This window comes from Acinetobacter sp. CAU_H_S139_7, from assembly GCF_058599305.1.
Map to the genome: position 1 here is coordinate 2,133,848 of NZ_CM178651.1, position 230,686 is coordinate 2,364,533.

General features: G+C 42.2%; 212 protein-coding genes, 6 tRNA genes, 1 other RNA gene, 7 pseudogenes and 1 other annotated feature (1 of these 227 only partly in view). Of the genes and pseudogenes, 109 read left to right on the top strand and 117 right to left on the bottom strand.

Going from position 1 to position 230,686, the window contains the following annotated elements; genetic code table 11:
• Positions 1-2,175, top strand: the 3' portion of a protein-coding gene (locus AC4MC0_RS10500; RefSeq protein WP_490737957.1) for a Lon protease family protein. The gene continues 459 nt to the left of window position 1, outside the view; the window shows 2,175 of its 2,634 coding nt (coding positions 460-2,634); its start codon lies beyond the left edge, outside the window; its stop codon occupies positions 2,173-2,175.
• 57 nt (positions 2,176-2,232) lie between these two features.
• Here the strand turns inward: AC4MC0_RS10500 and grxD are convergent, their stop codons facing one another.
• The gene (gene grxD, locus AC4MC0_RS10505; RefSeq protein WP_004693588.1) at positions 2,233-2,574 is read right to left on the bottom strand and encodes a Grx4 family monothiol glutaredoxin; all 342 of its coding nucleotides are present in this window, start codon (positions 2,572-2,574) and stop codon (positions 2,233-2,235) included.
• A 162-nt stretch (positions 2,575-2,736) separates the two neighbouring features.
• Here grxD and AC4MC0_RS10510 point away from each other — a divergent pair, with 162 nt between their 5' ends.
• Positions 2,737-3,948, top strand: coding sequence for an aspartate aminotransferase family protein (locus tag AC4MC0_RS10510; protein WP_490737958.1), 1,212 nt, complete (start codon positions 2,737-2,739; stop codon positions 3,946-3,948).
• A 79-nt stretch (positions 3,949-4,027) separates the two neighbouring features.
• Here the strand turns inward: AC4MC0_RS10510 and sohB are convergent, their stop codons facing one another.
• The 7 genes from sohB to AC4MC0_RS10545 all read right to left on the bottom strand — a co-directional run bounded on the left by sohB (position 4,028) and on the right by AC4MC0_RS10545 (position 14,109).
• Positions 4,028-4,990 (bottom strand): protease SohB, encoded by a 963-nt coding sequence (gene sohB, locus AC4MC0_RS10515; RefSeq protein WP_279043817.1) that lies wholly within the window; start codon positions 4,988-4,990, stop codon positions 4,028-4,030.
• Between the two features lie 290 nt (positions 4,991-5,280).
• A complete protein-coding gene (gene pstB, locus AC4MC0_RS10520) occupies positions 5,281-6,195 on the bottom strand; it encodes a phosphate ABC transporter ATP-binding protein PstB (RefSeq protein WP_279043818.1) in 915 nt (304 codons plus the stop codon).
• 13 nt (positions 6,196-6,208) lie between these two features.
• A complete protein-coding gene (pstA, locus tag AC4MC0_RS10525) occupies positions 6,209-7,597 on the bottom strand; it encodes a phosphate ABC transporter permease PstA (RefSeq protein WP_279043819.1) in 1,389 nt (462 codons plus the stop codon).
• Positions 7,597-8,976 carry a phosphate ABC transporter permease subunit PstC gene (gene pstC / locus AC4MC0_RS10530; RefSeq protein ID WP_125280435.1) on the bottom strand — a complete coding sequence of 460 codons (1,380 nt, stop codon included), beginning with the start codon at positions 8,974-8,976 and terminating at the stop codon, positions 7,597-7,599. The genes pstA and pstC overlap by 1 nt, the downstream gene beginning before the upstream one ends.
• Before the next feature lie 104 nt (positions 8,977-9,080).
• On the bottom strand, positions 9,081-10,106 hold the full coding sequence (locus tag AC4MC0_RS10535; RefSeq protein WP_004693599.1) for a substrate-binding domain-containing protein: 1,026 nt from the start codon (positions 10,104-10,106) through the stop codon (positions 9,081-9,083).
• Between the two features lie 1,094 nt (positions 10,107-11,200).
• Positions 11,201-12,733: a pyridoxal phosphate-dependent decarboxylase family protein gene (locus tag AC4MC0_RS10540; RefSeq protein WP_335998996.1), complete on the bottom strand. Its 1,533-nt coding sequence runs from the start codon at positions 12,731-12,733 to the stop codon at positions 11,201-11,203.
• A gap of 2 nt (positions 12,734-12,735) precedes the next feature.
• The gene (locus AC4MC0_RS10545) at positions 12,736-14,109 is read right to left on the bottom strand and encodes a diaminobutyrate--2-oxoglutarate transaminase (RefSeq protein ID WP_279043821.1); all 1,374 of its coding nucleotides are present in this window, start codon (positions 14,107-14,109) and stop codon (positions 12,736-12,738) included.
• Positions 14,110-14,581: 472 nt separating this feature from the next.
• Here AC4MC0_RS10545 and AC4MC0_RS10550 point away from each other — a divergent pair, with 472 nt between their 5' ends.
• The 3 genes from AC4MC0_RS10550 to AC4MC0_RS10560 all read left to right on the top strand — a co-directional run bounded on the left by AC4MC0_RS10550 (position 14,582) and on the right by AC4MC0_RS10560 (position 18,396).
• Positions 14,582-15,283: an SIMPL domain-containing protein gene (locus AC4MC0_RS10550; RefSeq protein WP_087528561.1), complete on the top strand. Its 702-nt coding sequence runs from the start codon at positions 14,582-14,584 to the stop codon at positions 15,281-15,283.
• A gap of 192 nt (positions 15,284-15,475) precedes the next feature.
• Positions 15,476-17,671 carry a TonB-dependent receptor family protein gene (locus AC4MC0_RS10555; RefSeq protein WP_491887029.1) on the top strand — a complete coding sequence of 732 codons (2,196 nt, stop codon included), beginning with the start codon at positions 15,476-15,478 and terminating at the stop codon, positions 17,669-17,671.
• A 128-nt stretch (positions 17,672-17,799) separates the two neighbouring features.
• Complete coding sequence (locus AC4MC0_RS10560; RefSeq protein WP_078388996.1) at positions 17,800-18,396, top strand: phosphatase PAP2 family protein; 597 nt, start codon at positions 17,800-17,802, stop codon at positions 18,394-18,396.
• A gap of 59 nt (positions 18,397-18,455) precedes the next feature.
• Here AC4MC0_RS10560 and proB read toward each other — a convergent pair whose 3' ends face one another.
• The 3 genes from proB to AC4MC0_RS10575 all read right to left on the bottom strand — a co-directional run bounded on the left by proB (position 18,456) and on the right by AC4MC0_RS10575 (position 21,614).
• On the bottom strand, positions 18,456-19,589 hold the full coding sequence (gene proB / locus AC4MC0_RS10565) for a glutamate 5-kinase (protein WP_062034593.1): 1,134 nt from the start codon (positions 19,587-19,589) through the stop codon (positions 18,456-18,458).
• A 26-nt stretch (positions 19,590-19,615) separates the two neighbouring features.
• The gene (gene cgtA, locus AC4MC0_RS10570; protein ID WP_004980365.1) at positions 19,616-20,830 is read right to left on the bottom strand and encodes an Obg family GTPase CgtA; all 1,215 of its coding nucleotides are present in this window, start codon (positions 20,828-20,830) and stop codon (positions 19,616-19,618) included.
• 403 nt (positions 20,831-21,233) lie between these two features.
• Positions 21,234-21,614 (bottom strand): winged helix-turn-helix transcriptional regulator, encoded by a 381-nt coding sequence (locus AC4MC0_RS10575; RefSeq protein WP_004980366.1) that lies wholly within the window; start codon positions 21,612-21,614, stop codon positions 21,234-21,236.
• A gap of 112 nt (positions 21,615-21,726) precedes the next feature.
• Between AC4MC0_RS10575 and AC4MC0_RS10580 the strand changes: the two genes are divergently transcribed.
• Entirely contained in the window at positions 21,727-22,578 is an 852-nt protein-coding gene (locus tag AC4MC0_RS10580; RefSeq protein WP_490737959.1) for an SDR family oxidoreductase, read from the top strand.
• A gap of 52 nt (positions 22,579-22,630) precedes the next feature.
• Here the strand turns inward: AC4MC0_RS10580 and AC4MC0_RS10585 are convergent, their stop codons facing one another.
• From AC4MC0_RS10585 to uvrB, 7 genes and pseudogenes are all read right to left on the bottom strand, one after another.
• Entirely contained in the window at positions 22,631-23,311 is a 681-nt protein-coding gene (locus AC4MC0_RS10585) for a hypothetical protein (RefSeq protein ID WP_279734172.1), read from the bottom strand.
• A gap of 8 nt (positions 23,312-23,319) precedes the next feature.
• A pseudogene (locus AC4MC0_RS10590) lies at positions 23,320-24,036 on the bottom strand (MFS transporter).
• A 163-nt stretch (positions 24,037-24,199) separates the two neighbouring features.
• Positions 24,200-25,063 (bottom strand): IS982 family transposase, encoded by an 864-nt coding sequence (locus AC4MC0_RS10595; protein ID WP_491887030.1) that lies wholly within the window; start codon positions 25,061-25,063, stop codon positions 24,200-24,202.
• Positions 25,064-25,309: 246 nt separating this feature from the next.
• Entirely contained in the window at positions 25,310-26,767 is a 1,458-nt protein-coding gene (locus tag AC4MC0_RS10600; RefSeq protein WP_005399676.1) for a glyceraldehyde-3-phosphate dehydrogenase, read from the bottom strand.
• Between the two features lie 322 nt (positions 26,768-27,089).
• The gene (gene rarD, locus AC4MC0_RS10605) at positions 27,090-28,025 is read right to left on the bottom strand and encodes an EamA family transporter RarD (RefSeq protein WP_336000252.1); all 936 of its coding nucleotides are present in this window, start codon (positions 28,023-28,025) and stop codon (positions 27,090-27,092) included.
• Positions 28,026-28,174: 149 nt separating this feature from the next.
• A complete protein-coding gene (locus AC4MC0_RS10610; protein WP_336000250.1) occupies positions 28,175-28,759 on the bottom strand; it encodes a lipocalin family protein in 585 nt (194 codons plus the stop codon).
• A gap of 103 nt (positions 28,760-28,862) precedes the next feature.
• On the bottom strand, positions 28,863-30,884 hold the full coding sequence (gene uvrB, locus AC4MC0_RS10615; protein WP_490737961.1) for an excinuclease ABC subunit UvrB: 2,022 nt from the start codon (positions 30,882-30,884) through the stop codon (positions 28,863-28,865).
• A gap of 175 nt (positions 30,885-31,059) precedes the next feature.
• Between uvrB and AC4MC0_RS10620 the strand changes: the two genes are divergently transcribed.
• Both AC4MC0_RS10620 and AC4MC0_RS10625 read left to right on the top strand, forming a co-directional pair.
• The gene (locus AC4MC0_RS10620; RefSeq protein ID WP_279043828.1) at positions 31,060-31,851 is read left to right on the top strand and encodes an A1S_2505 family phage non-structural protein; all 792 of its coding nucleotides are present in this window, start codon (positions 31,060-31,062) and stop codon (positions 31,849-31,851) included.
• A 304-nt stretch (positions 31,852-32,155) separates the two neighbouring features.
• Positions 32,156-33,622: pseudogene (locus AC4MC0_RS10625) on the top strand (sensor domain-containing diguanylate cyclase).
• Positions 33,623-33,664: 42 nt separating this feature from the next.
• Here AC4MC0_RS10625 and AC4MC0_RS10630 read toward each other — a convergent pair.
• Positions 33,665-33,844 carry a hypothetical protein gene (locus AC4MC0_RS10630; RefSeq protein WP_004693646.1) on the bottom strand — a complete coding sequence of 60 codons (180 nt, stop codon included), beginning with the start codon at positions 33,842-33,844 and terminating at the stop codon, positions 33,665-33,667.
• A 217-nt stretch (positions 33,845-34,061) separates the two neighbouring features.
• On the opposite strand from AC4MC0_RS10630, the gene AC4MC0_RS10635 reads away from it, so the two are divergent.
• Positions 34,062-35,288, top strand: a complete 1,227-nt coding sequence (locus tag AC4MC0_RS10635; protein WP_004693649.1) for a pyridoxal phosphate-dependent aminotransferase — start codon at positions 34,062-34,064, stop codon at positions 35,286-35,288.
• 102 nt (positions 35,289-35,390) lie between these two features.
• On the opposite strand, the gene AC4MC0_RS10640 is transcribed toward AC4MC0_RS10635, so the two are convergent.
• Positions 35,391-36,260, bottom strand: a complete 870-nt coding sequence (locus AC4MC0_RS10640; protein ID WP_279043829.1) for a DMT family transporter — start codon at positions 36,258-36,260, stop codon at positions 35,391-35,393.
• Between the two features lie 128 nt (positions 36,261-36,388).
• Positions 36,389-36,811 carry a GFA family protein gene (locus AC4MC0_RS10645; protein WP_125280445.1) on the bottom strand — a complete coding sequence of 141 codons (423 nt, stop codon included), beginning with the start codon at positions 36,809-36,811 and terminating at the stop codon, positions 36,389-36,391.
• Between the two features lie 341 nt (positions 36,812-37,152).
• On the opposite strand from AC4MC0_RS10645, the gene AC4MC0_RS10650 reads away from it, so the two are divergent.
• Positions 37,153-37,587: a PaaI family thioesterase gene (locus AC4MC0_RS10650; RefSeq protein WP_058869421.1), complete on the top strand. Its 435-nt coding sequence runs from the start codon at positions 37,153-37,155 to the stop codon at positions 37,585-37,587.
• A gap of 69 nt (positions 37,588-37,656) precedes the next feature.
• Here the strand turns inward: AC4MC0_RS10650 and AC4MC0_RS10655 are convergent, their stop codons facing one another.
• Positions 37,657-38,115, bottom strand: a complete 459-nt coding sequence (locus AC4MC0_RS10655) for a hypothetical protein (protein ID WP_490737962.1) — start codon at positions 38,113-38,115, stop codon at positions 37,657-37,659.
• 251 nt (positions 38,116-38,366) lie between these two features.
• Here AC4MC0_RS10655 and AC4MC0_RS10660 point away from each other — a divergent pair.
• Positions 38,367-38,442, top strand: a tRNA-Asn gene (locus AC4MC0_RS10660).
• An 828-nt stretch (positions 38,443-39,270) separates the two neighbouring features.
• On the opposite strand, the gene AC4MC0_RS10665 is transcribed toward AC4MC0_RS10660, so the two are convergent.
• From AC4MC0_RS10665 to AC4MC0_RS10715, 11 genes are all read right to left on the bottom strand, one after another.
• Entirely contained in the window at positions 39,271-39,924 is a 654-nt protein-coding gene (locus tag AC4MC0_RS10665) for a MiaE family protein (RefSeq protein WP_176537509.1), read from the bottom strand.
• 23 nt (positions 39,925-39,947) lie between these two features.
• A complete protein-coding gene (gene pdxJ / locus AC4MC0_RS10670) occupies positions 39,948-40,673 on the bottom strand; it encodes a pyridoxine 5'-phosphate synthase (RefSeq protein WP_491887031.1) in 726 nt (241 codons plus the stop codon).
• A gap of 13 nt (positions 40,674-40,686) precedes the next feature.
• Positions 40,687-41,397: a DNA repair protein RecO gene (recO, locus tag AC4MC0_RS10675; RefSeq protein ID WP_004980401.1), complete on the bottom strand. Its 711-nt coding sequence runs from the start codon at positions 41,395-41,397 to the stop codon at positions 40,687-40,689.
• A gap of 10 nt (positions 41,398-41,407) precedes the next feature.
• Positions 41,408-41,605: an NF038104 family lipoprotein gene (locus AC4MC0_RS10680; protein WP_004693662.1), complete on the bottom strand. Its 198-nt coding sequence runs from the start codon at positions 41,603-41,605 to the stop codon at positions 41,408-41,410.
• 35 nt (positions 41,606-41,640) lie between these two features.
• Entirely contained in the window at positions 41,641-42,669 is a 1,029-nt protein-coding gene (gene era / locus AC4MC0_RS10685; RefSeq protein ID WP_004693663.1) for a GTPase Era, read from the bottom strand.
• Positions 42,670-42,675: 6 nt separating this feature from the next.
• Positions 42,676-43,368 carry a ribonuclease III gene (gene rnc, locus AC4MC0_RS10690; protein ID WP_004980405.1) on the bottom strand — a complete coding sequence of 231 codons (693 nt, stop codon included), beginning with the start codon at positions 43,366-43,368 and terminating at the stop codon, positions 42,676-42,678.
• Positions 43,340-43,714 carry a DUF4845 domain-containing protein gene (locus tag AC4MC0_RS10695; protein WP_004693667.1) on the bottom strand — a complete coding sequence of 125 codons (375 nt, stop codon included), beginning with the start codon at positions 43,712-43,714 and terminating at the stop codon, positions 43,340-43,342. The genes rnc and AC4MC0_RS10695 overlap by 29 nt, the downstream gene beginning before the upstream one ends.
• A 21-nt stretch (positions 43,715-43,735) precedes the next feature.
• Entirely contained in the window at positions 43,736-44,563 is an 828-nt protein-coding gene (gene lepB / locus AC4MC0_RS10700) for a signal peptidase I (protein ID WP_010326441.1), read from the bottom strand.
• 20 nt (positions 44,564-44,583) lie between these two features.
• Entirely contained in the window at positions 44,584-46,401 is a 1,818-nt protein-coding gene (gene lepA / locus AC4MC0_RS10705) for a translation elongation factor 4 (RefSeq protein ID WP_491887032.1), read from the bottom strand.
• 145 nt (positions 46,402-46,546) lie between these two features.
• Complete coding sequence (locus AC4MC0_RS10710) at positions 46,547-47,023, bottom strand: acyl-CoA thioesterase (protein WP_491887033.1); 477 nt, start codon at positions 47,021-47,023, stop codon at positions 46,547-46,549.
• Positions 47,024-47,135: 112 nt separating this feature from the next.
• Positions 47,136-48,515, bottom strand: a complete 1,380-nt coding sequence (locus tag AC4MC0_RS10715; RefSeq protein WP_114837088.1) for a Do family serine endopeptidase — start codon at positions 48,513-48,515, stop codon at positions 47,136-47,138.
• A 229-nt stretch (positions 48,516-48,744) separates the two neighbouring features.
• Here AC4MC0_RS10715 and nadB point away from each other — a divergent pair, with 229 nt between their 5' ends.
• Positions 48,745-50,379, top strand: coding sequence for an L-aspartate oxidase (gene nadB, locus AC4MC0_RS10720; protein WP_279043677.1), 1,635 nt, complete (start codon positions 48,745-48,747; stop codon positions 50,377-50,379).
• A 45-nt stretch (positions 50,380-50,424) separates the two neighbouring features.
• On the opposite strand, the gene AC4MC0_RS10725 is transcribed toward nadB, so the two are convergent.
• The 4 genes from AC4MC0_RS10725 to pabC all read right to left on the bottom strand — a co-directional run bounded on the left by AC4MC0_RS10725 (position 50,425) and on the right by pabC (position 53,398).
• Positions 50,425-50,841 (bottom strand): PaaI family thioesterase, encoded by a 417-nt coding sequence (locus AC4MC0_RS10725; RefSeq protein ID WP_279043678.1) that lies wholly within the window; start codon positions 50,839-50,841, stop codon positions 50,425-50,427.
• An 87-nt stretch (positions 50,842-50,928) separates the two neighbouring features.
• Entirely contained in the window at positions 50,929-51,528 is a 600-nt protein-coding gene (tmk, locus tag AC4MC0_RS10730) for a dTMP kinase (RefSeq protein ID WP_279043679.1), read from the bottom strand.
• The gene (mltG, locus tag AC4MC0_RS10735; RefSeq protein ID WP_279043680.1) at positions 51,529-52,584 is read right to left on the bottom strand and encodes an endolytic transglycosylase MltG; all 1,056 of its coding nucleotides are present in this window, start codon (positions 52,582-52,584) and stop codon (positions 51,529-51,531) included.
• Positions 52,585-52,588: 4 nt separating this feature from the next.
• Entirely contained in the window at positions 52,589-53,398 is an 810-nt protein-coding gene (pabC, locus tag AC4MC0_RS10740) for an aminodeoxychorismate lyase (protein ID WP_279043681.1), read from the bottom strand.
• A gap of 164 nt (positions 53,399-53,562) precedes the next feature.
• Here pabC and AC4MC0_RS10745 point away from each other — a divergent pair, with 164 nt between their 5' ends.
• The 7 genes from AC4MC0_RS10745 (at position 53,563) to AC4MC0_RS10775 (ending at position 60,397) form a co-directional block, all read left to right on the top strand.
• On the top strand, positions 53,563-54,573 hold the full coding sequence (locus tag AC4MC0_RS10745) for a sulfate ABC transporter substrate-binding protein (RefSeq protein WP_004693812.1): 1,011 nt from the start codon (positions 53,563-53,565) through the stop codon (positions 54,571-54,573).
• 37 nt (positions 54,574-54,610) lie between these two features.
• Positions 54,611-55,216, top strand: coding sequence for an alpha/beta hydrolase (locus AC4MC0_RS10750; RefSeq protein WP_279043682.1), 606 nt, complete (start codon positions 54,611-54,613; stop codon positions 55,214-55,216).
• Positions 55,217-55,301: 85 nt separating this feature from the next.
• Positions 55,302-56,135, top strand: coding sequence for a sulfate ABC transporter permease subunit CysT (gene cysT, locus AC4MC0_RS10755; protein WP_062034663.1), 834 nt, complete (start codon positions 55,302-55,304; stop codon positions 56,133-56,135).
• A complete protein-coding gene (cysW, locus tag AC4MC0_RS10760; protein WP_004693818.1) occupies positions 56,132-57,013 on the top strand; it encodes a sulfate ABC transporter permease subunit CysW in 882 nt (293 codons plus the stop codon). Before cysT ends, cysW begins: the two co-directional genes overlap by 4 nt.
• 12 nt (positions 57,014-57,025) lie before the next feature.
• Complete coding sequence (locus tag AC4MC0_RS10765; RefSeq protein WP_279043683.1) at positions 57,026-58,087, top strand: sulfate/molybdate ABC transporter ATP-binding protein; 1,062 nt, start codon at positions 57,026-57,028, stop codon at positions 58,085-58,087.
• Between the two features lie 57 nt (positions 58,088-58,144).
• The gene (locus tag AC4MC0_RS10770) at positions 58,145-59,068 is read left to right on the top strand and encodes a CysB family HTH-type transcriptional regulator (protein ID WP_114837097.1); all 924 of its coding nucleotides are present in this window, start codon (positions 58,145-58,147) and stop codon (positions 59,066-59,068) included.
• Between the two features lie 120 nt (positions 59,069-59,188).
• On the top strand, positions 59,189-60,397 hold the full coding sequence (locus AC4MC0_RS10775) for an outer membrane protein transport protein (protein WP_078425992.1): 1,209 nt from the start codon (positions 59,189-59,191) through the stop codon (positions 60,395-60,397).
• Between the two features lie 59 nt (positions 60,398-60,456).
• On the opposite strand, the gene carO is transcribed toward AC4MC0_RS10775, so the two are convergent.
• On the bottom strand, positions 60,457-61,203 hold the full coding sequence (gene carO, locus AC4MC0_RS10780) for an ornithine uptake porin CarO (protein WP_078425991.1): 747 nt from the start codon (positions 61,201-61,203) through the stop codon (positions 60,457-60,459).
• Between the two features lie 304 nt (positions 61,204-61,507).
• Here carO and dapD point away from each other — a divergent pair, with 304 nt between their 5' ends.
• From dapD to AC4MC0_RS10810, 6 genes are all read left to right on the top strand, one after another.
• A complete protein-coding gene (dapD, locus tag AC4MC0_RS10785; RefSeq protein WP_004693827.1) occupies positions 61,508-62,329 on the top strand; it encodes a 2,3,4,5-tetrahydropyridine-2,6-dicarboxylate N-succinyltransferase in 822 nt (273 codons plus the stop codon).
• Between the two features lie 95 nt (positions 62,330-62,424).
• On the top strand, positions 62,425-63,135 hold the full coding sequence (queE, locus tag AC4MC0_RS10790) for a 7-carboxy-7-deazaguanine synthase QueE (protein WP_078425990.1): 711 nt from the start codon (positions 62,425-62,427) through the stop codon (positions 63,133-63,135).
• Between the two features lie 43 nt (positions 63,136-63,178).
• Entirely contained in the window at positions 63,179-63,847 is a 669-nt protein-coding gene (gene queC, locus AC4MC0_RS10795; protein WP_004693831.1) for a 7-cyano-7-deazaguanine synthase QueC, read from the top strand.
• Between the two features lie 16 nt (positions 63,848-63,863).
• The gene (locus AC4MC0_RS10800) at positions 63,864-64,271 is read left to right on the top strand and encodes a hypothetical protein (RefSeq protein ID WP_004693833.1); all 408 of its coding nucleotides are present in this window, start codon (positions 63,864-63,866) and stop codon (positions 64,269-64,271) included.
• 72 nt (positions 64,272-64,343) lie between these two features.
• The gene (locus AC4MC0_RS10805) at positions 64,344-65,036 is read left to right on the top strand and encodes a Dph6-related ATP pyrophosphatase (RefSeq protein WP_490737970.1); all 693 of its coding nucleotides are present in this window, start codon (positions 64,344-64,346) and stop codon (positions 65,034-65,036) included.
• Between the two features lie 9 nt (positions 65,037-65,045).
• Positions 65,046-65,504, top strand: a complete 459-nt coding sequence (locus AC4MC0_RS10810) for a peroxiredoxin (RefSeq protein ID WP_183176171.1) — start codon at positions 65,046-65,048, stop codon at positions 65,502-65,504.
• Positions 65,505-65,576: 72 nt separating this feature from the next.
• Here the strand turns inward: AC4MC0_RS10810 and AC4MC0_RS10815 are convergent, their stop codons facing one another.
• Positions 65,577-66,176, bottom strand: a complete 600-nt coding sequence (locus AC4MC0_RS10815) for a LysE/ArgO family amino acid transporter (protein WP_279043684.1) — start codon at positions 66,174-66,176, stop codon at positions 65,577-65,579.
• A gap of 118 nt (positions 66,177-66,294) precedes the next feature.
• Here AC4MC0_RS10815 and AC4MC0_RS10820 point away from each other — a divergent pair, with 118 nt between their 5' ends.
• On the top strand, positions 66,295-67,185 hold the full coding sequence (locus AC4MC0_RS10820; RefSeq protein WP_279043685.1) for a LysR family transcriptional regulator ArgP: 891 nt from the start codon (positions 66,295-66,297) through the stop codon (positions 67,183-67,185).
• 37 nt (positions 67,186-67,222) lie between these two features.
• Here AC4MC0_RS10820 and AC4MC0_RS10825 read toward each other — a convergent pair whose 3' ends face one another.
• Both AC4MC0_RS10825 and AC4MC0_RS10830 read right to left on the bottom strand, forming a co-directional pair.
• Complete coding sequence (locus AC4MC0_RS10825; RefSeq protein WP_183173814.1) at positions 67,223-67,819, bottom strand: YceI family protein; 597 nt, start codon at positions 67,817-67,819, stop codon at positions 67,223-67,225.
• Between the two features lie 43 nt (positions 67,820-67,862).
• Complete coding sequence (locus AC4MC0_RS10830; RefSeq protein ID WP_126036059.1) at positions 67,863-68,432, bottom strand: nicotinate-nicotinamide nucleotide adenylyltransferase; 570 nt, start codon at positions 68,430-68,432, stop codon at positions 67,863-67,865.
• A 104-nt stretch (positions 68,433-68,536) separates the two neighbouring features.
• Between AC4MC0_RS10830 and AC4MC0_RS10835 the strand changes: the two genes are divergently transcribed.
• Complete coding sequence (locus AC4MC0_RS10835) at positions 68,537-69,337, top strand: enoyl-CoA hydratase-related protein (protein ID WP_183173813.1); 801 nt, start codon at positions 68,537-68,539, stop codon at positions 69,335-69,337.
• A 104-nt stretch (positions 69,338-69,441) separates the two neighbouring features.
• A complete protein-coding gene (locus tag AC4MC0_RS10840) occupies positions 69,442-70,197 on the top strand; it encodes a nitroreductase family protein (protein WP_178927847.1) in 756 nt (251 codons plus the stop codon).
• Between the two features lie 226 nt (positions 70,198-70,423).
• Here AC4MC0_RS10840 and AC4MC0_RS10845 read toward each other — a convergent pair whose 3' ends face one another.
• Complete coding sequence (locus tag AC4MC0_RS10845; protein WP_490737971.1) at positions 70,424-70,744, bottom strand: NGG1p interacting factor NIF3; 321 nt, start codon at positions 70,742-70,744, stop codon at positions 70,424-70,426.
• Between the two features lie 162 nt (positions 70,745-70,906).
• On the opposite strand from AC4MC0_RS10845, the pseudogene AC4MC0_RS10850 reads away from it, so the two are divergent.
• Positions 70,907-71,997: pseudogene (locus tag AC4MC0_RS10850) on the top strand (IS3 family transposase).
• Positions 71,998-72,329: 332 nt separating this feature from the next.
• Positions 72,330-72,668 (top strand): hypothetical protein, encoded by a 339-nt coding sequence (locus tag AC4MC0_RS10855; RefSeq protein ID WP_490737972.1) that lies wholly within the window; start codon positions 72,330-72,332, stop codon positions 72,666-72,668.
• A 162-nt stretch (positions 72,669-72,830) separates the two neighbouring features.
• Here the strand turns inward: AC4MC0_RS10855 and AC4MC0_RS10860 are convergent, their stop codons facing one another.
• The gene (locus AC4MC0_RS10860; RefSeq protein ID WP_004693854.1) at positions 72,831-72,959 is read right to left on the bottom strand and encodes a KGW motif small protein; all 129 of its coding nucleotides are present in this window, start codon (positions 72,957-72,959) and stop codon (positions 72,831-72,833) included.
• A 222-nt stretch (positions 72,960-73,181) separates the two neighbouring features.
• Positions 73,182-77,018, bottom strand: a complete 3,837-nt coding sequence (purL, locus tag AC4MC0_RS10865; protein ID WP_491887034.1) for a phosphoribosylformylglycinamidine synthase — start codon at positions 77,016-77,018, stop codon at positions 73,182-73,184.
• A gap of 436 nt (positions 77,019-77,454) precedes the next feature.
• Here purL and AC4MC0_RS10870 point away from each other — a divergent pair, with 436 nt between their 5' ends.
• The 9 genes from AC4MC0_RS10870 (at position 77,455) to pal (ending at position 86,170) form a co-directional block, all read left to right on the top strand.
• Entirely contained in the window at positions 77,455-78,795 is a 1,341-nt protein-coding gene (locus AC4MC0_RS10870; RefSeq protein WP_078389699.1) for a deoxyguanosinetriphosphate triphosphohydrolase, read from the top strand.
• A 126-nt stretch (positions 78,796-78,921) separates the two neighbouring features.
• Positions 78,922-79,524 carry a Holliday junction branch migration protein RuvA gene (ruvA, locus tag AC4MC0_RS10875; protein WP_491887035.1) on the top strand — a complete coding sequence of 201 codons (603 nt, stop codon included), beginning with the start codon at positions 78,922-78,924 and terminating at the stop codon, positions 79,522-79,524.
• 196 nt (positions 79,525-79,720) lie between these two features.
• Positions 79,721-80,728, top strand: a complete 1,008-nt coding sequence (gene ruvB, locus AC4MC0_RS10880; protein WP_205666839.1) for a Holliday junction branch migration DNA helicase RuvB — start codon at positions 79,721-79,723, stop codon at positions 80,726-80,728.
• A gap of 316 nt (positions 80,729-81,044) precedes the next feature.
• Complete coding sequence (gene ybgC, locus AC4MC0_RS10885; RefSeq protein WP_004693869.1) at positions 81,045-81,452, top strand: tol-pal system-associated acyl-CoA thioesterase; 408 nt, start codon at positions 81,045-81,047, stop codon at positions 81,450-81,452.
• Positions 81,453-81,478: 26 nt separating this feature from the next.
• Complete coding sequence (tolQ, locus tag AC4MC0_RS10890) at positions 81,479-82,177, top strand: protein TolQ (RefSeq protein WP_004693871.1); 699 nt, start codon at positions 81,479-81,481, stop codon at positions 82,175-82,177.
• Complete coding sequence (tolR, locus tag AC4MC0_RS10895) at positions 82,177-82,629, top strand: protein TolR (RefSeq protein ID WP_159127757.1); 453 nt, start codon at positions 82,177-82,179, stop codon at positions 82,627-82,629. The genes tolQ and tolR overlap by 1 nt, the downstream gene beginning before the upstream one ends.
• 3 nt (positions 82,630-82,632) lie before the next feature.
• Positions 82,633-83,919: a cell envelope integrity protein TolA gene (gene tolA / locus AC4MC0_RS10900; protein ID WP_335999967.1), complete on the top strand. Its 1,287-nt coding sequence runs from the start codon at positions 82,633-82,635 to the stop codon at positions 83,917-83,919.
• Positions 83,920-84,265: 346 nt separating this feature from the next.
• Positions 84,266-85,549 carry a Tol-Pal system beta propeller repeat protein TolB gene (tolB, locus tag AC4MC0_RS10905; RefSeq protein WP_171253444.1) on the top strand — a complete coding sequence of 428 codons (1,284 nt, stop codon included), beginning with the start codon at positions 84,266-84,268 and terminating at the stop codon, positions 85,547-85,549.
• Between the two features lie 51 nt (positions 85,550-85,600).
• Entirely contained in the window at positions 85,601-86,170 is a 570-nt protein-coding gene (pal, locus tag AC4MC0_RS10910) for a peptidoglycan-associated lipoprotein Pal (RefSeq protein ID WP_125281484.1), read from the top strand.
• Between the two features lie 59 nt (positions 86,171-86,229).
• Here the strand turns inward: pal and AC4MC0_RS10915 are convergent, their stop codons facing one another.
• Entirely contained in the window at positions 86,230-86,430 is a 201-nt protein-coding gene (locus AC4MC0_RS10915; RefSeq protein WP_491887036.1) for an NF038105 family protein, read from the bottom strand.
• A 181-nt stretch (positions 86,431-86,611) separates the two neighbouring features.
• Here AC4MC0_RS10915 and AC4MC0_RS10920 point away from each other — a divergent pair, with 181 nt between their 5' ends.
• From AC4MC0_RS10920 to AC4MC0_RS10940, 5 genes are all read left to right on the top strand, one after another.
• Positions 86,612-87,586 carry a class 1 fructose-bisphosphatase gene (locus tag AC4MC0_RS10920; RefSeq protein WP_491887037.1) on the top strand — a complete coding sequence of 325 codons (975 nt, stop codon included), beginning with the start codon at positions 86,612-86,614 and terminating at the stop codon, positions 87,584-87,586.
• 52 nt (positions 87,587-87,638) lie between these two features.
• On the top strand, positions 87,639-88,415 hold the full coding sequence (locus AC4MC0_RS10925; protein ID WP_335999973.1) for a TrmH family RNA methyltransferase: 777 nt from the start codon (positions 87,639-87,641) through the stop codon (positions 88,413-88,415).
• Positions 88,416-88,576: 161 nt separating this feature from the next.
• Positions 88,577-89,191, top strand: a complete 615-nt coding sequence (locus AC4MC0_RS10930; protein WP_004693886.1) for an RNA polymerase sigma factor — start codon at positions 88,577-88,579, stop codon at positions 89,189-89,191.
• The gene (locus tag AC4MC0_RS10935; RefSeq protein WP_078389692.1) at positions 89,188-89,505 is read left to right on the top strand and encodes a hypothetical protein; all 318 of its coding nucleotides are present in this window, start codon (positions 89,188-89,190) and stop codon (positions 89,503-89,505) included. The genes AC4MC0_RS10930 and AC4MC0_RS10935 overlap by 4 nt, the downstream gene beginning before the upstream one ends.
• A complete protein-coding gene (locus AC4MC0_RS10940; protein WP_178928057.1) occupies positions 89,495-89,899 on the top strand; it encodes a DUF3106 domain-containing protein in 405 nt (134 codons plus the stop codon). Before AC4MC0_RS10935 ends, AC4MC0_RS10940 begins: the two co-directional genes overlap by 11 nt.
• A 75-nt stretch (positions 89,900-89,974) precedes the next feature.
• Here AC4MC0_RS10940 and AC4MC0_RS10945 read toward each other — a convergent pair whose 3' ends face one another.
• The 4 genes from AC4MC0_RS10945 to cxpE form a co-directional block, all read right to left on the bottom strand.
• Positions 89,975-92,347 (bottom strand): CSLREA domain-containing protein, encoded by a 2,373-nt coding sequence (locus tag AC4MC0_RS10945; protein ID WP_491887038.1) that lies wholly within the window; start codon positions 92,345-92,347, stop codon positions 89,975-89,977.
• A gap of 64 nt (positions 92,348-92,411) precedes the next feature.
• On the bottom strand, positions 92,412-94,217 hold the full coding sequence (rbtA, locus tag AC4MC0_RS10950; protein ID WP_491887039.1) for a rhombotarget A: 1,806 nt from the start codon (positions 94,215-94,217) through the stop codon (positions 92,412-92,414).
• A gap of 122 nt (positions 94,218-94,339) precedes the next feature.
• Positions 94,340-95,044 carry a DnaA regulatory inactivator Hda gene (gene hda, locus AC4MC0_RS10955; protein WP_004980630.1) on the bottom strand — a complete coding sequence of 235 codons (705 nt, stop codon included), beginning with the start codon at positions 95,042-95,044 and terminating at the stop codon, positions 94,340-94,342.
• A 15-nt stretch (positions 95,045-95,059) separates the two neighbouring features.
• Positions 95,060-96,280: a chloramphenicol efflux transporter CxpE gene (gene cxpE / locus AC4MC0_RS10960; protein WP_339400551.1), complete on the bottom strand. Its 1,221-nt coding sequence runs from the start codon at positions 96,278-96,280 to the stop codon at positions 95,060-95,062.
• 132 nt (positions 96,281-96,412) lie between these two features.
• Between cxpE and purM the strand changes: the two genes are divergently transcribed.
• Both purM and purN read left to right on the top strand, forming a co-directional pair.
• Entirely contained in the window at positions 96,413-97,483 is a 1,071-nt protein-coding gene (purM, locus tag AC4MC0_RS10965; protein ID WP_205666848.1) for a phosphoribosylformylglycinamidine cyclo-ligase, read from the top strand.
• 5 nt (positions 97,484-97,488) lie between these two features.
• Complete coding sequence (gene purN / locus AC4MC0_RS10970) at positions 97,489-98,118, top strand: phosphoribosylglycinamide formyltransferase (protein WP_491887040.1); 630 nt, start codon at positions 97,489-97,491, stop codon at positions 98,116-98,118.
• Between the two features lie 53 nt (positions 98,119-98,171).
• Here the strand turns inward: purN and AC4MC0_RS10975 are convergent, their stop codons facing one another.
• Both AC4MC0_RS10975 and sppA read right to left on the bottom strand, forming a co-directional pair.
• Positions 98,172-98,972, bottom strand: coding sequence for an alpha/beta fold hydrolase (locus AC4MC0_RS10975; RefSeq protein WP_078425970.1), 801 nt, complete (start codon positions 98,970-98,972; stop codon positions 98,172-98,174).
• Positions 98,969-99,988 (bottom strand): signal peptide peptidase SppA, encoded by a 1,020-nt coding sequence (gene sppA / locus AC4MC0_RS10980; protein ID WP_333640374.1) that lies wholly within the window; start codon positions 99,986-99,988, stop codon positions 98,969-98,971. Before sppA ends, AC4MC0_RS10975 begins: the two co-directional genes overlap by 4 nt.
• Positions 99,989-100,115: 127 nt before the next feature.
• Here sppA and AC4MC0_RS10985 point away from each other — a divergent pair, with 127 nt between their 5' ends.
• Positions 100,116-101,105, top strand: a complete 990-nt coding sequence (locus AC4MC0_RS10985; RefSeq protein WP_491887041.1) for a lysophospholipid acyltransferase family protein — start codon at positions 100,116-100,118, stop codon at positions 101,103-101,105.
• Here the strand turns inward: AC4MC0_RS10985 and AC4MC0_RS10990 are convergent.
• The 3 genes from AC4MC0_RS10990 to AC4MC0_RS11000 form a co-directional block, all read right to left on the bottom strand.
• Positions 101,005-103,476 carry a DNA internalization-related competence protein ComEC/Rec2 gene (locus AC4MC0_RS10990; RefSeq protein ID WP_491887042.1) on the bottom strand — a complete coding sequence of 824 codons (2,472 nt, stop codon included), beginning with the start codon at positions 103,474-103,476 and terminating at the stop codon, positions 101,005-101,007. The two genes, AC4MC0_RS10985 and AC4MC0_RS10990, sit on opposite strands and share 101 nt — an antisense overlap.
• Before the next feature lie 101 nt (positions 103,477-103,577).
• Positions 103,578-104,261 (bottom strand): lipoprotein-releasing ABC transporter ATP-binding protein LolD, encoded by a 684-nt coding sequence (gene lolD / locus AC4MC0_RS10995; protein ID WP_004693913.1) that lies wholly within the window; start codon positions 104,259-104,261, stop codon positions 103,578-103,580.
• Entirely contained in the window at positions 104,254-105,489 is a 1,236-nt protein-coding gene (locus AC4MC0_RS11000) for a lipoprotein-releasing ABC transporter permease subunit (protein WP_004980646.1), read from the bottom strand. The genes lolD and AC4MC0_RS11000 overlap by 8 nt, the downstream gene beginning before the upstream one ends.
• A 24-nt stretch (positions 105,490-105,513) precedes the next feature.
• Between AC4MC0_RS11000 and AC4MC0_RS11005 the strand changes: the two genes are divergently transcribed.
• On the top strand, positions 105,514-106,083 hold the full coding sequence (locus AC4MC0_RS11005) for a PilZ domain-containing protein (protein ID WP_004693916.1): 570 nt from the start codon (positions 105,514-105,516) through the stop codon (positions 106,081-106,083).
• Between the two features lie 15 nt (positions 106,084-106,098).
• Here AC4MC0_RS11005 and AC4MC0_RS11010 read toward each other — a convergent pair whose 3' ends face one another.
• Both AC4MC0_RS11010 and AC4MC0_RS11015 read right to left on the bottom strand, forming a co-directional pair.
• Positions 106,099-107,010: a DMT family transporter gene (locus AC4MC0_RS11010; RefSeq protein WP_335999996.1), complete on the bottom strand. Its 912-nt coding sequence runs from the start codon at positions 107,008-107,010 to the stop codon at positions 106,099-106,101.
• A gap of 13 nt (positions 107,011-107,023) precedes the next feature.
• Positions 107,024-107,494, bottom strand: a complete 471-nt coding sequence (locus AC4MC0_RS11015) for a YaiI/YqxD family protein (RefSeq protein WP_335999998.1) — start codon at positions 107,492-107,494, stop codon at positions 107,024-107,026.
• Between the two features lie 265 nt (positions 107,495-107,759).
• Between AC4MC0_RS11015 and AC4MC0_RS11020 the strand changes: the two genes are divergently transcribed.
• Both AC4MC0_RS11020 and AC4MC0_RS11025 read left to right on the top strand, forming a co-directional pair.
• On the top strand, positions 107,760-108,692 hold the full coding sequence (locus AC4MC0_RS11020) for a hypothetical protein (RefSeq protein ID WP_491887043.1): 933 nt from the start codon (positions 107,760-107,762) through the stop codon (positions 108,690-108,692).
• A 420-nt stretch (positions 108,693-109,112) separates the two neighbouring features.
• Positions 109,113-109,253, top strand: a complete 141-nt coding sequence (locus AC4MC0_RS11025; RefSeq protein ID WP_004693924.1) for a hypothetical protein — start codon at positions 109,113-109,115, stop codon at positions 109,251-109,253.
• Positions 109,254-109,564: 311 nt separating this feature from the next.
• On the opposite strand, the gene sthA is transcribed toward AC4MC0_RS11025, so the two are convergent.
• Positions 109,565-110,980: a Si-specific NAD(P)(+) transhydrogenase gene (gene sthA, locus AC4MC0_RS11030; RefSeq protein WP_004693926.1), complete on the bottom strand. Its 1,416-nt coding sequence runs from the start codon at positions 110,978-110,980 to the stop codon at positions 109,565-109,567.
• A 208-nt stretch (positions 110,981-111,188) separates the two neighbouring features.
• Here sthA and lipA point away from each other — a divergent pair, with 208 nt between their 5' ends.
• Positions 111,189-112,202, top strand: coding sequence for a lipoyl synthase (gene lipA, locus AC4MC0_RS11035; protein WP_004693928.1), 1,014 nt, complete (start codon positions 111,189-111,191; stop codon positions 112,200-112,202).
• A 71-nt stretch (positions 112,203-112,273) separates the two neighbouring features.
• Here the strand turns inward: lipA and AC4MC0_RS11040 are convergent.
• A protein-coding gene (locus tag AC4MC0_RS11040) for an IS3 family transposase (protein WP_491887044.1) occupies positions 112,274-113,511 on the bottom strand; the annotation gives its coding sequence in 2 pieces (ribosomal slippage) (positions 112,274-113,175 and positions 113,175-113,511; 1,239 coding nt in all).
• 312 nt (positions 113,512-113,823) lie between these two features.
• Between AC4MC0_RS11040 and AC4MC0_RS11045 the strand changes: the two genes are divergently transcribed.
• Positions 113,824-116,298: an acyl-CoA dehydrogenase gene (locus tag AC4MC0_RS11045; protein ID WP_491887045.1), complete on the top strand. Its 2,475-nt coding sequence runs from the start codon at positions 113,824-113,826 to the stop codon at positions 116,296-116,298.
• Between the two features lie 96 nt (positions 116,299-116,394).
• Here the strand turns inward: AC4MC0_RS11045 and AC4MC0_RS11050 are convergent, their stop codons facing one another.
• On the bottom strand, positions 116,395-116,655 hold the full coding sequence (locus AC4MC0_RS11050; protein WP_004693932.1) for a hypothetical protein: 261 nt from the start codon (positions 116,653-116,655) through the stop codon (positions 116,395-116,397).
• Positions 116,656-116,926: 271 nt separating this feature from the next.
• Here AC4MC0_RS11050 and AC4MC0_RS11055 point away from each other — a divergent pair, with 271 nt between their 5' ends.
• The 4 genes from AC4MC0_RS11055 (at position 116,927) to AC4MC0_RS11070 (ending at position 119,945) form a co-directional block, all read left to right on the top strand.
• Complete coding sequence (locus tag AC4MC0_RS11055) at positions 116,927-117,277, top strand: hypothetical protein (RefSeq protein WP_178928070.1); 351 nt, start codon at positions 116,927-116,929, stop codon at positions 117,275-117,277.
• 7 nt (positions 117,278-117,284) lie between these two features.
• Positions 117,285-119,012: a PepSY-associated TM helix domain-containing protein gene (locus tag AC4MC0_RS11060; protein ID WP_491887046.1), complete on the top strand. Its 1,728-nt coding sequence runs from the start codon at positions 117,285-117,287 to the stop codon at positions 119,010-119,012.
• Complete coding sequence (locus AC4MC0_RS11065) at positions 119,009-119,347, top strand: DUF3325 domain-containing protein (protein ID WP_178928072.1); 339 nt, start codon at positions 119,009-119,011, stop codon at positions 119,345-119,347. The genes AC4MC0_RS11060 and AC4MC0_RS11065 overlap by 4 nt, the downstream gene beginning before the upstream one ends.
• Positions 119,348-119,426: 79 nt before the next feature.
• Positions 119,427-119,945 (top strand): tetratricopeptide repeat protein, encoded by a 519-nt coding sequence (locus tag AC4MC0_RS11070; protein ID WP_490768809.1) that lies wholly within the window; start codon positions 119,427-119,429, stop codon positions 119,943-119,945.
• Positions 119,946-119,982: 37 nt separating this feature from the next.
• Here the strand turns inward: AC4MC0_RS11070 and AC4MC0_RS11075 are convergent, their stop codons facing one another.
• Together AC4MC0_RS11075 and AC4MC0_RS11080 are read right to left on the bottom strand one after the other, a co-directional pair.
• A complete protein-coding gene (locus AC4MC0_RS11075; protein ID WP_078426792.1) occupies positions 119,983-120,933 on the bottom strand; it encodes a DUF4424 family protein in 951 nt (316 codons plus the stop codon).
• Positions 120,934-120,953: 20 nt separating this feature from the next.
• Complete coding sequence (locus AC4MC0_RS11080) at positions 120,954-121,487, bottom strand: cysteine peptidase family C39 domain-containing protein (protein WP_491887047.1); 534 nt, start codon at positions 121,485-121,487, stop codon at positions 120,954-120,956.
• A 140-nt stretch (positions 121,488-121,627) separates the two neighbouring features.
• Here AC4MC0_RS11080 and AC4MC0_RS11085 point away from each other — a divergent pair, with 140 nt between their 5' ends.
• The 7 genes from AC4MC0_RS11085 to AC4MC0_RS11115 all read left to right on the top strand — a co-directional run bounded on the left by AC4MC0_RS11085 (position 121,628) and on the right by AC4MC0_RS11115 (position 132,620).
• On the top strand, positions 121,628-122,485 hold the full coding sequence (locus AC4MC0_RS11085) for a DUF4062 domain-containing protein (protein ID WP_490768811.1): 858 nt from the start codon (positions 121,628-121,630) through the stop codon (positions 122,483-122,485).
• A 190-nt stretch (positions 122,486-122,675) separates the two neighbouring features.
• Complete coding sequence (gene ahcY / locus AC4MC0_RS11090; protein WP_491887048.1) at positions 122,676-124,058, top strand: adenosylhomocysteinase; 1,383 nt, start codon at positions 122,676-122,678, stop codon at positions 124,056-124,058.
• 185 nt (positions 124,059-124,243) lie between these two features.
• On the top strand, positions 124,244-125,080 hold the full coding sequence (metF, locus tag AC4MC0_RS11095) for a methylenetetrahydrofolate reductase [NAD(P)H] (protein WP_087010755.1): 837 nt from the start codon (positions 124,244-124,246) through the stop codon (positions 125,078-125,080).
• 40 nt (positions 125,081-125,120) lie between these two features.
• Positions 125,121-125,837, top strand: a complete 717-nt coding sequence (locus AC4MC0_RS11100) for a 16S rRNA (uracil(1498)-N(3))-methyltransferase (RefSeq protein ID WP_317113599.1) — start codon at positions 125,121-125,123, stop codon at positions 125,835-125,837.
• 181 nt (positions 125,838-126,018) lie between these two features.
• Positions 126,019-128,895, top strand: coding sequence for a bifunctional diguanylate cyclase/phosphodiesterase (locus AC4MC0_RS11105; RefSeq protein WP_335998527.1), 2,877 nt, complete (start codon positions 126,019-126,021; stop codon positions 128,893-128,895).
• A gap of 138 nt (positions 128,896-129,033) precedes the next feature.
• On the top strand, positions 129,034-131,313 hold the full coding sequence (locus tag AC4MC0_RS11110; RefSeq protein ID WP_490768814.1) for an NADP-dependent malic enzyme: 2,280 nt from the start codon (positions 129,034-129,036) through the stop codon (positions 131,311-131,313).
• An 83-nt stretch (positions 131,314-131,396) separates the two neighbouring features.
• The gene (locus AC4MC0_RS11115) at positions 131,397-132,620 is read left to right on the top strand and encodes a multifunctional CCA addition/repair protein (RefSeq protein ID WP_491887049.1); all 1,224 of its coding nucleotides are present in this window, start codon (positions 131,397-131,399) and stop codon (positions 132,618-132,620) included.
• Positions 132,621-132,672: 52 nt separating this feature from the next.
• Here the strand turns inward: AC4MC0_RS11115 and epmA are convergent, their stop codons facing one another.
• From epmA to lldP, 10 genes are all read right to left on the bottom strand, one after another.
• Positions 132,673-133,656 (bottom strand): EF-P lysine aminoacylase EpmA, encoded by a 984-nt coding sequence (gene epmA, locus AC4MC0_RS11120; RefSeq protein ID WP_491887050.1) that lies wholly within the window; start codon positions 133,654-133,656, stop codon positions 132,673-132,675.
• Positions 133,653-134,720 carry a 4-phosphoerythronate dehydrogenase gene (locus AC4MC0_RS11125; RefSeq protein ID WP_491887051.1) on the bottom strand — a complete coding sequence of 356 codons (1,068 nt, stop codon included), beginning with the start codon at positions 134,718-134,720 and terminating at the stop codon, positions 133,653-133,655. The genes epmA and AC4MC0_RS11125 overlap by 4 nt, the downstream gene beginning before the upstream one ends.
• A gap of 160 nt (positions 134,721-134,880) precedes the next feature.
• Positions 134,881-135,813: an IS5-like element ISAba12 family transposase gene (locus AC4MC0_RS11130; RefSeq protein ID WP_074384144.1), complete on the bottom strand. Its 933-nt coding sequence runs from the start codon at positions 135,811-135,813 to the stop codon at positions 134,881-134,883.
• An 80-nt stretch (positions 135,814-135,893) separates the two neighbouring features.
• Positions 135,894-136,118: a helix-turn-helix domain-containing protein gene (locus AC4MC0_RS11135; protein WP_491887052.1), complete on the bottom strand. Its 225-nt coding sequence runs from the start codon at positions 136,116-136,118 to the stop codon at positions 135,894-135,896.
• A 424-nt stretch (positions 136,119-136,542) separates the two neighbouring features.
• A tRNA-Ser gene (locus AC4MC0_RS11140) sits at positions 136,543-136,633 on the bottom strand.
• 87 nt (positions 136,634-136,720) lie between these two features.
• The gene (locus AC4MC0_RS11145) at positions 136,721-138,757 is read right to left on the bottom strand and encodes an NADPH-dependent 2,4-dienoyl-CoA reductase (protein WP_279044199.1); all 2,037 of its coding nucleotides are present in this window, start codon (positions 138,755-138,757) and stop codon (positions 136,721-136,723) included.
• A gap of 188 nt (positions 138,758-138,945) precedes the next feature.
• Entirely contained in the window at positions 138,946-140,643 is a 1,698-nt protein-coding gene (gene dld, locus AC4MC0_RS11150; protein WP_491887053.1) for a D-lactate dehydrogenase, read from the bottom strand.
• A 265-nt stretch (positions 140,644-140,908) separates the two neighbouring features.
• A complete protein-coding gene (lldD, locus tag AC4MC0_RS11155) occupies positions 140,909-142,060 on the bottom strand; it encodes an FMN-dependent L-lactate dehydrogenase LldD (RefSeq protein WP_087010691.1) in 1,152 nt (383 codons plus the stop codon).
• 2 nt (positions 142,061-142,062) lie between these two features.
• Complete coding sequence (lldR, locus tag AC4MC0_RS11160; RefSeq protein ID WP_004694009.1) at positions 142,063-142,806, bottom strand: transcriptional regulator LldR; 744 nt, start codon at positions 142,804-142,806, stop codon at positions 142,063-142,065.
• A 32-nt stretch (positions 142,807-142,838) separates the two neighbouring features.
• Positions 142,839-144,506 carry an L-lactate permease gene (gene lldP / locus AC4MC0_RS11165; protein WP_178928077.1) on the bottom strand — a complete coding sequence of 556 codons (1,668 nt, stop codon included), beginning with the start codon at positions 144,504-144,506 and terminating at the stop codon, positions 142,839-142,841.
• 626 nt (positions 144,507-145,132) lie between these two features.
• Between lldP and argG the strand changes: the two genes are divergently transcribed.
• A complete protein-coding gene (gene argG, locus AC4MC0_RS11170; RefSeq protein WP_004694013.1) occupies positions 145,133-146,476 on the top strand; it encodes an argininosuccinate synthase in 1,344 nt (447 codons plus the stop codon).
• Positions 146,477-146,531: 55 nt separating this feature from the next.
• Here the strand turns inward: argG and AC4MC0_RS11175 are convergent, their stop codons facing one another.
• Positions 146,532-147,794 carry a GGDEF domain-containing protein gene (locus AC4MC0_RS11175; protein WP_005399762.1) on the bottom strand — a complete coding sequence of 421 codons (1,263 nt, stop codon included), beginning with the start codon at positions 147,792-147,794 and terminating at the stop codon, positions 146,532-146,534.
• Between the two features lie 151 nt (positions 147,795-147,945).
• Between AC4MC0_RS11175 and pyrC the strand changes: the two genes are divergently transcribed.
• From pyrC to AC4MC0_RS11195, 4 genes are all read left to right on the top strand, one after another.
• Complete coding sequence (gene pyrC / locus AC4MC0_RS11180; RefSeq protein WP_005399763.1) at positions 147,946-148,980, top strand: dihydroorotase; 1,035 nt, start codon at positions 147,946-147,948, stop codon at positions 148,978-148,980.
• Positions 148,965-149,624, top strand: a complete 660-nt coding sequence (gene rnt / locus AC4MC0_RS11185) for a ribonuclease T (RefSeq protein ID WP_005399764.1) — start codon at positions 148,965-148,967, stop codon at positions 149,622-149,624. The genes pyrC and rnt overlap by 16 nt, the downstream gene beginning before the upstream one ends.
• Positions 149,625-149,644: 20 nt before the next feature.
• A tRNA-Glu gene (locus AC4MC0_RS11190) sits at positions 149,645-149,720 on the top strand.
• A gap of 109 nt (positions 149,721-149,829) precedes the next feature.
• Positions 149,830-151,242, top strand: coding sequence for an amino acid permease (locus AC4MC0_RS11195; protein ID WP_039889727.1), 1,413 nt, complete (start codon positions 149,830-149,832; stop codon positions 151,240-151,242).
• 298 nt (positions 151,243-151,540) lie between these two features.
• Here AC4MC0_RS11195 and AC4MC0_RS11200 read toward each other — a convergent pair.
• A pseudogene (locus AC4MC0_RS11200) lies at positions 151,541-152,774 on the bottom strand (IS3 family transposase).
• Positions 152,383-152,499, bottom strand: a sequence feature (AL1L pseudoknot). Its footprint overlaps the pseudogene before it by 117 nt.
• 328 nt (positions 152,775-153,102) lie before the next feature.
• On the opposite strand from AC4MC0_RS11200, the gene AC4MC0_RS11205 reads away from it, so the two are divergent.
• The 4 genes from AC4MC0_RS11205 to AC4MC0_RS11220 all read left to right on the top strand — a co-directional run bounded on the left by AC4MC0_RS11205 (position 153,103) and on the right by AC4MC0_RS11220 (position 153,983).
• A complete protein-coding gene (locus AC4MC0_RS11205; RefSeq protein ID WP_491887054.1) occupies positions 153,103-153,552 on the top strand; it encodes an alpha/beta fold hydrolase in 450 nt (149 codons plus the stop codon).
• A 132-nt stretch (positions 153,553-153,684) separates the two neighbouring features.
• A tRNA-Glu gene (locus tag AC4MC0_RS11210) sits at positions 153,685-153,760 on the top strand.
• A 24-nt stretch (positions 153,761-153,784) separates the two neighbouring features.
• Positions 153,785-153,860, top strand: a tRNA-Glu gene (locus AC4MC0_RS11215).
• 47 nt (positions 153,861-153,907) lie between these two features.
• Positions 153,908-153,983: transfer RNA gene (locus AC4MC0_RS11220), tRNA-Glu, on the top strand.
• 77 nt (positions 153,984-154,060) lie between these two features.
• Here AC4MC0_RS11220 and AC4MC0_RS11225 read toward each other — a convergent pair.
• The gene (locus AC4MC0_RS11225; RefSeq protein WP_491887055.1) at positions 154,061-154,669 is read right to left on the bottom strand and encodes a YiiX family permuted papain-like enzyme; all 609 of its coding nucleotides are present in this window, start codon (positions 154,667-154,669) and stop codon (positions 154,061-154,063) included.
• Between the two features lie 62 nt (positions 154,670-154,731).
• Between AC4MC0_RS11225 and AC4MC0_RS11230 the strand changes: the two genes are divergently transcribed.
• Positions 154,732-155,397: a glutathione S-transferase N-terminal domain-containing protein gene (locus AC4MC0_RS11230; protein WP_491887056.1), complete on the top strand. Its 666-nt coding sequence runs from the start codon at positions 154,732-154,734 to the stop codon at positions 155,395-155,397.
• Between the two features lie 7 nt (positions 155,398-155,404).
• Here AC4MC0_RS11230 and AC4MC0_RS11235 read toward each other — a convergent pair whose 3' ends face one another.
• From AC4MC0_RS11235 to AC4MC0_RS11260, 6 genes are all read right to left on the bottom strand, one after another.
• A complete protein-coding gene (locus AC4MC0_RS11235; protein ID WP_491887057.1) occupies positions 155,405-156,649 on the bottom strand; it encodes an NADH:flavin oxidoreductase/NADH oxidase family protein in 1,245 nt (414 codons plus the stop codon).
• 118 nt (positions 156,650-156,767) lie between these two features.
• Positions 156,768-158,357, bottom strand: coding sequence for an ABC transporter ATP-binding protein (locus tag AC4MC0_RS11240; protein ID WP_491887058.1), 1,590 nt, complete (start codon positions 158,355-158,357; stop codon positions 156,768-156,770).
• Positions 158,332-159,345: an ABC transporter permease gene (locus AC4MC0_RS11245; RefSeq protein ID WP_058869311.1), complete on the bottom strand. Its 1,014-nt coding sequence runs from the start codon at positions 159,343-159,345 to the stop codon at positions 158,332-158,334. Before AC4MC0_RS11245 ends, AC4MC0_RS11240 begins: the two co-directional genes overlap by 26 nt.
• Complete coding sequence (locus AC4MC0_RS11250; RefSeq protein ID WP_178904983.1) at positions 159,345-160,406, bottom strand: microcin C ABC transporter permease YejB; 1,062 nt, start codon at positions 160,404-160,406, stop codon at positions 159,345-159,347. Before AC4MC0_RS11250 ends, AC4MC0_RS11245 begins: the two co-directional genes overlap by 1 nt.
• A gap of 21 nt (positions 160,407-160,427) precedes the next feature.
• Positions 160,428-162,269 (bottom strand): extracellular solute-binding protein, encoded by a 1,842-nt coding sequence (locus tag AC4MC0_RS11255; RefSeq protein ID WP_491887059.1) that lies wholly within the window; start codon positions 162,267-162,269, stop codon positions 160,428-160,430.
• 35 nt (positions 162,270-162,304) lie between these two features.
• Positions 162,305-165,574 carry a lytic transglycosylase gene (locus AC4MC0_RS11260; protein WP_491887060.1) on the bottom strand — a complete coding sequence of 1,090 codons (3,270 nt, stop codon included), beginning with the start codon at positions 165,572-165,574 and terminating at the stop codon, positions 162,305-162,307.
• 209 nt (positions 165,575-165,783) lie between these two features.
• On the opposite strand from AC4MC0_RS11260, the gene dnaQ reads away from it, so the two are divergent.
• The 3 genes from dnaQ (at position 165,784) to nudC (ending at position 169,751) form a co-directional block, all read left to right on the top strand.
• A complete protein-coding gene (gene dnaQ, locus AC4MC0_RS11265) occupies positions 165,784-167,205 on the top strand; it encodes a DNA polymerase III subunit epsilon (RefSeq protein WP_491887061.1) in 1,422 nt (473 codons plus the stop codon).
• A 126-nt stretch (positions 167,206-167,331) separates the two neighbouring features.
• On the top strand, positions 167,332-168,975 hold the full coding sequence (locus AC4MC0_RS11270; RefSeq protein ID WP_491887062.1) for a chemotaxis protein: 1,644 nt from the start codon (positions 167,332-167,334) through the stop codon (positions 168,973-168,975).
• On the top strand, positions 168,975-169,751 hold the full coding sequence (nudC, locus tag AC4MC0_RS11275) for an NAD(+) diphosphatase (protein WP_491887063.1): 777 nt from the start codon (positions 168,975-168,977) through the stop codon (positions 169,749-169,751). The genes AC4MC0_RS11270 and nudC overlap by 1 nt, the downstream gene beginning before the upstream one ends.
• 42 nt (positions 169,752-169,793) lie before the next feature.
• Here the strand turns inward: nudC and AC4MC0_RS11280 are convergent, their stop codons facing one another.
• Genes AC4MC0_RS11280 through AC4MC0_RS11290 form a run of 3 tightly spaced genes read right to left on the bottom strand, consistent with a single transcriptional unit; the run spans position 169,794 to position 171,819 of the window.
• A complete protein-coding gene (locus AC4MC0_RS11280) occupies positions 169,794-170,678 on the bottom strand; it encodes an alpha/beta hydrolase (protein WP_010326353.1) in 885 nt (294 codons plus the stop codon).
• Positions 170,668-171,351, bottom strand: a complete 684-nt coding sequence (locus tag AC4MC0_RS11285; RefSeq protein ID WP_005399779.1) for a BON domain-containing protein — start codon at positions 171,349-171,351, stop codon at positions 170,668-170,670. The genes AC4MC0_RS11280 and AC4MC0_RS11285 overlap by 11 nt, the downstream gene beginning before the upstream one ends.
• A 60-nt stretch (positions 171,352-171,411) precedes the next feature.
• Positions 171,412-171,819, bottom strand: a complete 408-nt coding sequence (locus tag AC4MC0_RS11290; protein ID WP_078388871.1) for a YraN family protein — start codon at positions 171,817-171,819, stop codon at positions 171,412-171,414.
• Positions 171,820-172,149: 330 nt separating this feature from the next.
• On the opposite strand from AC4MC0_RS11290, the gene rsmI reads away from it, so the two are divergent.
• Positions 172,150-172,995, top strand: coding sequence for a 16S rRNA (cytidine(1402)-2'-O)-methyltransferase (gene rsmI, locus AC4MC0_RS11295; protein ID WP_491887064.1), 846 nt, complete (start codon positions 172,150-172,152; stop codon positions 172,993-172,995).
• A 208-nt stretch (positions 172,996-173,203) separates the two neighbouring features.
• Here the strand turns inward: rsmI and AC4MC0_RS11300 are convergent, their stop codons facing one another.
• From AC4MC0_RS11300 to AC4MC0_RS11315, 4 genes are all read right to left on the bottom strand, one after another.
• Positions 173,204-174,133, bottom strand: coding sequence for a LysR family transcriptional regulator (locus AC4MC0_RS11300; protein WP_178896125.1), 930 nt, complete (start codon positions 174,131-174,133; stop codon positions 173,204-173,206).
• 95 nt (positions 174,134-174,228) lie between these two features.
• Positions 174,229-175,047 (bottom strand): peptidoglycan DD-metalloendopeptidase family protein, encoded by an 819-nt coding sequence (locus AC4MC0_RS11305; RefSeq protein ID WP_259233465.1) that lies wholly within the window; start codon positions 175,045-175,047, stop codon positions 174,229-174,231.
• 152 nt (positions 175,048-175,199) lie between these two features.
• Positions 175,200-175,970, bottom strand: a complete 771-nt coding sequence (gene surE / locus AC4MC0_RS11310; protein WP_491887065.1) for a 5'/3'-nucleotidase SurE — start codon at positions 175,968-175,970, stop codon at positions 175,200-175,202.
• Positions 175,971-176,442: 472 nt separating this feature from the next.
• Complete coding sequence (locus AC4MC0_RS11315) at positions 176,443-177,147, bottom strand: DUF1003 domain-containing protein (RefSeq protein WP_491887066.1); 705 nt, start codon at positions 177,145-177,147, stop codon at positions 176,443-176,445.
• A gap of 247 nt (positions 177,148-177,394) precedes the next feature.
• On the opposite strand from AC4MC0_RS11315, the gene AC4MC0_RS11320 reads away from it, so the two are divergent.
• The 17 genes from AC4MC0_RS11320 (at position 177,395) to AC4MC0_RS11400 (ending at position 192,965) form a co-directional block, all read left to right on the top strand.
• On the top strand, positions 177,395-178,549 hold the full coding sequence (locus tag AC4MC0_RS11320) for a catalase family protein (protein WP_491887067.1): 1,155 nt from the start codon (positions 177,395-177,397) through the stop codon (positions 178,547-178,549).
• Positions 178,550-178,557: 8 nt separating this feature from the next.
• On the top strand, positions 178,558-178,833 hold the full coding sequence (locus AC4MC0_RS11325) for a putative quinol monooxygenase (RefSeq protein WP_205666895.1): 276 nt from the start codon (positions 178,558-178,560) through the stop codon (positions 178,831-178,833).
• Between the two features lie 257 nt (positions 178,834-179,090).
• Positions 179,091-179,465, top strand: a complete 375-nt coding sequence (locus AC4MC0_RS11330; RefSeq protein ID WP_058869309.1) for an MCR_0457 family protein — start codon at positions 179,091-179,093, stop codon at positions 179,463-179,465.
• Positions 179,466-179,657: 192 nt separating this feature from the next.
• Positions 179,658-180,044 carry an MCR_0457 family protein gene (locus AC4MC0_RS11335; protein WP_039889732.1) on the top strand — a complete coding sequence of 129 codons (387 nt, stop codon included), beginning with the start codon at positions 179,658-179,660 and terminating at the stop codon, positions 180,042-180,044.
• Positions 180,045-180,161: 117 nt separating this feature from the next.
• A complete protein-coding gene (dacC, locus tag AC4MC0_RS11340; RefSeq protein ID WP_130235016.1) occupies positions 180,162-181,310 on the top strand; it encodes a D-alanyl-D-alanine carboxypeptidase PBP5/6 in 1,149 nt (382 codons plus the stop codon).
• 92 nt (positions 181,311-181,402) lie between these two features.
• Positions 181,403-181,939: a gamma carbonic anhydrase family protein gene (locus AC4MC0_RS11345; RefSeq protein ID WP_078425861.1), complete on the top strand. Its 537-nt coding sequence runs from the start codon at positions 181,403-181,405 to the stop codon at positions 181,937-181,939.
• A 228-nt stretch (positions 181,940-182,167) separates the two neighbouring features.
• Positions 182,168-182,806: a CDP-alcohol phosphatidyltransferase family protein gene (locus AC4MC0_RS11350; RefSeq protein WP_491887068.1), complete on the top strand. Its 639-nt coding sequence runs from the start codon at positions 182,168-182,170 to the stop codon at positions 182,804-182,806.
• Positions 182,807-182,830: 24 nt separating this feature from the next.
• The gene (locus AC4MC0_RS11355; protein ID WP_491887069.1) at positions 182,831-184,579 is read left to right on the top strand and encodes a bifunctional alpha/beta hydrolase/class I SAM-dependent methyltransferase; all 1,749 of its coding nucleotides are present in this window, start codon (positions 182,831-182,833) and stop codon (positions 184,577-184,579) included.
• 77 nt (positions 184,580-184,656) lie between these two features.
• Positions 184,657-186,015 (top strand): phosphatase PAP2/dual specificity phosphatase family protein, encoded by a 1,359-nt coding sequence (locus AC4MC0_RS11360; protein ID WP_491887070.1) that lies wholly within the window; start codon positions 184,657-184,659, stop codon positions 186,013-186,015.
• Positions 186,012-186,446 carry a hypothetical protein gene (locus AC4MC0_RS11365; RefSeq protein WP_491887071.1) on the top strand — a complete coding sequence of 145 codons (435 nt, stop codon included), beginning with the start codon at positions 186,012-186,014 and terminating at the stop codon, positions 186,444-186,446. Before AC4MC0_RS11360 ends, AC4MC0_RS11365 begins: the two co-directional genes overlap by 4 nt.
• Positions 186,447-186,502: 56 nt before the next feature.
• Positions 186,503-187,201 carry a lysophospholipid acyltransferase family protein gene (locus AC4MC0_RS11370; RefSeq protein WP_114393010.1) on the top strand — a complete coding sequence of 233 codons (699 nt, stop codon included), beginning with the start codon at positions 186,503-186,505 and terminating at the stop codon, positions 187,199-187,201.
• The gene (locus tag AC4MC0_RS11375; protein WP_125281168.1) at positions 187,198-188,142 is read left to right on the top strand and encodes a phosphatidate cytidylyltransferase; all 945 of its coding nucleotides are present in this window, start codon (positions 187,198-187,200) and stop codon (positions 188,140-188,142) included. The genes AC4MC0_RS11370 and AC4MC0_RS11375 overlap by 4 nt, the downstream gene beginning before the upstream one ends.
• Positions 188,143-188,397: 255 nt before the next feature.
• The gene (locus AC4MC0_RS11380) at positions 188,398-188,883 is read left to right on the top strand and encodes an NUDIX hydrolase (RefSeq protein WP_004694219.1); all 486 of its coding nucleotides are present in this window, start codon (positions 188,398-188,400) and stop codon (positions 188,881-188,883) included.
• 4 nt (positions 188,884-188,887) lie between these two features.
• Complete coding sequence (gene mnmA / locus AC4MC0_RS11385) at positions 188,888-190,021, top strand: tRNA 2-thiouridine(34) synthase MnmA (protein ID WP_005399800.1); 1,134 nt, start codon at positions 188,888-188,890, stop codon at positions 190,019-190,021.
• A 13-nt stretch (positions 190,022-190,034) separates the two neighbouring features.
• Positions 190,035-190,766: a high frequency lysogenization protein HflD gene (gene hflD / locus AC4MC0_RS11390; RefSeq protein ID WP_004980842.1), complete on the top strand. Its 732-nt coding sequence runs from the start codon at positions 190,035-190,037 to the stop codon at positions 190,764-190,766.
• Positions 190,767-190,823: 57 nt separating this feature from the next.
• Complete coding sequence (gene purB, locus AC4MC0_RS11395) at positions 190,824-192,212, top strand: adenylosuccinate lyase (RefSeq protein ID WP_005399801.1); 1,389 nt, start codon at positions 190,824-190,826, stop codon at positions 192,210-192,212.
• A 96-nt stretch (positions 192,213-192,308) separates the two neighbouring features.
• Positions 192,309-192,965, top strand: a complete 657-nt coding sequence (locus AC4MC0_RS11400; protein ID WP_125281167.1) for a DUF2238 domain-containing protein — start codon at positions 192,309-192,311, stop codon at positions 192,963-192,965.
• Between the two features lie 136 nt (positions 192,966-193,101).
• Here the strand turns inward: AC4MC0_RS11400 and AC4MC0_RS11405 are convergent, their stop codons facing one another.
• The 7 genes from AC4MC0_RS11405 to AC4MC0_RS11435 form a co-directional block, all read right to left on the bottom strand.
• Positions 193,102-193,353: a hypothetical protein gene (locus AC4MC0_RS11405; RefSeq protein ID WP_491887072.1), complete on the bottom strand. Its 252-nt coding sequence runs from the start codon at positions 193,351-193,353 to the stop codon at positions 193,102-193,104.
• Between the two features lie 175 nt (positions 193,354-193,528).
• Positions 193,529-194,773 carry an FAD-dependent monooxygenase gene (locus AC4MC0_RS11410; protein ID WP_491887073.1) on the bottom strand — a complete coding sequence of 415 codons (1,245 nt, stop codon included), beginning with the start codon at positions 194,771-194,773 and terminating at the stop codon, positions 193,529-193,531.
• Positions 194,770-195,978 carry a 2-octaprenyl-6-methoxyphenyl hydroxylase gene (gene ubiH / locus AC4MC0_RS11415; protein WP_491887074.1) on the bottom strand — a complete coding sequence of 403 codons (1,209 nt, stop codon included), beginning with the start codon at positions 195,976-195,978 and terminating at the stop codon, positions 194,770-194,772. The genes AC4MC0_RS11410 and ubiH overlap by 4 nt, the downstream gene beginning before the upstream one ends.
• Before the next feature lie 376 nt (positions 195,979-196,354).
• Positions 196,355-196,744: a tautomerase family protein gene (locus tag AC4MC0_RS11420; protein WP_126035910.1), complete on the bottom strand. Its 390-nt coding sequence runs from the start codon at positions 196,742-196,744 to the stop codon at positions 196,355-196,357.
• An 88-nt stretch (positions 196,745-196,832) separates the two neighbouring features.
• The gene (locus tag AC4MC0_RS11425) at positions 196,833-197,762 is read right to left on the bottom strand and encodes a phosphotransferase family protein (protein ID WP_491887075.1); all 930 of its coding nucleotides are present in this window, start codon (positions 197,760-197,762) and stop codon (positions 196,833-196,835) included.
• A 139-nt stretch (positions 197,763-197,901) separates the two neighbouring features.
• Complete coding sequence (gene pepP / locus AC4MC0_RS11430) at positions 197,902-199,224, bottom strand: Xaa-Pro aminopeptidase (RefSeq protein ID WP_491887076.1); 1,323 nt, start codon at positions 199,222-199,224, stop codon at positions 197,902-197,904.
• Between the two features lie 80 nt (positions 199,225-199,304).
• Positions 199,305-199,937, bottom strand: a complete 633-nt coding sequence (locus AC4MC0_RS11435) for a UPF0149 family protein (RefSeq protein WP_491887077.1) — start codon at positions 199,935-199,937, stop codon at positions 199,305-199,307.
• A gap of 64 nt (positions 199,938-200,001) precedes the next feature.
• Here AC4MC0_RS11435 and AC4MC0_RS11440 point away from each other — a divergent pair, with 64 nt between their 5' ends.
• The 4 genes from AC4MC0_RS11440 (at position 200,002) to AC4MC0_RS11455 (ending at position 202,632) form a co-directional block, all read left to right on the top strand.
• Positions 200,002-200,553 (top strand): hypothetical protein, encoded by a 552-nt coding sequence (locus tag AC4MC0_RS11440; RefSeq protein ID WP_004980866.1) that lies wholly within the window; start codon positions 200,002-200,004, stop codon positions 200,551-200,553.
• Positions 200,554-200,555: 2 nt separating this feature from the next.
• On the top strand, positions 200,556-200,840 hold the full coding sequence (locus AC4MC0_RS11445; protein WP_004694243.1) for a cell division protein ZapA: 285 nt from the start codon (positions 200,556-200,558) through the stop codon (positions 200,838-200,840).
• Between the two features lie 99 nt (positions 200,841-200,939).
• Positions 200,940-201,121: non-coding RNA, 6S RNA (gene ssrS, locus AC4MC0_RS11450), on the top strand.
• 140 nt (positions 201,122-201,261) lie between these two features.
• On the top strand, positions 201,262-202,632 hold the full coding sequence (locus AC4MC0_RS11455) for a site-specific integrase (protein WP_171490435.1): 1,371 nt from the start codon (positions 201,262-201,264) through the stop codon (positions 202,630-202,632).
• 175 nt (positions 202,633-202,807) lie between these two features.
• Here the strand turns inward: AC4MC0_RS11455 and AC4MC0_RS11460 are convergent.
• A pseudogene (locus AC4MC0_RS11460) lies at positions 202,808-203,775 on the bottom strand (IS3 family transposase); the annotation flags it as partial.
• A 46-nt stretch (positions 203,776-203,821) separates the two neighbouring features.
• Between AC4MC0_RS11460 and AC4MC0_RS11465 the strand changes: the two are divergent.
• The 4 genes from AC4MC0_RS11465 (at position 203,822) to AC4MC0_RS11480 (ending at position 206,881) form a co-directional block, all read left to right on the top strand.
• Positions 203,822-204,523, top strand: coding sequence for an IS1 family transposase (locus AC4MC0_RS11465; protein ID WP_005005861.1), 702 nt, complete (start codon positions 203,822-203,824; stop codon positions 204,521-204,523).
• 131 nt (positions 204,524-204,654) lie between these two features.
• Positions 204,655-205,053, top strand: a complete 399-nt coding sequence (locus AC4MC0_RS11470; RefSeq protein ID WP_005028447.1) for a RidA family protein — start codon at positions 204,655-204,657, stop codon at positions 205,051-205,053.
• A gap of 85 nt (positions 205,054-205,138) precedes the next feature.
• Positions 205,139-205,540 (top strand): RidA family protein, encoded by a 402-nt coding sequence (locus tag AC4MC0_RS11475; RefSeq protein ID WP_005028450.1) that lies wholly within the window; start codon positions 205,139-205,141, stop codon positions 205,538-205,540.
• Between the two features lie 369 nt (positions 205,541-205,909).
• The gene (locus AC4MC0_RS11480) at positions 205,910-206,881 is read left to right on the top strand and encodes a sensor domain-containing diguanylate cyclase (protein ID WP_005028453.1); all 972 of its coding nucleotides are present in this window, start codon (positions 205,910-205,912) and stop codon (positions 206,879-206,881) included.
• 187 nt (positions 206,882-207,068) lie between these two features.
• Here AC4MC0_RS11480 and AC4MC0_RS11485 read toward each other — a convergent pair whose 3' ends face one another.
• The 4 genes from AC4MC0_RS11485 to msrA (AC4MC0_RS11500) all read right to left on the bottom strand — a co-directional run bounded on the left by AC4MC0_RS11485 (position 207,069) and on the right by msrA (AC4MC0_RS11500) (position 209,184).
• Positions 207,069-207,731, bottom strand: a complete 663-nt coding sequence (locus tag AC4MC0_RS11485) for a peptide-methionine (S)-S-oxide reductase MsrA (protein WP_005028456.1) — start codon at positions 207,729-207,731, stop codon at positions 207,069-207,071.
• Between the two features lie 228 nt (positions 207,732-207,959).
• Positions 207,960-208,400 (bottom strand): peptide-methionine (R)-S-oxide reductase MsrB, encoded by a 441-nt coding sequence (gene msrB, locus AC4MC0_RS11490; protein ID WP_005006253.1) that lies wholly within the window; start codon positions 208,398-208,400, stop codon positions 207,960-207,962.
• Between the two features lie 31 nt (positions 208,401-208,431).
• Positions 208,432-208,668, bottom strand: coding sequence for a glutaredoxin (locus AC4MC0_RS11495; protein ID WP_005006251.1), 237 nt, complete (start codon positions 208,666-208,668; stop codon positions 208,432-208,434).
• Between the two features lie 27 nt (positions 208,669-208,695).
• Positions 208,696-209,184 (bottom strand): peptide-methionine (S)-S-oxide reductase MsrA, encoded by a 489-nt coding sequence (gene msrA, locus AC4MC0_RS11500; protein ID WP_005006250.1) that lies wholly within the window; start codon positions 209,182-209,184, stop codon positions 208,696-208,698.
• Between the two features lie 122 nt (positions 209,185-209,306).
• Here msrA (AC4MC0_RS11500) and AC4MC0_RS11505 point away from each other — a divergent pair, with 122 nt between their 5' ends.
• The gene (locus AC4MC0_RS11505; protein WP_005006248.1) at positions 209,307-210,242 is read left to right on the top strand and encodes an AraC family transcriptional regulator; all 936 of its coding nucleotides are present in this window, start codon (positions 209,307-209,309) and stop codon (positions 210,240-210,242) included.
• Positions 210,243-210,286: 44 nt separating this feature from the next.
• Here the strand turns inward: AC4MC0_RS11505 and AC4MC0_RS11510 are convergent, their stop codons facing one another.
• Positions 210,287-211,561, bottom strand: coding sequence for a hypothetical protein (locus tag AC4MC0_RS11510; protein ID WP_005006246.1), 1,275 nt, complete (start codon positions 211,559-211,561; stop codon positions 210,287-210,289).
• 554 nt (positions 211,562-212,115) lie between these two features.
• Here AC4MC0_RS11510 and AC4MC0_RS11515 point away from each other — a divergent pair.
• The 3 genes from AC4MC0_RS11515 (at position 212,116) to AC4MC0_RS11525 (ending at position 213,543) form a co-directional block, all read left to right on the top strand.
• Positions 212,116-212,277, top strand: a complete 162-nt coding sequence (locus AC4MC0_RS11515; RefSeq protein ID WP_223213851.1) for a peptide-methionine (S)-S-oxide reductase — start codon at positions 212,116-212,118, stop codon at positions 212,275-212,277.
• A 58-nt stretch (positions 212,278-212,335) separates the two neighbouring features.
• A complete protein-coding gene (locus tag AC4MC0_RS11520; protein ID WP_000088799.1) occupies positions 212,336-212,890 on the top strand; it encodes a carboxymuconolactone decarboxylase family protein in 555 nt (184 codons plus the stop codon).
• 110 nt (positions 212,891-213,000) lie between these two features.
• Positions 213,001-213,543, top strand: a complete 543-nt coding sequence (locus AC4MC0_RS11525; RefSeq protein WP_228711785.1) for a YkgB family protein — start codon at positions 213,001-213,003, stop codon at positions 213,541-213,543.
• An 860-nt stretch (positions 213,544-214,403) separates the two neighbouring features.
• On the opposite strand, the gene fadA is transcribed toward AC4MC0_RS11525, so the two are convergent.
• Both fadA and fadB read right to left on the bottom strand, forming a co-directional pair.
• Positions 214,404-215,576: an acetyl-CoA C-acyltransferase FadA gene (fadA, locus tag AC4MC0_RS11530; RefSeq protein WP_005006238.1), complete on the bottom strand. Its 1,173-nt coding sequence runs from the start codon at positions 215,574-215,576 to the stop codon at positions 214,404-214,406.
• Positions 215,577-215,588: 12 nt separating this feature from the next.
• A complete protein-coding gene (gene fadB, locus AC4MC0_RS11535) occupies positions 215,589-217,742 on the bottom strand; it encodes a fatty acid oxidation complex subunit alpha FadB (RefSeq protein ID WP_491887078.1) in 2,154 nt (717 codons plus the stop codon).
• Positions 217,743-218,221: 479 nt separating this feature from the next.
• Here fadB and AC4MC0_RS11540 point away from each other — a divergent pair, with 479 nt between their 5' ends.
• Positions 218,222-218,437 (top strand): aspartyl/asparaginyl beta-hydroxylase domain-containing protein, encoded by a 216-nt coding sequence (locus AC4MC0_RS11540; protein WP_005006236.1) that lies wholly within the window; start codon positions 218,222-218,224, stop codon positions 218,435-218,437.
• Here AC4MC0_RS11540 and AC4MC0_RS11545 read toward each other — a convergent pair.
• The 3 genes and pseudogenes from AC4MC0_RS11545 to AC4MC0_RS11555 form a co-directional block, all read right to left on the bottom strand.
• Positions 218,402-219,103, bottom strand: a complete 702-nt coding sequence (locus tag AC4MC0_RS11545) for an IS1 family transposase (RefSeq protein ID WP_005005861.1) — start codon at positions 219,101-219,103, stop codon at positions 218,402-218,404. The genes AC4MC0_RS11540 and AC4MC0_RS11545 overlap by 36 nt on opposite strands.
• Positions 219,103-219,381 (bottom strand): annotated as a pseudogene (locus tag AC4MC0_RS11550) (transposase); the annotation flags it as partial. The gene AC4MC0_RS11545 and the pseudogene AC4MC0_RS11550, both read right to left, overlap by 1 nt.
• 66 nt (positions 219,382-219,447) lie before the next feature.
• Positions 219,448-219,618, bottom strand: a pseudogene (locus AC4MC0_RS11555) (IS4-like element ISAba33 family transposase); the annotation flags it as partial.
• 97 nt (positions 219,619-219,715) lie between these two features.
• Here AC4MC0_RS11555 and sdhC point away from each other — a divergent pair.
• Positions 219,716-220,090, top strand: coding sequence for a succinate dehydrogenase, cytochrome b556 subunit (gene sdhC / locus AC4MC0_RS11560; RefSeq protein WP_005005993.1), 375 nt, complete (start codon positions 219,716-219,718; stop codon positions 220,088-220,090).
• A gap of 1,296 nt (positions 220,091-221,386) precedes the next feature.
• On the opposite strand, the gene AC4MC0_RS11565 is transcribed toward sdhC, so the two are convergent.
• The 4 genes from AC4MC0_RS11565 to AC4MC0_RS11580 all read right to left on the bottom strand — a co-directional run bounded on the left by AC4MC0_RS11565 (position 221,387) and on the right by AC4MC0_RS11580 (position 223,803).
• Positions 221,387-221,668, bottom strand: a complete 282-nt coding sequence (locus AC4MC0_RS11565) for a DUF427 domain-containing protein (RefSeq protein WP_003464986.1) — start codon at positions 221,666-221,668, stop codon at positions 221,387-221,389.
• 67 nt (positions 221,669-221,735) lie between these two features.
• Complete coding sequence (gene grxC, locus AC4MC0_RS11570; protein ID WP_005005995.1) at positions 221,736-222,008, bottom strand: glutaredoxin 3; 273 nt, start codon at positions 222,006-222,008, stop codon at positions 221,736-221,738.
• 453 nt (positions 222,009-222,461) lie between these two features.
• Positions 222,462-223,208: a ferredoxin reductase gene (locus AC4MC0_RS11575; protein WP_002118292.1), complete on the bottom strand. Its 747-nt coding sequence runs from the start codon at positions 223,206-223,208 to the stop codon at positions 222,462-222,464.
• On the bottom strand, positions 223,201-223,803 hold the full coding sequence (locus tag AC4MC0_RS11580; protein ID WP_003464980.1) for a sulfite oxidase-like oxidoreductase: 603 nt from the start codon (positions 223,801-223,803) through the stop codon (positions 223,201-223,203). The genes AC4MC0_RS11575 and AC4MC0_RS11580 overlap by 8 nt, the downstream gene beginning before the upstream one ends.
• A 467-nt stretch (positions 223,804-224,270) precedes the next feature.
• Between AC4MC0_RS11580 and AC4MC0_RS11585 the strand changes: the two genes are divergently transcribed.
• Positions 224,271-224,741 carry a TlpA family protein disulfide reductase gene (locus AC4MC0_RS11585; RefSeq protein WP_003464979.1) on the top strand — a complete coding sequence of 157 codons (471 nt, stop codon included), beginning with the start codon at positions 224,271-224,273 and terminating at the stop codon, positions 224,739-224,741.
• Positions 224,742-225,066: 325 nt separating this feature from the next.
• Here the strand turns inward: AC4MC0_RS11585 and AC4MC0_RS11590 are convergent, their stop codons facing one another.
• The 8 genes from AC4MC0_RS11590 to msrB (AC4MC0_RS11625) all read right to left on the bottom strand — a co-directional run bounded on the left by AC4MC0_RS11590 (position 225,067) and on the right by msrB (AC4MC0_RS11625) (position 230,176).
• Positions 225,067-225,360: a DUF1330 domain-containing protein gene (locus AC4MC0_RS11590; protein WP_010591688.1), complete on the bottom strand. Its 294-nt coding sequence runs from the start codon at positions 225,358-225,360 to the stop codon at positions 225,067-225,069.
• Between the two features lie 58 nt (positions 225,361-225,418).
• Positions 225,419-225,850, bottom strand: a complete 432-nt coding sequence (locus AC4MC0_RS11595) for a GlcG/HbpS family heme-binding protein (RefSeq protein WP_005006001.1) — start codon at positions 225,848-225,850, stop codon at positions 225,419-225,421.
• A gap of 72 nt (positions 225,851-225,922) precedes the next feature.
• Entirely contained in the window at positions 225,923-226,936 is a 1,014-nt protein-coding gene (locus AC4MC0_RS11600) for a zinc-binding alcohol dehydrogenase family protein (RefSeq protein WP_002118279.1), read from the bottom strand.
• 45 nt (positions 226,937-226,981) lie between these two features.
• Positions 226,982-227,290, bottom strand: a complete 309-nt coding sequence (locus AC4MC0_RS11605) for a hypothetical protein (protein WP_005006003.1) — start codon at positions 227,288-227,290, stop codon at positions 226,982-226,984.
• A 91-nt stretch (positions 227,291-227,381) separates the two neighbouring features.
• Positions 227,382-228,350, bottom strand: a complete 969-nt coding sequence (locus AC4MC0_RS11610; protein WP_002118270.1) for a magnesium and cobalt transport protein CorA — start codon at positions 228,348-228,350, stop codon at positions 227,382-227,384.
• Positions 228,347-229,051: a glutathione S-transferase N-terminal domain-containing protein gene (locus AC4MC0_RS11615; RefSeq protein WP_005006007.1), complete on the bottom strand. Its 705-nt coding sequence runs from the start codon at positions 229,049-229,051 to the stop codon at positions 228,347-228,349. Before AC4MC0_RS11615 ends, AC4MC0_RS11610 begins: the two co-directional genes overlap by 4 nt.
• A 140-nt stretch (positions 229,052-229,191) precedes the next feature.
• Positions 229,192-229,731 carry a peptide-methionine (S)-S-oxide reductase MsrA gene (msrA, locus tag AC4MC0_RS11620; protein ID WP_003464967.1) on the bottom strand — a complete coding sequence of 180 codons (540 nt, stop codon included), beginning with the start codon at positions 229,729-229,731 and terminating at the stop codon, positions 229,192-229,194.
• 1 nt (position 229,732) lies between these two features.
• Entirely contained in the window at positions 229,733-230,176 is a 444-nt protein-coding gene (gene msrB, locus AC4MC0_RS11625; protein ID WP_003464965.1) for a peptide-methionine (R)-S-oxide reductase MsrB, read from the bottom strand.
• Positions 230,177-230,686 lie beyond the last annotated feature (510 nt).

Here is a 230,686-nt window from a genome sequence, read left to right on the forward strand (position 1 = left end):
ACCATGTTACATCAAACATGGCAAACCACTTTAAAGCAACTTGAGCGCCGCTTTACTGCTGAAACCTACCACAACCGTATAGAAGCCATTCGCCAACAAACAGGTGATGTTCAGCAACAAGCATTGATTGAATTGACCCAAGAAGGTGAAGAACTCGACCTCAAACTAATCTCTCGTAATGATGAGCACTGCTTTATCCCCGTCCAGTATGTAGACGATAAAGTATTGGAAATGACGCAGGCCGACATCAATGCTTTAAGCTCTAAAGAGCGTTCTGAAATTAATGCCAATATACGCCATATGGACAAAAAACTTGAGCGTTTAGGCATGCATTTAGGCGACTTGGAGGAAGATGCCCGCGATAAAGTTCAAGTGTTGAATCGCGATATTGCCAAGCAAGTTTTATTACCTAAAGTCGAACAGTTACTGACTAAGTTTGCTGAGGTTGAAGGCTTAAAAGACTACTTAAAATATTATGCTGAAGACATTATTAACAATGTCGAGGTGGTACTCGAACAAGAAGAAGATGACTTCACGCCTGGCCTGTTTAGTCGTATCCCTTCGCGCTATCAAGCCAATGTGATTGTGTCGCATAAAACCAATGCTGGTGCACCAGTTATTTTTGAAGACTTCCCAACTCACTACAATTTGCTTGGCCACGTAGAGCAACTGACTCAACATGGCACCATTACTACAGACTTTACCTTAATCCGCCCAGGGACATTACATAAAGCCAATGGTGGTTTTTTAATGTTAGAAGCAGAACAACTGCTTGAACAGCCTTATGCATGGCAAGGTCTAAAACGTGCTTTAAAATCAGGCCAGTTAAAACTTTCTTCACTTGAACATATGTTGACACTGACAGGAAGTATCTCAATTGAACCTGAAGCAATCCCGCTTAATTTGAAAGTGGTTTTACTGGCTGAGCCTGAAATTTATTATGAAATACTCGAAGTAGAACCTGAGCTTGGCAGTGTCTTTAAAATCCGTGCCGACTTTACTGATACGTTGCAACGTAATGAAGTAAATGAACAAGCCTATATGCAGCTGATCGCAGACTATGTACAGGCCGATAAACTACTTCCTTTTGATCGATCTGCCCTTTCTGCGCTTTTGACCGACTCTAGTCGTCAAGCCGAAGATCAAAGCTCCCTATCTCTGCATGCCCTCACTTTGGGTGATTTGATTCGTGAGGCGCATCATCACGCCTTCCAATCAGGCGATAAAATGGTCTCGGATCAACACATTAATATGGCATTAGATCATCGCAAATATCGCTTAGGCTATTTACGTGAGCTCTATTGGCAGGATTTGTCACGTGGTACACAGCTCATCGAAACGCGCGGACACCGCCTCGGCCAAATTAACGCACTTTCTGTCATTCACTATGCGGATGTCGAGTTTGGCTTACCGTCACGTTTAACAGCCTCCGTGTATCAAGGCGGCGGCGATATTCTAGATATTGAGCGTAGTGTCGAGCTCGGTGGCTCTCTGCATGCGAAAGGTGTGCTATTGATGTCATCGTTCTTAAAAGCACATTTCGGGCGTGAGCAAACCCTACACTTCTCTGCCGCACTTGCCTTTGAACAAAGCTATGGTCAAGTCGATGGTGACAGTGCTACGGTTGCAGAGCTGTCTGCTTTAATCTCAGCGATTAGCCAACTCCCGATTGATCAGTCTTGGGCGATTACTGGCTCAATGAACCAATTAGGTCAAGTTCAACCAATTGGTGGTGTCAATGCGAAAATTGAAGGCTTCTTCGATGCATGTAAACTTCAAGGTTTAACTGGTAAACAAGGTGTGATTATTCCGCGTCAAAATATGCAGCATTTAATGTTACGTAAAGATGTGATTGATGCGGTTTCAAATGGCCAGTTCCACATTCATGCTATAGATACGATTGATCAAGCGCTTGAACTACTTATGGCTCGACCAGTCGGCACTTTAGACAAAAAAGGACGCTACACCAAGAAGTCCATTTATGCGGCGGTGATGGATCAGCTAGATTATTGGCAAGCCATTGAAGATGGTGCTGAGTTTGAAGAAGAGCCGAAGAAAAAGAAAAAAAAGAAGAAGGACAAAAAAAAGGCAAAAGCTGAAAAGAAGACTGTTGCAACTGAAAATGCAGCAGAACACACTTCTGAAGCTGTAAGCACTGTAACTACAGCGGATTAACACTTTCCCTCAAACAAAAAAAAGCGCCTCAATGGCGCTTTTTTTTACAACTGAAGATTAAGCTTCAGGTGCTGGACTATGCTGTTCAACTAAAGGTTGTAATTCACCTTTTTGGAACATGTCTAGAATAATGTCACTACCACCAATCAACTCACCGTTGATCCATAACTGTGGGAATGTAGGCCAGTTTGCAATTTGTGGTAACAAAGCACGAATATCTGGATTTTCAAGAATATTCACATAAGCAAACGGACGACCAATTTGACTAAGCGCTTCTACAGCACGTGCAGAGAAACCACATTGTGGAAACTGTGGGGTGCCTTTCATATAAAGAAGTACAGCGTGTTTTGCAATTTGGTCACGAATTAACGCTTCGGTATCGCGTGCTTGTTCAGTCATTGATCAATCCTCAACTAATCTAACCCGCATTATACCCAAAACGTAGAAAAACAGTATGCCTAAAGCAATATTTCGACTTTTATTTAGATTTAGGCTTTAAAACTACAAGCATAATTGCTTAATATTGGATTTCACTTACCCTCTAACAGATAAGAGTTAGTCATGAATAACATTACCCTTGCTCCTGTACAAACTGATCAACCCTCTCATTTGATGCCAGTATTTGGCCGTCAGCCGATCAGCTTTGTCCGAGGTCGAGGCTCTTATCTGTACACTGAGGATGGTACTGAATACTTTGATGCGCTAACGGGCATTGCAGTCTGTGGTTTAGGCCATGCTCATCCTGTCATTGCGGAAGCGATTGCAGAACAAGCGGCAACGCTCATTCATACCAGTAACTTGTTTGAAGTGCCTTGGCAAACGGCTGCAGCACAAAAACTTGCTGAAGTTGCTGGCATGGAAGAAGTATTCTTTTCAAACAGTGGTGCAGAATCCAATGAGGGCGCAATCAAAATTGCCCGTAAATTTGGCTACATGCAAGGCATTGCCAATCCAAAAATCATTGTTGCAGAGCACTCTTTCCATGGGCGTACCATGGCAACGTTATCGGCAACAGGCAACAAAAAAGTCCAAGAAGGCTTTGGCCCATTGGTTGAAGGTTTTATTCGTGTCCCATTCGGCGACATTGAAGCCATTGAAGAAGCCACAATTCACCATCCAGACATTGTCGCAATCTTTGTCGAACCAATTCAGGGCGAAGGTGGGGTCAACACTGCTCCGCAAGGCTTTAGCTACTTGGAAGAGATTCGTCAGATCTGTAATCAGCATAACTGGCTGATGATGTTGGACGAAGTTCAAACAGGTAATGGTCGTACGGGCGAATACTTTGCCTACCAACACACCAACATCATTCCTGATGTACTCACCACAGCCAAAGGTTTAGGCAATGGCTTCCCCATTGGTGCGGTGATGACTCAAGGTCGTGGTGTAGGCGTATTGACCGCGGGTAACCACGGTTCAACGTATAGTGGCTCAGCATTGGGTTCGCGTGTGGTGTATACCATCATCGACATTATGCAAAAAGAAAACATTGTACAAAATGCAGCTGAACAAGGCGCTTACATCGTAGAACAACTGCGTAAGCAACTTGCCGATCAAAATGTGATTGTCCGTGGCTTTGGTTTGATGATTGGTGTTGAACTACCAAAAGCATGTGGTGACTTGGTGAACATTGCTCGTGATGAATACCACACCATTATTAACGTTACTGCGGGTTCTGTGGTGCGTTTACTGCCGACCTTGAATATTACCAAAGATCAGGCGGATCAACTGATTGAACGTCTAGTGAAAATGATTAAAGCGTACTTAGCTTAAGACAAAAAAGTCTGGTTCTAAAATTGCTTTTTGCATATTTCGGAACCAGACTTTTTGAAATGAATCGGCCAACTAAATATTAAAGTTTTGGATCACGCATTTGAACCAAACTTGCATTGGTTTTAGTTAAGGTTTCTATCACTTTATTCATGACTGCTGGTACCAAGGCATCTGCCATTTGCGCAGCTTGTAAGCCTAACTTCTCACCTAAAGTCGGTTTCTTACGCGTTGAGATGACATAAACATCATGATCGGTCAGCAAATTAAGCAAATAAGCATCTGAAGTTTGTAACTGATCGACCAAATTCAAATCTAAAGCATCTTGTCCATACCAGTGCTCACCTGTCGCCACTTTCTCAACATTGAGCTGTGGACGATATTTTTCAACAAAGTGTTTAAACAACACATGCGTCTGTTGTAACTCTTCTTCAAACTTCGCCTTACCTTCTGCTGTGTTTTCACCAAACATTGTCACTGTACGTTTATATTGGCCTGCTGTGTACAGTTCAAAATCGATATTGTGTTCTTTTAGCAGACGATTAAAGTTAGGAACTTGCGCGACTACACCAATTGAACCAACAACCGCAAAAGGTGCAGCAATAATCTGATTGGCGATACATGCCATCATATAACCACCACTCGCTGCAACTTTATCGACACAGATCGTGAGATTGAAACCTGCATCACGTAAACGAACCAATTGTGCAGCAGCCAAACCATAACCATGCACCATACCGCCTGGGCTTTCTAGACGTACCACAACGCGATCACGCCCTGCTTTGGCTGTCGCTAAAATCAAGGTAATTTCTTCACGTAAACTTTCTACCGATGTTGCCGCAGTATCGCCTTTAAAATCTAGAATATAAACTTTTTGATTGGCCTTTTTACGATGACGTGACTCTTTCGCTAACTGCTGAGTCAGTTGCAGTAACTCTAGTTTAGAGGCTGTTGTTTGCGCTATTTTTTTACGTTGTTCATTAATACGCGCATTTAAATGTGTAATTCGAATTTCAGCGGGAAGTTTCGGTAAATGAAATAACATAGAAATTATATTCTCTAAAATAATACGTCGGTATATGACCTAGATTAGGTCAATGGCATTTTTTTTCAATAGCCATTTTTTGTTTTATTCTGTAATGCGTTATCTTTCACATTTAATCATTTACAAGATGAGTCAATCTCTCAGACAACACATCTTCGCATTTATTGTCCAATATGACTGCAATGCACAATGTGCATCATCATGGCTATTTAATCACTAAACCAAATGCTCGCTCATAAAAAAACAGAGCGCGTAGGCTCTGTTTTTTCAAATATTTCAAGTTGTGCGTATTAACCGAAACGACCTGTAATATAGGCTTCAGTTAACTGATGATCTGGCTGAGTGAAGACTTTCTCGGTTGAGTTCACTTCAATCAAGTCACCTAAATGGAAGTAAGCGGTACGGTCTGATACACGTGCAGCCTGTTGCATTGAGTGCGTCACGATCGCAATCGTATACTGCGTTGAAAGTTCAGAAATTAGCTCTTCCACTTTCGCTGTTGCAATAGGGTCAAGCGCTGAACATGGCTCATCCATCAGAATCACTTCAGGGCTCACCGCAATGGTACGTGCAATACATAAACGCTGCTGCTGACCACCGGACAAGCCTGTGCCCGGTTGGTTTAAACGGTCTTTGACTTCATCCCAAAGGCCCGCTTTACGTAAGCTGTTTTCTACAATTTCTTCTAAGTCATACTTATCACGCGCCAAACCATGGAGTTTAGGGCCATAAGCCACGTTATCAAAAATTGACTTTGGGAATGGGTTTGGTTTTTGGAATACCATACCTACTTGAGCGCGAAGCAGTACCACATCTAGGTTTGGGTCATAAATATCTTGATTATCCAACATCACTTTACCCGTCACACGACAGCTATCAATAGTGTCGTTCATACGGTTCAGAGTACGCAAGAAGGTCGATTTACCGCAGCCCGATGGCCCAATAAATGCAATCACTTCATTTTCGTAGATATTCAGATCAATCCCTTTAATCGCTTCAGCTTCGCCATAGTAAACATGTACATCTGTAGTGCTGAGTTTTACTTGTCCTTGTGCCTGATCTTTCTTAGCAGAAGTCTGTGTATCGAACTGCGACACAAAAGAAGTACCCTGCTGACCTGAGGTCGTATTCGGGTTTGTAAATTGAGTGTGTTCTTGATTCACTGTTTGATCCTGATCTAAGGAATTTTTAACAACGGTATTCATATTTTGCCCTCACTTACCAACGGACTTCAAATTTCTTACGTAACCAAATTGCAATACTGTTGAGTCCAATCATCATTGCAAGCAGAACAATAATCGCAGCCGCTGTACGTCCTTCGAAGAAGTTACGCAGCTCATTACCTTGCCACAAGAAAATCTGTACAGGTAAAGCACTCGATTGATCAAATGGAGTTGTAGGTACACTTGCAACAAATGCACTCATACCAATTAATAACAGCGGTGCAGTCTCACCTAATGCTTGTGCTACACCAATGATTGCACCCGTTAGAATCCCCGGTAGTGCAAGTGGTAAAACGTGATGGAATACGGTTTGTATACGTGAAGCACCTAGCCCTAAAGCTGCCTGACGAATTGATGGTGGTACAGCTTTCAACGATGCACGTGTCGTAATAATCACCGTTGGTAATGTCATTAAACTCAGCACCAAACCACCGACCAATGGTGCGGAAAGCGGTAAATGCATCCAACCAATAAAGATCGCAGCACCGAGCAAACCAAAGACAATTGATGGTACAGCGGCAAGGTTGTTAATGTTGACTTCAATGACGTCTGTGATCCAGTTTTTAGGCGCAAATTCTTCAAGATAAATTGCAGATGCCACACCAATTGGAATCGAAATAATGATCACGATCAGCATCATGAACAGCGACCCCATGAATGCCCCTGCTAAACCTGAAGTTGCAGGAGAACTACGAGAGTCTGGACTGACAAAAATGTTGGTATTAAAAGTATTTTCCATTACCCCTGAAGCTTTCATTTCATCGGCAAGTTGACGAACTTCTGGGCTCAACTGTTGCTGTTCATCAGGCAAACTACGGTCAATATTTCCTGCGAGCCACACATCAACGTTTGCATCAGCAAGCACTTTAATGTCTTCCTTCTTACCGACCAATGATGGATCTTTCATCACCATATCACGTAAGCGATATGCTTCAGAACTAGTGTACAAAGAAGCTAAGTCATCTCGTTTAGAAGCAAGTGCTGGATCTTTTGCAATCATGGCATTCACAATTAAAGCATCCCAATCCACCATACCCATTTCAGTTTGCCAAGCAATAAAACGCTCTTCAAACTGTGCTGGAGATTCACCTGCACGCTGTACAGGTTTTGCACCTGTCGTAATAATGGCAGGGTCAAAGTACACGGGTAAACTCATGCTACTTTGCCAAAAAGCAGGTAAGCCTTTCGATAAAATACTGCCAAAAAGTAGCGCGACAAAGAATAAACCTGCAATCACTGCTGAGAAACCAAAGAAACGAAAGGTTTTTTCTTTACGGTGACGTTTTGCCAATGAATTACTGATCGTTTGCTTACGCTTTTCTCGTAATTCTGCCGCATGTTGTGGATCAAATACTTGATCTGCTGTGCTATTAGAAGTCGTCATTAGTCGTATTGCTCACGATATTTACGCACGATGTACAGTGCAACAATGTTCAAACCAAGCGTAATTACAAAGAGTGTCAGACCTAGTGCAAATGCCACCAAAGCTTGCGGGCTTGCAAAGTCAGTATCACCTGTCAATTGGTTTACGATGGTAATGGTCACAGTTGAAATGGCTTCAAGTGGATTGGCATGCAATAAAGGACTGTTCCCTGCTGCAAGCACCACAATCATGGTCTCACCGATGGCACGTGACGCTGCAAGCAAGAACGCGCCGATAATGCCCGGAAGTGCTGCAGGTATCACCACCTGACGAATGGTTTCAGACTTTGTCGCACCCAAACCTAATGAGCCATCACGTAATGCACGTGGCACCTGCGTGATAATGTCATCAGACAGCGATGAAACGAAAGGAATAATCATGATCCCCATGACGAAACCAGCAGTGAGTGCGCTGGTTGCGTTGATGTGTAAACCAACGGATTCGCCAAGCATTTTAAAGAATGGGCCAATGATCATCAGTGCAAATACACCGTAAACAATGGTTGGAATCCCTGCGAGCACTTCAATAGTTGGTTTTGCCCATGAGCGAAACCCAGAAGATGCATATTCAGCAAGATAGATCGCGATCATTAATCCCACAGGGACTGCAACCAAGAGTGCAATACCACTGACCATTAAGGTACCCCAAAGTAATGGCAGTAAGCCGTAGCTTCCTTCTGCATTACCAGAGGTACTAAAGCCTGGGTTCCATTCTGTACCGAAGAAAAAGTCGAGTGGACTCACGAAGTGGAAGAATCGCATCGCTTCGCTGAACATCGACATCACGATACCAATCGTGGTTAGAATCGCGACACCAGAACAGAGCGCAAGTGCAACATTAATGGTTTTCTCAACTTGGTTACGAGCGCGGAACTGAGTTGCAATGCGTTTTTTTGCAGCGACTAAACCTGCCAGTGCCGCACAAATCACCACTGCAATTTTGGCAAATGTACCAATGCTTTGAAACTTCGCCAGTTGCTCCGCAGCAGCAAGCTCATACGCGGCTGGTGTATCTGTTACACCAAAACCTGAAGCAATCGCTTCCACACGGTTGATCAACACATCCGTACTAGCAGCATCTAAGGTTGCAGCGACTTGTGCTGGCACGTGATTTAGTACCACATGATTCAAAACATTTGGTTCAACAATATTCCAAACAATCAAAATTAAAAAAGCAGGGATACCACACCACAAAGCCACTAACGCACCGTAATACCCCGGACGTGAGTGTAATTTTGCAGAATTATTTCCCTTACCTGCTAAGTTACGGCTCTGGCTTAAGCCCATTTGATAGGCTATGGCGATCAGTGCCAATAACACACCTATAAGTAGCAGATTCATGTATTCTCCACGGTTCTTTCAATTTTCATTATTTGAAAAAACTTAATCCTAGTAAAAAACGTCAAAGGTAGGACTTGCCTACCGTTGACTGTTTCTACGCTTAATTACTTAACCGCTTTGCCTGCTTTGAAGTTCGCAAGAACTGCTGCACGCTCTTTGTCTGACATTGAGATCAAACCAGCACGCTCAAGCTTAGAACCTTTACCTGATACTTTCTTGCTGATGAAGTATTCCGTGTATTCTTTTAAGCCTTTGATTGATTTCAAATGCTCACCCTTCACGTAGAAGAATAGTGGGCGAGAAACTGGGTATGAACCATTCAAAATTGTCTTTTCAGATGGTGCAACATTGTTCACTGTAGCTACGCGTAACTTGTCTCGGTTTTGGTCGTAGAAACCTAAACCAAACACACCTACTGCGCTAGGCGAGGTTTTTAAGCGCGCTAAAGTTTCAGTGTAGTCACCCGCAATCTCAATCACTTTGCCGTCTTTACGGAAAGTTGAACATGCTTTCTTTTGTGCATCTTTATCCATTGCCTTGATTGCTGCATAAGTTTCGCAGCCTGCATCAACCATTTTTTCTTGGAACACTTCACGTGTACCGTGGTTTGATGCTGGAATCACTAAAGTGATTGGTTCATTTGGAAGGCTTTTGTCAATTTGGTTCCAACGTGTATATGGGTTTGCAACCATTTTACCGTTAGATGGTAACTGCGCTGCTAAAGCTGCATAGACGTGCTGTGGACGTAATTTGTATGCTGCTTTGCTTGCATTTGAAGCGAACACAATACCGTCATAACCAATTTTGATTTCGATCACTTGGTTGACACCAGCTTTCTTACAAGCAGCTAATTCTGTATCTTTAATTTTACGAGATGCGTTTGCGATATCAATTGTGTTATCACCCACACCATTACAGAACTGTTTTAAGCCACCTGAAGAACCGCCAGAACCAACAACGGGTGCTTTAAATTGTGGGAAAGTATTACCAAATTCTTCAGCAACAATACTTGCATATGGTAAAACTGTTGAAGAACCCGCAATTTGGATTGTGTCACGAGCTGCATTTGCCGTGGTTGCTACAGCTGCCCCAGAAACTACTACTGCAAGTGCGATATGGTTTAAGCGCATATTTGTTATCTCACATATTAAACATTTTGGAGTACGCCACTTTTTATTCAGTCTTGTACTTTTTTGGATAACTGCATTTTGATTTCAGAATATGACAAGCAAGTTACAGCATTGTGACACTTTCATGATGTTTATTTTTATTTGTCCATGATTCGTTACACTTTGTTCAATTTCACCCACTCTAAACACGTAAAGAATTTTTCTTATTTCGATATACCGAGAGTGCATAATTCATTTTACATCAACATCTTTTACGCTTTTATAAAAAATAAAACACATTTAGAATCAATACATAAAGCAAAAAAGAACTCCATAGACTTTGATTTCTTTAACATTGAATAGCCCTTCTAATCTATAAAAATTTGCGTATACCCATATGCAGAATCCATATAAATTTTCGCCATTTGTCAGAATTTCATAACCCATAAATGACAAATGAGTGGAGTAATATTTAGAAAATTGAGCGTCATTTAGGTCTTAATTTTTACCTTTTATCCCCCATTTATTTCTTAGAAATTAGCATACTCATCTTGAATACAAGAGCCAATTTATGACTTTTAGACTCAGGTACCTTTCTTATTTTTAGAAATATTTGTCCGAATAATGGGTATTTCTGACGATACCGCTTTATCTTTTTTCTAAAAGATAGCTCAATGAAGGAGATTTTGGGCTTCATCTACCCTTTACTGCCGCCTTAACCTTTCATTTTTCGTAAGAAGCTTGACAAGTCATATGAATGCGGCTTTTCCCATGAGCGCTAGCCAAACACATTTATTTACCCCAAATTGCCGTGATTATGACAAGGACTTGCCTGTCGTGCAGGTCATACCTTTAACTTAAAAATTCATGAAGAAAATCATTTGCCTATTGAAAATCAAAAGCCCGAATATTTAGCTTTAGTCTTAACTATTGAAGTTCATTTTCCTGAAAATCATAGTTCAAGCAGATATCGAAAACTACTTCATAGAAAACCAAAGCATCTCCAACATAATTAAAATTAGATGCTTAGCCAATAGATGTTATGCATTTTAATATTTACAACATATAAAAAAAGGAGCTGATATCAGCTCCTTTTTTTTAACACAAACAATCGATTAAGCAATTGCAGGTGTATAGGTTCCATCTGCGATTGGACCTTTGATACGATCCGCTTCTGCAAGGACAAGACCAAGCAGGTTCTTCACGTTATCTAAAGTCGCAACTGGACTTAAAGTCGTCATTTTCAAAGATTGATTTTGACCCACTTTAGTGACACCAATATTCGCTTCACCACGTGCAAACAATTCGTCTGCAACGTTTTGGTTTAAGGTATCAAGCAATTCTACTGGATAGCCTTCTGGAACCACACGGAACAATACAGATGCAAATTGTGGATCAACCAACATCTCTAAACCAGCAGCTGCATTGATATAATCAGCAACGTCACGAGTTAAAGTAACGCCGTGGTCAATCATAGAGCCATACAGTTCTTCACCCAAGGCTTCAACAGTCATCCAAAGCTTTAACGCATCGAAACGACGTGTTGTTTGAAGTGACTTAGACACGAGGTTAGGCACGCCATGCTCTTCGTCATAAGCAGAGTTTAAATACTCAGCTTCATAGTGCATGAAACGATAGTTCGCTTCGTCTTTTAACAAGAACGCACCACAAGAGATGGTTTGGAAGTAATGCTTATGGAAATCCAGCGTAATTGAGTCAGAAAGCTCAATACCATCCAACATATCGCGATGATTGTTCGATAAGATTAAAGCACCGCCCCATGCCGCATCGATGTGCATCCACGCGCCATATTTGTTGGTGATTTCACGAATTTGCTTCAGTGGATCAATTGCACCTGCATCGGTCGTACCCGCAGTTGCAACCACACACGCCACAATCTTACCTTCAGCTTGAAGGTGAGCCATGGTTTTTTCAAGTGCATCCACATCCATCTGCGCGTTCTCGTTCACAGGAACGGTCACGACTGATTGGAAGCCCATGCCCATCATCGCCATGTTCTTTTGCACAGAGAAGTGTGCATTTTCAGAACAAATGACTTTGACGTTGCGCATCGCATCGCCTGGCACGCCATCACGCTGTACAGACCACGGATTACCGTTTTCGTCTTTCCAGTTTTTCGCAATACATGCATCACGTGCAAGCAGTACACCCATCAAGTTTGACTGTGTACCACCAGAAGTGAACACACCAGCTTGACCTGCACCATAACCCACTTTTTGACGAAGCCAGTCAATCAACTGAACTTCCATCAATGAACCTGCAGGACTTTGGTCCCAAGAATCCATCGATTGATTCGTTGCATTAATCAGCACTTCAGCAATTTGACTAGTCACCATAGTTGGGCAGTGCAAATGCGCGAGCGAGTGCGGGTGATGGACTTTTAAGCTTTTGTTTAAGAAAAGCTCAACCATACGTTCAAGTGACTTTTGTACACCCAAACCTTCTTTAGAAGGATTAAATGCAATCGCGCTGCGTAGCTCTTTAATGCTACCACCTGTGTACATTTTGTCATTTTGCAACCATGCTGCAACTGCTTTAGTCGCTTGGTCCATTGCTGACGAATAGTCAGCAATGGATGCAGCATCATTGCAGAGTAACGCCTTACGGTGTTCTGCAAAATCAACCATGATTACGCGCCTCGAGTTGCAACAAGTGCTTCAGCAATTGCTTTCTTAAAGCGAACAATTACTTCTTCACATTCAGCTTGAGTGATAATAAGTGGGCAAAGTAAACGAATCACTGTACCGTTACGACCGCCTTTTTCTAACAATAACTTGTTGTTAAAGCATGCCGCTTGAATCGCTGCTGCCAGTTGACCATCTGCAGGTAAAGAACCCATATGATCCGCTGGTTTACGCTCATCAACAATTTCAACACCAATCATCAAACCACGACCACGCACGTTACCGATACATGGGAACTCTTGAGCAAGCTTTTTAAATTCAGCTTGTAAGAAATCACCACGTTCTTGTGCATTTTGCGCAAGGTTTTGTTCTTTGATGGTTTTGATCGTTGCAAGACCAGTACCCATTGCCAATTGGTTACCACGGAAAGTACCCGTGTGGCCTGCTGGCTGCCAAGCATCAAACTTACGTTTAATGCCCAATACAGCAAGCGGTAAGCTACCACCAACGGCTTTAGACATGACAACAACGTCAGGTTCAATACCCGCATGTTCAAATGCGAACATTTTGCCTGAACGTGCAAAGCCTGCTTGAACTTCGTCAAGAATCAACACAATGTTATGTTTTTCAGTCACTTCGCGGATTTTTTTCAACCATTTGGTTGGCGCTGTGACCACACCGCCTTCACCTTGAATTGCTTCAAGAATGACAGCCGCTGGCTTGGTTACACCACTTTCAACATCTTCAATGAAGTTTTCAAAGAAATATGTCAATGCATCCACACCCGCTTCACCACCTAAACCAAGTGGGCAACGGTATTCATGCGGATACGGCATAAATTGAACGCCTGGCATTAAACCATTTACAGCATTTTTCGCAGACAGGTTACCTGTCATTGCAAGAGCGCCGTGCGTCATACCATGGTAACCACCAGAGAAACTAATCACTGTGCTACGACCGGTATACGTCTTCGCTAATTTAATTGCTGCTTCCGTGCCATCTGCACCAGATGGACCACAGAACTGTAGACAATACTCTTCCTTACCGCCTGGTAATTGTTCAAGTAATGCTTCAGTAAATGCATCTTTTAAAGGTGTCGTTAAATCCAAAGTATGTAAAGGAAGACCACTTGCAAGTGTATCTTGAATACTTTGAATTACCGCAGGATGATTATGGCCCAAAGCCAATGTTCCTGCCCCAGCTAAACAATCGAGGTACTTTGTACCTTCAACATCAGTAACCCAGCAGCCTAATGCTTTGGCTATCGCTAACGGTAATTTCCGTGGATAGCTACGAACATTGGATTCCATCTGACTTTGGCGAGTCAAATAGTATTCGTTAGTAGTATTAGTGGCAGGGTTTACAGAAGAAACGCTCATATCGAATTACCATCTCTGATATGGGTTGAAAGAAATAAGTCGGGTGACTTTTGGTCCTTTGACTCGGCGCTTTATAAATCTAGTCAGATAGCGTTTGGATACTTCATAACTAGGAGGCGGATGATACAGAAATTTTCAATAAAATAAACAGCTTTTGGATATTATCTGCCAGAAATTTACTAAAAAAATATATCATGCCAAAGCATAGCTTAAATTATCCTCTTCTAGTGTGACAACGTAAAGAATAGACGATGAATTTATTTATTTTTCAACTTCACCACAAAATTTCAAAATACTCACCCTGGTCAAAAAATAAGTTTTTGAAATAAATCACTTTATCTAGGTTTTTCTGAAAAATATCTTGTACCTTTTTTTACAATCGAACCACAATATTTTCGCAAATTCACCACAAATTGGCTTTAAGCTTTTTACAAATGTTGCAAAACTCCTCCTAAATAAAAAAGGAATAAAAATGCGTCAATTCTTCATCCCAGCAATCGCTCTTAGTGCTTTATTTAGCTCAGCAGTTTTTGCTCAGTCTGAGAACCAATTGAACTACAATATTGTCAATGTTCAGGCAGAGGCAACACGCCAAGTATCCAACGATTTAATGAATGCAACGCTTTACATTGAACGTAGTAATAAACAACCTGCTGAACTCGCAACACAAATTACGCAGCTCATGAATCAAGCCACAGCTTTAGCTCGTAAATATCCAAGCGTAAAAGTCGAAACGGGTTCTCAATCCACCTACCCTATTTACAACGATGACAACCAAAAGTTAAAAGAATGGCGTGGTCGTGCTGAAATTAATTTAGAAAGTACCGATTTTAAAGCGGCGAGCCAGTTAATTGGTGAGCTACAGCAAAACTTCCAAACCCAGTCAATCGGTTTTAGTGTATCTGACACACAACGTAAGAAAGTGGAAAATGAGCTAATTATTGAAGCATCGAAAAACTTTCAACAGCGTGCGCAATCGTTAGCGCAAGCATGGAGTAAGTCAGGCTATAACTTGGTTAACTTAAACATTAATACCAGCAATTACTACCCTCGCCCAGTCATGATGCGTGCAGAAAGTGCGAAATTTGCAGCAGCTGATGCACCAATGCAAGATGTTGCAGGCGGTGAATCTAAAATCACTGTGAATGCAAATGGTACTGTTCAACTTAAATAACAGATTTCATTCAAATTCATCTAAAAAGCCATGTTAAACATGGCTTTTTTATTGTGTGCTCTATTAAGAAGACTTTAATTCGCCTATTAATTTTGCGTTTTAATTGCAATAAGTGATAATGGTTATTATTTGATTTCATCAAAGTTCAGCATATGATAGCCGCGCTATTTATTATGGATTGCGCACAAAAGAATGATTTCATCACGTCTTCATCTGCAGGATCGCAGATTATTCAAAGCCAAACAACTCAGTATTGCGATTGGACTTTCTATGAGCTGCTTGACCTATGCACAAGCGGAAGAACTCACTGAAGCAGCGAGCAACAATGTGCTTCCGACCATCAAACTTGAAGCACAAGGCAACTGGTTAGAAGATGCCAATGCAGAGAAAGTGCAAAAGCATGCAGGCGCCCGTACGATTATTAATCGCAATCGCTTAGATGAAGTTGCTGCGACTTCAATTAAAGATGCCCTGAAGCAAGTGCCTGGTGTTCAAGTTCAAGAAAATAATGGTACTGGTGGCAGTGATGTTTCACTCAATATTGGTGTCCGTGGTTTAGCCTCTCGTTTATCGCCTCGTTCTACTGTACTGCTTGATGGTGTTCCGCTATCATTTGCGCCTTATGGACAACCTCAGCTTTCTCTAGCACCAGTATCATTAGGCAATATTGAATCTGTGGATGTGGTTCGTGGAGCAGGTTCTGTACGTTTTGGGCCGCAGAACGTTGGCGGTATCATTAATTTTGCAACTCGCTCGATTCCTCAAGAGTTTGCAGGTAATGTCAGCCTAACGACCGAATATGCTTCGGGTACAGATCAAGTTAAATATAGCCCGAACCTATTTGTAGGCGGAACCTTAGATAATGGTTTAGCCCTTGCTCTGCTATATTCGGGTACAAAAGGTGATGGCTACCGTGAAGCCAATAATAAAACTGACATTGACGATGTCATGTTAAAAACGGCCTATCAAATTACAGATGCGGATGCGATTGCTTTAAACCTACATCACTATGAAGGTTATGGTGAAATGCCTGAAGGCTTGACTGCCGAAAAATATGCGCAAAACCCTTATCAGTCAAATAAGTCACGTAATTATTTCTCTGGCCGCCGCTCAGATGTGTCATTCCGTTATACCCATCAAGATGAAAAAAATAACTTTGAATTACTGACGTATTATATTGACTCATTTCGCACGAGTGACTTAGAGACAGATGTTAGTGCGACCACTTCGCGTATGGATACCTCTCCACGCGACTACAAAGTTTTTGCCATTGAACCACGCTGGTCTCGTGCATACCAATTAGGTAACTCAAATAGCGAATTCACTATCGGCTACCGTTATTTAGATGAAGATAGTTCTGAGTTCTCAGGTCGTTCATCGACATATGCATTGAATGCACCTGTGACCGAAATTAAAGCACGTACCACGAGTGAAGGTGGCACTAAAGCACATGCGATTTATGCAGATAACCGCTTCGATTTAGGTAACTGGGTCATCACACCGGGTCTACGTTTTGAATCAATTGAAACACATAACAATTTTACTGCCTATAACCAAGGCGTTGCAGTTAATACCATTTCACCCAAAATTGATTCAGATGAGTTTTTACCCAGCCTATCGGTTATGTATAAAGCGACAGACAATTGGAACATTTTTGCCAATGCGGGCGTTTCATTCGCCCTACAGCAATACAACCAATTGGCACGTTTAGAAGGTGGGGTTGCGCAAAGCACAACTGATGGCTTACATCCTGAAAAGTCCAATAACTATGAAATTGGGACGAAGTATTTAGGCAATGGTCTAAATGCAGAATTAACCGCGTTTTATTTAGACTTCAAAAAAGAGTTAATTTTAGAACGTGATGCCCAGAACAATGGCATTTGGACAGACTTAGGCGCAACCAGCCACAAAGGTGTAGAACTTGGTCTGGCTTATGACTTTGCTTATTTGACCGATGCGCTTGAGGGCTTAAAACTCTATAGCAACTACACGTTCACCAAAGCTGTGGCTGAAGCAGGTGACTTTGAAGACAAAGACCTTCCTTTCTACTCACGCCATACAGCAAATGTTGGTTTAGGCTATAAAGTGAATCAATGGAGCGTCAATGCAGATATGTTTGCCCAATCTAAGCAGCATTCTCCAGGTTCGGGTGATACCTATCAAACTGACGAATCGGCTGATGGAAAATTAGGTGATATTCCAGGTTATTCCACTTTTGCCGTGCGTACAGCCTATGACTTTGGTGAGCAATTCCACGGTTTAAAAATCGCGGGTGGCGTTAAAAACGTGTTTGATAAACAATATTTCACACGTTCTACTGACTCAACAGGTGGAAAATATGTAGGGCAACCACGTACCTTCTACCTTCAAACGTCATTTGATTTCTAAACCAGAAAGCCAATTCGTTCAAGCACATTGAACTGTTAAAAAAGACTACATTTTTGTGGTCTTTTTTATTTTAACAATATGACAAAATTATGACTCTCTTTCGTACTTGATAAACACAATCCACTTTCATGACTCTTTCAGAACTTAATTTATCGCTTTTTTCATGGATTAATGCTTCTCCTGAAGCCAGTAATACCAGCATTCATTTTGCCATATTCATCGCCAATGACCTGCTCTATTGCATGATTTTACTGTTTGCTTGGTTTTGGCTACGTGGTAACTACGACACTAAAAAACAGATATTGAAGGCGTTTATTTTTACCAGCATTGCCATTTTGATCAGCCAATGTATTTCTCATGTGTATTATCACCCGCGGCCTTTTGTCATGGAGGTCGGACGCACTCTCATTTACCATGCACCCAATGGCTCTTTCCCAAGTGACCATATGTTGATTTTTAGCAGTATCGCCTTTTCTTATCTATTCTCTGCGCAGCGTAAACTGGGAATTTTTCTCTTGATTATGGCTTGGCTGGTTGCATGGTCACGTGTCTATCTTGGTGTGCACTTCCCTTTAGATATGCTCGGGGCTTTTCTATTGGCTTTTGCCTTAAACTTCTTTGGATTAAAGCTTTGGAATCTCTATAAAGATAAAATCATGCAATGGGCACTCACCATTCACTTTTACTTATTTAAGCCCCTCATTCAAAAAGGCTATATCAAATAACTTTTGCTTTAAAACAAAAAATCCCGCTCGAAAGCGGGATTTTTTTTAATACGTTTAAATCAGTAGATCGCCATGTGGTTGCGATGAATCATCTCAAGTGAACGTGCTTCACCTAGAACTTGGTGAACTTTATCTGACGCCAAGCCCTTTACTAGTTCCGCAGAACGCGAACTAAAGTTGACACGTCCGACCGCAACACGGCCACCTTGGATATCAACACATTCAACCACGTCACCGCGTTCAAAATGCCCTTCCACAGCTTTCACACCAACTGGAAGTAAACTACGATGATTATCTTTAATGGCTTTAACAGCACCATCATCCAACACCAAACGCCCCGCAGTTTGTAAGTGAGCCGCCAACCACTGTTGATGAGCAGTAATGCGGTCATTGTCAGTAATAAACAATGTCCCAAGCATTTCACCATCCATCAAACGTTCAAGCACATTGTCGCTTTCACCACTGGCAATCAGCGTTGGACAGCCAGACTTTGCAGCTAAGCGTGCAGCACGGACTTTGGTCAACATACCACCACGACCAAACTTACCGCCACCGCCAGCCATATCAAATAAACTCTCATCTAGAGCACGCACAGTATGGAACAGTTTTGCATCTGGATTTGAACGTGGGTCTGAGTCGAACATCCCCTGCTGGTCTGTCAAAATAATTAACAAATCTGCATGGACTTGACCTGCAACCATCGCGGCCAGCGTGTCATTGTCACCAAAGCGAATTTCATCGGTCGAAACCGTGTCATTCTCGTTGATTACAGGAATGACATGCCATTCAATCAAGTTCTGTAAAGCGTCACATGAGTTCAAATAACGACGACGGTCTGCCAAGTCATCATGGGTTAATAACACTTGCGCAGTCTGAATGTGATGTTTTTCAAGCACACTTGACCACGTATGAATAAGGCCCATCTGACCAATGGCAGCACACGCCTGAAGACTGGGTAGATCGGTGGGTCGGCTGTCTAGCTTCATACGAACCATACCTTCAGCCACAGCTCCTGACGACACCAGAATAATCTCATGTCCTGCATTGTGTAGATCTGCAATTTGTTTCGCCCAATGCGAAATTGCATCTATATCTAAACCTTGCCCATTTGCTGTGAGTAAAGATGATCCGATTTTAACAACGATTCGTTTACAAGCTTCGAGCTTACGTTGCCCATCTACCACTTCTATCATCTTGTCCTCAGTTACTCATTACGAGCTTAACGTACGTAAAACACTTCCATTTCGCCGTCATCTTCATCATCGTCTTCATCATCATCAGCCAACAGGCCTGCAAGACGTTGTTGGCGACGCATTTCACGATATGCTTCTTTAGCGGCAATAGTTTGTTCGCGTGTTTCAGCTTCAAGCTGTTCACGGAATGCTTTCACTTCTGCTGCATAATCAGGATCTTCAAGCTCACGTTCACGTTGTTGCTCAATTTGATCCATCAGGTAATACACAACTGGTTTTGTCCCTTCAGACATCAAACCTGAAGTTTTAAATACAGGGCCATCCCACTGCATTTCATCTAAGATATGCTGACACCATTCATCACGCGTATCGTCTGCAAGTTGGTCAACTTTGTTTAATACTAGAACGATAGGTAACTTTGAAAGTGTCGGAGAGAATTTTTCTAATTCACCCAAGATCGCTTTTGCATTGTATGCAGGATCAGAACCATCAATCGGCTGAACATCCACAATGTGAAGCAAAATACGCGTACGCGCCAAGTGCTTTAAGAAACGAATACCAAGACCCGCACCTTCAGAAGCCCCTTCGATCAAGCCAGGAATATCCGCCATAACAAATGAACGGTGACTGTCTGCATCGACCACACCAAGGTTTGGAACCATCGTAGTAAACGGATAGTCTGCAACCTTAGGTTTTGCTGCTGATACGGCACGAATAAACGTCGATTTACCTGCATTTGGCATACCTAGTAAGCCAACATCGGCCAGTACTTTTAGCTCTAAACGAATTTCACGGAATTCGCCTTTAAAACCATGGGTACACTTACGTGGCGAACGGTTCGTCGATGATTTAAAGTGAGTATTACCCAAACCACCATCACCACCCGCTGCGACAAGCACACGCTGACCACTTTCAACCAAGTCGCCAATAATGTCACCCGAGTCAGTATCAACAATGGTTGTACCTACAGGAACCTTTAATACAGTGTCTTCACCACCACGGCCTGCGCAGTTCGCGCCACGACCATTTTTAGCTCGTTCCGCACGGAAACGGCGAGTATAACGGAAGTCTACAAGGGTACTGGTATTATCATCAGCTTCGATAAATACGCTACCACCACGACCACCATCACCACCGTCTGGACCACCAAAAGGTACGAATTTTTCACGGCGAAAACTGGCTACGCCATTGCCACCGTCGCCAGCCTCTACGGTAATGACTGCTTCATCAACAAAGCGCATGCTGCCAATCCTCTAAATACTTTAAAACCGCATATTCTGCCATATTTTACAAAAATTCTCGAATAGAATTATTCAGCGAAACATGAAATTTAGTCACAAAAATACCAAAATCTAACTTTTCGACACTTTTCACCTGATTTTATTCATTTTTTAATTTAAATGTACTGACCATTTAGTCGTTAGGCCACTCTTCGATTCACTTTATTCAATCCTACTCAACTTTTATTTTCAAGAAGGACTTTCACATCAAAATAGCGCGCTAAAAGAGGAGATTGTTTGATCACAAGACTTTTTCACAGCCTGAAATTTGAATCAACAATAATCCACTTCCGCACTCCTGAAGGATTTACTCTTAAAGCGCAATTAAGGATTATCACAACCAATCCACAATATTTGTCATCTTTTATTTTAAAGCTGCCACTCGTTCCTTGCTTTCTAGAATTTCAGGCAAACTTTTTTCAATCCACCCAATCAAATACATGGTCTTCTCAGCGGCTTGAGAACCCAAGATCGTCAATTGGTACTCTACTTTGGGTGGCACCACGGGATAGACCGTCCGTAGAATAAAGCCATCATGTTCAAGAGTTTTGAGCGTCTGAGAAAGCATTTTCTCACTCACCCCTTCTATACGCTGCTTGAGCTCACTAAAACGATGTACGCCATCACTTAAACAGCGCAACACCAGTACCGACCACTTACTCGTAAGATGCTCCAAAATTTCACGAGACGGACACTCTGTGGATAAAACTTGACCTAACAATTTGCTTGTCGCATAGGTGTGCATCATTTCTCTCCATTTGGTTTATTACTTACTTTTTGGTACGTACTTACATTTAGTAAGTTAACAGATTAAGATACAACCATCAAGTATAGAAAACAACCAACATAGGTGAATTATGAAAATTGCAATCACAGGCGCAACAGGACAACTTGGTAACCTCGTTATAGAGCAACTTTTGCAGCTGACTGCTGCCCAGAATATTGTTGCGCTAGTTCGTAATGTAGATAAAGCTAAACATTTCAAAGTCCAAGGTATTGAGCCGCGTAAGTTTGATTATGACCGCCCTGAAACATTAGTTCCTGCTCTATCAGGAATAGATAAGTTATTACTCATTTTAGCCAATGAAATTGGTCGCCGTACACCTCAACACCAAGCAGTGATTGATGCTGCGAAAGTGGCCGGCGTACCTTATCTTGCTTATACCAGCTTACTACGTGCAGACACTTCTCCACTCGGCTTAGCCCAAGAACACCGTGAAACAGAAAAACTGATTCAAGACAGTGGAATCACTTATACCTTCTTAAGAAATAACTGGTATAGCGAAAACTACCTTGCAGGTGTTGCTCATACTATTGAAATTGGGACGCTTTTTGGCGCAGCTCAAGATGGCCGAATTAGCTCAGCATCACGTATAGATTATGCTGAAGCTGCAGCCAAAGTCTTAACTTCAACAGGTCATGAGAATAAGACCTATGAACTAGCAGGTTCAGAAAGTTTTACTAAAGCTGATTTGGCTCAATTCATCAGTCAGGCAACTCATAAGCCAGTCATCTATCAAAATTTGTCTGCCGATGACCTGCGCCAAGGTTTAATTCAAGCCAGCCTCCCATCATACTTGATTGATGTGATTGTGGATGCCGATGTGCAGACCGCCAAAGGCGCGATGTATAGTGACCGTAAAGACCTAGAACAATTGATTGGACATAAGACCACCAGCATTCAAGATGCAATCAAAGCAGCACTTTAAGCCACTCATTTAATCTCCGCATTCAAACACCGCCAATAAATGGTGGTGTTTTTTATGGATGAATATTCTTCACGGGTAGAGTCATATTCATCTCTAAATTCGCAGTTGTGCTTCGCTCTATGTTGTACATGGTGGCATTGAAGCTTGCTATTTTGCGCATAGTCATTGGGTCATTCAAATTTAACTGTGGTGCAAACTGATGCAACACATGCAGTCGCACTTGCTCATTGAACTCAAAATAGACCAAGCCATTAAACATAATTTTGATCGGGACCTGATAGTCTTGCTTTAAATGAAATGGTACAGCCAGCTTAATTGGAATATCTAAAGTGAGTGGAAACTTAGGCAACAGTTTATTCTGATAAATTAGATCTGTAGTTGTCTCCAACGGCATGTTCTCATCAATAAGTACCTCGGTTTGATAATCAACAGATACTGAAACGGGTACTTCTACTTCAAACTCTAAATTTGCCAAATATTTCCCAGTCAAAGGCAGGTTGATTTTCTGATCGATTTTCAGCTGTGTATCTAAAGTCCCAACGGATTGGGTTTCTAAATAATTACCCACTTGGATTTTTGTCGGTAAGGAGTCTGATAGTTGAATTTGGGCTTCACTCGCAGACACTTGCATACTGGCTTGAATATTCAGGTACAACCAAAACAGCGCACCCACTAAAATTACAACGCACACAAAACTCAGTACAAGCCGCTTCGCAGACTGGAATATCCACATACTCCCTCCTATGGCTTCACGTGTTCTTGAGGTACAGGTTTTTCACGCAGTAATTGCAAGCTATTAAGTGGAATTTTCAACTCACCCTGCTTGATTTCAATTGGTAATGTATTTTGTACATCCACCGACGCTTTCAATGCCATTTTAATTGGAACATTTAAATGTCCCTGTATTGGAATATTAGTTTTAACCACTGTATTGACTGGAATATGTAGGTTTTCTTTCAGCACGGTTTTCACAGGTGCATCAAATTTGAGGTGTACCTGCTGTTCAAGTGGCACATTGATATGAATCGGCACATCCAACTGAATAGGAATATTGCATTTTAAAGGCAAAGTCACATCTCGCCCCATGACTTTCACTTGTACCTTGGTATCTACAGGCATATTCTGATTAATTTTCAAGGTTTCACGCACTGGAATGGTGGTTTTAATCGGAACCTGATTATCAAAATATACCTGTGGAGTCAGAGTTTGGGTCAGGGGAATATTCAGGTTTTCACGAATTGGAATTTCTGCATTGACTCGCCCTGTGACATCTACATCTAAGGCATCATAAATTTTAACCTCAGCTTGTAAAGGCTCTTGCAGATCAATACTGACTTTTTAGTTTTCTAAGGGAATATAAATATTAAAGTGTTTAAACGTCCAAATAGCGATAAGTACACCGCATACAGATGCCAACACAATGAATGCCAATCCACTTAGCACATGCTTCACTTGCAAATTCAAATTCCTTTTGTTTTATTTTCTTTTTATCTGATAAATATCATCCTTTTGTCAGCTTAGAAAGTCATTGGGTACGGTATACCAACCAGACTCTTTAATTTTTATCGCCCTATTTTTCACAGTATTCTAATTATTCTAACCTGAGTTCGACGAAATCTGCTTAGCCTTTTAGCATATTTTGGAAAGTTGGCTTATTGGGATTCAAACAATAAGCCACTACAGCAGCCATGATATTCACCATGAAGTTATTTACCGAACGATGACGTGAATGTTCAAGTTGATGTAAATTTTTTAATTGATCATTCACGGTTTCGATCAATCCTCTTCTGCAAAGTAATTGTTTTTCTTCTTCAGTTTGGATGGGTTTATTTTTCATATTCCGACGTGATGGGGTCAATATTTTCAGTCCTCTTGCTGCTAAAGCTTCGGCTTTTGCTTTGCTCAAATAGCCTTTGTCTCCGAGTAGGATTCCTTTTAATTCTTGAGTTAAAGATTCTAATATAGCAACATCATGAACATTTCCCGATGTCAGTTTGAAATTAATAATTTCACCTAAATTATTGATAACGATATGTAATTTAAAACCATAAAACCAACCCGTACTACTTTTTCCACGGCCGGCCAAGCCTTTAAATACACGATGCCTTTTAATCCGAAGATTATGGCAAACTACCAATTTAGTGGAGTCAATGATACTGATTCCCGTATCTTTTCCTTTCACCTGGTGGAAGAAACTACTCAGAGCTTGCAAACAACGGGGCATGATTTCAATAAATCGGTTGTAGCTAAGCAGTTTAGTAAAAGCAGATTTCCAGAATGGAACGATCATTTGGCAATAAAAATATTTGAAGAATCTAAAACCGGATTGATGAAATAAAATGACAATGGTCATTGCTTCAGACAAGCTCAAGGCTGACTTTTTCAGCTTGGATTTTTGATCAGAAATTAAAGCTTTTTCTAAAGATTCATTAAATGTTTTGCAGAAATCGTCCAAAATACAAAATAATTCGGTAATATGATCCATCGAGAAGCCTTGTTTTATAACATTTTGTATTGAGAACCAATATGTTATAAATTCAGGGCTTTTTTTCTACTCTTTTTTATATCGAACTCAGGTTATTCTAAGTAAATTACTAGGGATTAAACATTGGCAACTCTTACCACTCAAGCCAATACTTATGTCACTCCAACGCACCTGATTGGCCTCATCCACAACAACAGCGCAAAAAAAAGAGCCTCAATTGAGGCTCTTTTTAGTCGCTATTACAAATTATGCATTTGTTTCAGCTGGAATTTTTGGATAGCTTACGCCGCCCATTTGCTCTGCAATACGTAACACTTGGCAGCTATAACCTACTTCATTATCGTACCAAACATATGCAGTTAAACGGTTACCCGAAGTGATTGTTGCTTGCGCATCAAATACACCTGCTGTACGCGAACCGATAAAGTCAGATGATACAACTTCAGTCGAGTTTGTATAACCAATCTGACCTTGAAGGCTAGAGCTGATTGAGATTTTACGAATGTATTCGTTCACTTCATCACGATCAACTTCTTTATCTAAAGTTAAGTTCAAAATCGCAAGTGAAACGTTTGGTGTTGGAACACGTACAGAGTTACCTGTCAGTTTACCTTGAAGTGCTGGAAGTGCTTTAGCTACTGCTTTAGCCGCACCTGTTTCAGTAATTACCATGTTCAACGTTGCAGCACGACCACGACGGTCTGCTTTATGGTAGTTGTCGATTAAGTTCTGGTCGTTTGTGAACGAGTGAACTGTTTCAACATGACCATTCAACACTGTGTATTTGTCATGCAATACTTTAAGTGTTGGTGTAATTGCGTTGGTTGTACAGCTTGCAGCAGAGATAATGGTATCTTCATCAAGAATGTCAGCTTGGTTCACACCAAATACAACGTTCTTCATGTCGCCTTTACCTGGTGCAGTCAAGATCACACGTGCAGCACCTGGGCACTTAAGGTGTTGAGCAAGACCTTCAGCATCACGCCATTTACCTGTGTTGTCGATCACTAACGCATTGCTAATACCATAATCGGTATAATCAACTTCAGTTGGGTTCGACGCATAAATCACTTTGATGAATTGACCGTTGGCAATGATTGCTTCGTTTTCTTCATCAACAGAAATCGTACCAGAGAATGGACCATGGATTGAGTCACGGCGTAATAAAGACGCACGTTTTTCCAAATCACCATCAGATGACTTACGAACCACAATCGCTTTTAGGTTCAAACCACGACCAAGACCAGACTGACCAATCATTAAACGTGCAAGAATACGACCGATACGACCAAAACCGTAAAGGACAACGTCACGACCTTCTACTGAAGTCGCAAGACCTTCTACAGATTTAACAGCGGCTGCAACAAATGCATCAACATCGCCACCTTGCTCTTTAAATGCAACGGCTAATTTGCCTAGATCAATTTCAGCAGTACCGATATTTTCAATTTTAGCCAACGCTTCAAGAATTGGGAACGTGTGTACAACTGAAAGCTCAACGTCCATCATACGAGTGAAACGGTGCGCTTTTAAAATTTGGATAACTGAACGGTTAACTAAAGAACGTCCAAACACTGAAACCACAATATTTTTTTCACGGTAAAGCTGACCGATCAAAGCGATCATTTGTTCCGCGATTTCTTCACGGTTTTTCCAGCGACCTTGGTGTTCTGCGTGTAGGGCGATGATAGTCTCTTTGCTCACAGATACGTCCTCTAATTAATTTAATCTAAGCATAAATTTTAAAACCCAACAATTGTAAAGGATTTAACATCAAGTTTGAATCGAAAGCTGTAAATGCATGATGTTTTTTGTCGTATATTCATTATTAATTTAAGAAATGATTGCATTTAGTCTTATGATTTTGCAGTATAAAATTAAAAAATTATTTTTTTAGATAAAAAATGAACAGTTATGCAAATGATGTTTTATCAAACAGTCAACTATTTTTAAAGGGCAAGAAACAAATCAGAAACTTGCTTATCGCCCAAATTGCAGCGCAATGACAGCTCCGAACATCATTAAATTAGTCTAAATGTTGCTGTTTTTCAAAATGCTCAATATTTCGTTCGAGCTGTTTTTTATTTTGTTGCTGTTTATATAAATGCAACACACCTTCAATAATAAGCAATAAGACTGCGAACCAAATTGGAATATAGGTAAACCACTCACCTGGCTCTATACGCTCTCCCATGGCAACTGATGCTCCTGCTAATAAAACAGGCTCCAAATAACTCAGCAAACCAAAGATCACAAAAGGTAAATAACGACTCGCGAGTATATAACTTCCGAGTCCCATTGCACTTAAGAAACCCAGTCCGATGACCGCCAAAATCAGATGTGGAAACTCTTGTATCAAAGCCAAACTATCGCTATGCACAAAGCCCAAATAAAACGCGACAGGTAAAATTAAAAACAGATCCCACCAGAAGCCACCCAAATGATCCGTTTTACAAACACGGCGCAGGAAGAAATACAAAGGATAAGCCAAAGCGATATAAACCGTTTCCCATGCCATGCTACCAATACGCCAAATTTCATGTCCTACCCCAAGCACAGCAAAGGCTACCGCGGCCATTTGCCAACGGGATAGTTTTTCCTTGTAAAGGATGCAACCAACCAACACCATGACCAAAGGCAGTAAAAAATAGCCGAGCGATACTTGTAGACCACGACCATTCATGGGTCCCCATAAGAATAGCCACAACTGCGTGGTACATAAAACCGAACTGAACAATAACCAAGCAAACATCCAAGGTTGTTTAAAGATACGCTTAAACAACTCCGAAATGAGTTTTAAATCGCCACTCCACCACATGAATGCGGTTAAAAAGGGTAAGGTCGAAAGCATACGCCAAGCAAAAGTTTGCTCACTATCTAAGGGCTTTAAAAAAAAGGTATAAAAATACAAAACTCCAAAAGTGACGGATGCTAAAACCGATAGTGCAACACCTTTATACATCCTTCACTCCACATTGATTTACACGATTTTTTGATAGGCGGCAATTATAAAGCGTTCGACTGTATAAAGCTTTATTATTCAAGTTTTAAAATACGTATATGAAACTAAAAAAGCCATGCTTCAGCATGGCTTTCAAGGCTTAATAGATTTTACTTTTGCAATTGCTTGGTATGAATCAGATCATTCAAGTCATAACCCACTGACTTTGCATATTCTAAGTATTCATTAATAACTTTTTGGTCTGGTTGTGGCGAGCGAGAAAGCACCCACATATATTTACGGCGTGGCTCACCCACTAAAACCGTTTGATAGTCATCATCAATTTTTAAAATCCAATAATCCCCCCGTGCCACAGGTAACCAACGCACCGCCTCAGGTAAAAAACTCACTTTCAACTTACTGTTAAAAGGTGGGTTTTGTACAAATGCCTCACCTATGGACTGCATCAACTTACCATCTTGGGCATAACAGCGGTTATCTACGGTCACATTGCCATTTTCATTCAGGGTATAAGTAGCCGAGACATTAGTTCCGCATTTATTTTGGAAGTACATGGGCTTACGTGCAATTTCGTACCAAACACCCAAATAACGGTCTAATTCAACCTTATCCACCACGGCTAAGGGTTTGCTTTGGGCGTAAGCCATGGTTACCATGCCTAACCCGACTAAAACAGCACCACCTACAGCAATTTTGGCAAGCGTAAAACCCGCCTTTGGAAGATTTGCAGACATAAACTGTACCTTTAATATTTCAGAATTTATGATCTAAAAATAAACATCTCTTTAAAAAATAATGCTTTCTACCCAAATTACTGTAGCGTTATGTAAATGCAACTTAGGTTAGAAGTTGTGCTTTTAAGCGCAAAATTTCATCTCGTAGACGTGCAGCTTGCTCAAACTGTAGCTCTTTAGAAGCTTTTAGCATTTCTTTTTCCAGCTTGCTTAAATGCTTGGCAAGAAGTTTCGGATCGGATAGCAAGTGCTGCTCATCTGCACTGAGCGTTTGGTGTTGATCTGCAATACCACTTTCAACTTGATCATCTGTCAGCACTTCGCCTGTATCAATATCCTTTTTATTTTGTCTAATGGTACTGCGCGGAATAATGCCATGCAGCTCATTAAAGGCCATTTGTTTTTCACGACGACGGGCTGTTTCATCGATGGCTTTTTGCATCGAATCGGTAATCCGATCACCATATAAAATCGCTTTGCCTTTTACATTACGTGCTGCACGCCCAATGGTTTGAATCAAAGACCGCTCAGAACGCAAGAAACCTTCTTTGTCCGCATCCAAGATAGCCACCAAAGACACTTCAGGCATGTCCAAGCCTTCACGTAGTAAGTTGATCCCGACGAGAACATCGTAGACACCTGAACGTAAGTCATGAATAATTTTCACCCGTTCAACGGTATCAATATCTGAGTGCAGATAGGCAACTTTGACGCCATATTCTTTTAAGTACGAACTTAAATCTTCTGCCATACGTTTGGTTAAGGTGGTTACCAAAACACGCTCATCTAGATCTTTACGGATATTGATCTCAGACAAGACATCATCAACTTGAGTCAATACCGGACGTACTTCAATTTCGGGGTCAATCAACCCTGTAGGACGAACCACCTGCTCAGCTATTTGCTCGGCTTTTTCAAGCTCGTATTTGGCTGGTGTAGCACTGACATAAATCGTTGCTGGCGTAATCCGTTCCCACTCTTCAAACTGCATTGGGCGGTTATCTAAAGCACTAGGAAGACGGAAACCATAATTCACCAAGTTTTCTTTACGCGAACGGTCACCTTTATACATCGCGCCAATTTGCGGCACAGTGACGTGTGACTCATCAATAATTAGTAAAGCATCGTCAGGAACATAATCAAATAAGGTTGGCGGCGCTTCGCCCGCGGGACGACCGGATAAATGACGTGAATAGTTTTCAATACCGTTGGTATAGCCCAACTGCTGCATCATTTCTAAATCATAACGGGTACGTTGCTCAATTCGCTGAGCTTCAAGCAATTTGTCATGTGCACGAAAGAAACCTAAACGCTCTTTTAACTCTTCACGAATCGTACCAATGGCACGCTCTAAATTATCTTTCGGTGTCACATAGTGACTTTTTGGGTAAATTGTCACGCGCGGAACTTTACGTACCAGTTTGCCTGTCAGTGGATCGAACCAACGAATCGAATCGACTTCATCATCAAACAACTCGATTCGAATTGCATGCTGGTCTGACTCCGCAGGGAAAATATCGATAATTTCACCGCGGATACGATAGGTACCGCGTAAAAACTCAAGCTCATTACGGCTATATTGCATTTCCACCAAACGACGAATGATGTCATCACGTGCAATACGATCGCCCTGTACAATATGCAGCAACATGCTCATATAGGCATTGGGATCACCCAAACCATAAATAGCAGAAACCGAAGCAACAATAATTGCATCGCGACGTTCTAAGAGCGAACGCGTCGCAGATAAACGCATTTGGTCAATATGGTCATTGATCGCTGAATCTTTTTCAATAAACGTATCTGAAGATGGCACATAGGCTTCAGGTTGGTAATAGTCATAATAACTGACAAAATATTCGACAGCATTGTTCGGAAAGAAAGATTTGAACTCACCATAAAGCTGTGCAGCTAAGGTTTTATTATGTGCCATGACAATGGTTGGACGTTGCGTCCGCGCAATCACGTTGGCCATGGTATAGGTTTTACCTGAACCCGTAACCCCAAGTAACAACTGGTCGTGATAGCCCTTTTCTATTCCAGCAACAAGCTTTTCGATGGCTTGCGGCTGATCACCTGCGGGTTGGTAATTGGTGACTAAATCAAAAGGTTGTTTCTCACTCACAGACATATCCCAAGATTTGCTTCTTCAACCGACTATTTTAACAGATTCAATCCCGAGCAATTCTTGCTTTTAGATTTTTAATGTAATTTACTGAAAATATTACAAAGATTTTTCACTTGACCCCCCCGTATTTCAAGGGCAACATGAAGTGAAGAAGAGCGAAAAATCAGAGCCTATGACTTACCAATATCATGACGAAAGCATCGTCAAAAACCTAGATGAACATACCGTATTTGTGTTTGGTAGTAACATGGCAGGTCAACATGCGGATGGCGCTGCCCGAACTGCACTTGAGCACTTTGGCGCAATAAAAGGCGTCGGACGTGGTTGGTCAGGGCAAAGTTATGCCATTCCCACTATGAACGAACATTTACAACAAATGCCGCTCTCGCAAATTCAACACTATATTGATGACTTTAAAATCTATACTAAAAATCACCCTAAAATGACTTACTTTCTAACCTCTATAGGCTGCGGTATTGCGGGTTATAAAGTTGAAGAAATTGCCCCGATGTTTAAAGGCATCTCTCATAATGTTATTTTCCCTGCATCATTTCGCCCATTTGTGGAAAGAACACTGCCACGTCTAAGTAAAAAGTTTTTGCATACTATTTTTAATGATGCCGTGATTTTCAGCACTCAAAATGATGACATGCTGATTCAACATTTGGCCTTAACCGATAATGAAAAAAGTTTAGCCAAAATTATTCTCAACACACGCATGTATCCAACCGATAGTAATGGTCGCGATCGTGTGTTTGAAATTGAAGATATTTTACATGCGCTGTCTGGGAAAATATTTGATTTTGAGACCAACGCGGAGGGGAGCATGCTTTTTGGTGGTGCCATTCTAGCGCTATTGGAACTTTATAATATCAATGAACAAGACTTCATTGAAGTGTGGCAAGGCACACGAGAAATCGCACCACCTAAGCCTGAACATCGTGCGCGAAAAGCCTCACGTTAAGTCCGAATCTTTTCAAAAAGCCAATCCATCAGATTGGCTTTTTTAATTGAAAATAATAGAGTTATTTGAATCTTCCCAATCGCCAACTACGACAAAAAATGGGGGGTATTACAAAAGCATTTCGCGCTTATCAATATCAGCATATACGCTTTTTAAGCTCCAAAACCAATGGAGCTTATGCATTTTTTACTAAATCCCTCCATAAACTCACATAAATTTTAAAAATAACTTTTTATCACATTATTTTAAAAAGTTTTTTTAGCGCTTATACTGCTTTAAATTCCAACATAAAAACGAGATATAAGTGCAATTATTGGACTCTCCTATTTTTGAATTATCTCCCATTGCCATGTGGTTAGAAGACTTTAGCGAAGTACAAAAACAATTCGATCTTTGGCGGAGTGAAGGTGTTGAAGATATTGCGCCGTTTCTGTTGGAAGACAAATCACGTATTTTAAGTTGTGCGCATAAAATTAAAGTCCTGCATGTCAACCCGCAAACCTTAAAACAATTTGAAGCCCAAAGTTTTGAAGACTTAACCGCAAATCTTGCGCAAATTTTTAAAGCAGATATGTCAAGCACTCATTTAAATGAGCTGGTCGCACTTTGGAATGGTGAGACCTTATTTGAAAATACTGCTGTAAACTATACGCTTACAGGTCATCGCCTTGACATTCGACTGCGCGGAACAGTACTTCCCGGTCATGAACACGATCTTTCATTGGTTTTGATCACCACGGAAGACATCACGCCTTATGCCAATGCACAACGTTTAGAAGAAAAAAGTCGTTTAATTGCTGAAGCACGTTTTCAATATTCGCCTACTTCACTTTGAGTCGAGGACTTTAGCCGAGTCAAAGCACGTTTAGATCATTTACGTCGTTTGGGGATCAGTGACTTTAAAACCTTCCTTGATGTCCACAATGACTTTATTAATGAATGCCTCAGAGACATCATGGTTACTGATGTAAACCAAGCCACATTCGATTTGTTTGCTGCACGTGACAAAGACCATTTACTTAAAAATTTGCATAAAGTCTTTCAGAACGAAACCCAACAGACCTTTCGACATCAGTTGCTCGAACTATGGGATGGCAATATTCAACATAACTGCGAAGCGGTCAACTACGCGCTCGATGGCAGTATTCGCCATGTGCTGTTACATTTTGCCGTGTTTCCAGGCTTCGAAGACGATTGGGGTATGGTTCAACTGGCGCTCACAGATATTACTGCACGTAAAAAAGCCGAAAATTATCTTGAATACTTAGGCAAGCATGATGTCTTAACCAAACTTTATAACCGCTCTTTCTACAGCACTGAAATCAACCGACTTGAGCGCAATAACCTGCGCCCTGTGTCTTGTATTTTCCTTGATATGAATGGCTTAAAAGCTATCAATGACAACCTCGGCCATGATCAAGGCGATAGCTTATTACGCCGTATGGGGAATACCCTGAATCAGTTAATTGAAAATACACAATACTCTGCGTCAAGGATCGGTGGTGATGAATTCGTGGTGTTATTACCTGCCGCCGATGAAGCCGCATTGAACCACTGTATTGAAAGTTTACATGAACTCTTAATGGTGGATAACCAATTTAATAATCATCAACCGATTAGTGTGTCGGTTGGCACTGCCACCAGCCAGCCAAATGAGCGGGTTGAAGATATGCTTAAACGTGCCGACACTGCGATGTATGAACACAAAAAAACCTACTATGCAGAAAATGATCGACGGGTTAGCAATTACAACCCAGCGAATGATCAATAAAAAAGCGCCCTGTTTAGGGCGCTTTTTTATCTCAATGGCGAATCAACGTTTACCCATTGAACGACGGGTGCCACGTGGTGGCATCCAAGTACGATCTGCATACTGTTCAGGTTTTGGACGAACCTGATTATGTGCAACATCGTCAGCACTTTGTTCTGCATTTGGCATTGGGAATGGGAGATTCACCAAAGGTTTTTTTGAAGTAGGCTGTTGCTTACTCATGACCATCACTCTCATCAAATTGCGCTTATTTTAAAGTTTTTTTCATAAAGATGCGAGAAACTTCCTAATTCTGTACATTTTTGAAATCATCACTTCAAAATTGAATTTTTTTTATGTTTTTTGCAGAAAATCTGTGTTTTTAAACGCCTTGCTTGAGTTTTTTAAGCTAAGATAGTGTGCTTTTTATTTTTTAAACCCTATAAGAAGGAATACTGCCGTGGACGTACGTCTCTCTGATCGTGTGAATGCCATCAAACCGTCCCCAACTCTTGCTGTTACCAACAAAGCTGCTGAATTAAAAGCGGCAGGCAAGAACGTTATTGGCTTGGGCGCAGGTGAACCTGACTTCGACACCCCACAACACATCAAAGATGCAGCAATTGCAGCGATTAACAACGGTTTCACAAAGTACACCGCTGTAGATGGTACGCCTGGCCTTAAAAAAGCGATTATTGCAAAATTCAAGCGTGACAATAACCTTGATTATGCTGCAAACCAAATTTTGGTTTCTTGTGGCGGCAAGCAGTCATTCTTTAACTTAGCATTAGCTTTGTTAAACAAAGGTGATGAAGTGATCATCCCTGCACCATTTTGGGTAAGCTACCCAGATATGGTGATTATCGCTGAAGGTGTTCCTGTTATTGTAAAATGTGGTGAAGAACAACGTTTCAAAATCACACCTGCTCAACTTGAAGCAGCGATCACAGACAAAACTCGTTTAGTGGTTTTAAACAGTCCATCAAACCCAACAGGTATGATCTACACTAAAGCTGAATTGGAAGCTTTGGCTGACGTTCTTCGTAAATACCCAGAAGTTTATATCGCTTCTGATGATATGTACGAACCAATCCGTTGGGATGACGAATTCTATAACATCGCAACTGTTGCACCAGACCTTTATGACCGCACAATCGTGTTAAACGGTGTGTCTAAAGCGTATGCAATGACTGGCTGGCGTATTGGCTATGCAGCGGGCCCTGCTAAGCTTATTGGCGCAATGAAAAAAATCCAATCGCAATCAACTTCAAACCCAACTTCTATTTCACAAGTTGCTGCTGAAGCTGCGTTGAATGGTCCTCAAGACGTTCTTGAGCCTATGATTGAAGCATTCAAACGCCGTCATGACTTAGTTGTTAGCGGTTTGAACGACATCAACGGTATTTCTTGCTTACCTGCTGATGGTGCATTCTATGCATATGCAAACATCCGTCCATTGATTCGTGCGAAGGGCTTAAAATCTTGCACAGAATTCTCTGAATGGTTATTGGAAGAAACTGGCGTTGCCGTAGTTCCTGGTGATGCATTCGGCTTAGGCGGTTTCATGCGTATTTCTTATGCAACTGCTGATGACGTACTTGTAGATGCGCTTGCACGTATCAAGAAAGCAGCTGATTCAATCGAAGGCGTAGATGCTGCGATTGCTTCAATTGCTGCTGAAAAATAATTTAACCCTTTAAAGTTAGATTAGAGAAACCCGCGAACTTCGCGGGTTTTTTATTTTTTAACAAAATCTGAAAAATTTGCTCTTAAGCCCGTTTAAATAATTTTAGAGCCGTGTATTACCAGCAGAATCTATTGTATCTACGTCTTTCTTGCTCGATGACGCCGAGATCACCAAGGCAATGCCTGCTAAAATAATCGTCGCAGAAATAATGATTCGGAAACTCAACGCTTCCCCAATAAACAATGCACCGCCAATAATCGCCAAACAAGGCACTGACAATTGCACGCTACTGGCCGTCACCCGGTCAATCTGCTTCACAATGCCATACCAAAGCACATATGCCCCACTCGATGCCAAACCACCAGATAAGAGCGCCAACAACATACCTTTTGGGTTAATAAAACTCTGTGTGTAAAAAAATAAATAGACCAAGACAACAAATGGAATCGCCACTACAAAATTTGCCAAGCTACTGGCCAGTGGATTATGCATATTTTTACCTGCGATACTATACATCGCCCAACCTATGCCTGAAAGCACCATCAATGCAGCATAACCCAAAGGAGGTGCCGAAGCCCCTGGCAGTAATAAAATCAAAAGACCTAAAATAGCAATCGACAGCCCCAACCCGCGCCGCAAATTGATTTTTTCGCCATGACACAGGCCATAACCGACCATACTTAATTGAACTGTCCCAAATAGGAGTAATGCACCTACACCTGCATCGATATGCAAATAGGCCAGCGAAAAAGCCACAATATATAAGGCAAGAAAAAATCCGTTTTTTACACTCCACTCTATTTTGCTCTTATGAGTAGAGAGCATATACAGTAGAAATAACACCATTGCACCACTACAGACCCGAAGCAAGCTAAAGCTCATCGGATCAATCTGCTGCTCAGCCAACGCTAAACGACATAGCACCGAATTGGCTGCAAAGGCCAACATTGCAATGGAAATTTTAAGCAGCATGTTTGAGCATCCTTATTCAACAGCCTGCTTTAGATATATCGAATATATCTTATTAAATCTAGAGAGTTTTTCTCATGAAATTTATCAGCAATATCAATGTGAAATTCAGATGATTCAGCCTGAATATCTTATTTTTTAGCATCATCTGGTGAAAATAAAGCAATCACATCCGCTTCAGTGAGCTGCTCTGTAGAATACTTGAATTGGTAAAAATCAGGCTTATTATCAATATAAATTTCTGTTGTAAGTTTTAAATCTTCTGGCTGTTCTTCCATCGCAAATACATTGATATTGCAATAGCTGCCGTCCTGAGTTCGCCAAAAAAGTGACGTGCCACATTCGCTACAAAAACCACGCTCCCCCCAATCCGACGACTTGAATAATTTTAAATATTCTTGATTGTCAAACTTTAAACTACTAGGTTCGACATCAATACTCATGAGCACCCCGCTCGACTGCTGGCGGCACATAGAACAATGACAAGCATGCACATCATGATTTTTGAGTGCGGCTTGGAACTTAGTTTTACCGCATAAACAGGACACGTTCATTGTGAGTTCCTTCTTCATGTGAAGACTGTGTAAAATTACTAAAACCTTGTTTATCTTATATATAAATAAAAAACAAAAGAGTGTATAAATTTTGTGCACCATTTTAAAACAATGATCACGTCTAGCTTGGTCAGTTCTATCAACACTCAAATTATCAAAATGAATAATCCTAAATCTTTTTCCTACAATATGTTCACAGCATGAGCTCAGTCCGTGATTGCGATTTCGTTGATTTTGTACTGATCAATCAAAAGCTGAATATTGACGAAAAGACTGAATTTTGTTTAATTGGATAACAAGTTCCAAAAAGGAACTCATAGATAAATATAGGAATGAACAAGATGAATCCCAAAGAAATGACAGGACTACAACTCTTAGAAGCCATGTGTACAGGAAAAATTCCACCTGCAAGTATCAGTGAAACCATTCCCATGCAGCCTTTTGAAGTTTCTGAAGGAAAAATTAGCTTTAAAGCAAAAGCAGATCATCGCCATTTAAACCCGCTTGGTGGCGTGCATGGTGGCTTTGCAGCAACAGTACTCGACTCAGTAACAGGTTGTGCCGTACATACTATGCTTGAAGCTGGTGTTGGCTATGGCACCATTGATCTGAATATTAAAATGTGCCGACCGATTCCAAAAGACAAAGAACTACTTGCCATCGGCAGCGTGATCAACATCAGTAAGAACTTAGGTATTTCTGAAGGTAAAATTGTAGATGAAGACGGTAAACTCTACGCCCATGCCACAGCCACCTGTATGATTATTCGCCCCTAAAAACGAAAGGCACTGATAAATTTCAGTGCCTTTTTTACGCCAAAGCAAACTTTACTTCAGCATGACAGATCAAATTGCGGTTTTAAACGTCTTCAGCGTCTGCAATTTTGAGGCATCAGGACGCTCAGCCCCTTTATAAATACAGTAATATTTAAACGCGCTGTCTAAACTCACGTCTAAACTTTTTCCTTCAGCAGCAGACCAGACTTTAGAATGATTACTGCCTGATAAAGCACTGCCTGACAACTGATACAAATACAAATCATGCTCTCGCTGCACAGTCTTTTTAAGAGTACTGGTTGACTGTTCGGAAAGCAACTGACAAGGACTGTTGACCAGCCAACGCTCACTAAACCAAAGTTGTAATAAATCACCCAAATACAAGTCTGTACAACCGACTGGCCAAACATCAATATAGGCTGACTCTACAGGGGTATAGTATTGTTCAGGGTTTGAAATAATAGAGAGATACTGATCTTGATAATCAGCTAGGTTTGCAAAAATATCGGAAATGGTAAGCGTATTCATTCGCTTTCTCCTGTTTAGCCATTTTAGTGCTGGCAAGTTGGTTATAAATCCACACTGTTTAAGTTTTCACTTAAACGCTCTGTTGTTAAAATCAGACTATCAACGACTTTTCAACATTGCAAGCACTTCAATACGTTTTTTTTTGAAAATGATTTTTTTGTTCAAATAAAAAGCATCCAATATAAAAATGACAGCAACATGACATTTTAGACTTGACCCACTATGAAATGTCCTTATAATCACATGCAGATTCTCCAATAGCTCAGTCGGTAGAGCGACGGACTGTTAATCCGCAGGTCCCTGGTTCGAGCCCAGGTTGGAGAGCCAAATTCAAGAAAGCCCACACTATATGTTGTGGGCTTTGTTCTTTTCTACGTCTTAAAAGTTTCGCTGCTTAAGATGTAAATCTTCCAGCTAAACCCAACAGAAAGCCAGAACTAGACCATTCTCGAAAAATAACTTATCTTAAAAACACTAAAAAATGATTCACAATAAAAATAATGGGCACATTTAAAACACACGTGGATGTTTGTTCAGATCACTTCCCGATCACAGCAACTGAAATAAAAAATGGGAGGGACAAATTACTAGTGAATTATTAGCCCAACATCTTGCTGAACAATTCAATCAACAACAACTCGAAATCGCTGCAATTCACAATGAAGATTGGGGATACCAGCTTAGTTTTAGTGATTCCGCTTATAAAGATATTTTTATTGAATATAATCGCTATGAGCAAAATGACAACTTATTTTTAATTTTTATTCACCCAGCACAGCCAATCATTAAAAAATATTTTTTTAAGAAAATAGATCTTTCAACCCAATTAAGTCATGTCTCTGAGACTTTGCGAAATACTCTTTCTGATGCAACAATTTTTCATGATGTGCAATGGTGGAACGTGGAAGATATAAAAAAGTACAATAAATCATCCTCAAAATCACTAAACATCCATACTTAAACAACTCATTCCACTGACTCATATTTCGCGATTTTATGGAAAGGAATTACAGCTCTCAATACATCACATTTACCCTTCTTTAATTAAAAAGCCCAATCGATAAAATTGGGCTTTTTAATGAGTCAAGGCTATCTACACTGAGAATCTGTAAATTTTGAACAGTTTACAAACTGTGACATTCACCCGCTTTATTCCTAAGCCGCTTCCGCAGGCACGCCACTATGGAAACGGAACACATTATCAGGTGTACTAATTAGCTCTTTTTCGACATTACGGATATGATCAATACGGGCTTGAATATCTTCTTTCGGATTTTTCAATTTCCCCGTTTGCGCAACCTCTAAAGCCAAAGCCAAGTAGTCTTCAAAATGGCGTGATTCAGACTTCAGCAAGTAGCGATAGTAACGACCTAATTCTTCATCTACCAAAGGTGCTAACGCGTAGAAACGCTCACATGAACGTGCTTCTACAAAAGCACCAATGATTAAAATATCAATTAAAGCCTCGGGTTCATAAGTCCGCACTTCTTTACGTAAACCACCTGCATAGCGCCCAGCACTCAGATTGCTCCACTCTAGCCCGCGCTTTTTCATAAATTCAAGCACTTGCTCATAATGCAGCATTTCTTCACGAACCAGTTGTGCAAGCTTGACTTGCAAATCGGTAAAAAAACTATAGCGAAACATCAGGTTCATCGCTGTACCTGCAGCTTTCTTCTCACAATTCGCATGGTCTTGCATCAGCACATCAAGATTAGTCAGTGCTTCAGCCAACCAAGCTTTTGGTGTTTCACAGCCCAAGAAGTCCATGACGGGCTTCATGAGTTCATCATAATTGATATTCGACATATTCAAATCTTAAAAACTTTAAATTAACTTGCAGCTTTAATCACTGCTTTCATTTCGCGTACAGCTTGTTCCAAGCCCACAAAAATAGCATCGGCAATTAGGGAATGTCCGATGTTTAATTCATGAATCTGTGGAATTTGTGCAATTGGCGTTACATTTTCAAGGTTGAGCCCATGGCCAGCATTCACCACTAAACCTTTTGATGCTGCATATTCAGCACCTTTTACAATACGTTCAAGCTCATGTTGCTGAGCTTCAGGTGTTTCTGCATCAGCATAAGCACCTGTATGAATTTCAATGGTTGGTGCACCACAAGCAACTGCTGCATCAATTTGTGCAAAGTCAGCATCAATAAACAAGGACACATCACAGCCAATCTCAGACAAGGCTTGAGTTGCCGCTTTGACATCGTCAAAATGTCCAACTACATCCAAACCACCTTCGGTCGTCACTTCTTGGCGCTTTTCAGGAACGAAACACACATGGTGCGGTTTAATTTCTTTGGCAAATGCAATCATTTCATCTGTAACTGCAAGTTCCAAATTCATACGTGTTTTTAGTGCTGGACGCATACGACGCACATCATCGTCCTGAATATGACGACGGTCTTCACGTAAATGCAAGGTAATCCCTTCCGCCCCTGCTTGCTCACAGATCAATGCTGCATTGACTGGATCAGGATAAGACGTTCCACGCGCTTGTCGTAAAGTTGCCACGTGGTCAATATTTACACCAAGTAATGCAGCCATATTCATTTCCTAATTACGATTGAGTTTGAGTGTTCTGAATCCACAACTGACGACTTTTTAAGGGGCGATCGCCCAACAAGGAACTGATCATTTGTCGATACAACTTGGTCAGTAATTGTAACTGTTCCAAACCAAAATCCCTACCCTTTTCATATTGGCACATGCTTAAAATTTGCTGTCCATTTAAGGTCGCTCGCGAGGCTTGTGCAGTAGGAATAAAGCCTTCATTCAGCTGGAATATATAGTTGAGTGATGCCTGAATTTCCAATTGATTGGCATCGGTCGAAAAATCTAAGGCATAGCCCAAATCTTCCAGCAGTTCGTGCTCAAACTGTCTTAGAATTTGTTTTAAAAACTGATTAGGATCGGCTTGCTGCGCCAGTTGTTGTAATTGCGTTAGCGTATGCGCATATTGAGCAAAACTTTGCTCCATCTGTACTTCAAGTGGACATAGTCTGAGTAGAATCTCATTGAGATAAAAACCTGAAAAAAAGGCATCCCCGAAGAAAAAAATCGGCTGATTGACAATTTCAAGTTTTGTAAAATTTTTGAGTTCAGATTTACCCGAAGCTTGTAAACAAATCGGCTGATATTGTGGCGGCGGGGTTTGCCTTAAAATACCATCAACTCGCCCATGCTCTTGGGTAAATAAATGCACAATATGACTACGTTCACGGTATTTTCTGTGGTGAATTAAATAACCATGCAGTACTTCATTGCGCATGAGGAATTAACTAATCTTTTTTATCTTTATCATTCTGTTCACTGTCTTCATCATCCCCATCTGGGATAACAGCACCAACCACCGCTGCGGTTCCTTTCACCACGCCTTTTGTGGTTTTATACGCAATCTTTACAGGAACGGTGACGATCTTGTGTATACAACCTTGCAAAAACAACATACAAGCCATTACTGCGAACACTTTGACCATAACACCATCCCTATAAAAATTTGTTTTCTTAAAACTTAGATATCGCTATAACCTAAGCTTTTCAATGCACGTTCATCATCAGACCAACCGCCTTTCACTTTAACCCAAAGGGTCAGCATGATCTTTTGTTCAAACATTTTTTCCATATCGATACGGGCATCCATACCGATTTTCTTAAGCTTAGCGCCTTTTTCACCAATCACAATCGCTTTTTGGCCTGGACGGTCTACAAAAATCGTTGCATCAATATACGTACACGCTGGCTTTGGACGACCTGTTTTTTCATTTACCGTTGCTTCTTCAGTCTTAAACGACTCAATTTGCACGGTTAAATCATAAGGTAGCTCCTCACCTAACTGACGCATAATCTTTTCACGGATAATTTCTGATGCCAAGAAACGTTCAGAACGATCTGTCAGTTGATCCAATGAATACATCGGTGGCTGGAAAGGTAAATATTTTTCAATGGTATCGCGCAGATGGTCTAAGTTTGCACCACGTAGTGCAGAAACAGGAACAATCTCAGCAAAATTCATTAATTTTGCACGTTCTTGAATCAAGGGTAATGCATGGTTTTTATTTTCAAGTGTATCAATTTTATTGATCACCAGAATCACCGGCATCTCAGCATTTTTGAGTTTTTCCAAAACGAGCTCATCGTTTTGAGTCCACTTGTCTGCATCCAGAACAAACAATACCAAGTTGACATCACGCAATGCAGAAGACGCAGCACGGTTCATCATTTTGTTGATGGCGCGTACTTCTTTTTTATGCATCCCTGGTGTATCAACAAAGACCGCTTGAGATTTTGCACGTGAATCAATCCCCACAATTTTATGACGTGTGGTTTGTGGTTTACGTGAAGTAATCGATAATTTTTGACCCAATAAATGGTTCATCAACGTAGACTTGCCTACGTTTGGACGACCGACAATTGCCACAAAGCCGCTACGAAAATCCGTTGGGATTTCTGTGCCTTGTTCGCTAAAAAACTGGCTAATTAAATCATTGCTGTCGCTTTGCGACTCGTGATCAGCATCGATGTGATCGGAAGAATTTGACATGGCAGATTACTGCTCCAAAAGTTTTAAAATATCCGCCGCCGCAGCTTGTTCAGCAAAACGGCGACTGGTGCCCTCACCATTTACAACAGACAATCCATCCACTTTACATTCCACTCTGAAATGCTGATTGGGTGCATCACCCTGAATATCGACCACATCATAAACTGGGAGAGCTTTTTTTCGTGCTTGAAGATATTCTTGTAAACGAGATTTAGGATCTTTAAGTTGATCGGTTGGCTCGATATGGTCTAAATATGGCTCGTACCATTTTAACACAATCGACTCCAACACCGTTAAATCACTACAATCCACATAGATTGCACCAATAATCGATTCAACCGTATCCGCAAGGATGGACTCGCGATGATGTCCACCTGATTTTAACTCACCTGTACTTAAAATGAGTGACTGGCTCAGTTTTAAATCATTTGCAATTTTACCTAAAGCTTCCTGACGAACCAAGGTTGCACGCATACGCGTCAAACGGCCTTCGTTCTCAGTCGGATAAGCTTTATAGAGATAATTCGCAATAATCATCCCTAACAAAGAATCGCCTAGAAACTCTAGGCGCTCATAGTTGTATTTGTGGCTCACCGATCGGTGGGTCAGTGCAAGCTGAAGTAACTCAGGTTGTTTAAACTGATAACCGATACGGCTCGCTAAGCGGGCTTCACTTAGCTTGGACTGAGCTTTGATCAAAACTTTTCTCGAACTTTAATACTAAATCTATATTCAGTAAGAAGGGTTTTCTTACCTCATACTCCTTTTTCACCTGCAACCCTTCGGTATTGGTGACTTGCATAATTTCTTTAATCTTCACATCACGAATGCCATTCATATCCAAACGCTTTGAAAGCTGACTCTCAAACTCCGCGGGCTGAATATTTTTCGGGCTACTTTGAAATACTTCCTCAATTTGGCTATTGATCATCCGATCATCAAAATAGGGAGCCCAAACTGCAATTGCCACTTTCGCCATAAATGCAAACCCCATGATTGCAAATAAAATGGCGATATAAGATGCCCCTTGTTGATTCTTGCGCATTTTTTATTTTCCGAATCGATATTAGTCAATGCTACCGTTACGGTTAAATGACGGCAACTTAAAGCCAGGTTCTTTATGCATCCAAATATAAAATGCACGACCTGTTAGGTTCTGTTCAGGAACCATTCCCCAGAAACGACTGTCAGCACTTTGGTCGCGATTATCCCCCATCGCAAAGTACTCACCTTCTTTTACTTTCACTTCCCAATATAAACCATTTTCAGCAGAGTATTTACCATTTTCTACAAAGTTAATATACGGTGCTTGGCGTGCCACATTAACACCTTCTAACTCACGCATGGTAAAGGTATGCTTGCCAATGGTTTCTTTATGATATATCGAAGTAGGCGTGTCTAAACGGTCTTTTTCACGGCTAAATTCAACAGGCACTTTAGCAATTTTTTGACCATTAATGGTTAATTGCCCATGATCAAAAACAATGTGATCACCCGGAATACCAACCACACGTTTGATATAGCTGATCGTCGGTTGCGGTGGATAACGGAAGACAATCACATCGCCACGCTCAGGCTCACCTACATCAATCACTTTTTTATTCACGATCGGCAGGCGTACACCATAGTCAAACTTGTTGACCAAGATGAAGTCACCTGTTTCTAAAGTCGGCACCATCGAGTCGGAAGGAATATTAAAAGGTTCATAAAAGAATGAACGTAGACATAGGACAATCGCAAGGACTGGCCAGAAATCATAAGCCCACGTAATGACAAAATTTTCATTTCCCTTGCCTTTCGTCGCTCGTTGTTTAAATACAAACTTATCGAGCAACCACACCAAAAAGAAAATTAGTGTGACAGGAACAAGTATCAAATTAAAATCAAAATCCATGGGCTTATATTCCTACCTTTTTATCTTTCTACTTTCAACACAGCCAAGAACGCTTCTTGTGGGATTTCTACACTTCCCACTTGCTTCATGCGTTTCTTACCTTCTTTTTGCTTCGATAGCAGTTTCTTCTTACGAGAAACGTCACCACCATAACATTTCGCCAATACATTTTTACGCATTGCCTTTACGGTTGAACGAGCAATAATTTGTGCGCCTATGGCCGCTTGAATTGCCACATCAAACATTTGACGTGGAATCAAATCTTTCATTTTCTCAACCAATGCAATACCTCGGTGACGGGCATCTTGACGGTGACAAATCATTGCTAAGGCATCGACTTTATCGCCATTGATTAGAACATCGACTTTTACCAATGATGAACTTTCAAAGCGTACAAAGTTATAATCGAGCGACGCAAAACCACGTGAACACGACTTCAATTTATCAAAGAAGTCCATCACCACTTCCGCCATTGGAATTTCAAAGGTAATTGAAACTTGGTTCGCCATAAACTTCATGTCTTTTTGAACACCACGGCGTTCTACACACAAAGTCATGACATTACCCAAATACTCTTGCGGTACAAGGATGTGACATTCCGCAATCGGCTCACGTAAGTCTTCAACCATTGAACCATCGGGCATTTTAGATGGGCTATCGATATAAATCGTTTCACCATTCTTCATCACCGCTTCATAAATCACAGTTGGTGCAGATGAAATGAGGTCTAAATCATACTCACGCTCTAAACGCTCTTGCACGATTTCCATATGTAGCATGCCTAAGAAGCCACAACGGAAACCAAAACCTAAAGCATCTGAGCTTTCAGGTTCAAAGAATAACGCCGAGTCATTGATCTGAAGTTTATGCAAAGCTTCACGAAACGGTTCAAATTCACTTGAATCAATTGGGAACAAACCTGCATAAACCTGCGGCTTCACTTTTTTAAAGCCCGGTAAGGTTTTGACTTCTGGTGTGTTGGCAAGGGTAATCGTATCACCCACTGGCGCACCAAAAATGTCTTTAATCCCTGCAATTACGAAACCAACTTCACCCGCTTCAAGGATGTCTGTCTCAGTATGCTTAGGATTGAAAATACCCACAGAAGTAATGATGTGCGTTTGACCTGTTGATTTCATCAACATCTTGTCGCCCTTACGCACACGACCTTCTTTCACGCGCACCAAAGAAACAACGCCTAAGTAGTTATCAAACCAAGAGTCGATAATTAAAGCTTGTAATGGCGCGTTACGATCACCAGTAGGTGCAGGAATGACATTAACAAGGGTTTCTAAAACGCTATCAATCCCAAGACCTGTTTTTGCCGAACAGGTTGGTGCTTCAGTCGCTTCAATACCAATAATGTCTTCAATTTCTTGAATCACACGTTCAGGTTCAGCCTGTGGTAAATCAATTTTGTTGAGCACTGGTAGAACTTCGAGACCTTGCTCAATTGCGGTATAACAGTTCGCAACCGACTGTGCTTCCACGCCTTGCGCCGCATCTACAACCAACAATGCACCTTCACAAGCCGCCAATGAACGGGACACTTCATATGAAAAGTCGACGTGCCCTGGCGTATCAATAAAGTTCAACTGATACTCTTGGCCATTTGGATGGGTGTAATACAAAGTAACCGACGCAGCTTTAATGGTAATACCACGCTCACGTTCAAGTTCCATGGAGTCAAGTACTTGAGCTTGCATTTCACGATCTTGCAAACCACCACAGGTTTGAATAAAGCGGTCAGCGAGCGTTGACTTCCCGTGGTCAATGTGAGCAATAATACTGAAATTACGGATATTTTTAATATCAACAGATTTTTTAGCTTGCGCCATGGGCTACCTTGAACAAAATGAAGCGTTATGCAGACAAATTTCGATGCACAACAAAAGCCGAATAGAAATTGCGAAGGATTATAACAGATGGTTTTTTTAAAGTATCCATATTAATACGCTTCCTTTTCACAACTCTGACGCTTTTTTACATGTTTTCGCTTTTCACTGGGCTTTTTGAATAATCCATTGAAAAATCTAAGGCATTCACATCTTTTGCAAGCGGTTGGTAAGCTTGGGTAAAACTAGGTGACATACGTTTCGCGCGTCCTGTTTCAATCTCTACGCAAGCCCACTTAGTTTGAGCAACAAATAAAATGCTATTGTCTTTGGGTCTATAAAACACATATTGGCGCGATGAATATAATGCGTTTATATCGTCAAACCATGTGCGTAAGATTATTTCATCCTCTTTAAATGCAGCTTTTCGGTACTGTACATGATGCTCAACCGCAACCATGGCATGTTTTAACTCGATATATTCTTTTAAGCCTAAACCCAGTGCATCAATATGTGCTCTTGCAACATCCTGCATCCAATGCATATAAACCACGTTATTCACATGGCCTAACTGGTCGATATGTTCTGCTTGTACCTGAAGTCTTAAGTCAAAAATACTACTCATAAACACTCTATTTAATCTAAATATCCTTATGAAGATGGCAGTGTACGCAAATAACAGATATCATCAAATTGCAAAAAATAAAAAACCACTCCGAAGAGTGGTTTTTTTTCGCTTATTGGATGCGCATCCCTAAAATGGCTGGTGTGCCTTGTCGGATGATTCCAACGCGGGCAACCTGACCTTTTTTCAATTCAGATGCCGCTTGGACAAAATCATTGGTGTCTTTTACGACTTTATTATTAATGTGAGTGACCACATCACCAGCCGCCATACCTGACTGTGCTGCTGCACCGCCACGTTTCACTTCTTGAATTAATACACCACCTTTCACATTGAGCTGTGATAATTCAGCAGGTGCTAAATTTCGGATAGCAATGCCTAAAACAGGCCCTTTACTTTGTGTAACTACATCTGATTTTGCTGGTGTATCATCTGGTGCAGTAGTTAATGTTGCCGATATATTACGCTTTTTATCATCACGCAGTACTTCAAGCTGTACCGTTTGATTTGGCATAGTACGATTTAAATAGTTCAATAACTCAGAGGTACGTGAAATCGGCGTTCCATTGAATTTTAAAATAATATCGCCTGCTTTTAGTCCCGCTTTCTGCGCAGGTGAATTCGGCTGAACATTGGTAATCAATGAACCTTCAGGTTTTGGCAAATTATAAGACTCTGCCAAATTACGGTCTAAATCTTGTAGATTAAAGCCTAAATAAGAACGGGTCACTTTGCCGGTTTTCTTAAGTTGGTCAGCAATATCCATTGCGACATCAATTGGAATCGAGAAAGACAGCCCCATATAACCGCCCGTACCACTGAAGATACGCGAGTTCACCCCAACCACTTCACCCTGTTGGTTGAATAACGGACCGCCTGAGTTTCCTGGGTTGAGAGCCACATCGGTTTGAATGAAGGGTACCGATGTCTCCCCCATCATATTGCGCATTTTCGCACTCACGATTCCTGCCGAAGCCGAGTAATCAAAACCAAACGGTGAACCGATCGCAAGCACAGGTTCACCTACACGCAATTGATCAACATTGCCAGCACGGAGTGATGGAAAATTCGTACCATTCACCTTAAGCAGGGCCACATCCGTTCGTTCATCACTACCTACTACAGTTGCATCCAGTTCACGACGGTCATTAAACATAATCGTGACTTTCGATGCATCTTCTACGACGTGGTGGTTTGTCAGTAAATACCCATCTTTACTAATAAAAAATGCGCTGCCATAAGCCGTTTTTTCTTGCGGCGCTTGCTGCTGCGGAATAATGACTTGATTACCAAAAAAACGCTTCAAAATCTCAGGTATTTGCTGCTGCAGTAACTCTTCTTGAGTCATCTTTTTAACCACATTGACGCTCACTACCGCAGGGCTAACTTGCTCAACTAAGTTTGAGAAATCAACAGGTGCTGCTTGTGTTTGCACCGCAGCCATTGTGCATGCAACAGCAAAAAAACCAGTTTGTATCGCGCGACTTTTCATATCAAGTATTGACCTATATGTTTGTTATCAATTTATGTATTAGCGTTTTTAGCATAATCTTTGTCTGTCTTGGGTAATAATATGTTCTATTATGTTTGTATAAACAAGAGCTTAAAATTTGCTTAAAAAATACGTTCTTTATTTATATTTCCCATCAATTGTAGAGATTTTACCCTTGCCTTTTCGTGAAAAAAGCGCTGTCATTAGCGAACTTTTTCCAAATTAGCTGATGGACATGTCTAATTTAAACACAACACATCATTTTGATGTGATTATTGTGGGAAGTGGCGGTGCAGGCCTGAGCTTAGCCTTATCGTTGCCTCAACATTTCAATATTGCTGTTCTTGCAAAATCAAACCTGACCGATGCAAGTACTTTCTATGCACAAGGTGGAGTTGCCGCTGTTTTAGATGAAACGGATTCCATCGAACAGCACATTGATGACACCATGATTGCGGGCGCTCACTTGTGTGAGACCGAAGCCGTAAAGCAAACCGTTGAAGGCGGTAAACCTTCTGTTGATTTTCTACTGAAACACGGCGTGCAGTTTACCCTTGATGATCAAGAACAATTGCATCTAACACGTGAAGGTGGACATTCTCAACGCCGTATTATTCATGCCGCAGATGCTACAGGTCGTGCCATTTCAACCACCTTAGTTGAGCGTGCGATTGAAAAAGACAACATCACCATTTTTGAAAACTATATCGCCATTGATTTAATCACCTCTCAAAAACTGGGCTTAGAAGAACAAAATCGTGCATTAGGACTCTATGCACTCGATGAAAAGACTGAAAAAGTACATACCTTTTTAGCCCCTTTTACCGCGCTGGCGTGTGGCGGTGCCATGAAAGCCTATCTGTATACCTCGAACCCAGACATTGCAACGGGCGATGGTATTGCCATGGCGTTTCGTGCGGGTTGCCGCGTGGCCAATATGGAATTTAACCAATTCCACCCAACCTGTTTATACCACCCACAAGCGCGCTCTTTCCTCATTACTGAAGCAATGCGTGGTGAAGGTGCCTATTTACGCTTACCCGATGGCGAACGCTTTATGTTGCGTTTTGATGAACGTGCGGAACTGGCTCCACGTGACATTGTGGCGCGAGCGATTGACTATGAAATTAAACGTTTAGGTATTCGTCACGTTTGGCTCGACATTAGCCATAAGCCCGAAAGTTTCATTAAAGAACATTTCCCAACCCTGTACGCACGCTTACTTGAACTCGGCATCGACATTACCAAGGAAATGATTCCTGTTGTTCCTGCTGCGCACTATACCTGTGGCGGTGTGGTGGTTGATGAACACAGTCAAACTGACATTACAGGTCTCTATGCGATTGGGGAAACCTCGTACACAGGTTTGCATGGCGCTAACCGTATGGCCAGTAACTCACTGTTAGAGTGTTTTGTGTATGGCATGAGTGCAGCAGAGCACATCGAAAAAAGTTTTGATTCAAGTTACCAATCCCCAACTGCTCCGTCTTGGGATGACTCACAAGTGATGAATCCTGATGAAGATGTGGTGATTTTGCAAAACTGGGATGAACTCCGTCAAACCATGTGGAACTACGTCGGCATTGTGCGTACCACGAAACGTCTTGAACGTGCGCTACACCGCATTGAAATGTTGAAGCGAGAAATTACCGAGTATTACCAAGATTACCAAGTCAGCAAAAATCTGATTGAACTACGTAATTTAGTTTTAGTCTCTGAAATGATCGTGCGCTGTGCTATGGAGCGTAAAGAATCGCGCGGTCTACACTACACTTTAGATTACCCAGAACTATCGAATGAACTGCGTAAAACCGTACTCACCCCTTTTAATTTTAAAGTTGAAACCCCTTTAGTGAATAACTAATTTAAAAAAAGCCTGATTCGTCAGGCTTTTTTATTCAGACATTTTTTAGGATTTGCGTGGAATAGAATAAGTTCCCACCACATGTGCAATGGGTTCATCCTTACCCACTGAATACAACCACACATCCCCAACCACCAATGCTTTGCCAACTTTCATTAACTTACATTCACCGCGGATATTTGTAGAGGCTGCAGGTTTACTTAGAAAGTTGACCGATAAATTGGTGGTCACGGTTAAACCGACCAGCCCAATTTCCCCTAAAATGGCGATATACAATGCATAGTCTGCAAGAGTCATCATGGTTGGGCCTGAAACCGTCCCACCCGGTCTCAAATCGCGCTCATCGACCTGATACACGACTGTTGCTGCGCGCTCAGTGACAGATTCGATATGACATTTTTCTAAACTTTGCGGAAATTCCTTTTCTAAAAAAGCCACAATCTCAGTTAAGTTACTTTTCATTTTTCCTTCAACATACAGTCCTTTGTCACTGACTATAAAAGAAAAATGCATTTCACTACAGTCTGAAATAACATTTCAGACATATTTTTAGTTTAAATATTGCAACGCTTGTGCAAAAACCTGCTCTGGTGACTGGGTCGCATCCAAGCGTTTGACCCGCTCAGGATATTGTTCCCATAACTGCTGATAACCTGCTCTGACTTTTTCAAAGAATGTGACTTTTTCTTGTTCAAAACGGTCCAAATCCCCCCGTTCCCGCGCACGAGACATGCCTGTTTCAATCGGGGCATCGAGCCAAAATGTAATATTTGGCATATGGCTGACAAAGTTTTCATTCAGTAGTTGCAGCTTCGACTGGCTTAAACCACGTCCTGCACATTGATAAGCAAAGCTGGCATCGGTAAAACGGTCACACAATACGGTTTTATGTTCCGTTAAAGCAGGCACGATCACTTGTTGCAAATGCTGTGCGCGAGCCGCGTACATCAGTAGCAGTTCAGTATCATTCGACATCGACTCTTCATGATTGACTGACAATAATAGCGAGCGAATTTGCTCAGCCATCGGTGTACCACCTGGCTCACGCGTTAAAACAACCTGCTGACCTTGTTGTTCTAGATGCTCATAAATTTTGCGAATCAGTGTGGTTTTACCGACACCTTCTGTGCCCTCAAAACTAATAAACATCTATTCATCCTTCTTGGTTTTTAAAACACTGAGATATTCTTTTACAGCTTGGTTGTGCTGCTCTAAAGTCTCACTAAATGTGTGTCCACCATTGCCCGTTGCAACAAAGTAGATGTTTTTGCTGTTATCTGGGTGCATAGTAGCTTCAATGGCTTTTTTACTTGGTAAAGCAATTGGCGTAGGAGGTAAACCATTGATGGTATAAGTATTATAGGCTGTTGGAGTACGCAAGTCTTGGCGGGTAATATTGCCTGTATATTTATCGCCCATGCCATAAATCACGGTCGGATCTGTTTGCAAACGCATGCCGAGTTGAAGACGACGCGCAAACACACCCGAAACTTGCTCCAGTTCGCGGTCAACATTGGTTTCTTTTTCAATGATAGAGGCCATGATCAAGGCTTCGTATTTGTCTTTATACGGCAAATTTGCCGCACGGTTTGCCCACGCTTCATCTAAAGCTTTCATTTGGCGTTTGTATAAATCCGTTAAGATTTTTTTGTCTGACTCCCCTTTGGCGAAGAAGTAAGTATCGGGGGCAAAAAGTCCTTCAGCATGCGTATACGGAATATCTAATGCTTTTAAAAGCTGATCCATGGGTAAATTGGAGACTTCCTTTTTAACCAATGCATCCTTTTTCAATGCCTCGATCAGCTGTTTAAAGGTCGTCCCCTCAATCACCAATATACGATTCATCTCGGCATTATCGACATTGGAAATCATATCCAAAACTTGGCGAATACTCATACCTTCACGCACTTCATAAACACCGGCTTTCAACGTGTCATGAATAAATATTTTTTGATAGAGCTTTAAAATAATGGGAAAACTAGCCATGTCTTCTTTGGCTAAGCGGTCAATAAAACCGGAATAGGTATCGCCAGAGTTAATTGCCAATAACTGCTTTTTACCTTCGACAGGATAGGATTTAAATAAACTCGACCACAGTACAATCATCAATAAAACAATGATGCTCACAGCAATCAATAACAACCCTTTCACTTTGCGTTGGGGTGGTTGAGCTTTCTTTTTCGATTTGGTTTTGGCTGCGGACATACTACTACATCTGATTAAGTTGAAGACGATGGAACAAATCTATACACGGCTGAACATCTAAGTGCTGATGATTCAAACTTTTGGCTATTTTCATAGGACTCAAGGCATTGCAGAAAAATAAACTTTGAAAGCGTGGAATTTCTTCCATATCAATCATTCTCAGCTCACAGCTCATCCTTTGTTGCTGCATCCGTGACAATATTTCGGCACGCATGACACCATGTACGCCATTATAACGAAGTTCGGGACTAATCCATCGATCATTTAGCAGAATGAAACAATTACTGCTCACACCTTCAACGACAGAACCTTGCACATCTGTGACCAAAGCTTCCAACCAACCATGTTGTTCTGCCTCATGCTTAAGTAAAACTTGTTCTAAACGGTTTAAGCTTTTCACACCCACCATTTGTGGCATATTCAACCCAATCGCATGTTGCAGTACCCCTGAATCAATTTCGCTGTATGTCAAAGCCTCTGATGCTTGCGGATAGAAAAACACCCAAACGTCAGCAGGATGTGTGGGCAAACTATAACCACGCTGCCCTTCACCCCGACTAATAATAATTTTCAGAGTGCCATTTAAGTGTGCATGGGTTTGTTTTAATTGCACGATGCTGTGCTGAATAAAGGCTAAATCTGCTGACAACAACAGTCTTTCACAGGCCAATTTCAAGCGTGCTATGTGTAGAGACTCTAGCTCAATCACACCCTCACGGATACGCGCTGTACTAAAACAACCATCTCCATAGTGAAATGCACGATCTAATAATTCTATTTGTTTGATTTCTTGTGCATTTTTATAGCAATACATGCCAAACTACCCTGAAACAATTTTCTGCTTTAGTTTAATGAATTCTAAGCCGAACTCTTTTTCTTTTTTATTCATATAAAATTCATTTTTTATTATTTTTTTAGCAATAAGACTCACAGTATTCTTGCCTCATGTTTAAGAACGTTTAAAATTTGAGGTCTCACATGAGCTTATCTAAGTTAAAAATTGGGGTACTAGCAGCGCTAGTTTCAGTCACATCTTTTGGTGTTGCAGCAAAAGATTTCCTTAACGTGTCGTATGATCCAACACGCGAACTGTATGAAGATGTCAACAAACAGTTTGGCGCTTATTGGAAACAACGCACAGGACAAGACATTAACTTTAAACAGTCTCACGGCGGCTCGGGTAAACAAGCCCGTTCGGTCATTGATGGTTTAGGTGCAGATGTTGTGACACTTGCTCTTGCAGCAGATATCGATGTGATTGCTGAAAAAGCAAAACTTTTACCGACCAACTGGCAAAAGAAATTACCCAATAACTCGACACCATATACTTCAACTATCGTGTTCCTCGTCCGTAAAGGTAACCCTCAAGGTATTAAAGACTGGGGCGACCTTGTTAAGCCAGGTGTTGGCATTATTACACCAAATCCAAAAACATCGGGCGGTGCACGCTGGAACTATTTAGCAGCTTGGGCTTGGGCGAAACATCAACCTGCGGGTAACGATGCCAAAGCACAAGAATTCGTGCGTAAAATTTATAAAAATACCAAAGTGCTGGATTCAGGTGCACGTGGTGCAACCACAACTTTTGCTGAACGCGGTATCGGTGATGTTCTCTTAGCATGGGAAAACGAAGCACACTTAGCAATTCGTGAACAACCGGGTAAATTTGAAATCGTGACGCCTTCGCTGTCTATTTTGGCAGAACCACCCGTTACCATTGTTGAAAAGAATGCGGAAAAAGATGGCAATCTGAATCTGGCTAAAGCATATCTCAACTATTTGTATTCACCTGCTGGACAGGAAATTGCGGCGAAAAACTTCTATCGCCCACGTAATGCAAGCGTCTTGAAAAAATATGCAACCACATTCAAACCGTTGAAGTTGGTGACCATTGATAAAGAATTTGGTGGTTGGACTAAGGTACAAAAACAGCACTTTGAAAATGGTGGTGTATTTGACCAAATTGTGAAAGCCAATACGACGAAATAAAACCGAGTCCAGTAAATAGCTGTAAGGGAGCATCGACATGATTCATACTGTAATTGTACCGGGCGTGGGTGGAAGTGAACATGACCACTGGCAATCGTGGTTACAACGTCAGCTCAAGTCATGCTCTCGTGTACAGCAGCAGGATTGGAATAAACCCGTACTCCATGAGTGGATTGAACAATTTATCAAAACGGTTCAATCCATTCAGGAACCGATTCAAATTGTGGCGCATAGCTTTGGCTGTTTAACGACAGTCGCGGCTTTAGCACAGCACCCTGAACTAAATCAAAAAATCAAAAATTTAGTTTTGGTTGCGCCAGCTAACCCTGCTCGCTTTGGTGATGCTGGTTTTGCTCGTGATAGCCAAAACAACTATCAACAGTATTTCCACCAACTCAAGCTACAAGTTCCTACCCAAATGATCATCAGTGAAAATGATCCTTGGCTCAATTTTCAAGATGCGCTGAAACTGGCAAAAGCATGGAAAATTAGGCCTAAGAACTTGGGCCAAGTCGGACATATTAATGTTGCGTCAGGTTTTGGACCATTCCCTGAAATTTATGATTTTTTGATTTCAGAAAGTGTGCTAAAAAACATTAGTTTTTACAATGAAAGCAAGTATTTATTTAAATTTGCAATTTAAACGCTGTAATTGATACTTGTGCCGAAATTCAGTTTTATTTGAGCTGACTCTTTTTAGGTCAGCTTTCTCTCTTTGAGGAGTAATCATGTCGCAGCGATCCCGAGTGCTGCCAGGATTTGGTCTTTCTCTAGGCTTTACCCTAGCATATTTGTCATTAATCGTTCTTATTCCATTGTCCGCTGTTTTTATTAAATCTTTAGGCATTGGTTGGGATGGTTTATGGGAAATTTTAAGTTCAGAACGTATTTTAAAATCTTTGCAACTCAGTTTTAGTACAGCCCTGATCGCCGCGTTTATTAATGTGGTTTTTGGTCTACTTCTAGCATGGTGTTTAGTTCGTTACCGTTTTCCGGGTAAACGCATTGTAGATGCCTTGGTCGACTTGCCGTTTGCCTTACCCACGGCGGTTGCAGGTATTGCACTCACCTCGCTTTATGCGCCTACAGGTTGGATCGGTCAGTATCTTGAGCCTTTAGGGATTCAAGTGGCCTATACCCCAATTGGTATTACCTTAGCACTGATTTTTATTGGTATTCCTTTTGTAGTGCGGACTGTGCAACCTGTCCTGAGTGACTTGGAAACAGAGTTAGAAGAAGCAGCAGCAGCATTAGGTGCCAACCGTCTACAGATTGTGACCAAAGTGATTTTGCCGATTTTATTTCCAGCACTCATTACTGGTTTTGCACTTGCCTTTGCACGTGGCGTCGGTGAATACGGTTCAGTGATCTTTATTGCTGGGAACCAACCGTTTAAAACAGAAATTGCACCACTCATGATTATTTCGCGCTTAGAAGAATATGACTATGCAGGTGCAACCACGATTGCAGTCGTCATGTTGGTGCTGTCTTTTGCCATTTTATTCCTGATTAACTTGTTACAAGCATGGGCAAGCCGTCGTACAGGGAGAACAGCACGATGAATATCAACAGTAATGCGCTTGCTGAAAAGCTACAATCGCGTGATGCAACACGTGAGCCAACTTGGGTTCGGTACACCCTGATTACGATTGCTCTGCTGTTCTTTTTGAGCTGTTTGATCTTACCGCTGATTTTGGTGTTCGTTGAGGCCTTTAAACAAGGGGTTGGCGTCTATGCACAAGCCTTGGTTCATCCAGACACGCTCTCCGCCGTCAAACTCACTTTATTAACCGCGGTGATTGCAGTCCCACTGAATGTCGTATTTGGTGTTGCAGCCGCTTGGTGTGTGGCCAAATTTAACTTTCGTGGTAAATCCATCTTAACCACAATTATTGATATGCCATTTTCAGTATCCCCTGTTATCGCGGGCTTAATGCTGGTACTGATTTTTGGTACGCAAGGTTGGTTTGGTAGTTGGCTTATGGATAACGACATCAAAATTTTGTATGCCGTTCCTGCCATTGTATTAGCAACGATCTTTATCACCGTTCCTTTTGTTGCACGTGAACTTATTCCGCTCATGGAAGCCCAAGGAACTGAAGAAGAAGAAGCTGCGATTGTACTAGGTGCATCAGGCTGGCAAACCTTTTGGAAAGTGACCCTACCCAACATTAAATGGGGTTTAATTTACGGCGTCATTCTGTGTAATGCACGTGCCATGGGTGAGTTTGGTGCAGTATCGGTAGTTTCAGGCCATATTCGTGGTGAAACCAATACATTACCTCTGCATGTCGAGATTCTCTATAACGAATATACCTTCAGTGCGGCTTTTGCTGTGTCTTCACTCTTGGCGCTTTTAGCGATTGTGACCCTTGTGTTAAAAACATGGGTTGAGATTCGCCAAGAAAAGCAAAACAAACATAATGATTCAACAGTTTAAAGGAATGACCTCATGAGTATTCAAGTTAAAAATATTGAAAAACACTTTGGTGCATTCCATGCGCTAAATAACATTTCTCTCGATTTTCCTGATGGTCAATTGGTTGCATTACTCGGCCCATCAGGCTGTGGTAAAACCACCCTGCTTCGTATTATTGCAGGTCTTGAGTCCGCAGATGGCGGTCAAGTCATCTTGGAAGGTGAAGATGCAACCAATGTACACGTACGTGAACGTGAAGTTGGTTTTGTATTTCAACACTATGCCTTGTTTCGCCATATGAGCGTATTTGACAATATTGCTTTTGGTCTCCGCGTTCGCCCACGTGCAACACGCCCATCTGAAGCTGAAATTAAAAAACGTGTCACGCGTTTGCTGGACTTAGTCCAATTGGGCTTCTTGGCAGATCGTTACCCAGCACAACTCTCAGGCGGCCAGCGTCAACGTATTGCACTGGCACGTGCTTTAGCAGTTGAACCACGCGTACTGTTACTGGATGAACCTTTTGGTGCTTTGGATGCAAAAGTACGTAAAGAGCTCCGTCGTTGGTTACGTACTTTGCATGATGAACTTCATATCACCTCAATCTTTGTAACGCATGACCAAGAAGAAGCTTTAGAAGTCGCAGATCAAATCATTGTGATGAATAAAGGGAATGTCGAGCAAATTGGTTCTCCCCGTGAGGTTTATGAAAAGCCTGCAACACCGTTTGTGTTTGACTTTTTAGGTCAAGCAAACCGTTTCGAAGGTCAAAATAACGCAGGGACGATCCAAATTGGTGAAGACCGCATTCAATTAGATTCTTTACGTAATGCACCTTCGGGCGACGTGATTGCCTTTGCCCGTCCAGATGAATTAAGGATCCATGCACAGCCGCAAGACAATGCCATCCAAGCAACATTCGTTCGAGAATTATGGATCGCGGGCAAAGTGGTTGCAGAGCTCCATGATCGCCAAGGCAAACTGATTGAAATCTCACTGACTTCTGAAGAAGCAAAATTACACCAATTTAGACCTAATCAAACGGTATGGTTAAGCCCATCAAACTTGCATTTATTTGCAAAACCTGCGGCTTAAGACCAATTGAATGGGGCATGTTGAATGCCTCATTCATCATAAAAGAGATCCAAAAATATGAACTTTCAACAACTCAGAATTATTCGAGAAACGGTGAGACAAAACTTCAACCTCACCGAAGCCTCTGCTGCACTGTATACCTCTCAATCAGGCGTCAGCAAGCACATCAAAGACCTAGAAGATGAATTAGGCGTACAGCTTTTTATTCGTAAAGGGAAACGCTTACTGGGTTTAACTGAACCAGGTCAAGCACTACTGGGTATTGTTGAACGCATGTTGGTCGACGCAGACAATATTAAGCGTCTGGCAGATGATTTTAACCGTGTCGATGAAGGCACCTTGACGATTGCGACTACACATACGCAAGCGCGTTATGTACTACCGCCGATTGTCAATCAATTCAAAAAAGAGTTTCCAAAAGTTCATCTTATTTTGCAACAAGCCAGCCCTGTTGAAATTACCGAAATGCTTCTACAAGGTGAAGCTGATATTGGTATTGCAACTGAGTCACTCACCACTGAGGACAATCTGGCTAGTGTACCGTTCTATAATTGGCAGCACAGCATTATTACCCCTCAAAACCACCCACTGGCAAGCAAACAAAATATTAGTATTGCAGACTTGGCGGAATATCCACTGATTACCTATCACGGCGGTTTCACAGGCCGTTCAAAAATTGACAAAGCTTTTGAAGATGCTGGTGTGGATGTCGACATCGTAATGTCTGCTTTAGATGCCGATGTAATTAAAACCTATGTCGAACTGAATATGGGTGTTGGTATTGTCAACAATGTGGCATATGACGTTGAGCGTGACTACCGTTTAAAACAAATTCCAACCGATATTTTTGGTCTCAATACCACATGGATTGCAGTGCGTAAAGGTCACCTCCTGCGTGGCTATGGCTATGAATTTATCTCACTCTGCTCGCCAGATGCAGACATTAAAGCACTGAAAAGAGTGGCTTATCCAGAAGACTAAACCATTCTTATTTTCAAAAAGAGGCCTCCAAGCCTCTTTTTTTATTTTTAAATCCATATACTTTAAACGGGTATGGTGTATTATTTGATCAACTGATAAAAACAATAGTGAGCAATAACAGTGAGTAAAAATCTGTTGGGCTCTCCATTACTTTGTTTATGTTTCTATTCGTCGGGATCATGTTTTGCTGCTGCTTTTGAACTGTCAGGTCAAACAATACAACCCTTTTTTGAACGTGGAAATTATGCAGAAATTTCTCTGGCTTATATTGATCCAGATGTTTCTGGCCAAGTTCAGCATACAGAGATACTGCAACAGTTTGGCATCACTGACTTTTCAACAGGCAATTTAAGCAATGAACAAGTAATGCTGGGAGCTGCACTAAAACTCCAACTAAATTCTCAATTCAACTTTGCTGTCATTTATGACCAGCCTTTTGCTATAGACATCGATTATCACTATCGCCCAAAGATTTATGGTGAAAGTCATGAGGTTGAATCTGCCGATATCGACTTTGAAAGTCATAATCTCAGCTCGCTTTTAGGCTATCAATTCAGCCCACAATGGGAAGTCTATGGTGGTTTAAGCTATCAAAGTTTTGCAGGCTCTTTAAAAGCCCAAGGTCAGACCTATTCTGTGTTTGATGGCTATGATGCCAAGTTTAAGCAAGATGAAAGCTTGGGCTGGTTAGCAGGGATTAGTTATCAAATTCCTGAATATTATTTTAGAACATCTTTGACCTATCGCTCAGCCATTAAGCATGAAATGACCACAACAGAGTCTATCGAGGTCGGCGTAGACACCCCCAATGTGATGGAGGTGAAAACACCACAATCGGTAAACCTTGATTTCATGACAGGACTCCCTTATCAAAATATCTTGTACGGAACGCTACGCTGGGTGAATTGGCAAGACTTTGTCATTCAACCACCCAAATTTCAAGCCGTGATCGATTATGCAGCGATACTTTACCCTGAAGCCAAAGACGTCAAACTTATTCAGTACAATGAAGATCAATGGTCTGCAAAACTTGGCCTAGCACACGTATGGAACAAAAAGTGGTTGAGTACTATGGAACTGCTCTGGGACTCTGGGATTAATAATCCTGCATCTACGCTTAATCCAAGTGATGGTTATCAAGGTATTGGTCTAGGCAGCATGTACACATACAACACTGAATTTGATATCGCGGCTGGTCTATATTATTTGCGTTTTAAGAAGTCTAAAACATCTTCTGACTCAAACCCACTGGCAAACATTACAGGACTTTCAGCGCTGAATGATAATGATGCATGGATCTTAGGACTCAAATTTGCCCATCATTTTTAAAGAATTTAGCTAAAGTCAGACATAAAAAAACGAGCCGAAGCTCGTTTTTTATGTGTTAATTACCAGTGGTAACTTACACCTAGTTTTGCAACTGGCATCCACTCGTATTTATCGTCATTCGCAATTTTACGCGCTTCATTATCAGCAGCAGTTTGACCTGAAGTTGAACCACCGACTTCTTGTAATCCTGTCGCTGTTAAATTTACAGAAGGGTTACCTGTGTAGTAAGCACCCACTTCACCAAATACACCCCAGTTTTGATTAATCTTAGGTGCTAAACCAAAACCTACATATGGAGCAATATCATTTTTATATGCTAAAGAACCATCGACAGAACCACTACCTGATGGAGCATTGAAGTTCTTACCATCAATTTTGATTGTGTCATTTGAATTATTCAAACGTTTGCTCAATGCATAATCGTTATCAATGTAACCTACACCAGCTGCAACGTATAAACCTTGAGCCCATCGATTTGTACTTGTACCCCATGGACGAATCTCAGCATTTAAATAAGCAAGGCTGTTGTCCATATCCATGTCGTATTTGGTGCCATCGATAGACAAATCATCAGACCATGAAATGTCACCACCGTTGTAACCTAACGCTAAACCCACATATGGGTTAGCTGTCCACAACAAAGCGCCACCATAACCTGTTGTACCGACTTCAGCACGAACACCAGTAGGAATTAATTTATTTTGGTCAAAAGCATAACCATCTTTTACGACTGCATCATCAGCAAAAGCTGTACCTGCGACTGCTGACATTGCTGCTGCAATTGCAACTAAACGTAATGATTTCATGTTTTTTTCTCCTCCAATCAAAGATTTTTTACATCATTTACTACAATTTTTTAATGAGCCCATCATAAAACACCTCTTGACTGTTTTTTATTCTAGATTTAGGTTGTTTTTGTTATTTTTTGATACATTTTATACTTTCTTGTTGTTTTAAATCACAATTCTTTACTTAATCCTCCAGTTAAACCAGCCCTAAAAGTCTTATATCCAATCATTCATTATTATTTCCGATCCTATGCTGTTTTTTCATCTATTCTCTGCACAATTTAGTGTAAAATCAGGAAAATTTTTTTCTGGAAGGAAGATCATGTCTCAGCTTTCAACAATTATTGAACAAGCGTTTGAAGACCGTGCGAATTTTACAGCAGCGGACTGTCCTGCTGAAGTTCGTGCAGCAGTTGAAGAAGTCATTGCTGGTTTAGATAACGGGACATTACGTGTTGCTGAAAAAATTGATGGTGAGTGGGTTGTTCATCAATGGGTGAAAAAAGCTGTGCTTTTATCATTTAAACTAAATGACAACAAACCAATTGAGTCATGTGACCTTCAATTCTACGACAAAGTAGATACTAAATTTACAGGTTGGACTGAAGAACAGTTTAAAGCGGCTGGCGTACGTGTTGTTCCTCCTGCGGTTGCCCGTAAAGGTTCTTTCCAAGCGAAAAACGTGGTGTTAATGCCTTCTTATGTGAACATTGGTGCATATGTTGACGAAGGCACCATGGTTGACACATGGGCGACTGTTGGTTCATGTGCTCAAATTGGTAAAAATGTTCACCTATCTGGTGGTGTAGGTATTGGTGGTGTTCTTGAGCCACTTCAAGCGAACCCAACGATTATTGAAGACAACTGCTTCATCGGTGCACGTTCTGAAATCGTAGAAGGTGTGATTGTAGAAGAAGGTTCTGTAATTTCTATGGGCGTGTTCATCGGTCAATCAACTAAGATTTTTGACCGCGCAACTGGCGAAATTCACTACGGCCGTGTACCAGCAGGTTCTGTTGTAGTTGCGGGGAGCTTACCTTCTAAATGTGGTACTTACAGCCTGTATGCTGCAATCATCGTAAAAAAAGTAGATGCACAAACACGTTCTAAAACGAGCTTGAACGATTTACTACGCGACGAATAATTTTTAGTTGTCGTGCGGAACTCAAGTTCCTCATCTCTACGGTTAAGACTAGCCGTAGAGATTTTTGTTTTTCTAACCTGTGGTTTAATTTTGCTATGAATACGCTTCGATCTTCTGCTATCCCTGTTTCTGATCCTTCTGCGGGTCTACGTATCACGGAGATCTTTTATTCTTTGCAAGGAGAAGCCAACACCTCAGGACTGCCAACAGTTTTTATTCGTTTAACGGGTTGTCCACTACGTTGTACATACTGCGATACGACCTACTCGTTTGAAGGTGGCGAACGCCAATCTTTAGATCAGATTATTCAAACCACGCTTGATTTTAAAACCCCTTATGTCTGCGTGACAGGTGGTGAACCTCTTGCACAGCCCAATGCGTTGCCTTTAATGCAACGTCTTGCTGACCTCGGCTGTCAAGTCTCTTTAGAAACCAGTGGCGCTTTAGATGTGTCTAAGGTTGACCCACGTGTTTCAAAAGTATTAGATTTGAAAACCCCAACTTCAGGTGAAGTTGCACGAAATTTGCTTTCGAATCTCGACCATTTAACCCAGCACGACCAAATCAAATTTGTCATTTGTAACCGTGAGGATTATGAATGGTCAAAACAGCAAGTTGAAGACTATAAACTCAATGAAAAAGTCAGCACAGTATGGTTCTCTCCTGCTTTTGCCGTTGAGAAAGGTGCTACTCGTTTACCTCAACTTGCACGTGACTTAGCGCAATGGATATTAGAAGACCATCTCCCTGTTTGCTTCCAACTCCAACTCCACAAGTTGCTTTGGAATGACGAAACTGGTCGCTAATACATTGCCTATTCATCTTTAATTTATATTTGGAGAAATTTGTATGCGCCCTCGTGCCATAGTTTTGTTATCTGGCGGTTTAGACTCAACAACTTGTTTAGCATGGGCGCAAGCACAGTATGACTGTACAGCGCTCAGCTTTATGTATGGTCAACGCTCAACCACTGAGCTCGATGCCGCACGCGAACTGACAAAAAAAGCAGGCGTAGAACATCGTGTCATTAATATCGACTTAGGTAATTTGGGCGGTTCTGCGTTAACAGACCATAGCATTGATGTTCCAGATCATGAACAAGTCGGTATTCCTGTAACTTATGTTCCAGCACGTAACACGATTTTCTTATCTTATGCCCTAGCAGCAGCAGAAGTTTTAGATGCCGAAGCCATTGTGATTGGTATTAATGCTGTTGATTATTCAGGGTATCCTGACTGTCGTCCTGAATTTATTGAGGCATTTGCCAACATGGCTCGCCTTGCAACCAAGGTTGGCGTTGAAGGAAAACCTCTTAAATTTGAAACACCTCTGTTACATTTATCCAAAGCAAATATTATTCGCTTAGGTATAGAACATGGCGTAGACTATAGTCAAACGGTGTCTTGCTACCAAGCAGATGACCAAGGACGTGCTTGTGGGAAATGCGACAGCTGCCGTCTTCGTAAAGAAGGTTTTGCAGATGCTGGCGTAACAGACCCAACGCGTTATATACCGTAACGACAAGGTACAGTTTATGAAAAATTTAAAATCAAACATTTTGCTTTCTACATTGGTGTCTGCAGCTGCATTGTTCGCTACAGCTTCAAATGCTGCTGAATCGAACAAATTACAAGAAGCGTATAAAAGCAGCAATGTAAAATCGGCATTAATTAATGTTTGTAAAGAAGAAACTGCAAAAAGCAAAAAGCTTAGCGCAGCAGAAGTAAGCAAATACTGTACTTGTGCAGTTGAAGCTGATGGTAAGTTGACCAATGCACAAAAATGGGAAATCCAAAGTGCGATCAACCAAAAGAAAAGCCCATCTACTTTAGCTTTTGTACAAAAGCAAAATAAAGACTTGCAAACATGTTTCGGTCCACAGTTAACAGGTAAATTAAAATCTTTAACTGAAGAAGCAATGAAAGCTGCTCCGAAAAAATAATTCACTGAATGTGAATAAAGCCTGCTCTATGCAGGCTTTTTTATATGTTCAAAATAGATAGAACCTGAAAATATGCTCACCGAATGGAATACACGCGCCCAAAATCGCAAATTTGTTGCGTCATATAGTGGTGGAAAAGACAGCAGCCTTGCTTTATACCAAGCGATGCAAATGGGTGAACCTGTTGCATTAATTGTCATGTTAGAAGAGCAAGGTCTGAAATCACGCTCACATGGAATGTCCCTCGAAATTATTCATGCGCAGGCCAAAGCAATTGAGCTTCCCATCTACAGTGCCTCTGCGACATGGCAAGACTATGAAAACCAGTTCATTCAACTGTTACGAAAAGCTCAAGCTCTTGGAGCAGAAAGTTTAGTCACAGGTGATATTGATTTAATGGCACATGCTGAATGGAATCAATCCGTTTGCGATAAAAGTGAGCTCAGCTTATGTATGCCATTGTGGCAACGTCCACGTTCAGACATTGTGCATGAGCTTATTCAGCTTGGTTTTCAAAGCATCATCGTTACGGTCAACTTAAACTTAGGCATGACAGTTGAAGACTTAGGTCAAGTGCTTAGCCTTGAATATGTCAATGAACTGGTTGCAAGAGGTATTGACCCTTGTGGTGAAGCGGGTGAATTCCACACTACGGTGATTGATGGCCCAATTTTCAAACATCCACTTTCGGTCGTTAAAGGTGATATTCTGTATCACGAAAATTATGCCTTTTTACCACTTGAATTAGAACAACGCGACATTTAAGGATAGAACATGACTGATACCATCCAACTCCCAAATCAGAACTTTCCAGCCACAACGGGTGAAGTGAACTTAACTGAAGTGCCGACTGAGTGGCTGATTGTGTATTTTTACCCGAAAGATTCAACGCCTGGTTGCACAACTCAAGCCGTTGGTTTTTCATGTTTAAAAGATCAGTTCGATGCCCTACAAACCACAATCATTGGTGTTTCACGTGACTCGGTTAAAGCGCACCAGAATTTTACAGAAAAGCAGGCTTTAACCATTAATTTAATTAGCGACAAAGAAGAAGTGCTGTGTAAACACTTTGATGTGATTAAAGAAAAAAATATGTATGGTAAAAAAGTGATGGGTATTGAGCGCTCAACTTTTATTTTCCATAACGGTAAGCTGGTTAAAGCGTATCGTAAGGTAAAAGCTGCGGGACATGCTGAACAAGTTTTAGAAGACTTAAAAGCATTACAGGCTTAATGTACATCAGCCCGCAAATGCGGGCTTTGTTTTTTGTGATTTTTTAATTTATAGTTTTTATTGCACACACTTTTACTTCACAAGCAGTGAAATGGCGATTCCCCACATCACTAAAGCAATAATCGCATCCAGTAGATTCCACGCTTTCGGATTGGCAAAAATCGGAATCAATACGCGAGCACCATAGCCCAAAGCAAAGAAAAACAACCAAGATGCACACACAGCCCCTAAAGCAAAGTACGCAGGTTGCTCAAACTGAGTTGAAATAGAACCCAGTAAAATAACCGTATCTAAATACACATGCGGATTAAGCCAAGTCAGCGCCAAACACAGCAAAATAATATTCACTAGATGATGCTTTTCAATGGGACTTGCCTCCAAGCCCTGCTGTGATTTGAATGCCCGCAGCGCATGTTGGAATCCATAACAAAACAGGAAAAGTGCCCCCGCCCATTTGGCAAACTGAATAATTTCAGGATAGTGCTGAAGCACTTTTGAAAAACCCGAAACGCCTAAGACAATTAAAATCGAATCCGACAGTGCACAGACAAGACACACCCAAAAAACGAACTGCTTTTTGAGCCCCTGTTTTAGCACGAATGCATTTTGAGCCCCAATGGCAATAATGAGGCTCATCCCGACTGCAAACCCTTGTACATATGTACTTAACATTTTGACTTTTCAACTTAATTGATGATGTCAGGATTATCTTTCATTTTTCATTTAATTAAGTATTATTTAGAAAATATCAATATAACTAAAATATTTTTAGTTTAAAGTGAGTCTTGATATGCTGAATCATAAACAGTGCGACGCATTTTTAGCTGTGGCAGAAACAGGAAGTTTTGACCTTGCTGCTGAACAGCTATGCATTACTGCTTCAGCCGTCACTTTACGCGTACAAAGCTTAGAAAAAAGCTTGGGACATTTATTAATTGTGCGGGAAAGACCCTGCCGACCCACACAGTCAGGTCAATCACTGCTGCATTATTTGCAACATAGCCGACTGTTAGAGCAAAGTTTCTTTCAGAACCTCACGGGTCATATGAACACCTCTGCTTTTTATCAAATCAACATTGCAACCAATGCCGACTCCTTAGCGACATGGCTGTTGCCCTTGCTACAGTCGACATTAATTGAAAAAAAGATCGTGGTGCATTTTCAGGTCGATGACCAATCGCAAACCCACCACTTACTTGAAGCCGGTTTGGTGAATGCCTGCGTGACAGATGAATCCCAAGCCATGAAGGGCTGCGTAGCGGAATACATTGGCGATATGAACTATCGTTTTGTCGCCACGCCAACTTTTGTGCAGCAATGGTTTAAACAAGGTGTCAACCGAGAGTCTCTACGTACAGCTCCTGCACTGATCTTTAATGCAAAAGACCAACTCCACACCGCGTATATCCAACAAAAGTTTGGCCTCAATCCAACTCAATATCCACATCACTTTATTCCATCTTCCAGTGCATTTTTTGATGCGGTTACGATGGGACTCGGCTATGGTTGGTTGCCCTATTACCAAGCCAAACCGCGTTTCCAGGATGGCTCATTGGTTGAGGTGGATCCTGAACTCAATATCGATTTGCCTTTGTATTGGCATCATTGGAAACAGCAGTCGATGCAGTTAAATCTGCTAACAGATCTCTTGATTGAACAGGCTCACGCAGCGATGAATTAATAAAGCCCTGAATATAGGTCTTTAAGATATGAAGCCTCTATTGCACTTTCCACTGCCCTGACAGTTGAATATTCACTTTTTCGCCTACACCAGCAATGGCTTTTTTCATGCCAAAGTCACTTCGGCTAATCACGGCTGATGAGTGAACATCCAGCAGATTGGCATTACTGGCACTTGGTTTTAAAGTCGTGTTAAAGCTAACAGGCTTGGTAATGCCGCGAAGTGTTAGGTTCCCAACAATATTATATTGACCGCCACCCAAATCTTTAAAACTGGTACTTTTAAAATTAGCGGTTTTGTACTTGGATGCATAAAACAAATCTTCACCCAAAATCATATTTTTCAGTGAAGGTTTACTTAAGCTTAGGCTATTTACATCCATGACAAAGTTCGTTGAAGCATGCTGTGGTGCTTTGGCATCAAACTGCATGCTAGATTGCACACGATTAAACTTAGCTCTTACAACGGTTACACCTAAGGATTTAATTTCAAAACCTACATTACTCTGAGGTGTCAATGTCCATGATTGGGCCTGTACTTGAGTGCTGAATGCAAATGTAACACCTGCAATCAACAAAGCATTTTTAATGACCGCATAACGTGCAATCTGTTTCATCTGTTGTTTTCTATCCATGGAACTCGATCCTCGTCGAAATATTTTTATTCGACTGAGAACATTAGTCTAAATTGGATAGGTCCTGAGTTAAAAATTTGTGTTGTAACTGTTTATATATTTCACTTTGTTGGAATTTATGTAAAAACTCACTGGTCCCCAATGGAAACGCCTGCTCTAAAATATCGCCTCGATAATAAGCCTCACGAACAGGTGTTGCAGACATCGCGTCTTGTAGACTATCGAGCTCAACCATTTGCCACTCAGGAAAAAGCTGTAAATAATACGAGGAATCATCTTTAAAATGGCCAATCAGTCCAACCTTCGCCTCAGGTGTGACTACATGATTCACTAATTTTTTTACCAATTGCACCCATTTAACATCATTATAAACATCAATTACATGTACAAAGTGAATCCGTTTTTGATGTGCTTCTGAAAAGTTCGATAAAATCATTTCTTCACGTTCAGATGCTAAAAATGGATTTTTCGTATTTCGTTCATTTTGCGCAGAGCCTAAAGCCAAAATGACATTTTCACTTTGCTCTAAAGCAATCTTGATGGTTTGCATATGTGCCAAGTGAAATGGCTGGAAGCGACCAATGAATACGAGATAATCAAATGTATATGGCATAAATCTTTTACTTTTTTATGAACTGGTCAGTTGTGTCGATCATAAAATTATGCGACATAATGAGCCCATAAAATTAAACCAAACTTTCTAGCAAGGATAGTACGATGACACTGAGCTGTATTCAACAACCTCATCAACATTTGAATGCAAAATTAGACAATGGCGTACTGACATTAGCCATTCACCGTCCTGAAGCAAAGAATGCGTTGTATGGCGAACTTTATTTATGGATCGCAAAAGCTTTAGATGAAGCAGATCTAGACAATAGCGTTCGTGCTGTCATTCTACGTGGTGAAGACGCGGACTTTACCGCTGGCAACGACATGCAAGATTTTATGAAATCTGCAGCGCAAAAAGGTCAAGCACCTGCGGCTGAAGGCCCTCCATTTATTTTACTTAAATCTGCCGCAAAATTTTCTAAACCGTTGATTGCTGCTGTACGTGGTGTGGCGATTGGTATTGGGGTAACGATCCTGTTACATTGTGACTTGGTATATAGCGACAATACTGCTCTATTCCAGATTCCATTTGTCAGCCTTGGTTTATCTCCAGAAGGTGCTTCAAGCAAATTATTGGTAGAACAAGCAGGTTATCACAAAGCCGCTGAATTACTGCTGACCGCTCAGAAGTTTGATAGTGCAACTGCAGTTGCTGCAAATATTGTGAACAGTATTGAAGATGATGTGTATGCTACAGCAGCTAAAAAAGCGGCACAATTGTCTGCTTTACCTTTAGCCTCTTTAGTGCAGTCTAAAGCGTTGATGAAGCACAATGTAAATGAAATTGTGGCTTGGATTGATCATGAAGCTGAAATTTTCATGGATCGTGTCGGCTCTCCAGAAATGATGGAAGCCGTATCAGCATTTATGCAAAAGCGTAAACCTGATTTCACCCAGTTCAACTAATCCTTGATCGTTGAATCACTAAAAACCACTGTGTTTCATATTACACAGTGGTTTTTTTATTTTCCGTCCCAACATATTTAAGAACCCATTCGGAAAAACTACTTATGTCGAACACTACAGAAAAAAAGCGTTACTTTGAGCCTGCTCCACAAGACATCGATGTCGAAAATTTTAAGAAAGTCATCCAGAGCCGCCGTTCGGTTCGCAAATTTACCAAGACAGAAATTCCAGCTGATGTGCTTGATGACTGTTTAGATTTGGCCCTGCTTGCGCCAAACTCATCCAATCTACAGCCGTGGACTTTTTATGTGGTACAGAACCCGACCAAGAAAAAACAACTGGTCAAAGCTTGCCTAAATCAGCTGGCAGCTAAAACGGCGTCAGAACTGATCGTATGTGTCGCGCGTACAGACCGTAATGATGAAATGGCAAAACGTAATATTACCGAGTTCCCTTTTCCTGAAGCACCTGCGGCTGTACAGAAATATTATAAGTTCATTCCTTATAACTATAAGACAGGTTACTTAAATGCACTGGGTAACTTTAAGAAAGTGGCTTTCAAAATTGCACGTAGCTTAGACAAACAACTGCCTGTAACTGCATTTAATCAAGCCGATGCAAAACTTTGGGCAAGTAAAACCACAGCTTTAGCATGTGAGAATCTAGTGCTAGCTTTACGGGCTTATGGTTTTGATAGTTGTATGATGGAAGGTTTTGATGAGCCTTTGGTACGTAAACTATTAAATCTAAATGATCAGCAATACCCTGTGATGGTGATTGGTGCAGGTGAGCGTGCAGAAGACGGTGTATTTTTCCCGCAGTACCGTTTTGATCGTGAGTTATTTATTCAGAAGGTTTAATATTAGCTTTCTCAATGGAATCCTTTCATTAAAGTTTTAATTTCAGGATTAACCTTCGGTTCGACCTACTTTTCTTTCGGGAAAAGTAGGCAAAACCATTGTCATTCGTAAAACTCGTTCTATTCCGTCGTTTATCTATTTAGTCGCAGAAACTTTATCTGATCAATTAAGTCCTGCCTCAAACAGTTGCGAATGCCGTTAACGTGTCTCAAATATATTTTTAGATTCACCATTGAAGAACATCGACCATCTGAATAAACTCAAAAGCTGGCTCTTCATAGGGATGGCTTAATTTTAAAGCCTTTACCACAGTGACAGCTTTCTCCTCTGGAACAATGGTTTCTACCCGCCACTCTGGAATTTGCTCCAAAGCATCCAACTCACCTATAAACGGATTTGCATCTTTTACAGGTTTAAACTGGCCTGTATTTAAGACCTGCCAAGCACAGTGCTCATAGTTTCCTATACCACCTGCCCCCGCTTCAAAAATCGCAAGTTTGGTAGATTCAAGGTGAGATTCAGGAACATAGTAGATGAGTTTGAGCATTTCTATTTAAGTTGTATTTCATTAATATAAAAATAATAATATGAAGTGGTTAGTACAATGTCTAATAAAAATTCAAAAATAGATTTAGCTTGGTAATCCCCCCTAAAAATAATAGGATCTAAAAGTAGAATTTTCTCTTAAGATACGAGCAGGAGATTCTGCATGAAAACATCTAAATTTACTGACAGTCAGATCATGTCCATCTTGAAACAGGCAGAATCTGGCACACCTGTAGCGACCCTTTGCCGTGAACACGGCATGAGTAATGCTACCTTTTATAAATGGCGTGCCAAATATGGTGGTATGGATACATCATTAATGGCTCGACTGAAAGAGCTAGAAGCCGAAAATACCAGACTTAAAAAGATGTATGCGGAAGAGCGATTAAAGGCCGAAATCATCCAGGAAGCGATGGCAATGAGCAGCACTGCTGCGCAAGGGTAAAGCCATCTTGCCGGCGTAAGATGGCACAACAGGCAGTTGCCCAGCATGCCATTAGTATTCGTTTGGCTTGTAAAGCATTTGGCATTAGTGAAACCTGCTACCGCTATCAAGCCAAACTCAGCGATGACAATGCACTCATTGCTGAACAGCTCATTGAACTCACTGAGGAAAATTCCGATTGGGGCTTTGGTTTGTGCTTCTCGTATTTACGGCATGTTGAGAGTTGCTGCTGGAATCACAAGCGGGTTTACCGCATTTACTGTGAGTTGGCACTGAATCTGCGTATTAAACCGAGAAGAAGACTAAAACGGCATGCGCCTGAACCATTGAAAGAACCAATCCGAGAAAATCAGGTTTGGTCATTAGATTTTATGCATGATCAGCTTTCCGATGGTCGCAAGTTTCGATTATTGAATGTGATTGATGATTACCGCCGCGAAGGCCTAGCCATTGAAGCAGGGTTCTCATTGCCCACAATCAGGGTTATTCGTACGTTGAATCAATTGCTGGAGTGGAGAGAAAAACCGTTAGTGATCCGATGCGATAATGGTCCCGAATTTATCAGTCACGAATTTGTGCGCTGGGCTACTGAGCACGGTATTCGTATTGAATATATTCAACCGGGTAAGCCACAGCAGAATGCGTATATTGAACGCTATAATCGGACCATACGTTATAGTTGGCTGAGCAAGCATTTATTTGATACTTTGGATGAAGTACAAGATTATGCAACAAACTGGTTGTGGCATTACAACCATGAAAGACCACATCAAGCTAACAAAGGAAAGCCACCTCTAATGGCTGCTTAACCTCTACTTTTAACTTCGGTTATTTATGGGAGGATTACCCTTTCACCGCAACTGAAAATCTTGCAGATGAAATACTCTTTAAAACTGCTAATACTTTTTTAGAAGATGCCGTTAAGTCCATTCCCTTCGCATCGCTTATTAGCAGTTCAATTCAGGCTTATACACAATTTCGAACGCTTAAGGAACAAAAACAGCTTTTAGCTTTTATTCAAGAAACAGAAACTAATAACCCTGATTTTATTAAAGATTTTTTTAAAGATAAAAACAACACTGAACTCGGTTTAGAAATACTAGGCATACTGGATCAAACCTATTTAGAACATCAAGCTCGAATGATTGGACGTGCTACTTTATTAAAATATAATGGGAAAATATCTAAACAAGAATTTGATAAATATACTTATATTATTACCAAACTAAATAACCATTTGACCAATATCGTTGAAGAAACATACCAACTACATCAGCAACGTCTTTCAGATCCACTACAAACTCATTATCCTCCAAACTCGATTGATCTTCAGAATGCTAATATGGATTTACTTAGCTTCGGTTTTCTTATTTTCAATCAGCCACCTCATTGGGGTGATAAATACAAAAAACACTTGAAATCTCAATACACTGTTCAAGAGAAATTTCTTTACTTTTACCACAACATTTTCAAAGACTAAATTCAATCACATGACTTGCGACATGGATGTCGCACGTTAGACTGTGGGACAGGACGTCCCATCAGTCTAACAAAAGGGTTTTGTTACTTTTGCCCAATCAAAAGTAAAAATAAAATTCTTATAAAGAAAAACCGCCTCACGGCGGTTTTTTAATTCTCAAAATCACATCTGCAATGCATAACCCAAAATCAAAAAGATCAATTGCAAGCTTAAAATCACAGCAAACAACTTCCATCCTTTTTTACGCAATGCAGACTTATCCACTGCTTCGTATGTAACTGTTTTAATCATGTCATCACCTCATACATGAGTGTTGATACTGAACTTGTTTAGTAATCTATCTTTCTTCTATTGTGCATGATATTTGTGCATTTATTACACAATATCACTTTCACATAAATATAAAAGCAAAATCTAAACCAACTTCAATGGGAGAAATAAAAATTAAAAAAACAAAAAGACAATTCAATAAAAAAGCCACCCGAAGGTGGCTTTCAAAACACTGACTTCAGATTAACCAATAAACTTACGTGCATTACGGAACATACGTAACCATGCACCGTCTTCAGTCCACTCTTCAGGCTTCCAAGAATGCTGTACAGCACGGAAGTTACGCTCAGGGTGTGGCATCATAATCGTTGCACGACCATCTTTCGATGTAACACCTGAAATCGCTTCTGGAGAACCATTCGGATTCATTGGATAGTGTTGAGTTGGATTCCCTTGGCTATCAACATAACGTAAGATCACTTGATTACCTGCATTTAATGCAGCCAAGTTATCCGCGCTTGTCACTACACGGCCTTCACCATGTGCAACCGCGATAGGCAGGATTGAACCTTCCATACCTTCTAACAATACAGAGTTCGATTTTTCAACACGAACGTTTACCGCACGCGCTTCAAACATCTCAGAAGTGTTGCGATGGAATCGCGGCCAAGCTTCAGCACCCGGAATCAGTGGAGCTAATTGCGACAACATTTGACAGCCGTTGCAAATACCAAGAGAGAACGTTTCGTCACGGTTGAAGAATTTTTCAAATTGGTCACGAAGTTTTGGGTTGAACAAAACTGATTTCGCCCAGCCACCACCAGCACCCATGACGTCACCGTAAGAGAAACCACCACATGCCACAAGACCTTCAAAGTCATCTAGGCTGATACGACCTGCAAGCAAGTCGCTCATGTGCACGTCTACAGTGTTGAAACCCACTTTATCGAATGCCGCAGCCATTTCAACATGACCATTTACGCCTTGTTCACGTAAGATCACCATGTTTGGACGACGTTCATTGATGTACGGCGCTTCGATTGGCTCATTCAAATCAAATGTAGGTTTTGCAATAATACCTGCATGTGATTTATCCGTGATCAATGCAAATTCTTGATCCGCTGTTTCTACGTTGTCACGTAGACGTTGGATCTGATGCGATACTTCAGTCCAAGCCACTTGCAAGTCTGCACGTTCAAGCACTAAGCCATTTACAGTCAATTGATCTGTATTATTTACAGTACCAATAACCGCAATTGCATCGCGTAATGTAGATGCCGCAACTTCTTCTGCAAGTGTTGCCCAATTAGACGCGCTGATTTGAAGCACTGCACCAATTTCTTCTGCAAATAAACTTTCAGTTGATTGATCTTCTAAAGCCACACCGAGACGTGCTGCAAACATCATTTCCGCAACAGTTGCAAGCAAACCACCATCACCGATGTCGTGGTAAGCCTTAATTAAGCCGCGGTTATTCCAGTCTTGAACCAATGCAAAGAAAGCTTTGAAGTCGTCAAAGCTATCCACATCAGGTGTCACTGAACCAATCGCTTTATAGACCTGAGCAAGGATCGAACCGCCTAGGCGGAACTGACCTTTAGAAAGATCAATACGCACAAGTACTGATTCTTCATTTTTCAATTCAGGCGTTAAGGTTTTACGTACATCAGTCACAGGAGCAAAAGCTGTGATTACACCTGACATCGGTGAAGTCACCGATTTGTCTTCGCCTTCATCATTCCAAGTCGTACGCATTGACAATGAGTCTTTACCCACTGGAATTGCAATACCCAAAGCTGGACACATTTCCATACCGATGGCTTTTACACCTTCGAATAAAGCTTGGTCTTCACCTTTCTGCCCTGCAGCCGCCATCCAGTTTGCAGACAATTTAATGTCACTGATCTGGTCGATTTTTGCAGACATAATATTTGAAATCGACTCTGCAACCGATAAACGTGCAGATGCCGCAGGATTTAACAAGGCAACAGGTGGACGTTCACCCATCGCCATGGCTTCACCTGTATAGCCTTGTAAGCTTGTTGTGGTTACTGCTGCATCTGCAACAGGAACCTGCCAACGACCTACAAACTGATCACGTGCAACCATACCTGTAATTGAACGGTCACCAATGGTGATCAAGAATGATTTCGATGCAACCGTTGGGTTTTTAAGTACACGGTAAATCGCATCTTTCAAATCTGTAACTTTAGATGCATTAAAGTCGTCGCCTTGACGTTCAATCGTTTCATACGAACGGCTCATACGAGGTGTGCCACCTAGCATGACTTGCATTGGCATATCCACGGCTTTGTTATCAAACAATGGATCGTTCACCGTCAATTGACGCGCTTCAGTTGCTTCGCCTAAAACGGCAAACGGACAACGTTCGCGTGCACATAATGATTCAAATAATTCTAAAGAACTTGGACGAATCGCCAACACATAACGCTCTTGCGCTTCGTTTGACCAGATCTCCATTGGAGACATGCCCGGCTCAAGTGATGGAATCTTACGTAAATCAAGAATCGCACCCAGTTCGTGGTCATTCACCAACTCAGGCATTGCATTTGAAATACCACCTGCACCCACGTCATGCACAGACACGATTGGGTTGAAGTCTTCCATGCGCCAGCAGGCATCGATGACTTCTTGGCAGCGGCGTTCCATTTCAGGGTTTTCACGCTGTACAGAAGCGAAATCTAGGTTTTCACCCAACTTACCGCTGTCTACAGAAGACGCAGCACCACCGCCTAGACCGATCAGCATTGCAGGACCGCCAAGTACAATTAAAAGATCGCCTGGTTGGATTGCATCTTTTTCAACGTGGTCAGGACGGATGTTACCGTAACCGCCGGCAATCATAATTGGCTTATGGAAGCCTTTTACGTCGCCATTTACATTTTGTTCAAATGTACGGAAGTAACCATTTAAAGCAGGACGACCGAATTCGTTGTTAAACGCAGCACCGCCCAATGGGCCTTCAATCATAATTTGCAGCGGAGATGCCATACGTGACGGCTTGCCGTAGTTTTCTTCCCAAGGCTGTTCAAAGCCCGGAATATTCAAGTTAGAAACAGTAAAACCTGTTAAACCTGCTTTTGGCTTACCGCCGCGGCCTGTTGCGCCTTCATCACGAATTTCACCGCCCGAACCAGTCGCAGCACCAGCAAATGGTGCAATCGCTGTTGGGTGGTTATGCGTTTCCACTTTCATCAGGATGTGAGCGGCTTGGCTCTTGTATTTATAAACGTGGTGACCAGTCGCTTCATCTTTCTTTGGATAGAAACGCTGAGTATCAAAACCAACGATCACCGAAGCATTGTCTTTATATGCTGACAATACATCTGTCGGTGATTCTTTATAAGTGTTTTTAATCATTTGGAACAATGACAATGGCTGTTTTTTACCATCAATTGTCCATTCAGAACCAAAGATTTTATGACGACAGTGTTCTGAGTTTGCCTGAGCAAACATCATCAGTTCGATGTCGTGTGGGTTACGACCAAGCTTGTTAAAAGCAGCAACTAAATAGTCAATTTCTTCATCAGAGAGTGCAAAACCAAACTCAGAGTTCGCCTTCACTAAAGCGTCTTTACCCTGACCTAATATGTCAATTGCATTTAAAGGCTTTGGTGCAGTTTCAGAGAACAATGCAGTAGCGTCTTCTATTTGATTGAACACACTTTCAGTCATACGGTCATGTAAAACTTGTTTTACTGCATCCGATACTTCAGAAATACCCTTTAAAGTAAACAAAACACCGCGTTCTAAGCGGTGTATCGGGGTATTACAGTTGGCAAAAATATCCGTTGCCTTTGATGACCACGGCGAAATTGTGCCTACACGTGGCGTCACAAGGACTTGAACTTCATCACTTGTCGCTTCGCGAACTTGGAAGGTTGCGCCATCATTTAATAGCTGCAAAGCAGATTGCTGTTGTTGCTCGTCGAGCGCTTGGTCGAAAAGGTAAACCCATTGGCTTTCTATTGATTGAACAGAACTGATAGACGATAGACGTGTTAAAAGTTGTGTTTGCTTAAAAGAAGAGTGTGCAGGTGCACCGGCAACGATAAACATGCTGTTTTTGGCTCCACGGGCAGGTCTAGACAACCTACCTCAATGTGACTTGAAGAGAGCGCATATTCTACTGTGTATTGCCAAAATCAGCTAGTCGTCTACGACTTAAAAAAGTGAGATTTCTTTGTTTTAAAAGATCAATTTACTTTGACTTTAAAAATCAAACATGATTAGTAACAAATGTTTTAAGGGATAAATTTCAAAGATGCCCGACTTTTAGGCTTTGATTCAGTTCTAAAAACCATTTTCAATTGATATTTAAGCTGCAAATAACGAAGTCGATAGCCTCCTTGAGAACAAACATGACTGCTTTAAGATGTTCTATTTCTGAGAACTTAATACTGCATAAATTAAAAGACAACTTATGTCGCAGCCCTCTAGAGCTCGTCACACTTTTTTGGCATGATGAAGCCAATAACTCACTGAATAACGATAAATGATGCAAATGCGTTGGTTGGAACTGCTCTCAACAGTTCGTATTGGAAGTAAAAAACAAAATACCGAATTGGCACGTAGCCCATTTCACAAAGATTATGATCGAATTATTTTTTCCCAAAGTTTTCGCCAACTGAACCGAAAAACCCAAGTCCATCCACTGACTCAACACGATGGCATTCACACCCGTTTAACTCATTCGCTCGAAGTCTCCTGCATTGGACGCTCTCTTGGCATGCTCGCAGCGGAAAAAATCAAAGATGAACTGCCAATTTGGATTTCCCCTGCCGATGTTGGAGCCATTATTCAAGCGGCTTGTTTAGCACATGATATTGGGAACCCACCGTTTGGTCATGCGGGTGAATATGCCATTCGTGAATGGTTCGACGATGCATCACATGGCAACTTTTTAGAGAAACTTTCCGCAGAAGAACAAGCCGATGTGCGTCAGTTTGAAGGTAATGCCCAAGGTCTACGCTTACTGACTAAAATTGACTATCACCCTAATGATGGAGGCATGCGTCTGACCTATGCAACACTTGGGGCTTATTTAAAATATCCATGGTTGTCTAAAACCATCGAATCACAAGGCAATACCCCTGCCAGCAAACGTGCCAAATTTGGCTGCTATCAGGCAGAAAAAGAAATCCTGCAACAAATTGCAGAGCAACTTGGACTGATTCAACTGGGTGAATATCATTATTGTCGTCATCCACTGACTTATTTACTTGAAGCAGCAGATGATATTTGCTACGCCCTGATTGATCTTGAAGATGGCATTATTTTAAACATGTTGTCTTATGAAGAAGTTGAACCGATTTTTTTAAGCTTGCTTGGTGAATATAGCGCACCAACTGAACTGTCGATGCCAGATACCACTTGGCAGCAAAAAATTGCGGCCCTGCGTGGACGAGTAATGAAACGTTTGGTTGAAGAGGTCACATCGGCTTTTGCTAAGCATCATTTTGAAATTTTAAATGGACAACTAGCTGGCAGCTTACTGCAATACTGCGCTGCTGATATTGAGTTAGGCATTAACCGTGCAAAGGATTTAGCCCGCGATAAAATATTTGAACACCCACAAAAAGCAGGTTTGGAAATTATTGCCCATCAAAGTTTGCAAAATATTTTAGATGCCTTTATTCCGCTCACTACACCGCATAAAACATTGAGCTTTAAAGAACAACGCCTAATGGCGATTTTATGTCGTTCTGGTGCGCACTTTGGCAGTAACCATTATGAAAACATTATGCAGGTCTTAGATATTATTTCTAAATTTTCAGACCACCAAGCGTATAACTTGTCTCAAGAGTTACAAGGCAATAAGGCAGGATTGATTTAAATAAGTCATCAACATCCAGTTTGATGATAAAGCCATCAATCCGAACTCAATTTTCCGTGAGCCTTTTGCCTTTCTGCGCAATGCTCACTACTATGCAACCATTGATAAAAAAGTGAATCACACAACATGATCGGATGTCTTATTGGTGAAGTCTTCGCACTAGAAGCACCCACCGTACTTTTAAATGTGAATGGTGTCGGTTATGAAATTGATACACCACTGACAACCTTCTGCCAACTACAAAAAGGCCAGAAGATTATCTTATGGACGCACCTTGCCGTGCGTGAGGATGCTCAACTGCTTTATGGCTTTTTGCATCAACAAGAAAAAATCATTTTCCGCACCCTATTAAAGGTCAACGGTGTCGGCCCTAAAATGGCTTTAGGTATCTTATCCACGCTTAGTGTCGATATGCTGATTCATACTGTTGAGCATGAAGATATCAACACACTGGTCAAAGTACCTGGTGTGGGTAAAAAAACTGCTGAACGCCTCATGATTGAACTACGTGATCGCTTTAAAGCGATGTCTTCAGGCGCAGCGCCAAGCAACTCAACCGTAGAACAAATCCAGTTCACAGGCAACTCTGCCGTTGCAGAAGCTGAAGCGGCATTACAATCTTTAGGTTACAAACCTTTAGAAGCACAGAAATTGGTCAGTGCAGCAAAAGGTGATTTCACTGAAGCAAGCGACATCATCCGTGCTGCACTCAAATCGATGAATAAATAATCCAAATAGACACACGAAGGCGACATGGATGTCGCCATGTTGGATTGGGATATAAGGACATATCCTCAATCCAACACAAGATTTTTGTTACTTTTGATCTTTCAAAAGTAAGGCAATGCCTACACAATGGTACCTAAACACAAATCATAATTTGAGGCTGTGCCTCGAAAGTTCAGCCAGAGATTGATTTAACTATATGCAAGACCGTCTCATCGGTGGTTCCGAAAAACCCGAAGATCATATCGACCGCGCTATCCGCCCGACCTCACTCGATGACTACATCGGTCAGCCCGTAGTTCGTGAACAAATGGAAATCTTTATTGGCGCAGCCCGTGGTCGTGGTGAAGCACTCGATCACACCTTAATTTTTGGTCCACCGGGACTAGGTAAAACCACACTTGCCAATATTATTGCGCGTGAAATGGGTGGAAACCTCAAGTCGACTTCAGGCCCCGTACTAGAACGGGCTGGGGATTTGGCAGCCATGCTGACCAACCTTGAAGAAGGTGATGTGCTATTCATCGACGAAATTCACCGTCTTTCCCCCGTGATTGAAGAAATTCTTTACCCTGCCATGGAAGACTACCAACTCGACATTATGATTGGTGAAGGTCCTGCAGCGCGTTCAATTAAGCTCGACTTACCCCCTTTTACTTTAGTTGCCGCAACCACACGTGCTGGACTCCTCACCTCTCCTTTACGTGACCGTTTTGGCATCGTGCAACGCCTTGAATTCTATTCCGTCGCTGACTTGACGCATATTGTGACTCGTTCTGCCAATTTGATGGATGTACCTATTACACGTGAAGGTTCAGCAGAAATTGCACGTCGTTCACGTGGTACGCCGCGTATCGCCAACCGCTTACTACGTCGAGTTCGTGACTATGCACAAGTCAAAGGTACTGGTGAAGTGACACAAGATATGGCTCAGCGTGCACTCGATATGCTCAATGTCGATAAAGATGGTTTAGACACTTTAGACCGTCGTTATTTGAGTATGTTACTTGAACGTTTTGATGGCGGCCCTGGTGGTGTAGAAGCTTTGGCAGCTGCAATGGCTGAAGACTCAGGTACATTAGAGGACGTGATTGAACCGTATTTGATTCAACAAGGTTATGTGATGCGGACAGCCCGTGGCCGTATTGCCACCAATATGGCATATTTGCAGTTTGGTATGACACCGCCGGAACCGAAAGACAAATAAATAATTTTAGAGGGAGAGTTACTCTCCCTTATTTTCTGCGGACTAAACACAAATGCCACAGCCAAAATAAGCAGCAGCTTAAAATAACCATTCATTCCCCTATCCTTATATTTTTATAGCCATACTGCGCTCAACTCCCCCAACAGTCATGAATCACAATATTTGACATCTTGTGCCATTGGAGTGAAATCTCATAATGCTAAACTGCGACGCATTAGTACTTTGACGTGCACCAATTTTAAGACCCTGTCCTTAAATATAAAAGCGCCAACTCAATCTAAATCGACTCGTAAAACTGGAAAAACGGAATACTCTCATGGCGAATAAATTTGAATTCAACATTCGTGTCTATATTGAAGATACTGATGCAGGTGGCATTGTTTACCACGCCAATCATATTCGCTTTATGGAGCGTACCCGTACCGAGTGGTTACGTGCTTCTGGTGTAGATCATTACTGGCATCAAAAAGACTATAACTTCGTTGTACACAAAATTAATGTGAAATATTCACGTCCAATTTTAATGGATGATTTAATTACTGTTACAGCAAGTGTTGTTTCGTGTAAGGCTACGTCATTTGTGTTGCAACAAAATATTTATCGTGGTGAAATCATGCTTGCATCTGGTGAGGTCGAATTGGCATGTATCAGTTCAGAAATGAAACCACGTCGACTTCCCGATGAAATCCGCGAACTGATTCTAAAAGAATTAGGACAAGACTAAAAAAATTATTGGCACATGTAGTAACTATGGCAACTCAACTCGAATCATCTCTTCAAGTTTCAGATCTAATATTACAAGCAAGCCCAGTCGTACAACTGGTAATGCTGGCTTTACTTTTGGCCTCGCTGTTTAGCTGGTATCTGATTGCCAAGTTACACATGAGTTATAAAAAAGCACAGGCAGACGATGACCATTTTCAAAAAATCTTTTGGTCGGGTGCTGAACTGAATACGCTATATAACAATGCGCAACTTAATTCCAAACGTGTCGGCCTTGAGGATATTTTTTATCAAGGTTTAGGCGAGTTTTTAAAACTAAAAAAACGCAATGCTGCTCCAGCACAAACCATTGAAGGCACAGAACGTATTTTACGCGTCGGTCTAAGTCGTGACCAAAGCCAACTTGAACAAGGCTTAGGTGCTTTGGCCAGCATTGGTTCTGTGGCCCCGTATGTTGGCTTATTTGGTACCGTTTGGGGCATCATGAATGCATTCATCGGTTTAGCAGACGTAGATCAAGTCACCCTTGCAACGGTTGCACCCGGTATTGCTGAAGCCCTCATTGCTACAGCGATTGGTTTATTTGCAGCGATTCCTGCAGTATTGGCATTTAACCATTACACAGGAAAAGGCGAAACGGTTTACTCCGATCGTGCTTTATTTGCAGAAGAAATGGTTGCGTTATTACAACGTCAGTCTTTGGGTGAAACTAAGGAACATGACTAATGGCAATTCAACGTTCAGGACGCTTCGAGCGCATTAAAAAACCACTAAAAAGTGAGATGAACGTCGTCCCATATATTGACGTCATGCTCGTATTATTAGTGATTTTTATGGTCACCGCACCCATGATTACCAGCGGCATCAATGTCGATCTTCCTCAGGCCAATGGCAACCCTATTGAATCAAAAGATGCACCTGCAATGGTCAGCTTAGATAAAGAAGGTCGCTATTTCCTTAAATATAAAACACACCGTTCAGCTGAACCTTTGGCTTTATCTGAATTGACGTCTATTTTAAGTGAAGCACAGCAACAAGCTCAGGCTGACAATAAAACTTTAACCGTTGTTGTGGAAGGTGAACAGTCACGCTCTTATGGCGAAGTCATGTCGCTCATGAACAGTCTACAAGAAGCGGGTCTCAGCCAAGTTGGATTACTCACAGAGCCATTAAAGTAATTTATGAAAGATTTTAAAAAGCCACCGTTTAAACAAAAAGCCATCGCGCTTGGATTTACCTTTGGTGTCCATGTGATTGCTGTTGTTGGCTTACTTTATCTTGGTATGAGTAAACCACCAGAACCACCGAAGCAAATTAGAACTGTGCTCATCAAACCTGAGGACTTAAAGCCTGTTACGCTTGAAGAAACAGAGTTTACGGAAACAGCACATGAAAATGTCGCCAAAGAAATCACACAAACTGCTCCGCCCGCTGTAGAGCCTGCACCTGTTATCCCAACCGCGCCACCTATAACACCCGTTGTGCCAAAGGTCGACGCTCAAAAAGCAGCAGCGGATGCCAAAGCTGCTGAAACGGCAGCGCGTAAAGCTGAACTACAGCAGCAGATTCAGGCACGTGCAAAGGCTGAAGCTGAAAAACTACAAGCTCAGCAAGAACGTGCTGCTGCCCGTGCAGCGGAGCAAGCTAAAAATGCTGAGAAAGCCAAAGCCGATGCAGCGGCGAAAGCTGAAGCAGACACCAAACGCCGAGCAAACTTAGAAGCATTGAAAAAAGCAGAGGCAGTGCAAAAATCGAAGCTTGAAGCACAAAAGAAAGCAGATCTCGCTAAAAAGCAGAAGCAAGACGCTGAAGCAAATAAAGCCAAAGTTGCGGCTGATGCAAAGGCCAAAGCCGATGCAGATAAAGCCAAGGCTGCTGCTGATGCAAAACGTAAAGCCGATACGGACAAAGCGAAAGCCGCCGCTGATGCGAAAGCCAAGGCAAATGCCGATGCAAAAGCTAAAGCAGATGCAGCGAAGACCAAAGCAGACGCTGATGCAAAACGTAAGGCCGATGCGGATAAAGCTAAGGCAAATGCTGATGTAAAAGCCAAAGCAGATGCAGAAAAAGCCAAGGCTGCCGCTGATGCAAAACGTAAAGCAGATGCCGAAGCAAAAGAGCGTGCGGCTGAAGAAGCACGTGCTTCATCTGCAAAACAAGCTGCTGAAGAAGCTGCGCAAAAAAAAGCTGAAGCAAAGCAAATTGCTTCAACAGCTAAGCGCGACTTTGAAAGCAAAATTAAACGTGCTTGGGATACCCCAGCAGGTTCAACGGGTAAAACCGCGACTGCACGTGTCACGCTTTCGGATAGTGGCGCGGTACGCTCTGTGATCGTGAGTTCCAGTGACCCTGACATGAAAGCTAGCGTTGAAGCAGCTGTTCGTTCTGCGGCACCCTATCCAATGCCTTCAGATCCAGAAGCGCGCCGGCAAGCACAAAGCTTTACCTCATCCTTTACTGCAAAATAACCCAAATCCCTCTGAACAATCAGGGGGATTTTTTTAGCCTAAAGCTCAGTACTTTTATATACTCAAATAACTTATTTTAAATACGTTTAATCTGTATCCATGTTCAATAGTAATCGATGTGAAGTCTTTAATTTCAGTCGATACAAGCGAGCCCCCTCTGCCCCTTATCACATAGACCTACCTACAAGTTTTCTATTTACGCTTAAACTACTTAATTCTTACTCATTTTTCACAGTGTTATAACAGATCAGTCATAATTTCATGCTTTTAATATTAGAAAATCATGCCATTATGTAGAACAATTAAACCCACAATAAAAGCCGTTTGTTTGAGTAAATAACGAATGATGGAAATGACGCGTAAACACCTTCTTAGCCTAGCCATTTTAACTGCTTTCAGCCCAGTCTTAGTGACTCAAGCACATGCTCAACTTCATTTAGAAATTGCAAAAGCACCTGAAGAAGCGCCTAAAATTGCAATCGTACCTTTTAGCAATGACAGCAGTCTCTATCCTATTATTGAAACGGATTTAAACCGCTCAGGGAAATTTAGCAGCGCTTCAAAAAATTTACCCGCAACGGCTAGCATGAATAATCCGAACGCAGCCAACTGGCAAGCAACAGGTGTTCCGTATGTCGTTACAGGAACAGTAAAAACCACTGAAAATGGCAGTTACGAAGTTCATTACCAACTGTATGATGTTCAAAAACAACAATATCTTTTAAATGAAATATTAACTGTTCCAGCATCACGCGTTCGTTCTGCTGCACACATGATTAGTGATGCCATTTATCAAGCATTAACTGGTATTCCTGGGGACTTTAGTGGTCGTATTGCTTATGTGCTTCGTAATCCAGCGACACCAGAGCAACGCTATACACTACAAATCGCGGATACCGATGGTGAGCAACCACGTACAATTTTAACGTCACGCGATCCCATTTTATCGCCTGCTTGGACACCAGACGCCAAGAAAATCGCTTATGTATCGTTTGAAACCAAACGCCCTGCAATTTATGTCCAAGACCTTTCCACAGGTGCGCGTGAAAAGCTTGCTAGCTTCCGGGGTCTAAATGGCGCGCCAAGCTTTTCTCCAGACGGGAAAAGTATGTTATTCACCGCTTCTATGCATGGCAACCCAGAAATTTACCAAATGAACTTGGAAACCCGTCAGCTGCAACGCATGACCAATGACAGTGCCATTGATACTGAAGCACGTTATGCACCAGATGGTAAGTCATTTATTTTTACTTCTGACCGTGGTGGTTCTGCACAAATTTACCGTTATGACTTGGCAAATAGCAGTTATAACCGTCTGACCTTCCGTGGCGCATTCAATGCACGTGGTACGCTGAGTGCCGATGGCAAAAAGCTGGCACTGGTACACCGTCCAAGCGGCAGTAACTATAAAGTCGCTATTCAAGATTTAAACTCAAGTGTCACCAATATTTTAACGCCAACCAGTTTGGATGAATCACCAAGTTTTTCCCCAAATGGGCAGATGGTGGTCTATGCAACGCGTGAAGGTTCACGTGGTTTGTTGTCGATCATGTCACTGGATGGACGTTTCCGTATGAATTTACCAAGTGAACAAGGTGAAGTCCGTGAACCTGCTTGGGCACCCAAATAACTTTTTAATGACTAGTCATTTAATAATCATCAATTTTCATGGAGATGAAGAATGAAATCGATCAAACTTTTAGCCCTTCCAATCTTAGCGACTACTCTTGTCGTTACAGGATGTGCGAGCCGTAAACCTGCTGCAACAATTGAAGCAGGCCAAAACCCAAATGGTTCGACCACAGTCAATACTCAAGGTCTAAGTGAAGATGCTGCTTTAAATGCACAAAATCTTGCAGGTGCATCGGCAAAAGGCGTAACTGAAGCCAACAAAGCATTTTTAGCAAAACGCGTTGTACATTTTGACTATGACAGTAGCGACCTCAGCAATGATGATTACCAAACGCTACAAGCCCATGCGCAGTTCTTAATGGCAAATGCAAATTCGCGTGTGGCGTTAACAGGTCATACCGATGAGCGCGGTACACGTGAATACAATATGGCATTGGGTGAACGTCGTGCCAAAGCGGTTGAAAGTTTCTTAATCACCACAGGTGTGAGTCCGAACCAACTTGAAGCCGTTAGTTATGGTAAAGAAATGCCAATCAATGCAGGCCATGACGAAAATGCATGGAAAGAAAACCGTCGCGTAGAAATTAACTACGAAGCAGTACCACCACTTTTAAAATAATGCTGGTATTACAACTGAAATAAAAAAAGCGCTCCTTTCGATGAACGCTTTTTTATGACTTAAACTTGCTCAGGCTTGGGATTTTCATCAGATTCTTCAGCATATTGCATAGATTCAATCATGTCATGTTTATTGAACTTTTTATACTCAGCTTTTGCTTCGTAGTCTTGCCACGCTTTTTTCACGCTATCGTCTGAAATATCATCTAAGTTAATCCCTTCGCTTGGCGTTGGAGTCGCATCAAATTTTTGCGTTGTCATTGTTGTGCTCCTATTTTTACCTGATATTCCTTCCATCAACATAGCACTTTCCACAAGACTTGCAAGGGTAAAATCGCAGCAAATAGTCGAGTTTAATTGTTCTTTTGTCTCGTTCTCGACTAAAATATAGCGCAATGTTGATTTTGTTACGTATTCAAGTTTTAGTGGAGTCCTCCCTCTTATGTCATATCTCAATCTGTCCCAATTTCTACAACAACAAACGGGAAATCTTACGCCTGAATTGGCACAAGTGATTAGCACCATTGCTGCCACTTGCCAAACCATCGATCAAGCTTTACAAAAAGGTGCTTTAGCAGGTGTTTTAGGTAGCGCGCAGCATGAAAATGTGCAAGGTGAAGAACAGAAAAAATTAGATGTGATTTCAAATGATTATTTGATTGATGCTCTAAAAATCCACCCACAAGTTGGTGGTTTAGCGTCTGAAGAATTGGATGAATTCACACCAGCTCAAGAAAATGGCAAATATTTAGTTTTATTTGACCCTCTTGATGGTTCAAGCAACATCGACATCAATATGTGTGTGGGTACTATTTTCTCAATCTTGCCTGCAAAAAATGCAGTGACACAAGCTGAAGACTTTATGCAAGCAGGCAACCAGCAAGTTGCTGCGGGTTATGTGCTTTATGGCCCATCAACTATGTTGGCATTAACAGTCGGTGCAGGCACAGTATTCTTTACCTTTGACCCAGAAACTCAACAATTCTTACTCACCTCTGAAAATATTCAAGTGGCAGTAGATACCAAAGAATATGCCATTAACTCATCAAACCAACGCCACTGGGAAAACCCAGTAAAACGTTATATTGAAGAACTTCTCGCAGGTAAAACAGGTCCGCGTGAGAAAGACTTCAATATGCGTTGGGTGGCTTGTATGGTGGGCGACATTCACCGTATTCTTTGCCGTAGCGGGATTTTCATGTATCCATACGACATCAAAGATCCGAAAAAAGCAGGTCGCCTGCGTTTAATGTATGAAGCAAATCCAATGAGTATGCTAATTGAACAAGCTGGCGGTGCATCTACAACGGGTCGCGTTCGTATTTTAGACATCCAACCAACTGACCTACACCAACGTGTCCCTGTAATTATTGGTTCTAAAAACGAAGTCGATTTAGTGACTGGCTACCACAACTAATTTTTTAAAATGCGCATAGCCATCTGACGCGTTATGCGCATGAGTCTCCTCCATGTCGATTATTTTCCTTGAATCAAAAGACAACCCAAAGATTAAACATCTCCGAGGTTTAATAGAGCAAAGCAGCTACCGTAAAAAGCAGGGTCAAACTGTGCTTGAAGGGACACACTTAGGCTTAGCTTGGGTTGAAAAAAAGAAGAAACTCAATTCTATTTTCACCACTGAAAATGCACTCGAACACCCTGATATTTGCGATATTCTAGATGAATATGAAGGTGCTGTTTTTGTCATTGCGGAAAGCCTATATCGTGACTTAAGCACATTGGGGACCACTTTGCCCTTCTTGGCAGTTGTAGACTTACCAAGTTCAAGCCAAAGTGTAGACTTTAGCTTGGATACCTTGATTTTGGAAAACATTCAAGATCCAGGCAATGTAGGTACACTACTCCGCTCTGCTGCTGCAGCAGGTATTAAGCAAATTATTTGTACCAAAGGTTCTGCTGCACTCTGGTCACCACGTGTATTACGCGCAGGCATGGGTGCACACTTCTCACTCAACACCTATGAAAACGTAGCCATCGAAGATGTACTCGAACGCTTTGAAATTCCAGTGTATGTGACCAGCTCACATCAGGCTGAAAGTTTATATCAAAAAGATTTAACACAAGCTTGTGTCTGGATCTTAGGCAATGAAGGCCAAGGAGTTTCTGACTTTGCTTTGGCACATGCTCAAGCACTGAGCATCCCACAGCCCGGTGGCCAAGAATCTCTCAATGTCGCTATTGCGGGTTCAATCTGCTTTTTTGAAATGGTGCGTCAACGACTTTAAAATCGTTAAGTTATATTAACTAAAGTCGGCTCAGCAGAAAAAATAGATTACACTAGAAAAAATAATTACTTGTGTTGTCAACCAAACCATTATTTCCAACGTTATAGGCACATGATTGAGGAAATAATGGTGGGTATCCGATGACAGGATTTTCCATCTCTATGGATTTAGCACCCAAACAGTCTAAAACGCAGGATTCTAGTACTCTTAAGAGTACCGCCGAGTCTCGCCTAAAAAACTTCATGCAAGAAGTGACTGGTCGTGCGTTAGTAATGATGGAAAGTGCCACCCAAAACCAGCAGGGTATCGCCATGGATTTGGTGCAAGAAGCCTTTATTTCATTACACAAATCTTATTCCGATCGATCTACGGAAGAATGGTATCCCCTGTTCTATACCATTCTAACCAACAAATTACAGGATTGGCGTCGTAAAGAAGCACGTCGAGCACAACCGTTTTCTTTCTTCAAAAAAGTCAGTCTTGATGATGACGATTTTGAAGTCAATGAGGTGGTCGATGAAAGAGCGCTGAATCCTTCAGACTTTTTAAGTCAAGCTGTCACTGCGGATGAAATTCAAGAAGCCATTGCGGGTCTTCCTGTTCGTCAGCAGCAAGCATTTATGTTACGTGCATGGGAAGGTTTTGATACTGCAACCACTGCGCAAATCATGAATTGCTCTGAAGGCAGTGTTAAAACTCATTACCACCGTGCGATTCAAGGCTTACGCAATGCTCTCGCACATTTGAATCCACATCTAGGAGGATCATCCGAATGAAAGATGATTTCTTAAAGCAAGTAACCTCCAAACTTGATGGGCTCGCGCAACATCACAAAAACAAACCTGTGGTGATGCAACATGTTCTTGATGACATTCAAGATCAAAAGTCCTCACGTTATGGCCTTTGGAAAATGTCTGGTTTTGCTTTAGCTGCGGCTATTACTGGCTTTGTCGTACTTCCGAACTCTGTAACCCTTGATGAAAAACCACATAACCAAGTGGTTTCGACTCCTAAACTTTCACCTCAAATGGTTGAAGATTTAGAAATGTTATTGGTTTTAGGTGAGGACACTGTTCCACATGGCAGCTAAACGTGTCGCTTTCGCACTTTGCACGCTAGGTTTTTTACAAACCAGTTTTGCAGGTTTTGATCGTTTTTGGATTTTTTCCAAAGATGCAGATACTCAAGTGTCTGAAACATGGGAATCATTGTCTGAAGAAGAACAGCGTGCGTTGATTCAACGTTACCAATCCCTTAAAGAACTGCCCGATGCACAAAGTGCAGCCCTGCAACAACGTATGGACTGGTTTACTCAGTTACCTGAGCAAGAAAAGCAAAAAATGCGTGACACTTGGCAACAGATGAGCACCCAAGAACGACGTGATTTACGTGTACGCATGCAAAAAGCAGATGTAGATGAACGTGTGAATATTCGAAATGAATATATCAATAAATACATCCATAGCAACACTGCTACACATTAAGATGCCTAGCCGAATATAAATACTATGAAATGCTCATAAAAAATGCCTCATGTGAGGCATTTTTTATGCTTAAATTTATATTTTTCGTCGTTGTCTAAGCCACGCTAATGACAACAATCCAAGCACCCCAAGGCCACCGATTGAACCACCACCACCGCCACTCGCTTCCGTATTGGTATTTTTAGCGGTGTTCGTAAAATACATCATCGCAGATTTAGACTCTTCAGCCTCTGCATCATAGATCACATATTCAATTTCATAAGGGAATGGACTGAAATTATTGCGGACTTCAACTTCAATATTGCCGCCATAACATACATATTTTTCATATTCTCCCGGACAAGAACCTGTACGTTCTGGCTTAATATTAATGCCTGCATCCTGACGTACAATACGAAGAGCAAGATCCTTTCCATTCGCATCACGGTGAAATGCTGGACGCTGATGTTCTGCCGCGACTGTACTAATTGGCCCATCACCATCATCACTATCATTTGCAAGTGGATTTACATTGAGTTTTAAAGTTCCACCATAATTTAGGGTGTATTGATCCGTTTTGGCAATAGGTTGTATATTGCTAAACTCCGCTTTTAGAATCCCCGAAGAGCTTGCCTGCGTAGCCTTACTCTTTACACTATATTGGCAATACACATATTCCGTGCTTGTTGTAGGCTTACCATCGGTGCGATAAATCATGATTTGTTTTAAATCATCCTTCCACTCACAGCGTAAAGTTGGATCCGCTCTGAGTTTTGAGGTATCCAGCACACCATCTTTGGCGCTGAGCACACCTACACCTAATACCTGAGTTTCAGTAATGGTATAATTATCAGTGTTCATTTCTTTTAAAGCCGACGTTCCATCAGCAGTGTTGACCACAGCCTCATCTTGCAAGACAAACTGGAAGGGATCGACATAAATCGCCCGATATTTTTGATGTAGTTTGGTTACCGCTAAAAGCTCTTTATAACGCTTTAACTCTTCATTAAACTCGACCAAAAAGTCTGGATTGGTATTTTTATTGGCAATTAATTCCTCTAATTCCTTAATGGTATTTTCATACGCCTGAAGACGTTCTGCCTGCGAGCTATTTTTCAAATCAGCAATATCAGCTGCTGCTAAACGACGCAACTCAACCGATCCGATATCACAACTGTTGGCTTCCGCAGGTGCTAACATCAATGTTCCATCGACAATACGGTCTAGACCACGCTGGTCACTATCATTACAGCTCAATTTACTGTTGGTATCGAGTAAATCAACTCCTCCACTATTCACTTTCGGGAAATACATTGGGCGGAATAAATTATATTTTGATGGCGAAGTTAAGGAACTGAGTAGACTTCCTATAGCCACATTTTTCACATCAACATTAGTATCTGTCGTACCATCGAGTATTCGTGCACTTGCTGCCAGTTCACACTGACTGGTCTCCGTATCAAACGCATTGTAACCTGCCGTCACACCTGCATCATATTTGTCGGATAGTGTCTGAGAACCGACATAGCGGCATGATGTGTTTCCATTATATGCAAGTACATTGTAATACAACGACTTCGTACCGAAATCGTCATAATCCAAAACGCTCGCTGCACTGTTTTCTACAATAGTGTTGTTTGAAAATAAGAAACTACTTTCAAGACTTAGATTATGCTCACGGGTATTAACGACATACAAAATGCTTCCATTTGTCGAATTTACTGTATTTTTTGCGATCGTATTATTCGCCATAGCAACTTTTGGGTTACCACAAAAATCGAATGTATTCAGATTCGATATCTCACCATTCGAAATAATACTATTCGCTCCAAACTCTATATTCGTTTTTACATCCAACAGCCCAGCATAACATTGCATTGCAAGAACACTACCCACAGTCGCTTGGTTGCCTTGTAATACACTATTATTTACAGTCACCTGATGCTCACCAGGACCAACGAGATAGAGTGCTCCACCTTTTTTATCGGACTTTGAGTTTAGAATTTGTGCATTATTTAAGGTTAATGCTCCACCGACCAATAAAGCACCGCCTTCATCTGCCGAATAACCATTTTCTAAAATCACATTCTCTAGCGTCAAACTGGTCTTGGTAATAGTATTAAATAAACGTGACTTTCCACCCGCATCAATCCGTGAAGTCAACTCACCTAGCGCTGGATACTTAAAAGTGATGGGATTTTTTTCACGATCTAAATATGGGCTTTTCCCAAAAATCACCACTTTAGACTCGGGAACAATTTCCTTACTCAGTTTATACGTTCCCGCTGCTAACTGAATATAATCGGTTTGACCTGAACCGGTATTCCCAGCACTACAGCCACCATAAGCCTTGTTTAAGCTGGCTGTTTTGATTGCCTCACGGAGTGAACATTGATTCATGTTTACATTATCTTCATCTTCAAATGTGTTGACATGAATTGTTCTATCTTCTGCAGCCATTAATGTCATAGCAGTTATTACCATGACACCCAATAGTCCTTTTTTAAAGTGTTTCATGTTTGCCCTTTTCTTTTTATTTTCGACGCAGCAAAATTAAAGCAAATAACCCCAGTAAGCTCAGAATACCCGTGCTTCCCCCAGAGGTTTTAATTTTGTCACTTTCCATATGATTTTGCGGTTCTTGTACAATTTGTACATTCACTTCGACGAACGGAATATGCTCATCAAAACGTGTCGTGGTTGTGACCAGCTGTAACCTAAAAATATCAGCACCATGCCATGCTCCATTTGGCGTGTAAGTAATATTTCCTAGTTCATCAATCGCCACTTTACCTTTCGATACCGTTTGAGTCTGCTGCACCCGCATACAACCCGGTTGCCACTCTTCACCATTTGGCGCTTTAGCCGATTTGAACAAGCTTGCACATTCGGTTTTGGACAGTAGATCACTATCTCCAAGCAGATCTGCAACAGAAAGTTTAGCTACTTGCCCCGCAATCAGATCTTCACCAATTAAGCTAATGGTCGTTGGGACCTCAATCTCGATTGCACCACGATCACAAAAGGTATTGTTCGTATTTCGATTCACACCACGTTGATCTGAATTTTCACAGCCAATTAAAGAATCCGTTGTGTTTACAACCACTTTACCCTTGTTCACAATTGGGGAATCTAACCAATGCGTCTGACTCATTAAAATGCGTGGACGGATATAGCCTAAAAATTTTTGGTTGGGAACAATATAAGGACACAATAAACTGTCAGCATCTGCAGACATGGTTTTACACTCACCCACCACATCACTGCCTGCAATCAAAGCGCCAGACCAAAACTCATTCGGATAATAGCTCGCACCACTGCCACAGTCACTTTGTGTGACTAAGTTGTTCTGAAGAACTGCTTTACTTAAATCTCCAGCACAGTTTTGTGTGATGGTATTTTCAGCATTCCCTAAAACGATACTGTTGGCCAGATAAGCCAAGTTTGTAGATGGATTGAAATAAATCCCTTTACTGTTTCCCACCACCGTTAAGTTATTCAAAGCCATGCCATCTCGTACATTGACGACATAACCTGTATTTTTCACAAAGGTACTACTGACCAGACGTGATGCTAAACTGGATAAGGTTGTATCTTCTTTAACAGCTGCATTATTGACAGAGTAAATATTGGCACTGCTTGCATCTGTTGTTTTATTTTCTTTGAAAACTGAATTATAAATCCGAAAAGAAGGCGCCTCCCCATACAAAATAGCACCTTGTACCGCTTGGTTTTGTTCAACCAGAGTAGCGCGAATTTCGACTAGACTACGACTGGTACCATCTTCAAGCAAGGTTGCGACATTGTAAATCGCCCCCCCTTGCCCTGCAAAACCACCTGTTAATTTGACGTACTCAAGACCTAAATATTCATTGTTATAAATTAAACCACCTTGATTCACACCGCAGTCTTTCGCACAGCCCTGTAGAGTAACCTCTTTTACCAACACACGAATTAAAGCATTCTCAGCATTATCAACCCTTAATAAGTTGTCAGAACCATTCATTTTTAAGATGGCATTACTTAAACCCTGAACAGTTTCTTCCCCCACAGAACTGTCATAACTTGTTCTGAGTGTTAAATCTTTTTTGATTGCAAGATGGGTATTTAGCAAATAGGTTTTATTTTTCTCAAGCATGACGGTGGAAATCGCATCTTTTCCCCCACAGCCATAATAACCTGCTTCAGGCATGCCTTGATTAATATAGTCGATAGCTTCGCGAAGTGAACATTCCGTGTCATTTTTGACAATATCTTCAGTGATGGTCACCTTAATATTGTCCGAATAGGCATGACTCGCCACCAATAGCGTAGCTACACCTATGCTCTTCTTGAGCATAACGATCTCCTTGCTTTTATTTTATCTTTTCTTTTTATTCTTAGATTGCAAAATCCCTGCAATATCTAACAATTTTTCGTACTCTGTCACAGCTCGGACAATTTCTCAAGTAATATTATGATTTACCGATATTCGTCAATTAGCGCATAAATTTGTCTGAGGTTTGCATTACTCAGTTTGGTTTTCTCACCTTTTAGTAGTTGAATTAGTTGTTCTAAACTTTGCAATAATACCGAGGTTTGATGTGGCCCATGTGCGAGTAAATAATCAATAATCTGTTGATCAATATGAATCCCTCGACGCGATAAAACCGACATCACCAATGTAGAACGATCGGCATACAAACTTCCGTTTGGTACTTTCACACTTACAGCCTGCGTCAGGCGAGATTGTAAATCGGGTAGTTCAAGTTTTAATTCAATCGGCGCAACACGAGAAGAGAACACCAACTGGCCACCTTCTTCATTGTTGTAGTTGATTAGGTGAAAAACCGCTTTCTGCCAATGCGGCACACCGCTGATGGCTTCGATGTCATCTAAAGCGACAAGGTCAAAACGCTCTAAAGAGGTAATTGCTTCTGTTGGCGCATCCAGCAACTCAAGTAATGAAACTTGAATCGCTGTTTTACCTACATCTAAATAAGAATCACAAATTGCTGAAAGTAAATGGCTTTTTCCAGAACCCGCACCACCATAAACATAAAAACGATTCATTAAACCTGCATGTAACTGACGAATCGCATCGATAACAGGCCCCCATCCCGGCCCAGAAAAATCACTGATTCGGGCATCGAGTTGGGGTTCAATATCTAGTTGCAATTGACGCATGCTGGTTTGTATATCCTAAAGTTCTTTATGGTCTATCTGATCAATCTTACTTGAATTTTCAGATGCTTGCTGAGCTTTTACCGCTTGATTTTTTAGTTCAATATCGACATCGATTTGGTCAGTTTCAATCGTAATTGAACCCGCGGATGAATCTTGCACAACAAAAGTAGGTGTACTATACATCGGACTATTTTCATAAAACTCACGTGCATGTCTTAATAAGACAACAATCACGGCAGCCACAGGCAACGCAATCAACATCCCTAAAATACCGCCCAATTGCGCACCAGCCAGTACTGCAAATACCACAGCAACTGGAGACAAGCCAATTTTATCGCCCAACAAGAACGGTTGTAAGATATAGCCTTCCACTGCCTGACCAATCATAAAGACTACACCAACCAAGAGTAATTGCATCCAATCAATACCAAACTGGAATAAACTTGCAATCACTGCGGCAATAATCCCGACCGCAAAACCTAAGTACGGAATAATACTGCACAGCCCAGCCACCATCCCAATAATCAAACCTACTTCAAGTCCAATTAACTGTAAGCCCATTGCATAGACCACGCCCAAGAGCACCATGACCAAGAACTGACCTTTGACAAAAGCACCAAGTACACTATGACATTCTTTAACAATGACTAATGTCTGTTCTTCATATCGCCGTGGAATAAGACGACGGAAACTGTCCAGCATGCGATCCCAATCTAATAAAAAATAGAATGCAATAATTGGGATCAGCACAACAGTACCACCAATCTGAATGAAGTTCAGTCCAGATTGAGCCAACTTGGCAATCATAGCCTGAATACTGTCTGCACTATAGTTGGTCTGTACATATTCCATAATCGCGGCTGAAATCTGGTCAACATCTAATTCCATTGGGACCAGATTAAAACTGTCAGATAACCAAGGCAGGAATTTATAATTCGCCCAATGTATACCTGAAGGAATACTGTTCTTTGCATACATCAGCTGTTCCCACACCAGTGGAACCAAATACCAAAATGCCAATGTAATGACAACGCCAATACCGATAAAAACTGCACTAATAGATAACCAACGTGGTAAGCCAATTTTATGCAGTTTATCGACCAGTGGACTAAACAGATAAGCGACTAAAAATGCACCAATAAAAGGTAAAACAACAGGCTTGAGTAGATACAATACCCAGAGTATGAGCGCGATTCCTGCCAAAATAAAAATACGTTTAAGTGTACGATCTTGCATGCAATCTCGCCTTTGTCAGATTTAATCGTTATTGAGAAAAATATTTTAGTAAAGATAACATTTTAGCGCAGAAATAACATATGTGTTTCGTATATTCAGGTATAATCGCCCCGCGAATGCGGAGACTTCATTATGAGCAACTCAACTTCTACCCCAAACACTGGTTTAAGCTACAAAGATGCAGGTGTCGACATTGAAGCGGGCGACGCGTTAGTCGATCGTATCAAATCTGTCGCGAAGCGTACTACTCGTCCTGAAGTAATGGGCGGATTAGGTGGCTTCGGTGCACTTTGTAAAATCCCTAAAGGTTATGAAGAACCTGTTCTCGTATCTGGCACAGACGGTGTTGGTACAAAATTACGTTTAGCATTGAATTTGAACCGTCATGACACGATTGGTCAAGACTTGGTTGCAATGTGTGTAAACGATCTTCTTGTATGTGGCGCTGAGCCATTATTCTTCCTTGACTACTATGCAACTGGCCATCTTAATGTAGATGTAGCTGCAAACGTAGTTACGGGTATTGGTACAGGCTGTGAACTTGCTGGTTGTGCATTGGTTGGTGGTGAAACTGCCGAAATGCCTGGCATGTATGAAGGCGAAGATTACGACTTGGCAGGTTTCTGTGTAGGCGTAGTTGAGCAAAGCAAAATTATTGATGGCTCTAAAGTCAAAGCGGGTGACGTTTTAATTGGTGTTGCATCAAGTGGTGCTCACTCAAACGGTTACTCTCTACTTCGTAAAATTTTAGACGTGAAAAACGTTGACTTGACGCAAATCGTTGATGGTCGTCCACTTGCTGATGTTGCAATGGAACCAACACGTATTTACGTGAAGCCTATTCTTCAGCTTTTAAAAGAAGTTGATGTACACGCAATGGCGCACATTACTGGTGGTGGTTTACCAGGTAACTTACCACGCGTATTGCCGAATGGTGCTCAAGCTGTTGTGAATGAAGCATCTTGGGAATGGCCAGAATTGTTTAAACTTCTTCAGCGCGAAGGCGGTGTTGAACAGTTCGAAATGTATCGCACATTCAACTGTGGCGTAGGTATGGTCTTAGTTGTCGATGCTGCTGATGCTGACAAAACAGTTGAACGACTCAATAACCTGGGTGAAAAAGCGTTTACTATGGGGCATATCGTAGACAATGCTGAGTCAGTTGAAGGCGCAGACGAAAAAATCCGTGTGGTATTCGCTTAAGTCATATGATTAAAATTGCTGTTCTGGTTTCAGGAAGTGGATCAAACCTTCAAGCCTTGATTGATGCCAATCTGTCAGGGCAAATTGTGGGTGTGATTTCCAATAAACCTGAAGCCTATGCGCTACAGCGTGCTGAAAATGCAGGTATTGCGACAGCGGTCATTGAACACAAACAGTATCCTCATCGGGAAGCTTTTGATGATGTCATGCATCAACAGTTACTCGATTGGGATGTGGACTTGGTGGTTCTTGCTGGCTTTATGCGTATTTTAAGTGAGAAATTTGTCAGTGCTTGGGAAGGGAAAATGATCAACATTCACCCTTCTCTTCTACCGCATTACAAAGGTATGCATACCCATCAGCGCGTCTTGAATACTGGCGATCAACTGCATGGCTGTACCGTGCACTATGTGACGGCTGAACTCGATGCAGGTCAAGCTTTGGCACAAGGTGTACTGCAAGTTGGTTCACATGATGGTGTGAATAGTTTGGCCCAACGTGTCCATACGCTTGAGCATATCATCTACCCGCAAGTGGTAGAGTGGATTTGTACACAAACGATTCAGCATACAGACCAAGGTGTTCTCTACCGCAATACACTGATGCACGAGCCGATTCAGTTTTGCAAATTTTAAAAATAAAAAACGCCTCCAAGGAGGCGTTTTTTTATGGTTGCTAAAAAGTACTCTTAAACATTTTCTTGAATCAGCATCTTAATCAAAGCAACCGTTTCTTCTGGTCGCTCCAAAGGAAACATATGACTACCAGAAACAACGGTATAGCCAATTCCAAATTTACTTTTCACCATTTTTGGGAAACCATGACCAATAAATGGTCCTTTTTCTGCTGCTACATAGTGTACTGGCACAACAGGTTTAGGCTGCGGCAACCACCACAAAGATGGATTGGTCCTAAAGATATGAACTTCATCCATTTTCGTAATCGCAAGTTCAACACCACCACGGACACGATCTTCCGTTAAAGCATAGTCAATATAAGCTTGAAAGCAGTCTCGATCAAAGTCTTTATAAAAACCTTTTGGACGTAAAAGCTCAGCTGCTTGTTCACGGCTTTCCCAATGGTCACGACGCCGTAAAGATAGCGCTGCTGGTGACATGGTATCGACCATTTTTAACTTCAGCATCTTCGCAAAATGTAATGCAAACGAGGCTTTGCCCATAATCAAAGGCGGGTCCATCATGACGACTTGTTGAAATAGCTCAGGACGCTGTAATGCCGCCTGAAACGTCAGCACTGATCCTAATGAATGTCCTAAACCAATCACTTTACGACCCTGCGCCTGACGAACAATACTGTCAATCACTTGCTGAGTTAAGCTTTTCCAATGGTTATCAATCGGGTAGCTTCTATCTGGCCCTAATAAAGGTACATAGATCACATCATACTGATCTGACAGTAAATCAAATAATTTCTGATAGACCTTAGAAGGCACGCCATTGGCGTGCGCAAAATGAATTAAAGGTTTCATTGGAGTTTCGTGGTCTGTTCAGTTTGCATTTGATTTGAAAGTGAAGATGCAAAACCAGCTCCCATCGATGCACCTAAACGGCCTAATACAGCATCTAGTGGGCTATGTACCACGGTATAATCCATCGCTTTATCGGTATTTAGTTCACGTTTTAAAGTATGTAAATTACCAATACGATCCGCAATACCCAGCTTGACCGCCTGATCACCAGTCCAGAAAAGACCTGAGAAGAGTGCCGGATCGTTCGACTTTAACTTTTTGCCACGACCTTGTTTCACAGCATTAATAAAATGCTCGTGTACATTATCAAGTACACCTTGAACATGTGCGCGCTGCGCAGGGTTAACAGGTTGTGTCATTGACAATAAAGCTTTGTTTTGACCAGAGGTCATGGTGCGGTCTTCAACACCCAGTTTTTGCATGAGGCCATTCACCCCATAGTTCGGCATAATCACACCGATTGAACCCACTAAACTCGATGGATTCACCAAGATTTCGTCAGCAGCAGATGCGATATAGTAAGCACCTGATGCACCTGTATCACCAATCACTGCATACAATTTTTTATCGCTATGTGCTTTTTTCAAATATTGAATTTCTTGCCAGATTTCATCCGACTGAACCGGAGAACCGCCCGGTGAATTAATATTGAGTACCACCGCTTGGCTTTGTTTATTTTCAAAAGCTTTCTTTAATGACTTAATCGTGTCATCACTGTTCACGCTTTGCTCGTCAGCAGCAATGGTACCCACAATATCAACCACAGCAATATGCTTAGATGCGGTTGCCTCCGTACCACTAGTCGAACAACTCTTGGTCATGGCAAATAGAATAAACAAAAGATAGGCAAAAGTTAGACATTTGAAAAAGATGCCCCAGCGACGTGCACGACGTTGTTCTTCAACAGAAGCTAAAACTGCTTTTTCTAAAAGTTTCCATTCATTTCCTGTCGGTTCTTCATGTACAGGCTGTTGTTTCGGCGTTTCATTTTCTGGTTTTGGTGGCCAATCGGACATATAACAATCCAAACTTGAATAAAATTGCCCTCATTATATACACTGATTTATACAAAACTGTCGAAACCGTTCATTTTGGCCTATAATATTTTTTGTTTTTACCCACATGTACCATTGACTCTAAAGAATGACTAAAGCACAAGAGCAAAACTCGACCTATCGTTTACTGCGTTTTGTAAGCAAACAACCTATTAAACTTGCACGTTTTTTTGCTAAGGGGTTAGCAGGTTTAGTCAATCTTTTAAAAATCAGTAAAAACAATGATGCCCTCAGACTCAACTTAAAAATTGCACTGCCAGAGCTCAGTGATGAACAACGTGAAGTAATCGCAAGAAAAACAGTGCGTAATGAACTAACCACCTATTTTGAGTTTTTTAGTATCTGGGGTTCAAGCAACCAAAAAAATATTGCACGCATTCAAAAAGTGTATGGTGAACATCTCATACATGAAGCACTTGCAGCTAAAAAGGGCTTGGTTCTAATTGTTCCCCATTTTGGCACTTGGGAAATTATGAATAGTTATATCGCCCAATTTACTGAAATGACCATTATGTATAAACCGGTCAAGGATCCTGGTGCTGACTTATTTGTTCGTGAGGCGCGCAGCCGTGAAGGTGCTCATCTGGTCCCTACCGATGAATCGGGAGTACGCCAAATTTTTAAGGCGCTCAAACAAGGGGGTACAACCGTAATTTTACCCGATCATACCCCAAAACAAGGTGGGGAAATGATTCCTTATTTTGGCTTTCCTTTGGCTTCAAGCAACCTGAGCGCCAAACTGCTTCAAAAAACCAAAGCCAAGGCTTTACTGCTCTATGCTATTCGTAATGACGATGGCTTTGATATGTACATTGAAGAAATCAGTGAAAGTATTTATCAGGGTACAGCCAATGATGGCACCTTCGTCATTCACCAAGCCATTGAAGACCTGATTCGTCGTCATCCAGAGCATTATCATTGGACCTATAAGCGCTTTAAAGCCAATCCTGAGCTTCGAACGCTGTATAACCTCCCTTTTAATGAGGCTGTGACGCGTTTAGAGCAACTGCGTATGGAACAACAGATTCAGTCGACTGCAACCACTGTCGAGTCTGACGTTGTGTCGTCAGTTCAATAAACCCTGTAGGCTGCGCAATAAAACCGATACTGCCTTGTCCTGCTGTTGTTAAGAATGGGATGTTTAAAGCTTTCAAACGGGCTTGCGTTACTGTACTTGGATGTCCATAACGGTTATTGAAACCTGCTGAAGCAATTGCTAATTTTGGTCGATAGTGTTTTAAAAATGCATAGGCTGAACTATGCCGACTGCCATGATGCCCTAAGACCAATACATCAACTTTTAAGTCTGGATAATCCTGCAATAATTGAAACTCGGTTTGCCAGCCCGCATCCCCCATAATCAGAAAATACTGATAAGACTGTACATCCTTCACCTGTATATAGACCACACAAGATAGCTCATTTTGCTGATATGGCACTTGTGCCAATTGATTGGCTTTCGGTGACAAAATTTTGATTTCCACTTGTTCAGACCAGTGCCAGATCTGACCTTGTTGGCAATAGTTAAAATTTGACCTATTTGCCACATCCAATTGCTGATTGGAATAGATTTGATTGATCGACAACTCATTTTTTAATGTGGCATAACTTCCACTATGATCTTGATCCAAATGTGTAAGTATCAGCTGATCTAATTGGCTCACGCCTTGCTTCGATAAAAATGGCTGAATAATCTGCTTAGCAACACTAAACTTCGATTCATCATAGGAGCCACCAACATCAATCATGGCATACTGTTGACCATGCTGCATATACACGGCTTGTCCCTGACCTACATCCAGTACGATTAACTCAAAAGGACGGTTTTGGCTACTGAACCCCAACAAAGGAATCAAACCTAGCACCAGCCATGATTTAGGGAGGCTGGGTTTGGGCATAAAAACAATGATTAAAAGCAAAATCAGTAAAATGACTTGCCAAGTATTGAGTGCAATTGGATATAACTTAATCGGTAGTAGTGCATCCAGTACATTGAGTATGCCCAATAAAAATACCAGCACCCAATCCGCCAACTGAAACAAAAGGCTGCTCAGCGGTTCGAAAAGATAAAAAGTTAATGCTGCCAAAACCTCTAGTGGTACAACCAACAAACTGATCAGTGGAATAGCGACAAGGTTACTGATTGGACTCACCCATGAGACTTGCTTGAAGAAAATAATCACCAAAGGCATCAGAGCCACAAATATTTTCCACTGCGACTCAACCAAAAGTTTTAAGCTAAAAACGAATTTTTTCTGCCAAGACTGCGGGCGAGTCAAATCCAGCCGAATAGTGGTTTGATAAATGCGTAAAAGCACAAAGCACGCACCATAGGACAACCAAAAGGCCGCTGATAGAATTGAAAAAGGATCAAACAGTAAAAGAAGTGATGCACTCAATAAGAGTAACGTCAAAGCTGAAATTTTCTGTCTGAGCCAAATCAACACACTTAAACAGAAACAACTGAGTAAAGTACGAAGTGCAGGAATTTCAAAACCAACAAAGGCACAATACAGCAATACGCAGCAACAAAATGGCAGTAACAATGCATAAGGCCGTGGGATTTTTAGAAAAATCTGTGGCCAATAACGATTCAGCACCTTCTGTAACAGCCAACACAGCATCACGGCAAAGATCAGCACATGTGGCCCAGAAATTGCTAATAAATGGCTAATGCCAAAGCGTTGAAAAAGTGCTGTCGTCTCCTTATCTAAGAAACTTTCATCCCCAGTCAGGAGCGCTAGAATTAGACCCTTATGACTTAAAGGCTGGTTATAAATAAAATAACGAATATTTAATCGCTGTTGTTCTATACCCAGTTGAATTTTATTGAGTATGCCCTGCTGTTTTCTTAAATAATTAGTATAGCCTAATGCAGAAATTTCTGATTCAGACAAGGGTTGTATGTGCTTGAGTTTAAAACCCGACATAAGATTACGTTGCAGATACCACTGCTCAACATCGAATACACCTTGCACCGAATAACTATGTGCAGGACGTATTTCCCCTGTCAGTCGGTAGTATTTCCCAAGTTCCAAGACCTCTTGCTCATCCGAGATCCTTTTTTGAAAACTCAACCATTGCACTGGTTTCACATGTCGGTTCAAGACCTGTATTTCTTGCTGAATAGTCTCAGCACCCAGTTGGTTAATTTTTTCTATATAAACAATGACTTCAGCATCTTCAACTTTTGTTTCTTTATAGGCTAGACGCTGTTGCAAAGCCGATTGTGCATAATGATATCCCGCAGTTAAAAACAACATGGAATAAATCAGTCCGCATATAAACTGCAAAATAAGGGCGTGTTTGTACTTAAAGAGAAAAAACTGTAACGGCAAAAGTACGCTGACCAAAATCAGCGCTGGATAAAAAAGGTGATTTAGAATGGGGACGTTCTGCCCCATCAATGCAATTCCTACAATCCAAGCAGCAACATATAAAAACTTCATTCTTTTATTCAGTTATTTTTTTTATTGGCGCCATAATAAAGCCCACCGAAGTGGGCTTCAATAGATAGTGGCTTTATCTCATATTTTTGTCGGCATCCAGCCTAGTCATTGACCCAAAGACCATCTTGCATATGCAAAATAGAATCGGCGGACTGAGCCAGTTGTTCATCATGTGTCACGATCAACATCGCCATATTGAACTCCTGACGTAAATCCATCAGCAGCTCAAAAATTTTGCTTGCTGTTTTACGATCTAAGTTGCCTGTTGGTTCATCTGCCATCATTAATGCTGGCTTGGCCACCAATGCACGCGCTAATGCAACACGTTGACGTTCCCCACCCGAAAGCTCACCCGGTTTATGGGTTAAACGATGCGTCAATCCTACACGTTCGAGTAAATATTCGGCTTGCTTTTGTACATCTTTAAAGTTGGTGCCTTGACGTAACATCAGTGGCATTGCCACATTTTCCAAAGCCGTAAACTCAGGCAACAGATGGTGGAACTGGTAAACAAAACCTAAGTGTTGGTTACGTAAATAACCACGCTCAGCTTCATTCAAACTGTCAAAACGACTGCCCTGCAAAAACACTTGGCCCGAACTCGGACGGTCTAAACCACCCAAGACATGTAACAAAGTACTTTTACCCGAACCACTCGACCCCACAATCGAGACAAATTCACCTGCTTTAACTTGTAGAGAGAGGCCTTTAATCACCTCAACAGTCGACTTACCATCGGTAAAATGTTTTTCAATATTTTGTGCTTCTAAAACAATTTTACTCATAACGTAATGCCTCCGCAGGTTGGATTTTTGCAGCACGCATTGCAGGATAAATTGTTGCAAGGAAACTTAAAACTAAAGACAGTGACACAATGGTTAATACATCTTGCCATCTTAAATACGAAGGTAGGTAATTGATAAAGTAGGCATCAAACAAATGAAGTCCCATCACATTGTTTAACCAACCTACAAAACCACTAATTCCAGAGGCAAAAACAATGCCGAGAATCGCACCCGATACCGTACCAATCACACCAATAATCGTGCCCTGAACCATAAAAATACGGGTAATAGTTGCAGGTGAGGCGCCAAGGGTACGTAATATGGCAATATCCGATTTTTTATCGGTCACGACCATCACCAAGGATGACACAATATTAAATGCAGCCACTAATACAATCAGGAAAAGTAATAAGCTCACCATGGCTTTTTCCATTTGGATCGCACTAAACAAATTGCCGTGAGTATAGGTCCAATTCGAAGCATAAAAACCGCTTGGCAGATCCATCACAATTTCATCAGCTACTTTAGGTGCTGCAAAAATATCATCCAATTTCAAGCGAATGCCTTGCGCGCCATCAGGTAAGCGTAACAACGTTGATGCATCATTCAAGGCAATATAGCCCATCATCGAATCGACCTCAGCACCAATGCTGAAAATGCCCACAATTTTGAAACGTTTAAAACGCGGTACCACACCTGCTGGTGATGGTGTTGCCTCAGGTAAAACCAAAGTCACACTATCATTTAAACCTAAACCTAAGGCATCGGTCATTTGTTTACCTAGAACAATACCAAACTCACCTTTTTTTAAGTTATCAATACCCCCTTCAACCATGTGGTCTTGGATAATCGAAACCTTTTTTTCATATTGAGGTTCGATCCCCGTGACCATAATTCCAGCCACTTGGCCTTGTGCCGTAAGCATCCCCTGCAATTGAGTAAACGGTGCTACGCCTGTGACGTGTTCCTTTGTCTCAATTTTTTTTGCAAGTTCAGGCCAATCTGTTAAAATTTGTGTTGAAGAAACAGTGGCTTGAGGTATCATTCCAAGTACACGTGTTTTCAGCTCTCGGTCGAAACCATTCATTACAGATAAGACTGTAATAAGTACAGCCACACCCAGTGTCAGACCGATCATCGAAACCAGTGCAATAAAAGAAATAAAGTGGTTGCTACGCCGTGCGCGAGTATATCTCAACCCTATATACAGCGAGATTGGTTTAAACATACCATCTAGTCCGAGGTCATAATTATGGAAAATTTACAGCATCAAAACGTTCAAACAGAACGTCGTGTGATGTCACGAATCGATGCGGCCTTGAGAATTAACTATCAGATCATTTCTGATGATGTTGCCCTGAATGACCCTTACGATCCTAATTTTGTTTTACCGCGCTATTTTCTACTACTCGCAGAATTAGATCAATTTGATCATGCACTAAACTACGAATTAGAACAATTATCTGAAAAAGATCAACAAATTGCTCGAATCTTATCCCTATTTAACCAGAAATTAAACCTGATCACGGGGTCTTTGTACGACACAATTGTACAAACCATGTTACCTACGCCTGAACATGTGAATTTTTCTGAAAGTGGTTTGAGTTTCTATAGCGAAAAACAAATTCAAGATGGTACCTATATCCACTTAACCTTGAGCCACCCTGAAAACTTCTTCCATATTGCCGCGATTGCGCAAGTGGTGTACAGCAATGAAGAGGAAAATGGCAAGTGCCGCACGGGAGCATACTTTATTACCTTGCACCCACAAGATCGTGTCAAACTGGCCGACTGTATTTCTTTGACTGTCGAAGATCATTAAAGCCAGAACCTTGGACTAGTTTTGGCTTTTTAACTTTTGGGCAAGTTTCCGACTTGCCTGAAGATCTTTATAAAAATAAACGAACAAACCTGACAATAAAACCACTGCACCCAAAATCACCATCATCGAGAGTTTTTCTTGATTCAGCACAGCACCTATAAATAAAGCAATCATCGGTGTCATGACGGTAGTCAGCGATAAAGTCGTAGGTTGAATTTTCTGCACCAATTTAAAATAACAGAACATCGCAATCAATGATGCCATGACGACCGTATATAGCAGCGCCAAGCAAGTTTTCAAATCGGGCATTTGCTGCGGTGCATGCTGCCAAATAAACGGCACAATACATATAGCCGCCAATGTCGACACCAAAATTGAACCTGTCGCTTGTGCAACGGGTTCAATATTCGCATTGACTTTTTTCACCCAGAAAATAGAGGCTGCATAAGAAAATACACTCAGTAACATCAGTCCAATCCCAAACGGATGGACATGCTGTGCTGTACCTGCAAGGCAAATTATCGCAAGTCCCAGCAGTGCAATACACATCCCAAGCCACTGCATCGCACTCAAATAGCTCTTAAAGTAAAAACGTCCGATCAGCCCTGCCATAATCGGTGCTAAGCCAAACATCAATGCAATCATGCCTGAACTAATATAGTTGGTGGCCACATAGGTAAAAAACTGCGAGCCAATCAAGCTAAAAGAACCAGCCAAATAACTATGCCAAGCGACTTTATCAGTGGGGAACTGTCGCTTTAAAACCAATAACAAACAAATCGCCAAAGGCAGCGCGATGAAAAAACGTAATACCAATGCCCACAGCATATGTAAATCGGTCACACTCCACACAATCGCTAAAGGCGTTGTGGACCAAATAAAAACCAATAATCCATAGGTTGCCATCAGATTGGCTTTAGAAGACATAATCAGCTCGATGCTAAATGGCAGTTTTGCGTTTTTGCTTTTGAATGGTTTGGTCTAAAGAACTAGAAAATTCGCGTTTATCACGCTCAGAAATAGGTGATGGCCCACCCGTATTTACGCCTGCTCCACGTAATGAATCCATAAAATCACGTAAATGTAGGCGGGCTTTGACATTGGCTGTAGTATAGATTTCACCACGTGGGTGAATTGCGATTCCACCCTTTTCAATCACTTGCGCGGCAAGCGGAATGTCTTGTGTCATCACAATATCATTCTCTTTCATGCGTTCGATGATTTCTTTATCCGCGGCATCAGCCCCACTCATTACTTGAATTGAATTTATACGAACGGAAGGCGTAATCCCGACATTTTGATTGGCCACAAAGGTCACTTCAAGCTGATAACGATCTGAAGCACGTAAAATCACTTCACGTAAAATTTTAGGCAATGCATCTGCATCGACCCACAGTTTAAATGGCAGCACTGCACATCCATAAACAAAAGAAACTGCCTTAGTCTAACAAACTCAGTGCTTGAGCATAATAGATAAAACCGCTCAAAATCACCTATACAAAGCTCGCTTCATACTTTTTAAGTATCAGATGAAAATACTTTGTTCTTTTGTCTATCAAATAAAGTAAGGCTTTACTCTTTTTTGATGATTTTCTAGTAAAAATAAAATATAGCACTTGAAATATAGAAATAACCCTCGATTTAATAGGGATATATAACCTCATTCAATCGTGCATATGAAGAATCAAAATAGTCCAGAAATAATCACCATTGATGACCAAAACTTTGGTAGCCACGTCGAGCATTGGAATTTACTCACAGATAACCCTGCACAAGATGTCCCTAAATGGTTAGGTTTAGCTTTAAATGCACCAATCATGCCGATGGGTTTATGCCAGACTGAACAAGATATGGATGCGGGTTGTTGGCTCATTCAAGGTCCAAGTCAAGCGGCTGTTCAACTGACTCAAGTCATCGCGGTTGAAGACAATAAACCCAAGGCTGTTAAAACTGCATTTCCAAGTTTTAATAGCCCCTATAAAGTGTCTGCTGTGGTTGAACGCATCATTCGCGGTCAATCCAACACACAAGCCGTTTTACGTTTAAACTTAGGCAATAACAGTATCGTCTACGCTTATGACAGCTTATATAGCGTCAATCATGCTCAATACCAAAAAGACCAAACCTATATTGCACATCTCAATGCATGGGCATATGAACTAGAAGCAGTCGCAGAGCACGAGCAACTGGTGGTTGATGATCCTGCATCGATTAAACATCATCGTGCCTTGAACGATATTTTGGCAGCAAACAATGGCATTGCTCCTGCAAACCTGCAAGAACAGATTGATGCATGGGAACCAAAGTCGGATGATGACAAAGAACCTGTGACTGTCGATTTTTCAAAAATGGTCGCTTATTTGTATGGCGAAAAGATCGGTCAGGAAGATGAAGCATGGTTCCAAGGGAATATTGTTGGCAAAACCAGCATGCAATTTATGGAACAAGACTACACTCTGCTTGATGTTGCTTTGATTCATGAAGACAACCAACCTGCGACACTGATTCGTATTGCCACTAAAAATCCAGAGTACGCCAACTTTAATATTGGACAATACATTCGCGGCAACATTTGGATTCAAGCCAATATTTATGCATTAAATCAATAATTTATAAAAATAAGCCGACGTAAACTATGCAAGATCGATGTATAGGCTGCGTTGGCTTCTTTATTTATATCAATACGTTTTATTTTAATTTGAATTCATTTGTATAAAACTTATCCACATATTTTATTATCTCTTGGTATTTTAAATTCATTTAAAAGCACATTTATCCACAGTTTTAAATTCAATTATCTTATTTTAACGATAAATAATAAAATCCTAAGTTCTATGACTTTCAGATAGTTAGTTATTGGTAGCTGCTGGCTTCTAGATTAACTCAGCATAAACTTGAATATTTAAGTGATTATGCATAGTGGAGATCTGATTATTTTTAATTAGTACTTTATTTAAGCATTTTTTTATGTTAAAAATACAAACATGCAATAGGATTTTAACGATAATTAAATCGGAATAAAAACTTCCATGAAAATTATGCAAGAAGAAAATATACAGCATGTTGAACATCAATTAGAAAAGCGTTATCAGCTTGACGCTTATTCGTGCATGTTTTTTGTGTTAGGCATGATGATTTCTGCCTACTTCTTACATCAGTTCATCCTGTAACTGATTTCACGTCGCAGCCCAATTCAAAAAGCCAACTTTGTTGGTTTTTTTATGTCTAAAAATATCTGCTATGCCGTATCACTGGATCATTCTTTCCATGTCCTACGCTAAGAAACATGGCATCCACAAAATTACTGTATCTCATAAGCAAAGTTGCTCCCTCCCCCCTTACTTGTCACACTCACCTACCACCGCACAAATCGTTAAAAAGTTTTAGGCATTTAGATATGCCTGCAATTACAAATTAGCAATTTTAGGTATAAAAAAACCTGCAAGTCTAAACTTACAGGTCTCTGAAAATACTATAAAAATTAGAACAAACGGTTCATACCATTTAAGGTCGCTACACGATATGCTTCAGCCATCGTTGGATAGTTAAACGTCGTTTCAACAAAATAATTGATGGTATTGTTTGGACTATTCATCACCGCTTGACCAATATGAATAATTTCCGAAGCGTTATTACCGAAGCAATGAACACCCAGCACTTCCAAAGTTTCACGGTGGAATAAAATTTTCAATTCACCCACTGTGTCACCCGTAATTTGCGCACGCGCCAAATGACGGAAAGAAGCTTGACCCACCTCATACGGAATTTTTTCTTCAGTTAACTCTTGTTCAGTTTTACCAATTGAAGAAATTTCTGGAATGGTATAAATTCCTGTCGGAATATCAACCACAGGTTCTACACCCACTTCACCGCTCATGTTTGCACCTGCGCAACGACCTTGGTCATATGCAGCAGAAGCCAGTGAAGGCCAACCAATCACATCACCCGCAGCGTAAATGTTTTCCACTTCGGTTTGGTATTGATCATTGACTGTAATTTGACCACGGCTGTTTGGCGTAATACCCACATTTTCTAAACCTAAGCCATCCGTATTTCCAGAGCGACCGTTACACCACAAAATAGCATCTGCTTTAATTTTCTTACCGCTTTGCAAATGCAGCACCACGTGATCATCATATGTTTCAAGATGATCAATCTGCTCATTATGGCGAATCAAGACCCCTTGTTGACGTAAGTGATAAGACAAAGCATCAGAAATTTCATCGTCTAGATAACTCAGTAATTTATGCTGTGTATTAATCAAGTCAACTTTATGATCTAGCCCAATGAAAATAGACGCGTATTCACAACCAATCACACCTGCACCATAAATGATGATTTTTTGGATCGAATAATCGAGGTCTAAAATTTTGTCCGAATCGAATACACGCGGATGATTAAAATCAAGCGCCGCAGGACGGTATGGACGGCTACCCGTTGCAATCACGATTTGTTTGCACATGATCGTTTCTTTGATGCCTTCAGGGCTAAACACTAAAACCGTATTTTGGTCTTGAACATAGGCACGACCATGGTAAATATCAATTTTATTGCGGTCATAAAAACGTGAGTGTGTATCAACCTGTTGTTGAATCACTTTATGTGCATTTTGAAGCACTTGCTTCATTGTAAACTGACGCCAGTCACCCATTTTTTTAAACATTGGGTCGCGGCGATAACGGATAATACTCGATACCGTTTGACGTAAAGCTTTACTTGGAATGGTCCCCACATGGGTACAGTTACCACCGAGCTGCTCACGTACATCCACAATCGCAACACGCTTTCCAGATTTGGCAAGTTTCATTGCCGCGCCTTCACCCGCAGGGCCTGAACCTAGAACGACCGCATCGTACTTAACGAAAGTTCCACCAACGACCTCTTTTTTACGTGGCATTCAACGCTCCTTCTTCAAAAACTTATTACTTATCTTGGGCATATTATGACGTAATTGCAGGCAATTTGCTGTATTTAGCTTACATATATTAAGTGATAACCACATTTAGTAAATGAATAGTATTTCCGCCCTATCAATTCGCATTTCCGCTATACTAATACTGCTATTTTTAGCATCTCCCCCGTCAAAAACAGTGGAATAGTTGAATATGTCTGAAAACCGTAAACCTGAGCAGGGTATCAAACTTCGTGGCGCAGAAAAGGTCGCGCGTATACCTGTAAAAGTTATTCCTACGGTTGAAACGCCACGCAAGCCGGATTGGATTCGCGTGAAAATGGCAGCACCCGAAGAAGTGCAACGCATTAAATCAACCCTACGTGAACAAAAACTGCATACCGTTTGTGAAGAAGCTGCATGTCCAAACCTACCTGAATGTTTTGGTGGCGGTACGGCAACCTTTATGATTATGGGTGACATTTGTACACGTCGTTGTCCTTTCTGCGACGTAGCACATGGCCGTCCAAATGCACTTGACGCAGACGAACCACGTCATATGGCTGAAACGATTTCAAACTTAGGTTTAAAATATGCCGTGATCACTTCTGTAGACCGTGATGACTTACTTGACGGTGGCGCACAACACTTTGTTGACTGTATTAAAGAAGCACGTGCATTAAGCCCGAATACTTTACTTGAGATTTTGGTACCTGACTTCCGTGGTCGTATGGACATTGCGCTTCGCATTATGACTGAGTGTCCACCTGATGTGTTTAACCATAACATTGAAACTGTGCCGCGTTTATACAAAGCGATGCGTCCAGGTTCAGACTACCAACACTCTTTAAATCTGTTAAAAATGTTTAAAGAATATTGCCCAGACGTTCCAACCAAATGTGGTTTGATGGTCGGTATTGGTGAAACTGAAGAAGAAGTCATTTCACTTTTAGATGATTTGCATGCACACGGCGTTGACTATGTAACAATTGGCCAGTATTTACAGCCTTCAAAAGAGCATGCGCCGATTGACCGCTTCGTTACACCAGAAGAATTTGAACGCTACACTGCGCATGGTCAAAAGCTGGGCTTTAGAAATATTTGGGCAGCGCCGATGGTTCGTTCAAGCTACTTCGCTGACCGTCAATACTATGGCGAACCTGTACCAGCAGTACGTCGCAAAGCAGATCCTGCGAAAAAGATTGCTGTTCAAACGATTGAAGCTTAATTTGCTGTGGTGTTAAACAGTTAAAATGTCTTGTCCTGAAATAGATTGACAGTATTCCACTTCAAACCGAGTTAAGCAATTAGCTCGGTTTTAGTTTGCTCATACATCTGATTCGGGGTGTTCATATTTAAACTTAAATGTGGTCTATAGCAATTATAAATCATGATAGATTCCGTAATTAAGTGATCTAACTCCTTCATGGTTTGACATCGTGTAGTTAAAAACTCCTGCTTTAATATTCCATTAATCCGCTCTGCTAATGCATTTTGATATGAGAAACACTGTTTCGCAAGGTATCCATCTGTCATGGAAGGACATATCCCATAATGGCGCAATGCCGATTGATATAGCTCAGAGCAATACTGAGAGCCTCTGTCTGAATGATGAATCATCCTAGTCGCTCGATCCGTCACATGCTGCATCGCCATATGTAGAGCCTGCATAACATTCTCCGCACGCATATCATTCGATAACTTATAACCTTTAATCTGACGGGTATAAGCATCTGTCACCAATGATAAATAATGTACGCCTTCAGCACTCTCAACATAAGTAATATCACTAACAAAGACTTCGTTGGCTTGCACTGCTGAATAATCCTTTAATAAATTTGGATGCTTCTTCATCCAATGCTTGCTATCCGTAGTTTTTGTATAGCGACGCTTGGGGCGAATCAATAAATTATGCTCTTTCAATATTTTAAATAACTGATCCCGTCCACACTTTAAACCACGCTGCAACAATTTGCCTTTAATAAGCCAATACAACTTACGTGTTCCGATACTTGGCATGAGACAACGATATTCCATAACCAACTCAAGTATTTGTTCAGTTGCTTGTGCAGTCATTTGAGCACGTTTTTCTGCTTGATAATAAGCTTGTCGGGTGATTCCCAACCACTGACAATAACGTGAAACGCTTAGTCCTCTTTGGCTTTGCCAATCTTTGAAACATGCTCGGTATACTTTTTTCCAAGATCAGTCCCACATTCTTTATCAATGTGATAAATCACATCCTGAATAAATTCAGTTTTAAGCTTTTCTGCGGCTAACTGCTTTTCTAATTGGCGGATTCGTTGTTGGGGTGTTAATTGGCGTTTAGAAGAAGGCGGCATATTCGAAGTCCAGTCCTGTTGTCCGTGCTTGCGTAACCATACCAGCACAGTTGATCTTCCTTGAATACCATATTTTGCCTGAGCTTGTTTATAAGTAATTTGCCCTTTTTCTACTTCATGTACAACCATCATTTTAAAGGCAAAGCTATAATCACCTTGTGTACGTTTAACTCTTTGTTCTCGTTCATGTTCCATAAAATAAGCCTCTTAAAGGTGTAAACTTATTTCAGGACGGGACAAAACGCAAAAATTAAAAGCCCTCATATGAGGGCTTTTTTTATTACGAACTTCGTTCTTTATATTTTTCAATTACGTATTCATACATTTCTAACACAGTCATTGTTCAATAAACACCCTAATCTAATTCAAATTCTAAAATAATCGTGATGCTACACATCACATCAAATTCATTTTATTACACCTTTTTAGTCTACGTTTTGCCTTATTTTCCGTGAAATTCTATAAAACGTATGACTCACCTCACGGTGTAAACAACGGGAGGTTTCAATGGGTTTCATTTTCTCCATTCTGTTTTTAATCTGTATCCTCTGGGCTATTTTTTATTTTGAACTCAGTCGCTTAATGGCAACTGCAATCATTATTTTTGCGTCCCTCTTCGCTGCTATTTTTATCAGTCCGTGGTCATTACTTCTAGGTCTGCCCTTAATTATTCTCAGCCTGATTGTGGTTATTGATCCATTACGCAAGTCCTTAATCACGCAACCTGCCTATAAAGCTTTAGCCAAAGCCATGCCGAGTATGAGCAGTACCGAACGCGAAGCATTGGATGCAGGAACCAGTTGGTGGGAAAAAGAATTATTTATGGGTGCGCCTGACTGGAAAAAATTTGATGGTTATGTCTACCCAACTCTGTCTGCTGAAGAGCAATCCTTCTTAGATCATGAAGTTGAACACCTTTGTGGTTTACTCAATGAATGGGAAATTCATCATCACTTAAAAGATCTTCCCGTTGAAGCATGGCAATACATCAAAGAACAAGGCTTTTTAGGTTTAATTATTCCCAAAGAATACGGCGGTCGTGCATTTAGCTCCTTTGCCCAAAGCCGCATCATGAGTAAAATTTCTTCACGTTCACTGACTACTGCGGTCAGTTGTATGGTGCCCAACTCTCTAGGCCCAGGTGAATTGCTTTTACATTATGGAACTGAGGAACAAAAACAGCGCTACCTACCAGGACTAGCCAAAGGTGAAGAAATCCCCTGCTTTGGTTTAACCAGTCCTGAGGCTGGTTCAGACGCGGGTGCGATACCGGACACAGGTGTGGTCTGCTATGGTGTGTTTGAAGGCCAAGAAGTACTCGGTTTACGTATGAATTTTTCAAAACGCTGGATTACACTGGCGCCTATTGCGACTGTGATTGGTCTCGCTTTTAAACTCTATGACCCTGATGGACTATTAGGCGATGCAAGCAAAACTGAATACGGCATCACCTGTGCCTTATTACCGGCCAGTCATGACGGCGTCCAAGTCGGCGCGCGACATAATCCTGGTTCACCCTTTATGAATGGCACGGTCGATGGACAAGATGTTTTTATCCCACTCGATTGGATTATTGGTGGGGTGGAAAATGCAGGTAAAGGTTGGCGCATGCTGATGGAATGCTTAGCCGTAGGTCGTGGGATTTCACTGCCAGCGCTCTCCACTGCTTCAGCTGAAATGGCTTATTTAAGTGTCGGTGCTTTTGCCAAAGTACGCCAACAATTTAAAATTTCTGTAGGACATTTTGAAGGCGTGCAAGAAGCCACCAGTGATATTGCCAGCGGTGCGTATATGTTAGAAGCTTTTCGCTATATGGTGACTTGTGGTTTAAATGAAGGTGGAAAACCTGCTGTGATGACAGCTATGGCCAAATACTATGCCACCGAAACCATGCGTAAAATTGTCAATCATGGGATGGATGTCGTTGGCGGACGGGCAGTACAAATGGGGCCGCGCAATTTTTTAGCATTGAATTATCAAGCCATCCCTATTTCGATTACCGTTGAAGGGGCCAATATTTTAAGCCGTTCTTTAATGATCTTTGGTCAAGGCTCAATGCGCTGTCATCCTTATTTATATGAAGAACTCCAACTCCTTCAAGCAGAAGATACAAAGTCAGCTTTAGCGCCTTTCGACACGCTACTTTTTAAACATTTGGCTTATACTTTTAACCGAACAGCCCGTTCATTCAGTTATGGCATATTCGGTGGCCCTTCAGATGCTTCCGCACAAACAGATGCTTTCTCACGTCCTTTTTACAAAACCATTAACCGTTACAGTGCAAACTTCGCCTTAACCGCAGACCTGTGTTTAGGCTTACTTGCAGGCGATATTAAACGCAAAGAAATGCTTTCAGGGCGTTTGGCTGACATTCATGCCCATCTATTTATCGCGACCGCTATTTTGAAGTTTTATGAAAAAGGACAACGTAGTGAGGTGGAACAACAGCATGCACAACTGGCTTTAGAAAAAGCATTTGTCCAAATTCAGGATGCATTTGATGGACTATTCGCAAACTTTCCTATGCGAGCCGCAGCTTGTGTAGTCAAGTTCATCTGTTTCCCTTTTGGTCGTGTTGCCCAGCAACCAAGTGATCAGCTAAAAACGCAATTAGGACGTGTGATCATGGAAAATAATCCTTTCCGTGAACAACTGAAGCAGCATGTTTTTTACAATACCGATCCAGATGATGTCTTTGGGCGTATGGAAAATGCCTTCCAAGCAGCATTGAAAATTGATCCGCTGTGGACGAAGTTTAAAAAAGCGGAGTCTAAAGGACAATTTAAAGGCTTAGATTTTGAATCCCATATTCAACATGCACTTGAAACAGGATTCATCAGCCCTGAGGAAGCAGATCAGTTGATTCATTACAATGCTCAACGCTTCGATAGTATGCTCACCGATATTTTCGACCATGAGCTTGAACAAACACTCGCTTTAAAGAATCCCTACCATACAAAGGCTTCCGATATTCAACCATAACCCTCTCATCGGTTTTTGAAACGCCTAAAAGATAAAAGTCCGTTTACGGGCTTTTATTTTATCCACACAATATATACCATGGCATCGAAACGAAATTTAAATCCAATACACGTTTAAACGGTAATAGAACTCTTCCACTTCCAAACGGACTTGATATCCCAGTTGGGTAAGTTCTGCTGAAAGATGACGGATATCTTCTAGGGGTAAATGTTTTGGCAATACGGTAAATACCGCAGTATTTCCCTGTTTCGCACTCTCCTCGATTAGGGATGCTAAACGTAATTTGTAGATCTCAATATCTAAATACGCTTGGTTGGACATAATTTTTGCCTGTTCGGCATTAATAAAAGCAGCCATCTTTTCCTCCGTTAGCACCAGTTTTAACTATAAAACTAACGCACAACAAAACAGCGTGTAATGTGATTTAGTAACACTGTGTAGTTATTCTTAAAAATAAATAAAGATAAGAATCAAATCGATTTAAAAACTCATCCTCTACAATCCAAATTTTCTATTCACTAAACTCACTTACCGTTACAGAAAAAATAAATAAAGTTACCATCTGTTCTATTTAAATAATAATTGTTATCATTTGCAATATTGTTTACTAAGACACCAACTCTCTTCCATGAATAGCACCACTCAAATTGATGCCTTGGTTCATTCGGAAAAAGTCCGTCCGAAGCCTGCCAAAAAGAAGAAAGTCGACACACCCGTTAGCTACCGTCTGATGGTGTTATATCGATTTGCACTTGCCTTGCTTGGAGGGTATCTCCTTGCTGCACTCTCTGCGTTAACTATTGCTAAAGTCTTTATTGCAAATCCTGTGAATGCGGCCATGAGCGCCACACTCATTGCATTTTGTCTTAACTGTGCTGCCTTTATTTGGGTCTTTATGGTTCAAAAAACCTTAAAAGCAACGCTCGGTATTGCTGTGCCATGTATTGCACTGTATGCCCTACTCAAATTTTTAGGATAGTTTTTAAATGCGTGTTGATCAAAAAGCGGAAGGACCGCGCCAATCCATGTCATGGTTGCATACATGGGCCAGTCTCATTTTAGGGTGGCTGCTGTATGCAATTTTTGTGACTGGAACCCTGAGTTTTTTCCAAAATGAAATTTCCACTTGGATGAAGCCAGAAACACATCAATCTATCCCTGCGCAGGCTCAAGTGCAACAAATGCAGGTCGCGCTTAACTATTTACAGAAAAACCACCCTGATGCAGGCAGCTGGAACATTCAACTGCCCAACTCACGCCAAACTACAACTGAAGTGACTATTCGTGCCGTTGGTGAAGACCCGAAAGCACGTCGCGGTGGAACACGCCTCACCTTAGACAGTGCGACTGGCGAAGTAATTGAACCACGAGATACGCGTGGTGGTGGGTTCCTGTACCGTTTCCATTTTGAATTGTACGGTTTACCCCGTCTGTGGACACGTTGGTTGGTCGGGATTGCCACCATGTTCATGTTGGTCGCAATTGTCAGCGGCATCATTACCCATAAAAAAATATTTAAAGATTTCTTTACCTTTCGCTCTGGCAAAGGTCAGCGCTCATGGCTAGATGCACACAACGCAACCGCTGTTTTTGCATTGCCTTTTCATCTAATGATTACCTTTAGTGGCTTACTACTACTCATGTTTATGTTCATGCCTTGGGGGATTAACCAAGCTTATGAAAATCGACAACAGTTTTTACGTGACCAACAGGCCAGCATGATTGAGCAGCCCCAAAAAGCTGAAGATGTGCAGCGCGAAGGTCAGGGTCAACGCGAAGGTGAAAGAGCGGCTCGTGGAGAACGCGGACAGCAACGTGGTGAACATGCTCAAGGTCGTGGTGAGGAACGTCCAAAACCCGAACTCCGCCCTGCACCACTGACAGACTTAGCGCCAATTATGGCAGCGGTACAACAACAGTGGAAAGACAATCCAATTGCTTCAATTAATATTATTTCACCCAATACAGACCAAGCCAAAATTGAGTTCCGTGCTCTGCGTGCTGAAAGTGTCGCGCATCGCAATGTGTATGCAACACTCAACTATAATGGGGTCACGGGTCAAGACGAAACGGATAAAAATATACGAATCAAAAATCCATCGATTCCAAGTGGCATCTATAACGTGGTCACCGTCTTACACGAAGCACGTGGCCTCGACTTGGCTCTTCGCTGGTTATTATTCTGCTCGGGTATTTTAGGCACGCTCATGGTGGCTACAGGTCTGATCCTTTGGTGTGTAAAACGTGCACCCCAACAGCAGAAACAAGGCTATAAATCGTTTGGTTTCCGACTGGTTGAAGTCCTGAATATTGCGGCCATTATTGGCTTGCCTTTGGCCTGCGCGGCATATTTTTATGCCAACCGTTTCATTCCAGCAGACGTAGAAATGCGCCTAAACTGGGAGATTCGTAGCTTCTTTACCGTATGGTTACTCGCGCTGATATATGCCATTTTCCGTACCCACCGCCAAGCGTGGTTAGACTTACTTTTATTGGCAACACTCGCTTTCGTACTGCTACCAGTGGTCAACTTGATGACAGGCGGTCAGGCTTTGTGGAACAGCATTGCGCAGAGTCAATGGATGATTGCATCGGTTGATTTAGCCATGTGGGTAATGGCAGTGATCTTCTATTTCGCTTATGACAAAGTGAAAAAACATCAAGGTTTGCCGAATAAAAAAGTGAAAGCACCTGTTCACGAGGCCGAAGCATGATTTGGTTTCTGATCATTTGGGCTTTAGCGACCTTAGGTTTTTTTGCCCTTGCCAGCAGTATGTCTAAGCACCAAAAGCAAATCTTTGCTAAAGAACTGACACTTCAGCAAACACGCTTAGCAACCACTGTGGGTTGGTTACTGTTAATTGTTTCTTTGCTCATTTGCTTAACACAAGGACATTGGAGCACCGAAATCAGTTATTGGGTCGGCGTAATTAGCTTCGCTGCACTGTTTGTTGGACTTTGCTTAAGTTATTTTGAACAAAAAATTAAGAATATCGCTGTTTCAGTTTTACTCTTATTTATATTCAGCCTAACTTTACACCTGATCTGAACCTAAAAGCCAATCTTCGGATTGGCTTTTTCACTTGAAAGCATTAGGCTATCCACAGTTTAAATCTTTGGTTATTTGTATGCCTCAATCTCCTAAAATTCCTGCTGAATTGGTCAACCTCGCAACAACGGGTAATAGTGACGCTCAATTTGAACTTGCTGAACTGTATATGCAAAGTGAAAATGAAGATGAAATTACGCTTGCAGAAGAATGGGCACTCAAAGCAGCAGCATTGGGTCATGTGGAAGCCATGTATTGGCTAGGTGAAGGTTATGCTTTTTATGCCAAAGAACTTCGTGAAGAAGATCCAAGCGAAGCTGAAACCTACTTTGGACATGCACATCACTGGTTAAAACAGGCCGCTGAGCTGAAACACCCTAGTGCAATATTAGAGTTGGCTGGTTTTTACCGTCGTGGTGATGTGGTTGAAAAGGATGTCGCTAAGTCAATTGAACTGGTACAACAAGCAGCGGAACTGGGTGAAGCTCAAGCCATGCGTGATTTGGCATTCATTTATGAAAATGCCCTAGGTGTCGATGCGGATGAGGTAAAAGCCAAATACTGGCACGACAAGGCAGATGCCGCAGAACAGGAATAAAATCAAAAGCCCATCCTTTGATGGGCTTTTTTACTACTTAAAACTTACGCACAAAAATAATATCTAAATCCTGTTTCGGCACAAAATTCTTTTCTGTCATTTGAAATTGTGTCGAACTGATCTTTTTCACCTGACCATTCCAACAAAATGAAACCAACTCATTCGGGTCACGCTCAATGGTCAGTTTAAAACTTTGAATAGGTTTCGCCCAATTTGCACCCGTTTTTAAGATATAGCCCAAAGCTTGATAAGGGGCATATTGCGACTTGGTCTTTTTCAAACCCGCTTTGAAGTTTTGATCCATACAATAGGTTTTTTCATCCTCTTCTGGATATAAAGAGACCGAACCACCGACCAATGGCATGTACTCATGTTTTACATGGGTCAACGCATTGGCCTTAAACGTCTGCTGCCAACTATAAATAATTTGCGATTCCCAATAAATTTCATCATCCACCTGATAAGGTTTTAAAAGCTGCTGCACCGTTTTGTCCTGACAACGGTACAAACGCAGATTAAGTGTAGAGTCTTGCTGCAATAACCACGGATACATCAAATCTCGATCTGAAAAACCACATTTTTTCAAACCTGCAGTCACATCGACAACGTCATCATTGGAATTGAAGTCACCACCTGCCGTTAAAGTGGGTAAAAATGCACGCACATGCGTTTCTGGCTGAATCTTTTGTGCATTGGCTTGTACTTTAAAGCTTTGAATCAATTGTTCGGTATGCGCAAAATCGCTTTCACGCGAACTGCCCACACGCGGCAAGGGAAATAAAACAGTTTCCGTAATATCTTGAGTTGTAAGATTTTTAAATTGGTAATTCACCCGAATGATGTTTTTACTGATAAACAAATCTTCACTTTGCATACTGATTTTTGGATTTTTCAGATATTGCACACCGCCCGTTGCCACAAAACCCGTGCTGTCATTCGCACTGATCTGCATAGAGATAAACACGCATAGTCCGAGGATCTTTTTCATTTAACGTCTTCTTTTCATGTTTATTGTGCTGTTTCCATGCGAGCGTTTGAATGATCAAGCACGATCACTTGTCGGCAGATGCCCTCGACTTGACGTTGCCGTTCAAATACAGATGCAGGCATCGCATCAAAGGAATCAAAGAAACAGATTTCTTGTTCATCTATAGAATAAACCAGTGAATGATTTCCAATGCCATCTAAAGTATCGTAATAGACAATGATAAATTTATTTTGCTCAAATGCCTGTTGAATTTGTTGGTAATTGATGGCCGCTAAAACTGGCAGCTTTAGTTGCTCAGCTTCTGCATAACTCAATTTTTCTTGTGCTTGAAGCTCTGTGTCTTCATCAGTATAAAATTGAACATCAAAGCCAAATTTCTTTAATCCGACTGCCAAGCCAATGGTTGTCGTTCCATTTTCTGCATCATAACCACAGACCTCTATCAACTGTTCAATATCCGCATCGATATATAAATGCTGGAGTAGCATCCATACCGCATAAATACCGCCATTAGCTTCAAGGTTCATTAAGGATTCAGGGATATTCAAAGCCATAACACAATTCGAAAAAGATGATTGTGTTGATAATAAACAAAATGACTTGAACTCGAAATTAAATAATTACATCAAACCATAGAAACCGTATAAATTTCAGATATATTAAGGGTAAATAATCAAATTTCAGTAAATTAGAAATGGCACATCAAGCTACAATTTTAAATGTAATGATCGCATCCCCAAGTGATGTATCAGAAGAGAGACAACTAGTACGCGATGCAATTTATGAGTGGAATGCGATTCACTCAAAACAATTTGGTGTAATGCTAAATCCTGTTGGCTGGGAAACACATATTGCACCTGAAATGGGTAGTCGCCCACAAGAGATTATAAATAAAAGCATTCTTAATAATTCGGATATTTTAATTGGTCTTTTCTGGACTCGCTTAGGTTCACCAACTGGTGAGTATGTTAGCGGGACAGTAGAGGAAATCTCAAAACACTGTAAGAACAACAAATTAGCTTCAATATATATTTCAAGAAAGTCTTACCCCGATAATATAGATTTACAACAATTACAGCTTTTAAGAGATCAAACCCAAATATGGCTTAAAGATGGATTATTAGAATTCTATGATGATCAATCTGTCTTTAAACAAAAGATTAAAGATCACTTATCTCTTCATATTCAACAAAATGAATATATTCAAACTATTGTAAATGAACTTAATTCCAACGATACGGCAATCCAATCTTATACAGAAAAAGCTATTGAGCTTAGTGATGAAATGATAACAATCCTCCAGAATGCGGGAAAAGATGAAGGGAATATTTATTTTATTAAACATATAAATGGCACTACTTTATCTACTGGAAAATTAGATATAAATCTTCATGTCGGTCGCGAGTTAGCTAAATGGGAAAATGCTGTCCAAAAACTTTCAGAAATTAAATACATTAAAAATCAAACTGATGAAAAAGATTATTTTTCTTTAACCAACGAAGGTTGGAATGCTTTTGATCAATTAAAAGAACAAATAGGCAAAAGCCAATAATATTATCTTTTAAAACTTGGAACACTTTTAGAATCCAAGTACAATACTTCGCTAGTCGAGGGATGCTGCGACTTTTTCACAGGTACATAAATGTGAAATCGCTAGGCTCGACGATCCGGTTCAAATCCCTTTTGAATCAACAACGGCATCCGCGAACTGAATGATCAATTTTTTATATTAGGAGATCGTGATGAACGCGGTTACTGCTTCATTTACAGATTACAAAGTTGCTGATATTTCAATCGCTGACTACGGCCGTAAAGAAATCAAACTTGCTGAAGCAGAAATGCCAGCACTTATGGGCCTACGTAAGCGCTATGCTGCTGCAAAACCACTTGCTGGCGCAAAAATCCTTGGTTGTATCCACATGACCATTCAAACTGCGGTTCTCATTGAAACCCTAGTTGAATTAGGCGCCGAAGTTCGTTGGACCTCTTGTAACATCTTCTCTACTCAAGACCATGCTGCTGCGGCAATTGCGGCTTCTGGTGTACCTGTATTTGCTTGGAAAGGCGAAACTGAAGAAGAATACATGTGGTGTCTTGAACAACAAATCAATGTGAATGGCACGCCTTGGGATGCCAACATGATTTTGGATGATGGCGGTGATTTAACACTTCTTGTTCATGAAAAATATCCAGAAGTGATTGCAAAAATTCACGGTGTAACTGAAGAAACCACGACAGGTGTTCAACGTCTGTATGAAATGCTTCGTGATGGTACTTTGAAAGTTCCTGCAATCAACGTGAATGACTCTGTAACAAAGTCTAAAAACGACAACAAATACGGTTGCCGCCACTCACTGAATGATGCGATTAAACGTGGTACAGATATGCTTTTATCTGGTCGTCGTGCACTTGTGATTGGTTACGGTGACGTAGGTAAAGGTTCTGCTCAATCTCTTCGTCAAGAAGGCATGATTGTACGTGTGACTGAAGTAGATCCAATCTGTGCTATGCAAGCATGTATGGATGGTTACGAAGTTGTTTCTCCATACAAGAATGGCGTACAGACTGGTAAAAAAGAAGATGTAAATGCAGACCTTCTTCAAAATACGGACTTGATCGTAACAACGACAGGTAACTACCACGTATGTGACGCTGCAATGCTTGATTCATTAAAAGCAGGCGCTGTGGTATGTAACATCGGTCATTTTGACACTGAAATCGACACCAACTACTTACGTGGGTACAAGTGGGTTGAAGTGAAGCCACAAGTTCACCAAGTGTATCGTTCAGAAGATGAAAACAATTACTTGATCCTGCTTTCTGAAGGTCGTTTAGTTAACCTAGGTAATGCAACGGGTCACCCATCACGTATTATGGATGGTTCTTTTGCCAACCAAGTACTAGGTCAAATGCACTTGTTCGCTGAAAAATTTGCGGATCTTGCTGAAGATCAAAAACAAGCGGCTATTCGCGTAGAACTACTTCCTAAGAAATTAGATGAAGAAGTTGCGGCAGCAATGGTTGCTGGTTTTGGCGGTGTGTTAACAACTTTGACTCAAGTACAAGCAGATTACTTAGGTGTTCAAGTTGAAGGCCCATTCAAGTCGGATGCTTATAAATACTAAGTTTTATATTTCCCCCTCATCCTAGCCTTCTCCCAGTGGGAGAAGGGACTTTTCATTATTAATTCAATTTATAGTGAAAGTCCCCTCTCCTGTAAAGCGGGTTTTAAGCACTGCTGTAAATCTACGCGCAAGAGAGGGCTCGGAAGAGGTCTAAATAAAAAGCATTTATAAAAAAGGATTTGAACATGTCGAAACACATTCCTATTTCTTTTGAGTTTTTCCCGACCAAAACGGATGCGGGCGCAGAAAAACTGAAAGTTGTACACCAAGAATTACAGCTGCTCAACCCAGAGTTTTTCTCAATTACCTATGGTGCAGGCGGTTCAACCCGTGAACGCACCTTAGCAGCCATTGCAGAATTTAATGGTAAAGGCACACCTGTTGCCCCTCACTTGTCTTGTATTGGTGATGACAAAGCACGTATTGCTGAGTTACTCGACATTTATAAAGATCAAGGCATTGACCGTATTGTGGCGCTGCGTGGTGACTTACCTTCAGGTCAAGTTGGCCTAGGGGAACTACCTTATGCTACGGATTTGGTACGTTTTATCCGTGAACATTCGGGCGATCATTTCAAAATTGAGGTTGCCGCTTATCCAGAAATGCACCCTCAAGCAGATAGTTTTGACCTAGACATTCAACGTTTTTGCGACAAAGCCAATGCAGGTGCGAATGCGGCACTGACTCAGTTCTTCTTTAATCCAGATGCCTACTTCTACTTTGTAGATCGCATTCAAAAAGAAGGCGTGAACATTCCAGTTGCACCAGGCATTATGCCAATTACCAATGCCAGCAACTTGATTCGCTTTGCAGATGGTACAGGCGCTGAGATTCCACGTTGGATTCGTAAACAACTGGCAACTTATGGTGACGATACTGCCAGCATCAAAGCCTTCGGTCATGAAGTGATTGTGAAACTTTGTGAACGCCTGATTGCAGGGGGCGCACCGAGTTTGCACTTCTACACCATGAACACGACTGATCCTACCCGTCAGCTTGTACTAGACCTCGGTTTAGCATAAGTATTTAAACTAGATTCACCCTATTTGAGAGTAAAACCGAATGCCTCGTTTTTTTATGGAAGCAGAACTCAATGTTGATCACACTGTCGAACTGACTGAAACTGTGTTTCACCACTGGGTAAAAGTTTTGCGTGCTCAAGTCGGTGAAACGGCTACTTTGTTTAATGGACAAGGCGGCGAATATGAAGTGACCTTAAGTGACGTTGCTAAAAAGTCAGCATCAGTTCAGGTCACTGCTTTTAACCCAACCAATCGTACGCCTGCGTTTAAAACTTTACTCGGTCAAGTCATGAGTAAAGGGGATCGTATGGACTATGTCATTCAAAAGGCAGTTGAATTAGGCGTTTCCGAAATTCAACTATTAACGTCTGAACGTTGTGAAATGCGTTTGAAATATGACCGCGACCAAAAGAAGATTGATCATTGGCAAGGCATTGCTATCGCGGCATGTGAACAATGTGGCATGAACATTGTTCCCACTATCCATGCTCCAGTCAGCTTAGACAAATGGCTCGCATCTAAATTACCTGCGACTCGGCTTGTACTCGCCCCGAATAAAGAAAAAATCGACGTTTTGGCACATGCGACACCAAACATTGCACTTCTCATTGGGCCTGAAGGTGGTTTAAGTGAGGCTGAAATTACAACAGCCAATGAGCACGGTTTTATTAACTGGTGTATTGGTGAGCGTGTATTGCGTACAGAGACAGCGCCCGTCGTCGCTTTGTCAATCCTCAACTACAATTTAGTGATTTAAATCACATAAACAGCCGAGTCACCCTTTTGTTCTGTTAATATATTGATTATTATGTACAACAATATTACCCTTGACTTATATCAAAATATAAATTGATTGTGTTTTACACAATGTATTTAAATTTGAAAAAAGACACAACACAACGCCATTGGGTCATAAAAAAAATAAGGTTTCGCGATTCATGCCAGATATTTCTACAGAAAATCTTGATCGGCACTTGCAGACTGCGCAAATATCGCATTCCATTAGCCATCTTCGTTTCCTCATCAGTAGTTTACTGATTCTAAATTTTTATATTTTCTGTGCATATCACTATAATTTTTCTCAAGATTCTTTTTATTTTAACCTATGGTTCTTTGTTTCTGAGTTTATTCTCAGCATTTTTTGGCTCGTGAACACCGTGTATTTCAACCCGAAAAATCACTCTGCCAAACATGCGCACCGCTGGATTCAAGGCATCTGTTTAAGTATTGGTCTTTTGGTTGCAGCAGGCGTCGTCTGTATCTATTACTATTTACCCAGCCTATCTGGCAATTTTAACTATACAAATGCCCTACTCTTGTCTGCACTTTTAGTGATCGTCACACAGACCGTTTGCCTTACCTATTTAACGCAGCGCATTAGTTATTTTTGTTTGGTTTTTATTCCCTCCATTAGTCCTTATGTCCTCTCGCAATTTATCAACTTCGATGCCAATCACACTCTTTTTCACCTTGCTGTGAACTTTATTCTGATTGTGATTTTGCTCTGTGCCAATGCCACCAACCGTATTAATCAGCACTTATCCCGTCTCTCAATTAAAAATCGAGAGCTGAAAAAAGAAGCTGAAAAACAAGTCGCTTGGACCGATGATTTATGCAAACAGCTACAAAACGAAGTGAATAAATCCAAAGAGATTGAACAACAGTTACAACTGAATAATCAATTGCTTGAGCAAAAAGTACGAGAACGAACCTTTGATGTAAATCAAATCAATAAAGACTTAAAAAATAAGCAAGAAAACCTATCGCTTGCCCATGAAATTTCAGGTATTCGTCCTTGGGATTGGAATATTAAAGATCGGCTCATTTCCCTGACCAATCACAAACAAGAAAAAGTACTTAAAAACTCCACAGAGCATCAACTTCAGCTTCAGTATCTAATTCATCCAAATGATATTGCCCCGTTTAAATCTGCAATGAAAAGTCATTTACGGGGTCATTCAGACCGCTATGAAGCCACTTACCGTGTGCAACACAATAACGGGAAATGGTACTGGGTACATGACACTGGGCGTGTCATTGCTCGCGATCCAATCAATCAAAAACCGTTACAAATGGTCGGTATTCGACGCGATATTCAACATGAAAAAAACAACCAAGAACGTCTTCGACTAGCAGCGAGCGTCCTTGAACAAGCTGAACAAGGGATTTTCATCTTAGATGAAGACCTGCGTTATATCGACGTAAATCCGTTCTTCGAGCGTTTGGCTGGTTTTGAAGCTGCACAAATTAATGGCAAGCATCTGTTTGATATTGTTGCGAACTATAAGTCACATCAACGCAGCACACATAACCAAATCATTGGGCAACTCCTAAAAAAAGGCGAATACGACGGTGAACTTAATGAAAAGTTCTTATCAGGCAAAGAGCTGTGTATTTGGATGCATCTGAATGCCATTACCGATGAGCAAGATCGTGTCACGCATTATATTGGTATCGTGTCCGATTTAACCGAGCGCAAACTGCAAGAACAGCGTCTGTCTTATTTAGAAAACTACGATACGCTGACCGACTTACCGAACCGTTTTTACTATAACTATCAGCTTCATCAGTATTTGGTTTCTCAGCAAGACAGTATTAAACAACTGGCGATTATTCGACTCAATATTGACCGTTTCCGCCCATTGAATGAATTCTTAAGCAATAATGGCGGCGATGAGCTGCTGCGCCAAGTTGCTCAGCGCCTTCGTTTAACCAATGCTGAAGCCTTGATAGTGGCTCACTTAAATGGTGACGATTTTGCAATTGTATATGAGGTCTCTCATATTCGCCCCTCCGTTCAGGAACATATTGATCGCATTAACAAAGCCTTTAGCCTACCTTTTGATATTTTTGGTCAAGAGCACATTATTACGCTTTCAATGGGGATTTCGCAGTACCCTGAACATGGTCGTCAGCTGGACTACTTAAACAACTGTGCAGAACAAGCACTGAGTGAAGCAAAACGTTTAGGTGGAAATGCCACCAAGTTCTACAGCCTGAGCAATACCGTTGCATTAGAAGAAGGAATTTATTTAGAACGCGATTTAAGGCTAGCAATACAAAACAATGAGTTGGTGGTTTATTACCAACCCAAAATCAACTTTCACAATCAGAAGATTTATGGTTTTGAGGCGTTGGTACGCTGGAATCACCCAACCAAAGGCATCGTGCCGCCGAGTCTCTTCATTCCGATGGCAGAAAAAACCAGCTTGATTTCAGATATTGGCCGCATTGTAATTTTACAAACCGCTAAGCAAATCAAAGAATGGAATAAATTGGGTTTTGATAATATCTGTGTTTCGGTCAATGTGGTTGCCCAACAATTACAACGTGGACAGCTTTTAAAGGACTTAGACGAAGCCCTTGATCGATATAAAATCAGTGGTAGTAGCCTCGAATTAGAAATTACAGAATCCACTTTGGTTGAAAACTCAGAAGCAGTGAAAAACCTCCTTGAAACCATCAAATTGCGTGGCATTCATATTTCTTTAGATGACTTTGGTACAGGTTATTCATCACTGTCTTACCTAACTGACTTCCCTATCGATACTTTAAAAATTGATCGAAGCTTCATTTCAAAAATTGGACACTACAAACAAGAAGCCATTGTGAGCGCCATGATTGCCATGGGGAAAGCCATGGGTATGACCGTGGTGGCGGAAGGAATTGAGACCGAACAACAACTGAGTTACCTACAAAACTTAGAATGTGATATCGCGCAAGGTTATTTATTTTCCAAACCTCTTCCGCAGCTCGATGCTACCCAATATTTAAGAGATCATCTCGACACACCCTCGTATACATACTCAATATAAATCAGACTGTTTTAGCTCTAAGTTTGCTTAAAAAGCACCAGCTATCACTGGGATATACCAGCAACTAATGGTATATTCGGTCTTGTCTACTAAAAACTACCAGCTCCGCTGGCTAACCCACGCTACAAAGAGATTCAGATGGACGATCAATCATTAAAACAGCAAGCTTTGTATTATCACGAATTCCCAACCCCAGGGAAAATCAGCGTTACACCTAGCAAGCAGCTGGTCAACCAACACGATTTAGCCTTGGCGTATTCACCGGGTGTCGCAGCACCATGTCTTGAAATTGAAAAAGATCCTTCAAAAGCAGCGCTTTATACTGCACGTGGTAACCTTGTTGCCGTGATCACAAATGGTACTGCCGTTTTGGGTCTAGGTAATATTGGTCCACTGGCTTCTAAACCTGTCATGGAAGGTAAAGGCGTTTTATTTAAAAAATTCGCAGGTGTTGATGTATTTGACATCGAAATTGCAGAAAATGATCCTGACAAAATTGTCGATATTGTTGCTGCATTAGAACCGACTTTTGGTGGTATCAACCTTGAAGACATCAAGGCACCAGAATGCTTCTATATTGAACAAAAACTTCGTGAACGTATGAATATCCCTGTGTTCCACGATGATCAGCATGGTACATCCATTATCGTTGGATCTGCTTTACTGAATGCTTTGCAATTGAATGGCAAAAAAATTGACGAAATTAAAATCGTCGCTTCAGGTGCAGGTGCTGCGGCTCTGTCTTGCCTAGATTTACTTTGTGCCATTGGTGCAAAAAAAGAAAATATTATTGTTGCAGACTCACGAGGTCTACTTACAACAAAACGTGAAGGTCTAGACGACTCTAAAAAACGTTATGTACAAGATGTTGAAGGCAGTCAACTGGCTGACGTGATTGCAGGCGCAGACATGTTCCTCGGCTTATCTGCTGCGGGTATCTTAACCAAAGAAATGGTTAAGCTGATGGCGAAAGATCCGATTATCTTCGCACTTGCCAACCCAGATCCTGAAATTCTGCCTGAACATGCACATGAAGTTCGTGATGACGTGATCATGGCGACAGGTCGTTCAGACTATCCAAACCAAGTGAACAACGCACTTTGCTTCCCTTACATTTTCCGTGGTGCTCTTGATGTAGGCGCAACAACGATCAATGAAGAGATGAAAATCGCATGTGTCTATGCAATTGCGCGTATGGCACACATTGAAGCAGATGCAGCATCTTATGGTGAAAAATCAGCATCTTTTGGTCGTGACTACCTTATTCCACGTCCACTCGATCAACGTCTGATTTTAGAAATTGCACCTGCTGTTGCACAAGCGGCCATGGATTCAGGTGTTGCAAGTCGTCCAATTCAAGACTTCTCTGCATATCGTCAACGTCTTTCTGAGTTTGTTTATAACTCAGCACTGATGATGAAACCTATTTTTGCTCAAGCAAAATCTGACCCGAAACGTATCGCATATGCTGAAGGTGAAGACCTACGCGTACTTCGTGCAGTACAAATTGCGGTCGATGAAGATCTTGCAAAACCAATCTTAGTTGGTCGTACTGCGGTTATTGAAGCGAACATTAAAAAGTTAGGCTTACGTCTTGAACATGGTGTGAACATCACTATTGTCGATCAAGAAAAAAACCCTGACTATGAATTGTTTGCAGATGACTACTACACACTTATGCAGCGTAAAGGTGTAACACCTGAATATGCGCAACGTGAAGCGCGTCGTCGTTCAACCTTGATCGCATCGATGTTGGTGAAACATGGTAAAGCAGACGGCATGCTATGTGGTACGTATTCAAGCTACGACATTCACTTAGACTTCGTGAAAAACATCATTGGTAAAAAAGAAGGTCACAACTCTTTCTTTACATTGAATGCTTTAATGCTTGAAGACCGTAATCTGTTCATTGCTGACACTTATGTCAACACCAACCCAACAGCTGAACAGTTGGCTGAAATGACAATTTTAGCTGCTGAAGAAGTACGTCGTTTTGGTATGACACCACGTGTTGCTCTACTTTCTCACTCAAGCTTTGGTTCAGATCAAACTGATCCAAGCGCGCAAAAAATGCGTAAAGTGTTTGAAATTTTGACGCAAATCGCGCCAGAACTTGAAGTTGAAGGTGAAATGCATGCGGACGCGGCATTGGATGAAAACATCCGTAACTTTGCATACTCAAACTCGCGCTTCAAAGGTTCTGCGAACCTATTGATCATGCCAAACTTGGATGCAGCCAACATTTCATTTAACCTGTTGAAATCAACTTCAGGTAATAATGTTACCATTGGCCCTATCCTACTTGGCGCAGCGAAACCAGTTCATATTCTTACACCGACGGCAACTACCCGTCGTTTAGTGAATATGACTGCGCTGACTGTAGCGGAAATTCAAGAAGCGGAGAAAAACGGCGAATAATTGTTTGTCGTTATACTCGCATCTTGTGACTTGAGAAAACCTCTATTCTGTAGCATGATGGCTGCAAGAATAGAGGTTTTTTCATGCAAGTTTATTTAGTAGGCGGTGCGATCCGAGATCAGCTTCTGGGGCACCCCTATCACGAAAAAGATTATGTAGTTGTCGGTGCAACGCCTGAACAACTGCTTGCCCAAGGTTTCCAACCTGTAGGTAAAGATTTTCCTGTTTTTTTACATCCTGAAACCAAAGATGAGTATGCACTTGCCCGTACCGAACGTAAGTCAGGGCATGGTTATCATGGCTTTGAGTTTTATACCGACAGTACTGTTACCTTAGAACAAGATTTAATTCGGCGTGACCTCACCATCAATGCCATCGCTATGGATGATGAAGGCACTCTGTATGACCCCTATGGCGGCCAACGAGATTTAGAGCTCCGTGTTTTAAGGCATGTTTCTGATGCTTTCGTAGAAGACCCTCTACGCGTCCTCCGTGTTGCACGATTTGCTGCACGTTATAAAACCCTAGGATTTTCGGTGGCCGAAGAAACGTTAGCACTGATGCAGCAACTCGCAGACTCGGGTGAACTGGAGGCACTAACCCCTGAACGCGTTTGGAAAGAAACCTCTCGTGCTCTGATGGAAGATCATGCCGATGAATACTTCGAAGTGCTACGTCGCTGTGGTGCTTTAAAAGTGCTTTTTCCAGAAATCGAGGCCCTTTACGGTATTCCACAGCGCCCTGAATATCACCCTGAAATTGACTGTGGTATTCATACCATGATGTCCTTACAACAAGCGTGTCGTGCCAACTACGCACTGGATGTTCGTTTTGCTGTTTTAGTACATGACTTAGGCAAAGCTTTGACACCTGTGGACGAGCTACCGCGTCATATCATGCATGAAGAACGTGGGGTCAAGCCTGTGACAGAAGTGTGTGAGCGCCTAAAAGTTCCAACGCAGATGAAGCAGCTCGCAATTACGGTCTGTAAAGAACATTTGAAATGTCATCAAGCCCTGACCTTAAAACCAGGCACTTTGTGGCGCTTGCTGCAACGCTTAGATGTACTACGTCGTCCAGAACGGGTTGAAGCCTTTGTACAGGCCTGTGAATGTGACTCACGTGGTCGTTTAGGGCTTGAAGATCGTGAATACCCACAATCTACATATATTTTAAAGGTGATGGATGTTGTGCGAAATATTAAAGCGCAAGACCTACCTTCGGATATTAAAGGCCCTGATATTGGTGAAATGCTGATAGAACGTCGAATACACGCGATTGGAGAGCTAAAGGCTCAGTACAGTTAAAACTTGATCGACTCAAATAAAGCGCCACAATCGGCGCTTTATTTAATTTCACTTAAGAAATGGATGCGGGAAAGGTAATCACCTTTTCCAACTGCATTTGTTCTGTTGCAATCATTAACAAACGATCCACACCTAAAGCAATACCTGCACATGCGGTCATTTGAGGCAAAGCAGCCAATAAAAACTCATCGATCGGCATCACATGTAAGCCTAATTTTTCACGTTCAGCATTATCTGCTTCAAAACGCGAACGCAACACCTCCGCGTCAATCAATTCATCATACGCATTGGCGAGTTCCAAACCTTCAATATACAGCTCAAAACGTGCTGCAACCCATTCACCGTCTTCATCCGTTTTAGTTTTGGCAAGCGAGGCCAGCTCTGGTGGAAAATCGGTTAGAAACACGGGCGTATCAAAACCTAGGCTTGGCTCTACAAAATGTGAAAAGAGCAAATCGATATAGCCAAGTCGGTCATCACCCAAGTCCAAATTTAAACCCACGCGATTACAGCAGTCTTTTAACTCCTTCAAACTGGCTTGCAGTGGGTTCAAATCCAAGCGATCCATAAACGCATGCTTATAGCTCAAAATGGTAGGGCGAACTTCACCAAAACGCTGCGTTAATGTGACATTCAATAAGTCTGTCACTTCAAACATTAAATCTTTCAAACTGAAATTCGGTCTATACCATTCCAGCATGGTAAATTCACTATTGTGTTTACGACCATGTTCATCATCACGGAAAACTTTACAGATTTGATAAATTGGCCCACTACCGCTGGCCAATAAGCGCTTCATGGCAAACTCAGGTGAGGTCTGCAAATAATGTGTTTGTTGCTTACCTTGGACATGGCGCTGTGCTTGAACCGAAGCCAAATGCACATCGGTCACCCCAGCTTGAGATAAAATCGGGGTTTCAACTTCAAACACTTCACGTTCAGCAAAAAACTGGCGAATTTGGCTATACATTTGCGCGCGAGCACGCATGGCTTTTAAGTCACAGGTTGGCTGATAATGGATCACGTCCTGACTCATGCTTTCGGCCCTCCATGTGCAGCCCATTCACGGCGTAATGGATAAGTTTTTCTTAAATGATCAAAGGCTTTTTGGTCAATCATTCCCTCTTTTAAGCAAGCACGTAAGGCTTGGTCATCTCGTAAAATTGGATAGATTTCATTTAAATGCTGTTGAAGTGCAGATTTCAAATCTTGCCCTTCAAAATACTGCGCGCACACAGGCAACTGTGACTCGAAACTTTTATGAGCTTCGAACTGAAAGGTTTTACAAAAGGCATCATAGATCATTTGTGTACCACGCGCTTTGCCTTCTAAGCTATAACCTGCGATATGTGGCGTCACTAGACTCACAACTTTCAACACTTGTTCAGAAATCACAGGCTCATGTTCAAAGACATCTAATACCACTTTGCGCTGTGTTTTTTCGATGTCGGCCAATAAAGCTTGCTCTTCAATTACAGGTCCACGAGCAGAATTAATCAATATTGCTGTCGTTTTCATCGCAGCCAAAGCTTCGGCGTTGAACAAATGGTAGGTTGGATGTGATCCTGTTTTGGTTAAAGGCACATGCAATGAAATCGCATCGGCAGTACTTAATAAGGTATTTAAATCGACCTGCTGAATCGCATCTTGCTGTACAAAAGGATCATGACCGATCACATTCCAGCCCAATAGTTTGGCCATATAAGCTAAGCGAGAACCGACATTTCCTAGACCAATAATGCCCAAAGTAAAACTTTCTTCAGCGTTCAGCAATGCTAGCTTGAGATGGAGCAAAGCCGTAATCACATATTCAGCCACCGCCTGCGCATTACAACCTGCAGCATTCGCCCATTGAATATTCTGTTTCTCAATGGCTTCAATATCTAAATGGTCCGTACCAATGGTTGCACTACCCACATATTGAAGTGTAGTGTTATTGATTAATGCTTGATTGATGCGTGTCACAGAACGCACCAACAGTGCTTTGGCATCTACAACATCGGCATGCGTTAAAGTACGCCCTGCTTTGTGCTCAATTTCACCAAATTCGGCAAAAAAATAATCGGTAAATGCGAGATTTTCATCTGCCACGATTTTCATAATGTCTTCCAACGCTTTGTTGACTCTATGATAACCGTTGCACAAGCTCAACACTATGTTGCTCAGCGATACATCTGAATAAACATTCACGATGTTTTATCTTCATGCGGCTTTGTTGCACAAAGATTTGAAATGCAAAGCGCCCCTAATTGAGCCAAATTTAAGGCGTAACTTGGGTAAGTGGTCGACCTAATTCCGTAAATCTGTTAAGGACTGCTACACGTGCATGGATCTCATTCACTTGGCTATCAAAACTCCTTGCACTGAGTTTATCTCCTAATAATTTGATGCAATGCATCTTAGTTTCAACCAAACTTCGCCGATGATAGCCTGACCATTTTTTCCATAGTGTCCTGCCTAAACGTTTAATTGTTCGAAGTAATTCATTTCGCTCTAGCGAGCTACTCTTTGTATCTTTCCATGGTTTCGCATTTTTTCTAGGTGGAATCACCGCATGCCCTTGCCGATCTGCAATGACCTGACGGCATTGCTTGGTGTCATAAGCTCCATCGGTATAAACAGAGTTAATCTGCTCATCTTGTGGAATCTGATTAAGTAAATCACCAAGCACCTGTGAATCACTGACATTATTGGTTGTAAGCTGAACTGCTCGTATTTGTAGGGTTTTAGCATCTATACCAATATGAAGTTTACGCCATTGGCGACGATATTCAGGTCCATGTTTCTTGCGTTTCCATTCGCCCTCACCTAGAAACTTCATGCCTGTAGAGTCCATGAGTAGATGCAGCCCATCGCTACTTTTTTGGTAGCTGATTACAATATCAATATGCTTTTGTCTTCTACAAAGCGTGGTGTAATCTGGAGCTATCCAATTTAATCCGCAAAGTTTAATCAGACTTTGCACAAAGCCAGTGACCATACGTAAAGACAGACGGAATAAGGATTTAATCATTAAGCAGCATTGGATGGCTGCGTCGGAGTAGGTTTGATTTCGCCCTTGTTTGCCTTTTGATGGCGCATACCATTGCGTAGCAGGATCAAACCAAATGGCAATATTTCCGCGACTCATGAGTGCTCGGTTATATGCGGGCCAATTGGTTGTGCGGTAGATTTTGTGTGTAGGCTTCTTCATTTGAAAATTATATCGCTGAAAAACCCTTTACAGATAGGTTTGTGCAACAAAGCCATTGACTATAAATCATCATACTTGCTTCAAATACAATCTCTCCAGTCGCGGTTAAATAGAATTTCCCCCCCCGTTCGAATAATCAATGTTTCACCAATCTGCTCCTCCAGTCTTTTTAAACTTTGACTAATGGCTGATTGGGTTAAAAATAACTTAATTGCGGCTTTGTTCAAACTGCCTTCTTGAACAATCACACGGAAGATACGAAGCAAAGACCAATTACATTTGTCTAGTAATACATTTGGTCTCATACCCATACCTCATCTTCTGCGATTTCATAAACTTCATTTTGATCATATCAAAAATACAAAAATCTAATTTTTTATTTTGCTTGCACTGGATGCCAGTTTTTTCCCAGTGCATTGCATAAACCGGTTTCTAGAGAATTTTGAACACTATTATTTTTCAAAGAAGCTCTTAAAATGGCGTTGAAGTATTCGTCCACTTTGCAGAAAAACAAGGCTATGCAAAATTTGCCCTTTTTTATGTTCATAGACGAGAGCCATTTGGAAGTACATATTTAGAGCCAATTATATTGACCTTAACAATGCCGCCTGTCTCTTATTAGGTTGGATCTTTAGATCACAGCTCTAGATTTTTATTAGTAATATGGATTAATTTGTGAGAAAAATATGAAAAAAAAGCCCTCTGTAACTACAGAGGGCTTTTAAAATTTGGCGGAAGCGGTGAGATTCGAACTCACGGAGGGGTATAAGCCCTCGTCGGTTTTCAAGACCGGTGCATTAAACCGCTCTGCCACGCTTCCATGTGCGCCATCATACGGAGCTTTTGTTTTGATGACAAGTAAAACTTACTGTCAAAGCAACCAACTGCATATTGTTTCATCAAAAACTTATAATTTCGAAGCGATTTCTGCACCTTCGCGAATCGCACGCTTCGCATCTAACTCAGCCGCCAGTTTAGCACCACCAATAATGTGATAATTCGCGAGTGTATTTTGCTCAGCGCTTGGCATTAAGTCTTTCACTGACTCCTGCCCAGCACACACGACGATAGTATCGACACGGAGCAATTGATCTTGTCCTGCCATATCGACCCAAAGCCCTTCATTAGTCACTGCTTTATATTGCACCCCACGCAACATACGTACTGCATGCTTTTTCAACTGTGCACGGTGTACCCAACCCGAGGTTTTACCCAAACCTGCTCCAAGTGCAGAGGTTTTACGTTGTAATAAATAAATCTCACGAACAGGCGGATGAACTTCTGCGGCTTGCGTGCCTCCTTCAGAAACATAATTCGGGTTTGGATCTACACCCCATTCACGTTGCCAATCTGCAAGCGGTTGTGGCTGAGGTTGATGCTCTGGTTTCAATAAATACTCAGACACATCAAAACCAATCCCTCCAGCACCAATCACCGCAACTTTTCGACCGACAGGTGCGCCGCGTAACACTTCTGCATAAGACAAGACTTGCGGTGAATCACTCCCTTCAATACGTAATGCACGTGGCACAACACCCGTGGCAATGATAATTTCTTCAAAGCCTTCACGCTCAAGCTGCTCACGATTCACCTTGGTGTTTAAACGTAAGTCGACTCCCGTTTTTTCAATCTGTACTTTGAAATAACGAATGGTTTCATGAAACTCTTCTTTACCGGGCACAACTTTTGCCAAGTTGAACTGTCCACCCACTTCATGACTTGCTTCAAACAATGTCACTTGGTGTCCACGACTGGCTGCAACCGTCGCGGCTGACATCCCTGCGACACCACCACCCACTACCGCAACTCGTTTCGGTTGTTTCGCCTTCAAATAAACCAACTCTGTTTCAAACGCTGCACGCGGGTTGACCAAACAGGTTGCACGTTGGTTTTTAAAAGTATGATCTAAGCATGCTTGGTTACAAGCGATACACGTATTGATCTCGTCGACACGATTGGTCGCTGTTTTATTCACCCAAAAAGCATCAGCCAATAACGGACGTGCCATTTGCACCATATCCGCTTTGCCCGATGCCAAAATCTCTTCCGCGGTATCTGGCATGTTAATACGGTTTGAGGCAATCACTGGCACAGCCACGTGCTTTTTCACTTCCGCAGTATAGTCAACAAAAGCAGCACGTGGTACCGAAGTCACAATAGTTGGAATCCGCGCTTCATGCCAACCAATCCCTGTATTCAATAAGGTAATGCCTGCTTTTTCTAGTGCTTGCGCAATCGTAACCACTTCTTTCATGGTATTGCCATCATGCACCAAATCGAGCAATGACAAACGGAAGCAAATAATAAATTTCTCACCAACTTGTGCACGTATCCCTTTGACGATTTCGACCGCAAAACGCATACGGTTTTCAATCGGCCCACCCCAACGGTCTTCACGTTGGTTCACATGACGGCTTAAGAATTGATTCAGTAAATAACCTTCTGAACCCATAATTTCCACACCGTCATAGCCCGCCTTTTTGGCAAGACTGGCACAGTTAACATAGTCATCAATGGTATTCAAAATTTGTTTTTCAGACATTTGACGCGGTTTAAAAGGCGAAATTGGCGATTTAATTGGGCTGGCAGAAACCACAAAGGGTTGGTAGCCATAACGTCCAGCATGCAAAATCTGCATTAAAATTTTTGCGCCATGCTTATGTACGGCATGGGTCACTAAACGATGTGGAGCAATATCCCCCAGTGTATTCATCGTTCCACCCGCAGGTAGGAGCCAACCTTGACGGTTTGGAGAAATTCCACCTGTAATGATCAGGCCGACTCCACCTTTAGCACGCTCACCGAAGTATGCTGCCAATTTTGGATAATTATAAAAACGATCTTCCAAGCCCGTATGCATGGAGCCCATCACCACACGGTTTTTAATGGTAGTAAAACCCAAATGTAAGGGTTTTAAAATATGTGCATAGCTATTGGTTGTCATCATGAATCCTTATCTTTGGCTTTGCAACTTGTTGCATACTACTTTAGCTGTTTTTTAAAATATTGGGATGACAATTTATAAAAAATTCTTGGCATCTACGGTCAATTCAATTGAGCTCTCAAAAACATACGACAATAAAAAACCAGTGACGTTGCCCTCACTGGTTTAGTTTTTTAGACCAAAGTCCTTTACTGCCAATGCTTCAGCTTACTGGTTTGACCAATACCCACATTAAAACTATTGGTTGGATCAAGCTTTTCATAATGCGTTCGTAGTGCAGGTTTTGCTACATATAAATGTCCGACATTATGCTCGGCTGGGTATTCCGCCCCACGAGCATCCAGTAAATGCCACATTTGGTGTTCCATCGCCAAAGGATCTACGCCTTTTTTCACAATATAGTCCTGATGAAACACATGACATAAAAAATGACCATAATAGAGTTTATGAACAATCAGATCATCCATCTCTTTGGGTAAGGTTTCCACCCACTCGCGATCATTACGACGCAATGCAATATCCAAAGCCACAATATCTTCAACTTCTGAACGGTGCGTATCCCGATAGCGAATTGCTGCACCTGCAACGGCAAAGCGATGTAAAAATGCTTTACGTCCTTCTTCCTCGGTACAGTGAAAAAAATCACCTGAGGTTTTATCTTGAAAATAACGTTTTAAAAAGCTTTCAACTTGCTCGACATCTTGATTTTCAATCCGAATAACCAAATGGTGTTCATACAGGTCACGAAAAGCATTCATCCGTTTCGGTAAATGATTAGGCAAAAATTTGGTGATCAATTGCAGGACTTTATCTGACAGTCCTTTCATACCAAATTTTTCTAAGTACGCATCGACCTTATCTTTCATTGCAAATGCAGCAGGTACTTTGGCTGTGCCGAGTTTTTCAATGAACATGAAGGTGTCTTTACCGTACTCTGCCCCGATGTCATAAGCCACGCGGTGGATGTATTCCCCTGCAATCGGCAATCGCGGCAAATCTTTTAGTAAAAAACGGCGGATTTCAGTCAAATCATCATGTGAGTTTGTACCCACATAGAACACTTGACTTGGAATTTTTTCAAAGGTATCCAAACGTACGGCAAATACACACACTTTACCTGCCGAACCCGATGCTTCATATAAACGAGATGGATCGGCATTAAAACGTGCAGGCGTATTTTCATCAACTTGTTTAACATCATGTCCATAACGATGGTCCGATGCGCAGCAACCTGAGTTATTGATAATATCGCCGATTTGATAATTTTTCGTTTCAAGCTTGCTTAGAATTTCTTCAGGTGTTTCTCCGAGATTTACCCCTAGATGATTCACCAACTCTAACTGACCATCATCATTAACACGGGCATACAATGCCAGCTCAGTATAAGCAGGACCACGACGCACCAAAGCACCGCCTGAGTTATTACAGACGCCACCTAAAACTGAAGCTCCAATACACGATGAACCAATCACCGAGTGTGGCTCCCGATTAAATGGCACCAATTCTTTTTCAAGTCGATCTAGTGTTGCACCAGGTAGACAAATCACTTGCTGACCGTCATTAATAACCTGAATGCCAACCAAACGACGCGTGCTGATCAGAACCACAGGACGGTCATAGTCATCGCCAAAAGGCGTTGAACCACCGGTCAAACCTGTATTGGCTGCTTGCATAATCACAATACAATCTGCATCAACAGCCGCTTGCAATACTTGCCACTGTTCCAGTAATGACCCTGGTGCAACAACAGCCAGTACTTTCCCTGCACCGTAACGACGACCTTGGCGGTATAAACGTGTGTCTTTATCATCAGTTAAAACGTGTTGTTTACCAACAATGGTGATGAGTTTTTGAATAGTTTGCTGTGAATCTGAATGGGGTTGCATATTGGTTATCCTATGGATGAATGCTTATACAGTTCAGGCTTTAAAGCATTCATAACGGCGGAGTAATTTCAGTTTTGTTTATATTTAGGAATTAACCTTCGGTTCGACCTACTTTTCTTTTGGGAAAAGTAGGCAAAACCATTGTCATCTGCAAAACTCGTCAAATACTTTCTGATAAATATTATCTTCGCAGAAACATTACTTTAAATATGTAAGTCTGCCTCGAACAATTGCAGATGACATTTACGCGTATCAAAGTTAACGGCTAAGCCAATTCGCGCTCTAAACGAACCAAGCAATCTTCTGTAATATCTGCAATGGTTTTCGCGCCCGTTAAAGTCATGGCAACACGCATTTCTTTATCAATCAGTTCTAAAAGATTTGAAACGCCCGCTCCACCCGCAGCACCTAATGCGTAAACAAAAGCACGACCGAGCATACAGGTGTCCGCACCCAACGCCAGCATACGTACCACGTCTAAACCATTACGAATACCCGAATCCGCGAGGATTTTAATATCACCCTTGACTGCATCTGCAATTGGTGGAAGCGCACGTGCAGAAGATAAAACGCCATCCAGCTGACGACCACCGTGGTTTGAAACCACAATCCCATCTGCACCGAAACGCACTGCATCTTTGGCATCTTCAGGATCCAAAATTCCTTTAATGACCATTGGCCCATCCCAAAACTCACGAATCCACTCAAGGTCTTTCCACGAAATAGACGGATCGAAGTTAGAACCTAACCAACCAATATAATCTTCTAGACCTGTAGGCTTACCTAAGTATTTGGAAATATTGCCCAAGTCATGCGGACGTCCCATCATGCCGACATTCCACGCCCAATGTGGGTGGAAACATGACTGCATATAACGGCGCATTGCTGCATTTGGACCACTCATACCCGAGTGGGCATCACGGTAACGTGCGCCCGGAACAGGCATATCCACAGTAAACACCAAGGTTGAACAGCCTGCTGCTTTAGCACGTTCCAAAGCATTTTTCATGAAACCACGGTCACGCAGTACATAGAGCTGGAACCACATTGGACGCTGAATCGCAGGCGCCACTTCCTCAATTGGACATACTGAAACGGTAGACAGTGTAAATGGAATACCCTTTTTATCTGCAGCGACAGCAGCTTGAACTTCACCGCGGCGTGCATACATGCCTGTTAAACCCACAGGAGATAATGCAACAGGCATCGACAAAGTTTCATCAAACAGTTTGGTCTCTAAACTTAACTGTGACATGTCGTTCAGTACACGCTGGCGCAAAGCAATTTTTGATAAATCTTCTACATTACGCTTCAGGGTATATTCTGCATACGCACCACCATCGATGTAATGGAATAAAAATGGCGGTAAACGACGTCGTGCCGCTTCACGGTAGTCATTGGCAGAAGAAATAATCATGCTTATATCCTGTTTAATCGACTGGCACGCTGACGACGAGCTTCTTCCTCATCAATCATTCGCACCTGTTGTACTACAAACTCAATGTGTCCACAGACTGCCTTACGTGCAGCTTCTGGATCACGACGTTCAATTGCATTCATGACTTGAAAGTGCTGATCATGCAATTGATCAAAACGGTGTGCTTCGCTATAGACTTTTCGGCGTCCCAAAGCGACGTTGAACTGCAACAAATCAAACAAACCACGCATCATCTGAATCAAAACCAAATTATGAGATGCTTCAGCAATCGCTAAATGAAATTTCGCATCTGCACGAGCCGCCTCGTCATCATTTCCCAAAGCCTGAAAATGGTTAATCTGATCATAATGATGTCGGATGTTCACCAGATCTTCTTGGGTTGCGCGTTGTGCTGCATACCAAGTTGTTCCACCTTCTAAAATAATGCGCGCCTCTTGCACATCAAATCGATAGGCAGGATCCTCACTCATCAAATTACTAATCGGTTGTACGATTTGATAACTGGACCAAGTTGCTGGTAATTGTTTTAAAAAAGTCCCCGCCCCCACTTTGCTGACCAACATACCCATGCTGGTCAACTGCGAAATGGCCTCTCTTAAAGAAGAGCGAGAGACTTGAAGCTGTTCACACAGTTTTCTTTCAGCAGGCAGACGGTCTCCAACTTGCATATTGCTTTGTTCAATCAATACACGCAGGCTTTGTACAGCTTTATCGGAGACTTTCATCTGCTTTCCTTAACGTTGATACACAATTTGTGTTATGGAATCATCCATGGGAACACATAGGCTTGTAGAGTAATCATAATACCCATCATAATTGTGAACGATATACTGTGTTTTAAGGTAAAACGGAATAAATCAGACTCTTTACCAACCAGTCCTACCGCCGCACACGCAATTGCAATCGATTGAGGTGAAATCATCTTACCGGTCACACCACCACTGGTATTGGCTGCCACCAGTAAAACTTCTGGCACACCAATTTGCTGAGCTGTAGTGGCTTGAAGCGCTGAAAACAGTGCATTGGCAGAAGTATCTGAACCTGTAAGGAATACACCCAACCAACCCAAGAAAGGCGAGAAGAACGTAAATGCTGAACCTGTATGTGCAAGGGCCAAAGCCAAGGTCGAAGACATACCCGAATAGTTTGCGATAAATGCAAAAGACAACACCATACCAATTGAATAAATGGGAACTTTCAATTCATTCAGGGTTTCACCAAAAGTTACCACAGCATCTTTCGGTTTCATCTTCAAATAGGCAATAGTGATCAATGCTGCAATAAAAATCGCAGTTCCTGTAGCCGAGATCCAATCAAATTTGTAAATCGCGTCATAGTCTTTAATTTCAGCAACTACAGGTGGCATTTTTTGAATCATTTGATGCAAAAATGGTACTTTGATTGAAATCACGAGATCATGCAATGCACCGTCTTTGGCAAATAAATCCTTAAACGGTTTCACACTCCAGATCGTCACCATCACAGTTAAAATCGCGAATGGAGACCATGCTTTTGCAATTTGTCCTACAGTGTATTTTTGCTGTTTTTGTGCAGCCACATCCTCACTCATCGTTGCGTCTTGATCTGCAAAACGGAAAATGTGCTTCGGCTGCCAGTATTTAAACAAAATTGTTAAAGAAACCAAGGATGCAATTGCAGCCGTAATATCGGGTAATTCTGGACCAACAAAGTTAGAAGTTAAGTATTGTGCAATTGCAAAGCTACTTGCACCTACCACAACTGCTGGCCATGTTTCTTTAACACCGCGCCAGCCGTCCATGATTGCCATAATCCAGAACAACACGATTGGCACCATAAATGGTAGCTGACGGCCCACCATTTGGCTGATTTCCATCGTATCGACACCAGAGACTTGTCCAGCAACAATAATTGGAATACCCATTGCACCAAAAGCCACAGGTGCTGTGTTTACGATTAGGCACAGACCTGCTGCATATAAAGGTTTAAAGCCTAAACCGACTAATAATGCTGCGGTAATTGCCACAGGAGCACCAAAACCTGCCGCACCCTCTAAGAAGGTACCGAAAGCAAAGCCCACCAAAAGCATTTGTAAACGCTGGTCTTCAGTAATTGAGAGAATAGAAGAACGAATGATGTCGAACTGGCCTGTCTTCACTGAAATTTTATACAGGAATACAGCACCAATAATGATCCATGCAATCGGCCATAAACCGTAGAGGAAACCATAAGCCATCGATGCAAATGCCATCAGCACAGGCATCTTATAGGCAAATAAAGAGACAAGAAGTGCAAGTACAACGGTAATGGTACCTGCCACACTGCCTTTTAAACGAAATACCGCGAGCGCCAAAAAGAAGAAGATAATCGGAATCAGTGCAATTAGACTTGAAATCCAAATATTCCCCATCGGGTCATACATTTGCTGCCATTGAAGCATTGTCATCTCCTTGAAATGCTTACTAAGATTTAATTTTGAGCATATTATTGGCACTTTTGCCAATATTGGACAGACCAATATAAGCAACCGTAAAGAGAAACAAACCAATAATGACTTATGCTTGGCTTATTTTGATTTAAAATGAAGTAAAACTTCAATTAAAAGTTAATATTGGTATGACCAATATTAACTACCTTCATAAACTAGATCATATTTCAATCAAATTAATATCATTGTTTTTACTGATATTTTTATGAAAATAATGCCAATTTTAGACTTTAGTCTAATAATATAAAAAATAATCACCGAACTTAAATCCAGCTTAATACTCAAAAAATGGAAAAATCACACAATATTGGTAATACCAATTTAAAACCAAACCAACTCCACCACTTTTCTGATTAATTTACAGCCTAAACATCTTCTAAAAAGACAAAAATTGAGCACACAATATAGGAACCGATTTTATCCAGAAATTTTTCAACAGTATCGATATGCACATGAGCTTTAATATTTTTAAAGCCCTATGATTTTTTAGAAAAACCATTTGGAAAAGTGCTACAATCGCGGACATATTTATTCTTTCAGGCCACCCATTCTCGGTGCCTATATTTATATCGTTAGGATTAACAATGACTGATAATGCAACTATCTTGCAGAATGTCCCAGTTGGCAAAAAAGTTGGTATTGCCTTCTCTGGTGGTCTAGATACTTCAGCTGCACTTTTGTGGATGAAACAAAAAGGCGCAGAACCTTATGCTTATACAGCAAACTTAGGTCAGCCTGATGAAGACGACTACGATGCGATTCCAAAAAAAGCGGAAGCGTATGGCGCAGTAAAAGCTCGCTTAGTTGACTGCCGTTTACAGCTTGCACTTGAAGGTATTGCTGCGATTCAATGTGGTGCGTTCCACATTTCAACTGGCGGTGTACCGTATTTCAACACGACGCCGTTGGGTCGTGCAGTAACAGGGACTATGCTTGTTACCGCAATGAAAGAAGATGATGTAAACATCTGGGGTGATGGTTCAACATATAAAGGAAACGATATTGAACGTTTCTACCGTTATGGTTTGTTGACCAACCCTGCACTTAAAATCTATAAACCTTGGTTAGACCAAACGTTTATTGATGAATTAGGTGGCCGTGCTGAAATGTCGCAATTCTTGATCGACAACGGCTTTGACTACAAAATGTCAAAAGAAAAAGCTTACTCAACTGACTCAAATATGTTGGGCGCGACCCACGAAGCAAAAGATCTTGAATACCTCAATGCAGGGATCAAAATTGTTGACCCAATCATGGGCGTTGCATTCTGGAAAGACGACGTAGAAGTTAAAGCTGAAGAAGTATCGATTACTTTTGAAGAAGGCTTCCCTGTTGCAATCAATGGTCAACGTATCGAAGACCCTGTTGAGTTCATTCTTGAAGCCAACCGTATTGGTGGTCGTCATGGTCTAGGTATGTCTGACCAAATCGAAAACCGTATTATTGAAGCAAAATCTCGCGGTATTTATGAAGCACCAGGTATGGCACTTCTACATATTGCTTATGAGCGCTTGGTTACCGGTATTCATAACGAAGACACGATTGAACAGTATCGTATTAACGGTCTACGTTTAGGCCGTTTACTTTACCAAGGTCGTTGGTTCGACTCTCAAGCATTAATGCTTCGTGAAACTGCACAGCGTTGGGTTGCGAAAGCCATCACTGGTACAGTAACTTTAGAGCTTCGTCGTGGTAATGACTACACCATCATGAACACTGAATCTGAAAACCTCACTTATGAAGCTGAGCGTTTGACGATGGAGAAAGGCGATTCAATGTTTACGCCAATGGACCGTATTGGTCAGTTAACTATGCGTAACTTGGACATCACAGATACTCGTGCGAAACTTGGTATTTATACCAATACTGGTTTGCTTGCAGTCGGTACTGGTTCTGCTGTTCCTCAGTTAAAAGACAAAAACAAATAAGTTTGTTGAATGTCAAAAAAACCGCTCATAAGAGCGGTTTTTTTATTTTAGCGATTCATTCTATACACGTCGATGTGGTTAAAGGCTGATAATAAATCTGATTACGTCCCAATTTCTTGGCACGGTATAACGCCTGATCTGCGATACCCAATAATTCGACTTTACTCAAATCTACCTCGCCTTTAAAAACTGTAATCCCTAAACTAATGGTGACAAATGGAGACACTTCAGACATTTCATGCGGAATTTCCAAACGCTCAATCGCTCGGTAAATATTCGAAGCCACCGCATAAGCGCCATGTGCATCGGTTTCTGGCAATAACACCACAAACTCTTCGCCGCCATAACGCGCCACAAAATCCATATGCCGAATCGCATTTTTAATAGATTTTGCAATGGATGAAATCACATCATCGCCCTTTTGGTGACCATAAAAGTCGTTATATTTTTTGAAAAAATCAACATCGATAAACAAAATGGATAAAGGTGTTTCATCCTGACGTGATTGCTCATAATAAGTATCCATCATTTCGTCAAAATTACGCCGATTTGATATCTTCGTCAGCTCATCATTCTGACTTAAATGCAGCAATTCTGAGGTGTGTATTCGATGTATTTTTTCACTAATTTTAGCGCGGCGAATATTTAAAAAAATGATGCGCTCGCGGGCGTAAATCATACGACTGATGATAAACCCCAGCAAACAGCTACCAAACATCACACGCCCCATCACAATCGCATCAAACTTGACCAGCGTTGAAATCAGGACTAAAAATGAAACCCCAGCGGCTGCGATACCAGTCATAAAAACATATCCTGGTTTTACCCCAGTCAGCAAATACCCCAAGACATAAATCATGCAAATGATCATCATCGCTTGATGACGCAAAGCTTCGGTATGCACCGACATGGTCAACCAAGTCGTCGAGACCACGGCCCAAAACACAGCAAACATGGCTGCATAGGCAAAAAAAGGCTTCAGCTTGACAAAATGTGAAAAAACATAAAGGAATAAAAGACAAACTGCTCCATTTAGCAGCCCCAGCAAGCAATGAATAAAATCTTGTTTAAAGTGAGACTGTTCAATAATCCAGTAATCCCCCGGAATCGTCAAAATGGCGAAAATAAAATAAGCCAAAACACCAGACCAAAGAAAATCATTAATATTGCGACGCGCGCGCTCTAAGTTTAGTCGCCAAAACTCTTGTTCTAATTTCTGAGGAAAAACCTGACCAATACGACGGTTGTGTCGTGTAATCAGCTCTTCCATTTTTTCTTTATCGTACTGAAGTTTGGCGAGGTTGTATTTATATTCCATACCAGACCAGATTTAATTCTTGTAGTTGCTTAAAAATAACACAAATTTACAAAGATAAATCATAATAATCAGACAAGATGCCTTTATTTGTCATTACCATTTTTGCCGTATATGCATTATCATCTGTTTTATTTCTTTGACAGAAATCGCCTTGAATACGATTACGATTCTCCAGCCAGATGACTGGCACGCTCACCTTCGTGATGGTCTTGCATTACAACGTACGGTTCCCGATTTAGCCCAACAGTTTTCACGCGCTATTTGTATGCCAAATACCGTACCTCCTGTTAAAACAGTTGAGGAAGCGAATGCGTACCGTGAACGCATCATGGCGCACGTACCAGAAGGCAATGCCTTCGACCCACGTATGGTGTTGTATTTTACTGACACAACTTCGCCTGAAGAAGTCAAAAAAATTAAAAACTCTGAGTTTGTAAATGCCATTAAACTCTACCCTGCTGGCGCGACCACTAACTCAGATAATGGTGTAAGCGACATTCGTAAAGTCTATGCCGTTATTGAGCAACTTGAAGAACATCAGGTTCCATTACTGTTGCATGGTGAAGTCACACATAATCATGTCGATATTTTCGATCGTGAAAAACGTTTCTTAGACGAAGTTCTTTCTCCGTTGCTAAAGCAATTTCCAAAACTGAAATTGGTTTTAGAACACATTACGACCAGTGAAGCAGCTAACTTTGTTTTAGAACAAGACCGCAATGTGGCTGCAACCATTACTCCGCAGCATCTACTGTTTAACCGTAATGATATGTTGGTTGGTGGCATTAAACCGCACTTCTATTGCTTACCCATTTTAAAACGTCAAACCCATCAGCAAACTTTGCTCGAAGTTGCGACCAGTGCCAACCCTAAGTTTTTCTTAGGCACAGACAGTGCACCACACTCTAAAAATACCAAAGAAAATGCATGTGGATGTGCAGGTTGCTACAGCGCACCAACGGCAATTGAACTTTATGCTCAAGCATTCGATCAAGTGGGTAAACTTGAACGCCTTGAAGGTTTTGCCAGCCACTTTGGTGCAGACTTCTACGGTCTACCGCGCAATACTTCAACAATTACACTCGTAAAAGAAGACCAAGTCATCCCTGAGAGTTTAGACTATTTGGATGGTGAACAAATTATTCCGCTGTATGCGGGTAAAACCATTCAATGGAGAAAAGTGTGACAAATGAAACATTGCCAATAATTGGTCAGCGTTTCCGTGGTTTTCTACCTGTTGTTGTCGATGTCGAAACAGCAGGTTTTAATGCACAGACCGATGCCTTATTGGAAATTGCTGCAATTCCGATTATTTATAATGAAGAAGGTCAATTTGTACCGGGTCCTGCACATCACGCGCATATCAACCCCTTTGAAGGTGCAAATCTAGACCGTCGCTCATTGGACTTTATTGGTATTGATCCCTTTAACCCCATGCGCATGGCCATGGCTGAAGACGAAAAAACAGCATTAAAACGTATTTTTAAAGCCGTTAATGAAGTTCGTCGCCAACAAAACTGTACACATGCGGTCTTGGTCGGTCATAACGCCCACTTTGATTTAGGCTTTGTACAAGCAGCGATTGCACGTACAGGAACCAAAAATCAAAACCCATTTCACAGTTTTTCTGTATTTGACACCGTCACCTTAAGTGCTGTGATGTTTGGCCAAACCGTTCTTGCGAAGTCATGTATTCAAGCAGGGATTGAGTTCGATGGTAGAGAGGCCCACTCGGCTTTATACGACACTCAAAAGACCGCTGAACTGTTCTGTTATATTTTGAACAAACTCGCACCACACCTACTTGACACTCTGGTGGCGGATCAATAAGATACCGCCATCCTCGCAACGTCCCTATCGTCTAGAGGCCTAGGACATCGCCCTTTCACGGCGGTAACCGGGGTTCGAATCCCCGTAGGGACGCCATCTCTTGATCTTATCCGATCAACACTTATTCATAATTACTATTATTTCATTGCAGATTTGCAGTTTTTCACTACAATAGCCCGCTTCATTCCTGAACTTATTAACGCTTATGCACTCATCTCCGAATGATGCTTCGCATCAGGGCAATTCTGCGCCTTTAAAACGCGCTATGAGTACTCGACATCTAGTTATGATTTCGCTTGGTGGCGCAATCGGGACTGGCCTATTTTTAGGATCGGGTGAAGTCATTGCACAAACGGGGCCTGTAGGTGCCATTATTTCTTATTTACTCGGCGGGATCATTGCATATATGGTCATGCTGTGTTTAGGGGAACTTGCTGTTCATATGCCTGAGTCTGGCTCATTTGGCGCCTATGCCAAACGCTATATCGGACCAGGTACAGGTTATACCATCACATGGCTGTACTGGCTAACGTGGTCAGTCACGCTAGGAACCGAGTTTACAGCTGCCGCACTGCTCATGCAGGAGTGGTTTCCAGATAGTTCAATGTGGATGTGGACTCTAATTTTTGGTGCATTTGTATTTAGTTTAAATATGATTTCGACCAAATGGTTCGCAGAATCTGAGTTTTGGTTGGCTTTAGTCAAAGTTATCACCGTTGTTATTTTTATTTTATTGGGTCTACTCGCTATTTTTGGCGTGATTGGCTACAGAGGCTATGAAGCTGCGCCTTTATTTAGCAACTTAACGGCTCAGGGTTGGTTTCCAGAAGGCTTGTTCCCTATCTTTACCACCATGTTGATCGTGAACTTTGCATTTTCTGGTACAGAGCTGATTGGTGTTGCTGCGGGTGAAACCAAAGATCCTGCTAAGAATGTACCCAAAGCCATCAATACTGCAATTTTCCGCTTATTGATTTTCTTTGTGGGTACCATCTTGGTCGTAACTTCACTCCTTCCGCATCAAGAGGCAGGTTTAGCGGCTGAAGGCGTGAGTAGCAGTCCATTTGTGACCGTATTCCAGCACATTGGCATTCCTTATGCTGAAGATATCATTCGTTTTGTGATTATCACTGCGTTGCTATCTGCTGCGAACTCAGGACTATTTGCCGCTTCGCGTATGATGTGGTCGCTATCTTACCAAAAGCAGTTGCCAGCAGTCTTCTCAAAAATCAATGCACGTGGTGTCCCTTATGTGGCAGTTATCGTGACCATGATTGGGGGTATGCCAGGTTTACTGTCTGAACAGTTTGCACCTGAAGCCATTTTTACAAACCTTTTAGGTATTGCAGCGTTTACCATGGTCGTCGTTTGGATGAGTATTTGCTTAAGCCAATTTAACTTCCGTCGCCAATGGTATAAACAAGGACGTAAAAAAGAAGAATTAGGTTTTGCAGCACCCCTGTTTCCTATTGTGCCAATCCTTGGCTTTATCTTCTGCTTTATCACCTGCGTCAGCATGGTATTTGATCCAAGTATGCGTATTAGCTTCTTTGGTTGTTTACTGTTTATTGCAGTATGTTATGCGAGTTATTACACCTTTTATCACAAGAAAACTTAATCCGTATTGTTAAAAAGAGCGACTTCGGTCGCTCTTTTTTTTATACTGTTTTTATCAAGTACATCATCGGTGCATGCACGATGAATATTGTATGGATTCATGGGATGAATCAGCAGCACAAGACTGCGCGTACCCTGCTTCAACATTGGCTTGTGATCTTACAACAGGTACTGAGCGAACTTGGCTACGCATATGACCTAACTTATCTTCAGCGGCACAGTCGGCTGGCCTTTTATGGAGATCTTCTAACACGGCAGCATGAACCGTACCAGGTTTGTCGGAGACTTTTTTATTTAAGTTAGGCCACCTGACCTAACGGGTTAATCTTATCATAGTACATTGCTTCAAACTCCAAAGGCGATACATAACCCAGTGCACTGTGTACACGCTTTTTATTGAACCAATCTACCCAGTTTAGTGTCGCAAGTTGTACATCTGCTAAACCTTGCCAATCTGCTTTTAAATATTCAATCACCTCTGTTTTGTATAAGCCATTCACCGTTTCAGCCAGAGCATTATCGTATGAATCACCAGTTGTACCGACTGATGCTCGTAAATTTGCAGCTTCTAAACGATTGGTATAGCGAATAGAAAGATATTGAACACCTCTATCGGAATGATGAATCACATTCTTTGGCATGCCTCGATCGTGCAATGCTTGCTCCAATGCATCGAGCACCATATCTGTATTCATCCGTGTCGATACTTTCCATCCAACAATTGCTCGTGAGAACACATCAATAACAAATGCGGTATATACCCAGCCTGAATGAGTTTGAATATAGGTAAAGTCACCCACCTGAGAAGCACTGCTTCGCAAGGGTCAGGATGATCAGCATTAAAATTACGTTTCACTAAATCATCTGCCCGTTTTTGGTCATCTCGGCTACGGGTGGTTTGTTTATTCTTACCTCGCCAAACACCTTGTATACCTAGCTTTTTCATTAATCGAGCAACTGTACAACGTGCAATAACATAACCCTCACGTTTTAATTTTTGCCAGACTTTACGTACACCATATCGACCTGAACTTTCCTTCCAAATTCGTTTAATTTGTTCAGCATGATGCTCATCATGTAGATCTCGTTTCGCTCGATGTTCTGGATTGTCAGCGAGATCTAAAGTTCGGTAATAGGTTGAAGCTGCGATCGGTAAAATCCTACAAATCGCATCAACACCATATCGATCTTTATTGTTATGGATAAAATCCACCATTATTTGTATGGGCGGTCGAGCTCCGCCTGGGCGAAAAAAGCGGCTGCTTTACGTAGAATTTCATTGGCACGCTTTAATTCTTTAATTTCACGTTCCATTTGCTTCATTTTTTCTTGATCAGATATCTCTTGTACTTTAATAGGATTTTGCTGATCTAAATGCTTTTGATGCCAGGCACGAAGTGTTTCAGGAGTACAACCGATCTTAGGCGCAATTGCTGTGATTGCAGCCCAAGTAGAAGGATAATCTTTTTCAGATTCAATCAATAATTGAACCGCTCTTTCTCTGATTTCAGGGGTATATTTTAATTTTGTCATCGGGATAGTCTCTCAGAATATTGACTCTCCGACAAACCCGGTACGATTCAGCATTTAGAAAACACCCTCAACGCCAGCACCCTCATGCCACAGCATTGGTCTCCTTTTTCCTTTTTGTAATCCTATTCCTGACGCACACCGCCGCACCCAATATCGAACATCAAGCTGAAATTTCTAAAAATCCTCAGCTCACACTTTCAGATGAACTCTCATTCAATAATAAAATTAAATACATCAGCCTCCTCAGCAAAGATCTGGCTTACGTGACTTAGCCAGTTTAATCAACCACTTCCCAGAGCTGCATAGTAGCTTTATTCATCGTTTTTTGATGGAAGCGTATCTATATTTATCCAATCCACACTTCATCCACACCGTGCATACGCGTCTGCATGAGCACTTACACGGTACGAAACCCAATATTGTGATTGCCCACTCTCTAGGCAGCGTGATTGCCTATAATTATTTAATTCAACACCCTGAACTTAAGATTCAAGCACTGATTACCCTCGGTTCACCACTTGCCTTTCGTGTTATTCAGTGTCATTTGCAGCAACCCATTCAACGGCCTGCTGCTTTATACGGTGATTGGATCAACTTTTATTCAGATGCTGATTTTCTAAGTGCTTTTCCACTGAACCAAAAACCGTTTGCTTTTACTCCTGCCATTATCAACAAGCAAATCACCACCGATCTTGCTCATCCTCATCTAATCGAAGGCTATTTACGCCATCCCGAGTTCATCAACAATTTGCTAAGTTTGCTTAAAAAATCGGCTTAAATCATATGATTTTTAATCATTTTATCTAGATTGTTTTAAATTTACGCACTCAACACTTAAAACTGGAATTATTTAGAGAAAAGCGTTTGACACCCCTCTATTTTCGCCCTAATATACGCCCACCTCTGAAACGTCCCTATCGTCTAGAGGCCTAGGACATCGCCCTTTCACGGCGGTAACCGGGGTTCGAATCCCCGTAGGGACGCCAATTTCAGAAGTAAAGTTTTATTAAGTCCCTATCGTCTAGAGGCCTAGGACATCGCCCTTTCACGGCGGTAACCGGGGTTCGAATCCCCGTAGGGACGCCATTACTTAAGATCAAAAGTAATCGGTTTTAAAACATCACTTCTGTACTGTCCCTATCGTCTAGAGGCCTAGGACATCGCCCTTTCACGGCGGTAACCGGGGTTCGAATCCCCGTAGGGACGCCATATTTGAGATTGATTTTTTCTAAAGTCATCTCATAAAAAAGCTCAAGCATTATGACTTGGGCTTTTTTATTGCCGGTCTATTTACGATCAACTTCAATTAAAGCGGTCGAGGCAAAAATAGCCTGTGGTGCAATCACAGTTTCCTTCAAGGGAATGTTTTGCCCATATCGCTGTTGCATGAGTTGCTTGACTTCAGACGAACTTAAATCAAATTGCTTCAGTTTAGATAACGGAGCCAACTCAATATCTAATGCATCATGATAGGCCTTCCAGACTATTTCTGAGCAATATAGCGCACGATTGTCCCACTCAAAATAAAGATCATAAGGCTGACCTAAGTATTGTTCTGCGTTTTTGATCAGTTGCTGCTTTTGCTGAACAGTCAAATTCGCTTTAAAGCGTTTCACCACATAATGCCGCTCAACCCCGCGATCAATCCACTGCTGAAGTGCCGTATATTTTACAGGCTGAACTGCCTCTAAAACCCATACTTTTCCATTTTTATGAACAATTAAACCCATATGGCTATAACGAGACTTGGTCGCTTTTTGTATCCCTAAACTTTGTTGAGACTTCGAGACGTGAAAAATAATATCCCCTGTTTGATAGGATATATTCGCCCATAGCAGTTGAGGACTTACCAACAGTGAAACAGCACTTAAAATCACAACATTTCTATTTTTCATCCTAGATTTCCTTTATTCTTCTTTTTATAGATACGATCAATCACTTAAAACTAAAAATATTTATGATCTTACATCATCTTCAAAACTCACGTTCACAGCGTATTCTTTGGTTACTTGAGGAACTTGAGCTGTCTTATGAAATCAAACTATATGATGCAACACAAGCCAAACAAACGAAGCTCAAGTTTCCGACCCTCGACATTCCACATCATGCTCATACGATACGACTGACGGAAAGCAGTGCAATCGTAGAATATTTATGCCAACTGCACCAGAAGTTGATTATTCCTCATGACCATACACAGTATTGGAACTTCTGTTTTTATAGTCATTATAGCGATGCCAGTCTCATGCCCAATTTAGCATTGAAACAGGTGTTTCAGCACATTAAGCAACAAACACCTTTGGTTGTGCGCTTTGTGAGTTTGGCCTTTCAAAGCTCGTTCAATCGCGCTTATTTAAACCCTGAGCTACATCGACAACTTAAAGAAATTGATACCCACTTAAGCACGCATTCATCCTTTGCAGGCGATGTGTTTAGTTATGCGGATATCTTGATGTGGTTTCCACTCTATGCGGCCAGTTATGCCACTCCGCAGTTTGCTCAGTATAACTCCATTCAACACTATTTCACCCAAATACAAAGCAGACCTGCCTTTAATACTGCTATGACACGCGGGCAATGGTCTGCTTCTTATTTTGAACACTATTGGTCTATCACACAGTAAGTTCTACTTAGGCAGACTTTCTAGAGTTGACTTGCCCTTTAATCACCGCCTTTACATTGCCTTTTAAATAATTAAAAAACACTTTGAGCGGTGACAGTTTCGGATTTGGTCGTTTACCTTCTGCGATATCCTTAAATTGCGCGGCATACCAGATCACTTCCATAATCGCCATTTTATCAATCATCGAAATGCCTGTTTTGATCTTATCGACTGCATAACGCACATCTTGACCTGCAATTAAACGGTTGGTCACGTCAGGTTCTACCGCAAACGGGCGTGCCATCCCAATAAAATCACACGCGCCACTCGCTAAGGCTGCGTTCATACCCGCAGCAGTACGAAAACCGCCTGTCACCATCAACTTACACTGGACTTGTTCACGAATTTTTTCAGCAAACTCTAAAAAGTAAGCCTCACGTGCAATGGTCGACGCTTTACGTTTTTCTTGCTTCACCCCTGCCATCGCAGGTGCTTCATAGCTGCCCCCTGAAATTTCAATCAAATCAATCCCAGCCGCATCAATAGCTTTAAATGTCGCAATGACATCTTCTTCCGAGATTCCACCACGCTGAAAATCTGCCGAGTTGAGTTTGACCGAAATAATAAACTGCTCTGAAGTCACTGCACGTACTGCTTTATAAATTTCTAATAAAAAACGCATACGGTTTTCAGAAGAGCCCCCCCATTGATCTTGGCGTTTATTGGTCAATGGCGATAAAAACTGACTGATGAGATAGCCATGTGCACCATGTAATTGCACGCCTTCAAAGCCCGCTTTCTCACAAATGGCAGCTGAAGTTGCAAAACGTTGGATAATATCAAGGATTTCATCTTCAAGGAGCGCTCGTGGCGTTCCAAAGCTCATTGCTAAAGCAGGGCTAAACGGTACTGCTGAAGGTGCAACCGTTTCCTTATTTAAACCCTTAGGACATTGACGGCCCGGATGTGACAACTGTACCAATTGCACCATGCCATGTTTTTTACCAATCGCAGCCCATTGTTTTAGTGGTTCTAAGTCACGCTCGGTTTCAATCACCACCACGCCTGGCTCATTTTTAGCTCGGAAGTCCACCATCACATTACCTGTAATGGCACAGCCTAGGCCTCCTTTTGCCCAAGCCTCATACAAGCCTAAGTGCAAATGATTCGGCTGGCCAGCATGATTGGCCAGTGCTTCACTCATTGCCCCTTTAATCATCTTATTTTTAAAATGGACCTGCCCAATGTCGATTGCGCTTGCAAGCTGGCTCATGAAAATTCATCCTTTAATATTTTTTAGTGTTTTTACTCTATGTATTTTTTGGCTACAGTCAAGAGAATTTGACAATTCATTTTGTCAAAATTTCTGATCTTTTATTTAGAAAATGATTTTACTGATACTGACTGGCTTGAATCAATTGACGCGTATAGTCAGACTGCGGTTGTTCAAAAAGTTGTTCAGTGGCTTGCAACTCCACCACTTTGGCATGTCGTAAGACCAAAACTTGTTGGCAGAGTGCCCGTACCACTTGTAAGTCATGACTAATAAACAAATAGCTCACACCCTGCTCGAGTTGTAGACGGCGTAATAACGCCACAATCGAACGCTGCGTACTTCGGTCTAAGGCCGAAGTTGGTTCATCTAAAATCAATAGTTTAGGTTGAAGTACCAAGGCTCGTGCCAAAGCCACACGCTGTCTCTGTCCACCGGATAGCTCATGTGGATAATAGCTTTTAAATGTGACAGGCAACTCCACCTGAGTTAAGACATTCTCAACATGTTGTGTCCTCTCAAACAAAGACAAAGGCTTTAAAGCCAAACCTTCTGCAATGATTTGTTCAACACTCATGCGTGGGTTCAAACTTGCGAACGGGTCTTGAAACACGATTTGAAAATCACCGCGAAGCGGACGTAATGCCTTTTGCGAGAGTTGGTTTAAATCATGTTCTCCAAACTGGATCTTTCCTCGACTTTCAATCAGCCTTGCTACGGCCAGTGCCAAAGAACTTTTGCCTGCACCACTTTCCCCCACCACTCCCAAAGAATGCCCTTGAGCCAAGCTCAAGTCCAAAGCTTCAACCGCAGCAAGATACTGTGTCGTGCGATTAAACCAGCCTTTTTTAATCGGAAATTTAACCTCAAGTTGTTTTAAGCGGAGCAAAGGTGCTGCATCTTGTACATTAATGGCTTGACCAAAAGAATGATTGAGTAAGTTTTGAGTATAAGTAGACTGCGACTGCTCAAAAATCTGCGCAACCGCCCCTTGCTCTACGACCTTACCTTGATGGATGACCACGGCATCATCAGCATAGTGTTTCACCAAGTTGAGGTCATGGCTAATCAAAATCATGGCCATGTTATGGCGCTGTTGTAAAGACTTCAGCAAGTCTAAAATTTGAACTTGCAGCATGACATCTAGTGCCGTGGTGGGCTCATCAGCAATCAAAATATCAGGCTCTTGCACCAGTGCCATAGCAATCATGACCCGCTGGCGTTGGCCACCAGACAGCTCATAAGGAAAACGCTGCAACACACTTTCAGGATTTGGAATGCCCACATCTTCTAGCAAGGCAATCACACGTTGCCGCGCTTGAGCTTTCGACCAGCCCTGTAACCATAAAGTCTCGGCAATGATTTTTTCTACTCGATGCAAAGAATTCAAGGCAGTCATCGGCTCTTGAAAAACCATCGCGATTTTTTGCCCACGAATCGACCTAAGTTGCGTATCGCTCAGCTTTAAGAGATTTTTTCCGCCTAACAGCACTGAGCCTTGCACTTGTAAAACTTTCGGCAACAAACCCATCAAGGATAAAGCACTGACCGATTTTCCTGAACCGCTCTCTCCAACCAGCGCCAAAGTCTGCCCAGCATACAGTTCAAAACTGAGCTGATCGACCAATAGGCGTTCTGCACTTTGAATACTCAGTGCATTCACTTTAAGTATAGGGGCTGTACTATTGGCGTCTAGGGTCAAATGCATCGCGCAAAGCCTCCCCGATATACATCAGCAACGCAAGCACAAGGGCCAAGCTGAAAAAGCCAGACAGGGCCAACCATGGTGCGTTTAAATTATTCTTACCTTGTAACAAAAGCTCGCCTAATGATGCCGCATCAGGCGGTAGGCCATAACCCAAGAAATCCAGTGCTGTTAGTGCTGTAATATTGGCAGTTAAGATAAAAGGCAGTTGTGACAGACTCGAGCTGATCGCATTGGGTAAAATATGCCGAAAAATAATAGCTCGGTTAGTGACACCTAAACTTCGCGCGGCACGGACATAGTCCAACTGGCGGGCCCTTAAAAACTCAGCACGTACCAGTGGAACTAAAATTGTCCAACTAAATAACAGCATGATTAAAAACAGCCAGTAAATATTTGGGCTAAACATACTGACTAAAATCATCACCATGAACAGCATGGGTAACCCGCCCCACACTTCTAAAATGCGCTGCCCGATTAAATCGACCCAACCACCGTAATAACCTTGTAGTGCACCAATCACAATGCCCAGTACAGCTGAGCTGAAAGTTAAAATAAAACCAAACAGTAGTGAGACACGTAAGCCATATAATACTCGTGCCAAAACATCACGACCTTGGTCATCTGTCCCGAGCCAATTTTGCATCGTGGGTGGTGAGGGTACAGGGACTGTCAAATCAACATTGGGGGTTTGATATGAATATCGAATCAACGGCCAAACAACCCAACCTTTTGCTTGAATCAGCTGCTGTACCACTGGATCTTTATATTCAGTTTCAGTTTCGAAAACACCGCCAAAAGTCGTTTCAGGATAGTGTTTCAATACAGGGAAATATAAGGTCTGATCATACTTAACCAATAGTGGTTTATCATTCGCGATTAGCTCTGAGGCTAAAGACAGTACAAAAACACAGATAAATAAAATACTACAACTAAGACCGAGCTTATTTTGCTTAAATCGTTTGAAACCTGCCTGTAAAATGGGTGACATCAGCCTCTCCCTTGCGAATCAAAATGTATTCGCGGATCAATCCACTGATACAACACATCGCCAATTAGACGCAGCAGCAAGCCCAACAAAGTAAAAATGAATAAGGTGCCAAAAATCACAGGATAGTCACGCTGCACAATCGCCTCAAAGCCCAATAAACCTAAACCATCCAGATTAAAAATGATCTCAATAAATAAATTGCCCACAAAGAAGTAAGCGATTAAAGCTTCAGGTAAACCAGCAACCACAATTAATATCGCATTGCGAAACACATGACCATACAACACTTGAGACTCAGTCAGGCCTTTGGAACGTGCCGTCAGCACATAAGGCTTGCCTAGCTCTTCCATAAACGAATACTTGGTGAGATAAGTCACTGTGGCAAAGCCACCAATCACCATCGCCAAAAGCGGTAAAGCCATGTGCCAGAAATAATCTTTAATTTTGCCCCATAACGACAAATCCGCAAAATTTTCCGAAACCAAACCTTGTAAGGGGAACCATTGGAAATAAGAACCGCCTGCAAAAAAGACAATCAAGAGAATTGCAAAAATAAATGCAGGAACTGCATAGGCCACTGCCAACAGGAGCGATGTAGACTGATCAAATACTGTGCCGTGCAATCGGGCTTTTTTGATGCCCAAAGGAATCGAAATCAGATAAATTAGCAAAGCACTCCACAGCCCCAAGGACACGGATACAGGTAATTTATCCTTAATCAGCGCTGTAACGGACTGGTCTTTAAAAAAGCTCGTTCCGAAGTCCAGTTGCGCGTAATTTTTCACCATTTCAAAAAAGCGTATATGCATGGGCTGATCAAAACCATAATGTGCTTTGATCTTTGCGAGCATTTCATCACTGAGCCCTTGCGCGCCTTGATAGACATTTGAGCCTCCACCTGCACCGCCCAAATTACCCAAAGTTTGCATAGCTTCCGCTTGTTGAATGGCTTGCTCAACAGGACCACCGGGCGCAATTTGAATCACAGCAAAATTGATCAGTAAAATCAGAAATAAGGTCGGAACGATCAGCAACAGCCTTTTGAATATATAAATACGCATCTCAAAAACCCCTATACCAGCTTATGGCTTGGCTGCCTGACCTAAGTACTGACTCACCTGTTTCGCCTGTTTGGCATCACTCCACCAATAATCCAAACCGACATGCAACTGTGGACTCCGTGCCGGTTTTTGGTACATATTCCAATAGGCATACCATTGATCCGCTTTACCATAGGTTGGAATTTGATAATAACCCGCACGCAACAAGCGATCTAAAATACGCGTTTGAACGACCACTTGCTTACGATCATGCGCTTGAATCAACTGTCGGATCATCTGATCAATCACCGGATTTTGAATACCCGAATAATTATAATTTCCCACCTGATGGGCTGAAGCACTGCCCCACAGTTGCACCTGTTCTTTGCCCGGTGTCAAAGACTGTGGCATCGTTTGTAGGGTCATATCAAAATCTTGAGTCCGCATACGCTCATAGTACTGCGGTGTATCAACCTGTCGAATGTTCAGCTGTATTCCTAGACGCTTTAGATGGCGAACAAAAGGCGTAATTTCACGCACAGCATCACTCGGCTGAATCAGAAACTCAAACTGAATCGGGTTATTCTTCCGATCCAACAATTGACCTTCTTCATTATATGTATAGCCATTTTTTAATAAAATCTGTCGCGCAATGAGTAAATTATTTCGATTATAGCCCGATCCATCTGAAGCTGAATAACGCCAGTTCTTTAAAACGCCATCTCGCTGCACAGGATGCAATTTCGCTAAATAAGGCTTTAAAATTTTAATTTCAGCAGCCGAAGGCACACCTTTGGCCTCCAATTCACTGTTAGAGAAATAACTTTGCAAGCGTTGATATTGCCCATAGAACATCGCTTTGTTTTGCCACTCAAAGTCGTAGGCATAGGTTAAAGCTTGGCGAAAATAAATATCTTGGAAGGGCTGACGGCGAGTATTAAACACAAAACTTTGCGTTGGAATCGGATTGAAATGCTTAAATCGATATTTTTTAACGAGACCTTGTTTCGCTGCGGGAAAGTTATAGGCTGTCACCCATTGTCGTGCAGACTCTTCCTCATGCAAGGTATATAAACCCGACTTAAATGCAGTAAAAGCAATATCTTTGCTACGATAGTACACATAACCCACGCGATTAAAATTATAGCGCCCTAGATTGACCTTTAAATCTCTGGCCCAATACTTTGGATTACGTTTATAAACAACCCGCTGCCCGGCATTGATTTTCTCTAAAAGATAAGGACCTGAGCCTAAAATCGGTTTGACTGAAGTTTGGCTGAAATCTTTACCTTGCCAGTCTTTTTTGGAATAAATTGGCATTCTGGCTACAATCAAAGGCATTTCCACATTATTTCGGGTTTTAAAATGCATTTTGACGCTGTATTTGGACAATACTTCGATCTTGGCTAAATCCGATAAATACATCTGTAAGCCAAAATTGGATTTGCTTTGAAAGATATCAAAACTGAACTTTACATCGGCTGCGGTAACAGGACTGCCATCACTAAACCGTGCTTTTGGGTTTAAATGAAAAATGATGGTGTTAAAGTTTTTCGGGTCATAGCTGACCTTTTCTGCCAGCAACGGATACATCACCGCAGGCTCATCCAAAGAACTACTCATGAGCGAGTCAAATAAATAATTGGTTCCCTCAACCGCAGTACCACGACCATTCATACTGTTTAAGTTATCAAAACTCCCAATGACTGCACGTGTTAATTCGCCACCCTTCGGTGCCTGCACATTGGCATAAGGTAAATGATCCAATTGGCTGTATTTCGGCGTACCATAAGGTGCAATAAAAGGCATGGTCTGCAGTGCAGACCATGCCTTTAATGGAATCGCTACAAGGCTGAACAGCAAGAGTGTTGTTCTAACCTTCATCGGGGCTTTCTCTGAAATAGCATTTCAACTCAATATTAGTTCGGCACCTTAATTACATCGCCAATGCGCAACTGCGTATTCGGTTTAATGTCATTGAGCTCAGCCAATTGCGAAGTGTCCATACCATAACGACTTGCCAGTCCAATTAAGGTATCACCACGTTTCACTGTGTACTGCGAAATAAGTTTTGGGATTTGAATGGTTTGCCCAACTTGTAAGCCCGCACGTGCACTGAGGTTATTTAAAGCAGCAAGCTCTGACACTGACATCCCAGCACGACTAGCAATGGAGTTTAACGACTCGCCTGACTTCACTTTATAGCTTTCAGTTGCCCGACCTGAAGTTGCTTGTGGTTTTGCTACCACTGTTTCAGTTTTGATTGGCGCAGGATCAACATCACCTTCAATTTTCAAACGCTGACCCACACGAACATTCGCAGTACGGCTCAGGTTGTTCAATTCAGCCAAATAGTTCAGTTGCAAGTGATATTTACGCGCAATGCTATTTAGGGTTTCACCCGATTTCACAACGTGAATATCCGTTGAGTTATTACTTGCAGTCGTTTGTTTTTCGACTGTTTTCGGCGTTTCAACAGCAGGCACTTCACCCGTTAATTTGAGCTTTTGACCCGCACGTAAGCCCGCTGTACGACTCATGTTGTTGAGGTCAGCAATATAATCCATACCCAAATTATATTTCGAAGCAATCGCAGTTAATGAGTCTCCGGACTGAACGGTATAAGTATCTGGCACGCTTGAACCCGCAGGGATCTTAATACTTTGACCCACTTGCAAGCCGCTATTGGTTGAAAGATTATTGAGATCAGCCAGCTCCGACAGGCTCATCTTCGACTGTGATGCAATGCTATACAATGTATCACCACGTTGTACTTTATAGCTTTCAACTTTGAACTGCGGCTCAGCTTTAACTGAAGGCATTTTAGCACTACTTGTCGCTAAGCTTTTAACATCATTAAGTGGCACATTAATTTTTTGTCCAACTAACAGGTTGCTGCCCGCATTTAAACCCGGTGTTAAATCTGCCAATTCTTGATTTGACAGCGCATAGCGGTCTGCAATCAGTTTCAGATATTCACCACGTTTCACTGTATAAAACTGGGTTGCTACTTTGGTTTGGCTAGTAGCTTTCTCATCATTGATTTTAGCACGGGATTGAGCCGTTTCTTTTAAAGAAAGCTTTTGTCCCACACGTACACCACTCGTCACGCTTAAACCGTTATAGTCGACCAACTGTTTTAAGCTTAAACCGAACTCATCCGCGATACCGGTTAAGGTATCATTGGCACGAACAGTATAACTCTCGGGTTTAGTCTCAGCTTTCACGGTAGAACGAGCTTCGACTTTTTCAGCTTGTGGTTTTGCATCATATAAATAAATCGATGTACCGACATAAAGTGTGGCATTGGCATCCATTTGGTTCCACTTCGCCACATCACGCCAGTTCACCCCATTTTTGGCAGCAATCAGCGCCAAAGTATCGCCCGGTTGTACGGTATAAGTTGAACGTTTACCTTTTGGCGGCACAATTACGATTTCAGAGTCAGTCTTAATAAAGTTTTTGCCTTGATTACGTTTCACTTCATCTGAATCTAAGCGGGTATTGTCAGCCACAGATTTTGGATAAGCAAAACCTTTGGTTAACTCTTTGCCTTGCAGCTCAGCCACAGACTGACTGGTTTGAATTGCGGTGAGCTTAATTTTACCATCTAAAGGATCCACAATTTCTGTGCCTTGAGGGGCCAAAGCTTGAATTTCAGCTACCACTTCAGCTTGCTCTGCTTTCGTCGCAACTGGTTTCAGAACTTCATCGACAGTTTTGCTTTGACCTTCGGCTTGAATTGCCGCGGTTAACTGCTCACGCTCTGCTGCTGAAATTGGTGGTTCAACGGAAACGGGTTTCACTGACGTGACAGGCGTAACCGCAACTGGAATACGCGGCGCACTTGGAATATCACTATTGGCAGCAAAAGCAGCCAGGGCATTAGAACCCTTAGGCGTTGAACCACGAGACGGCGTCGCAATAGCAGTACTGCTCGACGACGTTACTGTAGACGAAGTGGCAGGCTTTCCTGTTGTGGTTTTTGTTGTTGTCGTCGCTAAAACAGGTGGTGTAGTTTTCGACGGTGTGATCGCTTTGGTGTTCAACGTTGGCGGTTCGATTTTGCTTGGTTGAATCGTTTGGTTATTTTCAGGCAGCTTGGTATTTGCAGATGCCCATAAGCCACCAGAACCACCCTGTAATTTCTTCAAACGTACATCAACAGAAGGGCTCAAATCTGCAGGAATTAAGATCCGCATTGGACTCGTGCCGTCAATTGACTCGCCTCTGTGCCCGGGGTTTAACTGGTATAACTCAGCACGGCTTAAACCTGTAATCGATGCCACCTCATTTAAACTCACTGCACCCACAGTCACTTCTCTAAAGTGCGGACGGTTCGCAATCGGCGGTAAATTGATGTTATAGGCATTTGGATTTTTAATGATCTGTGCAACCGCCAAGAAACGTGGCACATAATTCATGGTTTCTTCAGGCAGTTTTAATGACCAATAATCTGTCGGCAAACCTGCGGCTTTATTACGGTTAATCGCTTGTTGAATACGGCCCGGACCTGCGTTATAAGCCGCTAGTGCAAGTTCCCACGAACCAAACTGGTTATATAAACTGCCCAAGAACTCATATGCAGCACGCGTTGACTCGACCACATCACGGCGACCGTCGTATTGGCTACTTTGTTTTAAGCCATAAATGCGGCCCGTACTTGGAATAAACTGCCATAAGCCCGCAGCCGCAGCACTACTGGTTGCAGCAGGGTCATACGAACTTTCAATCACAGGCAGAAGAGCCAGCTCTGTTGGTAATCCGCGACGCTCGGCTTCTTTAACAGTGTGATACAAATAACGTGAAGCACGTGCACTTAAACGATCCAAATACGGTTGGCGTGAAATGAACCACCCACGCTGAGCATCAATACGCGGATTCCAATGATCTGTGTTCATTTTAAAGCCCACAGTCATACGCTTCCAAACGTCACCGTGCTTTAACACCAACAGTCGGTCTCCTTCCACCGCACGCATGTCGGTTGCAGAAAGTAAATCTTCTAAAGAATCTAGGCTGTTTGCATCTAGGTAGTTCGATCCGACTTGTTTGGATTTAGATGTTTGCGTTGCACTTTGCGTCGAGGAACAACCAGCCAGTCCAAGTGTCGCAAGTGCTGAACCGAGTACTGTAATTTTAAATAATGTCGGTAACATCGGTTGGCCAAAAATGGCAGCTGACTTATACATAAGAAAATCCAAACAACTCGTATAAAATTTATTTTTTAGATCTGCCATTGTAGTAAAGCACGCCGCAGACACAAGGCGTTAATTTAACTTGAAATCAGTATAAATGTTACAAGAAATTAAAAAAGCTGCATCTTATACACTTCTCTAGTGCATTTGCGTTATACAATGGTGCCCGCTTAGTTTTAATTTTCAGTTTACGGAAGTTGTGTATGTCACAAACAATTACCCTGTATGTCGATGGTGCTTGTCGTGGAAACCCTGGTCTTGGGGGATGGGGCGCGTACATTATTACAGAAACTGAAGAACATAAACTGTGTGGCGGTGAAGACAACACCACCAATAACCGTATGGAACTCACCGCGGCCATTGAAGGCATTCTTTTTTGCCCAACCGATGCGAAGTTGGTAGTCTGGACAGATTCAACCTATGTCAAACGTGGCATTACCGAGTGGATTACGGGTTGGAAAAAGAAAAACTGGAAAGACGTTAAAAACCCAGATTTATGGAAAAAACTCGATGCAGCCTGCCAAGGCCGTGATATCGACTGGCACTGGGTCAAAGGCCATGCAGGTCATGAAGGTAATGAAATGGCAGATCAATTGGCAAACCTCGGTGCCGATCAAACACAGGCTCAACTTCGTCAGTCTAAAACAACGACAACAGAACCATCTGTAGATAAAAAAAAAATTGAACCAGACTGGTTGTTAAACGACCCTTTTGGTTTGGGTTTCGATGACGAAGAAGTTGATAACAGCGAAGATTTAGCCGAAAGTGAAATACACGTTGCAGAACAAAAGCCAAGTTTAATGGCTGAACCAGAACTTGGCACAACGGTTGCTTCTACTGAACAAACGCCTGAAGTTGCGGCAAGTGTCGATTTAACACAACTCAAACAACATCCGCAAATTGTGATTACTCCACGTAAGGTTGAGGTCTTTGGACCTCGACAGCTCATCCTCGATACAGAGACCACGGGTTTTTATTATCAAGATGGTGATCGCATTATTGAAGTTGGCGCGATTGAAATGGTCAATCGAAAGCTCACAGGCAGCTCTATTCATATCTACATCAACCCGAAAAAACCTGTGGGCGATTCTGAAAATGTCCACGGGATCTCTGATGACTTTTTAAAAGATAAACCGCTGTATCAAGAGATTGCTGACACTTTATTTGCCTATCTCAAAGGTGCGGAAATCATTGCGCATAATGCAAACTTCGATATGAACTTCTTAGACATGGAGTTCAAACGTGCAGGATTTGTTGCGCTTTCTGAAGTTTGTGCGGTGACAGATACCCTCGCGATGGCAAAATCTAAGCATCCGGGGCAAAAAAACTCACTCGATGCCTTAGTTCGCCGTTACGAAATTCCACAGCGTGACCGTACCTTCCACGGGGCCTTACTGGATGCTGAAATTCTAGCCGACGTTTACTTGGCTATGACAGGTGGTCAGGTTTCCTTTGATATGGATGCCCTGTCACATAGTGAACAACAAAATGGGCAAAGTCAGCGCCAAGCACTGGATATTGAATTGGCGGTAATTCACCCTTCAGCCGAAGAACTTGAAGCACATGAGACTTGGGTCAAACAATACCAAGAAAAACATGGCACACCCTGCCTTTTTGCCAAATAAATTCTAAAGTTTTTGTTAACTTTTGTATTACAAGATTTTTCAGTTAGGCTATAGTGATGAACAAGTTGCTATGCCTTCTTTGGGCCGCATATAAACACGATAAAACACTAGGATAGGTGCAGATCAATGTCTTACCAAACCTCTATTCATTTTGATCCAACGGCGCTGCTGATAATAAAAAATGAAGTGGATAACTCCATTAAGCTGGTTGAATCAGCTGTGAGCATTTTAGCAGAAGATCATACTTTACCTTTTGGAATTGACGACGCATTAAACCAATTTGAGCAATGTGCTCAAGTGCTTGCCTTGATTGATATGTCGAGCTTGGCCAAAATTGCTGAATATTCTGCAGAGCTTATGCGCAAGATCATGGGGAATCCTGCACAGATTAATACGCAAGATGTGATTGCACTCAGCGAAGGCACGACCATGCTGAAGCGATATATTGAGTTCATTTGCTTAAGAGAAGTGAAAATTCCACAGTTTTTACTCGACACCTTAAACCGTCTTGAAATTGCACTAGCAAAGCCTTTAACACAAGAAGGTCAGCACATCGAGTCATTACTAGACTGTATCACCCCAGATTTTAACCTCCCTCAAGCACCAAGTCTTGAAAAATCACAATATGTTCACCGCTTGTACAAGCTGTCTTTAAGTCAAATGCTGAAACAAGAAGAAAGCGAACTTGATTTACAAGCAATGAAATTGGTGGGAACTTATTTAGCGGGTCTAGCAGAACAAACGCCGAGTAAACAGTATTGGAACTTGGTCTATGTTGCACTCAATCAAATTGAACAATTGCTCATTAATGAACCACGTTTACGCACTCTGATTAGCATCGAACGTAACATTGCACAGTTTTTTACTGGGCCTGAACGTTTCAAAGCCAGCCTCACCGATCTTGCCAACATTCTCAGCTTATGTATCAGCCAAGAAGACGAAGTGTCTCAACACATCCGTGGCAAACTCAATATTGGCGACGACCTACTCACAGATACGCAGCTGCAAGTTTTCAGTCGTCATCTGTATGGCCCAGATTTCGACACGATGCATACCATCAGTGATTTGGTAACCACCGAAATGTCGCAAATCCGCAATGACATTGAGTACAACTATCAAAACATGACGCCTGAGAAGACCCAAGAGCTCCAAGCAAAACTGGTCGACTTGGCAAACATATTCAAAGTATTGAACTTAAATGAAGCGCATAATGACTTAAACCGTCAAGCAGCATCACTTAGTCAAGCAGATATGCTGAAAGATGAAGGTTTTGCGCAGCAGTTGATGAACGTGATCTTGTCGGCAATGAACTCGATTGGCGTGCTAGAACGTCACCATACTTCAAGCCGCCTACAGCTTCGTGTGAACAACATGAATATTTCACTAGACCGTTTAGATGAAGCCCATGCTGCGTTATTGTCAGAGGCTAAAACCTCTATCGACTTAAGTAGTCAAGCGTTGGCGCAATATCAGCAAGAGCAAGATTTAGCTGCACTTGAGAATACTCCTACGCAACTACGTGAAGTTGCGGGCGCAATGTTGTTCTTAGGCGCAGAAAATGGTCAAACCGCCCTGAATATTTCAGCAGATTTTGTGCAACAACAAATCACGGCTGAAACTGCGCTCACTGCTGCTCAGGTGAATCATGTGCTTGACGCTCTTGCAAGTGCCGATATGCTGATTGATAACTTAAAAAACAAACAGCCTGTATTACACAGTATGTTTGATGTAGCATTGGACAGTAGCCAAAAACTAAAGACTGTTGCCTAATGTCAGAACTTTCACTTGCTTATATTTTCCACCAACAACAATTGTTGGTGGACCATAATTTTCAATTGCCTCGTGTAGAAAAGCTAGCAAGTGATTTAAGTTTTCACTCGGGTGATCAAGTGATTGCCCGAGACCTGCTAGACAATGAGCCGATTCCTGAAGGCTTAGAACTCATCCCAATTCGCCAGTTGCTTCCACTCTGGAACACCGCACAATTCGAGCAGGCCAGCCGAGCTATTCAACTGCTAGAATGGCGTCGCAATCATAAATTTTGTAGTCATTGCGGCCACGCCACAGAAGCACATGCCAGCGAATATGCCATGATCTGTCCTGCCTGCGGTTATCATCAGTATCCACGGGTACAACCCTGTGTTATCACCGTCATTACACGAGGTGAAGATGAGATTCTGTTGGCAAAAAATGCGCGTAATACCCGTAGCAATATGTATGGGTTGATTGCAGGCTTTGTTGAAGTCGGTGAAACCTTAGAAGAAGCTGTACGCCGCGAAACCTTGGAAGAAGTCGGCATTCGAGTTAAAAATGTTCAATACTTAGCGAGTCAGCCTTGGCCTTTCCCAAGTAACTTAATGATTGCGTTTAAAGCAGAATACGCATCGGGTGAGCTTTGCTTACAAGAAGAAGAAATCAGCGATGCCCAATTCTTTAAGTTTGATCAATTGCCTGAAATTCCGTTCAAAGGCAGTATTGCACATGCCATGATCATGCATGCGACAGAAGGCACAACGGTCGCAGATGATACACGTGAGTGGCTCTAAGCTCACTCACCATCTCTACAACAAATATACTTTAAAACCTAATTAGTGCTTAAGCGCATCCTCTAGCGCCTGCATAATTTTTTGCTTGGTCGTGAAGTAACGACTAAACAAACTCGATACCGAACCAATCATTGAAATATGACCGATGCGTGGCACCGTCCAAAGTTGACTGTAGTTACCTTTTTCTTTCAACCTACGATCCAAATCAACGGCATTGCTTAACCCGACGACATCATCATTCTCTGCAACCAATAGATAATGTTTAACCCTATTCGACTCGACGAAATAATATGGCATCACTTCTTGATAAGGCCTGTTCTGATCAAAAGCATCCGCACAGATTGGATCACCTTTATAGTCGAAATGATAAGGTCCGGCTAAACCAATAATGGCGGTAATTTGGCTGCGACATTGTATTTCATACGGTTTCGGATGATAGAGCGCAGACATCACATTAAATGCGCCTGCTGAATGCCCCATCAACACCACTTTTTCAGTCGAAATTTGATATTTAAGCTGATGCACATTGAGATAATTTAAAGCCAAGCTGAGATCATCAATAGAGGCAGGAAAAATATGCTCAGGCGCCAAGTGGTAGTTAATCACCGCCACATCAAAGCCCTCTTTGGCAAAAGCTTCGCCAATAAAACGATAATCTTTTTTATCGCCATGCATCCATGCACCGCCATGCACAAATACAATTAGAGGCCGGTGTTCACGTGGTGTTTGCGTGCGAAACAAATCTAAACGATGTCGCGCGCGTAACCCATAGGCCACATTTTCTTGGACCGAATAACCCTTACGCGGTGTTAAACGGTTTAGGGCATAACTACCGACATCATAAATACGAAAGTCACGATAGAGTAATCTTGCATACTCTACCGAACGATTCAGTCTTTGAACAAAAGGCTGAAGCTTATTGAACATTATTTGGCTCAACTTGGTCTGGGTCTATCGCAACAGGCGTTTGCTCTGTCGGTGTTGAATTGATCATTGGTGACGCAAATGCACTGGTCGTTTGCGACTGTTGTTCTATATTATCCACCAGTGTGATAATTTTAGTCACATTCCCCACTTGCTGTAAAACTTGGTTTAAATCGGTAATTTCAGCACCATTTAAACGTCCCATCACATATAACACGCCATCTTCGGTGTGAATACGCACTTTCGCATCTGAAACAACAGCAGCTTTCATGATCAAGCCACGTGTATTTGCCGTAACTGAGGTGTCTTGCATGATGGTGCTATAACTAATTTGGTTTCCAACTGTAATGTAGTTATGCACGGTTTTGACATCCGACATCGCACGTACATTGTCTTCAGCCAACTGACGTAAGTGTTGATCGGGTACTTGTCCTGTTAATAAGACATTGCCATGAAAACTTTCGATATTGACACGTGACTGTTTAAAACGACTGTCCAATTTATATAAGTTAATTTTTGCAGTACGCTCAATTGAAGAGTCAATAAAGACCTGCCCTAATGAACGTGCACCGCTTTCTGTTCCTACAGCGGCTGTTCCTGTCCCACCCGAAATGAAACTTGCACATCCAGATAAACTTGCGACGCATAATACGGTCATTGCAATACGATTGAACACTCAGCAAGACTCCTCAACTTTTCAAACTATTTTAATTCAGCATTTCAGCTTTGATTTTGTTCAAAGATTAATAAAGTCTTGATCAAAAGTAAAAGCATTTTCTATCCATTGCTGATCATAAGTGAATTTTGAAAAATCTTGCTGTATGGTTTTTGCAATTTCTTTAAAAAAATCAAAACAAATCACATCAAAGCGGCAATAATATTGCTGGAAATGTGGATGATCTTGTAAAAATAACATGGCCGTTTTTGCTATTTTGCGTTGTTTTGAATAGGAAATTGTTTCAATAGCCTGCGCAAAACGCGTTTTTGAGCGTGCTTTGACCTCAACAAAAACCAATTCCTGCCCTTTTTGTACAATCAGATCAATTTCGCCAAAGCGCGAGTGATAATTGGACCGTACATGAACATACCCCTGTTCTTCTAGCACAGTCAAAGCTTGTTGCTCTGCCCATTGTCCCAGCTTCATCTCTTTATCTTCCCCCACTTCTTTTTATTTTTTAATCAGTGCATTTTGAAAAGCTCAATTTCGATCAAAAATCTCACGTCTTGATGTTTAAAACCACTGCTGTGAGTCTCTCGAACCAATCAATTCATTTCGTTTTACGTTTTAAAGCCTTCTTGGCGTTTAGATTTCAATCGAATGTCTTCCCGACTCCTGCAAATCCATCGCCGACAACATTCTAGCTCACGCCACGACGGACAATTCAGGTAGAATGCTTATCGCGGTATCGATTGAATGCGACACAGCATCCAACCTCACCCATCATTTTATTATTTTGCAACGCGGAGAAAACCCATGAGTGCCCAGTTATTTGTAGTCGCAACCCCTATTGGGCACTTAGATGACATGACTTACCGCGCAATTGATGTACTAAAATCAGTCAAAATCATTGCTGCTGAGGATACACGAACTTCAGCACAATTACTGAAACACTTTAATATTCAAACTCCACTTACTGCATGCCACGAGCATAACGAAAGCAACAAAATTGACATCCTTATTCAGCGTTTGTTGAACGGTGAAGATATGGCGCTTATCAGTGATGCAGGAACGCCTCTTATCAGTGATCCAGGTTTTAAATTGGTTCGTGCGGCACAAGAGCATAATATCCGCGTAATCCCTGTACCGGGCGCATGTGCTGCCATTGCAGCTTTAAGCTCAGTGGGCTTACCAAGTGATCGTTTCAGCTTTGAAGGTTTTTTGTCTTCTAAACAAACCCAACGACTGGCAAGTTTGGAAAAGCTCAAAGACGAAACGCAAACCCTTATTTTTTATGAAGCACCACATCGTATTTTAGACAGTGTCAGTGACATGGCTAAAGTCTTTGGTGCTGACCGCCCTGTCGGTTTTGCTCGTGAAATTACCAAAACCTTTGAAACCATTAAGAAGATGACTTTTGGTGAGTTGGTTGAATTTATTGCAAACGATCATCATCAACAAAAAGGTGAAATTGTATTGGTTGTTGGTGGCGCAACCACTGAAAAAGATATGGCACAAGAAAAACTCGACCAGCTTTTAACACGTCTCTTACAAGATTTATCAGTGAAAGCTGCATCACAGTTAGCAGCTGATTTGACCGGTATTAAAAAGAAAATTGCATACCAACGCGCTTTAGAACTAACGCAAGATCAGGCTGAATAGGCTTCAATAGCTTAGAATAAAAGTATTGTTTTTGTTTTGAATGAAAAAAATAAAGAGCAACAGGCGTAAGTGCTTTGGCCTTTCTCTGCTGCTCTCCATGTTAAGCGGTTCCATGCGAACCGCTTAACTCAAATTATGTAGTTATGTCATTTAAAATTTATAAGCATGTATATGGGTTGACTGATCGTCAGTTACAATCTCTATCGAATTAGCTCGCGTCTTGGTAAATACGACCGCCGGGTAGTTGGCAAAAGTATTGTTTCAATGCATCCAAACAACGATGGATCTTCATCGGCTGTTGTTCATGCTTTGAAATGATGGCATATAGCGTAAAGTTAGGGAGCTTCCACTCTGGAAGAACTTCCACTAAAGAACCGTTAACCAATTCTTTTTGCACATCCAAATATAGAATACGTGCAACCCCATGCCCATGTTGGCATAAAGTCTTTGTCACTAAAATATTATTACTGGCTACTCTTGATTTCATCTCAAGTTTAACCGCGTCACCTGTCACCACATTTTTAAAATCAAAATCATGATTATTTTTCATAATCGTGATCGGAATAAGATCATGATTTTTCAAATCTTCAGGTCGTGAAATTGGTGCAGACTGATTCAAATAGCTCGGTGATGCAACCAAAATCTGTTCCACACGCGCCAGTGGCACGACATGTACGCTTTGATCATCAACTGTTGGGCTCATTCTTAGGGCAATATCAATTCGCCCATTCATCAAATCCACATAATGATTATCTGCTTCAATATGAATAGATAATCCGCGATGTGCAGACATCCAATGCGACAAAGCAGGAATCACATGATTGGCACCTAACTCTGGCGTAGTGGCTATTCGCAGCTCACCCACGAGATCATCGCGCAATTCATTGATACGTATTTTGCCACGTTCAGCAGCGGCGAGCATTTCTTGACAGCTGTGGAAAAAAGCCTGGCCTGCTTCAGTTAAATTCAACTTTCTTGTTGAGCGATGTAAAAGAACAACTTCCATCTCTTGCTCTAAAGAACGAATTTGCTGACTCACAGCACTTGTAGTGATGCCTAACTCACGCGCGGCACCACTAAATGAACTCTTTTCGACAACACAAGCAAAAACACCCATTGCCCGTAGTTGATCTAACATAAAATTCTCTCTGGATTCATGAGAAGTTTTCATCTATTTGATAAAAACAACTCATTGTATTATACGGTGAATTTTTTGCATTGCATCCAGATTTTTTAATTTAATGGTAAAACTATAGTCGGATTGATTGGCTTGCCATCTAAGCGTACTTGGAACTCTAACATGGTGCGCGTTGCACCTGTGGATCCCATTTCAGCAATTTTCTGTCCTGCCGTCACATTTTGACCGCTCTTCACATTCATCGCACTGTTGTGTGCATATGCTGTGATATAACCATCAATATGCTTAACCAAAATTAAGTTCCCATATTCTTTCAATCCGTCTGCTGCATACACCACTTGGCCATCTGCTGCTGCATAAATTGGATCACCTTGGTTACCAGCATAGCGAATACCTTTCACATTATTTGCTAAATTATAACCTTGCAAAACAGCGCCATTACTTGGTTTTACCCAGCGTAAAGTTGAACTTTTCGAGCTCGTAACAGGTGCGGTCGGTACTTTAGCAGGAGTTGTCGTGGTTGTGGTGGTCGTATTTTGACTCGGGAGACCAACATTTTGACGTTGAATTGGAGCGGTTTGTGTAATAGGTTGCGTCGTGGTTGTACGTGGGCTACCCGAACCTTTTAAACGTAATGACTGCCCCACATAAATACGATACGGCGCAGCAATATCATTCATGTCTGCAACAGAGGTATAACTCAGCCCATAACGAGTTGCAATACCGCTCAGCGTGTCGCCTGAACGAACTGTATAATAGTCTGGTGCTTTCGCAAAACGTGTTGCATTGTTAACCTGTGGTTTAGAAGCACAACCACTCAAAATAACAGTTGAAACTACAGCAGTAGATAACACGACTTTTTTCAGTAGTGCTGTAGGAATTGCAATAAAACGAATTTGAGACAACACAGACATTTATCTTACTCTCTAAAATATAAAAAATAATCAGTTTAATTTGCGCTAAGATTAGCAAAAAAGTATGTGAAAATAGTATCTCTGCGCGTATTTTCACAAAGTTATAACAAACAGCTGAATACATTCCTTGTATTGCTCAGCTGTAGTACCTTTTAAGCACTTATTTGCCCTTGTAATGCATGCAAAACTTCATAGTTGGTTGCATCCATCTGAATAGGCGTAATACTGACAAAACCATTCGCCACAGCGAAAAAGTCTGACTCTACCTCATCATAGCCTCTTTTCGGTTCCGCCACAGCTTCACCTGCAAGCCCAATCCAGTACACTTGACGACCACGTGGGTCAACATGACTGGTAATCGGCTTAGACTGCAGACGACGTCCTTGATAGGTAATTTTAGCGCCCTGTAACTCAGCGACATCTGGAATATTAATATTTAAAATATGGCGTGGTGGCAGTGCAGGCAAACCTTGCTTCACAAAGTCATGCACCCACTGTGCAGCATGATGATAATCTTCTGGACGATTGTATGAACGCACTTCAGGGCCCGCAAGTGATACCGCAATGGCTGGCTGTTTCATTAGACGCCCTTCAAATGCTGCTCCAACTGTACCTGAGTAGAGTACATCATCACCCAAGTTTGCCCCGCTATTAATGCCACTAACAACCAGATCAAACTCAAAGTCAAATAAGCCATTCATGGACAAATAGACACAGTCCGCGGGTGTTCCATTGACTGCCCACATGTCGGGTGCAATTTCGATTGGGCGTAAGGGGCGATCTAAAATCAAAGCACTGGAAAAACCACTGCGTTCACTTTCAGGTGCTACAATCACCACGCGACCTAATGGACGTAAAGCATGTGCGAGCGCTTGAATACCTGGTGCAAAAACACCATCGTCATTGGCTATTAAAATATTCACTAATGGATCTTCTTCAATCTATATGAGTCGGTAAAAGCCTTATACATCTATTTTGCACTCGTCTTCGTCTTTTTAATCTGCAATTCAAACAGGTAGATTTATGGGTAGCTTGAAAAAACTAAATTTTTAAAGCGAAAAGAAAAGCTATAGAGTCCTCGATGCAGAACGACTATACATTGAGATCAGGCAATCTGAAAAGATGAAATCATTGATCTGAGTGAGTACTTTACTCTTGCATGGGCAGAACAAAAGAGAGAGCTTAAAAATAGAAGAATAAGCATACGTTTAAAGTGTTTACTGGTGAGTACGCCTTCAAAAAGATAAAATATAGATCTCTTGATTTTGTAAAAGCACTCTTCTCTTACATAGAAAAATAACTATAAAGCAAAGAGTTAAAAAATCTAAGAAAGCGAGTTTAGCTATCACTCACTATTACAGAACATGCTTTTAAGTGTTTGGATATTGAGCCAAGTTATTCGCGTTTTTTACTCATTTCGGATAACAAATCCAGTTGTATTTCTTGTATTTGGGCTAACCTATTCCACTGATGCATCAACAGATGATCTAGTTTTTCATTTAAATGTTGAATTTCCAACTCCGCCTTTAAATTAATTTTATAATCGTTTTGCGAGCGCAATCTGTCTTTGGCTTCCTGTCTATTTTGGCTCATCATAATCACAGGAGCTTGTACCGCAGCAATACAGGATAAAATTAAATTTAATAAAATAAAGGGATAAGGATCGGCAGGATGCGTAACCATGACCACTGTATTAACAATAATCCAAATAGCTAGGAAAGTCGCAAAGCACATGAGAAAAGCCCAACTACCGCCAAAGGTCGCAATTTTATCTGCCAGCCTTTCCCCTAAAGTCCAATTTTGATCCAACTGATTTTCAACATTTTTGGTGATCACTTCATGTTGTTGCAAACTTTTAATCACCTCATATTCAAGATCAGTCACTTCCCCCTTTTCAGACTTTAACAGTGAATGAACATACTGAATTCGATATTTGGTTAAGTCTGCTTGGCATATATAACTTTGAGGCGACCATTCTGGAAAATCATGTGAAATTTCTTCGGTAATAGATTTTCGTATTGCCCCCATAGGAATGAGGTTTTTAATGAGGAATTTATGCCCACAGACTAAACATTCATGACATTGATTTTTTTCGCTCATGCTCGTTCTCTTTTATAAACATTATTGGTTTTGAGGAGATAAACATCATCGAACAAATTTTAAACCAATGTCAAATTTTCAGCATCACTCAGAGTAGCTCCTCATTAAGATTTTTCTAGACAGTAGCCATGAATAAAAAAATGCCACAGATATAATCATGATTCTGTGTCTTAAATAAGGCTAAACAAGTTCATATCATCAGGCTAAAAATTAAAAAAAATCCAGCTTTAGAGCAAGGAGACAATCAATGCCTAACTCCGCAAGGCCTATGCGTTTAGGGCTACTTTTTCATACCATATTGCTCACAGGTATCACCGCTAACGTAGAAGCGAATACACCACCTATAATGTTGACTTCTCCTAAAGATTTTATATACCCAGATGTAGATCTGGGTCTAAGTGAAAGTCTTTATCCAAATGAGGCCGCCACTGCTAAAGAAATCGCGAACATCATTGAAATGACGATCCGAAAACAATATTCCACAGATATCGCGCTACGTGATGCGCACCCTAAAGCACATGGTTGCGTACGTGCAGAATTTAAGATAAACGAAACATTGCCTCAAAACATGGCTTATGGTGTTTTTATTCCGGGAAAAAATTATCAAGCATGGATTCGTTTTTCGAATGGGTCGAGTAATGCAAAACAGGCGGATATAAAAAAAGATGCACGCGGCATGGCGATCAAACTTTTAGCCGTGCCAGAGAAAAACCTTTTAGATGAACCTGCGGCTACGCAAGACTTCATTATGATCAATCACCCTGTATTCTTTGTAAATGACCCCGCTCGTTATCTATCATTTATACAAGATATCAATAGCGATCGATTTCTAAAAAAACTGCATGTCCCTTTTGCATTAGGAGCCAAAGGAACTTGGATTGCCTTGAACACTAGAAATAAAATTTCAAATCCACTGCAAACCAGATACTGGTCTATGGTGCCCTATCAGTTAGGAGTCGGCGATCATCGTCAAGCGGTAAAGTACTCTGCTCGTGCATGTTCAAGCGTTGTTAGCCCGATTCCAGCTACTCCTCAAACAGACTTTTTAAGAGCGGCACTTCGAACGACCTTACAAGATCGTGATGCCTGCATGGAGTTTTTAGTACAACCTCGAACATCCAGCTCAATGTCTGTTGAAGACTCGATGACGGAATGGAAAGAAGACCAAGCTCCTTTCTATAAGGTGGCCACAATTCATATTCCTCAACAAGTTTTTGATACCCCTGAGCAAAATAAGTTTTGTGAAAATCTATCCTTTACACCATGGCATGCATTAGCTGAACATAAACCACTGGGTGCGATAAACCGAATGCGCAAAGTCATATATGACCAGATTAGTCGCGTCAGACATGAGATGAATTCGGCTAAACAAACCAACGCTAACAATGTCGGAGATCAATAAGGAGTTCTATGGTTAAACTCAATGGCCTGTTAATCTGTGTGTCTAAAGAAGAAGTCCGTATGGTGATAGAACTCCTTCCAGCACATATTGAATTAACTCATCAAGAAGAAGGCTGCATTTCTTTTGAGGTCAAGCAAAGCCTCGACCCTTTTATCTGGGAGGTGCAGGAAGTGTTTGATAGCATGAAAAGTTTTAAGCATCACCAAAGTAGAACGGCCTCGTCCATTTGGGGAGTGAAAACGCAAAACATTAAACGGCACTACAAAATATCTGAGGGTGATTAACAGTTATTCGGTTCACATCTTGCTTACTCGTATAAGCGTTTTTTATCCCTAAATATTATTCCTGCACCCAACAAGCAGCTCATCCTAAAGACCGCCAAAACTGAAGATTAGAAGTCGTTAGGATGATCATCGGCGATTAAAAGGTTCAAAACAAAAATCTTTATTAAAAAAATGACTGGTCAGAACTTTTCATTGAATTCTAACTGAAAATATATATATTGAGTCTCCGCATCCACCATAAATATGTGATTTTAAAAATGATTAAAAGCTTAACATTACGTAATTTCTTCGGATTAGGCATGGCTATCATGATTTCTCAATCTGCTTTTGCACTAGAGGGATTAAGCACAGAAGAAGCCAACACCATCGTAAAAGAAGATATTGCAGCAGCGCAAGTCATGACCGAATTTTGCCCTGCTTTGGTGGGTCAAGGCCCTAAAATTGAAAGCAACATTCAAACTTTAATTCAAACCTATTTACAAGACTACTCAGATAAGTCGATGACCTATGCAAAATTACAGTCAGACAGCGAATACCAATCGATTCTGAAAGAAGCTCGTACAGATGCAAAGAGTACTGATAAAGCAGAACAAAAGTCAGTATGTGATGACGTTGTAAACTTTGAAGGTTAATTCAAGTTCTACATCTATATCATAAAGAAAGGATGAATAATGAGGTTATTCATCCTTTTTTATTGGACTGAAAAATGTAAAAACGATGAAGCGACTTCAACAGCTTCTATACATTTTTTCGCTTACATTTACTTAAAATTTGTTTAAGCTCATCCTATTATGGCAACAACATGTATGCACTTAGGGTTTAGAATGAATTTGAATGTAATGAAAAAAGTAATTTTGGCAGTTTGTGGTTCTTCTTTGATTGCCATTGGTTCGGCTCATGCAGCCAATAAAGACGAAAATATTGAAGTGACTCCACTGCAACAAGTGACGCAGCAAGAGTTGGCTGCAATTTATGTCCTATCAGAAGTTTGTCCAAGTCTCGTTTCAGACCAGAGTCAGTTTGAAAATGGCTACAATACTTTGGCCAAAGAGTATCTACCACAACAGAAAAACCCGACTGAATACCTTAAAAACCTCAGCAAAGAGAAAAAATTTAAGCCTATTTTAGCCGAAGCTCAAGCCGATGCGAAAAAAGCAGGTAAAGCGAAAAACCAAGAAATTTGTAAAGAATTGAGCACTTACAGCAAATAATACCAATTGGTTACAATATCTTTGAAATAAGCCGATTTCTACCGTAGAAGTCGGCAGAACTTTGTCCTAAAATGCAAAGCTCTCGTGCTTATACTAAAGAAATCGGAACCCCTTAGAATGATTCAAAAAAGCGCCCTTGCTGCGGCATTACTCGTACCAAGCATTTCATTTGCAGCAACTGTCTTATCCTCACCACCAGAACTAAATAATAAATCATATGTGCTGATGGATTATGAGACTGGGCAAATCCTCGCATCTAAAAATGAAAATGAAAAATTAGCACCAGCATCAATGACAAAAATGATGACGAGTTTCATTATTGAGCAAAAGTTGTTGGCGGGCGAGCTAACCGAAGATGAAAAAGTTCGGATGAACGAGTCTGCTTGGTGTCGTGGTAGTAGTTCGGAATCATGTATGTATGTGCCATTAAATGGTACTGCGACTGCATTAGAGATGTTACGCGGCATTATCATCCAATCGGGTAATGATGCATCTAAGGCTATGGCTGAACACATTGCTGGGAACGAAGGCACTTTCGTTCACATGATGAACACTGAAGCAAAACGTATCGGCATGACCAATACCAGCTTCATGAACTCAACAGGTATGCCTGCTGAAGGTCACTACTCGACCGCTAAAGACATGGCAACGCTTGCACAGCACATCATTCACGACAGTTCAAAATATTATCCGATTTATTCTGAAAAAGAATTTACTTTTAACGGTATCAAACAAGGCAACCGTAATGCCCTGCTTTATACTGACCCAAGTGTCGATGGTTTAAAAACTGGTCATACTGACGAAGCGGGTTACTGCTTAACAACTTCGGCTAAACGTGGCCCAATGCGTTTGATTTCTGTGATTTTTGGTGCGCCAAGCATGCAAGAACGCGCAACGCAAACACGTGAAATTTTAGCGTGGGGTTATGCAAACTTTGAAACTAAAAATGTTCAAGCTGCGAACCAAGTTTTAGCAAAATCAAAAGTATGGTTTGGTAAAGAAAATGACGTACAAATTGGTTTAGCTGAAACCTTTAACGTGACTATGCCTAAAGGCCAAGCCAACGCAATCAAAACACAACTGGTGGTTCAACCGAAACTGACTGCACCGTTGAAAAAAGGTCAAGTGGTTGGTAAGTATGTAGCAAGCCTTGATGGTAAAGTGATTGCTGAAAAACCACTTGTTGCGCTAAAAGATGTTGAAGAAGCAGGTTTCTTTGCACGTATGCTTGACCACATCAAACAATTCTTCTCAAACTTATTCTAAGCAACACTTAGACTTAAGTTAAAGCATCCACACCTCGGTCTGGGTGCTTTTTTATTTTATAATGGGCACCTACGCAAAGGCAGTACACCAATATGGCTAAAAATATTCGCCCCTATTTGAACAGCACTCCACAGCTTGGCAACAACTGTTATATCGATGAAATGTCGGTAGTGATTGGTGATGTTATATTGGCTGAAAATGTTTCTGTATGGCCTTTTGCCGTGATTCGTGGTGATGTAAACCATATTCGGATTGGTAAAAATTCGAATGTACAAGACCATGCAATGCTGCATGTTAGTCATAAAAAAGTAGATAAACCAAATGGCTCGCCTTTAATTATTGGTGATGATGTCACCATTGGTCACCATGTCACCTTACATGGCTGTACCATCGGCAACCGTGTTTTGATTGGTATCAATAGCATTATTTTGGATGATGTCATCATTCCTGACGATGTCATGATTGGCGCAGCAACACTTGTTCCGCCAGGGAAAGTGCTTGAAAGTGGCTATTTGTATGTCGGTAGTCCTGCCAAAAAAGTTCGTCCTCTAACAGAAAAAGAGTTGGCATTCTTACCGTATTCAGCACAAAACTATGTCAAAGTATCGGGGCATTATTTAGAGTCATAATCATGGGGTGTATTTCACCTGCATTTCACAGATACAATAATGTTTTTAGAATTTTCTGCAAGGCCTTGAGTTTTTTTGTCCGCATATCATATTGCCTGACGATGCTGTGAATATAAACACCGAAAATTCATACAAGGAAATTATTTAATTTTTAGCCTCTTAATAGCACTTGATAAACCTTGTTCAATCTGACTAAAATTTCAACAACCATTATTAATTATTAAAACGATGCCATCTATCTATCAATTAAAACCAGCATTTCAAAATCTATTACGACCTTTTGTACAACTGTTATATAAATGTGGAATTACAGCAAATCAAGTCACTTTATTGGCGATGTTGATTTCGACTAGCTTAGGCTATTTTCTATATCAACATTATTTAGCCCATCCTATTTCTGGGCTTTTATTGCTATTTCCACTGTGGATGCTCATTCGTATGGCCTTCAATGCAATTGATGGCATGTTAGCGCGTGAGTTTAAACAGCAGTCCAACTTGGGCGCTTTTTATAATGAATTGTGTGACATTATTTCCGATACTGCACTCTATCTTTGTTTTATTGCCTTTGGTTTTATTAATGCAAAACTACTATTGCTTGTCGTTTTTCTTGCCCTGCTCAGCGAATATGCAGGTGTAATGGCGCCACTTATTGGCCAAGAACGGCGTTACGATGGCCCAATGGGTAAAAGTGATCGCGCTTTTTGGCTCAGTTTAATTGCTGTTATTATTGTGATATTTCCATACATCAGTACAAATCTACAACTTCTCGGTAGAATTTGTAATGGCATTCTTATTCTCATTGCTCTACTGCTTCTGCTCACCATATTTAACCGAATTAAAAATAGTTTAAAGACAACTTCTTCATAATTTTATTATTCAGAGTAAAAATAGATGTATAACAATAGTCAACACACTTTTACCAGTCATGATGGGACCGCACTGTTTTACCAACACTGGGCAACGGCTACACCATCTACAACAAAAAAAGCCATTATTCTCTTTCACCGTGGCCATGAACACTCGGGGCGTATGGCGCATTTAGTTAACGAACTTAATCTACCAGATTTCGATTTCTTTGCATGGGATGCACGCGGCCATGGTCATTCGCCCGGTGAGCGTGGTGATGCGCCAAGCTTTTCTGCATGCGTCAAAGACATTCAAGCTTTCGTACAACATATTGAACAGCAATATGCCATTTCTGCGGAAAATATTGCCGTAGTCGCTCAAAGTGTTGGTGCTGTTTTAGCTGCAACTTGGGTGCATGATTATGCACCTAGAATTCGTGCGCTCTGCTTAGCCTCTCCTGCTTTTGATATTAAATTATATGTGCCCTTTGCTGAACCAAGCTTAAGGGTGATGGCAAAGTTGCGTGGCAATTTCTTTATACAAAGCTATGTCAAAGCCAATATGCTCACGCATGATAAACAACGCGCGCAGAGTTATGATACCGACCCTAGAATTGCCAAAGCAATTTCAGTCAGAATGTTATTGGGGCTATATGATGCTTCAAAACGTATTGTCGCGGATGCACAAAATATCTTTGTTCCAACACAAGTTTTATGTTCAGGCTCAGATTTTGTGGTCTTCCAAAAACCGCAGCAACAGTTTTATCAAAAACTACCGCATCCCAAAAAAGAATTTCATATATTAGATGGCTTCTTTCACGATACTTTGGGTGAAAAAGACCGTCATATAGCGACTGAAAAAATCCGTCGTTTTATTCAGCAATGTTTTGCTGTGGAATATCAAGCCCCTGATCTTTTAAATGCAGATAAAATTGGTTCAAGTTGTGCCATTGCAGAGGATCTTAGTGCGCCACTCCCAGCGAAATCCATGAAGAATGCATTTTGGGAGTTGACTAAAAAGAATTTGAAAATAGGAAGTCATTTATCTAAAGGCTTAAAAATTGGCGAAGATACAGGCTATGACTCAGGTAGCACTTTAGACTTCGTTTATCGCAATCAAACTGAAAGTAGCAACCCAATTGGTAAAATCATTGACCGACAATATCTCAATGCGATTGGTTGGCGTGGTATTCGTGTCCGTAAACAGAACATTGAACATCTGGTGCAGAAATACGCTGACATTCTCATCAAAAAGCGTAAACCACTCAGAATTATGGATATTGCTTCAGGACACGGTCGTTATATTTTAGATGCAGTTACACAACTTCCGAAACGCCCAGACTCGATTTTATTGCGCGATTATAGTGATATTAATGTCCAAGCTGGGCAACAAATGATTGCAGAACGAGGCTTAAGTGATGTCGCTGAATTTGTTCAAGCCGATGCATTTGATACACAATCCCTTGCATCTGTTAAACCGAAACCGACGTTGGCTGTGGTTTCTGGCTTATATGAATTGTTTAGTGATAATGACCTGCTGCGACAATCACTGGAAGGTTTAAGCAAAGCCATCCTCAAAGATGGTTATTTAATTTACACAGGTCAAATTTGGCATCCTCAGCAAGAATTTATTGCACGCGCCCTAACCTCACATCGTGAAGGTGATGCATGGGTCATGCGTTTACGTTCTCAGGCTGAAATGGATGCCCTTGTAGAAGCAGCAGGCTTTAAAAAAGTAGATCAATGTATTGATGAGTTTGGAATATTTACCGTGTCCGTTGCCCAAAAGCTTTAAAATCACAGGATGACATGATCAGTCTTTGGATCATGTCATCCATGTAAAACTTAAAAATAATAATCTGTGGACGTTTTATGCAAATACTGAAAAAAGAAACAGGCACTTGGAAATGGGGAATCCTGTGTTTGATTTTCCTTGCACCGTTTTTCTTTCTCACTTATGGATTTGCAAATCACTATGCATCGCAACTGCCCAATGTGCCGAGTATTGTCTATGACTGGGAAAAACACATTCCGCTTTGGTCATGGAGCATCGTGCCATATTGGTCCATTGATCTTTTTTACGGTCTATCTTTGCTGTTATGTTGGAATAAATTTGAGCTGAAACAGCATGCACTTCGGCTATTTAGCGCACAGCTGATTTCGATCAGTTGCTTTCTTCTTTTTCCACTCAAATTTAGTTTTGAACGACCACCTTTAGATGGCTTTTTTGGCCTATGGTTTGATGTTTTGATGGGTTTTGATAAACCTTTTAACCAAGCACCTTCTCTCCATATCGTTTTATTGGTCATCCTTTGGGACTTCTACCGCAGACACAGCTCAGGTCAGTGGAGATACTTTGTCGACCTTTGGTCATTTTTAATTGGCATATCGGTACTCACCACATGGCAACATCATTTTATCGATATTCCAACAGGTTTATTGGCAGGTGCATTGTGTCTATGGCTATTTCCAATTACGGCAAAATCACCCTTTAAAAAAGATGATCTGCAGACTTTAACGCCGAAGCATTTAAAGTTAGGCAGTTATTACCTATGCGGCGCATTACTTTTCCTAATCTTGGCCTATCTGTTCCAACCTTGGGGATTATGGTTACTTTATCCAGCAATCAGTCTATTTGGCGTTGCTTTAAGCTACTATTTAGTTCGCCCTCATTTCTTCCAAAAGCAAGCAGATGGAAGTTTGAGCATTGCCGCTACAATATTATTTGCCCCTTACCTAATCTTTGCGTGGTTGAACAGTCGAATCTGGACAAAGAAACATCCTGAAGACTCCCAAATTTTAAAAATTGAAAACACAACCATTTTTTTAGGGCGCATCCCAACACGTTCTACAATACAAAAATATCAGACCGTTTTTGATTGTGTTGCAGAGTTGCCAGTGAATTCAAAAAATTCATATTTTCAATACTCAAGTTTAGACTTAATTCCTTTACAGGCCGACCAACTTCAACGTGCGGTTGAAGTGTTCAACCAATTAATGGCAGCAGCTTCAAGCCAGAGCACACAACAGCATGTATTAATTTTCTGTGCGCTGGGTTATTCCAGAAGTAGCGCTATTCTCTGCGCTTGGCTTATGCAACAGCAGCATGCAACACAGGTAAATGAGGCCATTCAAATAGTTCAATCCGCTAGACCGTGGGTTAGACTGAACGACGTACAAATCAAAAATCTCAATACTTATCAGTTAAAACGCAAAGGATCGGCCTCATGAAAATGCGCTTTTATGTGGTGGCCAAACTTTTATCTGCAACGTATGGTTTGTTATTTTCAGGCTATGTCGCGTACGTCTTAACCGTTTTGGCTATACTACTTAAAAGCTGGCAATCTCTTGAGTTTTGGATATTAATTTTTTTATGTTTCGGCTTGATGGCAATGCAGCATTACCTAGCACTCAGGTTGAAATTTGATGCTAAACTCATTGAAGTGATTGCGCAACAATCTGATACAGTGGCCATCGAAGATTTAACGCAACAGTTTGATCAATCATTACTGCAATTTAAGCTCATACCAAAATCGAAAGTGGGTCGAGATTGGTCTTTGCGCTTTGCAGGCTGTTTCCGTTTGTTTAAACTGCAAATAACTATATTGTTTATACAATATATAGTTCTAATGATTCTAATTTATAAATTATTGGCACAATAAACCTCTTTCTACTGGCTAAAAGTCCATTGAAATTATTGATAAAATTGGTTTATGCAATGAATAAAACTCCGCTTCAAAACGAGAAAAAAACAGCTTTAGAGCAAACTCAAAGTCATTTTGCGACTCATTCTATTGCCCGTTTAATTGCATTTTTTACACGGCGTGGAGCGCGTCTGCTAACGGGTACACGTAGTTTATGGATCGGTTGTCAGCCTGTGCCCAAACAGCGTATTTATTACGCTAACCACAATAGCCATATCGACTTTATACTGCTGTGGTCATCTTTGCCGACAATCATGCGACGGAAAACCAAGCCTGTGGCTGCTTCTGATTATTGGCTGAAAGATGGCTTTCGCCAATTCCTTATTAAAGATACCTTCAATGGTATAACGATTCAGCGTAACCGAGATGATCATACTGATCCATTACAACCCGTTAAAGATGCGCTTGAACAAGGTTACTCGATTATCTTTTTCCCTGAAGGTACGCGCAATCTAAATGATGATATTGAATTACTACCCTTCAAAAGTGGCTTATATAATTTGCACAAACAGTTTCCAGACATTGAAATTGTTCCCGTTTGGATTTCAAATTTAAGACGGGTTATGCCCAAAGGCGCATTTATCCCTCTACCTTTGCTTTCTACCGTATGTTTTGGTTGCCCTTTAGAGCAACATTTAGACATGGATAAGGCCATCTTTATAGATTATGCGCAAAAACAATTATTAAAATTAAAAGAGGTTGAAAATCAATGATGTTAGACAACCTTAATAAAACCTATGCCCTATTTGCTATTTTTGCAGGCATTTTAGTTTTTGCTTCAACTGTTGGTTTTATTCTCAAACAAAAAGCAGGCTCTCAATCTTCACCAGTTATCGATAACTTAAATGCACGAATCAATGCATGGTGGGTCATGCTCATCGTGATTGCTGCTGCAATTTTACTCGGAAAAACCGCATTTATTGTATTATTTGGAATTATCTCTTTGTTTGCCCTACGTGAGTTCATTAGCTTACTGCCGACCAGACGGGGCGATTATTTTCCATTACTGATTGCATTCTATTTTGTTATTCCCTATCAATATTATTTGATTTATACCGACTGGTATGGCCTGTATTCAATCTTTATTCCGCTCTATGTATTTTTATTAATTCCTATTGCCAGCTTAAAACAAGAAGACACCACCCATTTTCTAGAACGTAGTTCAAAAATTCAATGGGGGCTCATGGTCAGCGTATTCTGTATTTCACATGTTCCAGCATTGTTGAATTTGAAACTCCCAGAGTTTAAAGGTGAACCAATTTGGCTAGCCATTTGGTTAATTATGGTGGTTCAAGTATCTGACGTGTTGCAGTATGTGTGTGGAAAATTATTTGGCAAACACAAAGTTGCACCCGTTTTATCCCCGTCAAAAACAGTCGAAGGCCTACTCGGTGGTATTTTCTTAGCCACAGCTTTAGGGACTGCAATGGCTTGGTTAACGCCGTTTAGCTATGTTCAAGCTGCTTGTATTGGATTAGTTGTTTGTATCTTTGGCTTTTTTGGCGGCCTCGTTATGTCTGCGATTAAACGTGATCGTGGGGTGAAAGATTGGGGGCAACTCATTCATGGCCATGGCGGAATGCTAGACCGCATTGATTCTATTTGCTTTTCTGCACCTATTTTCTTTCATATACTTAGATATTGGTGGAGTTAATTGGAAAATTGGGTTAGGCAAATATTTAAACGATAAATTTCCCCTAGTCCAACCCAGTTCCAGCACTCGCTTGGCTTGCATTCTGCCTCATAATATTTTGTCGATGCTGCCTAACGTCTATGTGGTATTACCTTACAAGCGTCCTTTTGTAATTTTCTTAACCGCTTCCCAACACGTCTCAAACCAAAGCAAATCTCCATAGCCACGCACTGCTAAATTTTGTAGAATAGCCCTTTTACCCCATGGTGCTTTTATATGACCGCTTGGACAGCTCACGTCACCGTCGCAACTGTTGTTGAAAAAGACGGAAAATTTCTATTTGTAGAAGAGCATACTGCGGGTGTGACACACACTGTATTTAACCAGCCTGCAGGCCATGTTGAATCAGGTGAAACACTCATCGAAGCTGCCATTCGTGAAACTATGGAAGAAACTGGACATGAAGTGTCTATAGATGCGTTATTGGGCATTTATACTTATACACCACCCATGTTTCCAGACCGCACGTATTATCGTTTCTGCTTTTTAGCGCAGTCACTTCATCACAGTTCAACCGCTGAACTCGATACAGGTATCGTGGGTGCAGTATGGATGACTTTGGATGAACTACTCGAAACGGCCCGTGCACGTAGTCCATTGGTGATTAAAGCGGTTCAAGACGCACTCGCGGGTCAAAAATATCCTTTATCGCTCGTTTATGAGCACCAAAATTCTCCCCTTATTTCAAGTTTGGATGCCTAGTCCTATGCAACAACGTGTCATCGTCGGTATGTCGGGTGGTGTAGATTCATCTGTTTCTGCTGCTCTTCTTCTTCAACAAGGTTATCAAGTTGAAGGTCTTTTCATGAAGAACTGGGAAGAAGATGACGGTACGGAATACTGCACAGCGATGGAAGACTTAGCCGATGCTCAAGCGGTCTGTGACAAACTAGGGATTAAGCTACACACCGCTAACTTTGCTATGGAATATTGGGATCGTGTATTTGAGCATTTCTTAGCGGAATATGCTGCAGGCCGTACTCCAAACCCAGATATTTTATGTAATAAAGAAATCAAATTTCGTGCGTTCTTAGATCATGCTATGCAACTGGGCGCAGACTTTATTGCGACTGGTCACTATGCACGTCGCGGCGAAACTATGACCAACTCTAAAGGTGAGGAATACGCACCTTTACTGCGTGGTTTAGATAAAAACAAAGACCAGACCTATTTCTTACATGCTGTGCATGGCCGTGAAATTAATAAGACGTTGTTCCCTGTCGGTGAAATTGAAAAGCCTGAAGTACGTAAGATTGCCGAACAATATGACTTAGTCACGGCGAAGAAAAAAGACTCAACGGGCATCTGTTTTATTGGTGAACGTCGTTTTAATGACTTCTTAAAACAATACTTACCTGCACAAGCTGGAAAAATCGTCTTAGATGATGGCAAAGAGGTTGGTGAACATCACGGCTTAATGTACTATACGCTCGGTCAACGCGGTGGTATTGGTATTGGTGGTTTGAAAGGTGTGGCTGAAGGCGCATGGTTCGTTCTACATAAAGATATTGAAAACAACCGTTTGGTGATTGGTCAAGGTCATGAACATCCACTGATGCAAAGTACTACACTTTGGAGTGAAACGATTGACTGGGTCGCAGGTGAAATGCAGATTCCTGAAACAGGTTTCCGTTGTACCTCTCGGACGCGCTATCGCCAAGATGACCAAGATTGTGTGATCTTTAATGATCCGACTACCCCAGGTGGCGTACGTGTTGAGTTCGATGAACCCCAACGTGCCGTGACTCCGGGTCAGAGTGTCGTATTCTACTCAGGTGAAGTTTGTTTAGGCGGTGGCGTGATTCATCATACCAATGCTCCTAAACCTGATTTTATTTAAAGGATTTTAAGACATGGCTGAGTTACCGTTTCAACAGCCTCAAACTTTGAACGAACGCCAAAACCGAGCTTTGGCGTTGGCGGCTGTTTTTCAGTCCGCGCAACTGACGCATATGACCGCCTTGAGCGGTCAACAAAGTATTGGGGAAAGCGGTAACTTCTATTTAGAGCAGTTGATTAAAGCCAGTTTAAATATCCGACCAAAGGGCAACCAAAGCGGACAAACTTTAGACTTCTTTCATCAGCTGGCGGACATCTCCTTAGGACTAAAAACCTTAGAAAGTAGCATTACCCAACCCTTTAATACCTCACCAAAAACTCGAATTCCCAAATTATCCACTGCTAAACTTCCCATGACTTATGCCATGGCACTCTTACAACTCGAAAAGAAAGTGTATAGCAACCCCAAATTCGTTGAAATTATTGAACAGTCCCAACAAAAAATCTTAAGACAGCTTTCTTTTTTCGATAATAACTATTTACACCCAAGCATCATTGCCAACCTCGCACAAACCTATGTCGACACTGCTGGGCAAATTAACCCACGCATTATGGTGCGAGGTAATGCAGAAGCATTTAAAGACTCATCGCATACCAACCGCATTCGAGCTTCCCTCTTCACTGGCTTACAAATGGCACATTTATGGCGTCAGCTCGGTGGAAGTTCATGGGGCATGGTGTTTAGCAAACGCAAGTTGCTTAAAGATATTCAAGATCTCGCTCGTTTACAGTATCAGGTGATTTAACACATGATCGACGGGCTTTTTAGTTTTACGTTTAATTCCAAAGTTTAAGGAATCGCTATGAACGCTTTAACCGCACTTTCTCCATTAGATGGACGCTACGCTAGCAAATGTGATGCGCTTCGTCCTTTCCTCTCTGAGTTTGGTTTAATCCATGCTCGTGTGACTGTTGAAGTGCGTTGGTTACAAGCGCTTGCAAACCGTCCAGAAATCACTGAAGTGCCTGCTTTCAGTGCTGCGACCAATGCTGCACTTGATGCAATTGTTGCTGACTTTTCTGAAAACGACGCCAACCGTATTAAAGACATCGAACGTACCACGAACCATGACGTTAAAGCCGTTGAGTACTTCCTGAAAGAAAAAATTGAAGGCATCGAAGAGCTTAAAAATGCGGGTGAATTCATTCACTTTGCATGTACGTCTGAAGACATCAACAACTTGTCTCATGCATTAATGCTGAAAAGTGGTCGTGATGTATTGGTTGCATCTATGCAGCAAATCATTGACTCAATCGTGGCATTGTCTGAAAAGCATGCTGACCAACCTATGTTGTCTCGTACACATGGTCAGACGGCAAGCCCAACCACTTTGGGTAAAGAAATGGCAAACGTAGCGTACCGTCTTGCGCGCCAAATTAAACAATTCAAACAAGTTGAGCTTTTAGGCAAAATTAACGGTGCAGTGGGTAACTATAATGCTCACCTTTCTGCTTACCCAGACATCAACTGGCCTGCACACTCACAAGCATTCGTTGAGTCTTTAGGTCTAAGCTTTAACCCGTACACCACTCAAATTGAGCCGCATGACTACATGGCGGAATTGTTTGATGCTTTACGTCGTTTCAATACGATTTTGATCGACTTTAACCGTGACGTTTGGGGTTATATCTCGCTTGGTTTCTTCAAGCAAAAACTCAAAGATGGTGAAGTGGGTTCTTCAACGATGCCACACAAAGTAAACCCTATTGACTTTGAAAACTCAGAAGGTAACTTAGGCTTAGCCAATGCAGTACTGGCACACCTTGGCGAAAAACTTCCAATTTCTCGATGGCAGCGTGACCTAACGGACTCAACTGTACTACGTAACATGGGTGTTGGTTTTGCACAAAGCTTGATTGCTTTTGAAGCTTGTTCAAAAGGCATTGGTAAACTTGAACTCAATGCTGCACGTATTGATGAAGACTTGAACAATGCGCAAGAAGTTCTAGCTGAACCAATTCAAACCGTCATGCGTCGTTACAACGTTGAAAAACCATACGAAAAACTAAAAGCATTAACTCGTGGTCAAGCCATGACACGTGACATGATGGTTGACTTCGTCAATGGTAATGAACTTGAAGCTGTCCCTGCTGCTGACCGCGCACGTTTAGCGGAAATGACACCTGCAACCTATACAGGTAACGCAGCTGAACAAGCAAAACAAGTTGCTGACTTAATTTCTAAAATCTAATTTTAGAAATTGAAAAAAAGCGAAGCTTCGGCTTCGCTTTTTTATCTATAATGCAAACAAGAATCTCCTATATGCATAATTGAAAAACCAATAAAAATGATGACAATCCTGAAAAGTACAACACCGAAAGCTCACATTGACTATCAACTGAAAAAGCCGCATTGGATTGCTCTCACTGTACTCGCTGTCGCCATTGCTTTCGCATCGATCCACCCCCTTGAAGTCAGCTCTTATATTTTGCATCAGGTCGGAACCGTATTCATGTTGGTGACGCTGATCATTTGTCTTTATAAAATGGGGCTCAGCTTAATCAGCTTTATGCTTTATATTGGTTTTTTGCTGATTCATATACTTGGTGCGCATTATCTATATTCTTATGTGCCCTATAATGAATGGTCTATGCAGTATTTAAATCTAGACCTCAACCAGAGTTTCGGTTGGACGCGGAATATGTATGATCGCTTTGTACATTTAGCGTACGGTTTGCTGCTCTACCCGTTTTTCTACCGTCTGTTTCAAGTGTGGCTGCCTCAACTTTCTAAACTCACCCTATTCTTGCTGGTCATTCAATTTGTGATGGCAAGTAGCCTCATTTACGAATGGATTGAATGGTTTATTGCGATGGGCTTATCGCCTGAAGATGCTGAAAACTACAATGGGCAACAAGGTGATATTTGGGACGCACACCAAGACATGCTTTTAGCCACAGTTGGCACAATCATCACAGGCATAGCCTGTCTATTGAAAAAGTAGTATTTTCTGTCTGCCATTCGTCTAGTACAACAAATCACGACTATTACAGGACTCATTTAAGCATAAGTAACTTGTACATCAGCTTTAAAAACACAATAAAGAAAACACCACGTCAGGCGTGGTGTTTTTAACTCTCTTAGTCTTTCGCAGACTCATCTGTTGGCACTTCAGTAATTCGGCCACCGCGAGCAAGGAATGCCGCAACTTCGTCTTCAAGTGCTTGGCGTTGTTTTAATTTTGCAGTCACCGTCAGTGTTTCAGCTTCGGCAACATCACCATCACTGGCAGCATTATCAGAAGAATCTGATGCGCCTTTTTCCGCTGCTTGAGCTTCTTCTTCGTCGACTGCTGAGTCTTCTACATCATCATAATCATTTGAATCAGTCATCTTAATCTCCCCACAAATGACATTTTAGGTTCCTATGAATTACTGGCTTCCAATTATGTTGAAATTTAACAAGCTCTCAGCCTTTCGCATAGTCTTATTCAACGGAAAATCGTATCTTTTTTAATCAAAATCGTAATCTTATTTTACGACTGGCTAAAAAATAACACTTCCTTTCTTAGACGGCATAACGCGTCTCTTTGAGTAACCCTAAACCATTGGCCTGTGCCATAAAAGCATCTTTTAATACAGGCAGTTTTTCAACCTGTTTCAAACCAAAGTTTCGTGCCAACACCACAGGAAAAAGTTGTGTGGTTTCCATCCAACCGATGGCAGACATGCTATGCATCATGGCATCATTTTGTCCTTTACGGCGGTGTTCATAACGCTTCAGTGTTTGCTCATGTGCCCACACGCCACGTGCTAGATCATGTAGCAATACATCACACAGTACAGCTGCATCAAGACAACCAATATTCACACCTTGCCCCGCCAACGGATGAATCACATGAGCCGCATCACCAATTAAAGCCAAGCCCGCTTTAACATATTGCTGTGCAGCACGTGCTTTGAGTGGGAAAGTGGCACGAGGTGTCGCTTCCAACACTTCGCCTAACATGTGATGACTTTCTCGCGTTAATAGCTGGGTAAATTCAGCATCTGAAAGTGCAGCATATTCTTCTGCATAATCATCGGGGAGCGTCCATACGATAGACTGCCAATGCCCTGCTTGCTCTGGTTTTAAACTCGCCATTGGTAAAAAGGCCAAAGGCCCCGTTTCTAAAAAAATCTGACGTGCAACGTGTTGATGAGGCTGTGCAGTGCGAATGGCACAGCTTAGACCTGCTTGTTTATAATCCAGCACATCGATATCGATAAACGCTTGTTCCCGTACAAAAGAGTTTGCACCATCTGCACCAATCACCAGTTTGGTTTTCAACACCGTAGCATCGGCCAAATGAATATACCACAGCCCAACACCTTCTTCGACACGGGCAACTTTAACTTGGGTACGGTAATCGTTGAGTACAGCAAGCATCTGCTGTTGAATCGCTAAATTAAGCAAACTTGGCTCAACCATAGAACCGAGGGCTTGTTCGCCATTTGGTTCCTGCTTGGACGCATGACCAAAGTTAATTTCACCATAGCCATTTTTATTCCACACCTGCATGCCACTATACGGCATCTGGCGGGCAATCTTGTCCCAAACATCAACGGTTTTAAGTAAGTGTATCGTCGCTTGACTGAGTGCCAAGACACGTGGGTTGGCAACACTTAAGGTTTTTTGCTCATCTAAAATAGGTGCAGCATCCAGTACGGTAGCTTGCACACCGCCTTGTGCCAAAAGCAAGGCGGTCAGCCCACCGACCAAACCACCACCAATGATCACGACATCTAAAACATCAGTTTGAACATGACTCATGCTTTTAGCCCCATGGCATAGTTGGCAACGAGTGGTTTAATGCCTGGAATCGTATCAAATGCGACCAGACCAGTATTCCGAATAAACTTTAAGATTGGATTGCTATTGCTAAAGCCTCGTACCACTGAATCACAGAACTTAATTACGCGTTGTTGATCGGTCAAACGTGAAGCCTCATAGGCTTGCAGCATTGCGGCATCGCCCAAGTCGGTATTTTGCGCAATTTGCTCCGTTAAATAACGTACCAAGACGTGCGCATCTCGCATACACAGGTTAAAACCTTGCCCCGCAACGGGGTGAATGGTATGCGCTGCATTACCCATTAAGACCACCCGTCCTACCGCCTGCTTTTCTGCTAACACTTGTGACAATGGAAAACTAAAACGCTTACCTGTTTTTTGGAACTTTCCTGCACGGTCGCCATAAGTGTCTTGCAAAGCATCTAAGAAATGTTGGTCATTTTCATCGCCCAACCATTCACCTTCAGTACCTTTTTTCACAGGCCAAACCACTGAACGACGGTATTCACCCGGAAGCGGCAATAGTGCCAATGGCCCTAAGCTACTAAAACGCTCAAAACCCACATGGTTGTGCGGTTTTGAGGTTTGTACCGTGGTCACAATAGCGACTTGGTCATAATCATGCTCCGAAGCACTTATTCCTAAGGCTTTACGGCAGAATGAATCACGTCCATCTGCAGCAATGACGATTTTCGCTTGGAGTGTTAACTGTTCTTCTCCACGACTCGCTGCTATGTAGGCCATATCGGCATCTTGGGTCAGTTGGGTGACTTGTACACCATCAATCAGCTCAATGAACGGTTGTTTTTGGACTTCCGTCAGTAGTACACGACCGAGCCATGCATTTTCGATGACCTGACCGAAACTTTCGACTTTTTCTTGTTCTGCTTTAAGGCGCGCCTTACCAAAGCTGCCTTGTTCGGTGATATTCACTTCTAAAATAGGCGTTGCATGTTCTTGTAAAGCGTTCCACAAACCCAGTTCTTGGTAAATTTGAACTGTACGACGTGACAAGGCGCTGTTTCGTGCATCAAAACTAGAATGGTATGGCGCAAGGTTTACATCATCATAATTTGGGTATTTGATCGCCTCTAAAAGCTTCACCGCAATGTTTTGTTTGGCTAACATCAACGCCAGACTCAGTCCGACCATACCACCACCGACTATGATGACTTCTTGTTGCATGCTTCTATCCTTTTTATGGCGTACCTAAAGTCAAAAACTTCAAATACCTATAAGTTTTAATGGATTTATATTACATCAAAGATTTTCTTTTTTATAATGAAATGGATGTTTTTACGTACTTTCACCGTAAAGTGTCATGTCATGATTTCTGAAAAGACAGTCTTTTTAATTTTCATCAAAACTTGTTCAGAACACTGTTTAAGCAAACTTATGAAAAATCTGGAGCTCTGATTAAATAGTAGGCGTGGAACGTGAAGAATCAATAAAAAGCCGTTCTAGGGTTCAGAGCACTAGAACAACTTTAATTAAAGTATTGATTAAGAAGGATAAATTTCAATAATTTCGTATAAGGTGTATTATGTTAATTTTAGAAAATTTAAACATTTACCTTATAATTCAACTGTAGTTCATCCGCACTTCTCCCTCTAATGCCCCAGTTTTCTTTAGGAGTTTCAAATATAGTTATCTCAACATCATTTGAATCAATACCGCATAGATTGTTTATATTTTCGAATAGAGACCTAATAAATGCTTTTTTAGTCTCTTTTGTTCGTCCATCGAACATAGAAATTTCAATAATTATATAAGATTTACTGCGATCTACTGGATATACAAAATCCTTAGATTCTAGTGCGATAAAACGTTGAAACCTTTTCTCTTCAGGGTATTTTAATTCTTTAACTAAAGCCTGATGGATAGCTTTACTTAAATTATCACGATGTAATTCTATTGTTTCATTTAAAGCATAAATTTTTATCTGAGACATTACTTTCTCTAAATTAAAACCCTAATTTTAGCTTAGTTTCTCCCCTATTTAACATAATGGCGCTTATACGAAACAAGAGTCTTAGAATCTAATCAAGCATCTCTAATTCTTTTAATGCAATTCTCAGCGTCCGAATTGCGGAAGCACGAAAAATAGGATTTGTCCCATCAGCGGAAGGATTTTGATCTGTCCAAGCGATTGCTGCAAGACATTGAATGCCAACATAGAATAGAAATTTCATTTTAGGCACAGTCTGCTTATACGTACATTCCCAACCCTCTAAAAAAGCATTTCGTAATTCTAAATCAGAGAAATCTATATCCACCCAAATAATTTTAGCTAAATCATAGACCGCATCTCCAATACGAGCAGCGTCGAAGTCTATAATACCCGAAATTCGATTTTCACTGTCTACAAGGATATTTCGACCTATATAGTCACAATGCAGTAAATGAAGCTGTGTCGGCTCACATATCGCTTTAGCGTATTTTCGTAACTCATTCAATTGGTCGCAAAACTCATGATAATCAGATGACAATCGATTTATACGTGACATCCATTTTGAGATCATTAATTCTAATTGTTGCTTCCACAATACCCAATGTGTTGATAAGCCATCACGATCTTGCCAGAACCTCATATTCAATATGCGCGTTTGTGGAAGCGCACGATGAAGTTCGCCCAAAGCTCGTCCTGCATTCCCAAGCAAAGAGATTTTCTGTACCCGCGTACAATTTTTTAATACTTGATCGACTTGCCTACCTTCTATGGCACTCATGACAAGGATAGAAGAACCTTCCCATTCAAACTTATTTAATACCTTTGGTGTTAGTGGAAATTCTTTGAGAGCTTCTAAGATTTCACAGTAACGATCATTAGCCGTTTGAATATTTGCTATTTTGATAAAGACTTCTCCTTGAGAGGATTGCCCTTGATACACGGAAGATCCATTTCTCTGTGTAACCAAATTTAACGTCTTTGCCTGAATCCTATGCTTTAAATCATATAAATCTTTCATACTGCCGAATGTCTGTTGTTAGTAAAATGATGATTAAATTTTCTTTGATTTATAAATATTCTACTTATCTATTTAACATAAACACCTTATAAAAAATAAAAGCCGATCACATGATCGGCTTTTATACAGTAAATGATATTTATCGCGCCATTAACGCTTCAATCTCTTCTACCGACTTCACCACTTTCGCAGTCAAATTCAGTGGACCGTTTTTAGTTGCCACAATGTCATCTTCAATACGAATACCAATACCACGCCATTTCACATCGACCGTTTCATCATCAGGTGCAATGTACAAGCCCGGTTCAACCGTCACTACCATACCTTCTTCATAAGCACGCCACACACCTTCTTGCTTATATGAACCGACATCGTGCACATCCATACCGAGCCAGTGTCCTGTACCATGCATATAAAACTGACGGAAACTTTCCTTTTGGATAATTTCTTCAATATCACCTTGCATAATACCCAGATCAAGTAGACCTTGGACTAAAATACGCACAGCAACATTATGCGGTTCTTTATACGAGTTGCCTACACGCACTGCGTCAATTGCAGCAAGTTGTGCATCAAGCACTACATTATAAAGAGCTTTTTGCTCAGGACTGAACTTTCCGTTGACGGGAAAAGTACGGGTGATGTCTGAAGCATAATATTCATATTCACACGCTGCATCGATCAGCACCAAATCGCCATCTTTCAGCTCTTTGTTATTCTCTACATAGTGCAAAATGCAGGCATTTTCACCACCACCGACAATACTGTTATACGACGGCACGCAGCCATTCTGACCAAATACATAATTCAGCTCAGCTTCTAGAGCATATTCCATCATACCCGGCTTAACGGCTTGCATGGCACGAGTATGCGCTTGTGCGGAAATATCTGTAGCTGTTTGCATCAATGCAATTTCTTGTTCTGACTTAAACAAACGCATTTCATCTAAAATACGGTCTAGCTGTATCAATTGTGCAGGTGCAGCAGTCCCACGACGTGACTCACCATTGGCAGTCGTGATCCATTTTGCTACACGCGCATCAAATTCAGGCTGTTGCCCAATACGATAGAATAATTTTTCTTTGCTTAAGAGTTTTTCAATGATTTCTTCATCTAACAAATCTATCGCATACGCTTCGTCAGCTTCATAGTCTTCTACCGCCCCATCCACACCTGTGCGGTAACCATTCCAGATTTCCATCTCGCGGTCACGTTCACGGCAGAACAAACTGTAGCTATAACCATCTTCATCGTCTTCGGCAAAGGTTTCGATGACCGCCACGGCTTCGGGCTCAGCAAAACCGGTCAGATAAAAAAAGCTGCTATCAGTACGGTATTTATAGTCTGCATCACGATTACGCATCGCCACCGGGCTAGTTGCAATAATGGCAATACTGTTCGGACCCATTTGTGCAGCCAAACGGTCACGGCGTTCCTGAAAATCCACTTGCGTTAGTTTCATGTTTGATCTGTCTTTTTTATACCAAAGAATAAAAGTGCCACGCGCACCTTATATTGTACGCGCAGCAAGTCTTATGCCAATTAGCTTGGGCGATGCGGTGTAAACATTTCTACAACATTGTTCGCTTCTGTTACAGAATGATTTGCTTGTTGCTTGTTATGAAAGTGTTTAAGTAAAGAACTGTCCTCAACCGCAATCTTTTTACGGCCTACAGATAAGCTCACAGGAATTAAACGTACAAACTCGTATAACTCTTGATAGCTCTCCTCACCCTCTTCATCATCATCGGTTTCTTCAAACTCAACTGCCGCCACATCTTGTAAATGTTCGATCAGTTCCATTTCATCTGGGCGAATATGACCCGACGCCAAACCAAAGCCCAGCACTACGCCTGCGCACCAATCCGCCAAAGCTTGTACACGATCTGCTAGCGTATGAGTATCATCGGGAAGTAACGGTAAATAGTCCAATTCATCGTCAGAAAGTGCATGTGCGACATCTTCTGCTTCATCGGCTAACAAAGCCAAAGCTTCTTCGCTTAACTCAGAAATTTCCAAAGTCGTGAGGATGTGTTGCCACTCTTCACGGCTCGGTGCCTGAGTTACACAAATGATACCCGTGAGTAAACCATGTAACTCACTTGGGCTAGAAATCTCTTCAATTTTAGAAAAATTTGGCTGCCATTCTGACCAACCTGAAATATCGTCTTGCATTCGTTTATCCAATCTCTATACTTCTTATATATTACCTTTGTTTGCAGCACTGTGCGACCACGATATGTTAGAAGAATTACAGCGTCTACAGGCGCATATTGGCGTTTTAAAAACGCGACTTGCTCATTTTGAAAGTGAAAATAGCACTTTAAATGCAGCTAAACTGGATGCTGAAGAACAGCACCGTTCTCAAGTTGTGCAAAAAAATGGCTTAATTACCCAGAAGCAAGAACAAATTGACGATTTAACTGAACAATTAAGCAGCGCTCAGACCCAATATCAACACTTGAACACTGATGCGACCGCTTTGGCCGATCGTTATAGTCGTTTGGAAAAAAGTTGTACGGATTTAAAAAATCGCTTTCAGGAAATCTTGGCTGAACGTAATGAATTACGTGCAATTAAAGAAAAAATGAACAATGATCAGCGTCAAGCTCAGCAAGAAATCCAAGCACTTCAGCAAGAACGTGAAAGATTGTTACAAAAAAATGAGCATGCCAAAGCTAAAGTCGAAGCCATCATCCAACGTTTGGCTATTTTAGGCACAGAGCAAGATCATCACGCGCAAGAAATTCAACAACTTGCCCACCCTACTGAAGCTGGCGAGGAAGTTTAATCATGAGCGAACCAATTACCGTTGAATTACGTGTTTTAGGTCATAGCTTTCGTTTAGTCACAACGGAAAAAGAAAAAGCCGATCTTGAACGTGCAGCTCTGCTTTTAAATGATAAATATGATGAGTTTCGCCGTAAAGCACCGCGGGTAGAGCCCAGTAAAATTATAATCATGGTGGCGCTTGAGTTAATGCAAGAAGTGTTGTCGATGAATAAAACACTGCAAGAGTATGCACATGCAGAACGATTACTGGCAAATATTATCGATGACGTTGCGGAACTTGTTTAAACTCGACTTAATTGAATAAAGTATCAACACTTACTCCAGTTGTTTACAGTTCGTAGCGGTGTATGAGTTGCCATCAGCGTGAGATTCGTTATACTTAAGGCAACTCTGAGGTGTTCGCCAGCGGGTCTATTCCCCTGCCGATACTTAAACTTATGGATGTGTTCTGTATATTTAGAGTGTATGCCCACTTTCATGTGGGAAACCCAGCAAGTATACGTCGCGTCCACCTTGAACTCATCGGGTTCAGGGTAACGACATGCAGCGGCATCTTCGGAGTGTTTCTAAATGATTGTTTTATAACAGTCATGAACAAAATTCTTCAAATCCCCACCAAATGAATTTTCATTTTTTAGACCTTTGTATACTCCATGTATACCCAAGTTCTATTCACTTATTCAGCGACTGCTGATAGGAAATGAAAATGTCCAATAAAAAAACACACATTACCCTTTCATTTGTTAAAGGTCTCATTAAACAGCTAAGTGATCCTTATGCAGATGAAGCCCTTAAGGATTTCAAACAATACTGTTTTGATATTCCCAGTGGGAAACAACTTTTTTTTCGTGATCTTAAATTGATTGGATTTGCTATCAGAGCGACTCGCCATTCTCTTGTATATACTGTTGAAAAGAAAATGCCAAATGGTGTTCCCTGCCGTGTCACTATCGGAGATCATGGCATTTTTACACCAGAAACTGCTAGACAGAAAGCAACCGAATATCTCCTTGAAATGTCTCAGGGAATAAACCCAAATGATAAAAAAGAACAACTACGCCAAAAAGCCTCCCAAGGACGATTAAATTATCAGCAAATCCCAACTTTGATAGATGCTTATAAACACTATATAGAAGCTAGAACAGAACTAAAGCCCAATACAGTTGCTGTGTATGACAGAGATATGAGCTTGTACTTAAAAGATTGGCATCATTTAAAACTTACAGATGTAACGATGCAAATGGTCATAGATAAGCATGCTGAAATTTCAAAAACTAATAAATCTCATGCAAATATCACGCTTAAACTATTTTCAGCTGTTTATAATTACCACCGAAAAAGATTGATCTTTAACGATCAACCAATTATTAAGGAGTTTAGCCCTGTTACTATTCTCTATCGAAATGATCTATTTAATAAGCTAAAACCAAGAAAAAATTATATTAACAGTGAACAACAAACTGACTGGATAAAAGCGATTGTTGACAGCAAATGGCGTGGTCAAATATATGCTAATGAGTATGGTTATTTGAACCAAGATTTTCTTTTGACTTTCGTACTCACTGGATTAAGACGTAGCGAAATTGAGCAACTCGTTTGGGCTAATGTTGACTTAAAATTTGGAACTTTAAAAATTATTAATCCTAAAAATGGTAATGATTTACTTTTACCTTTAGGAAATATATTACTTCATATATTCAACCAGCGAAAAAAGTATTCCAATGGCTGTAAATATGTTTTTCCAGCATCAAATAATCAAACTCATGTAAAAGATCGGAGACATGTTCGCAATAAGATTTCTGAAACTACAGGAATTCCCTTCACATTTCATGATTTGAGACGTACTTTTACTTCTATTGCCAATCGTTGTGGAATTGGAATATATACTGTTAAAGCTTTAATTAATCACTCCTATCAAGATGATTCAGATATAACCGCTGACTATACTCAAATAGATGCTAGAGATTTGAGAGATGCTATGAATAAAATTGAAAATCATATTCTTTCTGAAGAAGTTAAAAGTATAATTTTGACTCGAGAGTATATGGTTAAAAAACCAAATAGAATGCGTATATAGCCAACTGAAATAATAAAAGTTGTGAATAAATTTATAAATGGCAGGAGTTGAACATATCAAAGTTCAACTTCATCAAACCCTATATAACACAAGCATATAAATTTCCCTATTTTTAGTTATTTCTCTTTGGTAGTGATATACGCTGAATTATCAGGAGACTTTCCCTTGGGAGATTCTAGGCAGCCAACTTATAAAAGTCTTCGGCCATTTGATTTGGTGTCTTAAAACCCAAACCCTTTTGAATTCTTCGATGATTATAAAATAATTCAATGTATTTTATAATATCTGCTTTGGCTTCTTCTCTGGTTTGATAGTTGTAATGATGCACTAACTCATTTTTCAGTATTCCCCAAAAGCTTTCAATCGGTGCATTATCGTAACAGTCTCCGCGCTTGCTCATTGAACCTTGAAAACCATATTGCTCAAGTATATTTCGATATTCATGGCTGCAATATTGACTTCCTCTGTCTGAATGCACAATCAGTTCTTTGGTTGGTTTTTGATTGTGAATAGCCATATTTAGCGCATTACAAACAAGCTGTGCTGTCATGCGCTCATTTAAGCTATAGCCAACCACTTGCTTCGTGTAAAGGTCTTTTACCGCTGCTAAGTACAGCCATCCTTCAACAGTCCATATGTACGTAATATCACTTGACCATGCTTGATTTGGTCTAGTCATTGAGAATTGTTGCTCCAGCAGGTTTTCATAGATCGCTCGATTATGGTCACTATTCGTAGTCCTTTTAAAACGCTTGTGTCGCTTACAATACAGGTGGTTCAGCGCTTTTATCTGACGTACAGCGTACATACTCATTTTTATGCCCTGAGCTTGTAAGTATTTGGTTAATCGAATATAACCATAGCTCTGCCTTGTCTCCTCATGGGCTATTTTCACCAATATCGTCTGTTGATTTCGTTGAATCGTTCTTTTGCTCACGCCTCTCTTGAGCCAATCATAAAAACATGAAACTGAAACATGAAGTAATCGAGCCATTAAGGTAATTGGAAAAGAATATCTTTTTTGTTTCATATAGGCGTACCTTACTGACTTTCTTTGGCAAAGTACGCTGCTGCCTTTTTTAAAAATTCACGTTCCATTTCAGCTATTTTGAGCTGTTGTTTGAGTTTTTGGTGGTGTATCAAAAAGTATGCTAAAAAAAAGCAGGTTGAATTTTGATAAAATAGAGAAATGCAAATAACTCTAGAAATCAAATGTCCAACCTGCCTCAGTGACAGTATAAAGAAAAATGGCATCAAAGTAGATGGGAAACAAAACTACCAATGCAAAGACTGCAAACGTCAGTTTATTGGTGACCATGCTCTGAGCTATCTAGGATGTAATTCTGGCATTACTCGTAAAATATTACAGTTAATGGTCAGAGGCAGCGGTATACGAGATATCGCTGAAGTTGAGCGCATTAGTATCGGTAAAGTCTTACGGACTTTAACTGAATCGGCCTATCAAATTCAGCCTAAACAAAGTCATTATGAATCTCTCGAAGTAGATGAATTCTGGACTTTTGTTGGAAATAAAAATAATAAACAATGGCTTATTTACGCCTACCATCGAGAAACAGGTGAGATTGTTGCTTATGTTTGGGGTAAGAGAGATTTAGCTACAGTCCAAAGGTTGAAGACAAAGCTTAAACAATTAGGTATTCACTACACCCGAATTGCAAGTGATCATTGGGACAGTTTCATCACTGCTTTTAAAAACTGCAAGCAAAGTATTGGTAAGTTGTTTACTGTAGGAATTGAAGGTAATAATTGCAAAATAAGGCATCGAATAAGGCGTGGTTTTAGAAGAAGTTGCAATTTCTCCAAAAAGCTTGAAAACCATTTTAAAGCCTTCGACTTAACCTTCTTTTACATCAATAATGGCTTCATTTAATGTCAGCATACTTTTTAAAACACCACCAATTATTTGCATGCGCTGCGTATAGCAAAATCCACAGTAGCTTGTGAAGTTGTTAACTTCACAAGCTACTGTCATCGCAAATATTAATGTAGAGAGGTTTTAACATGACGCAATCTGAAGTAATTAGCCCAGCCGGCAGAAATGACCTTTATGAACGACACGGTTACTCAGCTGCAATAAAGTCAGGTGATTTGTTGTTTGTATCCGGCCAAGTAGGAAGTTTGCCTGATGGTAAACCTGAACCTGATTTTACTCGTCAGGTTGAACTGGCATTTGAGAACCTACAAGCCACATTAAGTGCCGCAGGATGCACACTCAGTGATCTTGTTGATGTGACATCATTTCACACCGACCCTGAAAAGCAGTTTGAGACGGTATTGGCGATAAAGCAAAAGATGTTTCCTTCGGCTCCATATCCAAATTGGACCGCAGTTGGAGTTACATGGCTGTCTGGCTTTGATTTCGAAATCAAGGTCATTGCTCGTATACCAGCAAAAAACTGAACTTTTTGTTCCAGAAAAAGCTTACAAAAGATGCTTCACACTTTGATAAGAAAATAATTGAAAAATTACCATTCGGAGAAATACCATGGAAAAACCGTTACTTTTCATCACCCCTGGCTACGGAGAAACTTTGCTGAACGCATTGCATTATTCTCAGGCACTAAAAATTGGCAATTGTGTCGAAACATCTGGTCAGGGTGGCTGGAATGATGATTTAAAGATACCAAACTCTCTTGAGGAAGAGATCGCCCAGGCATTTATTAACGTGGAGCGCACTCTTGCGACTGCAGGCGCCAGCTGGGAACAGGTTGTTCATGTTAACTCCTATCATGTTGGCGGTTTCCCCCCAATAGTGAACAAGACAATGACCAGCCTGTATCGCCATTATATGCCTCACCGGGCTCCAATATGGACACAGTTGGGAGTTGAGTCTTTAGGGCTGCCGGAGATGCGTATCGAAATACGGGTCACAGCCATCATTCCATAAGGTGACTATAAAGCTACTTTATCGGTTGACCGTTTAGTGATCAGCAGCATTAGCTTTAGATAGCCAGGTTGATAAAGCTTAGTCAACAATAACATTCAAAGCCTCCGGACCGAAACCTGCCATGGAGTCATAGAACAAACGAAGGAGGCCAAAGCAATTCAATTAACAGTATCAGCAAGGACAGGAAAAGCCAAAAGCTTATAAACACAGCTAAAACTCAAATCAAGCAGGTAACTATTGTACAAAACAACACCAATGCTACAGGGATAACTTCAAGTCTGACAGATCTATGCTAGAGTTAAATCAACGGCTTAATTCATTTTTCCATGCAGGATCTTTGAAAAATGCAGCAGAAAAACGGAGAAGCATATGACCATTAGTTTAGCTCCAACAGCTATTGCAGAAACCACACTAAAAGATCCTGCTGAAGCAGATCAGAACCTGCGGGATATCACTGAACTGGCGCGTTATATCTGCGATGTGCCGGTGGCTATAGTGACGCGAATCGATGACACAAAGCTGAATTTAATTGCCAAAGTTGGTATTTCAGGTACCTCTGTATTAATTAAAGAGTCCTTTTGCGTGTATGCCATGGAAACACCTGATGCGGTAATGGTGGTCCCTGACGCGACTTTAGATCCCAGATTCAGTACTAATGCGATGGTGGTTACTGAGCCTGGCTTCCGATTTTATGCTGGCTCGCCGCTGATTGATCCCGAAGGTGTAGTGATAGGTACAATTTGTGTCTATGATCATGTGCCTAAGCAGCTGAATCAGCGGCAGATAAGCTCTTTACAGGCTCTGTCCAGGCAAGTGATCGCCATACTTGAACTGAAAAAAGTCGGCGAACAACTACACAAAACCAGCATGACAGATGCATTGACAGGGGTAAACAACAGACGAGCATTTGACCTCAGGTTTGAAGCTGAATTTGCTCGCAGGCAAAGAACAGGCCAGTCATTTGTGTTGGCGCTGATTGATATTGATCACTTTAAAAGTTTTAACGACAGCTATGGACATGCCGAAGGTGATCAGGCACTGAGCCTGGTAGCAGGTCTGTTTCAGCGCAACAGCAGGAACTATGACTTTTTCGCCCGTTATGGTGGTGAAGAGTTTGTGCTGATCTTGCCAGGCACAGACATCGTGTCGGCCAATAAAACACTGGAAAAATTAAGGCTGGTAGTGGCTAACCATGAATGGCCATTACGACAATTAACGGTCAGCATCGGTTTGGCCAGCGCTGATTTATTTAACGACAAAAAGCAGTTGCTCGAAGCCGCCGATCAGATGTTATACAAAGCTAAAGCCCAAGGCCGCAATCAAACCAGTGTGTTCTGTTAATTTGAGGGGGATCACCTAACAACTGGTAGATAAGCTGGTCTCATATGGGCAATAATTAGTCCGTTTAAATACATCGGTAAAATGCCACTTGCACAGCTTCTTTGTACACTGTGGGACTCTATTTAAAGTTGGCCGGCACATTGATTGCGTAGCGAAAATAGAGTGCTTTAGCCAGCACAATTTCAGATTAGCCGATTCGGTAAGCTTTCTGCATTTGCGGAGACAACTTTTTTAACCAGTTTGAAAGACTGAAGCCTTTTCTGTCGGTACTATTCAATTTAGTAAAATACAGATGTTCATCCCAGCGAGGACCGAAATCTACTTCAGCAAGACTTACAAGCTGTTTGTTTCTGCGAAGACGATGCTTTTGATGGTAATCTTCGGCTGGCCAAAAATAACCATTTTGTTGTCCGGCTTCAATCACCTCGGGAGACTTATCCTTTCCAATCGCTTGGATCAGTTCTTCAGTGACTTGTTTTTGCTCCTGATCAAAGACAAAAAGTATCTGGCGATACTGACCCTGCTTTCTGACATGAACAAACCATGACTCAAAACCTCCAAGAAGTTCTCTATAGCTAATTTGGTCTTTATCGTAGATCACTCTGACGACTTCGGCGTGTCCCTTGATGTTGCGGTAACTCGGATCCAGAGTTGATGCTCCAGCGTAGCCAACACGTGTTTGCACTACTCCCGGCGTCCCTCCAAAATTTGAATCCGGTCCCCAAAAGCAGCCCGTGCCAAAAACCGTTTGACTAAGTTTTCCGGTTTTCAATGCTTCTTCGATAGCTTCAGGGGTCGCAAATTCATAGCTTTCAACATCGTCTTCTTTATTCATTTTTAGATCCGACATATTTTTCACCTAACTTTTTAAGAATTGTAGCCACTCCCATTCGCAGATCAGCAGCAGCCGACGGTCGTCTTCATGAACATCCAAAAAACAAACTGGATCCCTTTTTCTGTCAAGTACGAATGGTAAATCTTGGTTTTATGGCAGTCTTTATGACCGAACAGCTTGATCAACACACAACGGCTTCTTTTTCCAAAAGGTTCACTTTCATAAAACTCCTCAATTTAAAAATTATTCTACAAACTTCAATGACTCAGAGTTAATGCAGAATCGGACCCCTGATGGCTCAGGGCCATCTGGAAAAACGTGCCCCAGATGGGCTTCGCACACATTGCATAACACTTCGATTCTGCGCCCGTACGTCGTATCCAGTTCATATTGAATTACGTTGTCGGCGACAGGCTCAGAAAAACTCGGCCATCCCGTTCCCGAATCGAACTTTAGGTTCGAGTCAAAGAGTTCGGTGTCGCAGCCAACACAGGCGTATCTACCTGCTTCATAAAATGAACAGAGTCCTCCCGTGTGCGGGCGTTCGGTGCCTTTCATTCGCATAACCCGAAATTGCGCGGGCGTCAGAATTTCTTTCCACTCTTCCTCGCTCCTTTCAACTTTTCTGGGAGGTGCTGGAGTGCCGTTATCGAGGTAGCTGTAAATGCTTTTCCAATTGAACATATATTTGATCCTTTATTTTAGGGCTTGCTCTTTAGCCATCAATCCACGAGAAGAAGTCTGTAGCACTGCCAATGAATTCTCCATCCACAAAAACTTGCGGAACAGTTTGAAGATTTGTTCTTTCCTTCAACTCCAAGTAAGTCTTCGGATCGTCGTCTACGCGAATTTGTTTGAAATCAACCTTTTCAGAAGTTAGGTAATTCTTTACGCGTGCGCAAAATGGACAATGGTCTTTCGTATAGATGACAACATTCTTAAGTGTTTTCATAATTTCCTCTTTCATTTGGTTTATGGTTTAGTCTCTTTCAAAATGGCAAGAGTATCCGTTGGGATTCCTTTGCAAATAGTTTTGATGATATGCCTCAGCGTCGTAGAATTCTTTTTCCAAGGCGACGGTCGTAACTACTTCATTCTCGAAGCGACCGATCTCATTGACCTCCTCAATCACGTTTTCGATAATCGCTTTCTGGGCATCGTCACGATAGAACGCAGCAGAGCGATACGAAGATCCAACATCATTCCCTTGGCGATTCTTCGTAGTTGGATCATGGATCTTGAAAAAGTAATGTAGAATCTCTTCGAGAGATATTTCGTCTGGGTCGTATTCCACGCGAACAGCTTCGGCGTGACCCGTTTTCCCTGTTTTAATATCGGCGTAGGTAGGATCATCAAAATCTCCGCCAGAGTAGCCCACCTTTGTTGACGTCACGCCGTCCAGATTCCTAAGGAGGTCTTCAAGACCCCAAAAACACCCTCCGGCAACGATCACATAATTTAGTTTCATAAAGCCTCCTTGGTTTTTATCTATTTACTGATTAAACTGACTTTACAGCATGTATAATAGATATAACATGCCCAGTAGTTCGTATAATGTGACTTATTAGACAGTTTGCGTAGGAGCTAAGTATGGATGTTCTCAGTGAGATTTTAGATAAGGTAGAGCTTACTAGTAGCTACTGGTATAGAACATCATTTGCAGGAGACTGGGGCATCAGTCTCCCGCAGGAAGAGAATCTAGCGAGATTTCACATCGTGACCCATGGCGAGTTTTGGTACGAGGTGCCAAAACTTAAACTTAAGGCTTTGGCGGAGCAAGGCGATATTTTGATTTTATTCAAAGGGATGGAGCACACCATGACCAGTGCACCAAAAATCAAGGCCGAGCCCGCGGTCGAATTTAGATCCAAGGCCAACCTCACTGAAACTCAAGTTCTGGAATATGGTGATCAGAGCAAGCTCAAAGCAAACGTCGTTTGCGGACATTTTTGTTTTGATGGCGGACCCGATCATCCATTCTTAAATTCGCTGCCAAACGTCGTGCATATCAAGAGTACTGAGAACTCCCACTCGCCTTGGCTTACCATGCTTTTAAGTATTATAGAGCAGGAAGCAAAATCAGGGCTTCCTGGAAGCAACACGCTAGTCAGGAAGCTGACCGAAATTATCTTCGTGCAAGCGTTAAGAATTCACATGTACAAATCCAACAAAAATGTAGGATTTTTCAAATTGATCGAAAATCCGCAACTCAGCAAATCCTTGGAAGCTATCCATCATAGTCTCGATAAAAAATGGGGTCTTGACGATCTCGCTGAGATTGCTGGAATGTCGCGTACGAACTACAGCGTTAAGTTTAAGAAACTGTCTGGCATGACACCTCTTGATTATTTAACCTATTGTCGGCTTGAAAAAGCGAAGCAGCTGCTTAAAGAAACCGGTAAATCTGTTCCTGAAGTGAGTGAAGCCATTGGGTATCCGGCACATGAACACTTTCAAAAATTATTTAAGAAAAAAATTGGCGTAACTCCTAGTGCTTATAGAAAGGAAAATTCTAAAATGGCGTAAAAATGATAATCTAAGACACAACTTCGACTTTCATCGCTGAGAGTTTATAAATCGTCTCCCACCACCGGTATCCATAAGCAGATAAACCGAGTTCTTGAAGCATTCCTGCTTTCAATGTCGTCGACGTGATCACGATTCGAGTTCAGATAACTACTCTGTTGATGAATACTCTCAGTTAATTGCTGCTCACCAGATTCCAACACAGCACCAGCGAGCTCGGCACATACGGAAGCAAAACCATAAAGCGCTTGATTATCACGGGTAAAATGCAGTGGCATCGTCTGGCCTTTTACATGGAGGGACCATTCCAAAACTCTATGTTTACCTTTTATTCGGCTACTGACAAATACCGTTTTACTGGTGCCGCTGGCGCCAATGACTAAAAAGCTGGTGATAGCCAGCCCTATCAGCGACCATAACTCAGGTCTCCCACTGAGTAACAGTGGGTTAGGCAAATGACTCCTCAAAACGAGTTCAGTACCAAGCGTCAACGCTGTTTTATAGACTGCTTGTTCTAATAATGGCGTTGCATCAACCAGTGACGCTTCAGCCTCACAGCTATAAGGTTCAGCGACAGCTGTAGCTCTCAACCATTCTGTTTCATGGGCAATTGCCAACAAATTTGACCAAATTCGAACCAGTGCCGCGATATGAATGGAGTTTTCATGAGCTAAGACAGTTTGATTAAGCTGTAGCTCAAGCTCCTGATGCCAATATTGGTACTGGCTAGTCAACAGTACAAATAACTCGGATTGAAGTAACTTATTAGTCGCTACCGGTTTTATCCTATTGGATATCTCATTGAAAAGTTGGATAAATTTTAAGTCTGCTTGTTGCTCACGCTTGAGCTGCTCTTGTTGTTGCTGCAGCAATTGCAAATCATATTCAATAGCCTGCTTAAAGAGTGTGAGTAAGGAACAGTGTTGTGATGCCCGGTCTGCGCTTGCCCGGTCCAACATACACAAAGTACCGAAAGTTTCTCCGCTAGGCCAAAGCAAAGGCAGCCCGTAGTAATAACTAAAGCCTGCGGCAAATGTCGGGTTATTGTTCTCGTATCGGGTACCGATTGCATTTTCAACTAGCAATGGCTGGTGACTGGCAATGACTTGGGAACAATAACTGTTTAGTGCCAATGGAATAGGTTCATCGCAATAAAAAGCTGGTTTCGACACACTGCCAACTGCCTGAACACAAATTTCGTTTTTATCTAATCGATTAATCAGCACGCAAGGCACTTCCGCGACTTGAGCCATCATGTTTACAATGCCCTGCCAGCGCTCTAACAGCAGTGCGATTTCTATGCTCAAATCTATTGCCACTTGTTCCCTCAATATTTAAATAGCCCCTTTTACTTTATTCAATCCTGTTGATCTCAAAGTATCAAGCAGGAAACGAAGTAATTGGTGTCAATCAGAACATCAGAAGCCTTGGTGCGTTAAGCAGTGCACATAGGCGCGAAGTAAAGTGCTCAAGTCTGATTGTGGCAAGAAATTGTTACTTTGTCAGGGGATAGTCAACAAAGTACTACCGTGCGAATTGCTGGGCTGATGTTTAAGATAAATCTGCCACCAAAAGTTGAATCTGAGTAACGCAATTGAACATTTAAAAATGTAAAGCATTGAAATTTATATGGACATAGACAATCTAATTTGCCCTATATTTGCAGACATTCATTTTTTTCGTGAACCCTTAATTTCACAACTCTTTAAATCTGATATCCAAAGTCTGCATCCATACATACCCCCTACGTAAACTGTCTAATAAGTCACATTATACGAACTACTGAACATGTTATACCTGTTTTACACGCTGTAAAGTCAGGTACATCAGTAAATAGATAAAAACCAACGAGGCTTTATGAAACATAAATTATGTGATCGTTGCTGGAGGGTGTTTTTGGAGTCTCGAAGACCTCCTTAGAAATCAGGACGGCGTAACGTCAACGAAGATGTGTAGTGGCACTGAAATGGCGACTGCGCAAGACGTGAAGATGAGCTGTCTGATAGCAACGGATTATCAAGCAGAACCTTCTTAAATACAATTTATTCCACGCCAATACAGCGTGCTGTCTTTCAAATCACTAGGAGAAATTTATGTCACGTTTGAACACCCCTACCACAATCGACGCCGCGCCTACTGCTACCCATACCTCACTCAAGGCTGTGGAAAAACAACTGGGCCGCGTTCCTAACATGTTCCGCGTCGTTGCCAACAGCCCTGCTGCGCTGACTGGCTACCTGCAATTGAGCGCAGCATCAGCACAGGGCGGCTTGGGTACAGCGACTCTTGAGCGTATTGCCCTAGCCGTCGCTGAGATCAACGGCTGCGATTATTGCCTTGCTGCCCATTCCTTCCTAGGCCGTAAGGTGGCCAAGCTTGATGATGCTGAACTCACTGCCAACCGCAGCGGTGCATCAAATGACCCTAAGGCCGACGCAGCCGTGCGTTTTGCTGCCGCCGTAGTCCGCCAGCGCGGGCAAGTCAGCAATGACCAGGTCCAAGCGGTGCTGAACGCTGGCTACAGTGATGCACATGTAGTGGATATTCTGTTGGCTGTTGCCCTGAACACTTTCACTAACTACGTTAACGAAGTGACACAGACCGAGGTCGACTTCCCGGCCGTTCAACCACTAGGCATTGATGTCTAATCCATTGGTGCTCAACTACAGCAATTACCTAAGTTAGGTTCGACTCGAGTAAACATATAGTTTTTCTCAAGAGTCATATCATTTTAGTGGGCTACATAGAGTGAGTCCACATGGCTAAAAATAATTGGAGATATAAGATGACTATTCCCGAAATTGAAAATGGTGTCCAGACTACCAATACCCTTAGTAATAATCTCGGTGCAAAAATCACTAAGTTTGGTATAGGTGGCATCTACGTTGCCATGACGATAATATATTTGTGGTTTGGTGGCATGAAATTCACTAGCTACGAAGCAAACGGTATACATGGTTTTGTTAGTAATAGCCCTCTGCTTTCGTGGATGTATAGCTTCCTCAGCATTCAAGGATTCTCAAATTTTCTGGGTGTGCTTGAAATTTCAGTTGGCCTGTTAATCGCTGCACGAGTTTTCTCCCCTAAGCTCGCAATCTTGGGCGGTGTACTTTCAACCGGACTCTTTTTTACGACATTGTCGTTCATGCTGACTACACCCGGTGTTTTTGAGGCATCTCTTGGGTTTCCTGCGATCTCTGTGGTTCCTGGCCAGTTTTTGCTAAAAGATTTAGGCTTGTTTGTCGTGTCTATATTTATCGTAGGTACATCACTTACAGCACTGGAGCACAAAACCAAATAAGCCGAACCCGAAACAACTATTAAGTTAGAGGGTTCCTAAACACATTAGAAACCCTTTATTTTTATCATTTAAAACACCTTTTATAAGTGCTTCAAGTACGTGCCTTACTAAATAATATCACTTCATTGGTCTTAAAAAGGCAAAATACAGTATTCAAAAACTGTAGTGGTCAACTATTTTTGGCCACATCGATATAGTCTGAAAAACGGTGCGTTCTTGAAACCCGAAATGAATAATGCACTCATTTTTTACTTTATGGCAATGCGTTGATATCTCGAAATTTTCGAGAGTCTCAGTTCCGTGATTGTCAGAAATGTCCGCTTTCAGTGAAAAGCGCCGATTTTGTCGAATCTCAGTGAATTTCAGCTTTTGGCACAAAGCCGAGATCCGACGAAGTGGTACTTTCCGTGAAAGTTGTGGTGCGATTAATTTGCAACACGTGGTAAGGAGCGGTTGCAATGTGGTGGTAAATTAAGTGCAATTAATCAAGAAGGTGAATCAATGAGTGAACAACTGAACTGTCAAAGCCGCATGGATGCGGCGACAACTCTGTACTTGCCGCAAATAACTATCCCCGTCCTGCTAAACCAATGACGTAACTCCTATCTCTCCCGACTTGTTGGAACAAGTCGCACTCACAAGGTGCAATTAAACACTGAACAAAAATTCATGGATGAATGGTTACCGCCGAAGGACTCGGCGCAAATAAAAAACGTACATACCATTATACACAGTATGTACGTTTGAAATTAAAGCCGCTGACGTTATATGTAAAGCCCTGTCACTCACTCACACGCGAATAGACACTGTTTTTACTATATACTCCAACAAGGGGGATTTTTATTTTATCTTAGTGTTAATTAAACACGTTCGATAATCGTCGCGATACCTTGACCTAAACCGATACACATAGTCGCAAGACCAATTTGCGTATCTTGTTGTTCCATTACGTTCAACAACGTGGTTGTAATACGTGCACCAGAACAACCCAATGGGTGACCCAATGCAATCGCGCCACCATTCAAGTTAATGATGTCTTGCTTGTCATAAACGCCTAGACCTTTCATGGCTGATAAGCCTTGAGCAGCAAATGCTTCGTTTAACTCGATGGTTTGGATATCCGCCATGCTTAAGCCAGCACGTTTAAGCGCTTTTTGAGTTGCAGGTACAGGACCATAACCCATGATTGCAGCGTCACAGCCTGCAACCGCCATAGAGCGAATCACAGCACGTGGTTTTAAACCAAGTGATTGAGCGCGTTCAGCAGACATCAACAACATTGCAGAAGCACCGTCAGACAGCGCAGAAGACGTTGCCGCAGTGACTGTACCGCCTTTCGGGTCAAATACAGGACGTAAACCTTTGAATGCTTCAAGGTTTGCATCTGGACGAATCACTTCATCGATGTCGCATAGGATTTTGAAGCCATTGGCATCATGACCTTCAACACCTATGACTTCGTTTTTGAAACGACCTTCTTGCGTTGCAGCCCAAGCGCGGCGGTGAGATTCAACACCGAACGCATCTTGTTCTTCACGCGTAATGCCGTTCATACGACCTAACATTTCAGCCGTTAAGCCCATCATGTTAGACGCTTTTGCATAGTGCTTAGACGCTTCTGGGTTGAGGTCGATGCCGTGCATCATGCCTACGTGACCCATGTGCTCTACACCACCGATGATGAAGATATCACCTTGGTTGGTTGCAATCTGTGCAGCAGCGGTGTGAAGCGCTTGCATAGATGAACCACAAAGACGGTTAACCGTTTGACCTGCCACAGTTTTTGGAAGGTCAGCCAATAAACCAATGTTACGGCCAATGTTCATACCTTGTTCTAGAGTCTGGTTTACACAGCCCCAGATCAGGTCTTCAACTTCATTGGTATCAAACTGGTTACGAGCAACTAAAGCACGAACCAATTCAGCCGATAAGCTGTCAGCACGTACATTGCGGAACATACCGTTTTTGGTTTTACCCATTGCTGAACGTACGCCATCAACGATGACAACGTCACGTGGATTTAAAGTAGCCATTCACGTTGCTCCTTAACCGTAGAATTTTTTGTTGTTAGCAGCCATGTCACGCAACATTTGTGGCGCTTCATAAGCCTTACCTAAGTGTGCGTATTTGTCGCAAAGTGCAACGTATTCAGCAACACCTGTTTGGTCGATGTAACGGCATGGACCACCACGGAATGGAGGGAAACCTACACCCATAATCATCGCCATATCTGCTTCAGAAGCAGTCGCGACGATGTTGTCTTCTAGGCAACGAACAGTTTCGTTACAGAAAGCAAGCATCATACGGTCAATGATTTCTTGAGCATCAAACTCGAGTTTTTCCGCAGTTGCCACAGTAGCAACAAGCTCATACGCAGTTGGATCAACCACTTTGGCTTTTTTGCCTTTACGGTCAAGTTCGTATTTGTAGAAACCAACGTCGTTCTTTTGACCCAAACGTTTGTTTTCGTACATGATTTCGATTGAACCTTTGAAGTCTGGCTTCATACGGTCAGGGAAACCTTCAGCCATGACTTCTGCACCGTGAACGCCCGTGTCGATACCAACAACGTCGATTAGGTAAGCAGGACCCATAGGCCAGCCGAATTTTTCCATCACTTTGTCGACTTGTTGGAAGTCAGCACCGTCTTTCAATAGAAGGTCAAATGCACCGAAGTAAGGGAACAATACGCGGTTTACTAAGAAACCTGGGCAGTCGTTGACAACGATTGGGGTTTTACCCATTTTCTGAGCAAGAACCACAGTGGTCGCAATCGCTTCAGCCGAAGTCTTCTCACCACGGATCACTTCTACCAATGGCATCATGTGTACTGGGTTAAAGAAGTGCATACCGACAAAGTTTTCAGGACGTTGTAGGTTTTCAGCCAAACGTGTGATTGAAATGGTCGAAGTATTTGAAGCAATGATCGTGTTGTCACGAACGTTCTTCTCAGTTTCAGCAAGTACAATGCCTTTTACTTTTGGATTTTCAGTTACCGCTTCAATCACGATGTCCACTTCTTTAAACTCGTCATAGCTTAAAGTTGGACGGATGCGCGCAAGCGTTTCACCCATTTGAGCAGGTTTCATCTTCTTACGTTCAACTTGTTTGGTCAGTAAGCCATTGGCTTCTTTCATACCCAAAGCAAGTTGCGGGTTACCAATGTCTTTCATGATGATTGGTGTGCCTTTGCTTGCCGCTTGGTAAGCAATACCGCCACCCATGATACCCGCGCCTAATACAGCCGCTTGGTTTACAGGGTGCGCACCTTTTTCATATTTCTTCGCAGTTTTCTTCACCACTTGGTCATTGATGAATAAACCAATCAATGCACCTGCTTGTGGTGTAATCGCTGCTTTTGCAAAACCAGCCGCTTCAGCTTGAAGTGCTTCATTACGTGGAAGGCTTGCACCGGCTTGTAATGAGTCAAGAAGAAGTTTAGGCGCAGGGTATTGAGCAGGATTTGCTTTTGCAAGTACCGCACCTTTCGCCGAGTTGAACGCCATCATTTGTTCGATTGGGTTCAATTTAACAGGGTCAAGTTTTTCCTGACGTTTTGCTTTCCAGTCTACACGGCCAGCAAGGGCTTGTTTAACCAAGTCAATCGCAGCGTCTTGTAGTTTGTCTGCAGCAACAACCGCATCAACCGCACCGTCTTTCAGTGCAGCAGCTGGTTTTTTAGGATTAGCCATGGCCATCCATTCAACTGCATTGTCGATACCAATTAGACGGCTTAAACGAACCGTACCACCGAAACCAGGGAAGATGCCCAGTTTAATTTCAGGAAGACCGACTTGAGCCGCGTCTGACATCACACGATAGTCACACACGAGACACATTTCAAAGCCACCGCCCAATGCCATACCATTGATCGCAGCAACTTTAGGAATCTCTAAATCTTCAAACGCGTTGAAGATGTCGTGAACAGGCAATGCCCAATCCACAATCGCTTGTTCGCCTTGAGCGAAGTTTGCACCAAATTCAGTAATATCTGCGCCAACGATAAATGTAGATTTAGCCGAAGTAACGATTAAGCCTTTGATGTCACCGTTTGCTTTAACAGCGTCAATTGCAGCTTTGAAATCTTCAATCGTTGCACGGTTAAATTTGTTGACCGACTCACCTTGTAAGTCAAAGCGGAATTCTGCAATTCCGTCCGAAAGCATTTGGACGGTAATGGCATTGCCAGCGTGGATCATGCCTGATCTCCTTTATTTTGGAGGACTTCTAAGTTGATGTTGTGAAGCGAGTACGTCATTCCTACGTACATCTATGCTCCGCCAATCTTACGATAACTATATCGAAAAAGAACATAACAAGTTGTATCAAGCCGTGACGCAAGGGTCATCTATTTTTATTCAATTATTTCGTGTGCTTGCGTGATGTATTTTTGAATGATGCGGCCTAAATAGAGTGAAGTTTTTGTTTCATTTAAGATTTTTTATGGATGAGTGATCAAAAAACGATTAGACCGCGCCCTTATGTTTCAAGTCAACCTTTGCGCCGATTTTGGCAATTTAGTCAATGCTGCACTTGCAGGTAAACCCAAACAGAATGAAAACTTGTGATGAAAAGCTGGAAATAGGACGTACTTTGCAGCCTATGTTACAATTCGCAGTCTAGACCGAATACCGGTCTTTTTCTTTTATTTCGTTTTCTTTGGTTTCCAGGTTTTCATATGATTAAGTGGATCATTCTGGCGATTTTTATTCTTTCTGCACTTTACATTCAGCAACGTGGGAAGGTTCGTCACTCGTTTTATCGTCAATTTTTCGATCACTCAACGATTCTTGCGCCGATAAACTACCTCATGTACATGTTTTCAAAGGTGGGTGGTGTTTTAAAAAGTATGCTGACATTAAATGAAGCCATTATTGATGTAAAAGAAGGTTAAGTCGAAGGCTTTAAAATGGTTTTCAAGCTTTTTGGAGAAATTGCAACTTCTTCTAAAACCACGCCTTATTCGATGCCTTATTTTGCAATTATTACCTTCAATTCCTACAGTAAACAACTTACCAATACTTTGCTTGCAGTTTTTAAAAGCAGTGATGAAACTGTCCCAATGATCACTTGCAATTCGGGTGTAGTGAATACCTAATTGTTTAAGCTTTGTCTTCAACCTTTGGACTGTAGCTAAATCTCTCTTACCCCAAACATAAGCAACAATCTCACCTGTTTCTCGATGGTAGGCGTAAATAAGCCATTGTTTATTATTTTTATTTCCAACAAAAGTCCAGAATTCATCTACTTCGAGAGATTCATAATGACTTTGTTTAGGCTGAATTTGATAGGCCGATTCAGTTAAAGTCCGTAAGACTTTACCGATACTAATGCGCTCAACTTCAGCGATATCTCGTATACCGCTGCCTCTGACCATTAACTGTAATATTTTACGAGTAATGCCAGAATTACATCCTAGATAGCTCAGAGCATGGTCACCAATAAACTGACGTTTGCAGTCTTTGCATTGGTAGTTTTGTTTCCCATCTACTTTGATGCCATTTTTCTTTATACTGTCACTGAGGCAGGTTGGACATTTGATTTCTAGAGTTATTTGCATTTCTCTATTTTATCAAAATTCAACCTGCTTTTTTTTAGCATACTTTTTGATACACCACCGAGTTTTTTATTTTCTTCGAGTAGAGCGTTTAGATCAGGTGAATACTGTTTTGTACCTGCTAAAGTTCCAGCCTTTGCTTTGGTATTCCAATTTGAAAGAGTTTGCATTGAAATGCTAAGTTGTCTAGCTGTTTCCGAGACATTGCCTTGATTGGCTTCAATTAATTTGATGGCTTCAGCTTTAAATTCTGTGGTGTAAGTCTTGTGTTTCTTGCTCATGGTAAACTCCTGATGAGTGTGTTTAGTTTACCAAGTTAAAACCTCCTGTTTTTTCAGCACACATCAGCGCTGCATACGTCGATAAAATGATTGTGGTAAGCACTTGATGGGCAAGGCTTTAGATGCAGAAGAAAGATTACATGTTTGCTTTAAAATAATCACAAGCATGATGAGCGCAAAGCACTTTAAATGTGACTTGTTCCATTTTAGAGATTTGTTTAAGATAAGATATAGAATATCTCCATTATTGTCGCCGCCAGCCTTAGTTACAGCTGCTATGATGAATGAGATCGAAAACTGAAATCCCCCACTAGAATTGTTGACTGGAGTCAAAATGAATAAAAAGCGGCCGGTTAATCTTGATATTCGAACCATTCAGCTTCCTCTCACGGCGCTTACATCGATTCTGCACCGGATTTCAGGAATTATGCTCTTTATTTTTCTGGGACTGATACTGTATATGCTGAGCAAATCGTTGGAGTCAGAAAAGGGTTTTAATGAAGTCAAGGAGATTTTTTCTTCACCTTTCGGCAAAGTTAGTTTCTGGTTGGTATACTCTTCATTTATTTATCATCTCGTAGCCGGAATTCGACACCTAGTTATGGATGTGGGTGTTGGTCATACTTTGAAAGGCAGCAATCGCGCCTCTACTATTGTTTTAGTAGTGTCGGGTGTTTTAATGGTTGCTGGCGCCGTATGGATTTGGTAGCTGTGGAGTCGTAATGCGTATTTACAAGGACTAAAAGCGTCCTTTAAAGCTAACTTACGAAAGTATTTATAATCGACGGTTCACGCTTAAACGGTTGAATCCTTTCGGGCTTCCGAATAGCTGTTAGCTGAAAGCTATCATGAGCTAAGTTTTCTGTGCATCATCAAATGTGTTAATGGGAGCGCCATAGTACTAGGTACAAATATGGCTCTAGGACAATGTTAGATGTTTTGGATTTTGAGGCGGATCGCTCTTATCGAAGATCGTCTAATTCGCTCTGAAGCGCAGGTTTTTTGAAACTATCACCTGGTTGGCACACTGTGCGAATCAACATCAGATATGAGAAAGCCAATCAGGTGAACACTACCCTCGAGGGCTCATCTGTCCAGTTAAAGCCTCGAGTCTTTCTGGGTGCGCAAAAGACAAGAAGGTTATATGGGAAAATTATGAGGCCTGGATACCATGCGTCATGGGCGTGCCGATGCTGTGAGTGACAGAGCGAGAAGCAAGTGAAAGTCCCTGAAGTAGGGGCGGGATGCGCCCGAGTGGCATTTTTTGTCTTAAGGTAGATCGCGTAGCTGTTCTTCAGAATAATCTTCAGAGCGTTGACGACAGCCATCGCTGTGCATTCCTCAAGAATAGAATGTGTCGGAAGGGTGGCGTCATTGGTGTTAGTCATCGCTTAGGATTTCTCAATCTGGCTTACACGGGCGCCTGTACCGATATCCCCGCGGATGGCGACGTATCGATGTTGAATTCCTCGCCAGACGAAGTGCAATGAGCTGCGGCTATAGGCTTGCGCAGCCTTAGATAGCCGGCCGTCGCAGGCGCGCCGGTTGGCCGGGATCTTCTTCTGCCCGTCAGGTGTCCGGTCGGAACTCCAGCACGAACGCTACGACCTTTTCGGCGGACATTTCGCACGGCTTCAACAATGTCCTATCTGATGTAACGCGGAAGAGGTTGAAGCTGACAATGTCAGTCCCGTCCAACTCCCTGGCGAACAGACTGTTGCGACGTCCGTCCCCAGATCGCCGGACGATCAAGCTGAAACGCCGGCCTTCATAAGTCCCTTCTCTGTATCCCTCCGCAAGCTTCGCGAAAGCGGCATCGAACTCGGAATGCTCCATGTCATCCATCCTTATTGATAGAACAGAGGCGCGGCGGGTGCGAGACCGCCAGTGCCGGGTCGCGCAAAGGTGCCGGGCAGATTCCTGCAGCCGACGAGGCCCGGGGTGGGCAGGATAATTGAGATGTCGGCGCCCGCATGGCTATCAGCGAAGTCGTCCGTCCAGTCTGCTAGGCAACGTCCACGCCTTTCCAGAAAGCGATGTAATCCCGGATACCCTCGGCATCCGGAGTGGGGGCGGGATAGGTCCAAGCGGCGTTCACGTTGAGCGCGTCACCCGCGCGAACATGAAAGAAGCGCGCGGCGCCTTTGATCGGACAGACAGATGTGTGCGGGCTCATCTCAAGCAGGCTCAGGTCGACTCCTGACGGTGGGAAGTAGTGATTTCCCTCGACGATGACTGTTTCGTCGCTTGTGGCGATAGTAGTGTCTTTCCAGATGGCTGAGACCAACGGACTCTCCTTTTGTATTCATCAACCGGCGAAGGCTCGCGGGCTGGCTGCCCCAAGCCGCACCTCCTCAGGTGGCAGGCGGGTTGCGCCCGAGAAGTTTGTCGAGCTCGCCTCTGACATCGAGCGCGAATAGCTCATCGGAGCCACCGATAAGGGTGCCATTGATGAAGATCTGCGGCACGGAGCTTCGCCCCGACGCTTCCGCCATGGCCTGCCGGTGAGCCGGATCCGCCTCAATATCGAGCTCCTTCCATCGCACGCCCTTTTCCTTGAGGAGCGCCTTCGCTCGGCGGCAGAACGGGCACCAATTCGTGGTGTACAGCAATACATCAGTTGTCATATTGCATCTCCGGCAGTTGCACGCGGATCGCTGTCATGGCGTTGATCTCCAATTCGCGGCGTTCAAAGATGGCGACTGCACCTTGGCCGACATCGGAGCAGATGCTGACGATTGGCCGCTATCCAGGCGACATGGCCCAAAGTGCTTTCACCGCCAGGCAGAGGCCGCACGCGCCTCCTGTAGCGCCGAGCCGATGCTCTAAGGTAACCGAGCCTCGATTGGGACGGAAGCGGTCCCGCTCGAATCGCCCATCATGCTGGTCGAGCATATCAGGACGACGGATAGTGCAGGAACTTTCAAATTGAGCTTGATGTCGAGCCAGGTATCGCGAGCGAAGGCGTTCTAGAGGCCGGGGGGTACGAAGACTGTGTTCGGCAAAACGGTTCACGTTGATCGCCAAAGCTTCCCAGGGCGCACGTCTACGATCGGCGCGACGTGAGATAGCTCGCGCCGCTAGCCCCCGTAGCGCTCCGTCTTGATGATGGAGGCGTCCAAGCCCGCCAGCAGCGCGCTATCGGTTGCGATGTTGACGAATCCGTTAGACCCGCAGACGAACACTTGCGTCGGCTTTCCCTGAAGCCTGGTTAGAATTTCTTGGACCATCATGCCGTCGATCCGTCGCGCAAAGTCCGATGCGCGAACCGGTTTCTCGCGCGTAATCGCGAGCGCCAGGACGAACGCCGGATCGCTGATTTCGATGCAATGAAGTTCTTCTGAGAAGAGAACGTCCTCGGCGGTTCGTGCGGACAGGAGCAACGCTGTCGGAACGGCTTGGGCCAATGCGCGGCGCTGCCGGATCATTGCCATCAACGGCACGAGGCCGGAGCCTCCCCCGATCAACAGAACCGGATCTATGGCAGGCTCAGGCCAAAGGAAATGGCCACCGAGCGGACCGCGAACTTCGATTTCGTCACCAATCGCCGCGATGTCGTGAAAAAACGGCGAAACTTCGGCATCCGGCATGCGCTCGATAGCTATCTCGACGATCGGGGTCGAAACTGCCGATGACGCGATCGAGTAGCTGCGCATTGCACTGTAGCCGTCGGGCGCGGTCAGCCGGATATCGACGTGCTGACCTGCGGTGTGCGCGAACGGCTTGCTCAACCGAAGGAAGAAGCTCTTGATACTCGGTGTTTGCTGGATGATGTCGTCGATCACGCATGATTGCCACGAACGGACTTGCGCTTCGTTTTCAGTCATGGGTGTATCGTTGTTCGCGCCACGGATCGCCGTAGATGTGATAGCCGTGCAGCTCCCAAAAGCCGGCCTCGTCACGCGTCGTGAATTGCAGCGCATTCACCCATTTGGCGGATTTCCAGAAGTAAAGGTGCGGCACTAGAAGACGCGCCGGCCCCCCATGATCGCGGGAAAGTGGCTTGCCCGCATAACTGAGGGCGACCATCGCTTTCCCGGAAAGCAGATCCGTCAGAGGGACGTTTGTCGAATAATTATCGTAGCAGTGCGCCAAGACGAAATCGGTAGGCCGATCAAGCTCTGCATCTGCAAGGATGTCTTCAATGAGTACACCCTCCCAAACGGTATCCAGTTTGGACCAAGAGGTGACGCAGTGAATATCCTTTGTCACCTGGGTCTTTGGTAGAGTGTTGAATTCGCCCCAATTCCACGTTTTGACGGGCTTCGGACCAATTTTGACTGTGAATTTCCAGTCGGAGGGCTCTACCCTCGGCGTAGGGCCGGCCGACAGAACAGGGAAATCCTCCACCAGATGCTGACCTGGCGGAATCCGATCGGACTGGTCGCCTGAACCGCGACCGGTGAAACCTCTGGTGACCATAGTGACCCCTCTTGCTCGATACGGCAGACCGAAGCCGGCCTTCATTTCAGTACTCTGCGTAAAGCATTTGCCCGCACATCCGCCGAATAAGCCAATCGACTAAAAATCAGATACAGATGCTCTATCATCGTAAAAAATCGCGTATCGAACATAGCGTCAGGCCAGCATGATTCCCAATACCCAATGGCTATAGGGTAGATAACCCCAAGGCTGCGTACGCTGATCTGCGGTATGCGGAGCGGAAGTTGCAGGTTCGCTCTCAAACGGATGGGCAGCGTGCAAAGCTCAAGGCTCACCAGCGCATGGTTGCCCAGTTCGCGCTCGCCGGCAGCTTGAGTATATTAAGGACGAAATGTCGATCTGATCTATTCTGGCTTCAGGAAATAGGGAAAATAAGGTCGGACGTTCGCGCACCGTCGCGACGCGCGATCATCCACTAAGCTTCTGTATCGGGGTTGGAGGATCAGATGAACGAGATCGAACGACAAGCGCCTGAGCTGCGGGTGCAAAAATGGATTGGCAAAGATGGGGAAAGTATCGCGCCGTTCAAACTGTCAGATATCGGGCCCGGCCCGAAAATCTTGTTTGCCTTCCAGCATTGGTGCCAAGGTTGCCATTTGCATGGGTTTCCGACGCTACAAAAGTTGCATGCAGCGTTGAGCTCAAAAGACGTGGGGTTCGCAGTGATCCAGACCGTCTTCGAAGGAACGCATGAGAATACCTTCGAGAAGTTGCGCGTGAACCAGCTCAAGTATGAGCTTCCTATCGTTTTCGGTCACGACGAGCAACCGACCGGCTCGCCGTTTCCAACCTTCATGGAAGACTACCGCACACGAGGAACTCCGTGGTTTACGGTTATCGACGCTGGCGGTAGCATTGTTTTCTCGGACTTCCATCTCGACGCGGAGCGACTAGTGAAGCAACTTGAGCAAGGTTAATCGTTGGAAGGTGGGCAATCATCCTGATTGCCACCCATCCCCTGATGCCCACTACAGGCGTTGCGCGCTGTAACTCTGTTGATCAGCGTGCGAAAACCCGGATCCGGATAGGAGGAGCGTCAACGATTGAATCAATCCGTTGGGAGAGGGCGGCTCCGCTCCGTCAGCTCGGCAATAGATAACCCATTCTCGCCGAGCAACTCTCTGATCCGATCGACGATATGAGCCCCTAGCGTCGCTGTCTTGGTCCCCCCCACAGATTCCCAAGATGCGAGTTCACACGCCGATACCTCGTGGTCAGCGCCGAAGTGCTTCTGTCGGTATGTCACCGCCGCCCTTCAATGATAAAGGCGCGGTAACGGGAACCGGCAAAGCGTTGAGCAGCGATGGTTTGGTAGGCGGGACTGTCATACCAGTCGCGAGCGGCCTGCATCGTCGGGAAACGCAAGATTACGGCCCCTTCGATGGGCGGCCCCTCCAAATGCTGGATCGCGCCATAAGCGGCGAGAAAGGTAACGTCGTGACCATCGAACGATGGTCCGACGCCTGCAGAATAGGTTGCGAGTGCATGTGGGTCGCTGGTTTCTTCCCGCGTAAAGACGACGAACGCTTCCATCATTAGGCCTCTCAAAGGTTGGATCTGTTGGCCATTACCACCGGTGATGGCCTCACAGTCGTCAGGCTGGCAACTGGAACCCGATTTTCATGAGTGCCTCGACGCACGCATCCTGATCCTGCTGATAGTTGCCTCCGGAGATGCCTATGCCGCCGATCAACTTCCCATCCTCCAGAATCGGATAACCGCCGCCGACAGCGACCATCCGAGGGCGATAGGCTAGCGGCGCCACTTTTGGATCGTTGGTCACATAGTCGTTCCAGACATGGGTCGGGAACCCAAACGAGGCGGAACTCCAGGCCTTGTCGATGGCAACATCGACGGTAAGGAACGGCGCATCGTCGGTGCGCTCGAACGCGCGCAGGTTACCGGTGGCGTCGACGACGGCGACGGCAGCCGGGATGCCGATGGCACGGGCCGCAGCGAGCGCCGCGTCGATGAGGGCGACTGCGGTTTCGCGGTTGATCGAGGCGGTGGCAATAGATTTGGTCATGGGATTCTCATCGCTGGGGCATAACCCGTTCGGCTTTTTGAGGTTGGACAAGATGTTTGGCGATCGCGGTCGTTAGAAGCCTTCGAGGACGATCTTGCCTTTAGCCGCGCCACTTTCGATCAGTGCATGCACCGTCTTCAGATTGGCGGCATTGATCGGCGACAGTCGCCGGGTCAGCGTCGTGCGGATTTTGCCGTCGTCAACCAGCGCTGCCATCGCATCCAGAATCTCGCCCTGCTCATTCATGTCGGGCGTGCCGTAGATCGACCGCGTGAACATCAGCTCGTGGTGGATCGACACCGCCTTGCGCTTGAAAACCATGATATCGAATGCCTTGGGATCGTCGATCAGTCCGAACCGTCCTTGTGGGGCGATCAGTTCGGCGATGTCGGCGACATGTTGCTCGGTATGTGTGGTCGAAAAGACGAAAGCGGGAGCACCGATGCCGAGTTCGGCGATCTGTGGCGCGAGCGGACGAGAATGGTCGATGACGTGGTGAGCTCCAAGCCCTCTTACCCACTCTTGGGTTTCCGGTCGAGAGGCTGTGGCGATGACGGTGAGGTCCGTGCGCTGTCGCGCGATCTGGACGGCGATCGACCCAACCCCGCCCGCGCCACCGATGATGAGGATCGCCTCCGCCGCACCGGGTACGGGCTTCGCCACGTCCAGGCGGTCGAACATCGCCTCCCAGGCCGTCAACGTCGTCAGCGGCAGCGCCGCCGCTTCCGCCCAGGAGAGCGACGCAGGTTTGTGACCGACAATCCGGGCGTCGACGAGATGGAACTCCGCATTGGTACCGGGCCGTGTGATCGATCCGGCATAATAGACCTCGTCGCCTAACTCGAACTGCGTGACGTCGGGGCCGACCTCGCGCACAATCCCGGCGGCATCCCATCCCAGCACCTTCCAATCGCCATCTGCCGGCGGCGTGCTGTTGCGGACCTTGTAGTCGACCGGGTTGACCGAGACGGCCTTCACCTCAACCAGGATATCGTATCCTGCAGCGACAGGCCGAGGCAGATTGATGTCGACCAGCGCGGCATCCGCGGCGATGGGTCCCGGAACCTTGTAACCAATGGCTTTCATAAATGTCTCCAGCTTGCTTGATCGGATGACGCGAATGCTCGTTAGTCAACTTCTTCTACATTGAGGTCCCGACTCTTGAACTGGGTCGCGGTAGCAGATTTCATCGAACACGTCGATCAACAGGCCTTTATGCTCTGTCGCCGGATCGGTGATCGCGTAGATGTTGGAGGCATCTTCGCCGTCGTCCCCGCTCTCGAGGCGCAACGCCGCATCGACGCGAATGCTGCATGCATCGAGGGTTGACCCTAGTTCGAGATCGACGAGATTGCCGTCCTTGACGCGGTATTCGCGGTCATAGCCGTTGGCGATGAATGACTGGACTGCTTCTAGAACGTCGGTCACCTGGGAGGTCATGGAAGCACCTTCATCTTGAACTGGATTGGACACGCTCGCGCACAAAGCGCGCTGTGACTCGGCGGACGGAGAAGCTCGCGAAGTGCGTTACTCATAGCCACTTGGCCTTCTTGAAGCGCATGAACAGGAGAAGGCAGAACACCGCTATCACTCCGAGCACGACGAAGTAGCCATATGGCGTGTCCAGTTCCGGCATGTGCTTGAAGTTCATGCCATATATTCCGGCGATCGCCGTCGGGACCGTCAAGATCGCCGCCCAGGCCGCGAGCTGGCGAGTGACCACACCGATCCTTTGCGCTTCCAGAAGGCTGCTGGCCTCGAAGACCGTGGACAGGACAAGCAGGAGGCCGTCGACCATGGACTGCACGCGGTGGACATGGTCCGCGACGTCGTGGAAATATGGTGTCATTTCGGCGCTGATGCAGGGAAAGTGGCCGCGAACGAGCTTTCGCACCAGCTCGGCCATAGCCCCGAGCGTGCGCTGGAACCGCGTGAGTTCGGACCTTAGTTCGAAGATTCGCGCCACCTCTTCTGGCCCGAGGAAATCGTGCAGCGACCGTCGCTCCATCGCCAGGACGTCGTCCTCGATCATTTCGAAGATGGGCAGATACTGGTCGACCACTCGGTGCAAGATCGCGTGCAGCACATAGTCGACACCCTTGCCGAACTGTGTCGGCGATGCCTCGAGTTGCTCCCGAAGTTTGCCCAGCGCTCCGGCATTGCCGTGCCGCACGGTGATAAGGTGATTGTGACCGGTGAAGATCGCCATCTTGCCGTAGCTGATCCGGTCGCCGACCAGCTCGGCGGTCTGGGCGACGACGTACAACTCATCGTTGTAGACCTCGAGCTTGGGCGGGCACAGCGGGTGCATGGCGTTGTCGATCGCCAAAGGATGGAGGTTATACGTCGTCTGGATCGCGCTGAGTTCGTCTGCGGTGGGCTCGCTAAGCGCGATCCAGCAGAAGCCCGAGCGATTCTCGTTTAGTTCGACGTGCTCATCGAGCCTGATTTCACGGACTCGCTTACCTTCGTTGTAATAATATGCGGCGATAATGGTCATGCAGGCCTCGCAGGAATTCGCAGGCCACGCTGTACAGCCGGTCGCGCCAGCCCGCGTTCGAGCCATGCCTGCACGTTCGAATAGCTGCTTAGGCCGAGGATGTCGCCCGCTGCGTAGAATTCGACCAGCGCATTCACCCAGCCAAACGTCGCAATGTCCGCGATCGAGTAATCATCGACAATCCATTCGCGGCCCTCCAGCCGGTGATCCAGGACCCCGAGAAGACGCCTGGATTCATCAACAAAGCGCTGCCGAGGTCGCTTGTCCTCATAGTCCTTGCCGGCAAATCGCAGGAAAAAGCCTAGCTGTCCGAACATCGGCCCGATGGCCGACATCTGAAAGAACACCCACGCTAGGGTCTCGTAACGCTGGCCTGGTTCGGTGGAGATGAACTGACCCGTCTTGTCGGCCAGATAGAGGAGGATCGCACCGGATTCCCATAAGGCGATGGGTCTACCGTCAGGGCCAGCCGGATCGATGATCGCCGGTATGCGTCCGTTCGGGTTCAGCGACACGAACGCCGGATCCTTCGACTCGTTGTTCGAGATGTCGATCAGGTGGGGCTCGTACGCCAGGCCAGTCTCCTCAAGCATGATCGAGACCTTGACGCCATTGGGCGTAGGGGCTGCGTAGAGTTGCAGGCGATCGGGATGAGATGCCGGCCAGCGCTGCGTGATCGGAAAGGACGAGAGGTCTGGCATAAATCTGCGATCCTGGTGTTGCGATGGCGACTGACTGGAACGAGCCGTCACTCTGAAGTAGGGTTCGATGACCGCGTCGCTGAACGACGCGGTCACGAAGATTGCGGACCGGACCGGCGCAGTGGCAACGGCAGTGAAGCCTATTCCGCCGCGGTCCCGGCCGCTGGCTGTACGTCGTCAACCTTTTGGCGCTTCGGAAGCACCCAGCCGGGACGGACGAAGTGGCAGGTGTAGCCGCCCGGGCGCTTCTCCAGATAATCCTGGTGATCGGGCTCGGCCTCCCAGAACTCGCCGACCGGCTGGACCTCGGTCACCACTTTGCCATCCCACAGCCCCGAGGCATCCACATCGGCGATCGTATCCTCGGCGACGCGCTTCTGCTCCTCGTCGACATAATAGATGCCCGACCGGTAGGAGAGCCCACGATCATTGCCCTGGCGGTTCAGCGTCGTCGGATCGTGGATCTGGAAGAAGAATTCCAGGATGTTCCGGTAGCTCGTCACTGTCGGGTCGAAGACAATCTCGATCCCCTCGGCATGCGTGCCGTGATTACGATACGTGGCGTTCGGAATATCGCCGCCCGTGTAACCCACACGGGTCGAGATGATGCCGGGCCGCTTGCGGATCAGATCCTGCATGCCCCAGAAACATCCTCCTGCGAGAACAGCGCGCTGATGCATGTTAAGCCTCCTCTACTTGATCGAGATATTCACCGTATCCCTCGGACTCCATCTCGTCGCGCGGGATGAAGCGAAGGGACGCTGAGTTGATGCAGTACCGCAGACCGCCGCGGTCGGAAGGACCATCGGGGAACACATGGCCGAGATGACTGTCTGCGTGTACTGACCTGACCTCCGTCCGGACCATGCCGTGTGCGCTGTCCCGCACCTCGTTCACGTTTGCCGAAACGATCGGCTTGGTGAAGCTGGGCCAGCCAGTACCCGAATCGAACTTGTCCGTCGAAGCGAACAGTGGCTCTCCCGACACTATGTCGACGTAGATGCCAGGCTCCTTGTTGTCGTTGTACTCGCCCGTGAAGGGCCTTTCGGTGCCCGCCTCCTGGGTAATTCGGTGTTGCTCGGGAGTCAGGTGGTCGATTGCTGTCTGTGACTTTTCAAACTTCATTACAGTCTCCAATACTTATCTAGAGGGCCAGGCACGCTACCGCTAATTTTTTATGTCTCCTGATTTGCTCCTACAATGGTAGTGGGATGGCAAACGAGGTTTTACTAAGTGTTGGAAAATTAGAGATTTAAATTTCGCGTCTATTAATTCTAGCGCAACTGAGTGGTTAAGCAAGTACGTAATCAGTAAATATTAAAAAAATAACACAAAAGCACGATTATATAATACAGTGTCAGTGTTTTATGATAATCAACAACGCCTGTTTAGATGCTGGTAGATGCGAATTTTTTGGCGTACAGTCAAAATTTTCTGATGGTTGCTTAGTGTGTTGGCGCTGATGGAAAATTGACCCACCCTGCCGATTGAAATTTGACCCAGGGCGGATTGCTGATTTTGTTACCAGCAACTGTGGATAAGTCTACCAGCGCAGCTGCTGTTGCCCCCACTCCTTCGCTAGCCCAGTTCAGTTGTTTAAGACCTGCCACACGCAGCCATGTAGCAGGCCGTCGT

Coding starts and splice junctions, on each gene's coding strand:
- AC4MC0_RS11370 (WP_114393010.1), top strand. CDS start 186,503: ATGAATAAAACTCCGCTTCAAAACGAGAAAAAAACAGCTTTAGAGCAA.
- AC4MC0_RS11575 (WP_002118292.1), bottom strand. CDS start 223,208: ATGACTGAAAACGAAGCGCAAGTCCGTTCGTGGCAATCATGCGTGATC.
- AC4MC0_RS11350 (WP_491887068.1), top strand. CDS start 182,168: ATGCCATCTATCTATCAATTAAAACCAGCATTTCAAAATCTATTACGA.
- AC4MC0_RS11325 (WP_205666895.1), top strand. CDS start 178,558: ATGGTTAAACTCAATGGCCTGTTAATCTGTGTGTCTAAAGAAGAAGTC.
- lldR (WP_004694009.1), bottom strand. CDS start 142,806: ATGAAAGTCTCCGATAAAGCTGTACAAAGCCTGCGTGTATTGATTGAA.
- AC4MC0_RS10920 (WP_491887037.1), top strand. CDS start 86,612: ATGTCATATCTCAATCTGTCCCAATTTCTACAACAACAAACGGGAAAT.
- tolA (WP_335999967.1), top strand. CDS start 82,633: ATGAAAGATTTTAAAAAGCCACCGTTTAAACAAAAAGCCATCGCGCTT.
- AC4MC0_RS11480 (WP_005028453.1), top strand. CDS start 205,910: ATGACCATTAGTTTAGCTCCAACAGCTATTGCAGAAACCACACTAAAA.
- grxD (WP_004693588.1), bottom strand. CDS start 2,574: ATGACTGAACAAGCACGCGATACCGAAGCGTTAATTCGTGACCAAATT.
- AC4MC0_RS10750 (WP_279043682.1), top strand. CDS start 54,611: ATGATTCATACTGTAATTGTACCGGGCGTGGGTGGAAGTGAACATGAC.
- AC4MC0_RS10930 (WP_004693886.1), top strand. CDS start 88,577: ATGGATTTAGCACCCAAACAGTCTAAAACGCAGGATTCTAGTACTCTT.
- AC4MC0_RS10925 (WP_335999973.1), top strand. CDS start 87,639: ATGTCGATTATTTTCCTTGAATCAAAAGACAACCCAAAGATTAAACAT.
- metF (WP_087010755.1), top strand. CDS start 124,244: ATGTCGAAACACATTCCTATTTCTTTTGAGTTTTTCCCGACCAAAACG.
- mnmA (WP_005399800.1), top strand. CDS start 188,888: ATGCAACAACGTGTCATCGTCGGTATGTCGGGTGGTGTAGATTCATCT.
- AC4MC0_RS10550 (WP_087528561.1), top strand. CDS start 14,582: ATGCGTCAATTCTTCATCCCAGCAATCGCTCTTAGTGCTTTATTTAGC.
- AC4MC0_RS11225 (WP_491887055.1), bottom strand. CDS start 154,669: ATGAAAAATAGAAATGTTGTGATTTTAAGTGCTGTTTCACTGTTGGTA.
- AC4MC0_RS11250 (WP_178904983.1), bottom strand. CDS start 160,406: ATGCGTATTTATATATTCAAAAGGCTGTTGCTGATCGTTCCGACCTTA.
- cgtA (WP_004980365.1), bottom strand. CDS start 20,830: ATGCGCTTTGTTGATGAAGCAGTCATTACCGTAGAGGCTGGCGACGGT.
- nadB (WP_279043677.1), top strand. CDS start 48,745: ATGGACATGTCTAATTTAAACACAACACATCATTTTGATGTGATTATT.
- AC4MC0_RS10725 (WP_279043678.1), bottom strand. CDS start 50,841: ATGAAAAGTAACTTAACTGAGATTGTGGCTTTTTTAGAAAAGGAATTT.
- pstB (WP_279043818.1), bottom strand. CDS start 6,195: ATGAATACCGTTGTTAAAAATTCCTTAGATCAGGATCAAACAGTGAAT.
- AC4MC0_RS11000 (WP_004980646.1), bottom strand. CDS start 105,489: ATGTTTAAACCAATCTCGCTGTATATAGGGTTGAGATATACTCGCGCA.
- AC4MC0_RS10650 (WP_058869421.1), top strand. CDS start 37,153: ATGAATCCCAAAGAAATGACAGGACTACAACTCTTAGAAGCCATGTGT.
- ruvB (WP_205666839.1), top strand. CDS start 79,721: ATGCAAGACCGTCTCATCGGTGGTTCCGAAAAACCCGAAGATCATATC.
- AC4MC0_RS10940 (WP_178928057.1), top strand. CDS start 89,495: ATGGCAGCTAAACGTGTCGCTTTCGCACTTTGCACGCTAGGTTTTTTA.
- queC (WP_004693831.1), top strand. CDS start 63,179: ATGCGCCCTCGTGCCATAGTTTTGTTATCTGGCGGTTTAGACTCAACA.
- AC4MC0_RS11445 (WP_004694243.1), top strand. CDS start 200,556: ATGAGCGAACCAATTACCGTTGAATTACGTGTTTTAGGTCATAGCTTT.
- AC4MC0_RS11070 (WP_490768809.1), top strand. CDS start 119,427: ATGCCTCAATCTCCTAAAATTCCTGCTGAATTGGTCAACCTCGCAACA.
- lipA (WP_004693928.1), top strand. CDS start 111,189: ATGTCTGAAAACCGTAAACCTGAGCAGGGTATCAAACTTCGTGGCGCA.
- recO (WP_004980401.1), bottom strand. CDS start 41,397: ATGCGCAATGAAGTACTGCATGGTTATTTAATTCACCACAGAAAATAC.
- AC4MC0_RS11410 (WP_491887073.1), bottom strand. CDS start 194,773: ATGAGTCATGTTCAAACTGATGTTTTAGATGTCGTGATCATTGGTGGT.
- AC4MC0_RS10715 (WP_114837088.1), bottom strand. CDS start 48,515: ATGAAAAGTCGCGCGATACAAACTGGTTTTTTTGCTGTTGCATGCACA.
- AC4MC0_RS11240 (WP_491887058.1), bottom strand. CDS start 158,357: ATGCATTTGACCCTAGACGCCAATAGTACAGCCCCTATACTTAAAGTG.
- msrB (WP_005006253.1), bottom strand. CDS start 208,400: ATGTTCAATTGGAAAAGCATTTACAGCTACCTCGATAACGGCACTCCA.
- AC4MC0_RS11595 (WP_005006001.1), bottom strand. CDS start 225,850: ATGACCAAATCTATTGCCACCGCCTCGATCAACCGCGAAACCGCAGTC.
- AC4MC0_RS10645 (WP_125280445.1), bottom strand. CDS start 36,811: ATGAACGTGTCCTGTTTATGCGGTAAAACTAAGTTCCAAGCCGCACTC.
- queE (WP_078425990.1), top strand. CDS start 62,425: ATGAATACGCTTCGATCTTCTGCTATCCCTGTTTCTGATCCTTCTGCG.
- AC4MC0_RS10835 (WP_183173813.1), top strand. CDS start 68,537: ATGACACTGAGCTGTATTCAACAACCTCATCAACATTTGAATGCAAAA.
- dacC (WP_130235016.1), top strand. CDS start 180,162: ATGATTCAAAAAAGCGCCCTTGCTGCGGCATTACTCGTACCAAGCATT.
- AC4MC0_RS11175 (WP_005399762.1), bottom strand. CDS start 147,794: ATGGAATATAAATACAACCTCGCCAAACTTCAGTACGATAAAGAAAAA.
- AC4MC0_RS11425 (WP_491887075.1), bottom strand. CDS start 197,762: ATGAAAGATTTATATGATTTAAAGCATAGGATTCAGGCAAAGACGTTA.
- pal (WP_125281484.1), top strand. CDS start 85,601: ATGAAATCGATCAAACTTTTAGCCCTTCCAATCTTAGCGACTACTCTT.
- AC4MC0_RS10810 (WP_183176171.1), top strand. CDS start 65,046: ATGACTGATACCATCCAACTCCCAAATCAGAACTTTCCAGCCACAACG.
- AC4MC0_RS11260 (WP_491887060.1), bottom strand. CDS start 165,574: ATGTATAAGTCAGCTGCCATTTTTGGCCAACCGATGTTACCGACATTA.
- lldP (WP_178928077.1), bottom strand. CDS start 144,506: ATGACAATGCTTCAATGGCAGCAAATGTATGACCCGATGGGGAATATT.
- AC4MC0_RS11020 (WP_491887043.1), top strand. CDS start 107,760: ATGAAGAATCAAAATAGTCCAGAAATAATCACCATTGATGACCAAAAC.
- AC4MC0_RS10975 (WP_078425970.1), bottom strand. CDS start 98,972: ATGAAACCTTTAATTCATTTTGCGCACGCCAATGGCGTGCCTTCTAAG.
- AC4MC0_RS11360 (WP_491887070.1), top strand. CDS start 184,657: ATGCAAATACTGAAAAAAGAAACAGGCACTTGGAAATGGGGAATCCTG.
- AC4MC0_RS11065 (WP_178928072.1), top strand. CDS start 119,009: ATGATTTGGTTTCTGATCATTTGGGCTTTAGCGACCTTAGGTTTTTTT.
- rbtA (WP_491887039.1), bottom strand. CDS start 94,217: ATGCTCAAGAAGAGCATAGGTGTAGCTACGCTATTGGTGGCGAGTCAT.
- AC4MC0_RS11365 (WP_491887071.1), top strand. CDS start 186,012: ATGAAAATGCGCTTTTATGTGGTGGCCAAACTTTTATCTGCAACGTAT.
- AC4MC0_RS10695 (WP_004693667.1), bottom strand. CDS start 43,714: ATGCGCAAGAATCAACAAGGGGCATCTTATATCGCCATTTTATTTGCA.
- AC4MC0_RS11105 (WP_335998527.1), top strand. CDS start 126,019: ATGCCAGATATTTCTACAGAAAATCTTGATCGGCACTTGCAGACTGCG.
- ubiH (WP_491887074.1), bottom strand. CDS start 195,978: ATGCAACAAGAAGTCATCATAGTCGGTGGTGGTATGGTCGGACTGAGT.
- dld (WP_491887053.1), bottom strand. CDS start 140,643: ATGCAACCCCATTCAGATTCACAGCAAACTATTCAAAAACTCATCACC.
- AC4MC0_RS10575 (WP_004980366.1), bottom strand. CDS start 21,614: ATGCACACCTATGCGACAAGCAAATTGTTAGGTCAAGTTTTATCCACA.
- AC4MC0_RS10580 (WP_490737959.1), top strand. CDS start 21,727: ATGAAAATTGCAATCACAGGCGCAACAGGACAACTTGGTAACCTCGTT.
- pstC (WP_125280435.1), bottom strand. CDS start 8,976: ATGAATCTGCTACTTATAGGTGTGTTATTGGCACTGATCGCCATAGCC.
- cysW (WP_004693818.1), top strand. CDS start 56,132: ATGAATATCAACAGTAATGCGCTTGCTGAAAAGCTACAATCGCGTGAT.
- AC4MC0_RS10990 (WP_491887042.1), bottom strand. CDS start 103,476: ATGAAGTTTTTATATGTTGCTGCTTGGATTGTAGGAATTGCATTGATG.
- purN (WP_491887040.1), top strand. CDS start 97,489: ATGATTAAAATTGCTGTTCTGGTTTCAGGAAGTGGATCAAACCTTCAA.
- grxC (WP_005005995.1), bottom strand. CDS start 222,008: ATGACAACTGATGTATTGCTGTACACCACGAATTGGTGCCCGTTCTGC.
- AC4MC0_RS10820 (WP_279043685.1), top strand. CDS start 66,295: ATGCTGAATCATAAACAGTGCGACGCATTTTTAGCTGTGGCAGAAACA.
- argG (WP_004694013.1), top strand. CDS start 145,133: ATGACTGATAATGCAACTATCTTGCAGAATGTCCCAGTTGGCAAAAAA.
- AC4MC0_RS10610 (WP_336000250.1), bottom strand. CDS start 28,759: ATGTCTGCAAATCTTCCAAAGGCGGGTTTTACGCTTGCCAAAATTGCT.
- AC4MC0_RS11145 (WP_279044199.1), bottom strand. CDS start 138,757: ATGACAACCAATAGCTATGCACATATTTTAAAACCCTTACATTTGGGT.
- msrA (WP_005006250.1), bottom strand. CDS start 209,184: ATGAAACTAAATTATGTGATCGTTGCCGGAGGGTGTTTTTGGGGTCTT.
- AC4MC0_RS10915 (WP_491887036.1), bottom strand. CDS start 86,430: ATGACAACGCAAAAATTTGATGCGACTCCAACGCCAAGCGAAGGGATT.
- AC4MC0_RS11305 (WP_259233465.1), bottom strand. CDS start 175,047: ATGTCTGTGTTGTCTCAAATTCGTTTTATTGCAATTCCTACAGCACTA.
- AC4MC0_RS11455 (WP_171490435.1), top strand. CDS start 201,262: ATGTCCAATAAAAAAACACACATTACCCTTTCATTTGTTAAAGGTCTC.
- AC4MC0_RS11245 (WP_058869311.1), bottom strand. CDS start 159,345: ATGTCACCCATTTTACAGGCAGGTTTCAAACGATTTAAGCAAAATAAG.
- lolD (WP_004693913.1), bottom strand. CDS start 104,261: ATGAGTAAAATTGTTTTAGAAGCACAAAATATTGAAAAACATTTTACC.
- AC4MC0_RS10655 (WP_490737962.1), bottom strand. CDS start 38,115: ATGAATACGCTTACCATTTCCGATATTTTTGCAAACCTAGCTGATTAT.
- AC4MC0_RS11085 (WP_490768811.1), top strand. CDS start 121,628: ATGGCACATCAAGCTACAATTTTAAATGTAATGATCGCATCCCCAAGT.
- AC4MC0_RS10935 (WP_078389692.1), top strand. CDS start 89,188: ATGAAAGATGATTTCTTAAAGCAAGTAACCTCCAAACTTGATGGGCTC.
- AC4MC0_RS10770 (WP_114837097.1), top strand. CDS start 58,145: ATGAACTTTCAACAACTCAGAATTATTCGAGAAACGGTGAGACAAAAC.
- AC4MC0_RS10860 (WP_004693854.1), bottom strand. CDS start 72,959: ATGATTAAAACAGTTACATACGAAGCAGTGGATAAGTCTGCATTGCGT.
- pepP (WP_491887076.1), bottom strand. CDS start 199,224: ATGAAACTAACGCAAGTGGATTTTCAGGAACGCCGTGACCGTTTGGCT.
- AC4MC0_RS11520 (WP_000088799.1), top strand. CDS start 212,336: ATGTCACGTTTGAACACCCCTACCACAATCGACGCCGCGCCTACTGCT.
- AC4MC0_RS11345 (WP_078425861.1), top strand. CDS start 181,403: ATGGCTAAAAATATTCGCCCCTATTTGAACAGCACTCCACAGCTTGGC.
- AC4MC0_RS11050 (WP_004693932.1), bottom strand. CDS start 116,655: ATGGCTGCTTTTATTAATGCCGAACAGGCAAAAATTATGTCCAACCAA.
- AC4MC0_RS11300 (WP_178896125.1), bottom strand. CDS start 174,133: ATGTTAGATCAACTACGGGCAATGGGTGTTTTTGCTTGTGTTGTCGAA.
- AC4MC0_RS10710 (WP_491887033.1), bottom strand. CDS start 47,023: ATGAGTAGTATTTTTGACTTAAGACTTCAGGTACAAGCAGAACATATC.
- tolB (WP_171253444.1), top strand. CDS start 84,266: ATGGAAATGACGCGTAAACACCTTCTTAGCCTAGCCATTTTAACTGCT.
- AC4MC0_RS11320 (WP_491887067.1), top strand. CDS start 177,395: ATGCCTAACTCCGCAAGGCCTATGCGTTTAGGGCTACTTTTTCATACC.
- msrA (WP_003464967.1), bottom strand. CDS start 229,731: ATGCATCAGCGCGCTGTTCTCGCAGGAGGATGTTTCTGGGGCATGCAG.
- cysT (WP_062034663.1), top strand. CDS start 55,302: ATGTCGCAGCGATCCCGAGTGCTGCCAGGATTTGGTCTTTCTCTAGGC.
- AC4MC0_RS10560 (WP_078388996.1), top strand. CDS start 17,800: ATGACTCTTTCAGAACTTAATTTATCGCTTTTTTCATGGATTAATGCT.
- AC4MC0_RS10595 (WP_491887030.1), bottom strand. CDS start 25,063: ATGGATCATATTACCGAATTATTTTGTATTTTGGACGATTTCTGCAAA.
- AC4MC0_RS11045 (WP_491887045.1), top strand. CDS start 113,824: ATGGGTTTCATTTTCTCCATTCTGTTTTTAATCTGTATCCTCTGGGCT.
- AC4MC0_RS11525 (WP_228711785.1), top strand. CDS start 213,001: ATGGCTAAAAATAATTGGAGATATAAGATGACTATTCCCGAAATTGAA.
- fadA (WP_005006238.1), bottom strand. CDS start 215,576: ATGGCTACTTTAAATCCACGTGACGTTGTCATCGTTGATGGCGTACGT.
- carO (WP_078425991.1), bottom strand. CDS start 61,203: ATGAAATCATTACGTTTAGTTGCAATTGCAGCAGCAATGTCAGCAGTC.
- sdhC (WP_005005993.1), top strand. CDS start 219,716: ATGAATAAAAAGCGGCCGGTTAATCTTGATATTCGAACCATTCAGCTT.
- lepB (WP_010326441.1), bottom strand. CDS start 44,563: ATGGATTTTGATTTTAATTTGATACTTGTTCCTGTCACACTAATTTTC.
- AC4MC0_RS11255 (WP_491887059.1), bottom strand. CDS start 162,269: ATGAAGGTTAGAACAACACTCTTGCTGTTCAGCCTTGTAGCGATTCCA.
- pstA (WP_279043819.1), bottom strand. CDS start 7,597: ATGACGACTTCTAATAGCACAGCAGATCAAGTATTTGATCCACAACAT.
- purL (WP_491887034.1), bottom strand. CDS start 77,018: ATGTTTATCGTTGCCGGTGCACCTGCACACTCTTCTTTTAAGCAAACA.
- ruvA (WP_491887035.1), top strand. CDS start 78,922: ATGATCGGATGTCTTATTGGTGAAGTCTTCGCACTAGAAGCACCCACC.
- dnaQ (WP_491887061.1), top strand. CDS start 165,784: ATGTCACAAACAATTACCCTGTATGTCGATGGTGCTTGTCGTGGAAAC.
- AC4MC0_RS10805 (WP_490737970.1), top strand. CDS start 64,344: ATGCTCACCGAATGGAATACACGCGCCCAAAATCGCAAATTTGTTGCG.
- AC4MC0_RS10830 (WP_126036059.1), bottom strand. CDS start 68,432: ATGCCATATACATTTGATTATCTCGTATTCATTGGTCGCTTCCAGCCA.
- AC4MC0_RS10985 (WP_491887041.1), top strand. CDS start 100,116: ATGACTAAAGCACAAGAGCAAAACTCGACCTATCGTTTACTGCGTTTT.
- sppA (WP_333640374.1), bottom strand. CDS start 99,988: ATGTCCGATTGGCCACCAAAACCAGAAAATGAAACGCCGAAACAACAG.
- AC4MC0_RS11005 (WP_004693916.1), top strand. CDS start 105,514: ATGGAAAATTTACAGCATCAAAACGTTCAAACAGAACGTCGTGTGATG.
- AC4MC0_RS11110 (WP_490768814.1), top strand. CDS start 129,034: ATGGACGATCAATCATTAAAACAGCAAGCTTTGTATTATCACGAATTC.
- AC4MC0_RS11055 (WP_178928070.1), top strand. CDS start 116,927: ATGAATAGCACCACTCAAATTGATGCCTTGGTTCATTCGGAAAAAGTC.
- AC4MC0_RS10545 (WP_279043821.1), bottom strand. CDS start 14,109: ATGAGCGTTTCTTCTGTAAACCCTGCCACTAATACTACTAACGAATAC.
- AC4MC0_RS11270 (WP_491887062.1), top strand. CDS start 167,332: ATGTCTTACCAAACCTCTATTCATTTTGATCCAACGGCGCTGCTGATA.
- AC4MC0_RS10825 (WP_183173814.1), bottom strand. CDS start 67,819: ATGGATAGAAAACAACAGATGAAACAGATTGCACGTTATGCGGTCATT.
- AC4MC0_RS11010 (WP_335999996.1), bottom strand. CDS start 107,010: ATGTCTTCTAAAGCCAATCTGATGGCAACCTATGGATTATTGGTTTTT.
- proB (WP_062034593.1), bottom strand. CDS start 19,589: ATGATAGAAGTGGTAGATGGGCAACGTAAGCTCGAAGCTTGTAAACGA.
- AC4MC0_RS11025 (WP_004693924.1), top strand. CDS start 109,113: ATGAAAATTATGCAAGAAGAAAATATACAGCATGTTGAACATCAATTA.
- AC4MC0_RS10620 (WP_279043828.1), top strand. CDS start 31,060: ATGACTTACCAATATCATGACGAAAGCATCGTCAAAAACCTAGATGAA.
- tmk (WP_279043679.1), bottom strand. CDS start 51,528: ATGTTTATTAGTTTTGAGGGCACAGAAGGTGTCGGTAAAACCACACTG.
- rsmI (WP_491887064.1), top strand. CDS start 172,150: ATGAGTGCCCAGTTATTTGTAGTCGCAACCCCTATTGGGCACTTAGAT.
- dapD (WP_004693827.1), top strand. CDS start 61,508: ATGTCTCAGCTTTCAACAATTATTGAACAAGCGTTTGAAGACCGTGCG.
- AC4MC0_RS11130 (WP_074384144.1), bottom strand. CDS start 135,813: ATGAAGAAGCCTACACACAAAATCTACCGCACAACCAATTGGCCCGCA.
- AC4MC0_RS11540 (WP_005006236.1), top strand. CDS start 218,222: ATGATTAAGTGGATCATTCTGGCGATTTTTATTCTTTCTGCACTTTAC.
- AC4MC0_RS11355 (WP_491887069.1), top strand. CDS start 182,831: ATGTATAACAATAGTCAACACACTTTTACCAGTCATGATGGGACCGCA.
- pabC (WP_279043681.1), bottom strand. CDS start 53,398: ATGTATTGCTATAAAAATGCACAAGAAATCAAACAAATAGAATTATTA.
- AC4MC0_RS11100 (WP_317113599.1), top strand. CDS start 125,121: ATGCCTCGTTTTTTTATGGAAGCAGAACTCAATGTTGATCACACTGTC.
- AC4MC0_RS11280 (WP_010326353.1), bottom strand. CDS start 170,678: ATGTTCAATAAGCTTCAGCCTTTTGTTCAAAGACTGAATCGTTCGGTA.
- AC4MC0_RS11585 (WP_003464979.1), top strand. CDS start 224,271: ATGAACGAGATCGAACGACAAGCGCCTGAGCTGCGGGTGCAAAAATGG.
- AC4MC0_RS10870 (WP_078389699.1), top strand. CDS start 77,455: ATGATGCAAATGCGTTGGTTGGAACTGCTCTCAACAGTTCGTATTGGA.
- AC4MC0_RS11380 (WP_004694219.1), top strand. CDS start 188,398: ATGACCGCTTGGACAGCTCACGTCACCGTCGCAACTGTTGTTGAAAAA.
- AC4MC0_RS10510 (WP_490737958.1), top strand. CDS start 2,737: ATGAATAACATTACCCTTGCTCCTGTACAAACTGATCAACCCTCTCAT.
- AC4MC0_RS11545 (WP_005005861.1), bottom strand. CDS start 219,103: ATGCAAATAACTCTAGAAATCAAATGTCCAACCTGCCTCAGTGACAGT.
- AC4MC0_RS11440 (WP_004980866.1), top strand. CDS start 200,002: ATGTTAGAAGAATTACAGCGTCTACAGGCGCATATTGGCGTTTTAAAA.
- AC4MC0_RS11205 (WP_491887054.1), top strand. CDS start 153,103: ATGGAAGCGTATCTATATTTATCCAATCCACACTTCATCCACACCGTG.
- ahcY (WP_491887048.1), top strand. CDS start 122,676: ATGAACGCGGTTACTGCTTCATTTACAGATTACAAAGTTGCTGATATT.
- AC4MC0_RS11075 (WP_078426792.1), bottom strand. CDS start 120,933: ATGAAAAAGATCCTCGGACTATGCGTGTTTATCTCTATGCAGATCAGT.
- AC4MC0_RS11115 (WP_491887049.1), top strand. CDS start 131,397: ATGCAAGTTTATTTAGTAGGCGGTGCGATCCGAGATCAGCTTCTGGGG.
- AC4MC0_RS11605 (WP_005006003.1), bottom strand. CDS start 227,290: ATGACCTCCCAGGTGACCGACGTTCTAGAAGCAGTCCAGTCATTCATC.
- purB (WP_005399801.1), top strand. CDS start 190,824: ATGAACGCTTTAACCGCACTTTCTCCATTAGATGGACGCTACGCTAGC.
- AC4MC0_RS10800 (WP_004693833.1), top strand. CDS start 63,864: ATGAAAAATTTAAAATCAAACATTTTGCTTTCTACATTGGTGTCTGCA.
- AC4MC0_RS11060 (WP_491887046.1), top strand. CDS start 117,285: ATGCGTGTTGATCAAAAAGCGGAAGGACCGCGCCAATCCATGTCATGG.
- AC4MC0_RS11400 (WP_125281167.1), top strand. CDS start 192,309: ATGATGACAATCCTGAAAAGTACAACACCGAAAGCTCACATTGACTAT.
- AC4MC0_RS11290 (WP_078388871.1), bottom strand. CDS start 171,819: ATGAAGCTGGGACAATGGGCAGAGCAACAAGCTTTGACTGTGCTAGAA.
- AC4MC0_RS10630 (WP_004693646.1), bottom strand. CDS start 33,844: ATGAGTAAGCAACAGCCTACTTCAAAAAAACCTTTGGTGAATCTCCCA.
- AC4MC0_RS11580 (WP_003464980.1), bottom strand. CDS start 223,803: ATGGTCACCAGAGGTTTCACCGGTCGCGGTTCAGGCGACCAGTCCGAT.
- lldD (WP_087010691.1), bottom strand. CDS start 142,060: ATGATTATTTCTTCTGCCAATGACTACCGTGAAGCGGCACGACGTCGT.
- AC4MC0_RS10585 (WP_279734172.1), bottom strand. CDS start 23,311: ATGTGGATATTCCAGTCTGCGAAGCGGCTTGTACTGAGTTTTGTGTGC.
- AC4MC0_RS10745 (WP_004693812.1), top strand. CDS start 53,563: ATGAGCTTATCTAAGTTAAAAATTGGGGTACTAGCAGCGCTAGTTTCA.
- AC4MC0_RS11330 (WP_058869309.1), top strand. CDS start 179,091: ATGATTAAAAGCTTAACATTACGTAATTTCTTCGGATTAGGCATGGCT.
- hflD (WP_004980842.1), top strand. CDS start 190,035: ATGGCTGAGTTACCGTTTCAACAGCCTCAAACTTTGAACGAACGCCAA.
- AC4MC0_RS11230 (WP_491887056.1), top strand. CDS start 154,732: ATGATCTTACATCATCTTCAAAACTCACGTTCACAGCGTATTCTTTGG.
- AC4MC0_RS11475 (WP_005028450.1), top strand. CDS start 205,139: ATGGAAAAACCGTTACTTTTCATCACCCCTGGCTACGGAGAAACTTTG.
- AC4MC0_RS11470 (WP_005028447.1), top strand. CDS start 204,655: ATGACGCAATCTGAAGTAATTAGCCCAGCCGGCAGAAATGACCTTTAT.
- AC4MC0_RS11465 (WP_005005861.1), top strand. CDS start 203,822: ATGCAAATAACTCTAGAAATCAAATGTCCAACCTGCCTCAGTGACAGT.
- AC4MC0_RS11235 (WP_491887057.1), bottom strand. CDS start 156,649: ATGAGCCAGCTTGCAAGCGCAATCGACATTGGGCAGGTCCATTTTAAA.
- AC4MC0_RS10840 (WP_178927847.1), top strand. CDS start 69,442: ATGTCGAACACTACAGAAAAAAAGCGTTACTTTGAGCCTGCTCCACAA.
- AC4MC0_RS10665 (WP_176537509.1), bottom strand. CDS start 39,924: ATGTCGAATATCAATTATGATGAACTCATGAAGCCCGTCATGGACTTC.
- AC4MC0_RS11080 (WP_491887047.1), bottom strand. CDS start 121,487: ATGGCTTTGAATATCCCTGAATCCTTAATGAACCTTGAAGCTAATGGC.
- mltG (WP_279043680.1), bottom strand. CDS start 52,584: ATGTCCGCAGCCAAAACCAAATCGAAAAAGAAAGCTCAACCACCCCAA.
- epmA (WP_491887050.1), bottom strand. CDS start 133,656: ATGAGTCAGGACGTGATCCATTATCAGCCAACCTGTGACTTAAAAGCC.
- AC4MC0_RS11135 (WP_491887052.1), bottom strand. CDS start 136,118: ATGAGACCAAATGTATTACTAGACAAATGTAATTGGTCTTTGCTTCGT.
- AC4MC0_RS10680 (WP_004693662.1), bottom strand. CDS start 41,605: ATGGTCAAAGTGTTCGCAGTAATGGCTTGTATGTTGTTTTTGCAAGGT.
- AC4MC0_RS11615 (WP_005006007.1), bottom strand. CDS start 229,051: ATGCCAGACCTCTCGTCCTTTCCGATCACGCAGCGCTGGCCGGCATCT.
- AC4MC0_RS11420 (WP_126035910.1), bottom strand. CDS start 196,744: ATGTCTCAGATAAAAATTTATGCTTTAAATGAAACAATAGAATTACAT.
- rarD (WP_336000252.1), bottom strand. CDS start 28,025: ATGTATAAAGGTGTTGCACTATCGGTTTTAGCATCCGTCACTTTTGGA.
- AC4MC0_RS11125 (WP_491887051.1), bottom strand. CDS start 134,720: ATGAAAATCGTGGCAGATGAAAATCTCGCATTTACCGATTATTTTTTT.
- purM (WP_205666848.1), top strand. CDS start 96,413: ATGAGCAACTCAACTTCTACCCCAAACACTGGTTTAAGCTACAAAGAT.
- AC4MC0_RS11505 (WP_005006248.1), top strand. CDS start 209,307: ATGGATGTTCTCAGTGAGATTTTAGATAAGGTAGAGCTTACTAGTAGC.
- fadB (WP_491887078.1), bottom strand. CDS start 217,742: ATGATCCACGCTGGCAATGCCATTACCGTCCAAATGCTTTCGGACGGA.
- AC4MC0_RS10540 (WP_335998996.1), bottom strand. CDS start 12,733: ATGGTTGATTTTGCAGAACACCGTAAGGCGTTACTCTGCAATGATGCT.
- AC4MC0_RS11495 (WP_005006251.1), bottom strand. CDS start 208,668: ATGAAAACACTTAAGAATGTTGTCATCTATACGAAAGACCATTGTCCA.
- sthA (WP_004693926.1), bottom strand. CDS start 110,980: ATGCCACGTAAAAAAGAGGTCGTTGGTGGAACTTTCGTTAAGTACGAT.
- AC4MC0_RS10845 (WP_490737971.1), bottom strand. CDS start 70,744: ATGCTCAAACTCATCTACTATGTTCCTGAATCTCACCTTGAATCTACC.
- AC4MC0_RS11590 (WP_010591688.1), bottom strand. CDS start 225,360: ATGATGGAAGCGTTCGTCGTCTTTACGCGGGAAGAAACCAGCGACCCA.
- nudC (WP_491887063.1), top strand. CDS start 168,975: ATGTCAGAACTTTCACTTGCTTATATTTTCCACCAACAACAATTGTTG.
- AC4MC0_RS10815 (WP_279043684.1), bottom strand. CDS start 66,176: ATGTTAAGTACATATGTACAAGGGTTTGCAGTCGGGATGAGCCTCATT.
- AC4MC0_RS10945 (WP_491887038.1), bottom strand. CDS start 92,347: ATGACATTAATGGCTGCAGAAGATAGAACAATTCATGTCAACACATTT.
- AC4MC0_RS11335 (WP_039889732.1), top strand. CDS start 179,658: ATGAATTTGAATGTAATGAAAAAAGTAATTTTGGCAGTTTGTGGTTCT.
- AC4MC0_RS10535 (WP_004693599.1), bottom strand. CDS start 10,106: ATGCGCTTAAACCATATCGCACTTGCAGTAGTAGTTTCTGGGGCAGCT.
- msrB (WP_003464965.1), bottom strand. CDS start 230,176: ATGAAGTTTGAAAAGTCACAGACAGCAATCGACCACCTGACTCCCGAG.
- cxpE (WP_339400551.1), bottom strand. CDS start 96,280: ATGCAAGATCGTACACTTAAACGTATTTTTATTTTGGCAGGAATCGCG.
- AC4MC0_RS11485 (WP_005028456.1), bottom strand. CDS start 207,731: ATGTCGGATCTAAAAATGAATAAAGAAGACGATGTTGAAAGCTATGAA.
- AC4MC0_RS11375 (WP_125281168.1), top strand. CDS start 187,198: ATGATGTTAGACAACCTTAATAAAACCTATGCCCTATTTGCTATTTTT.
- hda (WP_004980630.1), bottom strand. CDS start 95,044: ATGCGTCAATTGCAACTAGATATTGAACCCCAACTCGATGCCCGAATC.
- ybgC (WP_004693869.1), top strand. CDS start 81,045: ATGGCGAATAAATTTGAATTCAACATTCGTGTCTATATTGAAGATACT.
- AC4MC0_RS11435 (WP_491887077.1), bottom strand. CDS start 199,937: ATGCAAGACGATATTTCAGGTTGGTCAGAATGGCAGCCAAATTTTTCT.
- AC4MC0_RS11610 (WP_002118270.1), bottom strand. CDS start 228,350: ATGACCATTATCGCCGCATATTATTACAACGAAGGTAAGCGAGTCCGT.
- pdxJ (WP_491887031.1), bottom strand. CDS start 40,673: ATGGCTGCATTACTTGGTGTAAATATTGACCACGTGGCAACTTTACGA.
- AC4MC0_RS10855 (WP_490737972.1), top strand. CDS start 72,330: ATGATTGGACGTGCTACTTTATTAAAATATAATGGGAAAATATCTAAA.
- AC4MC0_RS11600 (WP_002118279.1), bottom strand. CDS start 226,936: ATGAAAGCCATTGGTTACAAGGTTCCGGGACCCATCGCCGCGGATGCC.
- tolR (WP_159127757.1), top strand. CDS start 82,177: ATGGCAATTCAACGTTCAGGACGCTTCGAGCGCATTAAAAAACCACTA.
- AC4MC0_RS11405 (WP_491887072.1), bottom strand. CDS start 193,353: ATGACTGATTCAAATGATTATGATGATGTAGAAGACTCAGCAGTCGAC.
- tolQ (WP_004693871.1), top strand. CDS start 81,479: ATGGCAACTCAACTCGAATCATCTCTTCAAGTTTCAGATCTAATATTA.
- lepA (WP_491887032.1), bottom strand. CDS start 46,401: ATGGCGCAAGCTAAAAAATCTGTTGATATTAAAAATATCCGTAATTTC.
- sohB (WP_279043817.1), bottom strand. CDS start 4,990: ATGTTATTTCATTTACCGAAACTTCCCGCTGAAATTCGAATTACACAT.
- AC4MC0_RS11195 (WP_039889727.1), top strand. CDS start 149,830: ATGCACTCATCTCCGAATGATGCTTCGCATCAGGGCAATTCTGCGCCT.
- AC4MC0_RS10640 (WP_279043829.1), bottom strand. CDS start 36,260: ATGCTGCTTAAAATTTCCATTGCAATGTTGGCCTTTGCAGCCAATTCG.
- AC4MC0_RS11315 (WP_491887066.1), bottom strand. CDS start 177,147: ATGAGCGAAAAAAATCAATGTCATGAATGTTTAGTCTGTGGGCATAAA.
- rnt (WP_005399764.1), top strand. CDS start 148,965: ATGGAGAAAAGTGTGACAAATGAAACATTGCCAATAATTGGTCAGCGT.
- era (WP_004693663.1), bottom strand. CDS start 42,669: ATGTCAAATTCTTCCGATCACATCGATGCTGATCACGAGTCGCAAAGC.
- AC4MC0_RS10555 (WP_491887029.1), top strand. CDS start 15,476: ATGATTTCATCACGTCTTCATCTGCAGGATCGCAGATTATTCAAAGCC.
- AC4MC0_RS10765 (WP_279043683.1), top strand. CDS start 57,026: ATGAGTATTCAAGTTAAAAATATTGAAAAACACTTTGGTGCATTCCAT.